This is a genomic window from Pseudogracilibacillus sp. SO30301A, from assembly GCF_037072025.1.
Taxonomy (GTDB): Bacteria; Bacillota; Bacilli; order Bacillales; family Amphibacillaceae; genus Pseudogracilibacillus.
Window position 1 is genome coordinate 1 of record NZ_JAXHDD010000001.1, and the last position, 230,686, is coordinate 230,686.

The following is a 230,686-nucleotide window of genomic DNA, read 5'->3' on the forward strand; positions in this document are numbered from 1 at the left end:
AAAGTTTTTTCTGTTCAAGTACTTCTAGGAAGTCTTTAAAACTAACTTTATTATTACGGCCTACTATTATGTTCCGATACTTTCGCATAAACGTGAGCAACGACTGTCAGTCTAATAAATGCTTAACAAGCACTTAACTGTTCTGGAGTAAAATTTTCAATCATTATATCCATCTCTTCCAAATTATTACTGCCATTTAAATGAGTAGAAACAGATTTTGGTTTACATATTGATTCGATTCCAATTAATGTTAAAGCTTCGAGTTATTGAACGTGTTACGTTGATTTAAATAAAGCCTGGATGGAAACCAGCAAGATTAATTTCATCGTAACCACTGCCAACTGATTCAGCTCTAATTATTATTTTATCTGATTCACGATGCATGTTTTCACCCATTCGAATGAGATGCACATCTTCATATTTCGTTTTTAACTCTGCGACTCTTTCTGCAATACGATCAATTAATTGCTTTACAGTTAAGTTGATAATTGTAGAACCATAGTAGAAATAATCTTCCTTCTACTCATAACGTTGAGAAAGTAAACAAAAAAAGATAACAACGAATTAAAATATTTGATAATTGCATTAGTGCGATTGATTTTTCAACCAATGAAAAATAGGTATAGCCGTAACAATTACGACTATACCTATTTTCTCAAACAAAACAATCCTTAATAGCAATCATTTAAACTTGCGTATGTTTTTTGCCTGTTAGAAGTTGCCTAATTCTTAACGATCAAAAGTTACTCAGATTTTAACTTATTTGTTAATTGTTTATATTTAACTATCATAGCGATCCGCCAACTGACTATCATTGATAGTGCAAGTAAAAAGAACATTCCACTTGTTTCTCCAAATGAAATTGTGCTTCCAATGATTAATTTAATTATTATACGAATGAATAATAGCCCGAATAAAATAAAAACGAATGCTTTCGATGGAATAAGAAATATTGAATTATCTCGAATCTCGAATTTTGTCGTTTTTATAAGAAAAAATGAAAAGATAATTCCGATAATGCAAGCTTCGAGTATTTCAAAAAGATTTAAACGGAACTCGGGAAATATAAACATTAATGCTCCAGAACTCATAAAAATAGGTGGTAGTATTATATTTTTTACATTAATTGGTTTTCTTGACGATTTAATACGGATAAAATTCCAAGCTGTCGCCATAAATAATGCAATTATCGTACTGGCGATAAGTAAAAAAGTATGATTTAATCCTGCAAACGACATTTATTTCATTCAACTCCCAGCTTAAGTCTTAAGTAGGTCTAAGTTGCAGTATGTACTATTTGATTCACTGCTGTTTCAATAACTCGTTTTTCATCAAAAGGTTTGACAATAAAGTCTTTTGCACCTAGCTCTATTGCTTTAACAACAAGTTTTTGTTGCCCCATTGCCGAACACATAATTACCTTAGCAACTGGATCAAAAGTTTTTTCTTCTTTTAAAGCTTGTAATCCATCCATGACAGGCATCGTAATATCAAGGGCAACAATATCTGGAGAAGTTTCTTTATAAAGCTTAACCCCTTCTTCCCCGTTTTCAGCCATACCAACGACATTAAATTGATGTTCTTTAAACAAATTTGCTAATGTCATCCTCAAAATTTAGCAACGTCAATGATAAGTACTTTTGTCACTATCTTTCTTCCCTCATATCTTTTTGTCTTAGGCACGTTCTCAGCTATTGTACAAATGATCAACACCATTGATCCAAACAAATTGCAGTAAACTAAAAAGATCAAATATCATAGCTGTTGCAAGCTTAATTTCACCTATGAAGGGAAATTGAAAACCGAACAATCCACCAAATAATAATGCACCTAATCTAGTGAAAATAGCAGATATTAAGCATAATGGAATTATAGCTTTTCTATTACCCGAAGCTGAGGCATGTAAACAACAACAAATCCTCCATCTGGTGAAAGAATGGCCTGTTCATAATAATAAACATCGAATCCTAACAAAAGAATTACGGTATTGCTGGAAGTGAAATTAGTTATATGGTAATGCAACCCCTTAAAATGCATATACCCCTATTGTAGTCAATTATTCTTGTAAAATAAAGGAGAAACTTAAAAACCGTAAAAGCCAGTCCATTCTGAAAGAAGTGAAGTTAAATTAGTCATCCAGTCAAAAAATAAAGCAACACCAAAGAAAACCATAATATAGCCACCAATTTTTACAAGTTTCATACTGTGCTTTTTCACAATATTTAATTTTCCAACGAAAAAGGATAAGACTAAAAATGGAATTGCAAAACCAAGAACATAACTAATCATTAATGGCATCGCTTGCTCTGGATTAGTAGCCGCTAGACTTAATACAACCATTAAAATTGGACCAGTACATGGCGTCCATCCCATTGAAAAAGCCATTCCAATAAAAAAAGAGCCGATAAATCCCGCTGGTCTATTTTTAAATGTAATTTTTTTATCTTTCATTAAAAATTTAAAATTAAGTAATCCAACGATAACGAGACCAAAGAAAATGATTAAAATGGCCCCAATTTGTCGTATAATATCTTGATACATTTTAAAGAAATCAGATATTAATGTAGCACTAAAACCTATCATGATAAATACACTAGAAAATCCTAATAAGAATAAAATCGTGTGTAACATACTTTTTTTCGTAAGCATTTTATTTTCTTCACTTATTTCACTTACGCTCATGCCTGTAATATAAGATAAAAATGCAGGGAAAAGCGGTAAGACACAAGGAGAAATAAAAGATAAGAATCCTGCCCCAAAGGCTAAAAATAGATTTACTTCAGTCATTGTCAATCCTCCCAATACACATCTTACCTATATTCTAACAGAAAGTATTCCGAATATATGAGTTGCTTTTGACAGTAATCTGAATCTTTTTCTAAAAAATATTTTCTTAATTTCTTACCATTTCCCGGGTAACCGCAAATTTTTGCAATATTTATACAGTCCATAGGAAAACTTGTCGATATTTCGTAGTTAAACAACTATTTGATCGAAATTTATTTCTCCATATATTCTATATGTCTTTGCTGTTTTTTTCGGTAAACAATACTCGTTAAATAAATGCTAATTTCATACAAAATAAACAAAGGAATTGCAACTGCAAGTTGTAGAACAACATCAGGTGGGGTAACTAAAGCTCCCACGATAAGTAGTATGAAATAAGCATACTTTCTCGTCTTTTTTAAAAATTGAGGCGTTACAACACCAAGACTTGTCAAAAACATTAATATGATTGGTATTTCAAATAAAATAGCAAATGGTATAGTTACTGTCATCAAAAATCTAAAATATTTTTCAACCGTAAATAATTCATTAAACATCCCGTTATTTAATGATAAAAGAAAAGGCAATATAAGATTTATAAACATTAAGTAACCAAATACAAGCCCAAGCACAAACAACAAAAATACAGCAGGAATATAAGATAGTGATACTTTTCTTTCAGTTTTTGTCAAACCTGGTTTAATAAATAACCAAAGCTGCAAACTCAATACTGGTAATGTAGCTACAAGTGCAATTAACCCGGCAATAGAAAAGTAGATCCAAATTATATCTCCAGGGCTAGTAACTGTTAATTTAAAATCTATATCATTTTCAAAGAAATAATAAATATCTTTTACATATATAAATGCAAGTATAAAAAAACCAATAAAACAAACCCCTGTAATTAGGAGGCGATTTCTTAATTCTGATAAATGGCCGACAATATTCATTTCTTTGTCTGTATTAGGATTAGACATAGTCTCACCCCTTTTTAATTTAAAGACTGATATTTTATTGTTTAATCATAAAAAAGATGTAAGGTTCCGTCCCCTACACCTCTTTCGTTATTAGATTTAAGAATTTTGTTTATCATTTTTCTCTTTAGATTCTTCATCACCCATTAAGCCTTTTGTTGCATTTTTGAATTCACGCAAGGAATTTCCTGCTGCTTTCCCGATTTCGGGTAGTTTATTAGGTCCAAAAATTAATAAAGCAACAACCAATATTAAAATTAAACTTGGTACACCGATCTGTGCCATCCATTTCACCTCATAAATAATTTTGTTTGCTTAGTATCATTACAGTAATCATTATAAAGATAAAAACATAACCTTACGACTAAATTAGTTGAAAATACATAAATAGTTCATAATTTTATTATAATCGAATAAACTTTTTAAAACAATAAATTGACTTTTTACCTATTTTTACGTACATATTGTATAAAATAGTATTCATAAGGGTTATATTCATCCTGTATGCCTTTTTCTTTCGAAACTTCTTCCCACTCTTCCATTGAAATCTCCGGGAAAAATATATCACCTTCAAATGTTTCGTTAATCAAAGTAACATATAAGTTATCTGCATACGGAAGTAATTGTTTAAATATGTTTCCTCCACCAATGACGAATAGTTCTTCATCATTATTTGCTTTACTTAATTGGATGATGGATTCAATATCTTGAACAACCTCGACTTCATCCGGAAAATCATTATTACTTGTTGTTAAAACTATATGCTTTCTATTCGGTAATACTCTTCCAATAGATTCAAACGTTTTTCTACCCATTACAATTGTATGACCAGTAGTTGTTTCTTTAAAGAATTTTAAATCATTTGGTAAATGCCACGGCATCTGATTGTTAAATCCAATAACATGATTGCGATCCATTGCTACAATGAAAGATATCATTTTCTATATTCTCCTTTTATACTGCAACGGGGGCTTTTATTGCTGGATGTGGATCATATCCGACTATTTCAAAATCTTTCACTTCATAATCAAAAATTGATTCTTTTTTATTCGTTATTTTCAATTCAGGAAAATCTTTTGGTTTACGACTTAATTGAATCTTTATTTGCTCTAAATGATTGGTATAAATATGAACATCGCCAAATGTATGGATAAATTCACCAACTTTTAAATTACATTCAAACGCTATTAAATGTGTTAGAAGTGCATAGCTGGCTATATTAAATGGTACCCCTAAAAATATATCGGCACTCCTCTGATATAATTGGCATGACAATGTTCCGTTATCAACATAAAATTGAAATAATGTATGGCATGGAGGTAAAGCCATCTGTGGAATATCTTCTGGGTTCCATGCGGAAACAATATGTCTTCTGGAATCTGGATTTGTTTTGATTGAATGAATAACATCTGCTAGTTGGTCGATTGTTTCACCTGAGGCAGCTTCCCATTTTCTCCATTGTTTCCCGTAGACAAAACCTAGATCCCCATATTTTTGTGCAAACTCATCATCTTGTAAAACTTTTTCTTTAAAAACATTCATTTGTTCGTCATATTCTTTTTTAAATTCATTATCTACAAGACTCCTGTTACCAAAATCCTCCATGTTTGGCCCTTCATATGCATCACTTTCCACCCATTTTTTAAAAGCCCATTCATTCCAGATATTATTATTATGTTCTAATAGATAACGAATATTTGTATCTCCTTTTAAAAACCATAACAATTCACTTGCTATTAGTCGAAATGGAACATGTTTTGTTGTTAAAAGAGGAAATCCTTCTTGTAAATTAAATCGTATTTGCTTTCCAAAAAGCGAGTATGTACCTGTATTTGTACGATCTTCTTTTACGTTACCCTCTGCTAATATTTCTTCACATAACTGTAAATAAGCTTGTTCATTATTCATTCGTTCATTCACCTCGTGAAAGTGTAATATCGCTTAGAATTATACCAAATAGAAGTTTATTGTAACATACAATAAGGACTGAGACATACTAAAACCTTCCAATCAAATAACGAATGACGAAAGGAAAAGGACTCTGACTCTAATACATAATTGAAGGCTACTGTAACGTATTTAGCTGGGGCGTTTCCCGCTGTCCCCTTTGTCGCTAAATTGCCATAAAGAGGATGTTCATAAAGAATAATTTTACTTGTGTGCCCGTCAGATCAGGAATCATGAAAAACGGTCACATAGTGATCTTTTATATGTCTGTCAGATCAGAAGTCCATGAAAAGGTTCATCATGTAATTCATTTTTTATGTCGAAGTTTATGGAAATAATGAGTTTAGTTTTTGAAAACAGTTTAAACAACAGAAATATAAATTGTTCGGTCGTTTGATTACTAATATACGTTTGTAACATAAACGTAAACTATTGTAACGTATGTTTAGGATGACAACTACATAAAAATAAGACAGAAGCAACATAAGAAAGGAGTTTTTTGTATGCGTGTGAATACAGTTGAAAAAGTAATGAAAAGTTCAATTGTTTGCGGGTATGCTGTCACACAACCATTTGCATTTTACATAGATGCACAGCCGATGATACAAGATAAACTCTTAGCAGAAACAGAAGGTTTACAATACGGTGAAAATAGTAAAATTGTACGAAATTTACAATACAAATTAACTAAATTAGGGCATTATAACGACGGTATAGATGGTGTTTACGGTTTATTAACTGAACATGCAATAAAAGGATTTCAATCATCCAATGATATAAAAGTAACAGGAAGTGCCGATAAAGAAACAATGGAAGCGTTGATTTATGAAGAAAAGAAAGCTGAAATTAATGATATTTCTCATATAATTCAGTCTCTTAATTCTAGTTCTTCGTATGAGGATGTAAAAACAGTTCAAGAAATTCTTTTTTTCTATGGATATTATAAAGGAACTGTTGATGGTTTATATGGTCCGCTTACAGAAGATGCGGTAAACCAAGTAAAGAATTTACAATTAGTTGACACCATTGAACAAGACCCAGTGACAGAAGAATCTAAAGAGCAAGAAGTAGAAACTCCTGTTGATCGTGATCAATCCAGTAATGAAAGTGAAATCGTGCAAGTTGCTGTTGAACAGAGTCCTACAAGTGTAATTGAAACAGCTAAGTCATACATGGGTACTCCATATGTTTGGGGAGGAACATCCCCAAATGGGTTTGATTGTAGTGGTTTCATTCAATTTGTTTATGGGCAACAAGACAAAATCATACCACGAACTGTTAATGAAATATGGAATTTCTCAAGTCCCGTGGATTCTCCCTCCATTGGGGATTTAGTGTTTTTTGAAACATATCAAGCCGGTCCTTCCCATTTGGGAATATATTTAGGCAACGGAGATTTTATTCATGCAGGAAGCAGTTCAGGAGTTTCGGTCAGCAATCTCAATGAATCATATTGGGAAACTCGATATTTAGGTGCGAAACGGATAAATTAACAAGAAAAAATAACGCTTTCATGATTGAAGCGCTTGACTCGAGCTATAAAACAAGTTATATTGGAAACAAGCAAAGAAGATGTATGGAATCATTAGAAAAAGTAACTTCACATGAAGAAGGTACGTAGTGATCCCACCTTCTACGTGAAGTTATTTTTTTCGTTTTCACTATTTTCTTTGTATTAACACGGTTTTCGTGAAAGAAATTAGGAGGATTAACTACATGCAAAACGGAGTAGTAAAATGGTTTAACGCAGAAAAAGGTTACGGATTTATTCAATTAGAAGAAGGAGACGATGTATTCGTACATTACTCTGCTATTCAAGAAGAAGGATTTAAATCTTTGGAAGAAGGTCAAGAAGTAACTTTTGAAATTGTCGAAGGCGAACGTGGGCCACAAGCAGCTAACGTAACTAAAAACTAATAAAAAAACTAAAAAACAAAGGAGGCAACCTGTTAAGGTTCCTCCTATTTATTTTTATTGAATTTTTCGACCTAAAGCTCGATCTTCCCTCGGTATTCTAATTGCTAATAAAAGTAAATGTAAGATTGGAAAAAACAGTGCAGTTTTATATGCACCAAACATTGCTGGGATAACGAATAATTCAATAAAAACAATCACATAATTAGGATGTTTTACATATTTATATGGTCCTTTTTTTATAAGGATAACTTTTGGCATGACAATAATTTTTGTATTCCAAAATCTACCGAGTGAAACAATGCACCATACACGTACTATTTGCGCTATTAAAAAAATAATAAAGAAATACATATTAAAGCTCATTTCATCGACAAATAATAAGGAATTGACCTCGATTAATAAAAAAACAAAAAATGAAATATGTAGAATAATAAAGAGTTTATAATGCTCATTACCTACTTCAAATCCTCCACGTTCTCTCATCCATTGTTCATTTTTATTTGCTATATATAGTTCCATGAATCTTTGTCCGATAATAAATAAAATGATGATGTAAAAATAAATCACTTCCCCATCCACTCCATTAAAAGTAATTCAGAACTGAAACCTGGTCCAAGTGCACTTAGTATTCCCTCTTTGTTAGAAAAAGATTTATCAATTGAGTCTTTAAGCCATTTTTCTAAAACATAAAGTACTGTAGCGGAAGACATATTACCATGATTCTCCAAGACATTATAGGAATACTTTAGTAGTTGGTGATCAACACGTAATGCACTTTCCATCTCTTCTAATACTTTCCTTCCTCCAGGATGGGCAATAACTGCGGATAAATCCCCGACAGTTTTATTGTTCTTCTGTAAAAATTCTAAGACATGTTCTTTCCATAGTGATTTTACTAATTTAGGGATGCCTTTTGAAAAAATAACTTCGAATCCATTATTTGTAACGTTCCACCCCATCACATTCGTGCTGTTTTTTTTGGTAAATGTACTAGTCCCTTTAATTTGCAGTTTATTTGTAGGTAAATGTATTAAATAAGGGGAATCTGGACCAATTAATAAAGTTGCGGCAACTCCATCACCAAATAATGCGGTGCCCACAATATTCCTGCTCGAGTTGTCCACTTTTTGAAACGTTAAACTACATAATTCAGAACAAATAACTAGAGCTGTTTTATCAGGATGTAGTTGAATCCATTCGTAGGCTCGTGAAAGCCCCATTGCTCCTCCTGCACATCCTAATCCCCATAAAGGCATTCGAACTACATCTTCTCTAAATGAACGATCATTAAGTAAATAAGCGTCTAATGATGGAGTTACTATCCCTGTACTTGATACGAACACGATCATATCTATTGCATCATATGGAATAGGATGTTTTAATAATTCACTGTTTTTCAAACATGAATCAATTGCTTCTAATGATAAATCTTTTGCGTATGTAACATAACGATCATTTGTCATTGCGAAAGAATTATTTTGTTTTATCCATTCTGTATCCACCACAAATTGCCTCCGTTTAATCTTGGCATTATCAAATACAGGCAGTAACTTTTTAACCTTCTTTTCAATAAAAATATCTTTCATTAAGTTTTTTACTTCTTCTTGTGATAAATGATAGGGTGGAATACCTAATCCTACCGAGCCAACAAAAACCATATGTCTCACCTTTTTAGCTTAGTTTATGATGTTTGTAACGTTTTATCCACTTTATATTCACATTTCTTTCACATACTTTTATAACAAAAGTGTTTGGAAAGTATAGTAAGTTTGCACTTCTTACGTATATTGAATAAATTGTGAAACGTTGTTGTAACGCCTTTTTAAGTACTTTATATTGTGTATGATTAGTATAGAGCAAAAAACTATTACTAGTTAATTGCTTCCCTCTTGTAATAGTACTCTAATTATTTTTACTGTTTAATCTTTGTGAAAGGAGAGATAGTAATGGCGCTAAAACTTAAGGAGCGGCCAGTAGAAGTGAATGGAAAAAAGGGGCAAGTTGAACCTGAAAAACATGAAGATATTAATTTAGGTGGTTCTCTTGTATCTGTAATATTTTTAGGATTAATTATTATCGTTTCATGGTTAGGTGTTTGGACTTTATTTATAATTCGTTAACGAGAAAGGAGTAACAACCTATGAATATGCATAAATATGAAAAAATATGGATTTACTTTGGTTCTGCAACTCTACTATTCTTTCTTATAGTAGTAGGAGTAAGCGCATTTTATATGGGAAGCAAGCCACCAAGTTGTGCTGTTACATTAGATCCTGAAAGAGTAAGGGAACATGCTCTCTTTGAAGAACCTGGTCTAAAACAAATTGGGGACAATGAGTACCAACTAACAATCGTAGCATCTGCTTTTAATTATGATGTAGGGACAGACGATAAAGTAGTACAAATTCCTAAAGGAGCTACTGTACACATTTCTTCAACAACAACAGATGTAATTCACGGCTTCGAGATTGCTGGAACTAACGTCAATATGATGTTAGAGCCTGGATATATAAGTACGTATACAAATACATTTAAAAACGCAGGCACCTATACTCTCGTATGTAACGAATATTGTGGTGTAGGTCACCATTTAATGTCTGCGACGATTGAGGTGGTTGAATAATGAATAAAGCCGTAAAAAGTTTACCTAATGGTGATTCCAAACTAGTCATGGCCCATATGTATGTTGCCTTTACTGCATTATTAGTTGGTGCTACGATGGGGCTCATTCAAACGCTTGAACGTTCTGGAGCAATAACTCTTCCGGCTGGAATTAGTTATTATCAAATTTTAACAGTCCATGGCGTTGTCTTAGGTCTTGTTTTAACTACATTCTTTATTTTAGGATTTATGCTAGCTTCTCAAAGTAAAACGACTGGTGGATTTAATAAGACAGAACGAACGATTGCTTGGATCGGATATTGGATGATGTTAGTCGGAACTTTGTCAGCCGCAACGATGATATTACTTAATGAAGCTACCGTATTGTTTACATTCTATGCACCGTTACAAGCACATGTCTTATTTTATATCGGATTAGCACTTGTCATTGTTGGCTCATGGTTAGATGGGTTTGTAATGTTTAAACGTCATGCACGTTTCAGAAAAGAAAATCCAGGAGAAAAAACACCTTTACTTAGCTTTATGGGTGTGGTAACTATGCTAATGTGGCAAATCGCTTCACTTGGTGTAGCCATTACTGTTGTTTTCCAAATGATCCCTTGGGCATTAGGTTGGGTGGAGACGATTGATGTTCTGTTAAGCCGTACCCTTTTCTGGTATTTTGGTCACCCACTCGTTTATTTTTGGCTCCTTCCTGCCTACATGATGTGGTATGCGATTATGCCAAAAATTATCGGCGGAAAAATATTCTCAGATTCATTGGCTAGATTTACGTTTATTTTATTGCTACTCTTTTCAATCCCAGTTGGATTCCACCATCAGTTAACGGAACCAGGAATTGATCCATTTTGGAAATTTATTCAAGTAATTTTAACAATGGTTGTCGTAATACCTTCCATGATGACAGCATTCTCTATGTTTGCTACCTTTGAAGCTAGAGGGCGTGAACTAGGGGCAAAAGGATTATTCGGTTGGCTTAAGAAAATGCCTTGGAAAGATGCTAGATTTTTAGCACCTTTTATCGGAATGCTATTCTTCATTCCAGGTGGTGCCGGCGGAATTATTAACGCATCGAACCAAATGAACCAAGTTGTTCATAACACCATTTGGGTAACAGGACATTTTCACTTAACAGTTGCAACGACTGTAATGTTAACCTTCTTTGGAATTGCTTATTGGTTAATCCCTTCCTTAACAGGAAGAATATTTACAAAAACAATGAATAAGTGGGCTATTGTACAAACGATTCTTTGGACGGTAGGTATGACGATTATGTCTGCTGCAATGCATTGGCAAGGACTTCTTGGTGGTCCGCGTCGTTCCGCTTATTCGGAGTATGCTGGCAATGCTGATACAGCAGCATGGGGGCCTTATCAAATGGCACAAGCAATCGGCGGATCGATTCTGTTTCTAGGAATGATTGTAATGATCATTATTTTTGTATACTTGGCATTTTTTGCCCCTAAAGGTGAAGAAGAGTTTCCGGTTGCAGAACCTAGTGAAAAAGCAGAAAAGCCATCCAAAGTCTTTGAAAATTGGCCTTTATGGATTGGAATTACTTGCGCATTAATTTTATTTGCTTACACAATTCCACTTATTGATATTATTCAAAGTGCCCCTCCAGGAGCAAAAGGCTTTAAATTATGGTAATTTAAAAATTGAGGGGGTTAAGTCCCCCCTCTTCATTTGTTTGGAGGAAATAAAATGACTAAAAAGCATTATATTGGATTTATTAGTATATTAATTATAGGAATAATAGCTGGCGTTTATTATTTAGAAGTATATCGTCCAGGTACTGCTGAGTTACCAAAAGACGTTGTAATGGAAACAGCATTTGGTGAAGAGTTTGATTTTACTGATATGCCAAAACGTGTAAAAATGATTGAATTTATGTACACACAATGTCCTGATGTATGTCCAGTAACTACACTGGAAATGTCCAAGCTAAAACATGAATTAGAAAAAGAAGGCGTTTTTGGTGATGAGGTTGAATTTATTACAATCACGATTGATCCAAAACGTGATACAACAGAGGTTCTTCGAGACTATGCAAGTAGATTTGAAGTAACTTCTTCGGAAGATGGATGGACTTTTTTAACAGGAAGCGAAGAGAACACGAAAAAGATTGCGGATGCCTTAGGATTTTTATATCGTGACCCGGGATCTGGTGAAATCGTTCATTCCACATACACTTATTTTTTGGATGAAGATGATAATTTGTTAGAACAATTTACAATGGGTGAAGACTTCGATCGCGAAAAGGCGTTTAACCGAATTATGAGAACTATTAATTAAAAATCAGTAGGGATTTTTATATTTGATGGTTTCTACCATCTATAATCCCTACTGATTTTTTCTTTTTTATGAATTTTTCTTTCCAAAATATTGATAATAATTAGTTTCAATAAAGCCATTAAACAATTTTCTTCTTTTTGTTGCCTGTTTTCCATACACTTTTTCAAATTCCTTATAAGAAGTTAAAATATAAACGCTCCATGTTTCGTTTGTTCCCATTATTTCCCCTAACGTTTTATATAAATGGACAACATAATCTTCATCTTTTATTCTTTCCCCGTATGGTGGATTTCCGATAATATAACCATTATCTTGCTTTAAAGTTAAATCACGTAATTGCATCTGCTTCCAAGTGATTAAATCAGTTAATCCAGCTTCCATCGTGTTTTTCACACTAATCTCAATCATTTGATGGTTAATATCAGAACCAACAATCTCAAGTTGCTGTTCATAATTTGCTATATCCTCTGCTTCTTCTAAAGCTTCATCCCAAAACTTATTTTTAATAAATTTCCAAGCTTCTGATGCAAATTCACGATTAAATCCTGGTGCTATATTTTGACCAATTAAAGCGGCTTCGATTGGAATGGTACCTGAGCCACAAAATGGATCGATTAACGGGGCATCTGCTTTCCAGTTTGTTAATAGAACAAGCGCTGCAGCAAGTGTCTCTTTTAACGGAGCTTCCCCCTGTCCTACTCGATATCCACGTTTATGTAGACCAACACCACTCGTATCAAGTGTAAGTAAAGCTTTATCTTTTAAAATAGCTACTTCAATTTTATATAAAGCACCTGTTTCTGGTAATTTATTGGCAATACCATGCTTTAATTTAAGTCGTTCAACTATTGCTTTTTTAACAATCGCTTGACAGTCAGAAACACTATATAATTTAGACTTATGTGATTTTCCTGATACGGGAAAGGAACCATCTTCAGGTATATAGTGTTCCCATGGTAATGCTTTGGTTGCTTCAAATAATTCATCAAATGTTTCCGCCGTAAATTTACCGACTAATAGTTTTACTCGATCAGCAACTCTTAGCCATAAGTTACATCTTGGAATTGCAGAAACTGGTGCTTCAAAGATAACTTTTCCATTTTCAACTCTTGGATCGTATCCTAACTCTCTTACTTCATTTGCTACAACTGATTCAAGTCCCATTGCGCTAGTTGCTATTAAAGTTACTGATTGTGTCATGTCATATTCCTTTCTAACGAATCATTGATATTAATATGTAAATAAATAAGACTGTTTCTAAAAAAAGTTTTGTCTCAAAATCCATAAACTGTCCAATAGTTGTAACTTGTCTACATTTTGTTAGTAGTAAAATTTTCACTACTGCACAGTTTACTTCAATATCAAAGTGTATAAAATCTGTTTAAATGATGCCATAAATAAAAAAACCTACTAACAGTTTGTACTGATAAATAGGTTTTACGAACAAAAAATTATTAGACCTTAATGAATACTCGATAAGCCATGTTCTGTTCCGTTGTACTAATTTCGGTGGTCAGCCTCGTACTTCGGTTGTAATCATTTATCTACAAGTACAAAACTTGTCCCTCTTTTCGTTCCGTTTTCCTACTTAGAGGATGCCCCTACCATTGTTTGGGTTGCTCACTCATGGGGTTTACCCGTTCCACTTCAGAATGTTTCCAATCTGACTCGTCTCTGTGGCACTTTCAAGGCTTTATTCCATATCATAATAGACTTTAGGAATAAACTCCTGCCGTTAACCTTTAAGACAAGGTTACCTTGACTTATGATTTCGTCAAGCATGAACACTACAAACATCTCAGTTTGTGTGAGCATGGACTTTCCTCTACACGTACGATCGTGCAGCGATTACATGAGTATCCATACAATAGTATATCACAAAAACCGATTTTCACATAGTGGTAAATTTTTCAGCCTTCTTTTTCATTCAACTTTTGGCCAAATACTGCCTTTTCTAAATTAGATAATCGTTTTAATACATCATAATTAACCTGAGCACCTGTCGTTTGCTTTCTTGTAGCTGGTTGTTGCTCCGAACTCTTTTTAAAGCGCTCGTTCTCTTGACGTAAACGCTCAATTTCTTGGTTTAATGCTTCATAATCTTGGATGATAATATCTAAAAACTCATCTACTTCTTCTTCATTGTAACCACGCATAGATTTTTTAAACTCTTTTTCCAGTATGTCATTTGTACTTAATTGCACCCTATTTACTGTCATAAGATCACCTCTATAAAATTGTAAACAATTAACCGCATAAAATTGCTTGTCTATAGTCATTTTATTAAAAAAACTTAAAATTATGCACTGCTTCTTCATTTATTATACCACTAAAAAAGGAAGCTTTAAACAAAGCTTCCTTTAAAATTATTTTTCATGCAAAGAAAATGAATATGGTAGTAATTCTTTTACTGTTATTACTTTCAGGTCACCTGTTAAATTAGTTAAATAAATAATTGCATCTGGTGAAAAAAACTCAGTCATGACTTGTCTACAAGCACCACATGGGCTAACAGGACCTTCACTATCCGCAATCACTGCCATTTCAACCAAATCTTTTTCTCCTTCTGACACAGCTTTGAATATTGCAGTTCTTTCTGCACAGCAAGTTAGTGGGTATGAGGCGTTTTCTATGTTACATCCGGAATAAATGCTTCCCGATTTTGTTACTAAAGCTGCCCCAACTTTAAAGGTTGAATATGGGACATAAGCGTAATCTAGAGCACTCTTCGCTGTTTGAATAAGTTTATCTTTCACTCTTCGAACTCCTTTATTAGTTGGTTAAATATATAGTGACAAGATTTATTCATTTCCATATATTGTCTTTTTCGAATATCAATATAGTAACTGTGTAAAATTAGTGTTTCCATGTTTTCTTTCGTAGAGGTTATTTGTTGTGGTTGCAAGATGCTTTTTTGTCTTTGAATGACTTGTAATGCTAATTGCTCCCATTTTTCAAGTAGATCAAAGTAAGGAACTGTTTCTCCTTTAACAAATTGAAAGAAATCTTTATCTGCTTTCGGTTTTTCATTTTGTTCAAACATTAGTTTTAATGTATCTAGATAACTACTTAGTCTTTTTGTGATTGTAACTAAATTTGTCATTTTGTTGATTTCTCCAAAACATTAATAATTTATTTAGATTCGGACATTCTGCTGGATTGATCTAAAAAATCATATGAGTACATAAATAAACGAACTTGCTGCTGGTACATTTTATTTATCTCTCTCTCTATCATTAAATCATATTTCTCGTCTATTTGTCTAAGTTGAGCATTTAAATTATTTAGCGCATCTTCTATATTAGCATTTGTATGATCCTCTTTTGTAGTTTGTAAGGCCATCAATTTTATCACCGTACCTTTCAACTTAATATTGGTTACTGGCAATATTCGTGATGATTCATAAGAGTCCTGCACATCCGACAAAACTAGTTAGAAACTTGCATATATTGCTTTCGCTCTAAAATTATTTCAAATTTTGTCGAACTTATGTCAATGGTTCACTCCCAAAAAGGTCATTCATTTATTTTTTATACTATATATGGTATTGATACAGTAAAATAGTTACTATATATTGTGTTTTTTGAATTCCCCTTTTTAGAAAACTTCCTTTTTGTGGACTAACCATGTCAATACTATGTTGCAATCTAATTATTTAATTGTTACTTATATTTTAAGTACGTTTCTAAAGGTTAGAAATCAGGTATAATAGATATGATAACAAATTATAATTTCTTTTTAAAAACTGGTATTATATGATAGCGGGAGGGGTTCAATGAATTATCCAGGTGGGATAAGAAAACAAGAAACAATTACGAAGCGTTCCCACATAAATAGATCAGCTACTTTTAGTAATCGAGGGATGTCCTTAGAGGAAGATATAAATGTAACGAATCAATTTTATTTAGAAACGAATAAAGCAATTATTCATAAAAAGCCAACACCAATTCAAATCGTAAAAGTACATTATCCAAAACGAAGTGCTGCTGTAATAACCGAAGGCTATTTCCAATCGAAATCAACAACCGATTATAATGGAATTTATAAAGGTAAACATATTGATTTTGAAGCAAAAGAAACAAAAAATAAAACTTTATTTCCATTGGTAAATATTCATGAACATCAGTTTCAACACATGAACGCAATCCTGAACCATAATGGAATTTGTTTTGTAATTATTCGATTTACTGAACTTAATGAAACATATTTTATAAATGCGGAAATATTATTATCTTATTGGGAACAAATGTTACAGGGGGGAAAAAAATCAATTCCCTACCAAATCTTTAAAGAACAAGGACATTTAATCCCGTTTACGTATCAAGCTAGAGTTGACTATCTGAAAGTAATTGACCAACTCTATTTTTAGAATGGAGGTTCTTCTATGGCAACAAGAAAATCACGAACAGCAAGAAGGAAACAGAAAAAAACAATGAAAAAGCCTTTATGGAAAAAAGTATTTATGACATTACTCATTATATTTCTTGCCATGGGGATTAGTGGAGTAGGTGTTTTTGCTTACTTTATCGGAACAGCACCAAAACTTGATGTTGAAAAACTGGATGTCCCCTATTCTTCTCAGTTTTACAATAAAGATGGCGAACCTTTCGCAGATAAAGGTGCAGAGAACAGAATAAAAATAAAATATGATGATTTACCAGATGTTTTAATTGATGCAGTAACTGCAACAGAGGATGCCAGATTTTTTGAACATAAAGGTATTGATCTCCGAAGAATTGGTGGTGCCATAAAAGCAAATATTCAACACGGTTTTGGTTCTGAAGGTGCAAGTACCATTACACAACAAGTTGTTGAAAATATGTTTTTAACACCAGAAAAATCAATCAAATTAAAAGTGCAAGAACAGTGGTTAGCATTACAACTGGAACGCGAATTTTCAAAGGAACAAATATTGGAAATGTATTTAAATAAAATATTTTACGGAAGTAATGCTTACGGAGTTGCTAAAGCGGCAGAAGTGTATTTTGGTAAAGAAGATTTACATGATTTAACCTTGATCGAGGCAGCAATGTTAGCCGGTCTTCCACAACGCCCTACTGCTTACAATCCGTTTGAGAATCCGGATTTAATGCAAGAACGTGTAGATACAGTTTTAAAACTAATGGTGCGGCATGGGAAAATAACACAAGAAGAAGCAGATGAAGCTCGTCAAATTGATGTAGCAAGTGTGTTAACGGATAAAAAGCCAAAATCATTGCCCTATGCTGCCTTTATTCAACAAGTAGAAAAAGAATTAGACGAAAAATTAGAAGGTGTTGACATTAACTCAGCAGGATTAAAAATCTATACAACATTGGATAATAGTATTCAAGACCATGTAGAATTTCTTTTAACGGATAGTGAAGAGAACCCGATTCCTTATCCAGATGAAGATTTCCAAGCTAGTATGTCTGTAGTCGACACAAAAACAGGTGCTATTCGAGCAATTGGTGGGGGCAGAAATCATGAATCTGAAAATTATAACTATGCAGTAGATTTAAAACGTCAACCTGGCTCCGTTATAAAACCAATCCTTGCATATGGTCCTGCAATTGAATATGAAAAATGGTCAACATATCATCAAATCAATGATGATAAACCTTTTGAAACTGGCGGTAAGCCGATCAGAAACTGGAATCGTCAGTACCAAGGGTGGATGTCCGCACGTTACGCCTTAGCACAATCATTAAACGTTCCGGCCGTAAAAACATTTACTGAAATTGGTTCTGATCGTACAAAAGAATTTGCTGAAAGTTTAGGGTTGGAGTTTGCCAGTGAAGTTCTTGATCCTCGGGATGCTATTGGGGGAACGGAGTCAACAATGACACCGATACAGCTAGCCGGAGCATATAGCGCCTTTGGGAATGAAGGAATTTATACAGAACCACATGCTGTTACAAAGGTAGAATTTCCGGATGGATCGGTTGTTGATTTAAAACCAGAGTCTGAAGCAGTAATGGCAGACTACACAGCGTACATGGTTACGGATATGTTAAAATCAGTTTTAAGTAGCGGTACAGGTACAAACGCAAACATACCTGAACTTCCTATTGCAGGTAAAACTGGTACGACAGATGGACCAAATAACTCGTGGTTTGGGGGGTATTCAACAAATTACTCTATAGGGGTATGGACTGGTTATAAAGATAACAATCGAAATATTGAAGGTTCAGCTACCCAAATACCACATGCACTTTTTAAAAGCACAATGACGGAAATATCAAAAGACATTGAGACACCTGATTTTGTTAAGCCGGATTCTGTAGTAGAGGTTGCAGTAGAAAAAGGATCTAATCCACCCGCATTACCAAGTGATCATACGCCAAAAGAAAATATCGTTACAGAGTTATTTGTAAAAGGAACTGAGCCTACATCTGTATCCGAAAAATTTGATAAACTTGACCCAGTAAATAATCTTTCGGCAAATTATAACGAAGGAAAACAAGCGATTGAAGTTAGTTGGGATTACGAAAATAAAGAAGATACGATCTCATTTGAGGTGAACTATAAAGTAGACGATGGCGAATTTAGAGAATTGACCACCACTGAAGATTTAGCTGTTGAGATAGCAGATATTGAACCTGATACTACGTACACGATTCAAGTAACTGCAGTAGATACAGAGAATGGTATGCGTAGTGAACCAAAATCAGCTACTGTCAATCTTACTAGTGAAGAGGATGAAGATGAGGAAGAAACAATTTCTCCTGTCGAAGGCTTACAAGCTAGTTACAATGAAGCTAATTCCTCGATTAACATTCAATGGCAATACAGTGGTGATGCACAATTTGAAGTAGATATTAATGGCGAGAAACAAACCGTTCAGTCTAGAAACATTCAAATTGATGGAGTAACACCTGGTAATACGTACAATATTACTGTTACACCGATCGTAAATGGAAATCGCGGAGAACCAAGAAGTACTAGTATTACTGTTGATGCTCAAAATGATGATGGCGATGATAATGATCAAAATGATAATGAAAACAATAATGACGATGCTCCGGCTCAAGGTAATGATGATGATCAAGAAACTAACAGTGATGATAATGAAGGTAGTGAGGAGTAATATCAATTTAAAAAGAGGCTTTCCAAATAGGATCGCCTCTTTTTTCATTCACTTAAAAGTAAAAACTTTCACGTAGTGTTCGTTGTTATTTCAGCTTTTCTCATTCTCTTTTTACCTTCTCTACAAACTGTAAGTAAAGGACACTCGTGGCAATTTGGATTAGCGGCCTTACAGTGATATCTACCAAAGAAAATAAACCGATGATGTGATACACTCCACTCATCTTCAGGGATTTTTTTCATTAATGTTTTTTCTACTTCTAAAACAGAATCCTTCCACCTGCAAAATGCCAATCTTTTGGCTACACGTTCTACATGTGTGTCTACGGCAATTGCTGGTCGATTAAAAGCAACAGACATCACAACATTAGCAGTTTTTCTTCCTACTCCAGCAAGCTGGATTAATTCTTCTCGAGTTTCGGGAACAACGCCTCCAAAGTCTTCAATTAATTTTTTGCATAACTTTTGAATGTTTTTTGCCTTTGTTCGATATAATCCAATCGACCTGATATCATTTTCCAATTCTGTCAAATCTACAACTAAATAATCTTCAGGAGTTTTATATTTTTTAAACAGTGATGTGGTGACATTATTAACGTTCACATCTGTCGTTTGTGCAGAAAGTAACACGGCAATTAGTAATTCAAATGGATTATCATGGATTAGTTCACAATGAGCATCAGGAAACATTTCCGCCATCTGATCTAAACAAAAACGTATTTCAGTTTTATTTAGCACTTACTCCTCTCCCCCTTCCAACCAATTAAAATAAACAGATGTATCTCTACGCTCAGTATTATATTGCTTGGTAGCTTGTGTTTTTCTAAAGGACTTACTTTCTTCCCTAGCTTGTTCTACTGTACGTATACCCTTTTTCTTCCACTCTCGTAAAATTCGGTCAATATATTTAAAATTTAATTTACCCATCAGAACAGATTCACGAAGGGCAGCTTTTATTAAAGAAGGAGCAAGCATATCTTCGTCTAACCATGCATTCACTGTTTCAATTTCAAATGGAGAAAGTGGTCTACCAAACTCTTGTTCAAAAAGAATAAATATTGTACCTTCTTTTTCCTGCTTGCTTTTTTCTTCTTCATACGTAAACAATTTCGTCCAAAGTGGCTCTAAACTATACGCCTCACTTAGTTTATTTTGGTCATTACGTAATTCTTTAATTTCCAAAAGACTTTTCTGTATAAGTTTTCGGAGATTTTCTACACATTCGGCCTCTGAAATTGTTAAAGACGATGCAATTTCGGAAGGTGTAGGAAATTCATTATTTTGTTGGAGGTATCTATGTATTTGTAATATTAATACAACATCTTGTTCATTTAATCCAAGCGATCGATAATCCGTTAATAATTTTATTGGTATAGAAACTTGATTAAGAAAAATTTGTTGATATGAAGAATAATATGTCATTTTTTATTGCACTCCCATAAAACAAGTATACCATGAAAGCAATATTAATTTCAGAAGGCATGATTTAGTAAAACATTCAGTCTAAAACCAATGATTACAAGATGGGTAGTGTAGAATGGTACTATATTAAGTTAAATCTTACTAAGCAGTTGGAGGAAACTATGACATAACTATTTAATCACCACTAGGAAAGAATGACTCGACCTCCAAGATGTCGAGTCGATTTCAAACATGTCGAGTCATTTTCCAAGACGTCGAGTCGATTTCAAACATGTCGAGTCATTCTCCAAGACGTCGAGTCGATTTCAAACATGTCGAGTCATTCTCCAAGACGTCGAGTCGATTTCAAACATGTCGAGTCATTTTCCAAGATGTCGAGTCGATTTCAAACATGTCGAGTCATTTTCCAGGATGTCGAGTCGATTTCAAACATGTCGAGTCATTTTCCAAGATGTCGAGTCGATTCAGAACATGAGGAGTCGTTTCGCAATATATGCCTTTTCCTGAGATACGGAGTTGATCATATAGACTTTTACATCGCAGTTTATGGAAACTAGCAATAAAGATGAGATATATAAACGAAAGAAAAATCCCAACTGATACAAATTTTTATTAAAGAGGATGTTCAAAAGTCCGGTAAAAATGTCACTGCGAATTTCGCACGAATGCTTGCTTTTCCGCTCCTTGAAAAAGGAAAGCACTTTTTCTGCGTGCCAGATCTTTGCTCATGTATTTAAAAGCATACATTCCGCTGACGGGAGCTGCGCCGCCTCGAACTTCTTGGTCCTTTTTATCCTCCTATTTGAACACGCACTTATAGAAATTTGGATAAAGTTCGGATTTATCTATGACTAAAACTTTATTTCTAGCCTAAATATTATTTAAATAGTTACTTCTTGATAGAATTACGTACAAATCGATTAATACGCTTGGCTGCATCTTCTAATAAATCCATAGAAGTAGCATATGATAACCTAACATTTTCAGGTGCGCCAAATCCACTTCCTGGTACTAAAGCAACTTTTTCTTCCTCAAGTAGTGCTGTTACCCATTCATCGACAGAATTAAAGCCACATAGATTTACTGCTTCTTGCACATTTGGAAAAATGTAAAATGCTCCTTTTGGTTTTACACACGTTATTCCAGGAATTTCATTAATAAGATTATAAAATGTATTTAAACGGTTTGAAAAAACCTTTTTCATTTCTTTATTTATCTTTAAATTTTCCTCATTGTTTTCATAAGCTGCAAGAGCAGCATATTGTGCAATAGAAGTTGGGTTTGATGTCGAATGCGAAGCATGGTTTATCATTGCACCGATAATCTCAGAAGATCCGACCGCATAACCAATTCGCCATCCTGTCATTGCATGTGATTTACTTAATCCGTTGATCACAACAGTTTGTTGTTTTAAGGCATCGGATAAGGATGCAATCGACACATGATCTTCCTCTGTATAAATTAATTTTTCATAGATCTCATCCGAGATAATAAGTATATTATGTTTTAAACAAACTTCACCAATTTGCTGTAATTCTTCTTTCGTGTACATCATCCCAGTAGGATTACTTGGCGAATTAATGATAACTGCCTTCGTTTTTGACGTTATTGCCGCTTCTAGTTGTTCTTTTGTAATTTTAAAATCATTTTTCTCTAAACCTTCAACATATATGGGTTTACCACCAGCCAATTTTACTTGTTCAGGATAACTAACCCAATATGGTGTTGGAATAATGACTTCATCATTTTCATTTAATAATACTTGGTATAACGCAAAAAGTGCATATTTTGCTCCTACAGTAACGATAATTTCATTTAGTTGATAGTCTAATCCGTTATCTTTTTTAAATTTATCTATGATCGCTTTCTTAAGTTCGATAATTCCACCAGCAGGGGTATATTTTGTCATCCCTTGATCCATTGCTTCTTTAGCTGCTTTTATAATATATTCAGGTGTATTAAAATCGGGTTCTCCAACTCCGAGTCCAATTACATCGTACCCTTTGTCTCTTAGTTCTTTGGCTTTCGCGGAGATTGCTAAAGTAGATGAGGGATTAAGCGCTTTTACTTTTTTTGATAAATTCATGTCATCTTATCCTTTCTCACTGTACTTTCGATATAGTCTAAGCTGTTCATAAACCGTACCGTCCTCTAAAGATATATATTCAATGACGTAACGATTGGATTGGTCTGTGTACGTTATTTCCCACAATGGCTTATTATTAATCATCGCAGGAGCTGAACCTATTAATGTACAGGTTTTACACTCCGACTCCCACTTTTCTTCAATTTGTTCATTCGATATCAATTTATCAGAAGAAATGATAACCATATTTTCTTTCGCGAGAGGTTTATCCAATGGTGCAAAAATATACGATTGTTTTCCATTCTTATCTGTACCTAGAAGGATATGGTACGCTTCTTCACCTTGAAAGTGAGAAATTTCATGAATACTATTTATATTTGTCTCTTGGAGAACAAATTTCTCCGTCTTATCTCCATTAACAATTTTACTTTTTTCAATTTGAATATAGGAGTAACCTAGATAAATACAAAGAAATAAAAAAAATAGTGCCAAAAATAGTATCAACAATCTTTTCCATTTAAACCAACTAGATAATTGCTTCATAATTTATTTATCACTCATTTTTATATAAGATTAGTCACTTTAAAAAACTCTTATCTAAAGCGCAGATAAGAGCTTTTTATTTTACAATTCAGTAAGTGGTGGTTCTTCTTCTATCAATTGTTCAATTTTATTCTTTTCGTTCATAATTGCAATCTTTGGTCGATAGTTTGCCAACTTTTCTTCCGATATTAATGTATATGCAATAATAATAACTATATCTTCTTTTTGAACAAGTCTTGCGGCTGCACCGTTTAAACAAAAAATCCCTGTGCCTCTTTCCCCTGGAATTACATATGTTTCAAGTCTTGCGCCATTATTATTATTTACAATTTGTACTTTTTCATTAGGCAAAATATCTACTTGATCCATAATATCCTGGTCGATAGTTACACTTCCAACATAATTTAAATTCGCCTCAGTGACGCGAGCACGATGAATTTTAGATTTCATCATTGTACGAAACACCTGAACGTGACCCCCTAACTAATTCTATCAATAAATGAGCCTTCTTCGTTTAAAATTACATTATCAATTAATCGTGCATTACTGAAATTGACAGCTACGGCCAAAATAACTTGTTGGTTAATGGTAGTAATGCTTTTTAAATTTGGAAAACTTAATAGTTCAATATAATCAATTTTACCAGACGAATTAATACTAATGAACTTTTTTACTTCTTTTATAATAGTAGCAGGATTTTTGATTCCGTCAACTATTAATTTTTGTCCTAATTTTAATCCTAAATAAAGCGATTTTGCTTCTTTACGTTCTATTTTTGACAAGTAAACATTTCGACTACTTTTAGCCAGTCCATCCCCTTCTCTTATTGTAGGAAGCCCAACTATCTGAACTGGAAAATCTAACTGCGTAACTAATGTATTTACTACAGCAAATTGCTGCGCATCCTTCAGACCGAAGTATGCATGATTAGGTTGTACAATATGAAATAATTTTGTAAGGACTGTAATGACTCCATCAAAATGACCTGGTCTCGATCTACCACAAAGTACATCCGTACCTTGATTAATAGTCATCTTAATTCCCAACTCATCGGGATACATGTCATCTACAGTAGGTAAAAATAATATATCAACACCATGTTGTTCCGCCACTTTAGCATCTTGTTGTTCATCTCTAGGATAACGTTCAAAGTCTTCATTTGGTCCAAACTGTAAAGGATTTACGAAGATACTCATTACAACAATATCATTTTCTTGTTTAGCCTCTTTAACTAAAGACAAATGCCCAGCATGTAAAAAACCCATTGTAGGTACAAATCCGATTTTTTTATTAACATTTGCTACTTCTTTCATCATCATTTGAACAGAGCGAATAATTTTCATGTTTAAATACCTACTTTATACTTTTGGTAAGATACCCATATTCTTTATTTTGTACGTATGTTCCTCCAACGGAAAATTGTTGTTTTTTACATCCTCTACATAATTTGCAATGGCTTGAGTCCCATATAGATTCAAATTTGCATACGTTTTAACAAATTTAGGAAGTCTTTCAACACCATATTGTAAGATATCATGGTAAACTAACACCTGACCGTCACAGTCTGCACCTGCGCCGATGCCAATTGTAGGGATATTGATTGTTTCTGTTACAAGCTTACCAAGTTCCTTTGGGATACATTCTAATACGATTGCTGCAGCACCAGAGGATTCAAACCGCTTTGCATCTTCAAGTATTTTTTTACTATCTGCTTCATCTTTCCCTTGTACGCGAAATCCGCCTAACACATTAACAGTTTGTGGTGTAAGTCCTAAATGTCCGATAATAGGAATACCCCCATCAGTAAGTCGCTTCGTTAAGGTCAGCGTTTCTTCCGTCGCACCTTCAATCTTAATTGCTTGAGCATCGGTTTCTTGAAACAGCTTAGTCGCATTTTTAATCGAATCTTCAAGCGATGCATGATAAGACATAAAAGGCATATCAACAGCAACGAATGTATTCTTTGCACCACGTCTTACCGCTTTAGCATGATGGATCATATCGTCCAACGTTACTTGTGTAGTAGATGAATAACCTAAAACAGTATTCCCTAGTGAGTCACCGACTAAAATACAATCTACACTAGCCTCTTCAACTTGCTTTGCTGACGGATAATCATAAGCTGTAATCATCGTAATTTTTTCGTTATTATGCTTCATTTTTAAAAAATCTGTAATGGTTAACATTATTTTTTCCCCCTTAAAACCAGGTAATTTCACCTGAATAAACTTTTTCAATTACTCCATTTTCATTCTTCGCTAACAGAGCACCATCTTCTGCAATCCCTAAAAAGATGCCTTCCCATAATTTGTTACCAGTTTTTATTTGTAAACGTTCATTTAATCTAAAGCCATAATTTTCCCAAGTTTGTTTCACTTGATTAAAACCGTGATCAATATAATGCATATATTTTGTTTCAAATGTTCGAATTATCTCTTGAATAATCGGGAGCATATCCCAGCTTTTTTCTGTTTCAATTTGAAGTGATGTAGCTCTTTTACTTATTTCGTTCGGTAGATCAGCTTTCGTTTGGTTAATATTTATCCCCATACCGATAATCACATAAAGTACAGTATCTTGTTCTGCCTGCATTTCTGTTAATATTCCGGCCATTTTTTTACCATCAATTAAGATATCATTTGGCCACTTTATTTGTGGTTTAATTTTTGCATAACTGTCTATTACATTTGCTAATACGGTTGCTGTTAATAATGTTAATTGTGGTGCTAAATAAGGTAAAATAGCTGGGCGAAGGATGATACTCATCCATATACCTTTGCCTTTTTCAGAATGCCAGGCTCGATCAGTTCTGCCTTTTCCTTTTGTCTGTTCATCCGCAATGACAATCGTTCCGTGATTGGCTCCATCAAGCGCCAATTCATGCGCAAGACGTTGTGTGGATGTAATCGATTCTCGGTGGATAATAGTTTTACCTAACCAGTCTGTTTCAAGTCCCCATGATATTGTATTTTCACTTAATTTGTTCGGAAAACTTAGGATTCGATATCCTTTCTTTGCCTTTCCTTCAATTTCGTACCCGTCTTTTTTTAGTTCATTCATATGTTTCCAAATAGCACTTCTAGATATGTTTAATTTCTCGGATAAATATTGTCCAGATATATACTTTTCCTTATTTTCTGCCAGAAGTTTGATTAGTTTGTTTCGGGTGGATGACATCTAATCCACTCCTTTATATGTTGATTATTATTATTTAACTCATTCATGACAACCTTGTATTCTACTTTCTTAAGAACTTCTTCCATCCAAGAACCTGGTTTTTTATCTGGAAAAATTTGCATGATATCATGACCGTCTATTCTTAAATCATTTCTAGCTTGAATAGCCAATGCCTTTTTCTTATTGTAAAGACTCTTTAGACAAGCAGGTTGATTAAACAAAAGCTCAATTAGGTGCTCAAATGAACGAAAATTACAACATTCCAACCGATATATAAGCCAAGAATCTATTCCCATTTTATTAAAATAAGAAATTGCTTCAAAAAGGTTCATTGCATCCCGTTTAACTTGATTAGAACATTTCCAAGCTTTTACCCAATCAGATATTGTAATTTTCTCTTCCAAATAATGAAACATAGCAATTACTTCTGCAAATGAGTAAAAAGCCGTTAATGGTTTAGGTATCCGTTCAAATAATTTATATTCATTACTGAAAATAGGAAGATGTTTAAATCCCTGTATTTGAATTAAATAATTAATACTATTTTGTATGAACTCTCCTTGGAATATTTTCGAAAATTCATTCGTTAATCGTTCTACAGCCACAGTTTCAATTTCATTAATTAAACGTTCCATCTGTCGTAATGTTTCCGTTTCAATCGAAAATCCTAATTGACTTGCAAATCTAAGCCCACGGATAATTCTTAATGGATCTTCCATAAATCTTTCTCTTGGATTACCGACTGCACGAATGAGCTTAGCATCCAGGTCTTTTGTTCCTGAGAACAGATCAATTATTTCCCCGTGCTTGTCCATTGCTAATGCGTTAATGGTAAAATCTCGACGTTTAAGATCTTCGTCAATATTATTAATAAACGTTACATCATCTGGGTGACGTTGATCAGAATAATCTCCGTCCTTACGAAATGTTGTTACCTCATAAGAACCCCCTTTATGACGAACAATGACAGTACCATGTTCAATTCCAACAGGAATTACTTTAGGGAAAATTTGTTGAACAATTTCAGGTGAGGCCGAGCAAGCAATATCAATATCCCCAATGGTTCTATTTAACAATAAATCTCTAACACAACCGCCGACAAAATAGGCATCGTACCCATGCTCTTCCAATTTATCAATTATTTCGACCGCTTGTTGAAAAGCTTCTGTAAACATTCTCATTCACCTGAACCATTATTTATTAGTAACTTTTCATATAACGCAATATACTGGTTGACAATCTCTTCTGAATGAAAGAGAGAACGAGCTCTATGTAGTGCTTGCTCTGAAAATTCCTTTAATAAATCTTCATTTTCCAGTAAATGAATAGCATAACTTGCGGCGGTCTCAGTATCTCCTAATTCTACTATATAACCTGTCTCTCCATGAGAAATTACTTCTGGTATTCCTCCGACATTCGTACCAATTGCAGCTACCTCGCAAGCCATGGCTTCCAAAAGAACAAGTCCAAAACTTTCTTGCTCCGACATTAATAATTTAATATCTGAAATGGATAATAAATCACTAATATTTTTTTGTTTACCTAAAAATAAAACGTTATTTTTCAAGTTCAATTTATTTACGATTTCATAAGCAGTTTGTAATTCTGGTCCATCTCCAACTAAGATTAATTTTGATTTTATATTCGCTTGAATCATGAAAAATGTATTAATAACATCTTTAATTCTTTTTACTTTTCTAAAGTTTGAAATATGAATAATTACTTTATCATCTGGGTCAATACCGTACTCGCTTTTAATAAAGTCATTTTCTTTTTTAAAATACTCTTTTTCATTCACAAAGTTATAAATTACATCTATTTCTTTCTTCACTTGTAATTGTTGAATCGTTTGATCTACTAAATCGTGAGATACAGCTGTTACAGCGTCGGATGCCTCAATTCCGTATGAAATCATTCGTTTAAACGTTTGGTCAATGCCTAAGACCGTAATATCAGTTCCATGTAATGTTGTAACAATTTTAACATTATGTTCTGCAATATCTCTTGCTAATATTGCGCTAATAGCATGTGGCATTGCATAATGTACATGTAATATATCCAGTTGTTCTCGATCGATGACTTCAGCCATTTTTGCAGCTAAAGCTAAATCATATGGCGGGTATTGAAAAACCGGATAATGACTTATTTCCACTTCATGAAAATAAATTTCTGGATTTATACAATCCAGACGATATGGAAGACTGGAAGTAATAAAATGGATTTCAAATCCTTTTTCCGCTAGAAGTTTTCCCAGTTCTGTTGCGATAATCCCAGATCCTCCAATTGTAGGGTAGCATGTAATTCCTATTTTTTTCATTTGTTAGCACCTTTAGACTTTTTTTCTTTAACAATTTTTCGCCAAGTAAAATCTCCACGTTCTAAGCCATGGATTAAAATCTCAGCGGCTGCAATATTAGTTGCTAGTGGGATTAAATGAACATCACTCAGACGCATTAACGCACTAACATCTGGCTCATGTGGTTGAGCCGTCAATGGATCTCTTAAAAATATGATCATATCCATTTCATTGTTTGCAACAAGCGCCCCTATCTGTTGATCTCCCCCAATAGGACCAGATTGAAACTTATGGATTGATAAGTTTGTCGCTTCCTCAATCCGCTTTCCTGTAGTGCCAGTTGCATATAATGAATGATTTTCTAATACATGTTCATAAGCGATCGCAAATTCTATCATATCATTCTTTTTTTTATCGTGTGCAATTAACGCTATATTCATATTACCCCACCGATCTATATTTTTTAATTTCAGTCCAAATCCATTACATGTTCTAACCCATAAATTAGTTTTTGTAATTTTATTACTTCATTTATACCAAGTTTTAATCCATCCATAAATGATTCACGATGGAAAGAATCATGTTTAATTGTCAGTAATTGACTTTTGCTTCCAAAAACAACTTCTTGATGAGCAACCAATCCAGGTAACCGCATACTATGCACACGTATACCTTCTATTTCCCCCCCACGAGAGCCTTCAACAATTTCATACTCTTCTGGATGTCCTTGTTTTTTCGGATCACGTGATTGTTTAATCATTTCAATCGTCTTTAATGCTGTACCCGACGGGGCATCTACTTTGTTATTATGATGTTTTTCAATAATTTCTACATCCGGAAAATACTTAGCGGCCATTTTTGAAAATAACATCATTAAGACAGCCCCTAATGCAAAATTAGGGGCAATGATACAACCCGTTTTATTTTGCTCAGCCAAAAGAGATAATTCATCAATTTGAGCTTCTGTAAATCCTGATGTTCCAACTACTGCACGAATGTTAAGCTGTAAGGCTAATTTGGTATGTTCAAAGCCAATTTTCGGAATAGTAAGATCAACAAAAACATCTGGCTCCATTTCTTCAAAACATGTTTTTGCATTATCATAAATCGGTATACTGTTCTCACAAACATGATTAATTTCATCAAGTGATTTTCCGTTATTTTTTCGGTCGATACAAGCGATTAAATTGAAATTTTCATCGTTTGTTATCATCTTAATAGCCTCTGTTCCCATTTTACCCCTTGGGCCTGCTAAGACAATATTTATTGCCATCATAAATCCTCCTCAAGATGTGCGTTTCAAATTGTTTAGTCTTTTTTTGTCCACCGATCTTTATCCCTAGTTCTAATCTTAGATATTGAAGTATGAAATGCCTTAGAGAGATCCATATCTAGAGAATTTGAAAAACATGCGAGAACAAATAGGATATCGCCTATTTCTTCTTCAATCGTTTTAGGTTTTTCGGTTGGTTTTTTTGTTTTTTCACCATATGTATGATTAATTTCTCGTGCTAGTTCACCTACTTCTTCAGATAGACGGGCAACTAAAGCCAACGGTGAAAAATACCCTTCTTTAAATTGTGAAATATATTCGTCCACTTGCTGTTCAATTTCTTTTGTCGAATAAATTCGATTTTTATCCATAGAATCTCCTTAAAAAAATGAGTAATTAATCTTAATGTTAGCTAAAAGATTAAGATTTGACAAATTATTTAGCTGTAAAAATCAATATTATCATTGTATACTTACCAATATATGTCTATACTAAAATACGATACCTGTTTGGAGGACTGACATGTTAGGGATAAGGTTTAAAAATATATTTTTTATTTTAATTGGGGCGGCAATTTTTTCTTTTGGAATCGTTCATTTTAATATGCAAAACCATTTAGGAGAAGGTGGTTTTACCGGGATCACATTATTACTTTATTTCTTGTGGAAATGGGATCCTGCTATTACAAATATTGTCTTAAATATTCCTGTTTTTTTTATTGGTTGGAAGATATTAGGTAGAACTACGTTTATTTACACATTGATTGGTACTTTTTCTGTATCTCTCTTTTTATATATCTTTCAAATTAAACCGTTCCACATTAATTTGCAATCTGATTTGACGTTGGCAGCACTTTTTGCTGGAGTATTTATTGGAGTAGGTTTAGGAATTATATTTCGTTATGGCGGTACTACGGGCGGAGTCGATATTATTGCTAGAATAGTAAACAAGTATGTAGGTTGGAGTATTGGGCGTACAATGTTTATGTTTGATTTTGTAGTTATTACTACTTCCATCTTTACATATTTAAAATTAGTCGAAGGAATGTACACATTGCTTCTTGTTTATGTAGGAGCCCGTGTAATAGATTTTATTCAAGAAGGTGCTTATTCGGCACGAGGAGCTACTATCATATCTAAAAAATATACAGAAATCGCCGATAAAATAAATACAGAAATGGAAAGAGGGGTAACCGTAATAAGTGGAAGAGGTAACTACACACAGAAAGAACAAAATGTAATTTATTGTATCGTTGCAAGAAATGAAGTCGTCAAACTGAAAAACATCATTAATGATATTGACCCGTATGCTTTTGTAGCCGTTACGGCAGTTCATGAAGTGTTAGGAGAAGGGTTTACACTGGATGAAAAAAAGCAGCCTCTTAATATGTAAAAAGAAAGAAGCTAGCACAAAACTTTCATAAAAAAATTAGAACTACCATTCAAATTTCTTCAATTTTAGTTTGTATTAGTTCAGATTTTCTGTTAAATATTTTATAAATATAATCAATCCATAAACTGTGCAGTAACTTGAGTAATTTTCTTTGTAAATATCAAACAAAGTTGCGATGTAAATACCGCTACGGAAATACAATAAAGTGTTTGCTCACTTCCTTGCTAAATTGGTGATGAAATACCGCTTCGGCAGAATACTTCGCTTTCCGCGGGCACGGCCTCAGCCTCCTTGCCCCGACAAGGGGTATGCCGACGTTGTCCGCAAAGGACGCTTTTAGTCGGCCATCATTAAATTACCGCTGCGGGGTCTTCGGACACGTGGGACTGCCACTATCGTTCGTCCCATCGAAAACCGTTTGCTGTTCCCGCAGGAGTCTACGTATTCTGCCTACGCTAGTTGGAAAAACATGTATCCTTCCAGCGAAGGAAATACACGGAGACTCCTGTGGGAGGATAGGCCTAGGTGAGACACGAGTGCGTAGCACGAAGGGGCTCATCAGCCGCCCACGGAAAGCGGAGTGTATTTCGTAGCGGCATTTTACTTTGTAACTTGTCTACATTTCGTTAGTAGTAAAAATTTTCACTACTCAACAGTTTCCTTCAACTATAAATTAAAATAGAAGCTTCTCTATATCCTATTCTGTAATGAACCATAAAAAAAGAAACAGTTTGAAGGATTACCTTCAAATTGTTTCTTTTTAATCATTACTATTTGCGAAGATAAGAATAAAACGAATCAATTCTGCTACTGCAACAAGTGCTGCTGCAACATATGTTAAAGCTGCTGCATCCAATACCTTTTTTGTTCCTTTTTCTTCACTATTTTGAATAATGCCTGTCATTACAAGTTGATCTCTTGCTCGATTCGAAGCATTAAATTCAACTGGTAATGTGACAAGTTGGAAAAGGACAGCAAAAGCCATAAAAATAATCCCAACCAAGACTAGATTCATCATATTAAAAATAAAACCAATTAAAATGATCCATATTGCACTACCGGAGCCAAATGATGCGAGCGGCACTAAAGCAGTTCTAAATTTTAAAAATCCGTATTCTTCAGCGTCTTGGATCGCATGACCAACTTCATGGGCTGCAATAGCTGCAGCAGCAGTAGAATGTCCATGGAAATTATCACTAGATAATCGGACTACTTTTTGTCTAGGATCATAATGATCAGATAATACTCCTTTTGCTTCTTCAATTTGTACGTCAAATAAACCGTTATCGTCCAAAATTTTACGTGCAACTTGTGCACCTGTCATATGAGAAGATGAAGGAATTTGCGAATATTTTTTATACGTGCTTTTTACCTTCATTTGTGCCCACATAGGTATAATTAGTAATAATGCAAAATAAATTAAAGTCGTTCCTAATGACATCAATTATTCCTCCAGATCCTAGTTAAATTTAGAATTCCTTATAGTCAATAATAGTCAAATTTCTTAAAGAAGTCAATTATTTACGTCTCTTTTTTGTTCATTTTTTTTATGTCCTCTATATTTTCTCCAACTTACATAAGATAATGTAACCATAATTACACCACCAATAAGCATGATCATCCAATAAAAGGGAATAATACTTGAGATGTAAACATCTTCTCTGTTCTCTACCTTTGCGTAAGCTTCATTTATTTGAATCAAACTTACGAAAATTATAATGACCCCTATCAAAAATGAGCCAATAAGAATCACGAGTTTATTAAAGAACCGAATAGAGATCACCCCACTTTTAAATACTGTTAAATTAAATATATGTGGGATAATTTTAATATATGTAAATAAGGACTCTTTAATAAATCTACTTTTGTTTATTTTTAATGGTTAGCTTATAAGTTAAAATGATTGTAAAAATGGAGAGCCAAAATGTAAAATAACCAATTTCTTTACTATAGTCTGTTAAGGATGAATAAATTGGCATCATTCCAAACACGTAATCAATGATTTCGTTATGTAGTAGTACAATACCTGCAATTGTTAAATGTTTTAATTTAATTTTATAATAAGGTATATATAAAAGTCCCTGCAAAGCCATTGCCCCATGGGATGCAATTAACATGTAACCTTGCCAATCTAAAGAACCATTAACAATCAACGTAAAAATGTTCATGACTACCGCCCAGACACCATATTTAAATAATGTAGTTACGGCTAATGCTTCGATATAAGGTACATTTTTATTACATATAAAAAAGAGCAAAAATATCGTAAAAAACAAACTTGCGGTTGGGCTATCCGGTACGAAAGGTAAGAAAACAATTGGGGTAATTTTTAGTTGACTTAGATACCAAATGTATCCATAAATCGTACCTAATAAATTAATGATAAATAATATAATCAAAAATTGTCGGTTTAGGAGTATTTGATTTAATTGCAATAAACTCACCTCTATCTAGTGCTAAGTATAGAAAAGCACCTTTACCAATTGTTAGGCAAAGGTGCTTGTACATACATATTATTCTTCTTCTTCATTAACACTCATTATAAAATCGACAAGCTGCTCTAATTCTTCATCCGTTCCGGTAAACATTTCTGGTGGCATGTCTCCGATACCGTCGACAGCAATTTGCGCTACTTCTTCTGGCCCGAATTCAATTCCGATTAAAGAAGGCCCTGAAGCTCCACCTTCAAGTGAATCTCCGTGACATCCTAAACAGCTGTTTTCATAGACAGCATATCCCGGATGATCTACATCGATTTCTGCCACCTCATCTGGGTGTATTGGTTGGTTATCCGCAGCAATCTGTTTCCAATCAACGGGAGCTGCTGACTCATATGTTAACCAGAAAACAGAAACTAAAGCTAGAATCATCATTCCAACAGCAATAGGACGTTTAGGAGGTCTTCTACCGGGTCCATTATCAAGAAATGGAGCGAGTAGTAAGGCACCAAAAGTAAGTCCAGGCAGAACGAGTATTCCAAATAAAATATATGGCCCACTCGCAAAGTCATATTTTAGTAATTCGTATAAGAATAAGAAATACCAGTCTGGTAACGGTATATAGGCAGCATCTGTAGGATCAGCAACTCCCTGCAAAGGAGCGGGAGCAGCAATTGTTGCACAAAGAAATCCGATTAAAAATACAGAGCCTATGAGCCATTCTTTCAGTAAATAGTTTGGCCAAAATGCTTCCGTACGTCCAGGATATTCTGAATAATCTTTAGGTACTGTTGACGTTTTATCTGCGGTAACTCGAGAATCCCCGACAAAACGCATTCCTTTACCTCTTTTCACAGCTTTCCCTCCTTTTTATAGTGGTCCAGCAATACCTTGTTTACGTATTAAAATAAAATGTACTCCAAGCAGTACAAATAATGCAGCTGGTAAGAAAAATACGTGAATTGCAAAGAATCTTGTTAATGTCTGTGCACCAACGATCGTTGGGTCACCTGATAATAACGTTTTTAACTCTGTACCGATAAACGGAACTTGTTCTGCAATTTCAAGACCTACCTGTGTAGCAAAATATGCTTTATTATCCCACGGTAGTAAATAACCAGTGAACCCAAGTGCAAGCATTACAAAGAAGATTAATACTCCAACCATCCAGTTTAATTCACGTGGTTTTTTGTATGCTCCTTGGAAAAACACACGCATCGTATGTAAAAGTAACATGACTATAACTACACTTGCACCCCAATGGTGCATCCCACGAACAATTTGTCCATGTGCTACCTGACTTTGTAAGTAATAGACTGACTTCCATGCATTCTCAATATCAGGAACATAATACATCGTTAAGAACATTCCTGATAAGACCTGTATAACAACGACGAAGAATGTTAAACCACCAAAACAATAAACGAACGCTGAGAAGTGATATGCCGGGTTAACATGTTCAGGTACTTCATGATCAGCTATATCACGCCAAATTGGTGTAACATCTACTCGTTCATCAATCCAATCATATAATTTTTGGATCATTACGTATTATGCCTCCCCTCTTGGTTTTGGTTCTCCAAGGTACAACATTCCATTTTCAACCTTATGTTCGTATACATCTAATGGCGCTAACGGTGGCGAACCCGGTACGTTTGTACCATCTTTATAGTAGCGACCATTATGACATGGACAGAAAAACTCATTTGGATAATCTTCACTGCCTTCCCAAGAAACGAAACAACCTAAATGTTTACATACTGGGGAAAATGCTTGAATATCACCATTTTCATCTTTGAATACCCATGCTGTACGGTTAATGTTTGATGTATACCATCCATCAACTTGTTCAACTTCCCAGTCAACACGCTGTGGCTCATCTGTAATATCATCAACAGAAATCTTAACATTAACTAACTCTCCCACTTCTCCTGCACTTTGAAGTACTGGATCTACAGCAAATCGCAACATAGGTACAAGCATACCAGCAGCCATAAAACCACCTAATCCAGTTAAGGAGTAGTTTAAGAATTGTCTACGGGATACTTGTTGTTTTTTGTCACTCATGGTTTTCCCCCCTCTTACACGTTTTCACGGACAATATTAAATCTTATTACTAGGACAATTCAATAATAGCTTAAAGTTAAGACACGGTCAATTATTAATACATTTTGTAACAAATATTTTGGTTTTTGCAGAATATTAACTAGTATTTACCAATAAGATCGAATTAACTCACTTATTTGTTCAACTTGACTGCGAATAAGTTTAACGGCATCTTCTGAATTTATATTTCCAGGTTTCATACCAGGAAGCCAAAGTAAATTACAATCTAAATTTTTTTCAACTTTTTTCCATGCGTTATCGAAAGTTATTACAAATATAGATGTAAATGGTTGTGTTTTTACATCTTCAATCCAACTATTTATACGGTTTACCTCATGATCAAGGTTTGAAGATTTCAAATAAGCGTATGTTGGAGCAAGTAAAACTCTGCCACTTAGTTCTTTTTCAATCTCATTCGTGTAAATACTTAGTACTTCACGATGAAAAGCATCTTTTTCCAAACTTGTCTCTTGCGATAAATGAAAAGCTTCCAAAGGAATAATTAATGTATCAATATATTCCTTTGCTTGTACATATTTTTTTAAATCCCCACTTAGCCACTTCACACCATTAATTCCTTTCCCATTTAGTAGTATTTTAAACTTAAAAATTATTATCCATATTTTTATAAAAATCTTTCAACTCACTTGAATAACGGAAGAATTTATCATTATCTTTATGATCCAAAGCTTTATTAATTTCTTGAAGCAAATATTTTACTTTCCCTTTAACTAATAGTTCGTTTAATAAGCTTTCCGCATATTGCTTGTCAATCTCTAACTGCATTAACTCTTCCTCTATAACAGCTTTGTATAAAGGATGTGAATTTTTTTCGGGAAAATTAATTTGAATATAAAAAGCTTCCTCATGATATAAGTGTAATTCATGGTAAGCTGTATACACATCATTTGTACGAACATTTCCTTTAAAAAATAAGAAGTTACGATCTTCTTCCAGAGTTGAAATAATTATCCCTTTAGGACAATATTCTGTATCGCTAACAAAATGTACGTTTTGTAAAGCTCGTTCATCTACTAATAGATCTTCAAGGAACCAGTTAATTTCTTGCACTTTAACGTTATAGTGAGAAATAAACCATTGTAAAAAGTGTTTTTTTGATTGAATGGATATCGGAGCAGACATTGTATAAATTTCAACCCCTTTCTACAGAGTTAATCGTAACATATTTTACTCATTAATTGAAAATTTTAACCGCTCTAAAAAGGATGATGTTTCCTCATCGAAAGGCTCAAGATTAATATACTTTTCTAATATCTTAATAGCGTTATTATGCAATCCTTCTTCTGTTAAAAAATAGCCATATTCTTTCATAAATTCTTTGTCATCTGATAAGTAAGTACTTGCCTCTTCATATGATTTCAGTGCTTTCTTATATAATTCTTCTTCAGTATAAGCTCTAGCCAGTTCCCATTCGTATATTGGATCACTTGCTCCAGCATTTTTACAGCTAGTAATAAGGTCGATTATGTCAGTGAACTGATTTCTGTCTTTGTACAATTGGATTAGTAAAAGAATTGCTTCCTGGTAATCAATATCTAAAGAAACAGCCTCTTTTAAGAAATGTATAGCTTCATGTTGATCATTTAAAGATAAAGTAAGTTGTGCAGCCAAATAATAGAGTTCTTTATTAAACTCATCATATTTAAGACCATCTTGAACAATAGCATAGGCTTCTTTTAGTTGCCCTTCTTCCTTCATTGCTAGAGCCAGTTCTGGATATACCGAATGATAGTGAGGATCAATTTCTAGTAAATGTTTCCAAACATTAATGGCTATATCATTTCTTTTTTGCTGAAAAGCCGTAAAACCATATTTAAACAATGTATCTGGGTCTTGACTTTTCGATTTTTCATAATAAGCTAATGCTTTTTCATAATGACCAATTAATGCATGACATTCGGCTAAACGCTCAGTTAAGGATATACCATTTATATCTTTTATTTCTCCTTCAACTCTTTCATAAAAAGGAATTGCCCGACTGTACTGTCCAGTAGAAAATAGGAGTTCACCAAGTGCAAAATCAATTACATTTTCATTTGGAGCTAGTTGCTTAGCTTCGAGTAATTTTTGTTCCGAAACTTCAAATAGTCCTTGTGCCTGATATAAATCTGCTAATTGAAGCAATGAATTCACATAATAGACATCTTGTTTGTCAAGTTGATTCAATAATTCAATTGCCAATTCATCTTTTTCTAGCTCAATATACATCTCCGCAAGTTTTGTAATAATCTCTCCTTCATCGGGGTAATCGCCCAGTAATTCTTCAAGAACTACAATAGCTTCTTCAAAGAATCCCCATTCGTAATATAATTCTGTGACCATAAACTTCTCATCATCTGTGGCGGTGGGAAGAAATTCCCTTAATAATTTTAACGCTTCGTCCACTTTGCCTTTTTCCATGAACTGCACGGCTTTTTCGATAGAAATCATTCATACATACTCCTTTTAAACATTGGTAACATTCAAGTGCGTTACAGGATAAACTTAACATCCTGTTATAACATCTGAACTCTAAAAGTTTAGAACAATAATTACTGATGACTTTTGCGACGCCCATCTCGAGATTAAACCACTGACACTAGTATGTCCTAGCGTTAGAAGAGCTAGATTAGAAAACTTGGCATTCGCCAAGCCTTTAATAGCGAGTGCCTTAGTTGCACTTATGCAGTAGGAAAGTTTTTCCTATCTGCCAATGAAAAATAGAATCTACACATGCAGATTCTATTCATTCGTTATACTTTTTAAGTCTTCAAAGAATCGTGGATACGAAACAGCTATTGAAGAGGTATCATCTAATGTTACTATATCTTCCGTAATTAATGAAGCAATAATTCCCATCATGGCGATTCGGTGGTCACTATAACTTTTTATTTTTCCGCCAGTTAAAGATGTTTTACCGTGAATAATCATTCCATCTTTTTGCTCTTCAATGTTTGCCCCTAATGTTGAAAGCACATCTATAACTGCGTTAATTCGATCCGTTTCTTTTACTCTTAATTCTTCGGCATCTTTAATGATAGTAGTTCCTTCTGCTTGAGTAGCAAGTAAAGCAATAATTGGGATTTCATCGATAAGTCTTGGAATAAGTTCTGATGCAATCGTGGTACCTTTTAAGTGACTATAGGTTACTGTTACATCACCTAACAGTTCTCCACTTATTTTCCTTTGATTCGTAATATGAATAGTAGCATTCATATCTAGTAAAACATCAAGAATACCTGAACGAGTTTTATTTAATCCAACATTCTTTAACGTAATACGGCTATTTGGTACAACAGCTGCAGCAACCATAAAAAATGCAGCAGAAGAAATATCTCCAGGGACAGTAACGTTACATGCTGTTAAATCATTTTTATTCGTCACCCTTATTGCATTTTCTTTTACTCGTATATCCGCACCAAAAGCACGTAACATATTTTCTGTATGATCCCTCGTTTTTGCTTTTTCAATAACTGTTGTTTCACCTTCCGCAAATAAGCCAGCCAATAGTACAGCCGATTTTACTTGTGCACTTTTAACGGGAAGTTTATATTCAATCCCCGTTAATGTAGTGCCACGAATAGATAGTGGCAGGAAATTGCCGTTTTTTCTCCCATCAATTTGTGCTCCCATTTGTTTAAGCGGTGTAACAACTCGGTCCATTGGACGAACGGTTAAAAAAGGATCTCCATATATAACTGTATAACAAGGAAGTGCTACTAATATTCCGGGCATTAGCCTCGCAGTAGTACCCGAGTTTCCCAAATATAACGGAGTAAGAGGTTCTTGGAACGACTTGAAACCTTCACTGTTTATTTCTACCGATGACCTAGACCTTTCAATCGATATACCTAACTTGCGAAAAATCTCGATAGTATGAAGGCAATCTTCTCCGTCTAAAAAATTTTCAATTACTGTTTTCCCTTTAGCAAGAGACCCAAACATTACTGCACGATGGGAAATAGATTTATCTCCTGGCACGTAAATATCACCATGTAAACCATGTTTTACCGGTAAGAAGGATGTATTTTTTTTCAAATAAAACAGTCCTTTCTAATTTTAAAAAATCACTTTAAGAGGATGTTCAAAAAGTCCGGTAAAAAAGACACTGCGAATTTCGCACGAATGCTTGTTTCTCCGCTACTCATGTATCTAAATGCATACATTCCGCTGCTCGAAACTGCGCCGCCTCCAACTTCTTGATCCTTTTTATCCTCCTTTTTGAACACGCACTTTAAACATCGATTGTAACTTCAAAACCCTTCTGTTTTAACAGGGAATGAGCTCTTTTTTGGTCTTCACGGTTTGTAACACTCAGTCTAAGTGCTCCATTAATATCATCCCGTATTTCCAAGATTTGAATGTTTCTTATACTAATTTCTTCATCAGCTAATAATTGTACTACAGATGCAATCGATCCCGGTTGGTCTTTAATATCAACATAAACATCATAAAATGACGGTAATGCTCCTCTAGTCTTTTTCTTTCCAAGCCCGTCACGGTATTTTTTAGCTTGATCTAGATAGGCAATCATATCTTCCTTATTATTTTTATCTAAAAATTCTTTTAAGGTTACCATTTCATTAATCCAGTCTTGGAGCAGTCGAGACATTTTGGAGCCATTATGCTGAAATATGTCTTGCCATAATTTTGGATTGCTAGAAGCAATACGAGTAATGTCACGAAAACCACCCGCAGCAAGATTTGGTAAATATTGATGAACTTGTTCCCATTTTTTTGCTTGATGGACGAGAGAAGAAGCAATTAAATGAGGAAAATGGGAAATGACACTTGTCATTTCATCATGTTCATCTGGTTGCAAAATAATAAAATTGCTTTTCGTTTCTCTAAGAACCTCTTTTAAAATTCCAACTTTATCCATCGAGCATTCTGTAGTTGGTGTTAATACATAAATAGCATTTTCGAATAAGTGTTCTCGGGCTGCACGAATACCGTTTTTATGAGATCCGGCCATCGGATGCCCACCTATAAACGTGATATTTGTATTGTTTAGATTATTAGCCACTTCCAATATAGACCCTTTAACGGAACTAACATCTGATACAATAATATCATGTTCGAAATCAATATGATCCAGTTGCTTTAAAAGTTCAATAGTTTCTGTAATCGGTGCTGCTAAAAAAACAATCTCCGCTTTTTTTACTCCCGATTCTAAATCTGTACAAATTTCATCAATCGTACCTTCTTCTAGGGCTATTTGCAATGTATCTACATTTAAATCATAGCCTAAAATATAGTTCTCTTGCATTTTTTTCATTGCTTTTGCAAGAGAACCTCCAATTAGCCCTAGACCTGCTACTAAAATTTTCCGTTTCATTTCAAAACCCCATCATTTATTTTCGATTGCAATTCTTTTAATATCGGTTGGAGAGCTAACATATCCTCTTCATTTCCAATTGTAACTCGTATCGTATTTGGATAACCAAGTAGGTTACCGGAGCGGACAATAAATCCGTGTTGCAATAAATAATGTGAAACCTTATCTGCATCTATTGGAGTATTAATTAATAGGAAGTTTGAATGTGATTCATAGTAAGACCAACCAATTGTGTCTAAAAACGCTTGAAAATCTTTCTTGACTTTGTCATTTAATTCTTTCGTTTTCTGAATAAACTTATCATCGTCAAGGGCTGCAATAGCTGCTTTTTGCGATAATGAAGTTGTATTAAAAGGCCCCCTAACAACATTTAACTTATGGGCTATTTCGGAATTTGCAATTCCGTATCCAACCCTTAATCCAGCTAAACCATAAATCTTTGAAAAGGTACGTAAGACAATTAGATTCGGATACGTGAATACAGAATCATGTAACGATAATCTTAATTGTTCTGATACAAACTCATAATAAGCTTCATCCAATACGACAAGAACTTCTGGTGGCACTTCATCCATAAATTGCTTGAACTCATCTTTTTGAATAATTGTACCAGTTGGATTGTCCGGCGTACAGATCCAGACCACTTTTGTATTCTGGTCCATTGCATTTTTCATTTCTTCTAAATCATGCTTGCCATTTCTTGTCGGAATCTCCCTTACTTCTGCACCTTCAATAAGTGAATGATGACGGTATTGTGTAAAGGTCGGAGAAGCCATTACAGTGTTGACTCCTGGATATAAAAAAGCACGACAAATAAACGTGATCACTTCATCTGAACCATTTCCAAAGACAAGTTGCGATTCATCAACGTTAAGTTTTTCGGTCAATTTCATTCGCAAATCAGATGTATAGCCATCAGGATATATTTCGTAATCTATCATACTTTTATTTAATTGCTCTTTTACTCGACTGGAACAACCATATGGGTTTTCATTTGAAGCTAATTTGACAATCTTATCTATGTTATATTTACGTTTCACTTCCGCAATTTGCATTCCCTGTTTGTATGCCGTTAATTGATTTAAAATTTCCTTACCAACCATTTAATCACCTTCATTTCCAACTAAATCAGGTCTTAATTTAATTGCTTCATTTAAAAAAACATGCTGTACCTCATTTTGTTTCAATTCTGTCTTTGCGACCATCATTACTCTAATACATAACGGTAAACTGTTTGGTACGTCAATTTCTTTCATACACATAACTGGAACATGAGTCCATCCATTCAACTCTCTAGCAACTTTTGCAGGAAAACTAGCGTTTAAATCATTTGTAACGGAAAATAATACATGAGATATATCCTCAGGTTTGATCTGATTAGTCTCTACCATTCTTAAAACCAATTTTTTAGTTTCTTTCGTTATTTCTGCTTCAATATTATCATTTACCGTTGTAGCTCCCCTAAAGCCCCGGATCATATATCCTTCAACTCCTTTTCAAACATTGCTAATGCTGTTAATACTTCTCGATCACTAAGTTCGATTGTTTTAGGATCAGCCACATTATTCAGTAAAACCATTTGAATATTCTGATTCTCGGCTTTTTTATCTAATTTCATTACCTCTAACAATTCTGAATTTTTTAGTCCGTATAAAGACAGTGGATAGTTATTATTCTTTAGCCAGCTATAAAGTGATTTGGATGGCAGGGCTTTATTATATGTTTGTTCACTTAGTCTTAAAGCAAACAACATACCTATTGCTACAGCTTCACCATGAGTAATTTTTCCATAACCTAATTTTGTCTCTAAAGCATGGGCTAACGTATGACCAAAGTTTAAAAATTTCCGGATATTTGATTCTTTTTCATCTTGTTCTACTATTTCAGCTTTAATTTTAATTCCATTACATAAATGGTCTCTTAATTGGTTGTTTGATAAGCTATAAATATCAACATTTAGAAGCCGTTTTAAAAAAGATTCATCTGCAATAAATGCTTCTTTAACAAGTTCTGCATAACCGGAACGTACTTCATGTTCCGGTAAAGAACTTAATGTGTTCACATCATAAATAACAGCTTTCGGTGGATAAAAACTTCCGATCATATTTTTCCCTAATTCATGGTTAATTGCTACTTTCCCACCCACACTGCTGTCATGTGCAAGTATTGTTGTAGGCATTTGAATAAAATCAATTCCCCGCATAAAGGTAGATGCGACAAATCCTGCCAAATCACCAACAACTCCACCTCCAAGAGCAATAATTAGTGACTTTCTATCAAGATGATAGTTCATTGCTTCTGTTTGGAGATGATAAAACTGACGTATATCTTTAGATGCTTCCCCACTTTTAATAATAGAGTGGAAGACACGCTGTCCTTTTAAAGCAGACAGAACATCATCTAAGTATAATGAAGCAACCTTATCGTCAGTGATAATTAGAATCGATGAATAATCCTGTTGGATAAGGTCTTGTAACTGAAAACGAAGGTTATCTCCGATATAGACGAAATATGAATGAGTAGACGTTTTTATACTCAGTTCATTCATTTAGAAACACCTTATTTCTTCGCGATAGTCATCGATTGCTTTTTTAAGCTGAGGAAATTGGTCACTTGTAAATTGATCTGTTAATGCTTTCGCCAATTCAAAAGCAATTACATGTTCCATTACCACTGCTGCTGCTGGAACAGCACATGAGTCAGAACGTTCAATACTTGCATTAAATGGTTCTTTTGAATCAATATCTACACTTTGTAAAGGTTTATAAAGGGTTGGAATAGGTTTCATTACACCTTTTATAACGAGAGGCATTCCAGTAGTCATTCCACCCTCAAAACCACCTAGACGATTTGTTCTGCGATAATAGCCTTTTTCTTCACTCCACAAGATTTCGTCATGAACTTCTGAGCCATTTCTTCGAGCAGCTTCAAATCCGATGCCAATTTCTGCTCCTTTAAAAGCATTAATGCTCATGACACTACCTGCTAACTTGGCATCTAGCTTCCTGTCATAGTGAACATAAGAACCAATCCCGGCAGGCATTCCTTCTACATAAACTTCACAAACACCACCGATAGAGTCACCATCTTTTTTCGCTTGATCAATTCGATCCATCATTTCTTGTTCAACATCTTTGTCTAAAACTCTTACAGGTGATGCTTCAGAAACTTCCATTCTTTCTTGTATCGTTACGTCTTCCATTTCTTTTGCTCTTATACCGGCTATCTCTTTCACATACCCAACTACTTCAATCCCTAATTGTTGGAGCATAATTTTAGCAACAGCACCAGCTGCGACTCGAGCAGTAGTTTCACGTGCGGAAGATCTTTCCAGTACATTTCTCATATCACGATGACCATATTTAAGTGCACCATTTAAATCAGCATGCCCCGGTCTAGGACGAGTAACAACGCGTCGAACCTTCTCGTTATCGTCAATTGGATCCTCTCCCATAATATTGACCCAACTCTTAAAATCATCATTGTTAACAACTAAAGTGATTGGGGAACCCAATGTATAGCCATGTCGAACTCCACTTGTAATTTCTACTAAGTCTTTTTCAATTTGCATTCTTCTACCACGACCGTGGCCTTTCTGTCTACGTAACAAAGATTTATCAATATCTTCTTTTAACAACGGCATGCGAGCAGGTACACCTTCAATAATTGTCGTTATTTTTTTTCCGTGAGACTCCCCTGAAGTTAAGTAGCGCATCATCATTCCTCATTTCCTTTGCAAGTCATGTTAATTTCTTTGATAAAAAAATGTATCAAAAAATGTTAATTGAAATTCGCTCGGATTAAAAATTTGTTTTGGATTTAAAGCTTCGCCAAAACGAGTATAAATTAATTTCTTAGCAGGATCAGTAAAATAGATTAAGTACATTTCTACAAACGATTAAATCAAGATTAGGTGGATGTGGATCTTTCAGCAAATTGTGTTTCTTAAATGAAATAGAAGCTTTTAGTTTTTCATTTATATGAAACTTATTGTTTTTAAATAGAAAGTATTTTGACTTTTTATGAGCTGGTAAATCTTTCAAAGCAGAAGGATGGTAAACACCTTCTTTAGCCTTTAATAGTACTTCCTCATCAATATCTGTTGCAATAATAGAATTTGTTATATTACTAAAATGTTCTTGCAACATGATCGCTAAACTATAAGGCTCTTCTCCAGTTGAACATGCTGTACTCCAGATTGTAAAATGCTTTTTATTTTTTATTAACTCTGGGATAATTATATCTCTTAATACATCCCATCGTCTTGGATCACGATAAAATTCAGAAACATTTATCGTAATCCGATCAAGAAATTCATTTTTTAATCCATCATCACGTGAAAGAGCTAAATAATAACTGGAAAAGTCAGTAAAACTTCTTTTGTTTCGTAATGATGTAAGTCTTCTACTCATTTGAGCTTCATTATATAAATTTAAATCTATCCCAATTTCATCATTTACTTTATTTACAAAACTATTATAATCCCCCAACGTATAACCAGCCTTTATTTAAGATAAATAATAGAAAGCCTCCGTATAAAACAGAGGCCAAAAACAGTTATTAGTAGATCCAAGTTTTGTCTTGTTTTTCGTAGGTAACAAGTTCACTTTCATTAAAGAATAGATTAATTTCTCGCTCTGCGCTTTCCGCGGAATCGGAACCATGGATAATGTTTTTACCAACTGTGATTGCATAATCTCCACGGATTGATCCTGGGTTTGCTTCTTGTGGATTTGTTGCACCAATCATTAATCGTGATGTTGTTATTACATTTTCACCTTCCCATACCATTACAAAGACTGGACCTGATGTAATAAAATCAACTAACTCCCCAAAAAAAGGACGGTCTTTATGTTCACCATAATGATTCTCAGCAAGTTCTTTTGATATTTGCATTAATTTTGCTCCCACTAATGAAAAGCCTTTTTGTTCAAAACGATTAACAATCTCACCGATCAATCCTCTTTGAACACCATCTGGTTTTACCATAATAAAAGTTTTCTCCATCATCTATTCTCCTTTTTCTTTTACCAATTAGTAAATATACGTTTTTTTATGTAATCGTTAAAAAGTTTATCAAATTATGTCAAATAATACAATTAAACTAAAATCGTCTTTTTCCAATTATATTTGCAATTGTTTCTAATGTTTTTTTTGCTTTATTGTTTTGTAAAGGTTTAATAGATTGAAGTGCTTTTTGTAAATACAAATTACTTAATTGATACGATTTTTCAATTGCATCTGTTTTATGTAATAAATGTAGTATATTTTGCATGTCTACTTCGTTAATTTCTTTTTCATATTTAAACACTTCCTTGATTTCATGTAAAAAATCAGGGTCTCTCATAGCGAACAAAGTCGGAATCGTGATGTTGCCTTGAATAAGATCACTTCCAGTTGGTTTCCCTAACTCTTCAGGTGAAGCAGTGAAATCGAGAATGTCATCAATAATTTGAAATGACATACCGACATTATACCCATAACGGTATAACTGATTTGCCTGTTGCGAGGGTACGCCAGAAGCGATTGCTCCAAGCTTGCAGCTAGTTGCAATTAATAAAGCAGTTTTTCTTTTAATTCTTTTGAGATATTTTTTTAAATCTTGCTCAACATTATATTTATCTTCAATTTGGGCAATTTCTCCTTCTACAACTTTGACGAGCGTTTTCGATAAGGAGTGATGCACATCAGGAATACTTACAGTTGTAATTACTTCGAGAGCTCGGGCAAGAATATAGTCCCCAGTGTACATTGCCACCCGGCTGCCATATAGATGTTTAATTGTAGGTTTTCCTCTTCGTAACTCAGCATCATCAACAACATCATCATGAACAAGAGTTGCCATATGGATTAGTTCTAATGCCACTGCAACAGATTTTATTTGTTCAATATTTTGTTTATAATTTCCAAATTGAGCTGATAACAAAACAAAAACTGGACGGATACGTTTCCCACCAGCACGCAATAATTGTAAGGAAGCCTCACGCAATATCGGATGTTCTGCCTCGATTGTTTCGGTTAATGAATTTTCGATATCTTGTAAGTCTTTCCTTAAAAACCCATAAATATTCGCAAGTTTCATACTTTTCACCTTTTTTACTGTCTTTTCTATGGCTGTTATTTTGTCGCCATATGCATTGCTGCAACCCCACCTGTATAGGATTTAACAGCAACATAGGAAAAACCTGTTTCAATAAACATTTTTTTAAGCTCATTTCTATCTGGAAATTCTCTTGTCGATTCATTCAACCAGGCATACTCTTGATAACTTTTCGCAAAAAGTTTTCCGAACATTGGCATGATAAAACGAAAATAAAAAAAATATAATTGTTTAAAGCCTATCAAAGTCGGCTGTGACGTTTCTAAACAGACGACTTTCCCTCCTGCCTTGGTTACACGATACATTTCTTTTAAAACTGTTTCATAATCAGGAACATTTCGTAAGCCGAAACCAATCGTTACAAAATCAAATGTCTCATCAGGAAATGGAAGTTCCATTGCATTTCCATGAATAAAATTCAATTGCTCTAATCGTTCTTCTTTTTGTTTTTCATGTGCAACTTTGAGCATGTTTTTACTGAAATCAAGACCGATCACTTCACCTTCATTACCGGTAGCTTTTGCCATCGCAATTGCCCAATCCCCTGTTCCAGTACATACATCAAGTGCCTTACTCCCTTTTTGTACTTGCATTCGTTTCATTACATCTTTTCTCCACGCTATATGTCGATTAAAAGAAATAATAGAATTCATCGAATCATACTTATTATAAATTTTTTCAAAAACGTGATGGACTCTTTCTTCTTTTGAACTTTCTGTCATGCATTACCCTTCTTCCGCTATTGACGTATTGTAAGATAATTTAATATTATTTGTAATCATATTTTTGAATGATCCGAATCTGTAAGGTAAAGCAGATGTTAGTTTATCCAATGTTCGCTCCCTTAAATCTATCTTATCCTCAAGTTCAGTTAGCACAGAACCATAGTCCGCATTTAGTGAATACTTTCTTAAGTAATCTTCAATAGGAGAATATTGATTCATTTCGATCTTTTCTTTCTCTTTCTTAAGTCTATTGATTAGTAATAATTCTTTAATAATTGGAATGAGTTCATATTTATCCTTAAGAAATGATGTAACTTCTGTAAACAGGAGAGATTCAATATCTCTGATAGTGTCTACCAATTCATCGATTGTTTGAACATTTTCATAAAATAATATCATCTTTTTTTCATTAATTTCTTTTATTGCTATCGCTAATATTCGTATCATATCAATATCTTCTATCTCAGACAATAGCATATAATATAATCCACTATAATAATCCCCTGCTAGGACTGATAGTTGCTTTTCGATATTATCCATATTATTCGAATTCCTGCTAGGAACTAATTCATGTGTATCTAAAGCAATTTGCACGAGCATAATCGTTGTCATATAATGCTGTTTTTTAGTAGATGAAATTTCAAGATCCTTATAAAGATAATGTAAAATATATAATTTATCATAATCAATTAAGGGCTTCTGAATATATTTTTCCACATATGAATGACTTATTTTATTCTCGATCATATGTTTTAATTGATTTGTTTCTTTACTCAATATGTGCACGCCTACCACCTATGCCCTTTCATGCAATCATTACTAATAGTATAGCATAATTTATAATCATGAAGCGAGAATGGATATTTAGAATATGAATTTTGATTAATTCCTACTAACTATCACTTATTTCCTCAACAAAGTCAATAATTATAGAAAGAGGTCAATTATTTCTGCCCCAAGGATGGTATTGGTATCGTAACAAAATAAAAAAGGGCACGTTGTAGGACGCACCCTAATTTTTTGTTGCTCTATGTAAAATTAGCTTTTTACAGCTTCTTTTAGAGCTTTACCAGCTTTGAATGCCGGAACTTTACTTGCAGGAATTTCAATTTCTTCACCCGTTTGAGGATTGCGACCTTTACGGGCAGAACGTTCACGTACTTCAAAATTACCAAATCCGATAATTTGAACTTTTTCTCCATCTTTAAGTGAATCCATGACAGATTCAAATACAGCATCAACTGCTTTTGCAGCATCCTTTTTGGATAATTCACTCTTCTCAGCTACAGCATTGATTAAATCTGTTTTATTCATGACATTCACCTCCTCCCAAAAAATATAATTTGTTTATAAACAAATTATAAAGCTATTCCCATTTGTTCACCAATTTGCCGTTTTTTATACTTCATTTGGCAATAAACTGATGATAAAGCTTATACTAACTGACTTTATCATAAAATTCAACATATAATAGTGATTTTGTACGTTTTTTTTTCAACTTTTTTAATAGGCTTTAAAATAATGCACCATTTTTACAAAAAAATAGCAAAAATCATGTACAGACGTGACCTTTGCCGTAATTATTTCATCACAATATTTTGATTTTTAAGCACAAAAAACCGGGCAAAGTTTGACCCGGTTTTTTCCTTCCTTCTAGAATCAGAGAATATCCGATAATTTATATTTTTCGCATTAACAAATCATATCCTGTACGCTCCTTAATCACAGATGCCACTTCTTCCCATTCTTCCGCTCCTGGTTCCGTAGATAGTTTGACAGACACCTCTGACTTGTCCATGTGCAATGACGGATTTTTACTCATTTTCCATGTAGCTGGTATCATTTCCTTAGTTATTCGAATAATTTCATTTTGCTTAGGCTGTTTGGCAAATGTCACATCCATACCAATTCGTTCACTTAGTTCCTGCATCATTTCTCTATAATTTTCAGCAACCTCAGGCGAAATAAAATGCAACTCCATAACTAGTTTTCCGTCCCATTGCTTCCTACTCGCTTTATAAAGAATAGCCCCATGTTCTTTTGCAAAACTTTTTGCTGTAGCAATCGCCTGATTAATTTCCATTGGCTCTACATTCGATTTAGTTCCGAAATACTGACTTTCGTCTGCTTGGAATTGTCTTTCCATCTCTTCTTCTGCAAAATGTAACGTAAACCCTGTCATGTCATGAAATTTTTTTGCTATTTCGGTGCCATTTTCTGGCTTCTTTTGTTTTGTAACAACCATCTGTTCATTCACATGAACAGATGGCATTTCAACATATTCTCCAAGTAATGATTGTAGCAATGGTTGAAATGCTTCATGTCGAACAGATTCTGAAAAGTCGATGTCCCATCCAGTTTGCTCTTTCAAGAGATCTCTTATTTGCTTCCGTTCCTCAATAGAAAAAGCATCCGGGAATTGGAAGGACAACAAGATATGTTCATCTTCTGTTCCCAACTGTTGAACACCGCAGCGCAAGAAACGAGCGTCATCAGTGAAATAGGTGCGGACGATATCCATTGCTTGGTTGGGATTCATCTTCAATCCTTGAATAGGTAAATCAAGGTTGCTCAATCTAAAACGGATACCGTCATCTAATTTATATCCAATTGTACCTTCAGGATCCGTATGACGGTAAGTTTCAGGAATACTCTGTAATGCTAAAGCAATCGAAAATTGTGTTGTTTCTTTTATCACATTTAGAAAGCGGAAAATTTCCTGTAACGAAAGCGTATATTCTGGTACAAGCTCCCAATTAACATCCTTAACATATGGACGACTAAAGGAAAGCACCTCTGTTGCCACCTTTTGAAACATCTCAATCGATAAATTCCACGTACCAAGTGATTCAACTACTTGGCTTGCTTCCACTCGATCTACCTTGCCCTTTGGCGTTTCACAAAAAAAAGTGGCTGTCTTTGGATGTACATTTTGGCAAAGACCAAACTTAAACGTAGATTTACCATCTTTTTTATAAAGCAGCACTTGTCCAATTTTTCTTCTTAGTAAATCCTGTTCTGGATTTGTTTTGTATCTTTTTCCAATAATCCCCTTTCCCTCTTTACGTTTTTTGAATGGATAGGTTTCACCATTTTCGACTAATATCGGGTTAAACCTAGGGTGAATCTTCGTTGATAATGAAGATCTGGCATCATCGTCTCCATGGACAAGCATGGTATAAGTTGGTTTCAGAGTTTCGATAAAGCGAGTCATTTCATTCGCATCTGCATGGGCAGATAAACCAAATTTATCAATGCGACAGTTTACTTCATACGTAGTACCATCAATTTCAAGGCTATGCTCGGTTCCTTCAGCAAGGGCAAGCAATTTTCTGCCAGGGCTTTCTTCATCCTGGTAACCAGTAATAAAGACTGCATGCTTTGGATCCGATACCAGCTGTTTCGCATACCAAGCGCTTGCTCCTCCTGTCAACATTCCTGACGAGGCAACGATACATGCTGGTTTTCCACTTATAATTTCCTTCCGATCTTGTGCTTTTACAGCAATACAACGTCCTTCCGTTAAAAATGCATCCCCACTCGTTCGAATCCGATGGGCAACAGGTCCTTTTAGATAATGAGGGTAACTTCTGTAAACTCGGCTTACTGGTGTTACCAAGCCATCTACATATATTGGAAAGGTTGGAATTAAGCCTTTATTCATATAATCTTGTAAAATCAGGAGTACTTCCTGCGCACGTCCTAGAGCAAAGGCTGGAATTAAGGAAAATCCGCCATTTTCAACGGTAGCAGCAACATTTTCTGCTAGACGTTTTTCCTCTGTATTACGATCCGTGTGCAGACGATTACCATATGTGGATTCCATAACCACCACGTCAGGACGAATATTTTGTGGGACTTTGGCTCCTGGAATAGTTCTTGAACCGCCAAATGATATGTCTCCAGTAACAAGTAGACTTTCCTCATTCGTTTCAATGAAAAACATAACAGCTCCAATGATATGTCCCGCTCTATAAGCCGTTATTTTCATGTCTCCTACTTGGATGACACCTTTTGCAGGGAAAATTAAAATCTTTTGTAAAAGATTTGTTACTTCTTCTTCCGTATATGGCATGAGTGATTGAGTTTGCCGAGTTTGCTCTGTTAATATTTTATAAGAATCCTTCATCATAATTTGCATTAAATCGGCAGTTGGTGGCGTTGCATAAATTGGAACATCTGGATACAATGTATGCACCACTGGCAAAGCCCCAATATGATCCGCATGGGCATGAGTTACGAGAATTACATCAGGTTTACTCAGATCCTCCAGCATCCCAAACATGGGGAGCACATTTTCTCCATGCATGCGCATACCCGCATCAATCAGGATACTTGAAGCACCCATCTGAATATGCAAACAAGAAGCGCCAATTTCACTTCCGCCACCAAGTACAGTTATTTTCACCTTAAAAATCCTCTCTTTGTAAAAATTTCATTTAATTAAATTGTATTATGAAATAATGATTCTTGCAAAGAGGGCGAAAACACATATCAATAGAGTAAGAAACTTTCGCCAATTTAAGAAAAGCGCAAGCGCCCGTTTAGCGGCGTATGTGCTGGACTGAACCTAGGAGATAAAGGAAACATGCCCCTGCAAAAGGGGGATGCCGACATTGGCCGCAAAGACCGTAGTTAGTCGGCCTTCCTTTACCTATTGAGTCGATGTTGACTTTCACCCAAGGGCATAAGGGCGACTAAGCCTCTGTCTAAAGCCAATCAGCAAGTCTTCTTTATCGAATCGTGAGGTGAAGGAAGCACACTAGCCGCTGGGCGCTGGATCTGGACGTGACTATTCCTACAACGAAACCTATCCACAGCTATAGAACTTTATCATTCCCTAAGCATTCAAAACCAGAAAAATTATTTTCAAATAAAAACAGCTAAATTAGCTGTTATAAAATAATTGCTATTAATCCTCCTGATCCTTCATTAATAATTCTTTCTAGAGTATCTTTTAATTTATATCTAGCATTTTCAGGCATTAAAGATATTTTTGCTTGTATACCTTCTCTCACAATAGAACTAAGTGAGCGTCCGAAAATATCTGAGTTCCAAATCGATAGGGGATCTTCTTCAAAATCTTGCATTAAATATTTGACGAGTTCTTCACTTTGCTTTTCTGTTCCAATAATTGGTGCAAATTCAGATTCCACTTCCACTTTAATCATATGGATGGACGGTGCTACTGCTTTAAGTCTAACTCCAAAGCGAGATCCTTGCTTAATAATTTCTGGTTCATCGAGCTCCATATCTTGTACAGAAGGAGCTGCAATACCATAACCGGTTTGCTTAACCATTTGCAATGCACCGGCAATTTGGTCATATTCTCGCTTAGCGTGTGTAAAATCCTGCATTAATGCAAGTAAATGATCTTTTCCTCGAATTTCTTCTCCAACAATTTCTTTTAAAATATTTTCATATAGATTTTGTGGTGCAAATAAATCTATTTCTGCAATCCCTTCCCCCATTTCCATACCCGAAATCTCCGCATGGTCAATATATTCGTATTCAGAAAATTCATTAACGATACTGTTTACATCTCTTAATCGTTTAATATTTCTAACTGTCGTTTGAATTGCTTCTTCATAATTGCGTTTTAACCAATGATTATCATGTAAAACCATTACCCAGCTTGGTAAATTGACGTTTACTTCGAGTACTGGAAATTCAAATAAAGATTCTCTTAATACATTAAATACATCATGTTCATTCATTGTTTCAATACTCATACATAATACCGGCACATCATGTTCTTCCGTCAATTTCTGGCGTAACAATTCGGTATCTTTATCTGTAGGACGGGCAGAATTAACGATCATTATAAACGGTTTGCCAACTTCCTTTAATTCATGTATTACTTTTGTTTCTGCATCAACATAATCAGCTCTAGGTATATCCCCAATGGTTCCATCTGTTGTAATTACAATACCGATAGTTGAATGCTCCTGAATTACTTTTCTCGTTCCAATTTCTGCAGCATCATGAAATGGAATAGGATCCTCATACCATGGGGTATTAATCATCCTGGGACCATCTTCATCCTCAAATCCTTTCGCTCCGTCAACTGCGTATCCAACACAATCAACAAGGCGAACATTCACATCTAATCCATCTTCAATATTGATTGATACTGCTTGGTTTGGAATAAATTTTGGTTCTGTTGTCATAATCGTCCTGCCAGCAGCACTTTGAGGCAATTCATCATGTGCACGGATCCGATCATTTTCCTCTGTGATATTTGGCAAAACAACTAATTCCATAAAACGTTTAATAAAAGTTGATTTACCTGTTCTAACAGCTCCAACTATTCCTAAATAAACATCCCCGTTCGTTCGTTTAGAAATATCTTTAAAAATATCAATCTTATCCAAGTGGTTCCCTCCTCTTCCAAATAGCAAACAAAATTTTCCCCATAAGTCCGATACTAATATAAGTCTATGATGTTGTCCGATTAAAATATGACTTGAAATATGATAAACATTATGTATTTAATCCATAGAAAAACCCCTTGTAACACCATATGCGACAAGGGGGAAATTAGACTAATTATTTATTTAAAAAAACCGGTTCATTATTTTCTACCGTATACGGTAAAGAATATGCTGGAACGAATGGATAATGATCTGTAAGTATAGACCTGATATCGTCTCCTGTTTGATAGGTATGATCAAATTCTTCCAAGGCTTGTTTAAGATCAATACGATAGTCAATATATATTTTACCATCTGTATCTATAAGGAGTGGTAAGTTTTCATTTGAATAAGGACTAATAACGTGTGGTTCTGATTTATACCCTAATTTTTTATAATTTAACTTATAAAGATCTGGAGCAATTTGTTCACCGAAAGGGGGATAAATGTTTTTAGAACGGTAAATATCTAGTTTAACATTTATTGCCCTGATTTCTTCTGTCAATCTTAAATCGATTAGTTTTACCCTTGGATCATCCTCTGGTGTCACAATTATGTATTGATATACTCCACCATTTTCGTAAGCAGTACCAGGTATTTCTGATAACAATTGATGTTCTATTAATAGAGAAAAATCAATCAAATATTTTTCATAAATATCAACATCACTCGATTTTGTTTTTATCGGAACTAATCCGTTCGTTTCTTCTACATATTGCAAAACTGCTGTTTGAACCATGTCTAATTGTGCTTCATTTGGGATTTGATTTTTAGCTAATTCATTTTGTGGATATAAACAGCCAGTTAATAAACCAACTATTAATAGACCGATAAATACGATGTATGCTTTATTTTTCACATTGATGCCCCCTTAACCAGTTGGTCCGCTTATAACAATAAATAAAACAATTAATCCACCCGTAATAAAACAAATATAAGCTAGAATAGAAATAATTATACTAAAAATTCCTTGCAATTTCCTTCTACTTAATTGGATAAGAGCAATTGCCAAAATAAGGAGTCCAATCCCTACGAAAGAAATGATTTCTTTTATTTCTGCTGCACTCATTTTTTCACTCCTACACCTGTCCGATATCTAAAAGTTATTATTTCCTCATCCATTATATCAAATCAATCAAAAAACTAAACTCTTACGTTGCGTTTACGATAGATACGAGTTGTGGAAAGCACTAAGCGACAAGCGATTCACAGATTAAGAGAGTACGTTCTAGAATTGAATTTTATTTGGTCAGCTTTTGTAGCGATCTCCGGCTCCTGCAATTATTCATCGTAATTAATACTGTATTCTGTTCCTCTTTAGCCTTAATCTATCAATAAATTAGTGTTTTACAGTACCCATATAATTTCCTTTTCGATGAAATATTGGATGTATTTAAAAATGCCCCCATTATCCATGTTAAAAAATAAAAAACTGGAATGACTCACAATAAGCCATTCCAGACTGACTAAACAATACCCAGCATCTCTATTTGAGTTTACTGTTGCGTTTTATAATATGCATACGTTTTTTAAATTGTATCTTCTCTAGCCCATCTTAAACGATTTTAATCAAAATATCGTCGCAATGATTCCATTGATGACGGAATTTCATTGTTGATTATGGAACGTACAATCTGATTTTCTTTATCTTTGGAAATTGGTCGATTTGCTAGATTTGATAAACGACGAACAAGATACCTAATCGTCTTTTCGTCCGATAAGTCATCATATTGAATAGCATGTGCAATATTATATATTTCATCGATAGAAATATTTGATCTGTCTTCAATTTCTTCCATTATTTTTTTTGCATTTTGATCCAAGATACATTCCCCTCCCTGCGTTCTCAAAAGTAGTATATGCAGGGAAAGTTTAATATGTTTATGTTATTTATCACGAATCATTTACGGATGAAAAATCGTCCATTTCTTGTTTTTTATCCCGATTCATCAGTTGTTCAACTACAATTTTAGGTTTTTTATCATTAAATAAAATATCATAAATACCATTCGTAATCGGCATATCTACATTCAAACTTTTACTTAATTGATGTGCTGCTTTTGTTGTTCTAACCCCTTCCACAACCATATTCATTTTACTTAATACTTCGTCTAACGAGTTACCTTTCCCTAATAAATTACCTGCTCGCCAATTTCTACTGTGAACGCTTGTAGAGGTTACAATTAAATCCCCAACACCACACAAACCAAGAAACGTTAATGGTTTTGCACCCATTGCTGTTCCAAGTCTTGTAATTTCCGTTAACCCTCTAGTTATTAATGCTGCTTTAGCATTATCTCCAAAACCGAGACCATCCGATATCCCAGCCCCTAATGCAATAATATTTTTTAATGCACCTCCAAGTTCAACCCCAATGACATCCGAGCTCGTATAAACGCGAAAAGCTTCATTTATAAATAGGTTTTGAACAAATTTAGCTTTATTTTCATTTTTAGCGGCAACTGTTACAGTAGTAGGGTGACGTAGAGCAACTTCTTCTGCATGGCTTGGACCAGATAATACGACAATATCGTCCGTTTGATATGTTGGGATTTCTTCACCAATTATTTCTGAGACTCTTTTAAACGTTTCAGGTTCTATTCCTTTGGCAGCATGAACGATTGTGACATCTTCTGGCAAATCATCTCGAACTAATCTGCAAACGTCACGAATTGCACTTGAAGGAACGACAAAACAAATTGCCTCAACCTCATTTATTGCGTCTTTAAGTTCTTGATAAGCTGTGATTTTCTTTGGTAAACTAACGTCCAGGTATCGATTATTTGTGTGGGAAATATTGATTTCATCAACCTGTTCTTTTCGATGAGACCATAACCTGACATCGTAACCTTTATCCGCCAAGACGATAGCTAAGGCAGTTCCCCAACTGCCTGCACCTAATACTGCAACTTTTCTCATACCAATTCTCCTTTAACTTCTTTTTCTAGCAATAATTTTTATAGGTGTACCCGTATAACCAAAAGATTCTCTAATTCTATTTTCAATAAAACGTTTAAAAGAAAAATGCATTATTTCAGGGTCATTAACAAACACAACAAAAGTTGGTGGTTTCACAGCAACTTGTGTAGTATATAGTACTTTTAGTCGTTTCCCCTTTACTGTAGGTGTTGGATTTACAGCAAGTGCATCCATAATAACGTCATTTAATACATTTGTTGGGATTCGCTTCGAGTGACTCTCGCTGACAAGTTTAATAATTGGTATTAATCTTTGAAGGCGTCTTTTCGTTTTTGCAGATAAAAAGACGATAGGTGCATAGTCCAAAAATGGAAACTCATTTCTTATATCTTCTTCAAATTGTTTCATCACTTTTTCCCCTGGGTCAACTGTATCCCATTTATTTACTACGATTACAATCGCTCTTCCTGCATCATGAGCATATCCTGCAATAGTTTTATCTTGTTCACGAATTCCTGTTTCTGCATCAATAACAACGAGTACTACATCTGAGCGATCAATCGCCTTTAAAGCCCGAAGAACACTATATTTCTCTGTTGATTCGTATACTTTACCTCGTTTTCTAATTCCAGCTGTATCGATAATAACAAAATCTTGATTATCTTTATGTATGAATGTATCGACAGCGTCTCTTGTTGTTCCTTCAATGTCACTCACAATAACTCGTTCTTCGTTCAGTATCGCATTTACTAAAGAGGATTTACCAACATTTGGACGTCCAATAACACTAAAGTAAATTGCTTCGTCATCTGCTTTTTCATCATCCATCTTAGGGAAATGCCGAATTACTTCATCTAATAAGTCCCCTAAACCTAACCCATGAGTTCCTGAAATTGGGTAAGGATCTCCAAATCCAAGTGCATAAAATTCATAAATTCGATCGCGCATTTCCGGATTATCTATTTTATTTACAGCCAATATAGTAGGTTTCTTTGATCTATATAGTAATTTTGCTACTTCTTCATCAGCAGCTGTTACACCGTCTCTACCATTAACTAAAAAGATAATAACGTCAGCTTCTTCAATTGCAATCTCAGCTTGATGTCTAATTTTTGATAACAGAGGTTCATCTGTTATTTCAATTCCACCAGTATCAATAATATTAAAATGCGTAGACAACCATTCAACTTCTGCATAGATGCGATCGCGTGTCACACCGGGTATATCTTCTACGATGGAAACCCTTTCTCCAATTAGACGGTTAAATATTGTTGATTTTCCTACATTAGGTCTTCCCACGATTGCTACTGTAGCTTTTTTCATGAAAGGACATCCCTTCCTAAATTAATTGAAATCTTCATTCATTTTATCAAAGTCGTTAAGTTATCACAATTTAGTTCTATCTACTTATACTATGTTTCTCCGAAATTTATTTAAAATCATAAATAAACATGTCTGAAAAAATTGTATGATGATAAGCAACAGTATTGTAATACTTATATGAATAAAAAATACTTGTTCTCCAATAATATTATTTAATCGATAACTGATTACAATCATTTCGTAAATCAGTTGACCGAATGATATTCCTACCAGCGCCGCAGTTATCTGTTCATAGTGTTTTTGTAAAAGAAACGAAATGACAACTACACTAAGGATCGGTATCATAAAGTAGGAAGGCATAAAAAACCAGATTGGTGTTATTTTTTTCCACATGAGTAGAGAAACATATCCTATCATAATTGGAAATGTTGCGATCATTTTATAAATAGAAAAAACATCGGTTACATAAAAAATGATTACACTTAATAAAAAGCATAAAAAAGCTATAGAAACAGAAACACCATTGATGTTTAAAAACATATTTGTAGTGATAATTGTTATTAATATCCAAAACAAAAATAATGTGCGTTTCCTTCCAGTCTCCATAAAAAAATAAACGATAATAAAAAATACCCACATAAGCCAATAAAAAAGAAATTCTTCATTCATTTACATCACCTTCTATCATAACAGTATGTATGAATTAAATAAGCTTTATACTTTTAATAGAAAGTGATTGAATATACATCTCCAAGGTAAACAGGGACAAAAGAGTTTTGGTCATAGAGAAATCCGAACTATGATCCAAACTTCTTCAATTAAAGTTTGGGATAGTTCGGATTTACGATTGGTTGTTATCCATAAGCTGTTGAGTAAAGTTCGAATAGCAACTAGTCCTACCGCTACGGAAATACACTGCGCTTTCCGCAGGCGGCTGATGTGCCTTCCTTGTGCTATGCGACTTTAGTTGTCTCACCTAGGTCTTTCCTCCTGCAGGAGTCTCCGTGTATTTCCTTCGCTGGGCGTGCTTGGTAAACAGCTCTGCACAATTTGTTACTACTATCTTAATGGTTGATTGGAGTCGGAGGGCAGTCGACTCCTGGTCGGCAAAAAGCGGTCACGTCCTGGGACTGTAGCTACGCTTTCGTCCCACCGTAAAGATTTGTGACCAACGCCGACACTTGCACGTCCTGTGCGTCGTGGGAAAAGCAACATGGGAACGCAGACTAAGAACGTCACGGTCTCATGTCTTCGTCTGCACTTGTACATCCTGTACGTCGGACGACTCAGAAGCAGTGGTTTTCTGCTTCAGAGGCAGACCACCGTGCCTAAGGATGCGCGAACTGCCCAGAGTCGGAAATCAACGAAGCTGTTACTAGTTTTACATTACTGCACAGTATCCTTCAACTTCAGATTAGATTCATATCATTGAAATAGTAACGTTCTATGCTTACTATCTTCATTAGAATTACTTGTTTAGTTATGTCCTAATCTCTATGTTAGTTCATTTTATTGTTTATATTTATCTAATTTATCGCCAATCATATCTCCAAGTTGAAAACTTGACGAGTCTTCTTCGCGTTCGTATTGTTCAATTTCACCTTGTTCTTTATCTTGTTCGACTTCTTTAATACTTAAAGAAATTCGCTGTTCATTTTCATCAACACCTAATACTTTTGCAACTATTTTCTGCCCAACTTCTAAAACCTCATCTGGAGTTCCGATATGGCGGTTAGCGATTTGTGAAATATGCACAAGACCTTCTACACCGTCTTCGATCTCAACAAAGGCACCGAAATTAACAATACGTTTAACAACACCTTCAACCTTATCACCAGGATTGATACGATTTTCAATTCCTGACCATGGACCTGGTAATGTGTTTTTATACGATAATGAAATTCGTTCATTTTCTAAATCCACGGATAAAACTTCGACGTTAATTTTATCGCCTTCTGATAAGACATCCGATACTTGATCGACATGTGTATGAGCAAGTTCAGAAATATGTACGAGGCCATCAACTCCACCAATATCTACAAATGCACCAAAATTAGTTATTCGTTGTACAGTTCCTTCAACTATTTGCCCTGCTTCCAATGACTCTAAAAGTTCAGCTTTCTTCTTCTCTTTTTCTTCCTCTACAACTGCACGATGAGACAGAATAATTCTATTTTGTTCTTTATTTAAATCAACAATTTTCACTTGCAATTTTTTGTTCTTATAATCTGAAAAATCTTCTACAAAATATGCTTCCACAAGAGAGGCTGGTATGAAACCCCTTAGACCAACATCGACCACTAGCCCGCCTTTTACAATTTCCTTTACTTCCGTCTCAAATATTTCATTTTGATCAAATTTTTTCTGTAGGTCTTCCCAAGCTTTTTCTGCATCTACCATTTTTTTCGATAAAACAACTTCTTCATCATCCATTTTCTTTACTTGTAATGTTAGTTCGTCCCCCTCTTTTACAACATCACCAGGATTTTCCACATGAAGATGGGATAACTCACTAATTGGTATAACTCCTTCTGACTTATAACCAATATCAACAAAAACTTGTTTTTCATCAACTTTTACAACAGTTCCTGTTACAATACTTCCGACTTGTAATTCATTGTTTGATTCCACCATTATGTATTCACTCCTAAGCACTATTTGAAAACAACAATTTATAGAGAAACTAACATTTTCCTTTTCATATAGTATAACATGAAATCTATCTTGATAATAACTTCTTATAATATATTTCATTTGTCAAGTGAAATTATAGTAAATCACCTTAGCTTTTATGAAGAAAAAGATTAACTTCGTTCAAAATTTCTGCTACAACTTGATCAATCGATAACTCTGTTGTATCAATTGCAATTGCATCTTCTGCTTGAATTAATGGAGATGTTTCCCGATTCATATCTCGGTTGTCTCTTTCTTTTAGTTCTGCTTTTAATTGTTCGAGATCAGAAGCAATTCCCCTTCTTTTGTTTTCACTATATCTTCTTTTCGCTCTTTCTTCTACAGAAGCTATTAGAAATATTTTAACTTCAGCATGAGGTAAAACATTCGTTCCTATATCTCGCCCATCCATTACAACGCTTTTATTCTCCGCAAGCTTTCTTTGTCTTTCCACCATATCCTCACGAATAAGTGGATGTTTTGCTACAAGAGAAACAGAATTGGAAACGACCTGTGATCGAATAGCTTCTGTAACATCCTTCCCATCTAATAAGATTATTTGTTCTTTTCCGTTCTCTTTTAAAGTAATTGTTGTCTCGTATAGTAATTCAACTAAAGAATTTTCATCTTCTAGATCAACCCCGCACTCTATCGCTTTTAACGTGAATGCACGATACATTGCACCTGTATCTATATACACAATGGATAATTTTCGAGCAATTTTTTTAGCGACAGTACTTTTTCCCGCTGCAGCTGGTCCATCAATAGCGATTCTTATCTTCTCACTCATCATATCGTTCCCCCTACTTCACTGAAAGTAACCTTATTGTATGAAAAAACTTGGCAAAATGCCAAGTTTACGATTAATTTATAAAATGCCCTGTTTTCTTTTTTTCCTTTACGTATAAAAACAGTATTGAATAATTTTTTCTCGATCATTTGGTTGATCAAAGTGATATTTTATTGACATGATGCGAATATTTCCTAAACGCTGATAACGAATAAATTTATATAATTATACTTATTGTTTTCCCATTATAAAACGAAATAAACTTTTAATTTATTAACTGATTTTATACTTATTTCTGGCGGAATAATAACTGCAGTTCGCCACCACTTATATCATATGTTACAGAAGTAAAAGGATTAAAAGAATTATTCAGACAATGAATCGCAATATCAACATTTGTCTTTGTTCGTATAAATTCTCTCGCTGGATTCTTCTCACTTCTTCTATCTTAGGAATAGGAATTGCTAAAGCAGGAACAGTTAATTGGTTATATGGTTTAATTGGTGCCAAAAACTCGTATACTTTTCCAGCAACTGTATAAAAAATAGAATAATATCTATTTGGTGTTAGGGATCACTCTTTGTTGATCTAATAGTAATGGGATAATCTACATACAAAAACTGCTCATCTTTTATCAACTATTCTGCATCGTAAGGATTCTCTAGCATATCTTTTATCTTTTATCGTATTTGAATCACCTTGAATCCTATTCCTTCCATTTCCGTCACCTATGAACTAAGTGCTTTGTTCTACTTTCATTACATATTATGACATACTACTTTGTGAAATGGAAGGCTATAGAAAACATGATTGAATCGATTGATTGCTAAATGCTTGGCTAAAAGCAATCCTTTTACATGTTAACTTCAAAGTTTGTTTCAGTTCCCGATAATTTCTCAACTTTTTCTTCTGCTCCGTTATCTGCATTTATAAAGATTCGATATGTTTCATCATTCATCGTTCCTAAAAATTCATAGGTTAATACTTCTTCATGAAGATCGTTTTCAATTAAAGCTAAATGCTCCTCTTGGATCTCAACATTATTGTTTACCATATCTCTTGCCTCTTCTAGTGTAAACTTAGGGTCTGGAATATTTCTTTTATTATGATTCATTAAAAAGTTTTTCGCATTAAAACCTAGTATATCTCCATTGTCTAAGGCCACTTTTAACACCATTGAATCGGGGTAAATTCTTACGTCATCTTGACTATATACAAAAGAAAATACACCGACATTATCGAACTGTTGACTTTGTAATGGGATCATATTTTGATAATCAAATTTTTTTAAATATTTTTCCGCTTCAATTAATCCATCATTTAAAGATAATTTTTTATCTTCTATTGGTCGGTCTACTAAGATTTGAATTGGATGTGCTCCTTTTTGTGTAATATCCATATATACACTCTTACCATCTTTATAAGAGACAGAATACATTGGTACATCTGCTCCTTCACCGGATTTTGTTACAACGATATTTACATTATCTTTTATTGAAAATAAGTCTTTACTAAAATTCCGAATTTGCTCTTCATCTTTCCACTCGCCTGATACATTTTTAAACTCATGATCTTTTGTAGAGATTTCCATGAAAGCAGATCCTTCATCCCCTTCAGCAAATTCAGTTACCTTTTTCTCTACAGTTTTCAATCCATCGATAATCGTATTATCGGATTGTTCTTCTTGGGTTGCAAGTGCCAATTCAACATCCATCCATCGCAAGTTATTTTCTAAAGTTGTATATTGTACTTGTCTAAGTTCGTCCTTAATATCCGCCGCTTGTTTGTAAAGTTGTTCTAATGTTTTAATTTCATCATCACTTAAAGGGTCATCGTCTAAATTTCGAATTGCGGTTCGGTAGGTGAAGTCTCCAATTTGAGATAAAAATTCTTCTGTTTTATTAAATGGTAACAAAGTAAGTGGTAACTGACCTACATTTGTTAAAGCTTGGGAAGATAGTCGCCATATATCTACAAACTGTGGAGAAAGCCTTTCACCCGAATTCATAGCTAAAGATGTTCCAATTTTATCATGAAGTAAATCCATATGATAAGAAAGTTCATGGAACGATCGTTGATATGAGTTTTCGGCCTGAATTAAGAGAGCGTTTTTCTCTTCATGTTCTTTGTAGCCCCAATACCCAACACCCGCAATTCCAATGGCTAAAACCGCTATTAATATTGATCGAATCATGATATCAAACCTTTCTATTTACAGAATATATGTTTTCCAATTTGTTTTATTTGAGGTCTTGTCCATATCCAAGGTGATGTCGCTGTTTCAGGGTTAAAATAATATGTTGCATTACTTGTTGGATCCCATCCATTAATTGCATCCAATACAGCTCTTCTTGCTGTATCGTTTGGTGTAAGATATATTTGACCATCAGCAACCGCTGTAAATGCTCTTGGCTCAAAGATAACACCTGAAATTGTATTTGGAAATGTAGGACTATTGACTCTATTTAAAATAACGGCGGCGACAGCTACTTGTCCTTCATATGGCTCTCCTCTTGCTTCACCGTAAACAGCATTCGCCATTAATTTAATATCATTCTGAGAAAAACCTTGCGGAACATTTACTGCTCCTGTTTGTTGTGCAGGTTGCTGAGTTTGTTCTGCAGGTTGCTGAGTTTGTTGCTGTTGTTGGTTTGGTTGTTGTTTTTGTTCTCCTTGAGCTTGTTGATTTTGCTTATTTTGTTGATTTTGCTTTGGCTTTTGAGTTTGGTACATGTTTTGCTTTACTTCTTGCTCATTATATTCTGTAGCTTTTACAAGCTTTTCTTTTGTTTTTTGCCCGGCCATTCCATCAATTTCCATACCAAATTCATATTGAAAATTACGTAGCGCCCAATATGTACGCCAATCAAATACACCATCAATTGGTCCAGTATAAAAACCTATATGTTTCAGCCTTGCCTGTAATTCAATAACATCATCACCAACTGCGCCATGTTGGATAACTTGTGGACTGAATGCCTCAACACTTTTTTGATTAAAACTTGGTACATAAATAATTATCATTAAAGAAAGTATGAGAGAGATTTTTTTATAGTTCATTCTCTTTCCTCCAATTAATTAATAGTGTTCCAATTGTATTTTTTGATTTAATATCCTTTTTATGCATTAATAAGAACATTTTTTCAAAATAGTAAATGGAATGTTGAAAATCTTTTATTATAAATTTTTAGATAATAATCATGATTACAGCTAATGAAAACATGTGGCATCTTTTGTACCAACCAATAAATGACAAGCTGTTTACCAGACCATACCCTCTGTAAATTGAAGAGTACACTAAAAAGTATGACATTATTTATATATAGGATTTTTTTGTATGAACCATTATCGAAAGATTTTTGAACTGTATTGATGAGGGTCTTAGCCTTAGAGGTCTAGCTGAAAAAAAGGATTAATGTGTCCGCTAGATAACGATATGACGAATCAATGGATTGAAGATTTCTTTTTACAGAGAAGTCTTTGGAATTAAGCATCAGTTGTGACAACCATTAGATTTTGATTATATGCATAAGGTACTGCGAAGCCTAACGTGACTTTCTCTACTCCATCATGAATATGAAGCAAAAATGTCGTGCCAAAAAAAGATTCGATATTCTTATACTATTTTCGGCATAACAGTCGTAACGTGGAAAAGTATAAAGCAACCGTACGATTCGTAGAGGATCTTGGGAAATCATAAAGATTGATTGGACGGGAATAACTGCCTTTATCATTCGTAAGCACAAGTGCACTGCGAATTGGAGGAATGATTAAACTCTATTCTTTACCATAAGCACAAGGGGACAGCGAGTTAGAGAATGATTAATCTCTAAGGTAAATCTATTCATCTAGAAGAGTGGCTGCTTATAAATTTATCAACTGATGAGGCTGCAATCTTACTGAAAATCACAGAAGCCTTTGATCATAAACACCTCTCACCCCCACATTTTACAATAAATAAAAAGAATCCGTTTTGAAAAAAGATTGATCAAAATGGATTCTTTTCCGACTAATTCAAGTTTGGTTTTTATAAAGAAGTTTGATCATTCTATACCTATGACCATCAACTATTGCTCCGATTGTGTATTTTACAGATTTCGATATGTTAGTGTTAATGTAATTTAAAATTAAAAGCTTAAGTGAAGAAGTTTAGTTTAATTAACAACAGACTTTATGCTTGTAGCTTGGTCTGTTGTTAAGCTTTAAATCTGTTTTTCATTAAGATACGTTTTTACAGTTGGGGCTTCATAAGAATCAAACTTATCAAGTAATTGACTTGGTTCTACATCTACAAGTGCCATAGAACGGTATTTTTCGTGTAAAAATTGTTCTTTGGTCATATGATTAAACAGTTCAACGAGAGGATCAAAGTAATGATTAACATTTAAAAGACCACAAGGTTTTTGATGAAGGCCTAATTGAGCCCAGGTAAAGATTTCAAAGAATTCCTCTAATGTGCCTGGTCCACCTGGTAAAGCGACAAAACCATCTGCCAGCTCTGCCATTTTAGCCTTTCTGTCATGCATGGAATCAACAACAATCAATTCTGATAATCTTTTATGAGATATTTCTCTTTTCTCCAAGAAACTAGGCATAATCCCAATGACTTGTCCATCATCTTCTAAGACAGCATCCGCAACTGCTCCCATTACCCCAACACTCGCTCCACCATAAACTAGTGTAATATTACGTTTGACTAGTTCTTCACCAAATTTTCTCGCAGTTTCTATATATAATTTAGATGCTCCAGTACTAGAACCACAAAATACAGCTATACTTTTCATAAAGACGTCCCCCTTATCGGATTCAGCGTTTATATTATACAGAAGTCTTGATGATTTGTTAAACTTTATAGTAGTGAAATGTAGGAGTGATAAGAAATGGATGTAACTGAATTTCAACAATGGGTAAATGATTATTATGAAAATAGAGGCTGGTCTGAACTAGACATCTTTATTCGTATTGGCTTTTTAGCGGAGGAAACTGGGGAGGTAGCACGAGCTATAAGAGCCCTTGAGATTGGGAGGGATCGACCAGACGAAGTAACAGATTCATATATGAACAATAGAAAGGCTTTGGTAGAAGAGTTAGGAGATGTATTAGGTAACGTAATTGTAATCGCCAATAAGTATAACATTTCTTTAGAAGAAGTGTTTAATTCTCATAAGGAGAAACTGTCAAATCGTTACTCTCATGAATAGTATTGTTACCAGAAATAAAAAAGAAAAGAAAAATGATAAACAATTTGCTAAAACTAAAAACACTTTAAAGATTATTGAGTATGAAGGAGAGTGAGGAGATTATCGTTTCTTGGTAGAGTGGCATCTGCACCACCCTCTTACTGTAAAATGCGGTACGATCAAAACCTATACAAGCATGGCAAACAACAACTGTTTTTGACCTACCAATGCATGCCAAACGTGTAGGTTTTTTTGTAAAACGCCAACGATATTTTCCGATTCCCCTTCATAACTAGTTCTTTTCGATTTTATTGTGCAAATACGTTTAAAACAACAAAAAGAAAAATCCGCACCATAACACAAACTCTTTTCAAGAGAAGTTTGTATTCGGTCGGATTTTCTACGACGAAAACACTTTTTGTCCTAGCCTTTAATAATTTATTTATGATTTGTCTTCAATATTGACGCAGCAATTGCCTTTCCGTGCCATCTACCATTTTCGATAAATGTTTCGTTCCCATTAAAGCCGGAAATTATTACTCCAGCAACATACAAATTAGGAATGTTTGTTTCAAATGTATTTTCATCCTTTTCAGGTTTACCTGTTGTATTATCTACATTCACACCAATCTTTTTAAAAAAAGAAATATTCGGTTGATACCCCGTCATCGCAAATACAAAATCGTTTTTGATATATTTTACTTCATTGTTAACACGGTATATTACGTTATTTTCAGTTATTTCGGTCACAATTGCATGAAACTCCATGGAGATTCGACCTTTTTGGATAAGCGAATCAAAATCTGGTAAAATCCAAGGTTTAATACTTTTTGAATACGTTGAACCACGGTAAAGAACGGTTATATTTGCTCCCGCCTTATAAAGAGCTAGTGCAGCATCTACTGCTGAATTTTTCCCACCAATAATTACAACATCTGTATTATAATATGGGTGGCCTTCTTTAAAATAATGCATAACTTTAGGGAGGTTTTCTCCTGGTATGTTTAAATATTGAGGCTGATCATAATAACCTGTTGCAATGATAACATGTTTTGCAATATATTGTATTTCTTCACCGTTTTTATTTGTATAAAGATAAAACAGTTCATCTTTTTTTATAATATTCCTAACCGCTTCAAAAGGATGTATTCGAAGCTTGTTACGCTTAACAACTTCCCGGTAATACGCTAAAGCTTCATTTCGTACAGGTTTAAACTTGTCAGTAATAAAAGGAAAGTCGCCGATCTCCAAATTCTTACTTGTACTGAAAAAGGTTTGATGGGTTGGAAATCGATAAATTGTTTCGACAATATTTCCTTTTTCTATTATAAGCGGTCTTATGTTATATCGTTGTAATTCAAGTGCACATGAAAGACCACATGGACCAGCTCCAACGATTATCGTATGTTCTATCACCCGTAGCTCCCCTTTATATAAAATTTATCTTTTGTATCTAACCGCTTCTTTGGTTTAGCTTATATTAACTTTTCTTATATAGAATAAAATAATACAATTATTAACAAACAAATTATTAGATTTTTTATAACCAACTCTTTTGTAATTTTATTAATAACTATTAACTTTTCCCCACTTAAATTAAGAACAAAAACAAAAATGGATATGAATTTAACAAAGTAATTCATAAAAGATTTCTCTTCTTATCTCCAGTTTTTGGTAACATATAAAATTTAGAACATTATAAAAAGACCCCTTATTCTTTCGTAGGGGTCAAACTGTTTGATATTTCATATCCAACCGCGATATCTAGATGCTTCTGCCATCTTTCTAACTCCAACCATGTATGCAGCTAAACGCATATTTACATTTCTAGTTTGGGCAGTATTATAAATTGTATCAAATGATTTTTTCATCACTTCATACAACTTTGCTTCTACTTCCTCTTCTGGCCAGTAATATCCTTGATTATTTTGAACCCATTCAAAGTATGAAACAGTTACACCGCCTGAAGAAGCCAAAACATCTGGTACAAGTAATTTTCCACGCTCTGTCAATATTTTAGTAGCTTCCATTGTGGTCGGTCCATTGGCTGCTTCGACGATAATATCCGCTTTAATATGATGAGCATTTTTTTCTGTAATTTGATTTTGGACCGCAGCCGGTACTAATATATCGCAATCTAACTCAAGTAACTCTTCGTTAGTTATCGTATCTTTAAATAGCGTAGTGACAGTTCCAAAACTATCACGACGATCTAAAAGGTAATCAATATCCAAACCTTCTGGATCGTGCAAGGCACCATAAGCATCAGAGATACCAACTACTTTTGCGCCGGCTTCATGAAGGAATTTTGATAAAAAGCTTCCCGCATTTCCGAAACCTTGAACGACAATTCTTGATCCTTCTAGCTCAAAACCACGTTTTTTAGCAGCTTCTTCAATGCAAATTGTTACACCTTTAGCTGTAGCAGATTCTCGACCATGCGAACCACCCAGGACTATTGGTTTTCCAGTAATAAAACCAGGATTATTGAATTCGTCAATTCGGCTATACTCATCCATCATCCACGCCATTATTTGTGAATTTGTAAAAACATCAGGGGCAGGTATATCTTTCGTTGGCCCAACAAATTGGCTAATTGCCCGGACATACCCTCTACTTAAATTTTCGAGTTCTCGGAATGACATTTCACGTGGATCACAAATAATACCACCTTTACCACCACCATAAGGTAAATCTACAATACCTGCTTTTAAACTCATCCAAATCGCTAATGCATTTACTTCTGTTTCAGTCACATCAGGGTGAAACCTAACCCCACCTTTTGTAGGTCCAACTGCATCATTATGTTGCGCTCGAAATCCGGTAAACACTTTAACTGAACCATCATCCATACGTACAGGAATTCTTACCTTTAGCATTCGGAGAGAATCTTTTAATAGTTCATAAACTTCATTTGGATAACCTAACTTATCCAAAGCTTCTTTTACAACAGTCCTTGTCGATGTTAAAATATTCGTTTTTTCGTTTTCTTCTTTACTGGAATCTGCTGCTTTATCGGCTAGCATTAGTTTACCTCCTATGAATTACATATAAATGTAAATAATAGCTGTTCTTTGTGATTAGTATACACCTTTAAGTCAATTATGCAATTGAAAATTACTTGAAACGATTGATTTATCAGCCAAAAGGTAATGGACTACAATTTAATTGACTGTTAATTGTACTAGAGTCTCAATCATTTCATTATAAGAAATATTGTTTGTGCGTGCAGAATCAGGAAAAAGACTCGTCGGTGTCATACCAGGTAAAGTATTCACTTCTAATATATACGGTACTCCTTCATCTGTTAATAAAAAATCTGCTCTGGAGTATGTTTCACAACCTAACACTTGATGTGCCTTGACCGCAAAATTTTTTATTTTTGTTGTAAGCTCCTCACTAATTTGTGCAGGAATTATATGTTCACTGCCACCTTCAGCATATTTTGATTCATAATCATACAATTCATTTTTGGGGATGATTTCAATAATCGGTAAAGCAATTTCCTCATTCATTTTTCCCAATACAGGAACGGTTAACTCTTTTCCTTTGATAAATTGTTCAACTAAAATAAACTCATCACTTTGAACAGCTTTTTTAATTGCCTGTTCTGTCTGTTCTTTATTGATTACAATCGTAAGACCGAGTGTTGACCCTTCGCGATTTGGTTTCACAACAAACGGTAACTCAAAATTACGATGAATTTTTTCAACAAGATCATTTATATTTGTTTGATCGGTTATTCGATATCGCTCACCTTTTGCAATTGGTATATTTACAACTTTAAATAACTGCTTTGCTTTGAATTTATCCATTGCAACAGCTGAGGCCATTACTCCAGATCCTACATAAGGAATATTTAACATATCTAACAACCCTTGTATAGATCCATCTTCTCCAAACTTACCATGAAGACCAATAAAAACTAAGTCAACGTTTAATTCAATTATTTCATGTAAACGATCGGGATGAAAGTCAATTCCAATTACTTCATGACCATTTGCTTTTAATGCGTCTATTATTCCCTTACTTGATGAAATAGAAACATCTCGCTCTTTTGAAACCCCACCATAAAGGACAGCTATTTTCAACGTGTCCACTCCTAACCTATTTATAATTTATTTATTCTTTATTTCATAATATCATTTTTTTAAACTCTCTACTATAGTAGTATATGACCGGATGAAGCAATCGTACTATTTTATTGTAAAGAAACTACATGGCATTCAGCTCTAGTTCCTAAACGTAATGGTAGCATCGTGTACCCATATCCTTCTGAAATAATAACTGTTGAACCTTGATACGAAAATGTGCCTCCTTTTTTATAAAATCCAAAACCAAAGATCCTAATTTGTCCACCGTGAGTATGACCGGCGAAAATCACATTAATTTGTTTTTTAACTGCTTCATTTAATTCATAAAAAGCGCTAGGCTTATGTGTACACAACATTGTGAAATTATCTTTTAACTCATTCCAATTAACTGAATGTTCCACATATTGGTCTTCATAATATTTTAATCCAATCAGATTTATTTTTTCATTACCTTTGTAAACAGGAACTATTGTATCTTCTAAAATTATCACATTTTCTTTCTCTAAAATATGTTTCATTTTATTTATATTTGTTTCAAAATCATTGTTCCCCCAGACAAAATATATGGGAGCCCTCAACTTTTTCAGTTTAATGATATTTTGTCGCATTCTTTCTAAAGGTACGCCACGTTCAATTAAGTCTCCTCCAATAATAATGAGGTTGATAGGTTGATTAATTTTTTCAATCGTAGACTCTTTAATTCTTCTTCTGTGTATATCTGATATGAAAAAAATATTAAAACCTCTAAATGAGTCCGGGATTTCTTGAAGTACTATTGATTCATAGACAATATGATCGTTGTGGGCTTTAAAACACATATAGCCTAAGAAACTTACACTAATAAATAAAATAGTCAAATAAACGACGAACAATTTTAAAGCCCCCATTCCGGGTTAACTGAAAAATAAAAGAATTTGTTCCCCTGCAATAATATAGATAATACCGATAATAATAACTAAAATTAATAATACACTTAGCAACCTTGTAAAAGGAGAACCTAAATGAATATATAACTTTCGTTTCGGTGTTTTATGTACCTCACTCCTTGGAGGGAGATTTAATACGTCGACTTCGATAAAATCATCTGTCGAGTCTTTCGTCTCATTAGCTTTATTTTCTTCCGATTGATTTACCACTTCAGCAAATAATTGAGATAATTTTTCCGCCTGATTTTCCTCATGGTCAAGTTTCAAAAGAAAGCACCTCACTTTTTATATTTCATAAATAGTCCAAGTAAAAAATCGACAACAAAATGAAATGCAATAACTACATATAAGTTTTTCGTTAATTCAAAAACATACCCAAGATAGAAACTAATTATGATAACTAAAACTAAAAGAACAGGTTTTTTTAGATAACGAAAATGAACGAGGACGAATAAAGCGCTAGCAAATATATAGCCAAATGATGTTTGAATTACTCCTCGAAACAGAAATTCTTCTGAAATCGCAACAACAATGGCAATGAGAAATATGTTTCCGATCGATTGATTTTTGAAAACTTTTTCATTGATACCACCGTCATCAAAGTAACGACTAGGTAAAAACAGATACAAAACTATCTCGATTACGACAATTATTATCGCCGAAAATATACCAAAAAGTAATATCGCTTTCCCATCTACCGAAAAATAAAGAAACCAATCTGCAATATGATCAAATAAAAAATAACTTAAAAAAATACTAAGTAAAAAAAAGCAGCTTTGTGTTAATAGTAATTGATTCTTAACTTCTTCAGCGGACATGTTTTTTATAATTTCTGATTGTTTCATATCATTCCCCTATTAATAATAAATCTGCCAATTGATGTTGCCAAGATAAATTATTTATTTTTTCCTTTTTAATCGGATTAAGTGATTTTTCCCATTCTTCAAATGAAAAACCACAATTACTACAACATTGCGTATCTTTTTTGGGAACTTTATGTTGAAAACTCTTATATAGTTCTTTTCGGAGACAATCTTTCGACTTCAACCAATTAATCAGCTCTTCCAAACGTTCATATTTTAAATTTCTTCTTATTATACAAAAACGATTAATTTTTTGAAATATTTCCTGCCAGTATTTATTATCAAATTGAATCATATTCTCTTTTATCATACCATGTGATTCAAATTGATAGTGTAAAAATCTCCATTTAATGATAGGTAGTTGAAAAATTTCTTCTAGCTTATCGTCACTAGTGGGGATAATCGTTTTCCCCTTTTGATAAAGTAAATAAAGCTGATTCATTACAAAAGCAATTTCATTATTTGTAGGCAGTTCATTTTCAATTATTTGTAACGGAACATGAATATCCCCTTCCTTATATAAAAGTATACTTAGACTTTCTTTTCCATCTCTTCCGGCTCTCCCAATCTCTTGAATATAGGATTCAATTTGTGTCGGTAGATGATAGTGAATGACAATCCGAATATTTGTTTTATTAATTCCCATTCCAAATGCACTTGTACAACAAATGACATCTAATTGTTCATTCATAAATTGTTGTTGAATTTTTAGTCGATCATTGTTTTCCATACCTCCATGGTAATAAGCAATTTTTTTATCTTGAATTCTTTGCGACAGTATCGAAGCTATTTTTTCAGTTAATTTTCTGCTGGAAAAATAAACAATTGTAGGTTGTTGATAAGTTGAAATAAGTGAACTTAAATGGTTTAGTTTATCATCTTCGGATCCATTTACACGATAAAGCAACAAAGAAATATTTTCCCTGTCCATTGGATAAATATGACGTTTCATCTCTTGACGATCCAAACTGATTATAATATCCTGTTGTACTTCTGGAGTTGCTGTACCTGTTAATGCTAAAATTGGTGGGTTTCCTAGACCTTGTATTACATTGGTTAATCGTAAATAGTCTGGTCTAAAATCATGACCCCATTGGGAAATACAATGCGCTTCATCAATTACAACTAAACTCACTTCGGTTTTTTGCAACTTTCTAATAAATTCTTCCTGTTGCAGAAGTTCTGGTGAAACATATATAAGTTTATAATATGATAATCGGGATAAAATCCTTCTACGTTCTTCTTTATTTTGAAAACTATGTATTGCCACAACCTCTTTATAGTAATAAGATTTAACTTGCCTTACTTGATCAATCATTAAAGAAATGAGTGGTGAGACTACAATAGTTACCCCTGGGAGCATGATTGCAGGTAACTGATAACAAAGTGATTTCCCAGAACCTGTTCTTAAAATTCCTAAAACATCATTTCCTTTTAAAATATCCGTAATAATTTCCTTTTGCCCCTCTTGAAAATTGTCATGCTTAAAAACTTTTCGCAAATAAGTATGTAAATCTTTATCGTTTTGATCCATCGATAACACTTCCACTATTAAAATTATTTACTTGTGTTAAAACAAGACGAATTTGAAAATAACTAATATTTTCATTAACAGCTTCTTTTATATCTTTTAATTTATAGGACTTTATACGTCTAATCGTTTGAATAATTTCTTGTTGATCGATCTCGGAGATATACGGAATTAAAGAAAAGTTTTGGTCGGATAAAGCAATTTCAACAACATGATCATAAATAGTGTTTATTTTCAAATGACGGATTTGGGCAATTTCTTCAATTGTAAATTGTTGCTCCAATAATTTGCGAGTTCTATCTGCTGATTGCGTTAGTATTATTTGTGAAAATAAATCTTTGCCAATTGAATAAAGATATGGATATTTCTGTTGTTGATTTATAATTGTCGCTAACATCAAATGAATAACATTTGTAGTGATAAGGTGGATATCTTCTTCATTCATTTGTAGTTTCTTAGCAGTTTGAGTCTCTGTAAGACCAACGATATGATAACTAGTAATTTGATCCAAAAATATAGATGGATGGTTTAAAGGTAGTTGTTTCAATATAGTCGTAAGCTCATCATATAATCTATTTAAATAGTTATCAATATCTTCTTTTACATGTTGATAATATATTTTTACCCAATTTTCGATATCTATATTTTCGATAATAGGTATGTAAGTAAAATTTCTCTTTTTGCTATTTGTTAATACTTGAATTAATAATAACAACCTACAAAAGAAAGTTTGATCAAATTGTCGAAAACGAAAACCGGACAAATACGCCAGGTTATTTGCAGATTGAGCAAATCTTTTTTTCCCTTTGTCTGTTATGTAATAAAAATTTGTATTTCTTGAGGGTTGAAGTAGCTTTTGTTCCACAAGTTTATTTACAAACATAAAAAAACGACGTTTAGTAAGATTCTTATAAACACCAAAATATTCGGTTAGCCTAAATAACTGAGCATCTTGAATCGTTTGAATAGATTGTTTTCCTTGCAGTAAATAATATACTGCTGAAATTGAACGCTCTTTTTGCATTTTATTTTGACAAGTTAATAATACATGTTGAAACAATAACTAAGCACCCCTTTTCTAATTCAATTCTACTATAAGAATGGCTAATCTGAAATAAATAACTGTTCTTTATAATAAAAAAATCCCAAATAAGGACTTTGTAAGCATAATCCATTATTCGGGTTAATCATTTATATATAGTATTCATTAAATTTGTTGTTGAATACAAAAGCGATCATTTGCATATTTTCTTAAAAGATGAGTTATTATCGGATATAATAAGATAATAAAAACTGCATTTCCAATTGCATGGTATGTATCAAACGGTAATCCTAAAATATAATATGGCCAAAACTTCCCTGTAACCTGGTAGGTCGTTAGTGAAATAATAAATCCATAGAAGTAGCCACTAATTATCCCAATTAATACGATAACGACAGTATGTATTTTTTTAAATACCTTTCCAAGTAATCCGCAAATAATACCAATTAATCCCCAAGTGACAATTTGCCATACTGTCCAGATTCCCATTCCTAACAGCATATTCGAAAGGAACGTTACAATTAACGACAACAATAGAGCCGAAACGGGACCAAGTAATATTCCACAGATAATAATTAGTGCTGTGACTGGTTGAACATTTGGTATAAAAACTACAACAGCACGACCCACTATGCCGAGTGCAGCAAAAATAGCTAATAAGGTTAATTTATACGTGTTCAAACTATTATTCCCATGCTTGTAAATCGAAAACTATTTTGTATCCAGCTTTTAATTCATATTCTGCTGCACCAACCATTGCCATTTCATCATTCACAAAATACATCCATGCTTTCTCTTCTCCTTCTTCTGGAGCAACCCCATCAATGGAAGTAATAAATCCATTATCTTCTTCAATATCATAATTTTCTTTCATAACATCCATTAAGATATCATTTTCTTCAATTGCTATTTCTTTTTCTGACAGTACTTCTTCCCCTTCATCTTTGGAAATGGTTACTGTAATAACTTCTTCTTGTACTTCTGTTGTTTCTGGAGTCGCTTCTGTTGATTCCTCTTGAGTAGGTGTTGCTGGATCATTAGAACATCCAACAGCCAATATAAGCGCTGAGAAAATAGTAAATAAAGATAACATCCATTTTTTCATCATTTCATTCTCCTTATCATAAAAGTGTTGTAAATTTTGGTATCTACTTTGTAGTAGAAGGATACTGTGCAGTAGTGAAAATTTAAATACTACGAAATGTAGACAAGTTACAACTATTGGACAATTTATGGAAGTTGTGACAAGACCTATCGTTGAAAATAACCTCTGAAAAATAAAAAATGCAAACACCAAGAGGGTTTGCATGTAAATAATGAATATAGATTGATGCCTTACCCCCGAAGCTTCAATGAAATTTGAAGAATTTGGCAGGTCTACTGACTTGTAATTCATCCTACTTTAGGCACCTTCCCGTACATGTACAGTGGTTTTACGCCTAGTTCGTCATTACTTACAGTTGCGAGGACAGTTCTAGATTTTCACTAGATTCCCATTTAAGTATACGATATGTATACACACCAAAGTCTCCTATCAAATTTTATCATTATTACTGTGGAATTTTAAAACTAAATGTTGTTCCTTCATTCACCTTACTTTTAACTGAAATGATTCCTTTATGCGCAGATACAATATGTTTGGCAATCGCAAGTCCTAGTCCAGTACCTTTTTTCTTGTCATTACGTGTTCGTGATTTATCTGCTTTATAAAATCTTTCAAATATAAATGAAAGATCTTCTTCAGGAATTCCAGAACCATTATCTTCAACTTCAACATAAAAATGTTGGTCTTGAGAACGTACGAGGATATGTACATACCCTCCCGGCTTCGTATGACCAAGTGCATTGTCGATTAAGTTGGTACAAACTTGCTCAATTCGATCTTGGTCAATTGTAATCATATTCTTTTCGATCTCTTTTGTCAAACGTAATTCAATATTATATTCTTCCGCCATACCAATAAACTTTTTGTAAATTCGACTGGTAAACTGTTCAGCATCGATAGTTTCTAAATTTAATTCTATATGTCCCGCTTCCATCCGACCAATATCTAACAACTCATTTACGAGCCGCCCCATCCGAAGAGATTCTTCATGAATTATTTTAGCTAACTCATTTTTTTCTTCCTTTGACTCAGCGATATCATCAACAATTGCCTCACTATATCCTTGCAATAGTGCAATTGGTGTGCGAAGCTCGTGAGAAACATTAGAAATAAAGTCTTTTCTTAATTTATCAATTTGACGTTCTTCCGTCATATCCCTTATTACTGCAACTGCACCACGAATATACGATTTATCATAGAGAGGAGTCATGATCATCACCCAATCTCTCCCTTGGAGATTCAACTCCTGTAAAACTTCTTTTTCTTCTTTAATTACCTTTTGTAATATTGATTTAACCTCGTGTGGAAGCTGATTTTCAGATTCATCCGTCGTTAAAATATTATTTTCAAAATTCCAATCCTCGATAAATTTTTTGGCGGGTGGATTAATAACAATAATTCTTCCTTCCCTTGTTAATGTGATCACTCCATCAGCCATAGAATTTACAATACTTGAAAGTTGCTCTTTCTCATGCCTTAAAGCGTCAATATGAAAGTTCAACTGTTTTCCCATTCGGTTGAATGCAATCGCCAGTTCACCTATCTCATCATGGGTTACAACTGGGACTTTCGTATTAAACTGACCTTTAGCCAAATCAATAGCTGCTTCTCTCATACGAATGAGCGGAGCGGTAATTCTTGTTGAAAGGAAAAATGCAAAAATTGTCGTCAATACAATCGCAATTGCAGCGGCGACAAAAATAATTTTAGTCGTTTCCGCTTTTGTTTGATTAATAACGTCCAATGATTGAAAAACGAATATAGCTCCGCCTTTTTTATCGATCGGTATACCGATTACCATTATTTCAGCTTCGTCTTCTAAAACAGTCATTTTCTCGTTATATGTTCTATGTTCCTCTACTACTTGCTTTAAATCAGGATTATTTTCAGGGGAAATCGCATCCAAATTTAACAAATGATTATTCGTCGTATTTGAAGCCCATATTTCTCCATCTTCAAAATAAATGATAACTCTACTAGTCGGATCCTTTACACTTTCGACCATTTCTCGAATCAGAGACTTTTCATCATGTTCTTCTACTACCAGCGAAATTTTTGATGCGGATTGAACTAGTGCTTTTTCCGCTTCCTGTACGTGAAATCCTTCAAAAAACTCTAACAATAAAATGGTGAGGATAAATAATACAAAAGAAACTAGCAATAAAATAGTTATTGCTAGTTTACCTACTACACTACGCCAAAACATTATTTATTCTCAACCTCTAATTTATACCCGATACCCCACACCGTAACAATCATTTTAGCGGCTTCTTTCGAAACATTTGTTAGTTTCTCACGTAATCGTTTTACATGTGTATCGACAGTTCTTAAGTCGCCAAAAAATTCATATTGCCAAACTTCTTTTAAAAGATCTTCACGTTTGTATACTTTATCAGGTGATTGCGCTAAGAATACAAGTAGCTCATACTCTTTTGGTGTAAGCTGTATTTCCTGATCGTTTGAAGTCACTCTATATGCATCAAGATCAATCGTTAAGTGTGGAAATACGATTAAATTATTAGAAGAACTAGAGTCATCTTGAAGATTAGAACTACTCGTCCTACGTAAAACTGCTTTCACGCGTAATACTACTTCTCTAGGACTAAATGGTTTAACAATATAATCATCTGCACCCACTTCAAACCCTTGTACACGATTTGATTCTTCTCCTTTTGCAGTTAACATAATTACAGGAGTCATCTTTTCTTTTCTTAATTCTTTACAAACTTCAATACCATCCATTTCAGGCATCATTATATCTAAAAGAATGACATCATAATTATTTTCAAGTGCTAGATCTAACGCTTCTCTACCATTCTCAGCTTCTTCAACAATAAAATTATCTCGTTCTAAATACATGCGAATTAATCTTCTAATTCTTTCTTCATCATCAACAACTAACACTGTTTTATTATCATCCATAAGAAGCAGCCTCCTCTTTTACCCATCTAACTCTAGTATAAACGAATATAGTTAAAATGTATAAATTTTAGTTACTCTCTCAGGCTATGCATAAGAGTGCAATCCTGCAAGCACTAGGTTAACTACAATAATATTGAACATAATAATGGCGAATCCTATGACCGCAAGCCAAGCAGATTTCTCTCCGTGCCATCCTCGCGACAGGCGTAAATGCAAGAAAGCAGCATAAAAGAACCATGTAATTAACGCCCATACTTCTTTAGGATCCCATCCCCAAAATCTGTCCCAAGCAATTTGCGCCCATATTGCGGCGAAGATAAGCCCCCCTAACGTGAATAGCGGAAACCCGATCGCCACCGAGCGGTACATGATTTCGTCAACGAGGTTAGGTCTCACATTTTTCAAAAATGGTTGAACCCAAGCCCCAATTCTTTTTCGAATGACAAGACGAATTATACCATAAATTATTGTACCGGATAGAATAGACCAAATGACCGTATTTAATTTTGTTGCCGCATCCTTTCCTTTCATCCATTCTGGAATATGGATAATAGGTTTCATCTTATCCTCTGTTAGCATAACACCATGTTTAGGTCCAACAATTGCAGGTTTATTATATACTGCAATTTCTTCAGGTTTTATATTTACACGAGTTTCATCCTTGAACTTTTCGTAATTCGGTTCCTCATACTGAATTTCAGCATGATAGTCTAAAAAGTTAAAAGTTACTGAAGAAGCAACGAAACCAAGCATTAGTATTAATGTAAATAATATGAACTCTAGTCCAAATGTTTTCTTACTAAAAACAGATTGATCAATTGTTTTAATTAAATAAATTAATCCCGCTACAAAGCTAACAGCCAAAACTCCTTGCGAAAGAGATACCGTAATAACATGAATAAACAACCAATGACTCTGTAAAGACGGTACTAATGGTGAGATTTCAGTTGGGAACATACTTGCATACGCAATGATTAACATGGCTATTGGGAGTGCAAACAAACCTAAAACACTTAGCTTATAAATAAAATAAATGATAATAAAAGCTAGAACTAAACTCATTCCTAAAAATGTTACAAATTCAAACATATTACTAACAGGAGCATGTCCTCCTGCCGCCCAACGTGTAAAAAAGTAAATAAGTTGGGCGATAAAACCAATTATCGTCAATGTAATTGCGATTGTCCCAGCGATTCCTTTTTTCGACATATCTGTAGTTCTTTTATCTTTAATTGTTGCACCAAAGAACACAGTGGCAATTAAATAAACAATAAAAGCAGTATAAAGTGCTGTACTGCTAATACTTGTTAAATCACTCATAAATAAACCTCCTATACCTCTTTTTCTTCTTCTTGGTCAATGACCATTTGAATATTCGTTCCGGCTATTGCTTTTTCAATATCTTTTTTCAGACCGAACCAGTTTTTATTTGTATGTGCGGCAAGTAATATACCTTCACCTTGTGGATTAATCCATATTCTACGATGTTGCCAGTACATTCCTTGGATTACCCCGATCATAAAAATAGCTGCACCAAGAATAAAAAACGGTAATGTATAATCTTGACGAACAGTGATCCCACTAGCATAGCGCATTTCAAAATCTACGATGCCTAGTTTATATTTATTTTCGCCAGTAGCATCTATATTTTTACCTATTCCTACGAAACTAATCTCTCCTTTTTCTTCATCTGGAGGGAAGACATTAAAAACAAATGCCGGATTTCTTGGAAACTTAGAAACTGAGCGCGGCTCTCCATCTTCCAAAACATAATCCGGATAGTATTGACTTACCTGGATCTTTATACCATTTTCAAGTTCATAAGTCTCATCAGGCGATGTTAAATCAACTGTTATTTCACCTAGAGAATTCTGGTCTTCATCTGCTGTTTCATATAGTTTAAATTTCATTTTTGAAAATTCATTTTCCTGGAAACCAGACTGGTATAATGTATAACCGTCTATTTTCAATGGAGCATTTAATTGGATGGAGCTCTCTGTAACTTTCTCCAACTCTGGTTCCTTACCAACAACTGTTTCGCCTACCGTTTTATAGATTATTAAATCTGTTTGATAATTTTTATGTACTTGTTCCCCCATTCTTTCCATTGCATCTTTATAACGTTCATCATCTTCCTCATATACTTCTAATAAAAAACGTTTATTTTCAATGTAATATTCATTATTTGTTCCAGGGATAACTTTTTGTTCTCCTTCTCTCACCCAAACATATTCATCTAAATAAAAAAATGGAGTCATTCGAAGAATAGCTGCAATAAGAATGATAATCAATCCAATATGGTTTACATAAGGACCCCAACGAGAAAATCTATTTTTTTCAGCTAATATATTTCCATCTTTATTCACAATATTGTATCGTTGTTTTTTTAGTCTGCTTACTAATGTTTCTTTCTCTTCTTTTGATACAACTGCCGTATTACTGTAAAGTCGTTGTCTGCTTAAAAATGAATTATGCCGTTTAGGTTGCTGTATTTTTAATGCTCGATACAACGGGACAAAGCGATCAATACTACAGATGACTAGTGATATTCCAATAAGAGCAATTAAAATCATATACCACCAGGAACTGTATAATTCATGAAATCCAAGTTGATAATAAATTTTCCCTATAAGTCCATACCAATCTTCATAAAAAACAGCCGGATCACGGTTCTCGGCTTCAGGCGGAATAAACTGTTCTTGAGGAAATATTGTTCCAATTCCCGAGGCTATTAGTGCGATAACGATCAGCATTACTCCCACCTTCACAGATGAGAAAAAATTCCATATCTTATCGACAATTGTCCGATTATATGTTTGTGATCTTCTTGCTGTTCCATCATAGCGCATATTAAGCAGCTTAGTTTTATCATTTCCATCTATATGTTGGTTTCCTTCAATCGGTTTACCACATGACTCACAAAGAATGGTGCCCTCAGGGTTCACGTGTCCGCATTCACACTTAAGCTTGTCCATCTAAATCCCTCACTATTAGAATATCAAATACTATGGTTGTATTTCTTTAAAGTGCTCTTCTAACGTATCAAGTGTTAAAGCACCTGCAACTCTCTCTACAATTTCACCTTCTGGATTAATGAAAAAAGTACTAGGTATAGGACCCACACTGTATAAATCCATTACTTCGCTTTTTGTATCGTGAACAACTGGAAAAGTTAAATCGTATTTATCGATAAATTGGTGTATTACTAGTTCACTTGTATCAAGGTTAACTGTAACAATTTCTACATCATCTTTATATTTTGGATACAATTCCTCCATATAAGGCATCTCAGCTTCACATGGTTTGCAATATGTTGCCCAAAAATTCAACATTACACCTTTACCTTCAAAATCACTTAGGCGAATTTTTTCCACGTCATTATTCTTATTTATCTGAACTAACTCAAAATCAGGTGCTTTATCCCCGACTTGATAAATTTCCTTATCTTTATTTAGATTCGTTACTAATGCAAACACGACGGCCGCAAGTAATATTGCTAATACAATCGTTCTAAAAATAAAACGTTTTTTCATTTTATTCTGTTTGTTTTTTCGTGCTTCATCTAGAACCATGTTGATCACTCCCAAAACACATTATAACATTTATTAGATTGTAATATTTGTCTATTGTTTAACATTTTTACTAGCTAGTGTCGTTAATTGATGAATTTCTTGCCTTGTTAAATGTCGATATTTACCTGGCTGTAGCTGATGTACAGTGATTGGGCCGTATTTTTCTCTTTTTAATTTTGTAACAGGATGTCCAATTTGCTCCATCATCCTTCTAATATGTCTGTTTTTCCCTTCATATAGCACTAACTCCAAAACCATTGTTTGTTTTCTTTTATCTACGGAAATAACTTTATAATTAACAGCCTTTAATAAATCGTTTTTATCCTTCACACCTTTTACTAATTGATTTAATGATTCTTTCTTTGGTATACCCTTAATTTTAGCTATATACACTTTCTCAATTTCATGTTTGGGATGCATTAAAAGATGAGCAAAATCACCATCATTGGTTAGTAATAAGACACCGGACGTATTATAATCTAAACGACCGATCGGAAAAATTCGTTCAGGAATACTTTCCATTAAATCAATAACCGTCTCTCTATCTTTATCATCCTTAACTGATGTAATATATCCTCTAGGTTTATATAAAACATAATAGACGAGCTTTTCTTTTTCTAGGGGGATTTCATCAACGGTAATCTCATCTTTTTGAGAAACTTTTGTACCTAATCTTGTAATCACCTTGTTATTGACTTTAACTCTTCCATCAAGTATTAAATCTTCTGCTTTTCTTCGTGAAGTTAGTCCACTCTGTGCAATCACTTTCTGTAACCTTTCAAAATTCGTCATCATATCACCATTTTTTTCCTTTAGTATGTATTATGTATATATTGAGGAAATTCAAACATATATTTATATCTGTTAAGCCTTAATTAATAATAGCACCTAAAAAGAAGGAAGAAAAGTGAAAGAAACCAGCCACTCAAGGAAGAACAGTGATTTAACTTTGAAAACATATAAATAACTTAGCAAACAACAAAAAAGCGTTAAAACTAATTAACGCTAGCCAAACACTAGTTTAACAATTATGATAGAAGCGGAAATACCAACTATATCAGCCAACAGACCAACTTTTAGTGCATATCGCATTTTTTGAATACCTACTGCTCCAAAGTAAATGGTTAAAATATAAAGGGTTGTATCTGTACTTCCTTGCATCGTTGCTGCAAGTCGTCCTATAAATGAATCTGGTCCATAATGTTGGGTTAACTCCGTTGTCATTCCTAAAGCTGCCGTGCCTGAGATTGGACGAATGAGTGCAAGTGGAAGTATCTCAGGTGGTATACCAAACCAAACTAAAAATGGTGTAATTAGTTCTATAAAAGCTTCTAATGCTCCGGAACTTCTGAGTATCGAAATAGAAACAATCATTCCGAGGAGGAAAGGAAGTAAGGAAAATGCCATTTGTATTCCTTCTTTTCCTCCTTCAACAAATAACTCATATGAAGGTAATTTTTTATATGTAGCAACAAGCAACACGATTAAAATAAAACAAGGAATAATATAAGCACTAATTGATGTTAGATAACCCATTACGATCCCTCTTTATCTTTAGAAGTATGATAAAAAAGTCGGTCGAACAGAATTGCGGACAATGTAGCAATAAAGGAAACTATAATTGTCGTACCCACAATTTCTGTCGGTGCCAAGGAATTATATTGCATCCGGATAGCAATTACAGTAGTCGGTATTAATGTTAGACCTGATGTATTTAGGGCTAAGAAAGTAATCATTGACCTAGATGCAACTGGCGAATCGCTTAACTTTTTCATTTCTTCCATCGCTTTTAGCCCCATTGGAGTTGCTGCATTACCAAGGCCAAATAGATTGGCAGTTATGTTTGATACAATATAACCAATTGCTGGATGATCCTTCGGTATTTCTGGGAAAAGTCTATAAATTATCGGTCGAAAAATTTTTGCCAAAATAGTTAAAATTCCAGCTTCTTGAGCAATTTTCATGATCCCTAACCAGAAGACTAAAATACTTATTAACCCTATTGATAGAGTCACAGCTTCGTTTGCACTTTCGAATAAAGCTTTATTTACATCTTCCATTGTCCCATTAAACAAAGCATACACGATACCAATAATAGCCATTAACGCCCAAATTAAATTAACCATCGGAATCAAACCTGATTATATTGTTAAAAGCATGTAGAATTTGTTCCCAAAATGATTCCTTATTAGAAGCGGTGTAATAAACAGGTACTTCTAATATGTTCTCATCATTTATATAATAGATGATTGTCCCCATTTTACTGTCAGAAGGTGCTGATTCACTTGACAAATGTTTAATGAAAGCTTTTTTTCTTAATTCTGTAAGTTCATCTTTCCGAAGCGGGTAGAGTATATCCTCTTTGATTAAGCCAGTTAGGAATGTTTCTTCTGATACAAATGTTCTCTTTCCTTCACTTTCTAATTTCACTAATTTATGTTCATTAAAGCCATATTCAAATAAGGCTGTATGGTCGTTCCAATCATCGGGACCATTTAATGTAACAGCAATCAATGACAATTTCTTATCTGAGGCAGTTGTTACAAGTGTCCGCCCTGCTTTTTTTGTATATCCAGTTTTTCCCCCAGTACAGTGTTCGTAATATTGTGTTAGTAATTTGTTTTTATTTCTCCATTTATATGTCCGATTGTCTGAAAGATAATCTTCTGTTCCGGATATTTTTTTAAATGTTTCGTTTCCTATTGCATATCTCATTAAAATTGCAATATCGTAAGCGGAGGAATAATGCCCATCTTCATCTAATCCATGAGGATTTTTAAAGTTTGTGTTTGTCATACCTAAATACTTAGCTTTTTCATTCATTAGAAAGGCGAAACCTTCTTCACTTCCCCCTATATGTTCGGCAATCGCAACCGCCGCATCATTTCCTGATCTAAGCATAAGACCGTATAGTAAATCTTCTAAAGACATTTTTTCATTTTTTTGTAAATAAATTGATGAACCTTCCGTATGTATCGCATTATTACTAGCTTTCACCTTTTCTTTTAAATCGCCTTGTTCGATAGCAATAATGGCAGTCATTACTTTTGTAATACTTGCGACGGGTTTTCTTTCATGTGCTTGTTTTTCAAATAAAATCCTACCAGAAGTTTCTTCAATCAAGACAGCATTATTTGCTGAAACAGAAATATCTTCCATAGATTGTCCATTTGCAGGGAATAAAAAAAATAATATAAATAATAGAATAGTGGCACGAACAATAAATAGGCGCATAAAATTCCTCCTATCCAGTGGATATAGTCTATTTTATGCGCCAAGCTATCACATATGATTATTTCTTATAGCCCTTTTCGTAATTATAGAGGATGTTCAAAAAGTCCTGTAAAAATGACGCTGCGAATTTCTTCGTTGGCTTGTTTCTCCGCTCCTTGAAAAAGGAAAGCACTTTTTCTGCGTGCTAGAAGCGTTTCCTTGGAAAAGAAGAGCACTTTTCCTGCGTGCCAGATCTTTGCTCATGTATCTAAATGCATACATTCCGCTACTCGAAACTGCTCCGCCTCGAACTTCTTGGTCCTTTTTATCCTCCTTTTTTGAACACGCACTTATAGTTACTCTTATTAATAGTTGAAGGAAACTGTGCAGTAGTGAAAATTTTACTACTAACGAAATGTAGACAAGTTACAAAGTGGAATACCGCTGCGGAAATGCACTGCGCTTTCCGTGGGCGGCTGATGAGCCCCTTCGTGCTACGCACTCGTGTCTCACCTAGGCCTATCCTCCCACAGGAGTCTCCGTGTATTTCCTTCGCTGGAAGGATACATGTTTTTCCAACTAGCGTAAGCAGAATACGTAGACTCCTGCGGGAACAGCAAACGGTTTTCGATGTGACGAACGATAGTGGCAGTCCCACGTGTCCGAAGACCCCGCAGCGGTATTTACATCGCAACTTTGTTTGATATTTACAAAGAAAATTACTCAAGTTACGTCACAGTTTATGGAACTAGCGGATTAACAATTATGTTTTAAATTAATTTTTTTATATAATCCATCATTTCTTACCGGTTAAAAAATAAATCCGCTTCTTGTTCAATCACACTTTTATCAATTTCATCTGGCAATGGCGGCAGATCATTGATCGAAGAAAGTCCAAAATAAGTTAAAAATTCTTTCGTAGTTCCGAATAGTTTGGGACGACCTATACCTTCTTTCCTTCCTACACATTCAACCAGAGATCTAGCCAGTAGTGTTTGCACAGCATAATCACTATTTACTCCTCTAATTTCTTCAATTTCTACCCTTGTAATTGGTTGTTTATAAGCAATTATCGCTAATGTTTCTAATACTGCTTGCGACATTCTAGTAGAGCGTGGACTTTGTAGGAGTTTCTTATAATATTCATTATGTTCTGGCTTCGTAGTTAAATGAAAAACTTCATTTGATTGGATAATTGTTATCCCACGGTTTTCATGTTCATAATCAAATTGTAATTCTTCTATTAAATGTTGCACTGTTTCCTCGGCAACTTCTATAACTTTCGCAATTTGTTTAATCGTAATTCCTTCGTCTCCACTTGCAAAAAGTAATCCTTCCGTAATTCCTTTATATTTTATTTCTTTAACCACTTTATGCCTCCAATCTGCTAATAATAATAGGCTGAAAGTGTTTTTCTTGTTTACACTGTATCTGACGATCTTTGATCAATTGTAATATAGCTAAAAAAGTTGTTACTATATGAGTTCTATTTGGAAATGGGAATAGTTGATCAAACTGAATAGGTTTATTGGTTTGTTTTATTTTTAATAAAATTTGATCCATACGTTCTTCAATTGATATTTCCATTCTGCTTACTTTTGTATCTAATGGTGCATACCAGTGCTTACGTTCAAAAACCTTGTTTAATGCCTTCAACAAATCATAAATGGAAACATCTCCTTTTTCATTTGTTTCATTATTAATAACATCTTTATCAAACTGAAACGGTGAACGAGTATAAAGTTGATTTTCTTCTAATTCCTTTTCTTGTAGATCTTCAGCCGCTTGTTTATACTTTCTATATTCGATTAGTCTATTTATTAATTCCTCCCTGGGATCTTCTTCATACTCATCTTCTGAAATTACCTCTTTTTTAGGTAATAGCATCGCACTTTTAATTTCAAGGAGAGTAGCTGCCATTACTAAATATTCACTTGCGATGTTTAACTCTATTTTTTGCATCGTATTTACATATTCCATATATTGTTCCGTAATTTCTGCAACCGGTATATCATAAATATCAATTTCAAGTTCATTTACTAAATGCAATAATAAGTCTAGAGGACCTTCAAACGCATCTAATTTAACTTCATAAGTACCGTTCATTCGTTTATCCTCTTTCCTTTTCATATGTATAATTACAATTATAAAACATTTTAGCATATATGCCTATACATCAAGACTCTTATCCTCATACGTTATTACTGTAAGAACATTAAAAAACCCAAATTTTTAAAGGAGGAGTAATAATGGGTCACTATGAAGGCGGTTATGGCCGTGGCTACGGTTGGGGATTTGCGTTAATCGTTGTATTGTTTATTCTTCTCATCATTGTTGGTGCAGCTTGGTTATAAAATAACTATCTTCAGTAAGGGAAAATTTCCCTTACTGAAGATTCACCAATTATTTATAAACATTTTACCTAAGCATTTATCAACAAAGTTGAAAAAACCAGCCTTCATGGCTGGTTAAAATTTATTATCAATTCATTCTTCGGCATCCTCATTCGATTTGCTTGCACATTTTTGAAAGAACTGCTGTGTTAAATCATTTGCACAGACATCATATTTTTCACCATATAATGATTGAATCTCATCAATCATTTTTTTACCAATGCCAATATTACGATAAGATGGATTGACTGAGATATGCTGGATAACCACATTTAATTCATCCTCAATAGTTAAACCGATCGCCCCAACTACATCGTCCTCCTCTTTCCATAAATACAGATGCCAGTTTGAGTTTGTTTCATATTCTTTCATCGTTTGCTGTAAATGTTTTACATCTTTCTCTACCGGCATGAAAGAAAGCAGTCCCATCGCAATCTTTTCATGGTTTTTTTTATAGCGAATTAACATAAGAACCCCTCATTAACTTAAGTTTATATAAATCAATTTGTTCTTTCCATTATATATTTCTCTATAATTTTTGTGAATTATATTACATAAAATAAACAATCTATCCGAAAAATTACCGATCTGTTTTCCTAAAATTATACTTAGACAGTTCGATTTATTTTCGAAACAATATTTTACATATAGTATACCCATCAGATTCCTTTTGTCCAATCTTTAATGGTAATATATTAATAAATACAAGCCATCCATTAAACAAAAAAGATATATATATAATACTGGACGGAATAAAAGCATAATAGATCATATAAAGTATTCCTGCAAGAATCCCACTAAATCCCGGACCTAAAATGGAGATGATCATTTTTTCTTGCTTAGTAAATGGTTCATCACGAAAAGTGGAAGTTAAACTATTAATGATAAATAACCTTCTAATTACAATTTGAATACCTTTAATATAACCTTTAAAGACTATTTTTCCAGTCCCAATTGTTATGTTAATCTTAGATGCATGCATTAATTTAGCTCCAACAGCATGCCCAATTTCATGTAATAATAAACTAACTGGCGCTATAAAAAATAATAAAAATAAAAAGGTAAATAGATCCGGAAACATTGCTTACGAATTAACAGTTATTTCTTCGATAACATCTCCATTTTGCATACTTTTAGCATGCTCAACTCCACTTGTTACTTGGCCAAATACTGTGTGAACACCATCTAGATGAGGTTGGGATTCATGAACAATAAAAAACTGACAACTTCCCGTATCTTTTCCAGCGTGCGCCATCGATAAGGCTCCTTCCACATGTGTATGTGGGTTTCCTTCGGTTTCACACTTAATTGTATATCCTGCATTTCCAGTTCCGTTCCCTACAGGGCAACCTCCTTGGCTCACAAAACCAGGTATTACACGGTGAAAGGTTAATCCATTATAAAAACCTTCATTTGCTAGCTTTTCAAAGTTTTCCACAGTTTTAGGTGCTGCATCCTCATATAGTTCAAATTCAATTTTATTTCCATTATTCATTAAAATATGTCCTGTTTTCATTGCTTGGTCTCCTTTTCATTCTTTCGACGAATATATACATAAATATATTTCTTTGAAACACCATTTTACACTACATCGTTTGATTCTTCCATAAAAGTCTGTGAAATATTTACAGATACGATAAATCATTTTTAATAATATCGTTAACCGTTTCTCGTTTTACAACCAATTTTGACTGTCCATTTTCTACAAACACCACTGCCGGTTTTCTGAATCCATTATAATTACTTGCCATGGAGAACCCATAGGCTCCAGTCGAAAAAACTGCTAAAATATCATTCTGATCAATTTCCGGTACTTTTAAATCCCAAATTAACATATCACCAGATTCGCAACATTTTCCTGAAATCGATACTTCTTTCGTGGCTAATTGATTTGCTTTATTTGCAATGACCGCTTCATATTTCGCTCCATATAATGCAGGGCGGATATTATCTGCCATTCCACCATCAACTGAAACATAATTTCTTACATCTGGAATCTCTTTCATTGATCCAACTGTATATAAAGATATACCAGCATTGCCTACAATTGAACGCCCTGGTTCAATCCAAATTTCAGGCATAGGAATGTCTAATGTTTCCACTTTATTATTCACTGAATTTACAATTTCCGTCACATATTCTTCATGTGGGAGAGGTTCATCTTCTTGAGTATATCGTATACCGAATCCACCGCCAAAATTCATTATTTCAGGTGTAAAACCATATTCCTCATTCCATGTTTCTATCAGTTGGAAAAGTAAATCAACTGCTAAAGTAAAACTTCTCGTGTTAAAAATTTGTGAACCTATGTGCGAATGTAACCCTTTTAATTTAATTGTTGGATGGCTAAAAAGTCGTTCAAAAGCTCGCTTTGCTTGACCGTTTTGCAAATTAAAACCGAATTTGGAATCTTCATTCCCCGTCATAATATATTGATGCGTTTCCGATTCAATTCCAGGTGTCACACGAATCAAGACATCTATTTCTTTTTCATATTTTTCCAACAATTCTTCCAACAGTTCAATCTCATAAAAATTGTCAATGATAATACAACCTATATTATTCTCGATTGCCATTGTTAACTCGGCTCTGCTTTTATTATTACCATGAAAATGAATTCTTTCAACCGGGAATTTTGCTTTAAGTGCAGTGTATAATTCTCCCTCTGAAACAACATCTAAACTTAACCCCTCATCCGCTATTACTTGCATAATCGCGATAGAAGAAAATGCTTTACTGGCATACGTTACTTGTGCCTTTACATTTAATTTTTTAAATGTGTTCACAAATGTACGGCAGTTCTCTCTAATTTTTTCAACATCATAAACATAAAGAGGAGTGCCGTAATCATTTGCAAGATCAACCGTATCTAACTGTCCAATTTCTAAATGCCCTTTTTCATTTACTGAAAAAGCATGATTTTGAAGTATCATCTACATCCTCCGCAATATTGTTCTGTTACTGTATTTACTAATAAGATAAAAATAATGTATCATATTGACAAAGAAAACAAAAGAATATTCACTTTTATTCACCTTGTCTTACTCTATCTTTTGGATGAACAATACTCGGACGATTATGAATGAAAGGAATTGGTACTCTTAAAATAAATCTAATAAGCGCCGGCAAATTAAACGGTAATAACGGCCAGAAGTACGGTGTTTTCAATGCTTTTAAATTAACCAAGAATAAAATTGTTATCGTAAATCCGATTAAGAATCCATTTAATCCGAAAAAAGCTGTCATCAAAATTAAAAATAAAGATACCATTTTATTGGCAACACTTAATTCATAACTTGGAGTCACATAAGATCCTATTGTACTGATTGCAACATATAAAATAACTTCTGGACTAAATAATCCAACATCTATTGCAATATCTCCAATCAATACCGCTGCAATTAATCCAAGCGCTGTTGCGAGTGGAGTTGGCGTATGTACCGCAGCCATTCGTAGAAACTCTACCCCCACAACAGCTAATAAGATTTGAATTGTGATTGGAATATTCCCTTGCTCTTTAGGGCCAATAAATGACAACGCCTTCGGAAGTAAACTTGGCTCTAAAACGATTAATAACCAAAATGGTAGTAAGAACAATGAACTGATAACCGCTAGTATGCGTACCCACCTAGTAAAGGTTCCAATAGCTGGGGTTTGTCTATACTCTTCAGCATGTTCTAAATGATCAAAAAAAGTAGTAGGTATAATAATTACACTAGGTGATGTATCGACGGTTAATACAATGTATCCTGAAAGAATATGGTGCCCGGCAACATCTGGGCGCTCTGTATAACGGACTACCGGAAACGGATTCCAACTATATTCTACAAATAACTCTGTTAATGCCTTGTCCGCCATAACCAAATTATCAATATCGATGCCTTGAATTTTTTCTTTAACCATTTTAACAAAATCATCGTTTGCTACATCAATTAAATAACTTAAGCAAATATCAGTTTTTGAACGTTTACCTACTCTTAGCATTTCGTTTCGTAATCGTTTGTCTCGAATTCTTCTACGAATCAGACCAGTATTTTCGACAACATTTTCTGTGAAGCCATCTCGTGCCCCTCGAATAACACGTTCTGTATCAGGCTCCTCCGGTTGCCTACCAGGATATTTCCGAATATCGACGATAAATGCGTCTCTTTCTCCATCTACAAAAATCACAAATAACCCTGATAATAACTGATCCGTTACTTCATCTATTTTATTTACTTGTTCAACTTGCTGATTGACGATTCTATTTTTGATAATGTCATATATTTTATCATCTTCTTTTTCATTATCATTTACTTCTACAAGCTGCCTTAAAATGTGGACGATGGTCATATCATCGACAAGACCATTAACATAATATAGCTGAATCTGTCGATCCAAAATAGTTATTTCACGGAAACTAACATCATAAGAAATATTTGCTCCCACTTCATATTTCATATATTTTTCATTAATTTTCAGGTCCTTAGAAACGTAATTCATTTTTTTTACGTCACTCATTGATTTGACACCAACCTTATTATCTCATTAAAACTAACCACTGAAACATGGAGCCGCTAATCTTGCCTAAAACAATGGCAAATAGTAAAATAACCATATATTTTTCAAGACCTAACCGCTTAGAGAGCAGTGGAAAAACATTTAAAATTTCAACAAGTGCTGCTGCAAGCATACCGTTAAAGATACCGTGGATTGCTCCCCAAATTAGTAATATTAATACAGGTTGTTCCCACGTTATTTGTGTAAATGATAAATATGTACCAAACAAAGTTCCAAGTATGATCGTACCGCCATATACATTAACTAGGCGAACGGTTCTTGAAATTTGTATTAAGCGAGGAATGACGCCTAAAACTGTTAGAATCGCAACAAAAGCTCCACCGACTACCACACCACTTGAAAAGCCGATAATTATCTCGAATAGTTTAATAATAACGATCGTCCTTGTTTAATTCGTTTTCATGAAATGTAATATAATTATCAAGGTCTTTTTGATAATTGAAAATTTCTACCTCAAGGGGACTCGGCTCTTCATTAAATCGTTTTTTAAACCATTTATTTAAGAATAAAATCATCCCTATCCCTAATCCAATAGAGTAAGGAATTTGAATCCATAAAGGAGATTGTTTCTTTTCCCCAGTAAATAAATAATGTATTTTTTGTTGTACTTCTTGCATACTGACATCATAGTGAAAGTTTATAATCGTCATAGCAGTTCCCACAAATAATACTATCCAAACAAATGAAATTAATATAACTGAAGGTCGTGATTTTTCTTCAGTTACATGTACAATTGTTTCGTTCAATCCTAACAATTGAAATTCTAGATCAGGGAATAACTGATTTAAATGTTTAATAATAATAAAGCTATCAATAATTACATAGTCATTATCTTTTTCTGTTATTTGATAAATAGGTATATTTTCTAGCTGTTCTTTCTCAGGGCTAGTAGTTGTAATGAAAGCAACATCTTTTAATCTAAGTTTTGTAGAGGGGTTAGTCGAAATTTTTTTCTTTAGTCGAATATAAATAATATTTGTCACAGTCATACAAACAACTCCTTTCTACCTGAACTCGTAAGATATATGTAGTATGTGTCAGTTGACTTTTCATATACAAAAAAACCTTCATTCTTAAACGAACGAAGGTTGTAAAAAATTACCGATTTATTTTTTCTTTCATTTCTTCTAAAATTTTCTTTTCTAATCTGGATACTTGTACTTGTGATATTCCTAAGCGTTTTGCTACTTGCGACTGCGTTTTATCTTTATAATACCGTAAGTAAACAATTAATCTTTCCCTTTCCGTCAAGCTTCTTATCGCTTCTTCAAGGGTAAGTTTATCAAACCATTGTTTATCATCATCTGCAATTTGATCTAATAAAGTTATTGGTTCTCCACCATTTTCATAAACTGTTTCATGAATCGAATGGGGATATTTTATTGCATCTTGTGCTTGCGCTACTTCCTCCGGTGTAATATCCAAAGCTTCAGCAACTTCTTGAACGGTTGGAGAACGATTAAGTTGTTTTGTAAGTTCTTCCTTAGCAATTCTGATTTTATTTCCTAACTCTTTTATAGAACGACTGACTTTAATTGTACCATCGTCGCGAATAAATCGTTGAATTTCCCCAATGATCATTGGTACAGCATACGTGGAAAAACGAACTTCGTAAGATAAATCAAATTTATCTATTGATTTAATTAATCCGATACTACCGATTTGAAAGAGATCTTCTGGATCATAACCTCTATTTAAAAATCGTTGTACTACAGACCAAACTAAACGAACATTTTTCTCAACTAGTAAATCTCTTGCTTTTTTGTCCCCTTCTTGACTTTTCAGAATCAACTCTCTTACTTGTTCATTTGATAACATTTCTTTGTCATTATTGTGTTTCACATTTACATTCATTATATTCACCTAATTAATGACAAACTGTTTTCGTTTTAGTTAATTGCTTTTTCATAATGACTGTAGTTCCATGTCCTTTTTCGGAGATTATTTCCAAAGAGTCCATAAAACTTTCCATAATTGTAAAGCCCATACCGGATCGTTCTAAATGTGGTTTTGAAGTATATAATGGTTCTTTTACTTCATAAATATTTTCAATTCCGACACCTTCATCCATAATCATAATTTCAAGTTCATTTTCATGTTGAATCATACATTTTATTTTTACATGACGATCGGACTCATTGTTATACCCATGTATAATTGCATTGGTCACTGCTTCAGATACAACAGTTTTGATTTCAGTTAATTCATCCATCGTTGGATCTAGCTGTGTAACAAATGCACCAACCGTCGCTCTTGCAAATGCTTCATTTCTACTGACACTTAAAAAGGTTAACTCCATTTCATTTTTCACGATGCCACCCCCAAAGAATCTAGAGCATATTGCTCATTTTCGGCTAAACGAATAATTTTTAATAAACCGGACATTTCAAATATACGTTTTATTGATGGATTAATGGAACATACGACCAACTCACCACCTAATTGGACAATTTCCTTGTAACGTCCAAGTAAAACACCAATTCCTGAACTATCCATAAACGTAACATCTTTTAAATTCAATATTACATGTTTTACATCTTCCTGATTCAATTTTTTTTGCCAAGCTTCTCTTAATTTTACCGCTTCATGATGATCTAGTTCTCCACTTAAACGAACAACTAATACATTTTCCTTCACTGTAAAGCTTGATGTTAAACTCACTTGTTTTTCAGCCTCCTCAAATGGTTCGTAATTCAATTGTTCGCTATCGCAAAACTAAATTCCTTCATTTTGACAAAACTATTAAAATTTCTATATATTTATCTACATTCCGTTATATTTTGCTATATTTTTTATCGATCGTTTCCATAGATCAAAATAGCTTGCCAATTCAACATTTTCTTCAACAATTAAAGGGGATTCAACTACCGTTTCATTTTCCTTTTTAACAATTAAAGTTCCAACCTGTTCTCCGATCTCGATTGGAGGGGAGATATTTTTATTCATTTTTACTTCGGTTGTAAATGGAGCATCTTTTTCACCTTTTTTGTGTAACATACTAACCTGTTCACTTGTTTTTACATCATATTTGAGTTTTTTTGACTGAACATGACGTAAACTAGCGACATTTTCACCTTGATCAAACAACTTTTCTGATTCATAGTGATTAAAAGCATAATCAATTAAATTCATTGTCACTGCATTTCTACTTTTAGCTGTATCTGCTCCCATTACTACTGCAACGACTCTCATATCATCTTTCTTTGCAGTAGCTGTTAAACAAAACTTTGCCTCACTAGTATAACCTGTTTTTAAACCATCCACATATGGATAAAATCGAACTAATTTATTTGTATTAACGAGCCAAAATTCATTTTCTTCTCCTTTACGTAAATAGTCTTCGTAAATGGAAGTATATTTTACAATATCTTCATATTTTAATAACTCTTTTGCAATTATTGCCATATCATAAGCTGTCGAATAGTGATCTGCTGCGGGTAGTCCAGATGAATTTTGAAATTTTGTATTTTCGAGATTTAATTCTTTCACTTTTTCATTCATCAATTCAACAAATGCTTCCTCTGTCCCTGCAATTCGTTCAGCAAGTGCGACACTCGCATCATTTCCAGAAGCAATCGCTACAGCTTTAATCAAGTCTTCTACTGACATTTGCTCTCCTTCTGCCAAAAACACTTGAGATCCTCCCATAGAGGAAGCTCGTTCACTTACTGTCACCATTTCATCTAGTGATAGTTTCTCTTGTTTAATTGCTTCCATAACTAATAGCATGGTCATTACTTTGGTCATGCTTGCGGGGGGTAATTTTTCGTGAACATTTTTTTCATACAGTATTGTTCCTGAGTCCCTATCTAAAAGTATTGAAGCCTTTGCATCTTCCGATAAATCTAAATCATCTTGTTTTTTTTCCTCTCCGAATATAGGATTAGCCAAGAAAAAAGACATAAAAATAGCCATCCCGATGATATATGTATATCTTTTCATCTGTTTCCCTCCATCTTTTCATATATACATAGGATGACCATTTTTTACCTTATTTATAACTTTTAATCAGAATAAATATAGTTTTCTTAAATTCTAATTTTTTTCGTATGTTTTCTTGTTTTTCTAATTTACAGTTGAAGAATACTGTTGAGTAGTAAAAATTTGTAAATTAGTAACAGCTTCGTTGATTTCCATCGTAGAAAACAAAGCTACAAAGCTGAATACCGCTACGGAAATACACTACGCTTTCCACGGGCGGCTGATGAGCCTCCTCGTCGCTTCGCTCCTACGTAGTCTCACCTAGGCCTTTCCTCCCGTAGGAGTCTCCGTGTATTTCCTTCGCTGGAAGGATGCATGTTTTTCCAACTAGCGTAGGCAGAATACGTAGACTCCTGCGGGAACAGCAAACGGTTTTCGATGGGACGAACGATAGTGGCAGTCCCACGTGTCCGAAGACCCCGCAGCGGTAATTTAATGATGGCCGACTAAAAGCGTCCTTTGCGGACAACGTCGGCATACCCCTTGTCGGGGCAAGGAAGTGAGCAAACAGTTATTGTATTTCCGTAGCGGTATTCACATCGCAACTTTGTTTGATATTTACAAAGAAAATTACTCAAGTTACTGCACAGTTTATGGATTTTGTGAAATAAATAATAAGTCTTTTAATGGGTCGAATACAAAAAGTCCTAAGTCTTTTCGAAGGAACTAGTTGTGTGGCTTTCAACTTTTACAAATAACGAAATAATAATATAAAGGATCACTTAATACTATTGAAATACCCCCTATAAATTTTAAGGGGGTCTGGAACTTTTACATAAAAGGTAATTGTGTTTATATAATTGTTTCTAGAATTAATTGATCATTTACTTTTGCGTTGCCAATTTCAAAACTAGTATCTAACATTCTTTTAATTTGAGAAATATCTTTCTCATTGGAATGAATAGTAAATAATACGTCACCTTTTTTTACTTCATCCCCAAGTTTTTTATGTACCTCAATACCGACGGCAAGATCGATAACGGAGTCTTTTGTTTGTCTTCCAGCACCTAGCATCATAGCGGCTCTTCCTATTTGATCTGCAATAAGCCTTGTAATAAGTCCAGTTTCTTTTGAATAAATCGGTATTTGATTATGAGCTTGTGGTAACAGAGAAGAGTCTTGAACGATGTGCTCGTCACCACCCTGGGACTTTATAAATGTCTGAAATACATGTATAGCTTTACCTGACTGAATATTTTCAAATAATATTTCTTTTGCCTCTGCAGTTGTTTTAGCCTTATTTGCTAAAACAACCATATGACTTCCAAGTTCAATTGAAAGTTCTGTTAAATCCTTTGGTCCCTGTCCTTTCAGTGTTTTAATCGCCTCTTTTATTTCGAGCGCATTTCCAATTGCAAAGCCGAGTGGTTGTTCCATGTTTGAAATGATAGCAACTGTTTTCTTCCCTACTCGTTTACCGATTTCAACCATATTTTCAGCTAATTTAATTGCATCTTCTTTGGTTTTCATAAATGCTCCTGAACCAGTTTTAACATCAAGCACAATCGCATCAGCGCCGGAAGCAATTTTTTTACTCATGATGGAACTGGAAATAAGTGGAATTGAATTTACTGTTGCCGTTACATCTCTTAAGCTATATAGTAGTTTATCTGCAGGAGCTAGATTATCTGATTGCCCGATGATTGCTAAATGATTTTTATTTACAAGTTCGACAAACTGATCATTCGTTATTTCAACATGGAAACCAGGAATCGATTCTAATTTATCGATCGTTCCTCCTGTATGTCCTAACCCTCTCCCACTCATTTTTGGTACAACGACACCCGCTGAAGCGACTAATGGTGCCAAAATAAGCGTAGTTGTATCTCCAACACCACCAGTTGAATGTTTATCAACTTTTATCCCTTCGATACGAGATAGATCTACTGTTTTACCGCTGTTAACAATTGCCATTGTAAGTGCAGCACTTTCTTCATTTGTCATACCCTTAAAATATATTGCCATTAATAATGCACTCATTTGATAATCGGGAATCGTACCATTCGTATAGTTTTCAATGATAAAGTTAATTTCCACTGTCGATAATTCAAAACCATCTCGTTTTTTTTCGATTACATCATACATTCGCAAAGTAATCACCTATTTTCATTTATTTGCGCTAAAAAACTTTCTCCGTATTTTGGTGGAGTCACGTTAAAATTATCAGCTATTGTTGCGCCAACATCGGCAAATGTTTGACGAATGGATAAAGCCTTCCCTAATTTAATTTCTTTATGATAAACTAGTAATGGCACAAATTCACGTGTATGATCAGTTCCGTGATGTGTTGGATCATTCCCGTGGTCAGCTGTTATCATAAGTAAATCGTCGGAATCGAGCAGATTAATTATAGAATCCAATTTACGATCAAACTGTTCTAGTGCTTTTCCATATCCAATTGGATCGCGTCTGTGTCCATATAGTGCATCGAAATCAACTAAATTAATAAAGCAAAGTCCATGGAAACTTGTTTGAACAGTTTGGTATAGCTTTTCCATTCCATCATCATTACTTTTTGTTCGAACTGCTTTTGTAATCCCTTCTCCATCAAAGATATCAGAAATTTTACCTAAAGAAATTACATCGTAATTTGCATCCTTCAACTCATCCATTACCGTTCTGTCAAAAGGTTTTAATGCATAATCATGTCTGTTCGCTGTTCTAGTAAAGTTTCCTACTTCTCCTACAAACGGTCTTGCAATAACTCTACCAACTAAATATCTTTCATCCATCGTTAATTCACGTGCAACTTCACAAATTTCATATAATTCCTCAAGTGATACAACTTCTTCATGAGCAGCAATTTGTAAAACAGAATCTGCGGAAGTGTACACAATTAACGCACCAGTTTCCAGATGTTCCTTCCCTAATTCCTCTATAATTGCTGTTCCAGATGCAGGCTTATTTCCAATAATTTTTCTTCCAGTTCTTTCTTCTAAGTTATTGATTAATTCTTCAGGAAATCCATTTGGAAATGTTTGAAACGGTTGTTTAATATTTAGCCCCATTAATTCCCAATGCCCGGTCATCGTATCTTTTCCAGCTGATACTTCTTGCATTTTTGTATAATATGCTAAAGGTTCTTCTACGGCTTTAATACCTTCGAATTCTTTAATGTTTCCTAACCCGAGCTTTTCTAAATTCGGTAAATGAATTCCACCCATGTATTTAGCAATATTACCTAATGTATCTGCTCCAACATCATTATATTTCCGAGCATCTGGAGCTTGTCCAATTCCTACTGAGTCTAATACAATTAAAAAAATTCGTTTGAATGATGTCATACTATCCGCCCTTCTTCTCCCTGTTTAAGCTCTTGGATGAAACTGTTCATACATATCTTTGAGTCGCGTTTTGGAAATATGGGTATATATTTGTGTAGTTGAAATATCAGCATGTCCAAGCATTTCTTGTACGGAACGTAAATCTGCTCCATTTTCTAATAAATGTGTTGCAAACGAATGACGCAGCGTATGAGGTGTGATCTCTTTTGTAATTCCTGTTTCTTGTACGACTGTTTTTAATATTTTCCAAAACCCTTGCCTTGAAAGAGGTTTTCCGTGATGATTTACAAATAAAATTGTTTCAGATTGATTTCTCTTTATCAGTTGATCTCTCGCATGGTTAAGATAATCTTCAAGGGCATTTTTTGCTACATCTCCGACAGGAATTATCCGCTCCTTATTTCCTTTACCCATACATCGTACAAATCCCATTGATAAATGAAGATCTGTCTTCTTTAATTTTACTAATTCAGAAACTCTAAGCCCTGTCGCATAAAGCAATTCAAGCATAGCTTTATTTCGAACTCTAAGTGGAGTTGTCCCCTTTATCGCTAGTAATTTATCAATCTCTTCCGAAGTTAAAATTTGGGGAAATAAACGATCCAATTTGGGAGTCTCTATGTGCAAACTAGCATCTATGTCCACGATTCTATCTCGTACCAAAAACTGATGAAAAGCACGAATGGAAGAAATCATCCTTGCAATTGTTGCAGTCGATTTTCCATTCTCTTTTAAAGAATACAAAAATTGAACAATGTCCGTCCGTTTGATTTGTTTCCAATCAGTTATTTCTTTTTTTTCTTTTGCAAATAATACGTATTGATTAAGATCACGTCGGTAAGATATTATTGTATTTTCTGCAAGACCACGCTCAATTTGTAAAAAATGAAAAAAATCTTCTACTGCATCTTTTAGCATTTCTATTCTCCTAAACGAAAAAATAAATGAAGCCGATCCATAAATCCATCTTCCTCACTAAAAACTTTCATAGCTGGTCCTTCTGGTTGGTCGTACCGATGATACTGTTCATATTCATTATGCATTGCACGTAACCCAAAATAAAATAAGAATGTACAACCTACAAATATAATGGTTACTTTAATAACATCCCATAATATACGTTTCATTTTTTGGCACCTTTCTCTAAAAAAAGTCTATCTATTAGAAAGATATGCCAAAAAAACGAAATTATATACCTTCATTTTACATGATTAACGATTAATATGCAGTAATAAAAGTACTGTACTTAGAAAAAAACGACCGCTCATTTTAAAAATGAAGGTCGATTTTAATTTGCTTCTACTGTAGCGTTTTGGCACTGCTTGCAAATACCATGGAAAGTTAGTCTATGATCTTTTACTTGAAATTGCCAACCGTCTTCCACAATTTTTTCAACATCACTTAATAAATCTTCAATTATTTCTTCCACCGAGCCACATTCCATACACACGAGATGATGATGAAAATGCTTAACTCCTTCTTTACGTAGATCGTAACGTGAAACACCATCACCAAAATTAATTTTATCAACAATTTTAAGTTCAGATAGCAATTCTAACGTTCGGTATACCGTCGCTAAACCAATTTCTGGTGCTTTTTCTTTTACAAGTAGAAATACTTCTTCCGCACTCAAATGGTCTTCCTCGCGTTCCAAAAGCACAGTTAAAGTAGCTTCACGTTGCGGAGTTAGCTTGTAACCTTTGGCATGTAACTGTTTTTTAATTCTTTCTATTCGCTGCTTCATGGAATTACCCCTCCATCTATCACTTTAATTATAGGCACACATGAAACAGCTGTCAAAAAATAATCATTTTCACAGAAGAAAATTACTGTTTTTATGATAAATTAAAGATAATAGCATAACTCGTTCTTAAGATAGCTTTAAAAGCTTCGTTTGCAACAAAAGTTTCAATAAGTGAACTGCCTAATGCACATAAAAGGAGGATGAGAAAAACAAACGTATATTGAATAAATGGTTTCCCTAATGAGTTGGAAATTCGTCCATTTCCAAATAATTTATGAAGTAATGCAAGAGAAAAAATCATCGATAAGCTGCCAGCGATTATATAAATTGGAATCGTTATAATATTTTGTGGTGCGATTGATATGGACGCTAATAATAATCCTTTCCCACCTAATTGATTCACGATAAAGCCAACAGAAAATCCGATTACGAGTCCTTTAATAAAAACTAATATCCAAACGACCGGCAACCCGATTATAGTAAGACCTAAAATAAACAATAGAAGTAAATATTTTACATGAAAAAAGAAACTGCGCTTTAATATATCTTTACTTGCGATTTCTTGATCACCATTAATTTGTACATAATAACGATCTAGATGAAAAAATAAATCTTGTTTTTGAATGAAGTCCATACTATTTACTGTAATTGCTCCGAAAATAATTCCTGTTAAAAAAAGTGTGACCATAAATATATAAATCGTCATATTTTCTTTAACATGGTTTAATAGTACATTATTTTTAAAATACATAGAAATCCTCCGTCTCTGGGTCAAATCTCTTAATTAATAGATATGAAAGATTTCTATGTAAAATTACTATTTTTTAAAAACTCTATCAATCAATCGTTAACTGTTGTTAATTTTTTCATGGAGACTCGACCATATTTTCCTCCACCACCTGCTTCAATATCTAGTTCTCCCTTCCTCATATCAACGATCATTTTCGCTAATTTTTCAGGAATTACAGTTGCTAATTGTTGGTAAGGTATATGGTGTATTACAGTCATTTCAGTTGCAAAATGATCAAGTAACTTTTCAAATGTTTTCTTTCCAAGACCTGGTAGATAGTCAAGCGGTACTTGATAGTAATAAGGTGGTCTTTGATTGGATTCATCGGTATCTTTTAATTCAGTTATTCGGTCAAAAACACCATTAATAATTTTTTTGGATTGGCAATGGGAACATTGCTTTGACTTATACGGTGCTTGCTTCATACACACTTGACAAACTGTCGTATAATATTTACCCAGTTTTGGGTTCATACCGTAATTTGCTACAATTTGACGCCCATTAACTCGTTTAAGTGCTTTGGAAAATTCTTGAAAAGTAGGCTCTTTCATCATTATTTGTTGATACTCTCTCGCAAGCTTTTGTAAGGAATGACTATCAGAATTGGATAAAAAGGTATATTTGTGTAATTCTACAATTTGATCAGCCATTTCTGTATCAGAACTTAATCCTAGTTCTATTCCATCAATTAAATTAGGATTTAAAACCTCTGTTAAAGAATTTCTTACACCTTTTCCATATAAACTTTTAAATGGCGTAAATACATGTGCCGGAATGAAGAGTCCAGATAATTCTTTAACCTTCAACTGTAAATCTGTTGCTGTTCCATAATACCTCTGGGAACTTAAATGTACATTTTTCATCCTGCCAGAGAGCCATTCGGTAAAAGAGTTAATTGTAGCTAATGTTGGAAAATAACAGAGTACATGAATAGGCCCTTTGCAATGTTCATCATAGACTTCAATTTCTGCTCCCATTAGTAAGGTTACATTTTCAAATCGAATGCCACCTTCTTGCAGTTCTTCAGCTTGTTGGCTTCTAATCAATTGGGCGATTTCTTGTTGTACAAGAGGAGATTGGCAATCAATCACTCCAACCATATCGATTCCTTTTCTTCTACTTGCCTCAATTAGTATATTTTTTAATGTTAGTTGCTTAGATGCTGTAATCTTTACTGGATGATTATTCATATTTCGACCAATATGGATATGCATATCAGCAAAAAATTTATTTAACATGTTTATTCAATCCCATTAATTTCAAATATGTTAATGCATAAACGGTTTTTGCATCATAAATATCTTTTGTTTGCATGAGCGCTTCCGCTTCTGCGATAGATAACTCATGAATTTCAATAAATTCATCTTCATCACCACTAATTGGATTCTCTGCCTTTTGTAAAGCATTTGAATAATATATGTGAATGATTTCATTGGCAAATCCAGGTGATGTGTAGAAGGATGTAATATATTGTAAAGCTTCTGCCCTATATCCAGTTTCTTCTTCGAGTTCTCTTATTGCCGTAATTTTAGGATCCTCATCTAGTTCTATTTTTCCCGCAGGTATTTCTAATAATGACCGCTCTAAAGGCTTTCTATATTGTTCTACTAGTAAAATTTTATTTTGAGGTGTGATTGCGATAACGGCAACTGCACCAGGATGTTTTACAATTTCTCGTTTTGACGTGTTTCCATCAGGTAATTCAACATCATCAACTTGTAAAGAAATTATGTTTCCGTCAAATAGTTTTTCACTTCGTAACGTTTTTTCTTCAAATTTTTTCATATTAACCTCTCATTTATGTTTGTTTCTCTCTATTTTAACATAAACTAATCCAATTAGTTGTGAAGCACTTTTTTGACCGTTACAATAATAGAAAAGGGTGTGGTAAAGTGAGAATGAATCGATTGGGTAAATCAGATATTTATATTTCCGAGCTAACGCTTGGCTGTATGTCACTTGACCTCGATCAATCAAATTCCTCTAAAATAATCAATTTAGCTTTAGATAATGGGATCAATCATTTAGATACAGCTGATTTGTATCAATTTGGTGACAATGAAAAAATGATAGGAAAAATTATAAAAGAGCGCCGTGAGGATATTATTTTAACCACAAAAGTTGGTAATCATTTTAATACAGATACAAAAACGTGGTATTGGGATCCTTCAAAAAAATATATTAATCAAGCTGTAGATAAAAGTTTACAACGACTTCAGACAGATTATCTTGATTTATATTTACTTCATGGAGGAACGATCGATGACCCTATGGATGAGACGATAGACGCATTTGAACAATTAAAAAAATCCGGTAAAATTCGTGCATATGGGATTTCTTCAATTAGACCAAGTGTTATTCGAGAATATGTTAAAAAATCTTCCATTGATGCTGTAATGATGCAATATAATATACTTGATCGCAGGCCCGAGGAATTATTAAATTTTTTAGCTACCAATAAAGTAAGTGTTTTAGCACGAGGACCTTTAGCAAAAGGAATGCTAAGTGGGCAGGCAGTTAAATACATTGCTCAAAAAGGAAAAGATGGATATTTGGACTATACACATAATGAACTTTTACAGATAATTAATAAATTAAGTAAGTTACATCTTCCAATTGCAAAGTTATCGTTTCAATATGTACTTCATCATCCTGTTGTTGCAAGTGCAGTATTTGGCGCAAGTACTGTGAAGCAATTAAAAGAAAATATTTACTCGACACATCTTCTTCCTTTAGATGAAGAATTAGTAAAAGAAATTAAAAAAATTACAAAGCCTATTTTTTATACAACGCATCGTTAAACAAAAATATAAGCTATCTATTCTTTTTGAGTAGATAGCTTAATTAATTTGGAAGAAGTCATCTCCTTTTTCCTTTGAAAAAATCATCCTTGCCGCTTTCCCTTGTTTCTTCTTCGCCATATCTAGAATGTTTTTTATGCTGATCGGACTGTCTTGTAGGGCTTACTCTTACATTTACTTTTGTTTCACCTATTACTTTAACTTCGAATTCTCTTTCTATTTCTACCGCGATTTGGTTCCCTTGTTTTTCAATTTTGCATTGTAAGCAATTTGGCTGTTGAATAACTTTTACAACAACTTCATAGTCATCATGTAAACAATTTTCATCCTTGTTTGATAATTTAACTTCATCACAATAGTCAACAGTTTCTGTTACTACTTCAGTTTTTGTATTATCATTAAAGGAATACCAAATATTAATATCGTAAGTTCCATGCACTTCTACAATATCAGATGTTTTCTTTTTTGCATGATAACGATGATTAATTACCCAGCAACCTAAAATACTTGATGGTTTATGTGATGGCGAAACATGGTTATCTGATTTGGTTAATTTCCGACCTCTTCCACATACCGCTTTCGTTATGATTTCTCTATAGTCACTATCAAGAAAAGTCATTGTTACGTATACCTCCTCTTTTGTCATAGTCATTTTATGCAAGACAAATACCTAAGGTGCATACGGAACAAAATTTAAGAAAATCTTTTCATTAACTACAATAGCTTATACTCTCATTAGTGATAAGATACGCTGTTCTTTAGCCAATTTATCTAATGATTGCCGATAGAAACGAGGTAAATGGCTTTCCCACCCGATGATAACAGGACTAATCTCTTTCTCGTTCTCTGTTAAAATCGAAATATACCGTTAAAATAAACAATGAATATGGTCAACTCTAAAGCGAACGATCACAGGACAGGGTTCAGAATGATACTAACTATTTAACTGTTAGAACTTAATACAGAGTAAATGTAAACTGTGGCGTAGCGATTTATCACCGTTGGGGAAAAGTGACTCTACCTCGCTCTGGAATGTGAGTCGATTAACAACATGCAGAGTTCAGATCTAAGATGTCGAGTTGATCTGCAAGACGTCGAGTCTTTTTCCAACATATCGAGTCGATACGGGCATGTTTCGATCTTAATCGTGACCGTTTTGGGTAAGGGTCATAGAAAACGGGTATGTTTCGATGTTAATCGTGACCGTTTTGAGTAAGGGTCATAGAAAACGGGCATGTTTCGATGTTAATCGTGACCGTTTGGGTAAGGGTCATAGAAAACAGGCATGTTTCGATGTTAATCGTGACCGTTTTGAGTAAGAGTTATAAAAAACGGGCATGTTCCGATATTAATTGTAACCGTTTTGGGTGGGGGTCATGAAAAACGGCGAGTCTTTTTCCGACTTGTCGAGTCGTTCCGTATCGATTTATTAATAAGCAGAGCCTTACGTCGCAGTTTATGGAAATTAGTAATAAGAGTAAAAGAAAAATCCGAACAATACAAACTTCAAGAAGAAATTTGAAATAATTCGGATTTTTCGATGACTATAACACTTTTTATTAACCTCTTATTATTATCTTTTGAATTAATGACCACAAGAAGTTTTATTTTTTACTTTTGATCCTGTTTCCCCTGATAAAAGATCGCCACCTGTATCACGAATAACATGATTCGTAACTTCACGTGCAATTGTTCCAGATACGAGTTGTAATACATCATTAACTACTACTTGAATTTCTTTAAATTCTTGAACAATTGGAATACTATCCAGTTCATTTTGAACATTATCTATTTCTGTTTCTACTTTTTTCAATGCTTCCTTTTTTTCATATGCTTGTAAATTGACAGCCTGTTTTTGCAATGTTTTAATACGGGAAATTAATCGCTGCACCTTTTCGTTTTCGTTAATTTTAGCTTCTAGTTGTTTAAATCGTTCAATTTCTTCTGTTTGAGCAAGCATAGCTGCCAATTCTTTTGCTTCATTTATTACTTGCTGACGTGTATATTGTGTCATCTTCATTCACCTCGACTGTTTCTTTGACTAGTTCTCCGTTTAGTGACCATGTCTTTGCTTCTGTTATCTTAACATCTACTATCTTGCCAATAATTGATTTAGAGCCTTTAAAATTAACAACTTTATTTTTTTCTGTATATCCCGAAAGAACAGTGTCGTCTTTTTTACTTTCTCCTTCAACGAGAACCTTCACTGTTTTTCCTTCATAAGTTTTCATTGATTCAGCCGATTGTTTGTTTACTAATTCATTTAACCGCTGTAATCGTTCTTTTTTCACTTCCATTGAAATGTTATCCTTCTGAACTGCTGCTGGCGTGCCCTCACGTGGTGAATAAATAAATGTATACGCAGACTCAAACCCTACTTCTTCCATTAGTGTCATTGTTTCTTCAAACTGTTCATCTGTTTCATTTGGAAATCCTACAATAATATCTGTAGTTAACGTGACGTTTGGAATAGATTTTTTAATTTTATTTACTAACTCTAAATACGATTCTCTCGTATATTTTCGATTCATTTTTCTTAAGATTTCACTGCTTCCAGATTGCACTGGTAAATGTATATGGTCGAGTAAGTTTCCACCTTGTGCCAGCACTTCAATTAAATGATCATCAAAATCTCGTGGATGTGAAGTTGTGAACCTGATACGTGGAATATCAATTTTATGCATATCATTCATTAAATCGGCGAAACGATAATCGATATCTTCAAAATCTTTACCATAAGCATTTACATTTTGACCCAATAATGTTACTTCTTGATACCCTTGGGCAGCGAGATGACGAACTTCCTGAATAATATCTTCTGGGCGTCTGCTACGTTCTTTGCCACGTGTCATTGGGACGATACAGTACGTGCAAAATTTATCGCACCCATACATAATATTTACCCATGCCTTAATTTTTCCATGTCTTACTTTCGGAAGGTTCTCAATAATATCGCCTTCTTTAGACCATACTTCAACAACCTGTGCTTTACTAAACATCGCTTCTTGAATTAAATTTGGTAACCGGTGGATATTATGAGTTCCAAAAATCAGATCCACTTGTTGGTGCTTCTTAAGTATTCTATTTACAACTGATTCTTGTTGTGACATACATCCACAAACACCAATAATAAGATCAGGCTTTTCTACTTTTAATGATTTTAAATGTCCAATCTCACCAAACACTTTATTTTCAGCATTTTCTCTAATTGCGCAAGTGTTTAATAAGATAATATCTGCTTCTTCATTTATTTCAGTAGGAACATATCCCATTTCTGTTAAAATACCAGCCATTACCTCCGTATCATGCTCGTTCATCTGACACCCGTAAGTTCGAATTAAGAATTTTTTACCTTCTCCAACAGTTTTCATATCTTCTGGTATTTCAAAATCATAATGAACTTTAATTTTATCCCGTCCACGTTTACGAGCTTTTCTTATATCTGGTGGCTGATACGTTGTCTCAAAATAATGAGCAAAGTCAGCTGTTGTTTTTTCCGATAGAGGTTTGTCCTGGCTGGATTTTCTGTCCATGGACAAATCCTGTTTAATTTTCGCTTGCTCTTTCCGTTGCTCTTCGTTCATTCTATTACTCCTTTCTCAAGTTACATACACCATTAATTTATATTCATCTAATAAGTATATAAGTTTTAAGATAATTTCACAATTATTACTGTTACATCATTTTATTTGTATTTTTCATATTTGAAGGAAAGGTGACAATGTTTCCATGTATAAAATAAATTAATATCAAACATTTAAAAAAACTACCTTAAAAAAAGGTAGCTTTTTAGTTAAATATTCACTTTTTTATTAAAATTCGAATATGGATGTTAACGTGGCTCTACAATCAACTTAATTGCCGTTCTTTCTTCACTATCAATTAATATGTCCGTAAACGCGGGTATACAAATTAAATCTACTCCGCTTGGTGCAACAAATCCCCTAGCGATTGCTACTGCTTTAATTGCTTGGTTTAATGCCCCTGCGCCTATTGCTTGAAGTTCTGCTGTACCATTTTCTCTCAACACATTTGCTAATGCCCCTGCTACTGAGTTCGGATTTGACTTTGCTGAAACTTTTAAAACGTCCATTACTTAGTACCTCCTCCATTAACTAATATAGATTTATTGCTACTATATTCTAAGAAATGATACCTTATTACTTAATTATGCATGATTTACCATATATTACAACTATCAATTACTCACTTCTTGAGTTATGAAGGGACCATTCGTAAGTAAAACAGTAGTTTACATATCAAAAAAAGGATGGTCGTTATTTATTAATATTCGCTCAATCTTCGTTGCTTTTCCTGTACTATTGTCAATTGTAATGAAACATCCATTTAATTGATTTCTACCTTTTTTATCTACTTCAAAGCGAACTGGCATATTTGTTAAGAACCGATTGATCACAGATTCTTTTTCGACTCCTAAAATACCATCATATGGTCCAGTCATCCCTACATCAGTTATATATGCTGTTCCTTGCGGTAATATTCGTTCATCTGCAGTTTGAGTATGTGTATGGGTTCCCACAACTGCACTTACACGTCCATCAACATACCAAGCAAAAGCTTGTTTTTCACTTGTTGCTTCAGCATGAAAATCAATGAAAATAATATTCGTTCGTTTTTTTGCTTCTTGAATTAATTCATCGACTTTTTTAAAAGGATCATCATGTGAATCTAAAAATGTTCTTCCTTGCAAATTGATAATAGCTACTTCTAATTGATTACTTTTTATAAATACAATTCCTTTCCCTGGATTATTTTCCGGAAAATTAGCTGGTCGAATTAAATATGTAGCACTATCTATAAAATCAATGATCTCTTTTTTATTCCATGTATGATTTCCCAATGTAACAGTTTGTACACCTAAATTTAAAAACTGCTTATATATTTTTTCTGTAATTCCTTTTCCAGCTGCAGCATTTTCTCCATTTACAATTGTGATTTGCGGTTTATATTTATCTTTTAATTTCGGTAAATATTGTGTAAGCATATCTCTTCCAGGTGAACCAACGATATCACCAATAAATAATATGTCCATCATGATACTCCTTATATAAATCTCATATTTAATAGACTAAACGAAGAGCTTTAATCTCAGTGTATAAAAAAAAGCGGCATATTTCTACCGCTTTTTTCAGTAATTTTTATTGCTTTTGATTTTCTATTCTTTATTTTGCGTATTCAACTGCTCTTGTTTCCCTAATTACCGTCACTTTAATATGTCCAGGAAATTCAAGTTCGCCTTCAATACGCTTTCGAATATCTCTTGCGATATGCGTTGCTGCTGCATCATCAATTTCATCAGGCTTTACCATGATTCTTACTTCACGGCCTGCTTGAATTGCGTAAGATTTCTCAACACCAGTAAAGGAATCGGAAATTTCTTCCAGTTTCTCCAAGCGCTTAATATAATTCTCAAGCGTTTCACTTCTAGCTCCCGGTCTTGCAGCAGAAAGTGCGTCTGCAGCTGCTACAAGAACTGAAATAACGGAAGTAGCTTCTTCATCCCCGTGGTGCGAAGCAATCGCATTAATAACAACAGGATTTTCTTTGTATTTTATCGCGAGTTCTTTACCTATTTCAACGTGACTTCCTTCCACTTCATGGTCAATTGCTTTTCCAATATCGTGGAGTAAACCTGCTCTTCTAGCTAGCACCTCGTCTTCACCTAATTCAGCTGCAAGCAACCCTGTTAGGTAAGCGACTTCCATCGAATGCTTTAACACATTTTGACCATAGCTAGTTCGATATTTTAAGCGGCCTAAAATTTTAATTAAATCAGGATGTAAACCATGAACACCGATTTCAAATGTTGTTTCTTCACCAATTTCACGTATATGTTCATCCACTTCTCTTCTTGCTTTATCAACCATTTCTTCAATACGTGCTGGATGAATTCGACCATCCTGCACTAATTTTTCTAATGCAAGACGTGCAATTTCTCGTCTAATTGGATCGAATCCTGATAAAATAACTGCCTCAGGTGTGTCGTCAATAATTAAATCAATACCTGTTAATGTTTCAAGTGTCCGAATATTTCGACCTTCGCGTCCGATAATTCGACCTTTCATTTCATCATTTGGTAAGTTAATTACTGAAACAGTAGTTTCAGCTACATGATCAGCAGCACAACGCTGTAAAGCTAACGATAATATATGTTTTGCTTTTTTGTCTGCTTCCTCTTTTGTGCGATTCTCCGCCTCCTTGACCATCACTGCAGTTTCTTGTTTTAATTCATTTTCTAATCGCGTTAAAATAACTTGCTTTGCTTGGTCAGTTGTATATCCAGAAATGCGTTCAAGCTCCGTTTGTTGCTTAACTAGTATAGCTTCCACTTTGCTTTCCATTTCTTCAATTTGTTGTTGTTTTTCTGCAAGCGTCTCTTCTCTTTTTTCTAAAGAGAGTTCACGCTTATCGAGCGTAACACTTTTTTTGTCAAGAATTTCTTCTTTTTGGATTAAACGATCTTCCTGTTTTTGAATCTCCAAACGACGTTCACGTAATTCTTCCTCAATTTGCTGACGAAATACATGATTTTCTTCTTTAGCCTCAAGAAGAGCTTCTTTTTTAGCGGCATCTGCATTCCGACGTGCTTCATCAACTATTTGTTTTGCTAAATTTTCCGCACTAGAAATCTTAGCTTCTGCAATAGATTTACGAATCAGATAACCAACAACAATACCGACGATTAGGACTAAGGCGAGCAAAATGGAGATGAGTAAAGGGTTGTCCACGTTCTTCACCTCCTATTGCTATGAAATTGTAAAAACTCTTTATTGTCGGCATATACCATATCAATAAGAATAAAATGTATAACTATTGTTATAAAATTATACATCTTAATTTTAATTGTACCAATAACCAATGTCAATAGAAAGCCATTTCTTCTAAAAAAGTAAAAATCCTTTACTTTATCATAAACTCTAAATAAGTAAAGGATTCTCTTTATTATAGTTCTTATTCTTCTATTGTTTCAGTCTCAGCCGTTTCATCAAGTTGATAATATTCTCTAATTGCTGTATGAATTTCAGCGGCTATCATTTCATTTTCTAATAGGAATTGTTTAGAATTTTCTCTTCCTTGACCGAGCCTCTCTCCATTATAAGAGTACCAGGCACCACTTTTTTCGACGATATCAAGTTCAGAACCAATATCAAGTATTTCGCCTTCAATTGATATCCCTTCACCATACATAATATCAACCATTGCTTGTTTAAAAGGAGGTGCCACTTTATTTTTTACAACTTTTATTCTCGTTCTATTTCCAATCATTTCCGTTCCTTGTTTTAACGTTTCGGCACGACGAACTTCAAGTCTAATAGATGAATAGAATTTAAGTGCTCTACCACCAGGTGTCGTTTCAGGATTACCGAACATGACTCCAACTTTTTCACGGATTTGGTTAATAAAAATGGCAATAGTTTTTGATTTATTAATCGCTCCAGATAGTTTCCTTAACGCTTGCGACATTAAACGGGCTTGAAGACCTACGTGAGCATCACCCATTTCTCCCTCAATTTCTGCTCTTGGCACTAATGCTGCAACAGAGTCAACAACGATAACATCAATAGCGCCACTGCGAACAAGCGCTTCTGCAATTTCCAACGCTTGCTCTCCAGTATCTGGTTGGGATAACAATAATTCATCTATATTAACTCCTAATGCCCTTGCATAATTCGGGTCGAGCGCATGTTCAGCGTCGATAAATGCAGCTTGACCACCATGCTTTTGCGCTTCTGCAATCGCATGTAAGGCAACAGTAGTTTTACCTGATGATTCTGGACCATAAATTTCAATTACACGTCCTTTAGGGTAACCCCCAATACCTAATGCAATATCAAGTGCTAGTGAACCACTTGGAATAGTATCTATTTTACGTTCTGCTTCTTCTCCTAATTTCATTACAGAACCTTTTCCAAATTGTTTTTCAATGTTACGTAATGCCTCATCTAATGCTTTTTGCTTGTCACTCAATACGTTTACCTCCCCTGATTAACTATTTATATCATACCTTTTTTTATGCGAATATACAAATGATAAGCGAATACACGTTCTTTCATTTTCCCCACATAATATGACGAATAATTCAATTTTAATGCATGTATGGCTATGTATATTACTTTTTCTTAAGGAATTAAAAGCAAAAAATGTCACTTTAAATAATTAAATAAAATTTCTAACCCTTTTAAAACAGAGCGATAACGAATATCATTACGATCGCCTTGAAAAAAACACTCCTCAACATATTCATAGCCATTCACATCAAAAAGTCCAATATATACTGTCCCTACATTTCTACCCTCTACTTCTAACGGACCTGCCACCCCTGTAAAGCTTATTCCAATATCAGCATTTAATAATTCGGCGACATTTTTAGCCATTTCAATTGCACATGCCTCACTTACGGTTCCCTTTTCTTCAATTGTTTGTTTTTGAACTTGTAAAATGTTTAATTTTACATCAGGATCATAACAAACGATACTACCCAAGAATACTGTTGAAGCACCATTCAAAGAAACAAATCGATCTGAAAATAAACCGCCAGTTAAACTTTCTGCAGAAGCAATTCGTTTATTTTTTGTTTGCAGCAATGAAAACACTTTTTCTTCAAGTTCATCTCGGTCAACTCCATAAAAATATTCACCGACTTCTTTCAAAATAGTCGTTTTGGTACGTTCTAACAGTTCATTGGCTTTATTAGTAGATACTGCCTTTGCTGTTAAACGAATCGTAACACCATCTTTTGCAGCAAGTGGAGCAATGGTAGGATTTTGTTGAGAAGCGATCAACTTGCTTAATTTATCCTCGAGTGCAGACTCACCTATCCCCGTAAACCGAAGTACGGTTGACTGGATCACCATTTCACCATTAATACTTTTTAAAAATGGTAGTACATCGTCAGTAAAGAGTTGCTTCATTTCTCTAGGAACTCCCGGTAAAAAAACCCAAAAACTATTTTGATATTTAACAATATTTCCAGGAGCCATACCAACTTTATTAGTTAAAACTTTGGAATCTTTAAAAACTCGCGCTTGTCTTTTATTATTCGGTGTCATAAATAATTTTTGTTTTTCATAAAACTGTTTTATTTTTTCCATAGCGTTCGGTTCTTCGACGATAGACAGTTGGCTAATTTTTTGGAACGCTTCTCTTGATAAATCATCTGCAGTAGGTCCGAGACCCCCAGTAACAATAATGACATTGGAGCGCTCTTGTGCGTGCTTAAATATAGATGAAAGTCTATCCAAATTATCTCCTACAACCGTGTGAAAAAAAGTATTAATTCCATTTGCTGCTAACTGCTCAGAAATCCATTGGGCATTGGTATTTGCAATTTGCCCAAGTAAAAGTTCTGTACCAACCGCAATTATTTCCGTGTTTAATGTTTTTTTTGTCATTTTGAATCCCTCATTACATGCCAATTCTTAATAAAGTATTCAATCCCGGACCACGCAGTTAAAATCAACGCAAAATACAAAAACAACATATCGATAGGGATACCTACGTAAGAGAATGGAAAGTTATGTAACAATAAAAATGCTATTGCACTAATTTGAGAAACGGTCTTTAATTTCCCCATATTACTAGCGGCTAAAACAATTCCCTCACCAGCAGCTACCAGTCGTAATCCAGTTACTGCAAATTCGCGGCTAATGATTATGATAACAATCCAAGCAGGTGCAAGACCCATTTCAACTAATAATATAAATGCCGCCGATACGAGTAATTTATCTGCAAGTGGGTCTAAAAATTTACCCATATTTGTTACAAGATGATATTTTCTTGCATAATAACCGTCTAACCAGTCTGTAAGAGAAGCGATTAAAAATATGATACCAGCAACAAAATGAGAAATTGGTAAAGTTGTTGCCCCGATATTCCACTCCCCCCAGTCAAAAGGTATACTAAGAATTATGATAAATATTGGTATTAAACAAATTCGTGATAATGTTATTTTATTAGGTATATTCATTGTTTTTATCACCTTTCTATTGATCAAAATTAACTTGAGTTATCTCTGGATAAGTTACGTATTCATTTTTGCGAGCTCAAAAAACCCCTCAAGGATGGAGGGGCAAAACAATTATTCGTTTTGTTTTAAGTTAACCCATAATTTTTGGTGAACCGTTTCCTGTGGATCTATTGGGTATTCTAGTTCAACGCCATTTATTTTGATTGTAAGTCCATTAGCGTTCCCAACATTAAAGTAAATTCTTTCTTCTTCCGAGACATCAATCGATTCAGATTCTGTATTTGCTTCTAATGTTGAAGCGACATATGTTTTTTCAGATGCTCCTTTAGCTTCAACATACACTCTGTCATGAACCTCAAAAGTTACTTCTGCCTGGTTACCAGTAAAAGTAAAATCAACTTCTGAAGTTGGGGAATTACCAGTTCCAGTTTCTACAACGGAGAAGCTAGCTTCAGAGGTGCTAGAATCTGATTCGGATTCGTCAGTTTCGCCCTTCTCTTCATTGGGATCATTTTCATTAGTCTCTTCTTCTTCTTTACCCGGCTCATCAACATTTCGGATAATTTCATCACTTTCCTGATGCCCTTCGATTTCAGTATCCGATTTTGATATTGCTTGTTGGTACAAGGTCCAGGCAACAAAAATAATACCAATTACTAAAATTATAACAATAATCGTGGGAAGTAAAGAAAAAATAGAAGAACCAACTTTGGAAGGTCTAGTGCGTCTAGATCTTTCCATCCTAGTATATTGTACCGTCTGTTCCTCTTCTGTTTGAATTTTGTCCTCATCAAAATCTTGAAGAACTTCAGTTGGATCCAAGCCAACTGCCTGAGCATATTCTTTAATAAAAGCTCTAGCATAAAAGCGACCCGGTAGAGCATGAAATTCATCCTGTTCGATAGCTGCAAGATATCGTTTTTGTATTTTTGTCATTTCTTGAACGTCATCGAGAGAAAGGTTTTTCGCTAGCCTCGCTTCTCTAAGTATTTCGCCAATCTCCATTGTTAACACCATCCATTTTAAAAATCAAACATTGAATAATTATTCGAACCATTCTTTCTTTCAATTGAATCATATGTAATTTCTTCATTTTCATCTCGACGAATTTCAATAATATAATCGAAATCATCGATAGTATATTCAGTAGATTGAATAAAAATATCAGGATGCTCAACAACTTTTGTTGCTGGCAGTTGCATAATTTCTCTAATTAATTGCCAATGCTGTTCGCTAGCCCTTTGTTGTGATACGACACCGTCAATTATATAGATATAATCTTCCCCATATTCTCCTTCAATTAACTGATTTCTAACCGTTTGTTTTAATAAAGTACTCGAGACAAACAGCCATTTTTTATTCGCACTTACACTTCCAGCTACAATTGATTCTGTTTTACCAACTCGAGGCATTCCACGAACGCCAATCAATTTATGTCCGTCACTTTTAAATAGTTCAGACATAAAATCAACGAGCAATCCAAATTCTTCTCGTACAAATCGAACAGTTTTACGATCCTCAGTATCACGATGAATATATTTCCCATGCCTTACAGCTAATCGATCTCGTAATTTCGGTTTCCTGAGTTTTGTAATTTTTATCGTATCAACTTTATCTAAAATCGTTTTTAATCGTTCAATATGCTCATCATACTGAGATAAAAGTAACATTCCTCTTCTTGAATTTTCAATCCCATTGATCATAATAATATTAATGGATAACATTCCTAACAAAGAAGATATATCTCCTAGTAATCCTGGTCTATTATATTGTAACTCATATTCAAAATACCATTCCGTTCTATCCATTACTAATATCCTCTTTCCTTCATAATCACTCCTCCTAATTTTACCTAATCAGTAATGTAAATGCAATATAATCCGTGTTATTTCACAGGATATTAACTCCAATTTAATCTATATGCCCCAAAAATGAAATAAATGAAAAAGAAGCTAAAATAACGACTAGCTTCTTTTGTCATTTCATTATCTTTTATTGTTTTTGTACAAGCTTCATCATCGTACTAGCAATTGCTCTTTGTTCTTCAGGTGAAGCAGCATTCCAAAGTTCCTGTAAAACTCTTTCCTCTTTATTTTCAGGTTCAACATGCTGACTTAAATAATCACCTACATGCTGTGCAATATTCGTAATTGCCTGATTGCTCATACCATGATCTTTCGCTTGATCAATTTTATTGGATAAAAATTCTTTCCAAGTTGAAAAGTTATCTAAAACTGACATGACATAACCTCCTTATTTTTATGTTTAGTATTTAACTAACACAAGTTATTATGCATTAGAAATAAGGAGTTTTATTAAATTATCGACGTCTATATCACCAGCCACCAGTAATATTAACAATTTCCCCTTGAATATAATTAGATCTTTCATCCATTAAAAAACTAACCGTATGTGCGACATCACTCGTCACTCCAACCCGATTAAGTGGGATATGAGCTATAATATCTTCTCGTTCTTCATTCAAAATATGCTGATTCATTTTCGTGTCAATAAAACCAGGGCTAACTGCATTTACTGACACGCCACTAGGTCCAACTTCTTTTGCCAATGCTTTAACAAAACTATTTTGAGCACCTTTTACAGAAGAATAGATCACTTCATTACTTGCTCCAACATCGCCCCATATTGAAGTAATAAAAATAATTTTTCCTGCTTTTCTTTGAATCATTTCAGGTAAAAAATGTTGTATTACTAACCAAGGTGATTTTACATGAAGAGAGAGCATTTCGTCCATCTCACTCTCTAGAACGTCTTGAAACAAGCCAAAATGAGCAATGCCAGTTACATAAATAACGGCATGCACCGGAAAGAATATATTTTCACACAGCCGATGAACCTCCGTATTTTTCCTTAAATCCGCCCGCACTGTTTGGAGTACGGTTTGTTCATCTAATTCTTCTATTAACGTTTTAATAGATGCTTTATTTTGATGATAATGAAGTATCAAAGAATACCCTTCTTTGGAGAGCTGCTTACTAATTGCACTTCCAATATCACCACTTGCCCCCAAAATCAAAACATTTTTACTCATCATTTCACCTAATTACTTACTTTGAATTTTACATATCGTTAATCGGTCTTCATCGATCCACTCTTTTAAAAATTCATTTATTTCTTCTAGAGATAATTCTTGAATATATGTGGTAAGATGAAAGAAATCTATACCTGAAAAATAATAATTAACATACTGATTAGCGATTGATTCTAAAGAGTTCATCAATCTTAACAGTTGACCAATTCGTTTTTTCTTCATTACAGATAGTATATTTTCATCAAGACTTAGGCCGTTTGTATTTAGTAACATTTTTTTCACCTGATTTGCAAAAACTTCTGGTTTCTCCGTATTGCTACTAATTAACGAAAAACTAAAATCTTCTTCCACAGTGGTGCTATATTCAAAACTGTCGTCAATTAAATGAGCTTCGTAAAGTTTTTCAAAGAATGGGCCACTCGGTGAAAAGAAATAATCAATTAACATACCTTGAATTGTTTCCTGTTTTAAAAATTCATCTTTCGTTAAATGATGGTTTGATTCCTTTATTCCTATAGTAACCTTTGGAATAGAAACAGGTAAATGAATCACATTTTCTTTCACCGCAACATGCTCTGGTTCATTTGGAATATCCCGGTCAATTCCATCTAATGTAGGAAATTTTTTTTGTCCTTGGTTTTCTTCTATTACAGCCATCATCGTATCAGGATTAAAGTTACCAGTGACGAATAACACCATGTTTGCTGGATGGTAAAATGTATTATAACAAGTATACAAATCTTCTTTTGTAATGGAACTGATAGATGAAACTGTTCCAGCAATGTCAATGTTTACCGGATGATTTTTGAACATATTTTTAATTGTACCCATGAACGATTGCCAGTCTGGCTGATCATTGTACATCTTAATTTCCTGTCCGATAATTCCTTTTTCCTTCTCAACAGATTCATCAGAAAAATATGGGTCTTGAACAAAATTTAATAATGTTTCCACATTCTTCTCTATCATTTTTGTAGCAGAAAAAAGATACGCAGTTCTCGTAAAAGAAGTATATGCGTTTGGAGAGGCACCTTGCTTTAAAAAATCAGCAAACACATCTCGGTCTTCTTTTTCAAATAATTTATGTTCTAAAAAATGTGCGACCCCATCAGGTACAGTGATTCTCTCCTCTTTCTGAATCGGTGTGAAGGTTCGATCCGTTGAGCCATAATTTGTCATAAATATTCCGTATGTTTTAGCTACTTCATGTTTTGGTAATAAAAAAACTTGTAAACCATTTGCTAATTTCTTTTCGTAAATTGTTTCTTGGATTGCATCATACGTTAACTTATTCACTCACCACACCGCCCTCTTTAGTTAATAAATAAATCGTATCTAGCTCAATTTTTTCAGCAACTTGCACAATTTCATTTTTAGACACTTGTTTAATATTTTCAATAAAGTCATTCGGTGATAATTCTTTTTGACCAACCACTTGTTGGTACAATAATTCAATAATCCCTTGAGGATGATCTAGTGTTTCTTTCAATTCGCTAATAATCAACTCTTTCACTTCTTCTATTTCTGTCTCCAAATATTTGCCTTGTTTCATTTCCTTCATTTGTTCTTCTATAATATTTCGTGCTTTTTCATAATTTTCCGCTTCAATACCACTAAAAACAAGGAGCAGACCTATGTGACTTTCAATTCTAGATGATGCATAATATGCAAGACTATTTTTTTCCCGAACGTTTATAAATAATTTTGAACTCGGAAACCCTCCAAACAACCCGTTAAACACTTGTAAAGCGAAATAATCGTCATCTTTATACTTGGTGTTTGTTCGGTATCCAATGTGGAGCTTTGCTTGCTGAATAGGCTGAGTTTCAATTATTTCATTACTTTTTTTAATCACTTTATGATTTTCTTCGTTAGCTTCTTGGGGATCAATTGTGCTTTTACGATTAAAAATTTCAAAAAGTTTATCACTCATTTTTGCCTCATCAAAATCACCCAAGACATAAACGTCCATACGATCTTCTTGTAATAGTGATTTATAATAGTTATACATTTCCGCGCCATCTATCTTATCTAAATCCTCGACATAACCGTTTGTATGTAATTCAAATAATTCGTCTTTACACATTTCATCAATTAATCGCATATTTGCATAAGCAATTTTATCATCGTAAATGGAACCAATTTTATTTTTTAACGTTAACTTTTCACGATCTACAATTTTATCGGGAAAAGTCTCTCCTTCAGTCCGCGGAGAAAAAATTATTTCTCGAAGTAGCTCTAGCGCTTCATCCATTACAGTAGTTTCATTATTTATAAACTTTTCGTTTGCAAATTCCAGACGAAAACTAATGATATGATTGTTACCTTTTTTTGCTCCATCAATGGATAAAACTGCCCCATATAAATCATCTAATTTCATCATTAATGCTTTTTCTGAAGGATAGTTCTCCGTTCCTTGTTGTAAAATAAACGGCAATAGTGCTCGTTTCGTTATTGTCTCTCGATTCAGCATTGCTTTACACTTTACGACAACATTAACTGTCTTAAACTTTTTACTGACAATTGTATGAAAATAAATATTATTTTTATGTGTTTTCGTCTCAACCAATTCAATCATGTATCCATTCTCCTTTCCACCTTTAGGAATACCCTTAATGTAACATATTTACAACCTTTTATACTAAAAAATAATGGATTGGTTATCACTATGAAAAAATAAGGAATGACTATCTCCAAAAACGAATATGATTAGAAAACTTGGCTTATCGCCAAGCCTTAGTTGCACTTATGCAGTAGGAAGTTTTATACTTTCCTATCTGCCAAAAAAGGAAGTGTGAAATACTATTTTTTCTACAGTAGAAGGAAACTGTGCAGTAGTGAAAATTTAAATACTAGTAATAGCTTCGTCGATTTTCGCTGCGAAAATGTAAACAAGTTGCAAAGTAAAATACCGCTACGGAAATACACTCCGCTTTCCGTGGGCGGCTGATGAGCCTCCTCGTCGCTTCGCTCCTGCGTAGTCTCACCGAGGCCTTTCCTCCCACAGGAGTCTCCGTGTATTTCCTTCGCTGTAATGGTGAAGGTTACATCTACGCAGCATGATACTGTCACAATAGTTGATTCGAACTGGAGGACAGTCTATTCCTGGAAGCTAAAAGCGGTCACGTCCTGGGACTGTAGCTACGTTTTCGTCCCACCATAAAGATTTGTGACCAACGCCGGCACCAGCACGTCCTGTGCAGCGAAGGCTGAAGCATGCACTAAGGATGTGCGACTGCCCGGAGGCGAAAATCAACGGTGCAGCATCTAGGTTGACCGATAAATTATCAACTTAAGTTACTGTACAGTTTATGGATAAAGTGTATAAAAGCAACGAAATGCGGAATCCGAACTTATAGAGGATGTTCAAAAATTCCGGTAAAAATGACACTGCGAATTTCGCACGAATGCTTGTTTCTCCGCCACTCATGTATCTAAATGAATACATTCCGCTGACGGGAACTGCGCCGCCTCGAACTTCTTGGTCCTTTTATCCTCCTTTTTATACAAAATGGGAGATAAGCTCAATTTTGACACAAAAAGCACCCTCCCTAAAAAGTAAAATTACTTTTTTTGGAAAAAATTTATTTGATTAATTTGTTCTATGATACTTTTTATCCCCCATTCTGTTTTTTGATTGGACTTGAGCTTATTAACTACCAAAATGGAAATCTGGACATTATGGATACTTTCTTCCACTAGACGCTCCGCCAGGGCATCCCTTAATGCAAGGAATACTAATCATCGAAAATGTTGTTCCTCTGGTAGAAGTGCTCATCATAGAAATGTACGATCACCAAGCTCTGTAGTATCTATAATAAACAAAGTAATTAATTATTAAACGCCACACCCCCATTTTCATTCATTGCGGTGTCTAATAAGACATAGGAGTTTTGAACACGCACTTATACAAAATTTCTATTGGAAATAAAATGATAGTTCGGATTCTTTATGATTAAATCACTTTTAACTTTACTCTATTGTTACAAATCTATCTACTTCCTTTAATATAAGGGGTACTTAATGCATTCGGCGCTTCAGCACGACCAATAAATCCTGCTAGTGCTAAAACTGTTAATACATAAGGAGCGACTAGTAAAAATATTTGTGGGACATTTTGTAACAATGGAATTCCGGCACTAATAACACTTAGACTTTGGGCGAATCCAAAAAACAAAGCCGCCCCCATCGCTCCCAAAGGATGCCATTTACCAAAAATAACAGCAGCAAGCGACATAAACCCTTGTCCTACTATCGTTGATTGAGAGAAATTAAGTGCAATTGTTAAGGCAAATACAGAACCACCTAACCCTCCTAAAAGACCAGAAATAATTACTGCTACATAACGCATTCGATAGACATTGATTCCATTTGTATCAGCAGCCATTGGATGTTCACCCACAGCACGTAAGCGCAAGCCAAATGGTGTTTTATACAAAACATACCAAGCGATAAATGCTAGTATAATCGCTAAGTAAGAAGTCAAATATACGCCTTTAAAAAAGATTGAACCGATAATAGGGATATCTGAAAGAAAAGGGATATTTGTTGTATAAAACGGTCGAGAAATCATGTCAGTTTGCCCTTTACCATACCATTGTTTCGTTAAAAACACACCAAGTCCAAGGGCTAAGAAATTGATTGCAATTCCACTAACTACCTGATCTGCTCGAAAAGAAACAGAGGCAATTGCATGAATTACTGCAAAAATACCCGAAACAATCATGGCAACAAAAATTGAAACCCATGGGGTCCAAATTCCAAAAACTTCTGCAAAGTTAAGATTAAACACAATCCCTACAAATGCACCCATGACCATTAATCCTTCTAATCCAATATTAACTACTCCAGATCTTTCGCTAAATACACCACCTAAAGCAGTAAATATAAGTGGCGCAGAGAAAAATAAAGCTGGTGGTATAATTGCCTGTAATAGATCAATCATTTACTTAGCCTCCTTTTTAAAGCGAAGTATAATCCATCTGATCATATAACTGGATGCAACGAAAAAGATGATGAATGCGATAATCACATCAACTAATTCACTTGGAACCCCAGCTTCTGTTGGCATGTTTAATGCCCCAACTTTTAATGCACCAAAAAGAATAGCAGCTAATATAACTCCTAATGCTGTGTTTGCTCCGAGTAAAGCAACTGCAATTCCGTCAAAACCTAAGCCTGAAAAACCGCCTTGGATAGACATATTACCAAAGGTCCCTAATCCCTCCATTGAACCAGCTAATCCCGCAAAAGCACCTGAGATAACCATTGCAAGAATAATATTTTTACTTACATTCATGCCAGCGTACCTTGATGCATTTTGATTAAAACCAACTGAGCGAATTTCATAACCGATCGTAGTTTTAGTAATAATAAACCACATGATAAGCGCAGCCAAAAGAGCAATTAAAATCCCATAATGTACTCGAGAGTACATCGTTAAAGTTGCTAGCCATTCTGATGAAAGGGATGCAGTGGGAGCAATTTTTTCAGTTTTATCAGCATGTTCTGTTAGCACATTTCGTATGATTGAGTTTACACTATATAAGGCTATATAATTAAACATAATTGTAACAATAACTTCATGAACTCCTAATTTTGCTTTTAAATATCCAGGTACAAATGCAATAACCGCTCCCGCTAAGGCAGCAACAAGCATTGCTAGAGGAAGATGGATAAACATTGGCGCCTCAATAGTAGTCCCAACCCAAACAGCGGCAAGCCAACCAACAATTACTTGACCTTCAGCCCCTATATTAAACAAACCTGCTCTAAAAGCAAATGCAACAGCTAATCCTGTTAAAATATAGGGAGTTACTTGTCTGATTGTCTCACCTATAAAGTAAAGATCGCCAAATGCACCTTTCCATAAAGCTAAATAACCTTCCAATGGATTATATCCATAAATTAACATAATAATTGCACCAGCCATTAATCCTATAAATACTGAAATAAGTGGAACCAAAATATTGAATAATCTATTTGACATCAATTTGTCCCACCTGCTTTCTTTTTGTCATTTCCGGCCATTAACAAACCTAGTTCTTGTTCTGTTGTTTCCTCAGGCTTTAAATCAGCAACGATCTGTCCATCAAATATAACAACTATTCGATCACTTACATCTAAAATCTCATCAAGTTCAAAAGACAGTAATAACACTGCTCGTCCTTTATCTCTTTCTTCCACCAATTTTTGGTGAATAAATTCAATAGCTCCAACATCTAATCCTCTTGTTGGCTGGGCGGCTATAAGTAAGTCCGGAGAGCGATCAACTTCACGTCCAATAATTACTTTTTGCTGATTTCCTCCCGAAAGTGCACTCGTTTTTGTATGAATAGAAGGAGTTCTCACATCGTACTCTTTTACAATTCTTTCTGATAACTCATCAATCTTTTCATAATTTAGTATTTTATTTTTTGAGTAAGGTTCTTGATAGTATGTTTGTAGCGCAATGTTTTCACTAACTGGAAAATCTAAAACTAATCCAAACTTTTGTCGATCTTGTGGAATATGTGCCAAACCCTTTTCAGTTATTTCACGTGGGGATAAATTCGTTACCGGTTCATTGTTCAAATAAACGGATCCGGATTCAGTCTTTTTCAGTCCCGCAATTGCTTCGATCAATTCTGTTTGACCGTTTCCGTCTATTCCAGCAATTCCTACGATTTCATTTGCCCGTACTTCGAGATTTAATCCTTTAACGACTGGAATATTTCGATTATCATTAATATGTACATTTTCTACCTTCAAAACAACATCCGTCGGTATCGATTTCTCTTTTTCTGTTTTAAAACTGACTGATCTTCCAACCATAAATGTTGCTAATTGCTCAACTGTTGTTTCTGAAACATTGACGGTTCCAATTCCTACCCCTTTTCGAATGACCGTACATCGGTCACAAACCTGCATGATTTCTTTTAGTTTATGTGTAATTAAGATGATGGACTTACCTTCATCCACTAATGATTCAATAATTTCAAAAAACTCGTTTATTTCTTGGGGGGTGAGTACCGCAGTCGGTTCATCTAAAATAAGTACATCAGCTCCTCTATACAACATTTTCAAAATCTCTACTCGTTGTTGCATACCGACTGAGATATCTCTAATTTTAGCTTTTGGATCAACTCTTAATCCGTAACGATCCGATAATTCTTGTACCTCTTTTTCGGCTGCTTTTATATTAATTTGCCCATATTTAGTCGGTTCACTTCCTAAAATAATATTTTGCGTAACTGTAAAAGGCTCAACTAACATAAAATGTTGGTGTACCATTCCAATTCCTAAATCATTCGCTATGTTAGGGTTGGTTATATTAACTTTCTGTCCTTTTATCTTTATTTCACCTTTTTCTGGTTGATAAAGACCAAAAAGAACATTCATTAGCGTTGATTTTCCGGCTCCATTTTCACCTAACAATGCATGTATTTCACCTTTTTTTACTTGGAGAGTTATATTGTCATTAGCAACGATACCGGGGAATTCTTTACGTATATTTAACATTTCAATGACGTATTCCATCGTTATCACATCCCTTGCCTGATAATTAATATTGTCTATTTTTGTATTGCCACTTTATCGAACTAGAAGTAAACTGTGACGTAAATCCGGACAGTAATTAACCTAGCCTCCGGAAATCACTGCGCTTTCGCCACAGGGAAATAGAGCGCAACTAGGGGCTACACACATGGTTCGTCCTACCAATTACACCAGTTCAAGCTGCGCTATCGCTTGCTTTCATAGTGTCTCCTTTACCGTCGGGAGGCTTACCTTAGCCTCCGACGTACAGGACTACTAGTGTCGATGACATCACAGGATGTGACGGTTGTCCTTGACCTCATCGCTACGCACTGCGAAGTCTCACCTAGTAGCAGAAAATAACCCTACTCTACTCAACAGTTTATGGACTTTGTGATAAAGCAATATTCGTTCTTCAAGTGGGTCGAATGCATATAATCCCAATTATTTTGTTAGTCTGAAAATAATATTAAATAAAAAGGGCTAGAATTCAACTAGCCCTATTAGAGGATGTTCAAAAAGTCCGGTAAAAATGACACTGCGAAATTCGCACGAATGCTTGTTTCTCCACTCCTTGAAAAAGAAAAGTACTTTTTCTGCGTACAAGATCTTTGCTCATGTATCTAAATGCATACATTCCGCTGCTCGAAACTGCGCCGCCTCGAACTTCTTGATCTTTTTTATCCTCCTTTTTGAACACGTACTATTAATATAATTATTTTATAAATCTTTTTCAAATTCTTCTAGTTCTGTACGAGATTTAGGAACTTCAAGTTCACCGTTTCTGATTTTCTCCTCCCACTCGCTTACAGCATTTTTAATATCGTCTGTAAATGCTTCTTCATTTGTATCAGCTACAGATATTCCTTCATCTTCTAAACCAAATTCAACAATTTCTCCACCTGGAAATTCTCCAGACATCGCTAAGTTTGTTACTTCTTGTACTGAAATATCAACACGTTTTACCATGGATGTCAACGTAACGCTTGCCGAGTTATCCTCATTTAACCCTTCTTCATATTGGTCACGATCCACTCCAATTACCCAAATTTCACGGTCTGGATCATTTTGTTTAATATCTTTAGCTTCTGCAAACACACCGTTACCTGTATTTCCAGCTGCATGATAAATAATATCAATATCGCTGTTATACATATTTGATGCAATAAGTTTTCCTTTATCAACTGCGTTAAAATCTTCTGCGTATTGGATTTGAACCTCAATATCGGGATTAACTGATTTTGCACCAGCGACAAATCCTACTTCAAATTTATTAATTAAGTCGGAATCTACTCCACCTACAAATCCTAGTTTATTAGTTTTTGTTTTCATCGCTGCTGCTACACCTGCCAAAAATGAACCTTCATGTTCGGCAAATGTGATACTTGCAATGTTTGGACCTTCAACGACAGTATCGATAATTGCGAAATAATTATCTGGATACTGTTCGGCAATATCGCTTACTGCATCTTCCAGTAAAAATCCTACACCAAATATTAAGTTAAAATCATTTTTTACTAGGCGTGTGAAGTTAGGGAGGTAGTCACTATCGTCTTCCGATTGTGCATAATCATAACCGGATGCTCCTTTTTCAGCACCATGCTCTTCTCCCCAAGCTTCTAAACCTTCCCATGCAGACTGGTTAAACGATTTATCATCAATCCCACCAGTATCCGTGACCATTGCTACTGAGAAATCAGCAGATCCATCAGTTTGCTCTTCTGAATTTTCATCATTAGTTTGTTTAGCATCATCGTCTGTACTTGCATTATCTTTGGAACCCCCGCAAGCAACTAAAATTAGACTTAATACAAATAATAGAACAATTGATAACAAGAACTTATTTTTCTTCATTTCTAAATCCTCCGTTTTGGTAAGATATTTTAATAAAGTACAATTTCCCCCCTTTAAACCGTACTTGAATATCTTGGTGCGCAGTAATATAACATATACTATGTAAAATTGCCATACTACTACAAATAAATATACCATGTTAATAAATAATTTAGAATATATTTCACAATTTTTTAAGAAGATTCTTCCTTTTGATGCTCTAAGAGAACGATTCTCGGTTTATTTCCTTCATATGGTCCTACAATTCCTCGTTCCTCCATAGAATCTATTAATCTAGCAGCTCTATTATAACCGATGCGAAACCTTCTTTGTAACATGGATACACTAGCACTCTGCATCTCTACCACTAATTGTACAGCGTCGTCAAATAATTCATCCTCTACCTCACTAGAGTCATTTTCCTGTTCGTCTGGAATCATATCTTCCTCATAGGATACTTTTTGCTCGTTTATACAGTGATTCACGATGCGCTCAACTTCATCGTCTGATAGGAAAGCTCCTTGAACTCGGATCGGTTTTGACATTCCCACAGGGATATAGAGCATATCTCCTCTACCTAATAGTTTTTCTGCTCCACTTACGTCTAGAATTGTTCGCGAGTCAACTTGAGAAGAAACACTAAAGGCAATCCGAGAAGGGATATTTGCTTTTATTACACCTGTAATTACATCAACAGATGGTCTTTGTGTTGCAATAATAAGATGAATTCCTGCTGCACGTGCCATTTGAGCAAGTCTAGTAATGGAATCTTCTACATCTTTTGAAGCAACCATCATTAGATCAGCTAATTCATCAACTAAAACTACTATATAAGGGAGTAAACCTTGATTATCATCCGTAAGTTCATTTTGTTTTTGAATATAGTTATTGTATCCTTCAATGTTTCTTGTACCTGATTCAGAAAATAATTCATACCGGTATTCCATTTCCTGAACTACTTTCTTTAAGGCCATGGAAGCTTTTTTTGGATCCGTTACAACGGGGGTTAATAAATGTGGAATTCCGTTATATACATTTAATTCCACTTTTTTAGGATCGATCATCATCATTTTCACTTCATTCGGTTTAGCCCGCATCAGGATAGAAGTGATTATACTATTAATGCAGACACTCTTTCCACTTCCAGTTGCTCCAGCGATAAGTAAATGAGGCATTTTATTTAGTTCACCTTCAACAATTTCTCCAGATATATCTCTGCCTAAACCAAATAATAATTTCTTGTTTCGATTACTAGAAAGATTCAATACTTCACGAAGAGAAACCATAGCAATTTCTTGATTTGGTACTTCTATCCCTACTGCTGATTTTCCAGGAATCGGTGCCTCAATTCGAATATCTTGTGCAGCAAGTGCAAGTGCAAGATCATCATGAAGGCTTATAATTTTACTTACCTTTACACCTGCCTCTGGATAAACTTCATACCTTGTTACGGCTGGACCGACATGTGCCTTCGTAATCTTTGCCTTCACCCCAAAACTTTGAAAAGTTTGTTCCAATACTTGAACCGTTTTATGTATTTGTGATTTTTCTCGTTGCTGACTATGTTTAATAGGTTCAGAAAGTAAATCAATAGAAGGTAACTCGTAATGATCATTTTGAGTACTATTCATATCGATAACGGAAACATCAATTGCTTCCTCCGTTTCTTCAAGTGGAGTAGGATGTTCATCTTCCATTTGTAACATTAGTTGTCCACTGTTAGTTTCCTCATATGAAAATTGTACATCCACTTCTTCTTGCGGTTTCTTACGCTCGTCAGAATTTGAATTCTCTTCATTTACATCAGCTTCATAAGCATGATCGGCATCTTTGTTTACTTGTTTTTCCGCCTTTTTACTTTCTCTTTTTTCTTTAAAATTTTCCCATTTTTTAGCTAGTTTTTTCCTCATGTTTAAATAAAAATTACCAATTGATAGATTTGTCATAAAAATAAGTCCTATTAATATCGAAAATACCGCTACTATTTTGGCACCGGCAGATGAAAACAAATAAGAATTGGCAGTATATAAGATTCCACCAATCATTCCACCACCTAGCTGACTACTTACACCTTGTCCATTCAAAAATGCCACAAAATGATCCCAAGTAGCTTTAATAATTGATGTTTCCGTAGTATCAATCAATAATTTTTCAAATGTTTGTATATGCGTAAATAGTAAAACACCTAAAAATAATATGGTAAAACCAATCGTTCTCTTTGTGAAGAAATTCGGGATATTTCTTTTTATTACTAGAATAATACCAATGATTAATAGGATTAACGATGCAACAAAATACCAAACTCCCAATAAAAGTCTGAATATGTTTTCCAGACTTGTTGGAATAAATCCATCACTAATCATAGACACTCCACTTCCAAAAATGGATAAAAATATGAACAACAAACCTAGCAGTTCGTACTGTAGTTGTTTAGCTAAGCCAGCTTTTTTTCTTCTTTTCTTTTTAGCCACATCATCACCTCTAAACATAATAGGTGGATTTTTCTAATTGAATATGAAACCCCTGCCCACCTAGGCAAGGGTTGTATTTACTATAGATGCGTCTCTAGTATATCATATTATTTGTTCTCTTAGAAAACTAAAAATATCTTTGATGAATGATTTACTTCTTAAAAATGGTTCCTGGTGTGAAAGACGCATTTAAAAAATCTTGAGGATCAGTGGACAAAAGTTGAACAACCTCTAATTGTCCTTGTTCTGTTTTTTTTACATATAGAGATCTTCCTTGCCAAGAGATTAATTGATGATTTTCTTCCTTTTGAGGAAATATCTCTTCTGTTAATAAAGGAGTATAATGTACCATTATTAATTCACTTCCTCTATGGATTTTTCTAATTCTTTTGGTTTTAACTGATGAATTAATTCCTTTAGTTTTTCCATTGCATCTTTAACTCCACCAACATCATTTATAAGCTGATACTTGACAGCTTCAGATCCAATCAAGTTTGTACCAATATCTCTAGTTAAATTCCCTTTTGCAAACATTAATTCTTTAAATTGCTCTTGCGAAATATTCGAATGGTTAACAACAAATTGTATCACTCGATCTTGCATTTTATCTAAGTATTCAAAAGTTTGTGGGACGCCAATGACTAGCCCTGTCAAGCGAATTGGGTGGATTGTCATTGTAGCAGTAGGAGCAATAAATGAATAATCAGCTGAAACAGCTATCGGGACTCCGATCGAATGCCCTCCGCCTAGAACAATAGATACGGTAGGTTTAGACATTGAAGCGATCATTTCAGATAGAGCAAGTCCTGCTTCCACATCTCCACCGACTGTATTTAGTAAAATAACAACACCTTCTATTTTGGGATTTTGTTCTATAGCAATCAATTGTGGCAGTATATGTTCATATTTTGTCGTTTTATTTTGAGGAGGTAATTGCATATGCCCCTCCACCTGTCCAATAATTGTTAGGACATGTATATTTGATTCGGGCATTGTCGGTACATTTGTTTGACCTAATTCTTTAATTTTCTCCACTATTGTTGAAGGAGAAAGTTCGTCTTCGGATTTTTCTTCTTTTTCTTCTTTATTCAATTGACATTCACTCCTTATTTACAACATATATCAACCTTTAGTATGGGCTAAATAAACTAGTTCATACTACCGATTATGTAAAGACAGGAGTAGAAAAGCTGAATTTAAAAAACACCAGCATTGTATGCTGGTATTTTTATTACATTATTACATTATTAATGTTTTTAAGTTTGACTTTTCTTCTTCCGAAAGACCTACTAAAGGTAAACGTACAGATCCGACATCTAACCCTTTTAATTTTAGTGCTTCCTTCAACGGTGCTGGAGAAGGAGCCATAAATAAACCTTTCATTACAGGCAATAGTTCACGATGAATACGAGCCGCTTTTTTTGTTTCACCAAGGAGAAAAGCATGCACCATTTCTTTCATTTCATTACCTATAATATGGGATGCTACTGACACAATCCCTGTCCCGCCAACTGCCATTATCGGTAATGTCATACTATCATCACCACTGTATACGTGAAAATCATCGTTTGTTTCAGTGATGATTTGAGATACTTGCTCTAAATTACCACTCGCCTCTTTTACTGCAACGATGTTTTCAAGTTCACTTAATTTAATGATAGTGTCAGCTTCAATATGAACACTACATCTTCCTGGTATATTATACAACATAATCGGTAAGTTAGTTGATTCAGCAACTATCTTAAAATGTTCATATAATCCAGCTTGATTGGGACGATTATAATAAGGGGCAACTAACATAATACCATCTACCCCAGAATCAGCAGCTATTTTCGTTAGATTTATTGTATAGTTCGTATTATTTGTACCTGTTCCAGCAAGTACAGGCACTCTTTTATTCACGACAGCTACGACATGTCGATAAATTTTCTCCATTTCAGTTTGCGACAATGTAGCAGATTCACCTGTTGTTCCCGTTATAACTAAGCCTTCAGTTCCATTCTTTAGTAAATGTTCTATTAACACGGTCATTGTAGGGAAATCAACTTGATTGTCGCTGTCAAATGGAGTGATCATAGCTGTCAAAACATGACCAAAATGCATGTTATTTCACCCTTTTCTTATCACTCGTGAAGCTTAAGATACTGTTTCTTTTCCTGGATCAGTTATTTTATTTAACTCAAACGCTTCATGTAATGCATTTATCGCTGTCTTTAAATGTTCATCATGGATTAGAACCCAAATCGTAGTATGACTATCAGCTGATTGTAAAATTTGAACATCATTATCAATAAGTGCTTCAGTAATTTTTGCAACTACACCAGGAATTCCAGTCATCCCGGCGCCAACAGCTGAAACTTTAGCACAGTTTTTCTTGACTTTTACGTTAAATCCTTGTTTTTCTAATAAAGAAACTGCTTTTTCTGTTACTTCAGTTGGAACGGTATATATGACATTTGTAGGTGATATATTGATAAAGTCAACTGAAATGTTCGCATCAGCCATCGTTTTAAATATTGTCGCTTGCGCTTTTAAGTCACTCTCATTCACAGTTATAGTTAGCTGTGAAATCGAATCTATATGAGCAATTCCAGTAACTAAACGATCTGGTATGTCAATTCCAAGTTCTTTAACGCGAGATGAAGTAATCAACGTACCTTCATCTTCTGAGTAAGTAGAACGAATACGAAGCGGAATCTCTGCTTGCATTGCAATTTCTACTGCTCGTGGATGGATCACCTTTGCCCCTTGATAGGCTAGATTACATGTTTCGGTATAAGTAACAACATCAATCCGTTGTGCAGAATCAACTACACGTGGATCAGCTGTCATAATTCCTTTTACATCTGTAAAAATTTCAACACATTCAGCACGCAAAGATGCACCTAACGCGGCAGCAGTTGTATCACTACCACCCCGACCTATTGTCGTTATATCTCCAGACTCCGTTCGACCTTGAAATCCTGCCACAACAATAACATCGTGGTTTTTAAGCTCTTGCTTTATTCTATCTGGTTTTATTTTTTTAATTTTTGCCTCATTATATTCGTCATTTGTAATAAGACCTGCCTGGGCACCAGTTAATGCTGTAGCCGATACATTATGTTGTCTCAATTCATTAGACAAGACAACAGATGCAATAGTTTCACCACATGCCATTAACATATCTAGTTCCCGTTTAGAATTATTCGATGTTGGGTGATCAACCATTTTGAGTAATGTATCTGTTGCATACGGATCTGGATTTCTCCCAAGTGCGGAAACGACGACTACTAACTTATACTCTTGTTTAATTGCACGTTTTATTTGTTTAATTACAGAAATCCGGTTTTCCTTTGTTTGGACAGATGTTCCACCAAATTTTTGAATTAAAAGTCGCATAATTATTATCAAACCTCAACTTTATTATTAATTTTAAACTAGTTCATTCTTAACAAGGGCCTCTGCAATTTGAACTGTATTCCAAGCAGCCCCTTTCACAAGGTTATCAGACACAATCCATAAATGGAATCCATTATCTGTGTCTAAATCTTTACGAATTCTACCAACAAAAACTTCTTTTTTCTCCGCTGCGCTTAAAGGTGTTGGATACGTTTGGGTTGAAGGATCATCTTCAACGATAATACCTTCTCCATTTTCAAGCGCTTTTCTAACGTCTTCCACATTGACATTTGATTCCTTTGTTTCAATATAGACACTCTCAGAATGAGAGGTAAATACTGGAAGTCTAACACATGTTGCTGCAACATGTAAATTAGGTTCGTGCATAATTTTTTTAGTTTCATTGATCATTTTTAACTCTTCTTTTGTATATCCATTATCCTCAAATACATCAATTTGTGGTAATGCGTTAAATGCAATTGGATAATGCTTTTTATCTGAACCTGCCGGTAATATAGTAGCAGTCATTTCTTCATCATTTAAATACTGTCTTGTTTGCTCAGTCAATTCATTTTGAGCAGCCAACCCTGCACCTGATACAGCTTGATATGTTGAGACGATCACTCGTTTTAATCCAAACTTATCTTGAATTGGCTTTAATGCTGCAACCATTTGAATAGTAGAACAATTTGGGTTTGCGATAATCCCTTTGTGATGTTGTAAATCCCCTTCATTCACTTCAGGAACGATAAGAGGCACATCTTCATCCATTCTATATGCACTTGTATTGTCAACAACAATTGCTCCACTCTTTACTGCCTCAGGTGCTAGTTGTTTTGAAACTGAACCACCAGCTGAAAAAAATGCAATATCAATATCTTTGAAACTATTAGAAGTTGCTTCTTCTACCATAATGTCTTCTCCGTTAAACGTCACTTTCGTTCCAGCTGATCTCTTAGATGACAGTAACTTAATGTTGTTCACCTGGAATGGTTTTTCTTCTAAATATTTTATAATTTTTTGTCCTACCGCTCCTGTAGCACCTACTACTGCTACATTGTATTGTTTATTCTGTGTCATTAATAAATTACTCCTTCCATATCATGTGAACAGATCTAATCAAGTCGTTGATTTTTACTTTAAAGTATATTCTACCATATTTTAATTCGAATAAGGAATAATAACGGGCTGAATTTGTTTATCCTTAAGAGCTTCTATTACTGTTGCGGATAATAAGTCCATATTTGCAACTAGAGATGTTGGTTTTTTATGCGGATTATCTTGGCCAAAAGGGATAAAATAGATTAATTTTCTGCTCATTAAACGCATCAGATTAATCCCATTTAAACCTAAAGCATCATTGGTTGAGATTCCTAGAACAACAGGTCTACGGTTTCTTAAGGTAGCTTTCGCTGCCATGAGTACCGGGGAATCGGTTAAGGCATTTGCAAATTTACTTAAAGAGTTACCTGTAAGTGGTGCAATCACCATAATGTCCAAAGGATCTTTAGGTCCTAATGGTTCCGCTTCTGGCATTGTTGAAATAACCCGTCGTTTAGTTATTGATTCGATTATTTCAATATGCTCCTCAGCTTTTCCGAACTTTGTGTCAATATTTCTAACTGTATAGGAAACGATCGGAATGACTTCAGCTTTTTCATCCATTAATTTTTGAATCTGCGGATAGACTGCATCATAGGTACAATGAGAACCTGTTAAGCCAAAACCGATTCTTTTACCTTCTAAAGACATGGAAATATCCAACCTTTCATCATTCTATCTATTTATGTTCCCTAACAATGTATGTAGTTGAAAATCTTTCTGTTCCTTATAACTAAAATGTTGGCTTATACCCAAAAAATACTGATACTCCTTTTTAACCATCTTTACTTTTAAAAAACAGAGTCTGCACGGAAAAATAGACAGATCGAAAGTAAAACGACTGCAGTACAATATAATGTAGAATATTATTTTCAACTCTTAAAACTTAATAGAGAGTTGAAGGAAGCTGTGCACTAGTGAAATTTTTACTACTAACGAAATGTAGACAAGTTACAACTATTGGACAGTTTATGGATATTAGTAATAAGAACAATAAAAATCCGAACTAATACAAACTTTATTTAAAAAGCCTGTTTGATAGTTCGGATTTCTCTATGAATAGAACACTTTTTCTCAGTCACCATATTTATTATTCATCAAATTCAATTAAAATAATATCTTCACCAATTTTTTTAATCATATCCCATGTAATGACCGATTCTGTTTCTTCTTTTTTTAAGCCAAACCATTTATAACTTGAAACAATAAACGATTCTATTTTTCCAGTTTCAGTATTTATTTGTAAATCCGTTTGCCCTAGAACCCCGAGCCTCTCTCCAGTATTTATACTAATAATTTCTTTACCGCTTATATCCTTATAACGCATAATTCTCCCTCCTGTACATCATTTTACAACAGGTAGAAATATTGATTAAGGTACAATGATACTTTCGGCATAATCTTGTAAGAATAATTGCTCCAAAACTTCATTTATTGTATTTCGATCTACTGCATCTATGTCGTTAATTATATCATCTAATGAACGTTGTCTCCCTAACAATAATTCATTTCTTCCATTCCTGCTCATTCTACTATTCGTACTTTCTAAACTAAGCATTATATTGCCCTTTAATTGTTCTTTACTATTCATAAATTCTTTATCTGTTAATCCTTTTTCCGCCAATTGATGAACTGTTTGTTTTATAGTCGTTTGTAAAAGGTTGACTTGCTCTTTATTTGTTCCAGCATAAATGGTTAATAAACCGCAGTCTAAATAAGCAGCATGATAGGAGAATACAGAATATGCTAATCCATGTTTTTCTCTTACTTCTTGAAATAGCCTAGAACTCATCCCTCCACCTAGGATACTATTTATGATTAAAATTGCTGAAATTCTGGAATCATTAATTGCAAGTCCTCGATAACCTAAACATAGATGCGCCTGTTCCGTATCTTTATTTTTAATTATTTTATTTGCAAGGAACGTCGGCTTCTCTCTTTTAAAACTACAATTAGAATCTTTAAATGTACTAAAAAGACTCTCGATTTTATAAATAAATTCATGCTCAACATTTCCAGCAACAGAAACTACGATGTTACTTGGTGTATAAAATTCTTTCATATAATCAATTAACGTTTTTCTTGTAAACGACTTTATTTGTTTTTCTGTTCCGATAATTGGTCTTCCAAGCGGATGATTACCAAAAGAAGCAGTTGCTAATAAGTCATGAACATGATCATCTGGGGTATCTTCATACATTTTAATTTCTTCCATAACAACTTTTTTCTCACGCTCAATCTCGTCCTCTAAAAATGTTGAATTAAAAAGCATATCCGTTAACACTTCAAGCGCATGTTCTTTATAAGTATCTACAACTCGAGCATAAAAACAGGTATATTCTTTTGATGTAAAAGCATTTACTTGACCACCAATTGAGTCAAAAGCTTCTGCAATATCTTTAGCAGTTCGATTTTTTGTCCCTTTAAAAAGCATATGCTCTAAAAAATGTGATATCCCATTATTTTGTTCTGTTTCTTGTCTTGAACCAGTACGTACCCAAATACCTATCGTTACAGAACGTACTGTTGGGACAGATTCTAATACGATTCGAAGGCCGTTTTTGCTTCTGTAAGTTTCGATCATCGTGCTTCCCCCTGTATTTCCATTAATGTATTATCTATTTTCATTCAGTAAACTTTCTATTGTTCCAATACTTAAATCTTTTTGCTTTATCTCTTGTATCAATGGAGCTAATCCTTGTGCAACAGGTTCTGTTGGATGCATTAATATTGTTGCTCCGGGATGAATATTGTTGATAACTCGGTTAATCATAACAGAAACAGATGGATTCTTCCAATCTATCGTATCAACTGTCCATAAAATTGTTTCCATATCAAGCTCGTGAGCAATGTTGACAACATTCTCATTAAAACTTCCACTAGGTGGGGCGAACCATTTAGGTTTTACATCAATAATCGCTTCAATAATGTCATTCGTTTGTTCGATTTGTTCCCGTATCTCATTTGAGGACATTTCAGCCATGTCTGGGTGGTTATAGCCATGATTTCCAATGACATGGTTTTCTTCATGTATCATTTTAACGATATCTTTATTTTCTTTCGCCCATTTTCCTTCAATAAAGAAAGTTGCTTTTACATTTTCATTTTTTAATATTTTTAGTATTCCAGGAATATATTCTGTTCCCCAAGACACATTTATTAATAAGGAAACCATCTCTTTTTCTGGATGTCCTCTGTAAATAGGAGAAGCAGGTAAATCCTTTAGTGAAACAGATGGTTTAACCTCATCAAACACAAGCATGGATGCATCGAATGAACCTTGCTTTTTCATATTATCATATGACTTTTTAATATTCACTTTTCGTCCATTTCTTGCGGGTGTTTTTTTCCAAACCCGATCAATATAAGCATCTTGGGGTTCTTCATTATACTCCTTTGTACTTGCTTTAATTTCTTCCAATAATTTATCACCATCCTTTGTTACAAAGATGGCGCTATTATTAAACAAAAAATTGTTTTTTGGTGCGATAATAACTGTTAAAACAATTAATATAAGTAAGATAGCGTACAAGTATAATTTTTTTACTATTTTCATAGACATCACCTCTTGTCTAAGCTTATGACAGAAAGGATACCTATATGACTTGTACCGATAGTAGAAATTAAAAAAGAAACTGGGTTTCCAGCTTCTATTTAATACACTTCATTATTCAGGATTTTAGTTTTTCTTTACTATCTCGTTCCTCTTTCAAGACATCTTTTCGAGATAAGTTTACTCTACCTTGTTGATCAATTTCTTTTACTTTCACCATGATTTTATCACCAATGGAAACAACATCTTCTACTTTATTTGTTCGTTTTTCTTGAAGTTGTGAAATATGAACTAATCCATCTTTTCCTTTAAACAGTTCAACAAAAGCTCCAAATTTTTCAATTCTTTTTACTGTTCCCAAATAGATTTGTCCAACTTCAACCTCTCGAACAAGATCTTCAATTATTTTCTTCGCTTTCTCATTCATTTCTTGATCCGTCGAAGCGATAAAGACTGTACCATCTTGTTCAATATCAATTTTTACGCCTGTTTCTTCAATAATTTGATTGATTTGTTTTCCGCTTGGTCCGATAACATCCCTGATTTTATCAGGATTAATTTTCATCGTAATAATCTTTGGTGCATATTCCGATAACTCTGCATTCGGTTTATTAATTGTTTCCATCATCGATTCTAATATTTTTAGTCGACCGACTCTTGCTTGTTCTAACGATTCTTGTAAAATTTCTTTAGATAATCCTTCAATTTTAATGTCCATCTGGATGGCAGTAATGCCTTTTTCTGTACCAGCAACTTTAAAATCCATATCCCCAAGTGCGTCTTCAAGCCCTTGGATATCAGATAGAATCGAATAATTTTCACCATCTTTGACAAGTCCCATTGCAATTCCTGCTACTGGCGCTTTTATTGGAACACCTGCATCCATCATTGCTAAAGTACTTGCACAAATACTCGCTTGGGAGGAAGAACCATTTGATTCTAAAACTTCAGAGACAAGACGAATTGTATAAGGGAATTCTTCATCCGATGGAACTACTTTTTCTAACGCTCTTTCTCCTAATGCCCCGTGACCAATTTCTCTTCGACCTGGTCCTCTGATCGGACCAGTTTCACCTACACTAAATTGCGGAAAATTATAATGGTGCATAAATCGCTTCGATTCTTCTAGGTCTAGTCCATCTAAAATTTGAACATCTCCTAATGCTCCGAGCGTACAAATACTTAGCACTTGCGTTTGTCCACGAGTAAATAGACCAGAACCATGCGTTCTAGGTAAAATATTTATTCTTGAGGAAAGTGGTCGAATCTCCTCCGTTTTTCTACCGTCTGGACGAATTTTTTCCTCAGTAATTAATCGTCTTACTTCTTCTTTTACTAAATGATCCAACGTTAGTTTTACATGTTTGATTGTCTCTTCATCTTCTTCGTCGTACATAGAGAGTGCCTCTTCTTTAACCGCTTGGATGGCATCTTCTCTTGCGTGTTTTTCTTTTACTTGAATAGCTTCATCAAGTTTTTCTTTTATTTTACTTTCAACATCATGTTTTATTCCAGTATCAATTTCAAATACTTCAATTTCTGATTTTACAACGCCGACTTTCTCAACAATTTCTTCTTGAAATCGAACAAGACGATTAATTTCTTCATGAGCAAACATAATCGCATCGAGAATTACATCTTCTGATATTTCATCTGCTCCAGCTTCCACCATGTTAATCGCATCTTTTGTACCAGCAACCGTTAGTTCTAAATCACTTTTTTCTTGCTCATCAACGGATGGATTAATAATAAATTCCCCGTCTATTCGACCAATAGTTACTCCTGCAATCGGTCCATTAAATGGAATATCGGAAATCGATAATGCGATTGATGAACCAATCATTGCTGCAATTTCACTGGAACAATCTTGATCCACACTCATTACAGTACTAATTACTTGAACTTCATTGCGGAATCCTTCTTGAAATAGTGGTCTAATTGGACGGTCAATTAACCTTGAAGATAGAATTGCCTTTTCGCTTGGTCTACCTTCCCGTTTAATAAAACCGCCAGGAATTTTTCCAACAGCATAAAGACGTTCTTCATAATTTACAGTTAACGGGAAAAATGGTAAGTCTTTAGGTTCCTTTGAAGCTGTTACTGTCGCTAATACAGAAGTTTCACCATAATGTATCATACAAGCCCCATTTGCTTGTTTGGCCAATTCTCCTACTTCAACGATGAATTCTTTTCCATTTATGGTTGTAGAGAAAACTTGTTTTGCTTCAGACATCTAATTGTACTCCTTTCAGTGCAACTACTGTTAATATTTTATCGGTTTTATCAATAAAAGTAAACGTATCCTTGTCATAGTATAGGTAATTTAACGAACTTTAATAAATGAATACTAAAAATAGTTACTTTTTATTTAATATGTAAAACATTCAAATATGCATTTTATAAAAAAAAGCAGGATTTCTCCTGCTTTTTAAGCCTTTTAACTTCGCATTATCTACGTAAGCCTAGCTTTTGAATAACATCACGATAGCGGGTAACATCGCTTTTACGTAAATAAGTTAATAAGTTACGACGTTTTCCAACCATTTTTAATAGTCCTCGACGTGAATGGTGATCTTTTTTATGGACGCGTAAATGTTCGTTTAAATTATTAATTTCATCTGTAAGTAGTGCAATTTGGACTTCTGGAGAACCAGTGTCGTTTTCATGTACTTTAAAATCATTAATAATTTCTGTTTTACGTTCTTTTGAAATTGCCATATTTGGCACACCTCCTATTATTAACTGTTCTATATCCCCATTCCCCTAGCAAACGTCGGAGAAACGATTTGCCAAGCGAAGGTTCCACAAAGTATAGATTAACTTGTTTAGCGACAAATTGCAAGTGATTTAATGATCAGATTGTCTAAAATAATTTTGTATTGTCGCTTCATCATCATTTAATTGTTTGATTAAATCACTTAAACTATTAAATTTTATTTCATCTCTTATAAATTGATACCAGTAGACTGAAATGCTTTCACCATATATATTACCTTCAAAATCAAAAATATAAACCTCAACAGATGGTTTTAAATCACCTGTTTTAAATGTTGGCTTTACACCTAAATTCGCCATTCCTTCATAGACTCTATTTTGATAGTTAACCTTTACAGCGTAGACTCCTTGTTTGGGTAATAATTTTTCTTCGTCGATTTTTAGATTAGCAGTTGGATACCCTAACTTTATTCCTCGTTTGTCTCCTTCAATAACAATCCCTGTACTTGCATATTGACGACCAAGTAATTCATTTACTTTGGAAACGTCTCCGGAAGATAATAATTTACGAATTCTGGTAGAACTAACTTTTTCGCTTTCGTCTTTAACAGGATCGATCGATGTAACTAAAAATTGATTCTTGGAGAATTTTTCGATATTTTCCATGTTTCCTGCACCTTTATGTCCAAATGTAAAATCAAATCCCGCAACAAGATGTTTAATATGTAATCCAATAATAAAATGGTCAATAAATGCTTCTTTCGACAAGACGGATAACTCTTTATTAAATGTAATTAAGTAAAGCCTGTCCACTCCAATTTCCTTTAAAAGCGCTTCTTTTTCTGCAATAGTAGTGATATATTGAACAGGTTTATCTGGGCTGTTTAAAACAACAGATGGATGCGGATGAAAGGAAATTACCGCACTTTCTTTTTGTTGTGCCCTCGCTTTATGTACAGCATCTGTAATAACCTCTTTGTGACCTTTATGTATCCCATCAAAAAATCCAATAGCAGCAATCGTTTCAGGTAAATCTTCCTTTTTCAAATGATGCGGATAGGTTAATTTTATCGTTTTCATATTATTCACCTACGTTCTTTTGAACATTAAAAACCCGAACAGGTTTTATTTCATGTTCATTATTTTTATGCTTTTCATAAATAGCTAATAATTTATTATTATACATTACTTTAAAGGGACTCGTTGTTGGTACTTTTTCTGACATAGGAAGTTTTTGACCTTGTAAAATTTTTGTTCTTACCTTTGCATCAACTACGAAACTAGGTAAATGCTTTACTCCTCTTTCAATTGGCAAAATTAATTCATCTATCTTACCCTCATTTAACTTACTTTCAATTGCTTCAAAGGTGACGGTTTCCTGTAATGTTATCGTATCACTTTCAACTCGCTGTAAATAGGACATATGGGATGGAAAACCTAACTTTTTTCCAATGTCAACACATAATGTTCTTATATAAGTACCTTTTGAACAAGTAACTTTTATCCGAAATATGGTATTTTCTCTTCGCTTGGATAGATCTAACGTTTCGATATCATAAATCGTTACATGTCTCTCCGGGCGTTCTATATCTATTCCTTGTCTTGCGTATTCATATAATCGTTTTCCTTTTACTTTCACCGCTGAGTAAATAGGAGGAGTTTGTTTAATTTCACCTTTAAATTGCTCTAATGCGTGATAGACCTCGTTGTCAGAAGGTGGACGAATAACAGGCTTTTCTTCCACAACCTCACCGTCACTGTCTTCCGTAGTTGTTGATTTTCCTAAGCTTACATCAGCAATATAAACTTTTTGTAAACTTAACAAAAATGGAATGATTTTTGTTGCCTCTCCAATACAAATTGGCAGAACACCTTCCACATTTGGATCTAACGTACCTGTATGTCCAATCTTTTTTATTTTTAATAACTTCCTAACTTTCATAACACAATCATGAGACGTAAACCCCTTAGGTTTGTATAACGGTAAGATGCCATGTAATAACAACTTAGCTTCCCCTTTCTTAGAAAACTTGGCTTATCGCCAAGCCATGGCGAAAGCCTTAGTTGCACTTATGCAGTAGGAAAGTTTTATACTTTTGTATCTGCCTAAAAAAACGGTTAAAAATCTGACCCATCCATTAACCTGAAGTAGGGTCAGATTTTTATTATTCTTCATTTAATTTGCGGAGAATGGAGTCAATTCTGTTACCATACTCATGTGCTTCATCAAATTGAAAAGCAACTTCCGGAGTTTTTCTTAGACGGATCCGCTTCCCTAGCTCGGAACGAATAAACCCACTTGCCTTGGACAGACCGACAAGAGTAGCTTGTTTTTCATCTTCGTTTCCAAGCACAGAGATAAAAACGGTAGCATGTTGCAAATCATTTGTAAGCTCAACATCTGTCACCGTAACAAACCCAACCCGGGGGTCTTTTATTTGACGATTTAAAATATCGCCTACTTCTTTTTTCATTTGTTCGGCCACACGATTCGTTCGCATATTTTCCATTTCTTTCACCCCAAATTTATGACATGATAGAAAGCCAATTTATAATCGGTCAATCGTTGTAATTGTTCTTTCTAGACCCGGATCATGATCAATTACTTTGATCACTTCTTGAATGATTTTTTCAGCGTATAATAATTCATTCGCCACTGTGACAATTGCAAGCTTCGTTCGTTGCCATAAATCCTGAAACTCAATTTCAGCAATAGAAACATTAAAGTCTTTTCGAACTCTTGCAATTAATCGTTTGATAACAGAACGTTTCTCTTTTAAAGAATGTGTATTGTATAGTATACATTCTATTTCCGCATATACAATCATGTTCTGTCAATTTCCTCCATGACAAACGCTTCGATAATATCTCCAACCTTAATATCATTAAAATCTTTAATTGTAATTCCACACTCGTAGTTTTGGACAACTTCTCTTACATCATCTTTGAAACGTTTTAATGCTAATATTTCACCTTCAAATAAGACAATGCCATCACGTATTAATCTCACACTAGAATTTCGAGTTATCTTTCCGTCGGTTACATAGCTTCCCGCGATGGTACCGATCTTGGATACCTTAAATGTTTCTCTCACTTCCGCTTGCCCGATTACTTTTTCTTCATATTCTGGATCAAGTAACCCTTTCATTGCTGCTTCCATTTCTTCTATCGCTTTATAAATAACTCTATGGAGACGAACATCAACTTTTTCAGATTCGGCTGCTTTATGTGCATTCACATCAGGTCGAACATTAAAGCCAATGACAACAGCATTTGAAGCGGAAGCAAGAATAATATCAGATTCAGTAATTGCTCCAACGCCAGAGTGAATGATATTAATATTTACATTATCTACCTCTATTTTTCTTAAAGAAGCAGCTAAAGCTTCCGCAGATCCTTGAACATCTGCCTTAATTATAACATTTAAATCTTTCATTTCACCTTGTTTAATTTGTTCAAATAAGTCGTCCAAACTAATTTTAGTCTGGGATCCACGACTTTCAACAATATGCTGCTGCTGTCTTGTTTCGCCAATCTGTCGTGCTTTTTTCTCATCTTCAAATACTAAGAACTGATCTCCTGCCTGAGGTACTGCATTAAGACCGGTAATTTCTACAGGTGTGGATGGTTCTGCTTTTTCAATACGCTGTCCGACATCGTTTACCATTGCTCTAACACGGCCATACGTGTTGCCAACAACGATAGAATCTCCAACAGTAAGCGTTCCTTCTTGAACTAAAAGACTTGCAACAGCCCCGCGTCCTTTGTCTAATTGGGCATCTATAACTGTTCCGAATGCTGGTTTATTCGGATTTGCTTTTAACTCTGCCATTTCCGCAACTAATAGGATCATCTCAAGTAACTCATCAATTCCTTCCCCTTTAATTGCAGAGATTGGTACAAAAATGGTATCTCCGCCCCAATCTTCCGGAATCAACTCATATTCAGTTAATTCTTGCATCACACGCTCTGGATTTGCTGTTTCTTTATCCATTTTATTTACAGCAATAATAATTGGGACATTAGCCGCTTTAGCATGGTTTATTGCCTCTACAGTCTGTGGCATAACACCATCATCTGCAGCTACAACTAGAATTGCAATATCCGTTACTTCAGCTCCACGGGATCGCATACTTGTAAAAGCTTCGTGACCAGGCGTATCTAAGAAAGTAATTTTTTTATCACTACTTTCGGCTTGATATGCACCAATATGTTGTGTAATTCCACCGGCTTCACCTGCCGTTACTTTCGTGTGACGAATGGAATCCAATAATGTTGTTTTACCATGGTCAACGTGTCCCATAATTGTTACCACTGCAGGACGTTCTTGTAAGTCTTGCTCCTTATCCTCTTGACGGTACTTCTCAAAATCTGTGTCTTCTAGGATAATTTCTTTTTCCACCGATACTCCATAATCACTACAAATTAACTCAACCGCATCATCGTCCAAATCCTGGTTTTTTGTCACCATAATTCCTAAGAACATTAATTTTTTAATAATTTCAGAAACGTCTTTATGAAGTTTGTCAGCCAAATCATTTACAGTTAGTGTGTCACTGTAAACGATATGCTTCGGCGTTTCATGATGAGACTTGACTTGTTGTTCACTATTACTTTTCTTGTTCTTTTGGTTTTTCTTATGCTGTTTTCCTTTTTGTTTTGGCTGTTGCTTTGGTTTTGGACGATTTTTTTGTTTCTTGTCACCAGTCTGTTTTTTCGTCATTGTAGTTTTATTAGAATCCACTTTTTGTTTCTCTTGTTTCTTTTCATTATGTTCTGTTTTATTGAACGTTTTATCTAATTTGTTGATCGTCTCCGCTGTAATAGAAGACATATGATTAGATACTTCGATGTTCATATTTTTCAATTGATCAATTACTTGTTTACTTGTCACATTATTTTTTTTAGCATACTCATATATTCGCATTCTATCCATACGTTCACCCCCACAAATATTTATAGAAGTAGACTTTTTAGTTTCGTTGCAAAACCTTCATCAAGAATAGCAACGGCAACTCTATCCGATTTTCCTATAGCACTTCCTAAAATAGTCCGATTATCTACTTCTATATAAGGAATTTGAAAAGTATTACATTTATCAGTTAGTTTCTTTTTCGTACTCTCACTAATATCATTTGCAATTAGTACTAACTTCGCTTTGTTCGTTCTTATGTCATAGATAATAGTGTCTTCCCCAGTTGAACATTTCCTAGCACGATAAGCTAAGCCAACAATATTTAAATAATTGTTTTTCATTTTTATTCGCCTATTATATCTTTTAATTCTGCATACAAACTTGGATCTATTTTTACTTTAAATACTTTTTCTAAAACGTTATTTTTCTCAGCTTCTTCAAACACTTCTTTATCAATGGAGATATAAGCACCTCTACCATTTTTCTTACCGGTAGGATCGACAAAAACCTCTCCTTCTTTATTTCTGACGATTCGGATCATTTCTTTCTTCGGTTTTAATTCATTTGTCACAATACATTTTCTCTGAGGTATTTTTCGTTTCTTTGTCATGATAAAATCCCCCCATTAATCGAATAAAGAATTATCTTTGTGATCTGCTTCTTCGTCTTCATCAGGTAGCAAACGTTCATCTTCATCTAGAAGCAACGTTTCATTAGCTGTTTCTTCCCCTAATAAATGATCTTCCTCGAACTCATTAGATAAGAAAGTATCATCTTCAGTTCTTTCTGTTAATAATCCTTCTTCTTTTGCTACTGTTTCACTTTTTATATCAATTTTCCATCCAGTTAATTTAGCAGCTAAACGAGCATTTTGCCCACGCTTTCCGATTGCAAGGGATAGTTGATAATCAGGAACAATTACAGTTGTTGCTTTATTTTCCTCATCAACGAGAACGTCGATCACCTTCGATGGACTTAAAGCATTAGAAACATAAATAACAGGGTCTTCTGACCACTCTACAATGTCAATTTTTTCACCATTCAATTCATCAACAACTGCTTGAACTCGCTGCCCTTTAGGGCCTACGCATGAGCCTACAGGATCGACATCAGGGTTACTAGCATATACGGAAATCTTGGATCGGTCTCCTGCCTCTCTTGAAATTGACTTAATTTCCACAATACCTTCGTAGATTTCCGGTACTTCCATTTCAAATAATCGTTTTAATAAGCCCGGATGAGAACGAGAAATATATATTTGCGGTCCCTTATTTGTATTCTCTACTTTCGTAACAAAAACTTTAATACGATCATGTACAAGATATTCTTCCGTTGCAATCTGCTCTTGTTTTGCCAATTTCGCTTCTATCTTTCCTAAATCAACGTAAACAAAATTAGAATCAATTCTTTGGATAATTCCTGTCATTACATCTTCTTCTCGGTCAGCATATTCATTATAAATGACGCCGCGCTCTGCTTCCCTAACGCGTTGGGTAACAACTTGCTTTGCAGCTTGAGCAGCAATGCGACCGAAGTTTTTTGGTGTAACCTCTATTTCAACAATATCTCCTATTTCATAGTCTAAGCTTATTTCCTTAGCTTCTTCTAATGAAATTTCTTCTTGCGCATCCTCCACTTCCTCGACAACTGTCTTTCTAGCGTGGATTTGCATGGTACCTTCTTCTTCATCAAACTTTACGGATACATTGCCGGCTGATTTGTAATTTTTCTTATATGCAGATATCAATGCAGCTTCTAATGCATCCAATAGTGTAGCTTTATCGATCCCTTTTTCTTTTTCTAAATAATCTATTGCACTGAACAACTCACTGCTCAATTCTATTCATCCTCCTTTTACAACATCACAGCAAGTCTTGCTTGTGCAATTTTATCATAAGGTATTTGTACTTGCTTTATACGATGTTTAAATTTGTAATCAATTGTCGCAACATTATTCGAGAAATCTTTTAAAATTCCTTCATATTCTTTTTCACCATCGATGTGAACATATAAAGAAACATAAATATTCTGATCAATGTTTGCTTTAAAATCTTCTGGTGTCTTTAACGGTTTTTCAGCACCTGGTGAACTGACTTCTAGAAAATAAGTTCCTTCTATCGGATCTTGTTCATCAAGTTTTTCACTTAAACGTTCTGAAACAATACTACATTCCGTTAAATCCACACCACCCACCTTATCAATGTAGATCCGTAAAAAATTATCCTTACCTTCTTTCACATACTCCAAATCCTCTAGTATCAACTTACGCTCGCTTAAAATTGGTTCCACTAACTTCTTAACCTCTGTTAATATTGCTTCTGCCATATCGATTCCTCCTTATGTATCATTTATCTTAGTATGAACAAAATATAATTTTTCATTTTTTAATTAGAATAATCAGGATACGTTAATAGCGTATTCACTTTCATAGGTTCGCTATAAGGCAGGGTGGGTTAACAACGCCGTAAAGATAAAACCCCCGCCGAATCGATGGCAAGGGGAAAGAAGTGTGTTGATTATAGAAGAAAGAGTGGGAAAACCCACTCTTTTTACTCGGCATTCTTACGACATTCCTGTGACAGTATAGCATAGTTTTTATTTTAAAACAACTGTTTCAATTTAAAAGAGTGAAAGTTGGTTTTCTTCTTCCATTCCTTCCAAACAACCATGTGCATCTAAGTATTGAAGAACGGTTTTAGATATTTTGCTTCTTTCTCGTAAATCTTCTTTTGACAAGAACTCTCCATCTTCGCGTGCTTTCACAATATTGATTGCTGCATTTGTTCCTAGCCCATCGACTACATTGAATGGAGGAATTAGCGCATTTCCATCTACTAAAAATTCTGTTGCACTTGAACGATATAAATCTACTTTTTGAAAACTGTATCCTCGTTCACACATTTCTAGAGCTACTTCTAATACTGTTAACAAACTTCTCTCTTTAGGTGGAGCATCATTTCCTTTTCCCTTGATCTCATTAATTCGATTTCTAAGTGCCTCTGATCCCTTTATCATCGTATCTAATTCAAAATCACTTGCTCGAATTGAAAAATATGCTGAATAAAAGAAGATTGGATAATGGACTTTAAAATAAGCAATTCTAACCGCCATTAGTACATAAGCCGCTGCGTGTGCTTTCGGGAACATATACTCTATTTTTTTACATGATTCTATATACCATTCAGGTACATTAGACTTGCGCATCTCTTCTATCCACTCATCTTCGAGGCCTCTTCCTTTACGAACTGATTCCATAATTTTAAAAGCTAAGGATGCTTCTAACCCTTTTTGCATCAAATATACCATAATATCATCACGGCAACCAATTACATCCCCAATTTCACAAATCCCATCATTAATTAATTCCTGGGCATTACCGAGCCACACATTTGTACCGTGTGATAGTCCAGAAATAATGACAAGTTCCGCAAATGTACTAGGTTTTGTTTCTTCTAACATTTGCCTAACGAAGGCTGTTCCAAACTCAGGTACACCTAATGTACCTGTTTTACAATCAATTTGTTCCGGTTTTAATCCAAGCGGTTCTGTACTTGAAAATATTTTCATTACTTCCTCATCATCAATGGGAATATCTTTTGGATCAATTCCGCTTAAGTCTTGTAGTTTTCTTATCACGGTTGGATCATCATGACCAAGTATATCCAATTTCAATAAATTATCTTCAATTGAATGGAAATCAAAATGAGTTGTTTTCCATTCACTAGTTCGATCATCTGCAGGATACTGAATCGGCGTAAAGTCGTATATTTCTTTATCATTTGGAACAACGATAATTCCTCCCGGGTGTTGGCCTGTTGTCCGCTTTACCCCACTACAACCATGGACGAGACGGTCAATTTCTGCTCCCTTGAAATGAATATTTTTATCTGTTGCGTAGCCTTTTACATAGCCATAAGCAGTTTTTGTTGCGATCGTTCCAATTGTACCAGCTCTAAATACATAATCTTCCCCAAACAACTCTTTTGTATAATTATGTGCAATTGGCTGATATTCTCCGGAGAAATTTAAGTCTATATCCGGTACTTTGTCACCTTTAAATCCTAAGAACGTTTCAAAGGGAATATCTTGTCCGTCTTTTTCTAAAGGCTCTCCACAAGTTGGACAGTTCTTATCAGGTAGATCAAAGCCACTTGCGTACGTGCCATCAGTAAAAAACTGATTATAATGACATTTCCTACAAACGTAATGAGGTGGTAAGGGATTTACCTCGGTAATTTCAGTCATCGTTGCTACAAGTGAGGAACCGACTGACCCCCTAGAACCAACTAAATAACCATCGATTAATGATTTTTTTACAAGTTTATGTGAGATTAAATAAATGACGGCAAAACCATGACCAATAATACTGTCAAGTTCTTTCTTAATCCTTGATTCTACAATCTCAGGTAATGGACTGCCATAAATAGATTGTGCTGTATTATATGTAAGCTCTCTAATTTCTTCTTCTGCACCTTCAATACTAGGTGTAAATAGATCACTTTTTATTGGTGATATTTTCTCAACTTCTTCGGCAACCTGATTGGGATTCTTTACTATAATTTCATACGACTTTTCTTCGCCTAGAAATGAAAATAAATCTAACATCTCATTTGTTGTTCTAAATGGCGTATTTGGTAATGTTACTCGATTTAAAGGATTCCCTTTCTGTGAGGCAATTAAAATTTCCCGATATTGTTTTTCATGATCCTCAATATGATGAACATTCCCGGTAGCTACTACAATTTTGTTCGTTCGTTTACCTAGTTCGATAATGTTTCGAATAATATCAATAATTTGTGCTTCAGTCTGTACAATCTCCCTTTCAATTAAATGATAATAATTTTCTGGCGGCTGTACTTCTAGGTAATCATAAAAATCGGCTATTTCTTCAGCTTCATCGACAGATTTTTGAATTAATGTCTCGAATATTTCTCCTTGATCACAAGCGGAGCCAACGAATAACCCTTCTCTCAATTTACTAAGTAGAGATCGTGGAATTCGCGGTACTCTATAAAAATATTTTGTGTGAGAATAAGAAATTAGTTTATATAAATTTTTTAATCCTATTTCATTTTGGGCGAGAAGAATACAATGATACGGTCTTGAATGCTGGTAACTATCTCCTTCACCGATATGATTATTTAATTGAATCATATTATTTATCTCTTTGTCTTCTAACCGCTCAATTAATTTCCAAAATAAATATCCTGTTGCTTCTGCATCATAAATTGCCCGGTGGTGTTGCGTTAATTCAACATCCAGATGTTTACATAATGTGTTCAAACGATGGTTACCAAGTTCCGGTAAAAGAAATCGTGCCAGTTCAAGTGTATCGATGACCGGATTTTTTATTCGTGGATAATTAATTTTAGTATAACCTTGATTTAAAAAACCGATATCAAACGTGGCGTTATGAGCAACTAAAGTATTGTCTCCTACCCATTCATGAAAATTCTTTAGTACATCGTCTACTTCTGGTGCACCAACAAGCATATCATCTGTAATTCCTGTAATGTCGATTATTTTTTCTGGTAAAGAACGGTGTGGATTAGCAAAACTTTCAAATCGGTCAATAATTTCACCATTTTGTATTTTCACACCAGCAAGCTCTATAATCGTGTCATAAACCGACGAAAGTCCTGTTGTTTCAACATCAAAAACGACATACGTTTCTTCTTTTAATAATAAGTCTGTACTGTTATAAGCGATGGGAACACCATCATCAACAACATTTGCTTCGACACCATAGATTACTTTAATATCATTCGCTTTTGCCGCTGAATGAGCTTCCGGAAATCCTTGAACAGCAGCATGGTCTGTAATCGCGATAGCGGAATGTCCCCACTTTGCAGCTTGGGAAATGAGCCGTGTTGGACTGACGACGGCATCTAATTGGCTCATCGTTGTATGGGCATGGAGTTCAACTCGCTTTTCACCTTCTTTTGCTTTATCCATTCTCAATTCAACACTTATTTGCTGAATATCATTTGCCATCATCGTTAATTCATTAGAATAAAGGTCTGTTTGGATTCGCCCACGTGCTCTAATCCAAATACCTTCTTTTGCTTGTCCAAAAACAGCTTCATCTTCATCATTACGAGAAAACATCTTTATTTCAAGTGAATCTGTATAGTCTGTAGCTTTTAGGATTAGAAGACTCCTACCTGAACGCAATTTTCTAACTTCCGACAGAAATACATATCCTTGTACCGCAATTCGTTTTTCTTCTTCCACTATTTCTTCCATATTAACAACATCATCAGGAATATCATGACCGATTTTAAATTCGACCGTTTTCGTGAAATTGTCCTTATGTTCTTGTCTTTCTTTTTGTTGCTTAACAGCATTTAAAACAAATTGTTTATCTTCTTCGATTGTTTGTTTACGGAAGTTTTCCAGTTCTTGTTTTTCTGTATTTACATGAAAGTTTAACGTATATTTTTTTAATCCGATGTGCTGGCAATATTTTTGAAATCCTTCTTCAACTTTTCTTTTTAAAGATACGGCTTCAGCTTCTGTTTTAACATTAAACATCATTATGTGGTCTTCGATTTTCGGCTGTTGCTTTAGTATTTCAAGATGATTAGGTAAGATTGCTGGAAATTTCTTGAGAAAATAACTCCAGTAATTTATTAGTTCCGTCTCATTGCAATGTTGATTTCCAGTTTCAATTGTCAATTGGACTGCCGCTATTTCTTGGAAAGATTCTTGTAAACTATCATAAAAATGACGATATATTTCAAAAGGTAAAACTGCTTCCACCCAAACATGAAAATGCCAAATCTTTCTTTTTTTATAAACGACTAATTTGCGCAGCTCACTTGACTTAAAATAAGTATCTTTTATTTCGTCTGGAAAACGCAGTTGCTCTAATAGTATTTCCATCTTTTTCTTATATGAAAGACTCATGGTCGATTCCTCCAGTAAAAAAATAAAAATAATGGGGACAAATATAATATAAGTGCGTGTTCAAAAAGGAGGATAAAAAGGACCAAGAAGTTCGAGGCGGCGCAGTTCCCGTCAGCGGAATGTATGCATTTAGATACATGAGCAGCGGAGAAACAAGCATTCGTGCGAAATTCGCAGTGTCATTTTTACCGGACTTTTTGAACATCCTCTATAAGGAATGATCGAAAGGTGAGAAAATCGTTGAAAAAAGGCACCACTTCCATGAAGTGAAACGAAAGCCATTCCAACGATTTCTTTCTAAGTAGTTAACAACATATCAATTTAACTTTCTAATTAAGCATTATTAATTATAAAAACAATCGTTGAATATCATTCCATGTAACAACGATCATTAAAAGCATTAATAAAGCAAAACCAATTACATGAACAAATCCTTCTTTTTCCGGAGCAATTGGTTTTCCACGTACAGCCTCAATGCCGATAAACAACAATCTTCCGCCATCAAGTGCAGGAAGAGGCACAAGGTTAATGATCCCTAAGTTTATACTAAGCATTGCCGTCCACATTAAATAATTCATAAATCCTGTTTGAACTACTTGATTTGTAACATCATAAATACCTACTGGACCAGAAAGCATTTCAATCGATAATTGTCCAGTTACTAGCATTAATAAATTAGTTAAAATTAATTTAGTTGTTTCAAATGTTTGTAAAAATCCATGCTTTAATGTTTTAACAAAAGATTTTTCATACGCTGGTAACACACCAACTTGACCGATTCTTACTTCTTCTTCATCTATATCTTCAATTTTTACTTCCTTTGGTATAACAGTAAGTGACTCTGTTTGGTTATTTCGTTTAACAATGATATCAACCTCTTGTCCTGCACTTGCCTGAATAATAGATGTAAAATCCTGCCAAGTTGTAACAGAACTGTCTTCGACTTGAATAATCTCATCACCGGGTTGTATCCCCGCTTCTTCTGCAGGACTGTTTGGCTGAACTTCTCCGATTACCCGTTCAGAAGGAACACCTTGTACGAGGCCTATAATGATAAAAATTATAATTGCCAAAATAAAATTCATCATCGGACCCGCAAACAACTGCATCGCTCGTTGTCCGACCGTTTTTGATGCAAATTGCCTATCATACGGAGCAATTTGGGTTTCTCGTTCATCCATGATAAAAAATGCTTTTCTATCTACGGCAAAACGTTGAACATTTGTTTCATCCCCAACATTATAACCATCAATAAATAAGTCATGATCCAAATCAACGGACTCCACTTCAATTAAATGGGCATTAGGATGTTTGTCTTTATTGTTTACAATTATTTTATTTACTTTTCCTTCATCATTAAACTCGAGTCCAATATGATGACCAGGTTTTAATTCAATTATTTCCGGATCATCTCCAGCAACACGTACATACCCACCAATTGGTAACAACCTGATTGTATATAATGTTTCATTCCTGGTGAATGAAAAGATTTTAGGACCAAACCCTATCGCAAATTCCCTCGCTAACATTCCAGCCCTTTTGGCAAAAATTAAATGCCCCCATTCATGAACAGAAACAAGCAGGCCAAACATTAATATAAACGCTATAACCGTAGTCAAAAAAAACACTCCTTTTCAGCGTAAAAAGCTAAAGCACCATACTTTTTTTAGTTCAATACCTTAAAAAACCTGAATAATAAACAAAACAATTAAAACAAACAATAAACTGTCTAAACGATCTAAAATACCACCATGCCCAGGAAAGATCTTCCCAAAATCCTTCACATCATAATGTCGCTTTATCGCTGAGGCAACTAGATCTCCTAGTTGTCCAAAAATCGATATCACAACAGTTATTACGACAATTGCTAAAAACGATTTATCGAAAGGATAAACTAGTTGAAAAACAATGGACACCATTATAGCGATTATAATACCGCCCACAGCTCCTCCAATTGTTTTATTTGGGCTAATCTCAGGCCATAACTTTCTTTTTCCAAAAAATTTTCCTATAAAATAAGCGCCTGTGTCTGTTGCCCATATAATAAATAAAATAAATAAAAAATAATTTAATCCCTCTAGCCTTGTTATTAATAAATAATAAAATGCTGTACCGATATAAAGCGTAGAAAACACTAAAAAACTTGCTTGGTCAAACGTAAATTTATTTTTTGAAATTACTGTCATAACTAAAAGGATAACAACAAATAGCATAATAATATCGTATTTAGTTAGGACAAAATTTGAAACTGTTATATTTTCTCCTGGGTAAATTAGTAACCAGAGAAATATACTTGATAAAATTAAATATAAGTTATTCTGCTTTAAACCGTACATCCGAATTAACTCATATAACGCAATGGTAGCCAATAAATATGAAATTAATAAAAAAGGCCAGTTACCATATAGTATTATAGGTACAATAATAATTATTCCAATTATTGCTGTTATCAATCGCTGTTTCACTAAAGCGTCAACTCCCTCATATTCCTCCGTATCTTCTTTTTCGGCTTTGATAATCACAGAGAGCTTGTTTAAATATTTCCTCATTAAAATCAGGCCATAATGTGTCTGTGAACCAAAATTCCGAATAAGCTAGTTGCCACAACAAAAAATTACTTAATCGCTGTTCGCCGCTAGTACGGATGAGTAAATCAGGATCTTGTAAATCTTTTGTATATAAATATTTTGTTAGCGTATTTTCATCAAGAGATTCTTTATCGATTTTTCCACTTTCTACATCACTAATGATATGTTTCATCGCACGAACCATCTCATATCTACTTCCATAATTTATAGCAAAATTCAACAAAAGTCCATCATTATTTTTCGTTTTTTCTTTTGCATATTGAATTGCCTTTTTTGTATGATCTGGTAATGAATTAAATTCTCCGATTGTATTTATTTTTACATTATTTTCCATCAATTGAGGTAAATAGATATGTAAAAATTCTTTTGGGAGTCTCATTAAGAAATCTACTTCAAGCTTCGGTCGTTTCCAATTTTCTGTCGAAAAAGCATACAGTGTTAAAATTTTAACTTGATACTTTACTGCTGCACGGACAATTCTTTGAACTACATCCATTCCTTCTTTATGTCCTGCAATTCGGGGTAGTCCTTTTTTGCTAGCCCATCTGCCATTTCCATCCATAATGATGGCAACATGGTCCGGTATGTTATCTATAATAATTTCGTCTTGCGTTTGTTTACTATTAAAAAAAGGTAACCTCATAGACATCATTTGTCCCCCAAAAGGATTAAACTCTAACCTAACTACAATAAATCCCTTCATAATACTATATGAAAATTTACAAGAATTAATATGTAATTAACGTTATTTCGAGTAGAAATCCTAAGTTGTTATTTAAAATTATAATCGATAATCATTTAAAAAGTGAAATAAAAGCCCTCTTAAAACAAGAGGGCTATTTTACACTTCCATAATTTCTTCTTCTTTGCTTTTAGCCAGCTGATCGATCTCTTCGATAAATTTATCTGTTTCTTTTTGAACATTATCTTGATACGTTCTTAATTCGTCTTCTGTAATACTTGCGTCTTTTTCTAACTTTTTTAGTTGATCGTTTGCTTCACGACGTAAATTCCTTATTTGAACACGAGATTCTTCTGCATATTTTCCGACTACTTTTGTTAGTTCTTTTCTTCTTTCTTCCGTTAAAGCGGGGATGTTTATTCGAATAACATTACCGTCACTGGATGGTGAAAGTCCTAGATCTGCTTTTTGAATCGCTTTTTCCATTTCTCCAATTGCAGTCTTATCAAAAGGTGTAATGACAAGTAATCTTGCTTCTGGCGCTCCCACCTGTGCTAATTGATTTAGTGGTGTTGCTGCCCCGTAATAATCAACAAATACATTATCTAAAAGACTTGGATTCGCTCGTCCTGCTCGAACTGTTGCTAAATTTCTTCTAAAAGCTTGGACTGCCGTTTCCATTTTATCACGCATAGCTTTTAAAACATCACTTGGCATTCTTATTTCCCCCTTATCGTTGTCCCTAGAACTTCGCCTTCGACAACCCTTTTAATATTTCCTTCTTCCGTAATTGAAAACACGATCAATGGTATGTCATTATCCATACATAAAGATGAAGCAGTAGAATCCATTACTTCAAGTCCTTCATTTAGCATGTCCATATAAGATAGTTTATCATATTTTTTCGCTTGTTTGTTAACTTTAGGGTCATCACTGTATACACCGTCAACGTTATTTTTCGCCATTAATATCACTTCAGCTTCTATTTCAGCAGCTCTTAAAGCAGCTGTTGTATCGGTTGAAAAGTAAGGATTTCCAGTACCCGCAGCAAAAATTACAACGCGTTTTTTCTCCAAATGTCGAATTGCTTTTCTTCTAATATAAGGCTCGGCAACTTGTCTCATCTCGATAGAAGTTTGTACCCTTGTTGGTATCCCCATCGATTCTAAACTATCCTGAAGGGCAAGAGAATTCATCACAGTTGCTAACATTCCCATATAGTCTGCATTAGCCCTGTCCATTCCCATTTCGCTACCAACTTTACCGCGCCAAATATTACCACCGCCAACAACAATAGCAATTTCAGTCCCTAATTCCGCAACTTCCTTTACTTGCTCAGCTATTGATTGAATTACTGTAGGCTCAATTCCATATCCTTTATCCCCACTAAGAGCTTCTCCACTTAACTTTAGTACAATTCTTCGATAACGCGCCGTCATAATAACCTCCAAAAAATATAATGATCTATGTAATTATATCATGAAGAAATAGGGAACACCATTGTGCTCCCTATTCATTTGGATTATTTCTTCATTTGACTCATAACTTCTTCTGCAAAGTCTTCTTCTTTCTTCTCAATACCTTCTCCAACTTCGTAACGTACAAATTGTTTAACAGTTGCTCCTTGATCTGCAACAAACTTTTTAACTTTTACATCAGAATCTTTTACAAATTGTTGATCGAGTAGACAAATTTCTTCAAAGAACTTACCTAGTCGACCTTCGACCATTTTTTCAACAATATGCTCAGGTTTACCTTCATTTAGTGCTTGCTCTTTTAAGATTTCTCTTTCACGGTTAACCTCATCTTCTGCTACATCTTCCCTTGCAACGTACTTAGGGTTTGCTGCCGCAATATGCATTGCAACATCTTTAGCAACTTCTTCGTCTTTTGTTCCTTCCAATAAAACAAGTGCACCAATACGACCCCCCATATGAAGGTATGAACCAAATACATCATTATCTGATTTACTTAGTAGGGCAAAACGGCGTAATGTAATTTTTTCACCAATTGTTGCTACAGCTGAGTTGATATATTCTTCAACAGTTTGGTTTGAATCAGCGAGATTTTGTTGAAGCACTTCATCCAAGTTCGCTGGTTTTTCATTAACAATATGTTTTGCAAGATCAGTAACTAAAGATTGGAAGTTTTCATTTTTTGTAACAAAGTCTGTTTCACAGTTAACTTCTAAAAGAACTGCGTCGTTCCCATTTATTTCAATAAAAGTAGTTCCTTCTGCAGCAATACGGCCAGCTTTTTTGGCAGCTTGTGCAGCACCACTTTTACGTAAAAAGTCAATAGCTTCTTCCATATTACCATTTGTTTCAGTTAGTGCTTTCTTACAATCCATCATACCAGCACCAGTTTTTTCACGTAATTCTTTAACCATTTTTGCAGTAATCGCCATTGAAAATCCTCCTATGTTTTTTATCATTGTAGTCATTTAAGACATTTTCCAAAACAATTAATCTGTAAAAAAGGTGATAAAAGGTTATCCCCTTATCACCTCCACCAACTTACTCTTCTACAGCAACTTCTTCTGCTTTTTCTTCTATATTTTGATTAGCTTCATCTGCCACTTCTTCTTGTTCATCTATTTCAGTGCCTTGTCTTCCTTCTACAACAGCATCTGCCATTTTAGATGTTAGTAATTTCACCGCACGAATCGCATCATCATTAGCCGGTATTACATAATCGATTTCATCTGGATCACAGTTTGTATCAACAATCCCAATAATCGGTATGTTTAACTTACGTGCTTCAGCAATTGCAATGCTCTCTTTACGTGGGTCGATTACAAAAAGAGCATCCGGTAACTTTTTCATATCTTTAATTCCGCCTAAAAATTTCAATAGACGCTCTTTTTCTTTTAGTAATTCTACAGTTTCTTTCTTCGGAAGTACGTCAAATGTACCGTCTTCTTCCATACGTTCAATATCTTTTAATCGATTAATTCTTTTACGGATAGTTCGGAAGTTTGTTAATGTCCCACCAAGCCAACGTTGGTTTACATAAAACATACCAGAACGATTTGCTTCCTCACGGACTGATTCTTGTGCCTGTTTTTTTGTTCCAACAAATAAAACAGTGCCTCCGTCAGCAGATAATTGTCTTACAAAATTATATGCTTCCTCAATTTTCTTGACCGTCTTCTGTAAATCGATAATATAAATTCCGTTTCTTTCTGTGAAAATGTATTTTTTCATTTTCGGGTTCCAGCGACGTGTTTGGTGTCCAAAATGAACTCCAGCTTCTAATAATTGTTTCATTGATATAACTGACATTCTATTTCCTCCTTTGGTTTTTCCTCCGTTTAAATCTTATTTGTACACAACCAAAACTAGGGCACCAATGTACAAATCATTAAACGTGTGTAATATAGTAGGTCAATTATCACCATTGTTAAATTACCATACTGAAAATAATTTATCAAGTTTTATCTATTAATTGTTATTCATTTTTACAATTAGTTCAATTTCTGTTTTTCCCATTATTTATTTTTCGGGCAATTTTTTCTATAGGTACTCCTTGATGAAAAAGGTTTAATATTTCTCCGATAGTAGATGTTTCTATTTTATCATTTAGGCTTTTCTGGCATGTGAACAGGTAAATCAATTGGTTTATATATATCCCTACTTGTTGAAGCATACTCTTCTTTCTTTATCGGTTAGCTGTAGGTGTTTTCTCTTTTAATTGTTTTTGTAGTCGTTCATTTTCTAATTTGATAACAATATTATTATTATCTACTTTAACATGAATATTCTCATGTTTTTTTGAAATTTTCCGTTCAGATTTCAAACGATATAACGACATTTGGAATACATAATCTCTTTTACTTTTAAACATGCTTGATCATTATTTTCAAGTTGTAAATCGAAGGTGTCTTGGATGAGTTTAGTTGTATCCATTATCTGTTCAATAGCATTATTTAAAAACATTCTTAAACACAACATCTTGAGATTTATAATTCGGTGCGTCTACATTTGCAATGTTATTTGATATAATTTTGTTTCTTGCACTTGAGTAATTTAAGACCGATTCTAACGTACTAATTATTTGATCAAATAATTTCATTAACAGATTCTCCTAAAAAAGTCTCATTAAATATAATGCATTTCTTGTCATATTTTATCAAATTTAACATTATTTAAATGATATCTAAAGTCCACTACTAATCGCAAAAAAAGCGATACCTTTTTGAATAAATGAGCATTTATGATTATGTTTATTTCAAGTTTTTTACATATTCATTAAAATTTTAAGTTTAATTACCTATTAATACATTAAAAGTTTACCCGATATTAGAGGATGTTCAAAAAGTCCGTAAAAATGACACTGCGAATTTCTTCGTTGGATTGTTTCTCCGCTACTCATGTATCTAAATGCATACATTCCGCTGCTCCGCCGCATCGAACTTCTTGATCCTTTTTATCTTCCTTTTGAACACGCACTATTAGAGAAAAGGTTAAAAGTACTAAATTGGAAAATACTACTTTTTATAATCTAGTACAAAATATCTTAGAAAACTAAGGTAGTAGGAAAATTTTCCTATCCGCCAAATACATTGCATGAAAAAACAGCCTCATCTGGTGGCTGTTTTTTCGCATTGCTTTAATTACTTTTTAATTAGTTCTTAATTTTTTCAAGTTCTGCTAAAAACTTTTCATTTAACACTTTAATATAAGTACCTTTCATTCCCAATGATCTCGATTCGATTACCCCTGCACTTTCAAGCTTTCTTAGTGCATTAACTATAACAGACCGGGTAATTCCTACACGATCAGCAATCTTACTTGCTACCAGTAAACCTTCTTTTCCATTTAGTTCCTCAAAAATATGTTCAATCGCTTCTAATTCACTAAAAGAAAGGGAGCTAATTGCCATTTGAACAACTGCTTTACTTCTTGCTTCCAATTCAATTTCTTCTGCCTTCCCTTGAAGAATTTCCATTCCTACAACGGTTGCACCATATTCAGCTAACACTAAATCATCATCGTTAAAGCTTCCAGCAAGCCTTCCTATTACCAGTGTACCTATACGTTCTCCACCGCCGACAATAGGCACAATTGTTGTTAATCCATCTTTGAACAACTCTCTATTTTCATATGGGAAAACTGTATAAATACTATTTGTATCGATATTTGCAGTTGTTTCTTGAAGATTTAATAATTCCTTTGTATATTCTTCTGGAAACTGTCTTTCTTCTAACATATTTTTCATTCGTTCGTTTTCAATATCTTGGTTAATTGCAACTCCTAGTAATTTACCTCTTCTACTGAGCACAAAAACATTTCCATTAATAACTTCTGATAATGTTTTTGCCACATCGTTAAAATTGACTGGTTTTCCTGCTGCTTTCTGTAATAATGCATTAATTTTTCTAGTTCTCTCTAAAAGATTCATTGCTTCCATCCTCCGTTATACTCTTGTAATGTTTTCTGCATTTTCCAATTTAATGGAATTTTTGTTTTATAGCTCTATTCTGTCTGTTTATTTTTATAATATAAATTGACTAAGGTTTTTATCTACTACAATATTGTTTAATTTATCATTTACATAATCTGTTGTTATTTTTATAGTCTCTAAATTGATATCTGGAGCCTCAAATGATAAATCTTCCAATAACTTTTCTAAAATGGTGTGTAATCTTCTTGCTCCAATATTATCTGAATCTTGATTCACTTGAAAAGCAATTTCAGCTAATCTATTCACAGCTTCGTCCGTAAACTCTACATTTATACCTTCAGTTGCAATTAAAGCCTTATATTGTGTTAAAAGTGCATTAGAAGGTTCAGTTAAAATTCGTTTAAAGTCTTCTACGGTTAGTTTATTAAATTCTACTCGTACCGGAAAACGCCCTTGTAATTCAGGAATTAAATCCGATGGTTTCGCCATATGAAAGGCACCTGCTGCAAAAAATAATATATGGTCGGTTTTTACAGAACCGTATTTTGTAATTACTGTTGATCCCTCAACAATTGGCAAAATATCCCGTTGCACCCCTTCTCTAGATACTCCAGGGCCTTGTTGATCTTTCCCAACTACTTTATCTATTTCATCTATAAAGACGATTCCTGCTTGTTCCGCACGATTGATAGCTTCCTGCTGTGCTTCTTCCATATCAATCATTTTTTGTGCTTCTTGTTGAGTTAAGACTTTCCTAGCTTCCTTCACTGGAAGTTTTCTCTTTTTCACTTTACTTGGTAATAACTGACCAAAAGCATCTTGCATATTCATACCCATTTGTTCCATACCCGAACCTTGTAGCATGTCAAACATAGAAGGTGCTTGTTCTTCAATTTCTACTTGCACTATTTTGTCCTCGAGTTCACCTAGGGCCAACATCTTGGTAATTTTTTGTCTTTTTTCAAAAATCTCATTTTGTTGGTTACTATCCGTTTGATTATTTGTCTCTTGATCATCCATATTTGGAAACAACATTTCAAATGGATTTTTCATCGTTTTTTGTTTCTTTGCATCTGGAACGAGTAATTTTACTAACTTTTTATTCGCTTCTTCCATTGCCTTTTCTTTTACTGCTTCCATTTTTTCTTCTTTCACAATCCGCATGGCCGCTTCGGCCAAATCTCGAATCATGGATTCAACATCACGACCTACATAACCAACTTCTGTAAATTTTGTTGCTTCTACTTTAACAAATGGCGCTTTAACAAGTTTTGCTAACCGTCTAGCCACTTCTGTTTTCCCGACACCTGTGGGACCAATCATTAAAATATTTTTAGGGACTACTTCATCTTTTATCGAGTCATCTAATTGCATTCGACGAAATCTATTTCTAAGTGCTACCGCAACAGAACGTTTTGCCTCTTGTTGACCAACAATATATCGATCTAGTTTCTCTGCGATTTCCCTAGGAGTATAATTTACTTCCATTACCTTATTCCTCCTTTAAAGAAGTTACTCTAACACTTGAGTCGTTAAATAACCATTCGTATACACACAAATTTCACTTGCAATTTCCAGCGACGCTCTAGCGATTTCCTCTGCTGTTAAATTAGGAGAATATTTCGCTAACGCCCTTCCTGCACTTAAAGCATAGTGTCCACCAGATCCAATAGCGAGTATACCATCATCCGGCTCAATCACTTCCCCCGTGCCTGATACTAAAAACATATGATCTTTATTCATGACAATTAGCATTGCCTCAAGCTTCCGCAACACTTTATCACTACGCCATTCTTTCGCTAATTCAACAGCGGATCTCATTAAATTCCCATTATACTGCTCGAGTTTACCTTCAAATTTTTCAAATAAAGTAAAAGCATCTGCAACTGATCCAGCAAACCCTGCAATTACTTGCCCTTTAAATAAAGTACGCACCTTTTCTGCTTTGTGTTTCATCACAACAGCATTCCCTAAGGTAACTTGACCGTCACCGCACATTGCACTTTTACCGTTATGTTGAATCGCAAATATCGTCGTAGCATGTAATTCATTTGACATTGTCCACCGCTCCTTAGATAATTAGGGATTCGCCATGGCTTTATGGAGAAAGCCTTATTTAATTAAGAACATGTTATTTTTGCTATCCGCTTAGTAAAGTGTCTACTTCCTATTCGCTCGTGGATGACTGTTCATATATACATTTCGCAATCTGTCTTTCGTCACATGAGTATAGATTTGTGTAGAAGACAAATTTTCATGACCTAACAACTCTTGAACTGAGCGCAAATCTGCTCCTTCATTAAGTAAATGAGTAGCAAAAGTGTGACGCAGTTTATGTGGATGCATATGAACGGTAAGTGAAGTCTTTTTAATCATTTGGTTTAAAATATAATAGATCCCTCTTGATGTAATCGGATTTCCACGAACATTTAAAAAAACAAAATCTGTTTTTGTACTTGATTTACTTAATAATTTAAGTCTCCCATCCTTAATATATGTTTGCAAAGCATCCTGTGCATATTGTCCAAATGGAAGGATTCTTTCCTTTCTGCCCTTACCGATTACGTTTATTATTCCGACAGAAAAGTCAATATTTTGTAATGTAAGTCCTTCACATTCACTGACCCTAATACCAGTTGCGTAAATTAATTCAAGAACTGCTTGATCCCTTTGACCCAATGGAGTTGCTAGATCACTTACCTCAAACAATTCAGATAATTCCTCTTGGTAAAAAAAGCTCGGAATATGTTTATCTTGTTTTGGTAATGGAATGTGAATAAACGGATTCTGTTCAATGATTTGCTCGATCTCTAAAAATGAAAAAAACGATCGTAAACAGGATAGTGTTCTAGACACCGATTTCCGGCTAAGTTTCCTGTCATATAGTTTTGTTAAAAAAACCCTTACTGTTTGTTGATCTACTTCAGACAAATCACGAATCGCTTCATTTTCTAAAAAATGAGCAAATAATAGAATATCTTGGGTATAAAATGTAATTGTATAATCCGATACATTTTTTTCAACTTCTAAGTATTGAATAAAATTTTTTAGAGAGTCGTTTAAGATAGTCATCGTCCGCTCCACTAGTTCTTATTTAAGACCTAATCCATCATATCATATTTGAAAATCACTATCAATAAACTTAACTAAATTGTAACAAAATTCAGAATTACCCTTAAAAAAATAATGTTTGGAACATTGTATCGTTCTGTAATACAATATCCCAAACAAAAATTCTACTCTTTTAATTTGTAATAGTCAATTGAAACGCATGATTTGATTATGATTGTGCTTCCTCTTTATAATCACAGTTGCTACATTTTATTTGCACTTGTTTTTTTGTTCTTTTCTCAACTAAAAACTCATTACATTTTGGACAGCTTCGATTAATCGGTTTATCCCAAGAAACGAACTCACACTCAGGATACGAATCACAGCCGTAAAAGACTCGATTCTTTTTTGATTTACGCTCAACAATCTCGCCTTTTTTACATAAAGGACAAGTAACTCCAATCTTTTTTAAAATTGGTTTTGTATTTCTGCAGTCAGGGAAATTAGAACATGCCATAAACTTTCCGTATCGTCCCATTTTATAGACCATTGGAGACCCACATTTTTCACAATCTATACCTGCTGGTTCATCTTTTATTTCAATTTCTTTCATCTCGTCTTCTGCTTTCTCAAGACGTAACTCAAAATCTTTATAAAAGTCATCAATGATGTTAATCCATCCGACCTTTCCCTCTTCAATTAGATCTAAATTATCTTCCATTTGAACGGTGAAATCAACATTCGTTATTTCAGGGAAATATTCCTCTAATATTTCAGTTACAATTTCTCCAATTTCAGTTGGAACGAACCTTCGGTTATCCAAGCGCACATACCCTCTTCTTTGGATCGTGTCAAGGGTAGGAGCATAGGTTGATGGCCGACCAATGCCTTGCTTTTCTAAAGTTCCAACCAATGTGGCTTCTGTGTAACGTGGTGGTGGTTGCGTAAAATGTTGATTTGGTTGTAAGTCTTTAAAGTTAATCAATTCACCTTCTTCTAGGTCAGGTAAATATTTTTCTTCATCTTTTTTTCCATGGTCCGTTCCTTCTATATAAACAGTCATAAACCCTTTAAATTTAATTTTTGATCCAGTTGCACGGAATTCTACACCGTTATTTAGCAAATGAACTGTCATTGTATCCATAACCGCTGGAGCCATTTGGCTTGCTAAAAAACGATCATAAATTAATTTATATAATTTAAGTTGATCATTTGATAAGATTCCTTTTAGTGAGCTTGGTTCTCTTAACACAGATGTTGGTCTGATTGCTTCATGAGCATCTTGTGCTCCTTCTTGCTGTTTTCCTTTTGGAGAAGCTCCAATGTAATTTTTACCGAATTTTTCTTCTATATAAGCAATCGTTTCGCTTCTAGCCGATGCAGAAATACGAGTAGAATCTGTACGCATATACGTAATCAGCCCTGTAATTCCACCCGATTTTCTTCCTAAGTCAATCCCTTCGTATAATTGTTGGGCAATCATCATTGTTTTTCTTGCTCTAAAATTTAATTTTCTTGCAGCTTCTTGTTGTAGAGTGGACGTAATAAACGGTCTGGCAGGGTTCCGTCTTCGCTCACGTTTATTCACTTTATCAATTTTAAATTGTTTTTCTGTCAACCTATTTAAAATATCTTTTACTTCTTGCTCATTTTTTAATTCTAGTTTTTTGCCTTCAATTCCGTAAAATTTCCCGATAAAATTATCTTTCTCCTTAAGAAATGTACCCTCTATAGACCAATATTCTTCTGGTACAAAATTCTTTATTTCATTTTCACGATCGATAATTAATTTAACAGCAACTGATTGAACTCTTCCAGCACTTAGTCCCCTTTTCACTTTCTTCCATAATAACGGACTAATATTATAACCAACTAGACGGTCTAAAACTCGTCTTGCTTGCTGTGCATCTACAAGATTATAATCAATTTTTCTAGGATGTTTAAAAGATTCTTTAATTGCATCTTTTGTAATTTCATTAAATACAACACGACACTTAGAGTCCTCATCTATTTTTAATGCGTGGGCAAGATGCCATGCGATCGCTTCTCCTTCTCGATCCGGGTCAGCTGCTAAATACACTTTTGTTGCTTTTTTAGCTTCTTTACGGAGTTCTTTTAGAATATCTCCTTTTCCCCGAATCGTGATGTATTTAGGTTTGTATTCTGCTTCCACATCAACACCCATTTGACTTTTAGGTAAATCAATTACATGTCCCATTGATGCTTTTACTTTATACTTTTTTCCAAGATAACGTTCAATTGTTTTAGCTTTTGCGGGTGATTCTACAATGACAAGATAATTTGACATATTAATTCGTTCCTTCCATAAACTTGAGGTTTAACTGTATTTTATTATTTATATTTTGCTATTTTTTAAAATGTTACCATATATATAATCCAAAAACTGTCCAATAACTTGAGTAATTTTCTTTGTAAATATCATACAAAGTTGCGATGTAAATACCGCTACGGAAATACACTCCGCTTTCCACGGGCGGCTGATGAGCCTCCTCGTCGCTTCGCTCCTGCGTAGTCTCACCGAGGCCTTTCCTCCCGTAGGAGTCTCCGTGTATTTCCTTCGCTGTGATGTGCATAGTAACAACTCCGCTCCGTTTGATACTACTATTATAATGGTTGATTGGAGCCGGAGGGCAGTCGACTCCTGCGGGAAAAGCACGTGTCTAAAGACCCCGCAGGAAGCGGTTTTCTTCCGAGGAGGGCTGAAGCCGTGCCTAAGGATGCGCGAACTGTCCGGAGGCGAAATCAACGAAGCTGTTACTAATTTACAAATTTTCACTACTGCACAGTATCCTTCAACTGTGAAAGTATCAAAAAGCATACGTAAGAAAAGTGCCATTTACTATTGTATTAAAACATGTTTGTTAATAAATTGAAATCTCCACTAATAGTAAGGAGATAGAATGGTTTTGTCAAATATAGCGAATATATTCTGCGTATATTTGTAACACAACATTGACAATCATACATGATTTTATGCAATTAAACATCAAATAAATCCTTCTCATAAATATTTCCATTCTTCTAAAATGTCCTCTGCACATCTTATTAATTTGGCTCCATCTTGGATCATTTTATGACACCCGACAGTTTCGGGAATAAAAGGAGCGCCTGGAACTGCATATACATCTTTTCCTTGTTCAAGCGCTTGATCGACAGTAATGAGTGTTCCACTTTTTTCAGTTGCTTCAATAACTAATGTCGCTTTCGTTATACCGCTTATGATCCGGTTTCTTTCTGGGAAATGATGTCGCTTAGGTGAAATATTTGGTGGATATTCTGTCAAAACTAATCCTATTTTTACAATTTGTTTAAACAATGATATATTTTGTTTCGGATAAATATGATAAAAACCACTTCCTAATATGGATATCGTTTTCCGTTTATACTGAAGAGTAAGTTGATGTGCTAAACTATCAATTCCGTAAGCAAGTCCACTTACAATTAACCAATCTTTATCTAGTAATGGTCCAATGATATGTCGTAACTTTCTAGGAGCATCTACTGTAGGTTTTCTCGTTCCTATAACACTAATGGATGGTAAATGGTGACCTAATGATAAATCTCCTAATGCGTATAAAACTAAAGGTGCATCATAAATATTTTTCAATAACGGAGGGTATTCTTTATCATATTTCGTAACTATATGACATAACTTTTCATCTTCATTAAGCATTGATTTTATCTCTACATTTCGAATCTGTTGATAAATTAGGGTTGCTTCCTTTATGGATATTGAAAAGAATTGACTTATTTCTGAAGGAGTGAAGGAAAAGAGGCTTAATAATGTGTCGTCAAATTGTTCTAATTTATATATCATTCGACGGGTAACAGATGGAATACGATGTAATAATATTAATCTTCTGCGAACAGAATTCAATTATTCACTTCCTTTTTTATAGTAATAGGAGAACCTATAAGTTAGGTTCTCCATGATGTATAGTTTAACAAAATATTCTTATATTGTTAAGGTATTCTTTTTTAGATCGCTACAATTTACAGGTTGTCGCCCTCTTTACCTGTAAGGTGACCCTCGCTTTCTAATGTGTTTTACATTTTTCTGCTAGGCCTGTCTCTTTTAATAAACTGATCATAGTCTCACCCATTTTTGCAGGAGATTCAGCTACTTTAATACCACATTCAGCCATAACACGTTTCTTTTCTTTCGCTGTTCCTTCTCCACCGGAAATAATCGCTCCTGCATGTCCCATTCTTTTTCCTGGAGGTGCTGTAGCTCCACCGATAAATCCGGCTACTGGCTTTTTCATATTTTCCTTGATCCATTTAGCTGCCTGTTCTTCAGCAGTTCCGCCGATTTCACCAATCATCATAACAGCATATGTTTCTGGGTCGTTATTAAACTCTTCTAAAACATCAATAAACGATGTCCCATTGACTGGGTCTCCCCCAATTCCTACCGCTGTAGTTTGACCATATCCTGCTTCAGATAGCTGATGTACCGCTTCGTATGTTAATGTTCCTGAACGAGATACAACTCCAATATGACCTTTTTTATGAATATATCCAGGCATAATTCCAATTTTACATTCTTCGGCAGTAATAACACCCGGACAATTTGGCCCAATTAATCTTGTGTTTTTATCTTTCATAAAATCTTTCACTTTAATCATATCGGTAATTGGAATATGTTCAGTAATACAGATTGTAAGATCAATACCCGCATCAGTTGCTTCCATGATTGCATCGGCTGCAAATGGAGCTGGGACATAAATAATGGATACGGTCGCACCTGTAGTTTTAACAGCATCTTCCACCGTATTAAAAACAGGTACACCTAATACGGTAGTCCCACCTTTTGCAGGGGTCACTCCACCTACAATTTTTGTACCATATTTCAACATTTGTTCTGTGTGATCCATCCCTGCAGAACCTGTAATTCCTTGCACAATTACTTTCGTATCTTTATCGACATATATACTCATTTTTGGAAACGTCCTTTCTGTCTCTTTTACCTATTATCTAACTCCAGTGTCCAGTAACTAACACATCTTTTGACCACATGACGTGCAATTCCAGACGGAATCACAATGTTTGTCCACCGAGTAAGTCTAGGTGCAGGATGTGGTGCTTTTAGTCGCGGAACACTTGATATTATTTTACAGTTGCTTTTACCATATTAACGATCTTTTCTGCCCCATCACCCATCGAATCAGCTGCGGTAATATTTAAACCTGAATCATTTAATAATTGCTTCCCTTTTTCGACATTCGTTCCTTCTAATCGAACGACGAGCGGAATTTTTAAATCAAATTGTTTTGTCGCTGAAATAATTCCTTGAGCAATATAGTCACATTTCATAATTCCGCCAAACACATTAACAAGGATACCCTTAACTTTTGGATCTGATAAAATAATCTTAAAAGCTTCTGCAACTTTTTCAGGAGTAGCATCTCCGCCGACATCTAAAAAGTTTGCTGGGCTTCCACCTTCATACTTAATAATGTCCATGGTAGCCATAGCGAGACCAGCTCCATTAACCATACAGCCAATGTCTCCATCAAGCTGGATATAACTTAAATCATACTTTGATGCTTCAATTTCGTTACGATCTTCTTCGTCTAAATCACGTAATTCTAAAACATCTTTTTGACGATACAATGCGTTACTATCAAAATTCATCTTCGCATCAAGAGCTAATACGTCCCCTTCTTTTGTAGTCACAAGAGGGTTAATTTCAGCTATCATACAGTCTTTTTCAATAAAAGCTTTATATAGATTTACCATTAAATTAGCAACTTTATTAATAACTTTGTTTGGAAAATTTAAATTAAAAGCAAGTCTTCTTGCCTGAAATCCAGTTAATCCAATTGCTGGATCAATTACTTCTTTAAAGATTTTCTCGGGTGTTTTTGCAGCTACTTCTTCAATCTCCATTCCACCCTCTTCAGAACCCATAAGGACAATCTTGGAAATATTACGATCGAGCACGAGACCAAGATAATATTCTTTATCAATATTACATCCCTCTTCAATTAATAGACGCTTTACTTCTTTTCCTTCTGGTCCTGTTTGAGGGGTAACGAGCACTTTTCCTAAAATTTCTTTTGCATATGCTCTTACTTCATGTAAGTTATGTGCTACTTTTACTCCACCAGCCTTACCACGGCCTCCAGCATGAATTTGTGCTTTAACAACTGTGACATCACTACCAATTCGTTTCGCATATTCAACAGCTTCATCAATGGAATATGCAACATGTCCATTTGGTACGTTTACTCCATACTGTCTTAATATGTCTTTACCTTGATACTCATGTATGTTCATCTAAATGCCTCCGTTTTTAAAAATTGACTGCATTCTTATTGTAATAAAAAAGATAAAATTAAACAAAGAATAAGCTATAATTATCTTACTCGATTCATTTTTCTTATTGTTTTCAACTTCTTGATCCAAATTATATACAAAGGCAAATACTTCTGCCACAGCTTCATACAATTCTGTCGGTATAGCTTCGTAAATGTTAAAATCAGATAGTAGTTCAACTAATGAAGCATCTTCAAGTATTGGTACATTATTTTCTTTAGCTTTTTCAATAATATGATCTGCTATTAAGCCCTCTCCTTGCGCCGTCACCTTAGGAGAGGTATCTATATTTTGCTCATATGATAAAGTGGTAGCCTTTTTATCTTTTTCCTTCATATCCGAAAATCAAATTCTTTTTTATATAACTTACTCTCCTTCTCCAGAAATTATAAATGGTCATGCTTCTTTTCCAGATAAAGTGATTAACAAGTTAGGGAAGATAAATGATAATCCATTTATGTACATTTTCAGTTAAAACTTGCTTTAGCTAGTTCATATTATTATCTTGGCTACTAAATGAAGAATCATTATAAATCGTTACTGAAATTACTCTTCTTTGTATATTTATATCGATTATCATTTCCTCTAAATTCCGTAAATGAAGGATAAACAGCACGTGATAAAACTCGAGATCAAGATTTCCTCTGGAGTTTTTCTCCGTGAACCTCTCCACCTAAATCGAAGATTTTGGTGGAGCTTCCCTTGACTTAAATACAGCTATACTTAACGCAATTTTCACTTAAAAAATAACTTTCACCAATTTTTAATGGAGTAGTTATCTCAGCAATTAGTTTATTTGTACCTATTTGTATCTCAGCCTGATTATTTGGAAAGAACTTCACAATTTTTCCTTGGACGATTTGTCCATCCCGTAAAACAAATACTCTGTTTTGAGGTGTATTAAGTTTTTTCTACCTATCCCCAAAATCCCCATCAAGACAACTCCTTTCTGAACGTCATTTGTACTGGGGAAAAGCTTTTGCGATGTTCCACGGTCGGACCATATTTTTTAAGTGCAGTTATATGTTGTTTTGTACCATACCCCTTATTTTTATTAAAATTATACTCTGGATATTTTTTATGTAGTTCTTCCATTATTTTATCCCTAGTTACTTTAGCTAATATACTTGCAGAAGCTATTGCTAAACTTTTCTCATCTCCTTTAATAATTGATTGAGTTGGAAAGTTTAATCCCGCTAATTTCACTGCATCAATCAAAGCTATTTGCGGAATGAAATCAAGACTTTCTAAAGCTCTAGTCATTGCTTGTTTCGTCGCTTCAAAAATGTTAAGTTGATCAATTTCTTGGGCTTGGACGATTGATATCGAGTAACTTATCGCATTTTCAGTAATTTGTTTAAACAATATGTTTCTTTCAACTTCCGATATTTGTTTAGAATCATCTATTCCTAAGTATTCAAAATTACGAGGTAAGATGACAGCTGCTGCTACTACTGGACCCGCTAATGGTCCACGCCCCGCCTCATCAACTCCAGCTAATAAATCATTTTCACTTAACCGAAACTGGTCTTCAAACTGTTTTTTTAACAAAAGTTCTTTTTTGAGTTTTTCTTCCTTCATTTTTTGTTTATCATGTATTGCGAGCAGCCGTTGTACTCCTTTACGAGAATCGCTTCTTAATTGTTCAATTATTTTATCATCAATATGCTCTGATTGAAAAATTTCTTTTATTTTATGTATTGGTTTTGTCTTCATAGCTACCTCCTAAGATCTAAATCGGTTAAATAAAAATGGTGTGGAGACATTTGTCTTACACACCATCAGCTGAGGATTCTAACGTAATCTTTCCTAATCTCCCTGTTCTGAAATCTTGTAATACAATTTCAGCGACCTTATCAAAATTGACGTGTCCTCCGCTCTCCAAAGCTCCACGCTGTTTACCAATATGTACAAAAGTATCCCACATATCTGTATGTTCCTTTAGGTGGTAACGTTGAAACAAGTTTTCTCTGTAATTAACACTTAAGTAATTGATTACATAAGCAGCGACATCTTGTGTAGGTACTAGTTCATATTTAATTGTTCCAATAGCTGCTAATTTCATTCCAATTGATTCCTCTTCAAATTTAGGCCATAAAATTCCGGGGGTATCTAGTAATTCAAATTGGTTTCTTACTTTTATCCATTGTTGTTGTTTAGTTACTCCCGGTCTATCACCAATTTTTGCAATTCTTTTATTTGCTAAGCGATTAATTAATGTTGATTTTCCAACGTTAGGAACACCGGCGATTAAAGCACGCACAGATCTTTTTTGAATTCCTTTTTCAATGCGTTTTTTCTGCTGTTCTAATCCTTTTTGGTTAACCAGCTCAATCACTTTTATTATATCTTGCTTACTATTCACATTTACCGGTAAGCTAACAATTGCTTTTTTTTCAAAATAAGCTACCCATTCTTTCGTTTTTATAGGATCGGCTAAATCATTTTTCATTAATAAAACGATTTTCGTCTTATTCTGAATTAATTCTTGTAGCATAGGGTTCATCGAAGCATATGGTGCTCTTGCATCAACTAATTCAATTACTACATCAACTAATTTTAAATTTTCTTCAATTTCTCTTCTTGCTTTAGCCATATGGCCGGGGAACCATTGTATCAATTTATTGCCACTCCTATTCTTTAACAAAATGCATACGTTCAAATGGCCAGTATACAAGATTTGTTTTTCCTACAATCTGATCCATACTGATCAATCCAATGGATCGACTATCGGTGGAGTTACTCCGATTATCTCCTAAAACCAACACATAACCTTCTGGAATAACCTCATGACCACCAGGTAGCATTTCAAGTGAAAAATCATTTGTCATAATCGGATAAACTATCGGGGTAGTTTCATTATGGCGTAAAAAAGGCTGGTCAACTTCTTCTCCGTTAATGTATAATTTATTGTCTTTTACTGCCACATGTTCTCCTGGTAAACCAATTACCCGCTTAATAAAATCTTTTTTATCTGAAGCATGAAAGATAACGATATCGAAACGTTCTGGTTTCTTGAAATTATAGATAAATTTATTTACTATCATTTGATCACGATCATATAATGTTGGTTGCATGGAGGGTCCATCGACAATAATTGGGGAAAAAAAGAACTTTCTTACAATTAAAGCAAGTAAAAGGGCAATGATAAAAGCTTTAGTCCAATCATACCAATTATTTGTTCCTTTATAAGCCACGTTTCTATCCCTCTCCATTCCACTAATATTATTGTAATGTAGCTGCTTCACTTTTGCCAATAAATAATTATACCAAAACGTCAGGACATTTTTGGCAACTTTAAAATTGTGTTAAAAAAAGGAGCCTGCATAGCGCAAAGCTCCTTTTTATCTCTTTAATAAACTTATAATCGTTCTTTAATACGCGCTGCTTTACCACGTAAGTTACGGATATAGTACAATTTAGCGCGACGTACACTACCGCGGCGTGTTACTTCAATTTTATCGACACGTGGTGAGTGTAATGGGAAAGTACGTTCAACACCTACACCGTAAGAAATTTTTCTGACAGTAAATGTTTCATGAATTCCACCATTTTGTCTTTTAATGACAATCCCTTCGAATATCTGAATTCTTTCTCTCGATCCCTCAACAACTTTAGCGTGAACTCTTACCGTATCACCAGGTCGAAAATCAGGATGGTCAGTGCGTAATTGATCTTTCGTAATATCTGCAATTAATTCTTGCATTTACTTTCACTCCTTCCAAACTAATGCTCTTACCTACAATTATCGTTTAGATAGCGGAACATCGTTTTAAAAGCTTAAACGTTTTAAGCACATCATATAATATAACATAAGGTAAAAAAGATCACAACTATAAAAAGCTTAAACGATTAAATTACATGAACTGTAATCTAAAGTTTATAGTGATTTTCTTTCTTGATTTAACCCATCTAGTAAGAGAGATGCTTTTTTTTGAAAGAAAAAAACAAATAGTAATAAAAAAATACCGAATATATTTATAAATATATTCGCAGATATGATCAAACCACTGGAAACAATTAACAAGATACGGTCAGACACTTTCAACATACCATTCATATAACCTATTATCCCGGAATTTAAAGCAAAAAGACTAATCATAGTAATGAATACAGCATACACGATTTCTGTCACTGTTCCATCCATTAGTAAGGGAGGATGGAATATAAATCCAAATGGTATAATTAAAGATGCAGCACCTATTCGAATTGCCTCAAAACCTACTCTCGTTGGATTTTCCCTCGCAATACCAGCCGCTGCAAATGCAGCAACTGCTACTGGTGGAGTGATCGCAGAGATGATTGAGAAATAAACGATGAATAAATGAGCCGACATTTCACTTATTCCTAGGTTTATCAAGGTTGGTGCTGCTAGCATAGCTGTTAAAATATAAGCCGCAGCAACCGGCATCCCCATTCCTAAAATGATACACATAATCATCACTACCAGTAACGTTGGTAGCAGATAACCTGCTGTAATATTTAAGATGATACTATTCAATTTCCCTGCCAATCCTGTTGTCATAATACCAGCGATTACTAATCCTGCAGAAGCACATGCAGTCGAAATTGGAATAGCTGATTTAGCACCGTGAGAAGCTGCAGCAATTATCTTTTGAATACTGAACTTGTCTTTTTTTGTAAACATACTAATGATAATAATCACAATAATTGCATAAATTCCTGTTCTTGAAGGACTAGTTCCTTTTAATAGCAATGTAACTAAGACAATTAATGGAATAAAATGATACCAACCTAATTTAAGTACTTTCTTTATATCTGGAATGTTTTTAGTAGCTACCACAGGTAAATTGGTTCGGATTGCTTCCATATGAACCATGAGAAATAATGAAAAATAAAAAAGTATACCTGGTAAAACCGCTGCAATTGCAATTGAATTATATGAGATCCCAGTAACTGCTGCCATTAAAAAAGCCGACGATCCCATTATTGGTGGCAGTAAACTTCCCCCTGTAGAAGCACAGGCCTCAACAGCCGCTGCAAATCGTGAGGAATAGCCAGTTTTTTTCGCCATTGGAATTGTAAAAGCCCCTGTAGTAACTACGTTTGCCGTTGGACTGCCCGAGATCATTCCAAAAAAAGCACTAGCTAGTATTGCAATTTTAGCAGCTCCCCCTTTTGTTCTACCAGCAATAGCTATGGATAAATCAAAGAAAAATTGACTGGCTCCAGAGTAATGTAAGAAAGAACCAAATAATACGAAGACAAATACAAAAGAAGCTGCTACAGCAATTGGTGATCCCCAAAGACCGTTAAAACTAAATGCTAATTGATCTAGTACTTCTATTTTCGTCATTTCATGGTGGTGCCAGATCCCTGTCAAATGATGTCCAAAAAGTGCATAAATAATAAATATTAATGCGATTGTAATGATACCAAAGCCAATTGTTCTTCTTGCCGCTTCAATACATAATAAAATAAAAAGAATGCCAAATAATAAATCCCAGTTTGTTAATTGATCAATACCCACAGTCCTTGTTGCTATTCTATCAGAATGCACTGTATAATAAATACCACAACAGGCCGAAAGTAGCATAAAAAGTAAATCGAGTAAAACTCCGATGGTACTCTCTTCGGAATTTGAAAAACGGTATATAAAAAATGTCAATATTAGAATAAAAGCTAGATGAATTGCATTTCGGTGATAGGATCTAAACTAGGATACAAAATAATCCACAGTTGATATAAAGCCATCAAGAAGCCGATCCACATAAATACATACCGCTTCAAGCCTCGTAAATTTCGAACACTACCAACCCTGAAAATTGCTGTATATCGTTTTGTTCGAATCATTATGAATCTCCACCTATTACATTATCAATTATAGAGGATGGTCAAATAGTCCGGTAAAAATGACACTGCGAACTTCTTGATCCTTTTTATCCTCCTTTTTGAACACGCATTTATACTCAATGGCAGCTAAACTAGGCTCAATCGATCAATCCATTTTCTTTATAAAATCTTTCAGCCCTAGGTGAAGAGGAACGGCACCTACCTCGGCAATCGTTACATCATTCACAGAATGAAACCCTTTATGAACATTTCTTAAATAATCCAATTGGTTGTATATTGCTTTCGTAACTAGATAGACAGTTTCCTCATTCATTTCTTCATTAGTAATTAGGATCGTAGGAGTTTTAACGGTAAGATAATCTTTCTCTTGGAATTCATAACTTCCGGCGTCAATTGTAAAAGGTTCCATATCAAATTTCTCCACCAAATGATCGATCGCTTTTTCACCAATTGGGATTAATTTCAAGTCGATAGTAGTAGAAGCTTCCATAATATCGCCAGCAGGAATCGGTACCATTTTCCCTAAGCTATCGATTTTAGAATCGGCCATTAGTTCAAATGTCTTTCCTCCTGATAAAAAGTTCACTTCTCCTCCATTAACCTTAATATCCTCATACGTTATACCATAAGCTTCGAACACAGCTGCCGAAACTAGATCTCCTAAAGCCCCTTTTTCACCCGGCGAATAACGAAGTGGATATTTGTTTTCTGCAATCTCTTCAACGGAATTAAATGGTGCTGACTGTGGTGCAACTAGTTGAAATGTATTATCTGGAATAAGACTTGCTACTGCACGAACATTTCCATATTCTTCATCATACGGATCTAATCCTTTATATGCATAAAAAGCAGTAAGGGATTCGGATATCGCAAATCTCGTTTTACCTTGTGAAACTGATACAGGATTACCAAAAACAGTTCCTGGAACAGAGCTAATTAATGTACTAGGATACTCTTTACGAACAGCTTCTGACACCCCCTCAGTAAACACAGACCAAACTCCTCCGACACTACCTCCAAAAATAGTTAGATTCCCTTCAATATTCTTCTCTTCTCCATTGTTTTCATCTCCACATCCAGAAACGAATATACATAAAAAGATAGTTACTAGTAATACACTTTTTTCACGATGTATCCTCCTATTGTTCAACTTGAATTAGTGTCAACCGTTTTTTAATTAATCGTTTGTACGGTTAAACTTATATCTAAAGATCGAACAGAATGCGTTAAAAATCCTAGAGAAATATAATCGAATCCTGTATTTGCATACTCATGTAAGTTGCGTAATGAAATTCCTCCTGATGCTTCGGTGATAATCGACTGTGGAATAAGTTCCATGAACTCTATTACTTTATTCGGTTCACAATTGTCCAACATTATAATATCCGCTCCGACAGATACTGCTTCTAACACCTGCTCTTTTGTCTCCACTTCTACTTCAATTTTACGCGTATGTCCAATTTGGTTACGAATGCTAGATACAGCATCCGTTATAGAACCACATAAAGAAATATGATTATCTTTAATCAACACACCATCATACAGTCCACTTCGATGGTTCTTACCTCCTCCAATCCTTACAGCGTATTTTTCAAGCATCCCAAGACCAGGAGTTGTTTTTCGCGTATCACATAATTGGATATTCGGATCGTTTAATGTCCTAACACATAAGTTCGTTAATGTAGCAATTCCACTCATCCGTTGTATTAAGTTCAAGATTACCCTTTCACCGGATAATAAATGGACAGCCGGTCCTCTAACCTGGGCAAGCGGCTCATAACTAGCTACTTCTTCTCCTTCAGATATAAGCAGCTCTACTTCCATATGAGGATCTAGTAACGTATAGGCTTCTTTTATAATTGGAAGTCCAGCTATAATTCCACTTTCTTTGGCTGTAAACAAACCTGTTGCAATTTGATTTGGATGAAAAATTGCTTCACTTGTCAAATCGCCATTACCTATATCCTCAAGTAAAAATCCTTCTATTAGCCTGCGTAATTTAAGTTGATTCATTGTTTACCCCTTTCTTATGTGAAATGATTCACAAAAAGTTTAAAAATAATAGCCGCCCTTTGTCAGAAGGCATGCTTTTAGCCATCACACTTAAATACTAGCCACATATAATATACATGTGTCTTGTCACGTATCATGACATAAAACCTCCATTAAAACAAGTTTTTTATGGAGGTAAATTAAGATTTTCTTATTTGTTTTTTAATTCTTGTAAAATTTGACGCTGTTTATCATTTAATTGAGCTTCTTTTAGTAGGTCTGGTCTTCTTTCGTAGGTACGCTTCAGTGACTGTTTCATTCTCCACAATTCAATTTCAGCATGATTGCCCTGTAGCAGTACTTCAGGTACTTTCATTCCATTGTATTCAGCAGGTCTTGTATAATGCGGATGTTCTAATAAACCGGTAGAAAAAGAATCTTCTTTTGCAGAATCTACATTGCCAAGTACATTAGGTAATAGCCTTACAACACTGTCAACAACAACAAGCGCACCGATTTCACCACTCGTTAAAACATAATCTCCTATTGAAATTTCATCAGTAACTAATGCTTCTCGGATTCTCTCATCATATCCTTCATAATGTCCACAAATGATAATAAGATGCTCTTCTTTGGCAAGTTCTTCTGCTTTTTTCTGTGTATAGCGCTCACCTTGTGGACACATTAAAATAACTCGAGGGGTTGAGTTTGTTTCATTTTTGACATATTCAATAGCATCAAATATTGGCTGAGCGGTTAAAACCATACCTGCTCCTCCACCATATGGATAGTCATCTACTTTTTTATGTTTATTCTTGGCGAAGTCTCGAAAGTTTATTAAATTATAATCGAATTGTTCTTTTTCATGTGCTCTTTTTAAGATCGAACTATTTAACGCTCCGTCTATTATTTCTGGAAACAAAGTTAATATATCTATTTGCATCATTCGATTAATCCTTCCATTAATTCTACCGTAACCAATTTTTCTGCCACATTAACATGTTTAACTACAGGTTCAATATACGGTATTAAAATTTCTTGATTTTTTTTTCCTCTAACGACCCACACATCATTCGCACCAGGAGAAAGAATAGATTCAATTATTCCTAGTTCCTCGTTTTCCGTTGTTATGACTTTACATCCAATAATTTCATGATAATAAAATTCATTTTCTCCCAATTTCCCCTGCTGATCTTCTTTAATTTTTAATTCCTTTCCTTTTAAATGCTCTATATCTTCGATCGAATTATATCCTTCAAAATGAAGTAGAAGATTATTTTTATGGGTTCGGAAGCCGTCAATTTTTAAAGGTATTAAACTCGCTTGTTCAGTAATATAGACAGTATTTCCAACTTGAAATCTTTCAGGGAAATCTGTTATTTGCTGTACTTTGACTTCCCCTTTAATTCCATGTATATTAATTATTTTCCCTACTACAAACATAAAATCACCTTATTCATAATCGATTCTTTCTACAATATTATCTTTAATAACGATCGATTGCTTACTTACGAGTTCTGCCCAATTAGCGCCAACTTCAACAGTGACAAGTGCATCGAATTCTTGTTCAATGATTTCACTGCCAATCTCAAGTAATTCAAGCTGTTCTAATTTAAAATCAATAATTGCAATTTTATCTTTTCTACTGTTAATTTCTTGATCAAATCGTTCTTTTATTTCAATCTTAGAGGTATTACTCAGTTTATTTTTAAGTTTTCTTTGTTCAAACAATAGTTGTTGACACTCACGTTCTAATTGAATTTTATTTTGCTCGAATTTTTTACGTAACTCTTCTTTACTCTTTTCAGTGATTACTTGTTTGATTTGAACTCGTTTAATTATTTGCATCTTTCGACCTCACTCTCTTAAGATTTCGACGTAAATGCAAGGAAGGACAAGCATAGTAAGTACTGCTTATTAGAAGTATATGTATAACTATTTCTGAAAAAGGTAATTTAAATTGCGGAGTTAAAAGAGGAATATTATGAAGGGAAAAGACCTTCCTTTTCCCTTCTTTATTACATAATATCTAAAAAAACTCGTTTATTTGTTTCTTGTCTAGCGGAATAAACAATGGTACGGATAGCTTTGGCTATTCGTCCATTTTTACCAATAACTTTACCAACATCATTTTCGTTAACAGTTAAATGGTATACAATTTTGTTATCTTCTTCCCGCTCATTCACAACAATATCTTCCGGATGGTCGACTAACGGGGTCACGATTGATTCAATTAAAAGTTTCATGTAATCACACTACTTTACTTCTTGATTTTTCGCATCGTGAAATTTTTGCATAATACCTTCTTTTGAAAATAAGTTGCGAACTGTATCACTTGGTTTTGCACCTTTTAACATCCAGTCTAATGCTTTATCTTCATCAATTTTAACATCTACCGGATCTGAAACTGGGTTATACGTTCCAATTTGTTCGATTGAACGTCCGTCACGTGGTGAACGAGAATCAGCTACAACGATACGATAAAAAGGTTTTCTCTTTGCACCCATTCTTTTTAAACGAATTTTAACTGCCATATACCTTGCACCTCCTATATTCATCTAACACAATTATCAATATTAACATGGTTAATAAAGTCTGTAAAGTGTTTTTACATGACAGTCTACATAAAAGGTAATTGGAATCCTTTCCCTTTTTTCCCCTTTTGCATATTGGTCATTTGTTTCATCATTTTTTTCATATCATTAAACTGCTTTAGTAAACGGTTTACCTGAGACACACTAGTGCCAGAACCTTTAGCAATTCTTCTTTTTCGACTCGAATTCATGATGGAAGGGTCTTGCCTTTCTTCTTTTGTCATTGACTGAATAATCGCTTCTACATGGACTAATTGCTTCTCATCAAATTGAACATTTTTCATACCTTTCATTTTGTTGGCACCGGGAATCATAGCTAATAAATCCTCTAACGGTCCCATTTGTTTTACTTGGCTCATTTGTTCAAGAAAATCATCAAATGTAAAGGACATCGTACGCATTTTTTCTTGCAATTGTTGTGCTTGTTTTTCATCAATATTCGCTTGAGCTTTTTCAATTAATGTTAAAACATCGCCCATACCAAGAATTCGGGACGCCATTCGCTCCGGATGAAATTCTTCGAGTTCATCCAGCTTTTCTCCTGTACCAATAAATTTGATTGGTTTATCAGTCACAGCCTTAATAGATAAAGCAGCACCGCCTCGAGTATCCCCATCAAGCTTTGTAAGCACTACCCCTGTAAGATCTAATTGCTCATTAAAGTTCTCAGCAACATTAACGGCATCTTGTCCAGTCATTGCATCTACGACTAAAAAGATCTCATCCGGCTTAACTGCTTCTTTAACATCTGCTAATTCCTGCATTAACTCTTCGTCAATATGGAGACGCCCTGCAGTATCGATAAGTACATAATCTAGATGTTCTTCCTTTGCATATTCAATCGCTTTTTTACTTATTTCAACTGGACTTACTTCTGTACCCATCTCAAATACAGGAATATCCAATTGTTTTCCAAGTGTCTGCAGTTGCTTAATTGCTGCCGGTCTATAAATATCACAAGCAACCAAAAGTGGCTTTCTATTATATTGCTTTCGGAGTAAATTAGCCAGTTTTCCCGTTGTTGTTGTTTTCCCAGCACCTTGAAGTCCTGACATCATGATAACAGTAGGTGGACGATCGCTCGTTGCAATTTTACTTTGCTCGCCACCCATCAAAGTTGTTAGTTCCTCTTGAACTATTTTAATTACTTGTTGACCAGGTGTTAAGCTTTCCATTACTTCTTGACCAACTGCACGCTCTTTTATTTCATTAATAAAATTTCTAACGACTTTGAAGTTAACGTCTGCTTCTAATAAAGCAAGGCGTACTTCTCTTGCCATCATCTTTACATCTTGTTCACTAACTTTTCCTTTACCTGTGATTTTCTTTATCGTTTCTTGTAAACGTGATTGTAATCCTTCAAATGCCATAGAAGGTGTCCTCCTAGTCTATTTTCTGTAAAGCATCAATTATTTCTGCTAATTGATCTGATAATTTTGCTTGTTTGGATTTCTCTTTTAACTCGGTTAAAAGATTTTGACGTTGTTGAAATTTACTATATAACTTAAGCTTTTCTTCATATGTTTCTAATAACTGTTCTGTCCTTTTTATGTTATCATAAACTGCTTGTCTTGACACGTTACTTTCACTGGCAATCTCACCTAAAGAATAGTCTTCCCTGTAATACAACTCCATATAGTCTTTTTGTTTATCCGTTAGAAGCAAATGATAAAAATCATATAACATATTAATTCTTGTCGTTTTTTCAAGCATCTATCTCATCCTTTAAGTCATCTCCATGTCCTATTCATTTTCCTCTTCTAACATATCAGCAAATAACCCGTAAACGAATTTATGAGCATCAAATTTCTTTAAATCATGAATTCCTTCACCAAATCCAACGAGCTTTACAGGAATTTGTAATTCATTTCGTATGGAGAGGACAATTCCACCTTTTGCGGTTCCATCTAACTTTGTTAGTACGATACCTGACACATTTGTCGCTTCTGCAAATGTTTTAGCCTGGCTTATTGCATTTTGCCCGGTAGTAGCATCTAAAACTAGTAACACTTCATGCGGAGCATTTGGGACTTCACGTTCAATAACGCGCTGGATCTTAGCAAGTTCATTCATTAAATTCACTTTGTTTTGCAAGCGACCGGCTGTATCACAAATTAATATATCTGCTTGACGAGATTTTGCTGCTTTAATTCCATCAAAAATAACTGCAGCCGGATCACTTCCCGCTGTTTGTTTAATCACTTCTACATCAGCACGTTTTCCCCATTCTTCCAATTGTTCAATAGCACCAGCCCGAAACGTATCACCTGCCGCCAACACAATCTTTTTGCCTTCTTCTTTTAATTGTGCAGCTAATTTACCGATTGAAGTTGTTTTACCAACACCATTAACACCAACAACGAGAATGACGGTTAATTCATTTTCTTGAATATTTAATTTTTCAATCTCCTCGTCATCTTCGTTATAATATATGTCCACTAATTTTTCTGAGATAACGTCTTTTACTTTGTTTGGATCTTTAATATTACGACGCTTAACCTCGAATTTTAATTCATCAATCAAATCCATTACAGCCATGACACCAACATCTGACATAATAAGAACTTCTTCAAGTTCCTCAAAAAACTCCTCATCTACTTGTCTGTACCGAGCCATTAAATCATTAATTTTATTAGTAAATGACTGACGGGTTTTCTTCATCCCATCTTTATATATTTCCGTATCCGTTTCTGCTTCCTCATTTTTCATAAATTTGTTTTTAAGTTTATTAAAAAAACTCATCTTAGTATCTTCCTTTCCATTTCTACGTTGCCTCAACTAAGTCAGCTGTATCTTCAAGTCTTACAGAAACAAGTCTTGAAACCCCAGACTCTTGCATCGTAACTCCATATAGGGCATCAGCTTCTTCCATTGTTCCTTTTCGGTGTGTAATGACAATAAACTGTGTCTCTTCACTAAATCTCTTTAAATAACTTCCAAACCTTTCAACATTTGCTTCATCTAAAGCTGCATCAACCTCATCCAAAATACAGAAAGGTACTGGACGAGCCCGTAATATTGCAAACAATAGAGCAATTGCTGTTAATGCTCTTTCCCCCCCTGATAAAAGACCGAGAGTTCGTAGTTTTTTTCCCGGAGGTCGTGCTACTATTTCAATACCAGTTTCCAAAATATTGTTTGGCTCTGTTAATTGTAGTTCCGCATGTCCTCCACCAAATAGTTGTTGAAAAACGACTGTAAAGGCAGCCTGTATTTCAGAAAACATCGCAGTAAATCGCTCCGTCATTTCTTGATCCATTTCATTAATGACCGAATAAAGCATATTTTTTGCATCAACTAAATCTTGCTTTTGTTCAGTTAAAAATGTATACCTTTCTGATAAACGCTCATACTCATCAATTGCACCTAAGTTCACTGTACCTAGCTCTTTGATCGAACGCTTAATTTGGTCCACCTTTTGTTTAGCAACCTCTATATCAGTTACTTTTTCATATTGTCGAGAGGCTTTTTCATAAGTAATTATGTATTCAGTTTGTAAAAAAGACAAGTGATTTTCTAACGTTACATCAAGACGATTCGCTTGTACTTCTTTTTCCTGAATTTCTTGGACAAATTTATCATGTAATTTATATAATTGCTTAATTTCCCTTTCTTCGTCTTCGGTTAGTTGAATTTTGCGTTTACGATCGACTTGCTTCATTTCAATATTTTTTACTGTATATTCACGTTTATTTTTATAGATTTCAATTTCTTCGGCAATTTGTGTTTCAGTGGTTGAATCTTTTTCCGTTTCTAATAATTGATTAAGTTGAGAAATAATAGATTTATATTCATTTTCTTGTTCAGTAAGTTGACTATTCAAACTAGTTATTCTTTCAAGTAAACTCTTTTTTCTTTCCTCTTGCTCAGCAATTGTAACATGTAATTCATGTAATCTATTTTCTATATTTCGCTTATTATTTTGTATTTCCTCTTGTTCGTTGGTCAGTTTCTCAATTGTTTGCTCAATGCTATTTATTTTCACCTGTATTTCTTCTAATTTACTTGTTACATTTTTTAAATCTATTCGAAGTTTTAATGCTTCTTCTTTTTTTAGCTGATTATTTAATCGGTATGTTGCTAATTCATCTGTAGCAGATTGCAATTTAATCGCTAATTCATTTTGCTTTTTTTGTTCTTTTTGTAACGTTTCATTTAATGCTTGCTGGTGGACTTCTTTTTGTTTTATCCATTCTTCTCGCTGCCGGATTGAATTTTTTACATTATTCATATCTTCTATAAAGGAGTCTCTGCGCATATAGAAACGTTCTAATTTCTCTGACAATAATACAATCTCTTTTTCTCTTGTAAACAAAGATTGATTTGCCTTCTTTTTTGCCCCCCCAGACATCGAACCTCCCGGGAAAACAACATCACCATCTAATGTAACAATCCGATATCTTCTATTCGTTAACCCGGCAATAGTACTCGCATGACGTAAATCTTCTGTCAAAATAACATTGCCCATTAAATGTTCAACTACTTTTAAGTACTTATCTTTCGTATTTACTAAATCACTTGCTATGCCAATAAACCCTGGTTGTTTTTCTAATTGTTTAATCAGCCTATCGGAAATAGTTCGTGCTTCAATTGATTCGATTGGTAAAAAAGTGGCTCGACCTTTGTTTTCCTTTTTTAACCACTGAATTACTTCCCGAGCTACTTTATCGTTTGGCACAACAACATGTTGTGCCTGGGCTCCTAGAATAGTATCGATTGCCGTCATATAATCTGTAGGAACATCGATCAAATCTACTACTGCACCATAAATCTCGGTTAATCTATTTTCTTTGCTAGCTTGTAATATCTCTTTTACCCCATAAAAATACCCTTGAAAGCTTTCTTTCATTTCTTCTAGCATTTCTTTCCGCGAAGTAATGGTAGCTATTTGCTCATTTCCTTCATAAAGTTTTTGTTGCATTACTTCATATTCGTCCCGTTGTTTCAAGAGTCTTTCCTCTGCCTGCAAAAGAGCTTGTTCATTAGTATCAATATTGTCTGTAAGCTCCTTAATCATACGTTCAACTGCTTTATGAAGTGCAGATAACTTCTCTTCTTTTTCAATAACATATTGATATTCATGAGATTCTGAATTCGCCTTATTTTCCACCTTTTCTAATTGGCTTTCTATTGTTTGTTTATCATTTTGTAAAACAGCTTGTTCATTTAAGTACTCAATATAATCAGATTTTAAATCCTCTATTTGTTCGTTTAATTCATTAAGCCCTTGAGCTAATTTTCTCTCTAATTGCTCCTTCTCTGTCAGCGATTTCTCTAGGTGATTGGTTACTACTTGAACGTTTTCATTCTCTGTTTCTATTTGCTTTTTTAACTGTTCGATTCGTTCCGTTTTTAATTCTTTCTCTTGTAGTAACTTTTGTTTATTTTCTTGCAAATGTTTAAGACGTTCTTTCCAAACATTCCGTTTTCCTTCAAATTGCTCTAATTGTTCTGTTAATGTTAATAAATCATTTTGAAGTGCATCAATCTCTCTTTCTAAATTTTGTATATCTTGGCGTTGTTTTGCTAATGCAGCTTCTCTTTTCTGAATAATTGTCTTCTTCTCGACTTCTCTGAGTTTTTTTTCTTCAATTTCGGATAACAGCTGTTTCCAATTTACATGCAGTTGTTCGATTTCTGTAACTAAAAGTGCAATTTCTACTTTTTTTAATTCTGCTTTTTTCTCCTGATACTTTTTAGCGGTTGTCGCTTGGTGTTTTAGCGGTTCTATTTGTTGTTCAATTTCATGGATTATATCTTCAACACGATCCAAATTGTCTGCGGTTTCTGTTAATTTAAATTGTGCTTGATTCTTTCGTTGTTTATATTTTAATACTCCTGCCGCTTCTTCAAATATTGCTCTTCGTTCCTCTGCTTTCGAACTTAAAATTTCATCGATTTTACCTTGTCCAATAATGGAAAACGATTCACGTCCAAGTCCTGTGTCCATAAATAAATCGACAATATCTTTTAAACGACAGGGTTGTTTGTTAATGAAAAATTCACTTTCACCTGATCGATAAACACGTCTCGTTATATTCACCTCGTTATAGTCGATAGGTAACTTTTCATCATGATTGTTTAAAATAAGCGCTACTTCCGCAAAATTGAGAGCATTTCTCGTTTCACTTCCTTGGAAGATAATATCCTCCATTTTCTTTCCTCTTAAAGAACGTGCAGATTGTTCTCCAAGAACCCAACGTATAGCATCAATAATATTACTTTTTCCACTTCCATTTGGTCCCACGACTGCTGTGACACCAGGGACAAATTCTACTTGAATACGTTCAGCAAAGGACTTAAAGCCGACTGATTCTAAACGTTTTAAAAACATAATCATTCTCCTTAGGATAAAAACTAAAACTGTTACATATCTATGTGTATAAGCGAAATGGTTTTTAAAAAGGTTGTGTTATTCTATCTATCATTGTAAACTAAATCTAAGCTATTTTATATATTTTTATATACATATTGTGGGGTGCTTAAATGAATTTAGATAAACCATCACAGGAAAACTTGAAATACATTCTTGAACAATTAGGTGAAAAATTGGGCGTTGCGAATCGCATTTTACTGGATGAGAAAGATTACGATTTAAATCGATATGATGATTTAAAATTTTTATATGATCATGTAGTAAAATCAGGTTCATTAAGTCCGCAAGAGACACATGCATTTATTGATGAATTACGTACTGTTAGAAAAGCTTAAAAATTAAATCACAATGAGGATGGGAAGAAAATCTTTTTATCAAATCTACTTCTCTAAGTTTATAGCTAAATTCCATAAACTGTGCAGTAACTTGAATAATTTTCTTTGTAAATATCAAACAAAGTTGCGATGTAAATACCGCTACGGAAATACACTCCGCTTTCCACGGGCGGCTGATGAGCCTCCTCGTCGCTTCGCTCCTGCGTAGTCTCACCGAGGCCTTTCCTCCCGTAGGAGTCTCCGTGTATTTCCTTCGCTGCGATGTGCATAGTAACAACTCTGCTCCGTTTGATACTACTATTATAATGGTTGATTGGAGCCGGAGGGTAGTCGACTCCTGCGGGAAAAGCACGTGTCTAAAGACCCCGCAGGAAGCGGTTTTCTTCCGATGAGGGCTAAAGCCGTGCCTAAGGATGCGCGAACTGCCCGGAGGCGGAAATCAACGAAGCTGTTACTAATTTACAAATTTTCACTACTCAACAGTATCCTTTAACTACATATCTAAGATTAAAGTATGTTAAAACTCTAAACTTTCTAGCTTTTAATCGTTCGTCTTTAAAATCGCATATCTTTTTATTCGTTATTCTTAGCTAATTCTTCCAACATTCGTTTGGCGGCACATTGTTCTGCTTCTTTTTTTGAATTACCAATCCCTCTAGTACGTACATCTCCATTTACAATTGCTTCAGCTACAAATTTTTTTCGATGAGCAGGCCCTTTCTCTTCGATAATAAGGTATTCCAGCGTATTTTTCTGATCTTCTTGAATTACTTCTTGTAATTTTGTTTTATAATCCATCGCATACGAAAAAGCATCAGTTATTATATTCGGAAATATTTGTTTTTCCAAAAAATCTTGGCATACGGTCATTCCTTGATCCAAATACAGTGCGCCAAGTAAAGCTTCAAATACATCCGCTAATAAAGCTTGTCTGTTTCGGCCACCTGTTCGTTCTTCTCCTTTACCGAGTAGGATATAATGATTTAATTCCAAAACTTCAGCAAAATGAAATAACGATTCTTCACAAACAATACTTGCTCTTAATTTTGTTAGTTCACCTTCACTCATTTCGGGAAATTTATTGTATAAAAAATCCGAAACAGCTAGTTCTAATACAGCGTCTCCCAAGAATTCCAACCGTTCATTATCAGACAAATGTTTTTTCTGATGCTCATTCACATAAGATGAATGTGTAAAAGCCTGTCTTATTATATCTTTATTCTGAAAAGAAATTGCTAATGTCTCTTCAAGCCTTTTTACATTCATAATAGCTCTCCTTTTTAATTTTATAAAACAAATGAAAAGTCCCGCAACATGCGAGACTTAAATTTTTTTGGTAGTTACAAAGTACTCTTATGTATACTACTAATATTTTGTATAATAACAATTTTTATACTAGCTTATTTATTTTCTTCTATATAGTTAACAGCATCACCCACTGTGTTGATGCTTTCAGCTTCTTCATCAGCAATTTCAAGATCAAACTCATCCTCTAATTCCATAACAAGCTCAACTACATCTAATGAATCTGCTTCTAAATCGTCTCTAAAAGAGGCTTCCATTGTAACTTGTGATTCTTCTACATCCAATTGTTCTACAATGATTTCTTTCACTTTTTCAAATACATCTGACATCTCTTTCACCTCCCTCCAATAGTATATGTGAATTAATATAAAATTACTAGTTTGACTCTACCTACATTACCATTCCACCGTCAACATGTATCGTTTGCCCAGTAATATATTTAGCATCATCCGTCGCTAAAAAGCAAACAACATTTGCAATGTCCTCCGGTTCGCCAAGTTTTTTCAAAGGTATTTGAGACAGTATGTCATCTTTTTGGTCTTCTGTTAAAACATCCGTCATGTCAGTAGTGATAAATCCAGGTGCAACCGCATTGACTAGAATGTTTCTTGTTGCTAGTTCCTTTGCAGTTGATTTCGTTAATCCAATTAATCCTGCTTTAGCAGCTACATAGTTTGCCTGTCCTGGATTTCCACTGACACCAACGATAGAAGCAATATTAATAATTTTACCATAGCGTTGTTTCATCATCTGTCTAGTGACTGCTTTTGTACATAAAAAAGCCCCTTTTAAGTTTGTTTCAATTACTTGATCAAACTCTTCCACTTTCATCCGCATTAATAAATTATCTTTCGTTATTCCAGCATTGTTTACTAAAATATCTAAACGACCAAATTCCTTCGTAACTTCTTTTATCATTGCCTTTACATCTTGTTCGTCTGCTACATTAGCACGGATTTTAATTGCTTTTACTCCTAAATCATGAAGTTCTTGAACAACTTCTTCGGCTTTTTGCTCATTTCCAGCATAGTTCACAGCTACGTTTACACCTTTTTTACCTAGTTCAAGTGCAATCGATCGTCCAATTCCACGTGAAGATCCCGTGACAAGGGCAATTTTTCCTTCAAGAGACATCTTACTCATCCTCCTTATACCATGACAAAAATTGTGAGAAAGATGCAGTATCTTCTATTGCAAATGTTTTAATTTTCCGGTCAATTTTTCTCACTAGTCCACTTAAGACTTTACCTGTACCTACTTCAACAAAAGCATCGACATTTTCTTTCAGCAAATTTCGAATGGATTGTTCAAATCGAACTGGAGAATACAATTGCCTAATTAATAATTGTTTAATTTCACTCTTATCTGTTACCGCTTCTGCTGTCACATTTGCATAAACTGGCACTTCCGCATTGCGAACATTTACTTGATTAAGAGAAACTTGAAATTCATCATTAGCCGGTTGCATTAAACGGGAATGAAATGGACCACTTACATTTAGTGGTAATACTCGCCTTGCTCCAGCTTCTTTTAAAAGTATTTCAGCTTGGTCAACACCGGCTCGTGAACCTGAAATTACAATTTGTCCAGGACAATTTAAATTAGCAATATCGACAATTTCTGTTTCGTCAACCTTATCCAGTTCTCTTTGTATAGTATTTTCATCCAAACCTAATACTGCTGCCATTGTACCTTTCCCTTTTGGAAAAGCTTGTTCCATTAACCTGCCGCGAGTTGCCACAAGCGGGAGTGCTTCCTCGATAGAAAGAGATTGTGCTGCGACGAGAGCGCTATATTCGCCAAGACTATGACCAATTGTTGCGATAGGCTGAATATTTTCTTTAGCAAGTAGTGAAAATGCTGCAATACTACTTAATAATAAGGCGGGTTGTGCATTTTCAGTTTCTGTTAATATCTCCGCTGGACCATTAAACATTATATCCGTAATATCTTTATTCAAACTCTCATTAGCAAGTTTATATAGTTGCTTTATTTCATCGTGTTGGTCGTAAAAATCTTTTCCCATTCCTACGACTTGAGAACCTTGTCCTGGGAACATGCATACAATTCTTTTCATCTTAGTCCACCTCTAGTTCTAACGTTTTAATTGTTTCTCCAATTGTCCCAATTACATTATTTTCAATCATATGGCAGGCCTGTTTTATTGTATGATAAATTGAACGATCATTCGATGATCCATGTGATTTAATAACTGGTGCAGATAATCCAAAAAGGGCTGCTCCCCCGTATTCTGGATAATCCAGCTGTTCTTTTAAATTTTTTAAATCACCTTTAATTAACCCAGCGGCAAATTTTGTTTTTAATGACGACGTTAATGTCTGTTTTAACAACTTCATTACATGAAGCGCTGTTCCTTCAATTGCTTTTAGTGTTATATTACCACTAAACCCATCTGTTACGACAACATCAGCGATTCCCTCTAACAGGTCTCTTGCTTCTATATTGCCAATAAAATTAATCGGTGCAGTTGATAACTGTGCAAAAGCTTTTTTAGTTAACTGACTTCCTTTTCCATCTTCAGTTCCAACATTTAATAATCCAACTGTTGGTTTTTTAATAAGTCGAACTTTTTCACTGTAAATAGAGCCCATGACTGCATATTGTACAAGGTTATGTGCATTTGCATCAACATTTGCACCTGCATCAAGCAGTAAAAATCCTTTACCATTGGTCGTAGGTAATGTCGGACTAAGTGCTGGTCTGTCAATTCCTTTTGTTCTTCCTACAACAAACAATCCAGCTATTACAAGTGCTCCTGTATTTCCGGCAGATATACACGCATCAGCCTTTTTTTCTTTCACTTCATTTGCCATTAGAACGAGTGAAGAATTTTTCTTGCGACGGATAGCGCGAATTGGCTCTTCATCTCCACCAATAACTTCTTCCGTATGGATAATTGAAATACGCTCATTACTAGTTAAGTACTTTTTTATTTCCTTTTCGTCTCCAACTAATGTAATATGTAAATCTTTCACATCTGAAATTGCATTCATTGCGCCTTCTACAACAACTTTAGGGGCATTATCTCCACCCATTGCATCTATCGCTATTTTCATATTTACTTCTCCTTCTCGCTAGAACGATACATGTGGAATATACCAGAAAAAACGACTTCATTTTTCACAAAACTATTAACGTGAACAACGGTGATCCCGTCTTCTTTAACTTCTTTAACTTCTGCCTTTGCAACAACTTGTTCATTTAATTTCACTTGTCTCTTAAACTTAATCTCTGATTTTCTAGTTAAAGCTAATTCATCATCGATTACAGCAACTGCCAACGAATTAGCTTGTGCGAATAAATGGTGTCCTCGTGCTATTTTATTTCTAGAAAATACTTGTTCAGACTGTATTTTCATAATTGAAATAGCACGTCGATCAAGTTCTAGATCGATAATATCTCCAATTACTTCGTCTAACGGAAGTGACTTCACCGTTTCATTCCATTGATTTGTTGCAACAGATTTGATTCTTTCACGAAGCTCTGGGATAGCAAGCTCTAAACGATCTAATCGTATTGTCTGTACACTGACATTAAAATAATTAGCTAGTTCTTCGTCCGTTATAAAAGGGGTTTCTTCAATTTTTTCTACTAGTAATTGTTGCCGCTCCATTTTTTTAAGCCTCATCATTATCCACATCCATAGTGTCATAATTATGACTAGGTAATAACAGTAATATATAACACCATGTGTAATAATGCAAGTAGAATTTCGTATATTTAATCAAATCTCTGGTCTCCAGATTCCTCCTCTAAACGTTCAGATAATTTTTGAAACGCTGCATCTTTTTGTAATAAATTATGTTGAAAAATATACTGTGCATCTTGGCGTGCTACTTCAAGAGCTCGATAATCATGGATAAGATCGGCTACTTTAAACTCTGGTAACCCACTCTGCTTTTTACCAAAGAAATCACCTGGTCCTCTTAATTTTAAATCTTCCTCTGCTAATTTAAAACCGTCCGTCGTCTCCGTCATAATTCGCATTCTTTCCTTACCCACTTCTCCTTTAGGATCAGCTATTAAAATACAGTAGCTTTGTTTATCACCACGCCCCACTCTTCCTCTTAATTGATGTAGTTGTGATAATCCAAAACGTTCCGCATCATATATTACCATTACACTAGCATTCGGTACATTTACTCCTACTTCAATAACAGTAGTAGCAACTAAAACATGTATTTCATTCTTCATAAATTGTTTCATAATCAACTCTTTTTCATCAGGGGGCAGCTTCCCATGGAGTAAACCAATTTTAATCGTTTTAGAATAATAATCTTGTAATTGATGGTATAAATCGATCGCATTTTGATAATCAAACACTTCAGATTCTTCGATAAGTGGAGAAACAATATAGGCTTGCTCTCCTGCTGCTACTTTCTTTCTAATAAATTCAAGTACACGATTGAGCATATTCTCTTTTACCCAATACGTTTCTATTTGTTTACGACCTTTAGGCATTTGATCGATTATAGATATGTCCATATCACCAAACGCTGTAATAGCAAGTGTACGTGGAATTGGGGTAGCCGTCATAAATAATACATCTGGGTGAAGCCCTTTTTCTCTTAACATTTTTCGTTGCTCTACTCCAAAACGATGCTGTTCATCAATAATCACAGTTCCCAAATGGTGAAAAACAACTTCTTCTTGAATCAGGGAGTGTGTACCGATTACAATTTGAATCTCATTATTTTTTATTCCTTCAAGGATTTTCTGACGGTTCTTTCCTTTTACTGAGCTTGTCAGTAAACCGATCTGTATGTTAGAATCCATCATTTCCCTAATAGATTCATAGTGCTGTTCTGCCAATATTTCTGTGGGCACCATTAAAGCACCTTGACGATTAGCTTGTACTGAAGCGTAAAGACAAATTGTTGCTACAGCAGTTTTCCCCGACCCGACATCTCCTTGTAACAGCCGATTCATTTGAATAGGAGACCTCATATCATTAAATATTTCTTGCAACGCTTTTTCTTGAGCAACCGTTAATGTAAATGGAAGATGATCAATAAATTGATGTACTTTGTTATTTGGAAAAACCTGTTTAAAACCTTTATTAATAGATTGATTTTTTTGTTTTAGTAAGGCCATTTTTAACTGAAATAATAAAAGTTCTTCATATACAAATCTTCTTCGAGCATGTTTAAGTTGTAATTGATTTTCTGGTCGATGAATCTGTTTAATGGCTTCACTTCTTGTTGGTATTTTATATTCTTTTAAGTAAGTTGCTGGAAGTAATTCTTCAATCTGATCAGCATATTCCTGAATACATTGTTTCAGCAAATTACTTATTCTTCCGCTTGTTACATTTCCTTTCACAGAATAAATTGCTTGTATATTTACATCTGTATTTGGTTTCCCTAATTGATAATTATTTACAGTTATTTGCAATCGGTGTGCATCCCACTTACCTGTTAGCGTAACTGTTGTCCCTTTCGTTAAATGCTTTTTTGCAAACGTTCTGTTAAACATAACTGCTTTTACTGTTACTTGATCAACTTGTAGCATAAATTGAAGTCGAGAGCTTTTTCTACCGTAAGTTACAGTTGGCGGATACATTACTTTTCCGATTATCGTTACGTTTTCATCATGAATCAGTTCACTTAAAGGCTTGATTTCTAAAATATCATAACGATAAGGAAAATGCTCTAGAAGATCTCCTACTGTATATATATCCATTAGATTTAAATCGTTTTTTACTTTCTCTCCAACACCTGTTAAAGTTTCGACTGGTTCATTCAACAATTTCTTAACCACTCTTTTCTTTATTGATTGAATACGATTCTAAGTACTATAATTATAACAAATTGATAATAGACTGTCCCAATAAAAAAAGTAAGGCATGATGACGGCTGCCTTACTCAATCATAATAATAAAAGAATATATAGGTTGATTCCCTTTGTGTAATTCTATCTCTGTTTCCTCAAAGTGTTGATGCGTGAATTCTTGTAAAGAAATAATCTCTCGCTCCGAAACATCTTCTCCATAAAAAATTGTAACAATTTCATCATCTTCATCAACCATCTTTTGAAGTAAACTACTCACAGTTTTTATTTTATCTGTATTCGTGACACGGATCGTTTCATCATTTAATCCCATATAAGAGCCTTGCTTTATTTCCATTTGATTAATTACTGTATCTCTTGTTGCATACGTCACAAGGCCTGTCTTTACATCTTTCATGCCTTTCAACATATTTTGTTCATTTTCTTTCATTGAAGCTTCTTCTTCAAAAGCAAATAAGGCACTAATACCTTGAGGGATCGTTTTCGTTGGTATAATAATAACATTTTTATCTGAAAGTAATTTAGCTTGATTTGCAGCCATTAAAATATTTTTATTGTTCGGTAAAATAAAAGTATGTTTTGCATTTACTTTCCTGATTGCAGAAAGAAGTTCTTCTGTACTAGGGTTCATCGTTTGTCCACCTTTAATGATGTAGGTAGTACCAAGACTTGTAAACATATCTTCTAGTCCACTCCCCGATGCAACAGCAATAATTCCATATTCTTTTTCTTCTTGCATACTTGTTTCTTCATCCTGCTTTTCGACGATCGACTCGTGTTGTTTACGCATATTTTCAATATCAATCTTTACTAATTCTCCAAAAGTTTGAGCATGATTCATAACTTTTCCCGGGAACTCTGTGTGAATATGCACTTTCACCATATTTTTATCTGCCGCAACAAGTAAAGAGTCACCATATTCACTCAATTGATTACGAAACCTGTTTTCATCAAACTCACTTATATTTTGTTTATTTAATTCGACAAAAAACTCTGTGCAATAACCATATTCGATTGAATCAGCGCTAATAAACGATTGAGCAGAACGTTCATGTTCTAAATGGATCATCTTTTCCATATCTATTTCCGACTCTGCCACAGGTAGCTTGTCCCCTTTTAATGCCGCTAGAAATCCCTCATAAATTACAACTAATCCTTTGCCACCAGAGTCTACTACGCCAACTTCTTTTAAAATAGGTAATAATTCTGGAGTTCTCTCTAATGATTGCTTTGCTTCAGAAACTACTGCATCTAACAACTTAATAATATCCTTTTCTTCATCAGCTAATTCAATAGCTCTTGTTGCTGCATCTTTTGCTACTGTTAAAATTGTTCCTTCTACTGGATTTGTAACCGATTGATATGCCACTTTCACTCCATTATTTAACGCATTTGCAAAAGACATACTAGATATTTCCTTTTCTTCTTGAAGACTTTCCGAAAAACCACGAAATAGCTGGGATAAAATTACCCCAGAATTTCCACGCGCTCCCATTAATAGCCCTCTAATGAACGAGCTAAGAATTATTGGTAAATCTGCACTTTTTCTTTCATTCAATTCTTTTACACCTGAACTCATTGATAAGTTCATATTTGTTCCAGTATCGCCATCTGGCACTGGAAATACATTTAATTTATTTATAATATCTTTATGAATAGATAAATTATTTGCGCCTAATTGAATCATCTTTATTAATAGAGCGCTATCTATTTTATTAACTTTCACAATTAAATCCTCCTCTAAATCCCAAGATCCTATGCATTCATTAATAGTACTAAGTATAATTAAAATCGTACTACTATATTGTACATATAATTTACAATAAGGAAAAGAATACCCCTTTTTAATTCGAATTTATTCTTATTATGAGCAAATGGAAGAAATATTAAATTGCATTATTGGATTTGATATGATAAATTAAATAAGTATGAAATGACACATGTATGTTAAGGAGGGGTTTGTATGTCAAGAAAATGTGTTATTACTGGACGTAAAACAGGAACTGGAAATAACCGTTCACACGCGATGAATGCAAATAAACGTAATTGGAAAGCAAATGTACAAAAAGTAAGAATTATGGTAGATGGCAAACCAAAACGAGTATATGTATCAGCACGTGCGTTAAAGTCAGGTAAAATTAAAAGAGTATAAGTCAAGACTTAATAATTTACCATTAAGTAAATGTTGAATATACCATGTCAAAAAGCACCCATTCAATTGGGTGCTTTTTTAGTTCTTTAAGAGGATCTTCAAAAAGTCCGGTAAAAATGAAACTGCGAATTTCGCACGAATGCTTGTTTCTCCGCTACTCGTGGTATCTAAATGCATACGGGAGCTACGCCGCCTCGAACTTCTTGGTCCTTTTCATCCTTATTGAACACGCACTTTAAGTAAAAAGTGTTTAAGATAGATAATAATCTAAAAAAATCTAGGGGATGTGCCAAATATGTTAGAATAAGCATACTGAATTAGTCCTTTTTAAACATCCCCATTATTACACGAACAAAACCACCGATAAATCTTGGGAGCTTAATCGTATAAAACTTCATTTACTCCTCCTCCTAATCACTTAAAAACAAATAATATAAAATTATACTCACGCTCTTCTAATATAATCTTATGCAGAAAAAACAATTATATGATTTTAAATGAAAGGAAAGAGAAAAATTAATTACGTAACTTCCGCAAAGTGAAATTAAGATCGAACCATTGAAAAAAGTGGAAGCACACTTCCAAAGCAAACTTTGGATAACAGGTTATTCTTTTAAATTTCCTAGAATATCTAGAAGCTAAAGCTTTTTTTCAACATTTGAAGGATATTGTGCAGTAGTGAAAATTTGTAAAACCTGGTTACAGCCTCGTTGATTTCCGACTCCGGGCAGTTCGCGCATCCTTAGGCACGGCTGTCTGCCTTAGAAGCAGAAAACCACTGCTTCTGAGTCTTCCGACGTACAGGATGTACAAGTGCAGACGAAGACATGAGGCCGTGGCGTTCTTAGTCTACGTTCCTATGTTGCTTTTCCCACGACGCACAGGACGTGCAAGTGTCGGCGTTGGTCATAAATCTTTACCGTGGGACGAAAGCGTAACTACAGTCCCAGGACGTGACCGCTTTTAGCCGACCAGGAGTCGACTGTCCTCCGACGCCAACCAACCATTGTGATAGTGCGTAGATGTTACCTTCACCATTCCAGCGAAGGAAATGCACGGAGACTCCTGCGGGAGGATAGGCCTAGGTGAGACTACGCAGGAGCAAAGTGACAAGTAGGCTCAGCAGCCACCAGCGGAAAGCGCAGTGTATTTCCGTAGCGGTAGAACTGTTGCTATTTGAACTTTACTGCACAGCTTGTAGATATTCTATAAACACACTGAATCTTTTACGTCGGACGAGTTACTCAGTCTTTATTTATAGAAACAACTATTTCAAGCTCTTATAAAAGGGAATCAAATACATGCTAAGCATAATGTAACTACCTGTATCGCCTTGCATGAATGATATGAAAATTGAATTCAATCAATAATTGCTTTTCTTAAATCCTCTATTGCTTTTTTCCGATCACTTTTATTAAAAATAGCACTTCCTGCAACAAGTACATCGGCTCCAGCATCTGTACATAACTTTGCCGTTTCTACATTTACTCCTCCGTCAATTTCAATTTCATACTGATAATTATTTTGTTCTCTAAGTTCCGCAATTGCTTTTATTTTTGGAATCATTTCATGAATAAATGATTGACCACCAAAACCAGGATTCACTGTCATTATTAATACAAGATCAACATATGAAAGAATTTCTTTAATCATTTCGATTGGGGTAGCTGGATTTATGACTACTCCTGCTTGAACATTCATATCCTTAATAAGCTGAATCGTTCGATGTAAATGTGGGCATGCCTCTTGATGAACAGTTATAATCGACGCTCCTTTTTCAGCAAATGTAGGTATATATTGATCCGGATTTTCAATCATTAAGTGAACATCTAAAGGTAAATTTGTTACTGGTTTAATTGCTTCAACAATTAGTGGGCCAATGGTTATATTTGGTACAAAATGGCCGTCCATTACATCGACATGAAGATAATCGGCTCCAGCTTGTTCCACTTCCTTTATTTCTGCTCCCAATTTTGCAAAATTCGCTGATAAGATTGATGGTGCTATTTTAGTCATTCGTATACCTCGGCTTTCTTTCTATGATTTCTAGTAAAAATTGCAAATAATGTTTATAACGGTATTTATTAATTTCACCGTTATCTACAGCTTGCTTTACAGCGCATTTCGGTTCTTTATCATGCAGACACCGGCGAAATTTGCAATCATTTCGCTTCTCTCTCATTTCAACAAAGCAATCTGATAATTCCTCTGCCTCTAATTCATTTAATTCAATCGCACTAAAACCAGGTGTATCGGCAACAAGACCGTCCTCAACTTCTAATAACTCTACATGGCGAGTAGTATGTTTTCCCCGACCTAAACTGAGTGAGATTCCTGCAGTTTGTATTTCAAAGGCTGGGTTAATTGCATTTAACAAAGTTGATTTTCCAACTCCAGACTGCCCCATTAATACAGTAATTTCATTTTTGAAAAAATGTATTATTTTCAAAAGATCTACATTTTCTTTTAATGATAAAAATTCAAATCGATAGCCTAGTTTTTTATATTCTTCTTTAAAAGCATTCATCTTCTGTATTTCTTGTTTGGTTGCTAAATCTTTTTTTGTTACGATAATCATTGGTTTGATTCTTTTTGATTCCACAATGACCAAAAATCGGTCTAATAGTAATGAGCTAAAAGTTGGTTGGCTTACAGCGCTAACAATAATAGCTTGTGTTACATTCGCAATGGGAGGACGAATAAATTCGTTCTCCCGTTGCTTTATTTCTTGAATATAACCTTCCATATTTTCCGTTATATCAAAGGTAACGAAATCACCTACTAATGGTGTGATGTTTTGATTACGAAAAACTCCTCTTCCTTTACAAGCATAAATTCCATTATTCGATTTAACATAATAAAATCCACTTAACGCTTTAATGATTCTGCCTTCTGCCATTTATCCACCTTCCTTATATTCTACAGTTCGCTGAATAATTACTTCTCCATCACGTACAACTTTATATTCTGCCGTTTCACCTGGAGCAATTACCATCGTTAAAGTATATTCTTGATCTCCTTCTATTTCATCTTCGTGAAAAACATTTGATAATGAATTATTTAAGTCTTCTACATAAATTTGTACTTTTTGAGATGTTGCCAATTCTCCCTCTTCATTTTCTTCAGGTTGAAATGGAACAGTAAATGTAACATTATGAGATTTCGGTGGCAATTCTTTCTGCCCTTTTGAGATTACTGCTTTTACAACACTGCCTTCAGTTAACTCGGTATTTGCTGCAGGATCCTGGCGAATCACTGTTCCCTCAGGAGCATGATCCGAGTATTCTTCACTTAAATCTAATTTTAGTCCATTTTTCTTAGCATAATCTTTTAATTGTTCTAAAGTTAGCCCTGTCAAATCACTTAAACTAATCTTTTTAGGGCCATCACTAATTTCAAAAATAACTTTCGTCTCACTTGGTACAACTTCACTTTTAGGAGCAGGTTGAATTTGGGTAATGATTTCATCAACCGGTTGTTCCGATATTTTTTCATATGCAATGACTTCATAACCTTCATCATCTAATATCCGTTTTACTTGATTATAGTTTTCTCCAACATAATCATCAAACTCTACTTTTTCTTTTCCATCACTGACAAAAACATCTACAGTTGATTTCTCTTTTATTGTTCTTCCTTCTCCGGGTTCAGTTTTTACTACTAACCCTTCCTCAATTTCATCAGAGGAGATTAGCTCCTTATTTACTTTTAAATTCAAGTTCTCTAACTCCTGTTTAGCTTCTTCAAATTCCATTCCGACTAGATCATCTGGAATTGTTACATCCTTTGGAGCATTTAAAGCGAATATGACAATGGCTGCAATAGCAAGAAACAATAGCAGAAAAGTACCAATGAACCATTTTCTTTTATACCATTTTTTCTTCTTTTTATCAGGTGATACTGGATCGTTTGTTTCTTCGTTTGTTGTTGGTGGTACATCATCATTATTGTGAACAATAGTGGTGTCTTGTTCGCTCATTTGGAGTTTTTCATCCGTAATAATCGGTATTGCTTTTGTTTCTTCCCCTTCTTCAATAGGTGGTTTAAATACTGCTTCATTCATCTGAGCTGGATCTAAAGCTACATTAAGTGCTTCTTCCATCTCATAAACACTTTCATAACGGTGAAATGGATCTTTTGCAGTAGCTTTTAAAACTATATTTTCAACACTTTGAGGAATACTTTCATCTATGCTTCTAATCGACGGTGTTTCATTTTGTAAATGTTTTAAAGCGATTGAAATCGGTGACTGTCCCGAAAACGGTAAATGACCAGTTAATAGTTCATACATCACAATCCCAAGTGAGTAAATATCTGATTTTTTTGTTGCCATTCCACCACGGGCTTGTTCAGGTGATAGATAGTGAACGGAACCTAAGATAGAGTTTGTTTGCGTTAAAGAAGTCGCACTTAATGCAATAGCAATTCCAAAATCTGTCACTTTTACATTTCCAAAACGATCCATTAATATGTTTTGAGGTTTAATATCACGATGGATCAAGCCATTTGCATGTGCATGTGCAATTGCATCGGTTAATTGTTTCATAATATTTAGAGCTTCATGAACATCAAGAGGTCCATTTTGAATAATGTATTCTTTCAAAGTTAACCCATCAATGTATTCCATGGCCATATATAAAATATGGTTCTCTTCACCTACATCAAATATATTAACTATATTAGGGTGAGAAAGACTTGTTGCCGCTTGGGCTTCGCGATCAAATCTTTCGATAAACTCCGGATCATTGGCAAATTCAAGACGTAATACTTTTATAGCTACATCACGGTTTAAAATAATATCTCTCGCTAAATAAACATTGGCCATACCGCCTCCACCAATTGCTCGCTTGATGCGGTAACGCTCACTAAGTAGGTGTCCTTCTAGCATGCTGGATCACCTTCTTGATCTTGTTCTAATTTTTGGATGATGGCTAGTGTTATATTATCTTCTCCTCCACGTTCGTTCGCAATCTGGATAAATTCTTTTACTAAACTATGAATATCTTCCGTTTCTCGTAACCGACGTTCAATTTCGTCATCGGACACTTTATTTGTCAGTCCATCAGAACATAAGAGTACACGATTATTCAAATCCCAATTTATTGTTTCAACATCAGGTTGAACAGTTTCCTCCGTTCCAACTGCTTTTAAGAGAACATTTTTTCTCGGATGCTGTTCTGCATCAAGTTCAGTTATTTGTCCAGTACGAATAAGTTCGTTTACAAGAGAATGATCGCTCGTTAATTGTTCAAATTTTGTATCATTAAGTAAATAGCAGCGACTATCTCCTATATGAGCGATGGAAACAAAATCATTTGTACAAACACTTACAACAACGGTAGTCCCCATGCCGTCATATTCTTCTTTTTCGGATGCATGATTATAAATAGTCGTATTCATTATCGCCATAATTTCTTGAAGCCAGTTTTCGGCTTCTACTGGTGTATGTATTTCATCTACTTTTTCCCAGTGTTCTTTTATAATGGAAACAGCTAATCCGCTAGCTACTTCACCTGCCAAATGGCCACCCATTCCATCTGCAACTATTGCCAGTAGCTGTCCCGATTTGTTGTAAAAAATCCCCCCTGCATCCTCATTAATCGAGCGCATCCTACCCCGATCCGTTTTAAAATGTCCATTCATTTCCATCACCTCTTTTATAAAAACCAAACATTTAGTAATGATCCATTTTTATTAATCTCGTCATAAAAAATCCATCCGATTGGATCGTTTGAGGAAAAAGTTGTAGCCCAAATTTAGTAAAATATAGATTAGGCATCAAATCTTTAATTTCTTCTTTAAATGACTCGTCTATAGTAAAGTTCTTATTCTCATGTAAAAACGCTTGTACAACTGCTTCGTTTTCTTGCTTGTCAACCGTACATGTACTATACACTAATTTTCCACCTTTTTTTAATAAGGGAGCTACATGTTCCAAGATAGAAGTTTGAACTTCATGTAGTTTATAGATGTCTTCAACACGTTTATTATATTTAATATCTGGTTTTGAGCGTATAACTCCCAAACCGGAACAAGGCGCATCGATTAAAATACGATCAAAACTTTCTCGTTGGTGAATTTCCTGTAACTTTCTTGCATCACTTTGTCCCACTTTAATATTGGTTAGTCCAAGTCTTTTAGCATTTTCTTCAATGAGTGTTAATTTATTTTTATGTAAATCATAAGCATGAATCGTACCTTTATTTTCCATTAATTCCCCTATATAGGTTGCCTTTCCCCCTGGTGCGCTACAAGCGTCCAATACATTAAAATCAGGTTCTACTTGTAAAGCTATACTTGCTAGCATAGAACTTTGATCTTGTACCGAGACTAATCCGTCAGATAATAGAGTTGTTTTCAATATATTCCCTTGTTGAATTATTATACCATCTTTAACATAGGGGGATATTTGTGCAGTAATTGCTTCATTCTGTAAATGTTCAATTGCTGCTTCCCGACTAATTCGTAACTGATTTACTCGAAGACTGACCGGTTTTTTTAATAAATTAGTTTCACACATTTCCTTTGTTACTTTCAAGCCATATTGGTCTACCCATCTTTTGACAAGCCAAAATGGATGACTTGTCTCAATCGATATTTTTTCGATTGGATCGGTTATTTCATTTGTATTTGGTACCCCTTTTCTTACGATATTTCTAAGAACACCATTAACAAATGAGGCGATTCCTTTATGACCTTTTTGTTTGGCTATTTCTACGGCCTCATGAATAACTGCGTATTCTGGTACCTTATCTAAGAACTCTAGTTGGAAAACCGACATTCTAAGTAAATTCATCACCCAATCGGCTACTTTTTTTGGGGAGCGAATAAAAGGTTTTAAATAATAATCTAACGTTAGTTTTCTTTCAATCGTCCCGTATACTATTTCTGTTAGCAGTCTCTCATCTTGCAATCCTAACTTTTCGCATTGTATTGCTTGAGAGATAAGTAAATGGCTAAAACTACCTTCCTTTTCAATTCGGATAATTAAATCAAGGGCTACAAAGCGTACATTGTTTTTTGGCATAATTTTTTTCACTCCAGCACGTGTCCTACTTTAATCTCCTCTGGATTTCCTCTTAAAAACTCACTAACTTTCATCCTTTTCCGACCAGCAAGTTGGAAATCAGAAATAGCAATGCCTTTATTATTGCCACAGATGACAGTAAATGATTCATTATCATTAATACTCACAATTTCACCTGGTCGCTTGTCTTCATAACGTCTCTCATCAAGATCTGCCCAACAAATTTTCATTCTGTTTCCATTATATTTCGCATAAGCAACCGGCCAAGGATGGAGGCCACGTATATGATTATAAATTTCCTCATTCGATCTATTCCAATCGATTCGTTCTTGTTCCCTTGTAATATTTGGAGCAAAAGTAGCTTTGGTTTCATCTTGTCTAATACGGTCATTCGTTCCAGCGAAAACAGAAGGTAATGTTTCCATTAAAAGTTTCGCGCCGACATTAGATAATGTATCATGTAGAGTACCAACATGATCTGATGTAAGAATTGGAACTTTTTTTTGTGAAATAATATCTCCTGCATCTAACTTCTCAGCCATATACATTATCGTAATTCCTGTTTCCTTTTTCCCTTCTAGAAGGGAATAATGGATCGGAGCCCCTCCACGTAATTCTGGTAGTAAAGATGCATGGACATTAATGCAACCATACTGAGGAAAATCCAGAACCGCTTTAGGGAGTAATTGACCATATGCTGCTGTAATGATAAGATCTGCTTTATATTTTAAAATTTCTTCATACTCTTTACTTAATTTTTCCGGTTGTAAAACTGGAATCCCTGCTTTTTCAGCTACTTTTTTAACTGGTGGTGCCGACAGTGTTTGTTTTCTTCCTTTCGGTCGATCGGGTTGTGTTACGACTAATACAACTTCATATTCAGATTGAATAAGACTTTGTAAAATTGGAACAGCAAAATCTGGTGTTCCCATAAAAATAATTTTTTTCATAAAATCCCCTTCTACATTAATTGATATGGATTAAAATCGATCATTATTTGTAAATCTCTTCTTCGTTCATCTTCAAATTCTTTTAAGATTTCCATCATGTATTGTTGTAAATAAGGTTCGTTGCGATACTTTATCATCAACTGATACCTGAACCGATTTTTTATCCGGGTTATTGGTGATGGAGACGGTCCTAATATGAGAGACGATTTATTCAACCTATGTTGTAACATATTACGTATTTGCTGTGCTACTGTATAAATCTTCTGCTCATTCTCATGGGTAATAGTGACTAAAAGTAAATAGAAATAGGGAGGATAAGAGAAAGTTCTACGTATTTCCATCTCCCGCTGATAAAAACCAATATAATCGTAATTACTCGACAGTAAAATACTATAATGATCCGGTGTATATGATTGCACAATCACTTCTCCCGTTAACGCATGTCGACCGGCTCTACCGCTTACTTGAGTAATAAGTTGAAACGTTTTTTCAGATGAACGAAAGTCAGGTAAATGTAACATGGAATCAGCTGCAAGTACACCAACTAAAGTGACATTTTCAAAGTCGAGTCCTTTAGCAATCATTTGAGTACCAAGCAAAATATCCGCTTCTTGATTTGCAAATTTCTTAAGTAGTCTCTCGTGGGCACCCTTTCTTCTTGTCGTATCTACATCCATACGAATAATTTTCGTTTCTGGAATAAGTTTAGTTAAAGCTTCTTCAACCCGTTCTGTACCAGTACCAAAAAAACGGATAGAATCACTTCCACAACTTGGACAATGTGTGGGCATCTCTGATTCATATGAACAATAATGACATTTGAGAACATTATCACGTTTATGGTAGGTCAACGAAATATCACAATGTGGGCACTCTTCTACATGACCACAATCACGGCAAAGTGCAAACGTTGAATACCCCCGTCGATTTAACAGTAACACAATTTGTTCTTTTTTAGACAAGCATTCATTTATTTTTTCCATTAAGGTTCTAGAAAACATCGTTCTATTTCCGGCATGAAGCTCTTTTCTCATGTCAATAATATCAACTGTTGGCATTTCTTTTTCATTTGTACGTTTCGTTAATGTAAGTAAGTGATAAACTCCCTTTTTGCCTCTTGCATATGACTCTAAAGTAGGAGTAGCACTGCCTAAAACAACTGGACAATTATTATACTCCCCGCGTTTAATCGCTACATCTCGCGCATGATATCGTGGAGACTCTCCTTGCTTATATGTGGTCTCATGTTCTTCATCAATAATTATTATTCCTAAATTTTCAAAAGGGGCAAATATTGCAGATCTTGCCCCAACAACTACTTTCACTTCTTTTCGTTGGATTTTTCTCCATTCATCATATTTTTCTCCAACAGATAAAGCACTATGAAGAACAGCTACATTGGAACCGAATCTTCCTTTAAATCGTTTAACCATCTGTGGAGTTAAAGCAATTTCGGGAACAAGCACGATTGCTTCTTTCCCTTTTTGTATTACTTTTTCGATTGCTTGTAAATAAATTTCTGTTTTTCCGCTACCTGTCACTCCATGAAGTAAGAATGTTTTATGCATATCTGTCTTAACCGCTTCATCGATTGGTATTATCGCCTTCTCTTGTTCCTTTGTTAAGGTGAGATTTTCAGTTTTTGGGAATTTCTCTTCATACGGATCACGGTATACTTCAACCTTTTTAATCGTTAATAAATTCTTATCAATTAAAGGTGTTAAATTATTTTTATTAATTTTGAGCTGTTCATAAAGCATCTTTTGTTCAATTGGTTTTGGATATTGGATAAAAAACTTCAGGATTTCCCTTTGTCTTGTTGCTTGTTTTGGTAAATTTTTGTGTTCCGATGCTAGAATATCTACGTGCGAAGGCACAATATATACTTTATATTGCTTCGTAGCTTTTGATGAAACAACATATTGAACAGCCAAATCTCCATTTTCAATGTAATGTTGTAATTGCCGGTAACTTCCTAATAATTGAACTGTTTCCTCATATGAGAGGATGTCCTTCTTCTTAAATGCATCTTCAAGTGTAGCGATTAACGGTATGTCCGTTAATCGGATAACTTCTTTCTCATATTTCGACTTCAACACTTGGGGAAGCATTGCCTGGTATGTTGTAATATATAAAGATACAGTTTCATTCGCCAACCACTTCCCAAGCTTGAGCAGCTCAGCAGTTAATACGGGTGTTACATCTAAAACATCAATAATTTCTTTTAAATGATCATAATTTGATTCTTTAATTCTTTTAACAACAAAACCTGAAATTTTTCTAGGGCCAAATGGAATAACGACTCGCATGCCTGGTTGCAAGATGTCTTGAAATTTTTCGGGAATATAATAATCAAATGTTTGGTTAATAACACTTGACGGAACATCTACAATAACTTTTGCTATATTCACTTAACTTCTTCCTTTAAATCACGAGCAATTAAATAAAATATTTGTTCTGATATCTCATCTTTTGAAGCAAGAGGTAATCTTTCTGAGGCAAGTTGTTTATTCAGGTAAGTAACAATATTTGTATCTACCGCAAAACCTGCTCCCTCTTCTGCAACATTGTTAATGATGATAGCGTCTAAATGCTTTTTCTTTAATTTTTCTTTACCATATTCCATAGGGGTAGTTGTTTCAGCAGCAAAACCAACAACAAATTGATTCGATTTTTCATCACCTAACGATTGCAAAATGTCTTTTGTTCTTTCCATTTCAATAATTAAGTTCCCCGTCTGTTTTTTCATTTTTTGGTCATGCGTAACTACTGGCCGATAGTCCGCTACTGCTGCGGCTTTAATAACAATGTCCGCATCTTCAAAATGATCCCATATCGCTTGGTACATATCTTCGGCCGTTACTACATCTATTCGGTTTATATTTGGATGTTTCGTTTGTTGGTCAACTGGACCTGCAACTAATGTTACTACCGCACCAAACTTTGCGGCTGCTTCAGCAAGTGCAAAACCCATCTTACCAGACGAACGATTTGAAAAAAACCTTACTGGATCTATTGCTTCCCGTGTTGGTCCAGCGGAGATTAGTACTTTTTTTCCCTCTAATAAATTTGCATGTTGCTGGTGCTCTGAAATTACTTTTATAATGGTTTGAGGTTCTTCTAGTCGACCTTTCCCTACATAACCACATGCCAAATAACCTGCGCCAGGTTCAATAAAGTGATAACCCCAATCTACTAATTTTCTCATATTGTCAATTACTGCTGGATGTTCATACATATGTACATTCATTGCAGGGGCAATATAGATATCCGCTCTCGTTGCTAAAAGTGTCGTAGTAAGCATATCATCCGCTATTCCATAGGCAATTTTGCTAATAATATTTGCGGTTGCAGGGGCAATAATCGCAATATCTGCCCAATCAGCGACATCAATATGAGCAATTTTATTTGGGTCTTTTTCATCAAAAGTGTCTGTATATACATCATTTCTTGATAATGCTTGAAACGTTAAAGGCGAAACGAATTTTGTAGCTCCATTCGTCATCATTACTCTAACATCTGCCCCCTGCTGCGTTAGTTTACTCACCAGGTCACATGCTTTATATACAGCGATTCCTCCTGTAACTCCAAGTAAAATTTTTTTGTTTTGTAACATGGAAGCACCTCTTTATTTATACATCTTATGAAATAATCTATTTATATGGTAAAAACCCTTGCAGTAATTAGCAAGGGTAGTAAACGTTAATCTGTTTCTTTCACGTATAATTTGTCATTATAAATTTCTTCAAGCGCAATTCCTACATACGTTGAAGATTTATGGTTTTCAACCAAGGGATTACTTTCATTTTGTAATTCCCTTGCTCTTCTTGCTGATACAGTAACTAACGTATATTTAGAATTAATTTTTTCTTGCAAACTGTCAATTGATGGTTCTAGCATCCGTGTCATCCTCCAAAATTTTTTTATATTGTTTTTCAATTCGTTCTCTTTTGCAATGTTCGCTAACAATAATTGATTTTACTTTTGATACAGCTAAGTCAACATCGTCATTTACAACAACATAATCGTACTCGCTCATCATATCTATTTCCTTTTTTGCTTCTTTAAGACGATTAATGACTAATTCACTCGATTCTGTCCCTCTACTAACGATTCTGTTTTTCAACTCTTCAAGACTTGGAGGGAAAAGGAAAATAAACACTCCTTCAGGAAAGCTCTTTTTTACTTGCAGTGCACCTTGAACTTCAATTTCTAAAAACACATCATTTCCTAGTTCCAGTTGCTCTTCTACATATTCTCGAGGAGTACCGTAATAATTATTAACATATTTTGCATATTCTAAAAGCTTCTTTTCATGAATCATTTTTTCAAAAGCTTCTTTTGTTTTATAAAAATAGTCTACGCCTTCTTTTTCACCAGGTCTTTTTTGTCTAGTAGTTGCCGATACAGAATATTTTAAATGTGTTTCCTGTTCAAATAATCGCTGCCTGACTGTACCTTTTCCAACTCCCGACGGTCCAGATAATATAAACAAGATCCCTTTTTCATCAAACAAAATTGTTCCTCCTAATTAATCCTCAGTTAGTTCATCATGATTAAGAACTCGTTGTCCAACTGTTTCAGGCTGAACCGCAGATAAAATAATATACGAACTATCCGTAATGATAACAGCTCTAGTACGTCTACCATATGTAGCATCTATTAAATTGTTATTTTCACGTGCTACTTGAACAATACGTTTTATTGGTGCTGATTCTGGCGATACGATCGAAATTATTCGATTCGCTGCAACAACATTCCCAAATCCGATATTAATCAAATGTAATCCCAAAAGTTTGACCTCCAATTCGGTCTTTATTTTTACAATATGTATTTTTAACCATAATATTAGAAAACTTGGCTTATCGCCAAGCCTTGGCGAAAGCCTTAGTTGCACTTACGAGTGATTGACGTGCTAGTACTGGCACCTGAGACAAATCTTTACGGTGGGACGAACGAAAGTGCGATCCCAGGACGTCGCGCTTTTAACCAGTGAGCAATAGGAAAGTTTTATACTTTTCTTATCTGCAAATATAATGAAAATCTTTATTCAATATTTTGAACTTGTTCTTTTATTTTATCGATTTCACTTTTCATGATTATGATCCATTCACTTATTTTAACATCCACAGACTTTGATCCAATTGTATTGACCTCACGATGCATTTCCTGTGTAATAAAGTCTAATTTTCGACCGATTGGACTATCCTGGCAAATAACATTCCAAAAATGATGAAAGTGACTACGTAATCGTGTTATTTCCTCTGCAATATCGCCTTTTTCGGCTAGTAATGCAATTTCTTGCAAAAGATAGACTTGATCTACATCCATCTCCTTACCAATATGTTGTTCAATTCGTGTTTTAATACGGTTACGATAATGAATGTATACTTCTTCTTTTCGCTCTTCTACTGATTTTAACATATTTTCCATCGTTTTTATTCTGTTTTGTATATCTTCAAGTAAAAAAGCTCCTTCAGTTTCTCGACTTGCTAATACCTTTTTACAGGCTCTTTCAATACTTTGGAGTAATAATGCTTTAAGTTGATCTGACTCTACCTTTACTTCTTGAACAGTGATAAGACCTTCGATAGCGGTTAAAGCGGAGAATGGAATGGCTTCTTTCATATCATATTTATTTTTAGCTTGTCTTAAAAGATCAATATATTGATCCATTAACTCCCAGTCAACATGTAAGTTTTTTTCGATTAAAAAGTCGCCGGCAATCGATATGTAGATTTCAATTCTCCCACGGTGAAAATAAGTTTGAATAATCTGTTTTATATCCATTTCTATGTTGTGTAGTGTTCGGGGGATTTTAGATATAACATCCAAATAGCGGCTGTTTACACTTCTTATTTCTACCATAACTATTGTTTCATCAATATGAAAAGTATCATTTCCATACCCAGTCATACTCATTACCATGTTAACTCACTCCAATATAAACTTATTATACATTTTTGGTAGTAATTTCTCTATCAAAATGAGAAAATTAATAGTAGCTTTAATAAAATTATTTTAAGAAGAAGAATCCGAACCATAATACAATTTTTTAATTAAAGTTGTATGATAGTCTGGATGTTATTTGGGGTTATGTTTATAAACATGAGTCAATATCCATAAACTGTGCAGTAACTTGAGTAATTTTCTTTGTAAATATCAAACAAAGTTGCGATGTAAATACCGCTACGGAAATACACTCCGCTTTCCACGGGCGGCTGATGAGCCTCCTCGTCGCTTCGCTCCTGCGTAGTCTCACCGAGGCCTTTCCTCCCGTAGGAGTCTCCGTGTATTTCCTTCGCTGTGATGTGCATAGTAACAACTCTGCACCGTTTGATACTACTATTATAATGGTTGATTGGAGCCGGAGGGCAGTCGACTCCTGCGGGAAAAGCACGTGTCTAAAGACCCCGCAGGAAGCGGTTTTCTTCCGAGGAGGGCTGAAGCCGTGCCTAAGGATGCGCAAACTGCTCGGAGGCGGAAATCAACGAAGCTGTTACTAATTTACAAATTTTCACTACTCAACAGTATCCATCAAACCATTGAAAATAGTAAATAATAATACATGTGAAAAAATCGGTAAGACCTCCTCAATATGATGGTTCACAAAAATGAGCGTCGGTGCATCTACCCGTTTCCCTATGTTTTCAATCGTTGCAAGCTGTTCTTCGCAAGCGACAAAATCAAGTTCACTTGTCGGTTCATCTAAAATGAGCAGTTGGGGTCTGCCATTAAGCCACGGGCAATAAGGAGTTTCTGTTTTTCTCCTTGTGAACATATTCATAATGTAAAAACGCCGATTTACCATTCCAATAAATATTAGTGCGCCCTATATTTTTTTAGGTTCAGAGAAAAGCCCTGCAAAACGCAAATATAAAAAAATGAAGACATGTAATACATATGTAAAATATATTTGACATATACCTGTCCAATATATTAACCTAAAATGGAAAGAACTTTTGACATTTATGTGAGGTGATAATTTGGTAGGATGGATTATTCCAATTTTTGTGGGTTTGATTTTGGTCTATAGTGTTAGTTGGTTCACAGGTGACAAAAATTATAGCGGTGTTGAAACAAGGGATGATGAACGTTCCCAATTAATAAAGATGAAATCCATCGTGGGAAGCTGGATTTTTCTCCTAATGATTTTATTGATAAGGTTTGTTATTGATTTGTTTAATTTAAATCAATTAACCATAACCTTTAAATTTCCAGAATTATTATATTTAATACTTTTGGTAAGTAGCTACTTTGTTTATTATTGGGTTTATAGCAGACGGTTGAGTAGCAATGATAAATAAAATTTTAGAATTACGAAAAAATAAAGGGCTTACACAAGAGACATTGGCAAAAAAATGTAATGTCACTCGACAAACAATTAATGCGATTGAAAATGATCGATATGATCCTACTTTAGCACTTGCATTTAAAATAGCGGATGTTCTCGATACAACTGTTGATGACCTTTTCAAACATTGATTTAAACTACGGAGTCATTGGTCACAAAGGAGGTTTTCTTGTTGTCCATTATTGGTTTGATTTCTATTATTATTTTAATTTTCATTATGATATTGGCTGTCATAATAATGTTTAAACAAGCACCAAAAGGTGATTTAAGCAAAAGGATTTTAGCGTTAACACCTATTATTGTAGGGATTTTATTTTCTATGTTAATTCCAGAAAGTTTTCTATCCATGAATAAGGGTCTATCATCATTTATAAAAATGATAATACCTTTTATAGGCGCAGCATTCTCATTGCCGTTAATTTTGAAAGCAAAAAAGGAAATTGAAAAAACAACTAGTAAATAAAAGGGCATATATAACTAAATTCGTCTAAATTTTGCAGGTATAATAGAAAACTAATACTCATTGGAAATCAAAGAATTAGCTGAGTTTAAGTTTTAAATGATGTCTGTATTCGATGAAGGCTTTTTGCACGAGGGTGGGGTAAGGGGCAACGTGGAACAATGGAAAATTACATCAAAGAAGGGGAAAATCGGGTTTGCTTTTGGAAAAATGAACAGCAGCAAATTTGAGGTTAATGCCGCCAAACTGTAAATAGCAGTATTGGCTTACAATTTCCACAATGGTCTTCGCCGTTTCTACATGCCAAAGAAGATGAAAAAACACCAGGTTCAGACGATTCGATTGCGCCTGATCAAAATCTCAGGGAAAATCACCCGTTCCGGACGATATATTTCATTTAAATTAGCCAGCAGTTCATTATACAAAAAAGAATTTCTCGGCACTTTAAGAAATATTCAAGGGCTTCCCAAATTGTGCTGATTGAGTATAATTTTCAAATATTATAGAAAATGAGTATATTTTCCTTAGAGGGATACGTATGTCCTTTTCTAGTTCAATTTATTTAGAAAATTCAAATAAAATCTGATTGTTAAATTTTTCATTTATCCTTTTTATCTAGCCTTTGAAAGAAATAATAGACAACAGTAGCTAAAATTGTGCCAAATAAAATATTTTGCCAATGAACTTCTGATTTGAGAAACCATTCCAAAGTAATTATTATAAAAAATAACAATACCCCGTAAATAATACTTTTTGCAATCATAAATCCTCCAGAAATTTGATTATTATTTAATAATAAAGTGAAAAAAACTGTTTACATGTTTAATTTATCCAACTTCTTTGTTACAAGCAAGCCAATGTTGACCTAGTGTAACTACAATACCTGGTATACTCCCTCTAACACCGTGATTAATTAAACCATTATCCCCCCCTTGTTCTATCAGATTACTTATCTGTAATCGTAATCCATACTAGACTTATAGTAAATACTTTCTAGACAAATCAAATGTCGTAGGTTTTTACTTGGATTTTTCATTAAAAAATCACCAACTTTTGAGGAGGTAGATATTGTTGTAGATGCTGCCCCTGATTTAGCACCCCCAGCTACTCCCATTCCACTTAAAATGTGCTGATTGCCATTAAGTACGTAATAATCTTTGCATAAACAATTCTGGTTTAATGGTTTATTTTAAAACAATTGTTGTCTGCTTTAGCTACCGTAATTTTTGAAGGGATATAATTTTTATCATTCACTTTTGACTTGCGTTTACAGCATCCTAATAAATCAATAATAAACGGTGTTTAAAAGAGGATAAAAGCATTAAAAAAACCGCATAAACACAGACTTTTTGTTATGATTAAGGTGCTATCCAAATATAAACAAAAGGACGTGTTATTATGCGGGAAAAACCAAAGAGATTGAAAAAGTATTCCAAACTCATGGGTTTTCAATTCATTCTATTGTATAGGATGCGATGTGCATGGGAACTTTCAATTTCTGTTTCCTTTGTCACAAAGCTGGATTTTCTAAATAACAAGGATATTCTGTTACTAACATCATCACACTGATGTTAGTTAAAGACAGGTGGAAAGCCCTGTTCCTTTGGGATACGTAACTCAAGAATAAAGTGCAAACTTCACAGAATCAATTTTTTAAAAATTGTCTCTATCTCTTCTAAAAAAATGATTAATCCCTATTAATTCTTTTTTGAAAAACCAAATAATACAGTTGGAATAGCACTTAATGCAATGATTAACAACCAATCTTGTAAACCTAAAGCCATCGTATAGAAAATTGGCTGTAAGGCTTCAACATACAACACAATAAGTAACATAAATAAAGAGGATATCACTGCTCCAATTAAATAAATATTATTAAATGGATTTCGGCCAAAGATTCCATTTTCACTTCGACAGTCAAATACATGAATAAGTTGTGCTAATACTAACGTAGTAAAAGCGACTGTTCTAGCATGAGTGAGATTTTCTGCCTGATTATCATAAATAACCATAAAAGCGATCAAAGAAACAAGCCCAATCATAATTCCCCGCGTAATGATTTTGGTTCCAAGACCTCTAGCAAAAACACCTTCTCTAGGATTACGCGGTTTTTGTTCCATAACATTTTTTTCGGGTGGATCAAGACCTAACGCCATTGCCGGGAGCCCATCTGTTACAAGGTTTACCCATAAAATCTGCACTGGAACTAGTGGTAGTGGCATAGCGAGTAGCATCGCAACCATCATGACAAAAATTTCTCCAACATTTGAAGCTAACAAATAGCGGATAAATTTTCGAATATTTTCATAAATATTTCTACCTTCTCGAATAGCTTCTTTAATCGTAGTAAAATTATCGTCCATTAATATTAAAGAGGAGGCTTCTTTTGTTACATCTGTACCGCTTATCCCCATACTTACACCGATGTTACTTGCTTTTATAGCTGGAGCATCATTGACGCCGTCCCCTGTCATTGCAACAATATGTCCACGTTTTTGAAATGCTTGCACAATCTTTAATTTATGTTCAGGAGTTACTCTTGCAAATACAGTTACTTTTTCTATAATATTAGCCAATGAATCTGTATCCATATTATTAAGCTCATGTCCTTCTAGGGTAAGCTCCCCTTCTTCTTGCAACCCAATTTCGCGTGCGATAGCTGCGGCTGTTTTTTTATGGTCTCCAGTTATCATAACCGTCTTTATTCCTGCCCTTTTACATTGATCAATTGCATCTTTAACTTCTTTTCGAGGAGGATCCTTTAATCCGTATAAGCCAACGAACGTTAAATCCTTTTCTAGTTTTGAAAGTTCTAATGGATCACCCCTTGATATTGATTTCACACTAATTGCAATAATACGTAATGCTTTTTCTGCCATTTCATCCATTTGACGCTCAATTTCTTTTGTGTCAGTAAGTCGTGTCCGACCATTTACATTCACTCGGTGCGAACATCTTGGAACAATCCTTTCTGGTGCACCTTTAGAAATAACGAATCTTCGTTTATTTTCATCTTCAACAACAACTGTCATTCTTTTTCTTGTAGAATCAAATGGGAATTGTTTAATAATTTTAAATTGATCTTTTATTAAGTGTGTTAACTCTAGTTTCCTAGCTGCAACTAATAGTGCTCCGTCTGTTGGATCACCATCAACAATATATCGTCCCTTTTTTACAAATAATGAAGCTTCATTACAAAGTAAACCATAAAGCATCATCTGCTCCAAATTCGGATAGTTACGATCAACTTTCTTATCATTAACGAAAAAATCACCTGTCGTTGTATAACCTTCACCGGAAACATAGATATGTTGATCATTTATATACATTTCTTTTACTGTCATTTGATTTTCAGTAATGGTTCCTGTTTTATCAGAACATATGACAGATGCACAACCTAACGTTTCTACAGCAGACAATTGTCTAACGATGGCTTTTCGTTTAATCATCCGTTGTACACCCAAAGAAAGTGCTACAGTGACGATTGCTGGTAGCCCCTCAGGGATAACGGCAACAGCTAAAGAAACCCCGGCTAAGAACATGTCATACAATGGTTGTCCATGATAAACTCCAATTCCAACCGTTAGCGCCGTCAATAAGAGTACAACATAAATTAAAATTTTCCCTAACTCCATAAGTTTTAATTCTAATGGAGTAATAACTTTTTCTGTCTTATCCATTAAGGAAGCAATCTGACCAAGTGCAGTATTCATACCCGTTTGAATAATAATTCCGGTACCACTGCCTTTTGTCACTAATGTTCCTTTAAATCCTATATTATGTTGGTCTTGCATTGCAACATTATCTTGGTAAATAACTTGGCTTGTCTTTTCAACAGGCAATGATTCACCTGTTAACGTTGATTCTTCTGTTTCTAATTCGTTTGCTTTAATGATACGAATATCAGCTGGAACACGATCCCCGGTTTTAATACGAATAACATCTCCAACAACTGCTTCTTCCGACGGTATCGCTTTCCAATCTCCGTCACGCAGTACTCTTATTTTTGGGGCAGACAGCTCTTTTAATTTTTCCAGTGACTTTTCTGCCTTTTGTTCCTGAAAAAAACCAATAAATCCATTCAATAAAACGATCACCATAATAGCAAGTGCATCGATATACTCACCAAGCATACCAGCAATTAACGTTGCAGCGAGTAAAATAAGTACCATGAAATCCTGAAACTGCTTAACAAATAATATCAAAAGGGATTGCTTCTTCGCTATCTCAAGTGTATTTGTTCCAAATTTTTTCCTTCGTTCTTCTACTTGTTTTTCTGATAATCCTTTTTCTTGATAGACATGTAATTTCCGTTCGACATCTTTTATCTCTACCTGATACCATTTCACATTTCATCCCCACCTATTTTATGCAATATATTAGAAAACTACAGGTTTGCAAAACTTGGTTGCACTCTGCACCAAGAAAGTTTCATGCTTTCTTATTGCTAACTAAAGACTACTTGTACAATATGTATGCAGACTCGTCCGAAATAATGCTATAATAGCGTGTGAGGTGATCTGATTATGCCATTTGACGGAATTGTTACACGTGCAGTCGTTAATGAATTAAATGAAATAATCACTGGTGGTAGAATAAATAAAATCTATCAACCAACGAATACAGAAGTTGTAATTACTGTAAGAAATAATCGACAAAACCATACTTTACTCCTTTCGGTTCACCCTTCATACGCAAGACTTCATGTAACGGAAGATACATATAGAAATCCTGATGAACCTCCGATGTTTTGTATGATACTTCGGAAGCATTTGGCAGGGGCTGTAGTTGAAGAGATTGAACAATTTGATTTGGAACGTGTGGTGACATTTCGCTTTCGGGCTATTGATGAAATTGGTGATGCCGTTTCAAAAACACTTATTATCGAGATTATGGGCAGACATAGTAATGTTGTCTTATTAAATGAAAATAAAAATACAATCATCAACTGTTTAAAACATATCGCTCCATTTCAAAATCGATATCGTACACTGCTCCCTGGAGCCTCTTATAAATTGCCACCACCTCAAAATAAATTAAATTTACTTGAGACGGACGAAGAACAATTTATAAAAAAACTTGATTTTAATTCAGGTAAACTGGACAGACAAATTGTGCAAACTGTATCCGGGATCTCCCCTTTTGCTGCCAAAGAAATTGTACACCGGGCTCATTTAGGCGCAGAATCGGCATATAAAAAAGAATTTACAAAATTTAAAGAACAAGTACAACATCATTTATATGAACCCGCAATTTACCAAAATAAAAAAGAAGATTTTCATGTTATCCCTATTTCTTATATAGACAAATGGATGAGTTTTTCTACTGTAAATGAATTAATTGATGCATTTTATTCAAATAAAGCTGAAAGAGACCGAGTCAAACAACAAGCAAGAGATTTAGAAAAGTTTGTTCAAAATGAATTGGCTAAAAATAAACGGAAATTAAAGATTCATGAAAAAACGATTGAAAAAGCGAAAGATGCAGATCTGTATCAAAAACAAGGAGAATTATTGACAGCGCATATGCATCTCGTTAAAAAAGGTGACAATAGTGTTAAAGTTGTTGATTATTATGATCCGGAACAACGTGAAATAACAATTAACTTATTGCAAGATAAGACGCCGAGTGAAAATGCTCAACTCCTTTTTAAACGTTATCGCAAACTATCTACGGCAAAAAAGAATGCCGCCATTGAAATTAGAAAAACGAAAGCTGAAATCACTTATTTAGAAAATATTTTACAGCAAATAGAACATGCCAGAGATGAAGATGTGGAAGATATTCGAGAAGAATTAATAGAAGAAGGATATATGAAAAAACAAATCAAACGAAAAAGAAGGCGTAAAAAACCAACGCCTGATAAATTTACTTCTTCGGATGGAACGACCATTTATGTCGGCAGAAACAATAAACAAAATGAGTATGTCACCCAGACGCTCGCAAATAAAAATGATATTTGGCTTCACACACTAGACATTCCTGGTTCGCATGTAGTCATTAAATCATCGGATCCTTCTGAACAGACATTATATGAAGCGGCCGGGCTTGCCGCCTATTTTAGTAAAGCCCAACAATCTGCTTCCGTTCCAGTTGACTACACTGAAATACGTTACGTAAAAAAACCTAGTGGAGCTAAACCAGGATTTGTAACATACAGTGAACAAAAAACACTTTTTGTAACGCCGGATGAAGAACTGATTAAAAAACTAAGAAATTAAAAAGAGTCTGATTCTAGATACTGGATGGAAAATTTTGTTGCAGAATAACTCTTGATGTTAGTCGTAAATCTTAGAAAACTTGGCTTACCACCAAGCCTTGGCGAGAACTAAAATTGCACTTACGAGTGATTGAGGTGCTAGTACTGGCGTTGCGACAGGACGTCGCGCTTTTAGCCAGTGAGCAGTAAGAAAGTTTTATACTTCCTATCTGCTAAAAAGGGCTACAACCAATTAGTGGATGTAGCCCTTTTTTAGTCAAATTGTTCACTTAACAATAGATCAATAAAACTATTTACCTGTGGTAGTTTTCTAATTCCTCCTTGGTAACATAACCAAGTATCCCTTGTAATTGCTTCACCTTGAACTTCTAGCGGAAGATGAGGAAATTTATCCATTAGAACATGTGATATACTTTTTGGAAGGATTGCCATTCCTAGCCCTTGTTTCATAAATTGTTTACATGTTTCTATTTGATCAACACTAATTTTCTGAATCGGGTTAATTTTATCTTGATGAAAAAAGAGCCAGTGATTCATTAAGTCTTGAAAATAATCATCACTCTTAAATGAAATGAGCGGGCGTTGTTTCACTTCATCTTTGTTAAAAGGTTCCGTATCAAAAATATAAAGAGGATCCTTAAATAAAAGAATGGACGTACTATCTTTTATTTTTTCTCCTCGCACTATTGTTACGTGATATTTTGTATGATCTCTTATTAAATTTTCACTTAGACCTGTAACTAGATCGATCGAAACTAACGGGTACATATTGGTAAACTTCGATAGAATGGAAGGTAAATAACGTTGGCTAATTACTGATGAACAAGCAATTGATAAAGTACCACGGACTTCGATACTGGATGCTGCCAACTTGTTTTTAATTTCCTTCTCTCGCTCAATCACTTCCTTAGCGTGTTTTAAAATCATTTCACCACTAGGTGTCAATTTGAGTCGCTTTGAAGTTCGAATAAAAATTTGTTCTCCAAAATATTCTTCAATAAATTTTAAACGTTGTGATACAGCTGGCTGTGAAATTAGTACTGCTTTTGCTGTTCCCCTTACGGTCCCAATTTTTTCAAGTTGAATTAATAATTCGTAATCATCAATTTTCATCTTAAAACCCTTTACTATATAAGTATTTTTAATCACTTTCTATTATATAATAAAATTACTTCAATTTCATCAAAAATCATATTTAATCAGGTAGCTAATGATGTTCATCCTTCCATTCTTCTCTGTTCTAAGTAAACTGTGACGTAACGATTTATCACCGTTGGGGAAAAGTGTCTCTACCTCCGTTCCGGAATGTGAGTCGATGAACAACATGCTGAGTCCAGATCTAAGATGTCGAGTCGATCTGTAAGACGTGTATGTTTCGATATTAATCGTGACCGTTTTGAGTAAGGGTCATGGAAAAAGGCATGTTTCGATGTTAATCGTGACCGTTTTGGATAAGGGTCATGGAAAAAGGGCATGTTTCGATGTTAATCGTGACCGTTTTGGATAAGGGTCATGGAAAAAGGGCATGTTTCGATGTTAATCGTGACCGTTTTGAGTAAGAGTCGTGGAAAACGGGCATGTTTCGATGTTAATCGTGACCGTTTTGAGTAAGAGTCGTGGAAAACGGGTATGTTTCGATATTAATCGTGACCGTTTTGAGTAAGAGTCGTGGAAAACGGGCATGTTTCGTTATTAATCGTGACCGTTTTGGGTAAAGATCATGGAAAACGGCGAGTCTGTTTCCATGATGTCGAGTCGTCCGTATCGATTTATTAATAAGCAGAGCCTTATATCGCAGTTTATGGATTATATGAATTACGCAATCTTTTTTGTAAGACCAGCAATTGATCTAATCCTATAAAAAAAGCCCATATAATTAATTAAGGGGTTCCATTTCCTTAGAGAAAAGTCATGAAAACAAGTAAATTCACTATCTAATTCACAATATAATTAACCTATTATTTTCTTTCCCAAAACAACAAAAAGGTATTAAACAGAAGGTGCGAATTGCAGCTCTTTTGTAATTAATTTTATTGTTAATTTAAAATATTCTGATATTGAAAAAATATTACTTTATGATATTGTATAGTTAATCAACCCACTAATTATCTAAGGAACGAAGTGCTTTAGAAGTTGAAATTTAAAAGGGGAGTTGTTTATGAGAAAACAATTAGGTAGATGTTTTTTTCTAGTTACTTTATTTTTGTTGTCTGTTCCTATGTTTGTATTATGCAGACCCTTTAACCATACACGAAGAACCTATTTATTCAAAATCGGTTAAAGAAGATGATGAATCATTAAGTCGTATCATAAAAGGGAAAGATGTCGATTTGTCCTTTTTAGCTGAAGATAACATGAGATTAAATGAGTAGCAATATCTAAAAAAATGGAATAAACATAATCCAGATCATCAAGTATTGAACGTAAAAATAGTAGGAGATAATGAAGAAAGTGAATCCAATATTTTTTCACCTTCTGTCGTTATCGGTCCTGATGGACGAGCCAAAGTTTCTAATATTAATGTTACCCCGTATAAACAAACACTCTACCTGGAATCTATATATATAAATACTTTTAATGATTTAGTGGTTTATAGATGTTCAGGGTCATTTTTTAAAGATAATTATGGTCAAGGAAAAGTGCTAACTGCTGCCCATTGTATTTATACACGTGATATGGACGAGAACTTTGTTCAAGGTTATGCAGCAGGGATGGCTATATATAGAGGAATGAAAGACGGAGTGTATGATGATGTTTCTTATGCGAGTTCTGTTAAAATTCCATATGAATATGTTGATAGTGGACAAATAGCTACTGACATTGGTACTGTTACAATGCAGGATGATTTGTCTATTGGGGTAGGAACTTTAGATTTAGAAAATGCTTCCTCAAGAACTGTGAAAATTGGAGGTTATCCTGCTGATAAACCAAATTATAATCAGTATATAATGAGTGGGAGTGCTAACTTGAGCAATGGAGTTTTAAGCTATACGATTGACACTTTTGGTGGACAAAGTGGTGCTACTGTACTGGATAATAATATAAACAAGGTTATTGGTGTCCATTCTGCAGGTAGCAAAACTAATCAAAAAAATTATGGAGCTGCTTTAGATCCACTTATAATTCTTTTTGTAAAACGATAAAACAGGAGTTTCACTAAAATGAAGAGGATAATTTACTTTTTGTTATTAGGTATAACAATAGCCATGACATTTCTTATTTATAAACAAATTGTTTTTGAGAATACAGAATTAACAAATGAAGAAGTGAAGGAAGAAGAAATTGAGTTTAAAATGTCTGGCTATTATTACTTTGGCTATCTTGATGAAAGAGAAAAACAAGATAGTAAGTTTGAAAAAGATTACTTTCACAATATGGATAACCACTTTCAAGATTACTATAATAACATGTTCATAATGTCTAAAGAAGATAAAGAATTAGAAGAAGATTATATAAAATATTTTGAATCGATAGGTGGGTTGAGTCTTTATTCAATACCGGGTACAGGTTTAAAATTAAAAAATGGTGACTATATAACTTTTATTGTGAAATCTCCAATTAAAGAATCGTATCCCGCGATGATTGATAAAATTGAAAATGTTGAAGTGTTACATCCTAGAATTTTTGAAGTAAAGAAATGAATTTGACCATTAATAAATAATGGTCAAATTCATTTTAATTGTAAGATGAGCAGTAGTTCTAACACACAATAAAAAAAGAACCTGTATAAGACTCTCTTTCACTCATTTATAATTGGCCCCGCCAGGTTAATAACTTTTCCTTATCGGCTTCTGTAATTTCTTTATCTGCAACGAGCACCTCTAGTAGATTATCAAAACTTGTGATCGTACTTACAACTAAGTCTTCTTCTTCAAAACGTTTGTCGGAAATCGGTAAACCATAAGTAAAGATTGCTAATACTGCTAAAACTTCAAATCCTTGATTACGTAAAACATTAGCTGTCTCGATTGAAGATCCACCTGTTGATATCAAGTCTTCAATCACAACTATCTTTTGACCTTTTTCAACATTTCCTTCAATTTGATTTCCTTTTCCGTGCCCCTTAGGCTTTGAGCGAACATATATCATTGGAATATTTAATTCACTTGCAAGCCAAGCAGCATGAGGGATTCCAGCTGTTGCACATCCTGCAATAACATCAGGTTGTATATTTAACTCTTCCAATTTTTGCAAAAATGCTTTGGTTATTTTTTTTCTTATTTCAGGATAGGACATTGTTAAACGGTTATCACAGTATATTGGCGATTTAATTCCTGATGTCCAAGTGAAATAACCTTCTGTTTTAATTTGAACCGCCTTAATACGAAGTAAATCTCTTGCAATTTCATTTTGAAGTTCCATTTTTCCATTCCTCCACTGCTTGGGTGTATGCTTGTAATGGTTCTTGCGCTTTTGTAATACTTCGACCAATAACAATTGCATCTGTACCAAGTTTTCGGGCAAGCGCTGGTGTTGCGCTTCGTTTTTGATCATCATCATTACTTGAAGCAAGACGAATACCTGGTGTCATCGTCAGAAAAGATGCTGAACAAACTTGTTTGATTTTTTCCACTTCATGCACCGAACAAACTACTCCATCACTTCCGCTCATTTTAGAGAGTTTTGCTAAATGAACGACATTGTTTTCTACAGTCCCCGGTAATCGCAAATCTTGATGAATCGTTTCATCATCCATTGATGTTAAAATGGTTACAGCAAGTAGCTTTGTTTCATGTCTACTCGTAGAACTAGACTGTAAGCCTTCTTTCGCCTTTTGAATCATATCTCTTCCACCTAGTGCATGCAAATTTACATATTCGACTTCAAGAGCAGCCAAATTTCTCATGGTTCTCATAACGGTTGTTGGAATATCATGTAATTTTAAATCTAAAAAAATCGGATGATTCCGTTCTTTCAAAGCTTCAATAACGGATGTTCCTTCCCGGTAAAATAATTCCATCCCTACTTTTACTGGAACTTCATGTAAATTATTTTTATCTAAAAAATGTTTGGATTCTTCCCATGTTGGAAAATCAAGCGCTAAATATATATTATCCATGGTGTGCTCCTCCCGTTGCCTCTCGTACAGATTGAAATTGGTATTTTTCTAAAACTGTAGGCAAATCATCAATAATTTCCGGGCAAGCTAAAGGATTTTGAAAATTAGCAGTTCCAACTGCCACAGCATCGGCTCCTGCTAATAGAAATTCTAGTACATCTTCTGCGCTTTGAATTCCGCCCATTCCAATTATTGGAATATTTACATGTTGTCTCACTTCATAAATCATTCGAATCGCTATTGGTTTAATCGCAGGTCCGGATAATCCTCCCGTTTTATTGGCAATAACGGGCTTTCTGCTTGGTAGGTGAATTTGCATACCGGTCAAGGTGTTGATCATCGATAATCCATCTGCTCCAGCATCTTCAATCGCTGTTGCCATTTCAACAATATTAGAAACATTCGGAGATAGCTTCACATATACAGGAACATTACTTATCGCTTTCACTTTTTCAGTAACTGTTTTTGCCATTGCTGGATCCATACCAAATTGAATGCCACCCTCTTTTACATTCGGGCAGGAAATGTTTAGTTCAATGGCAGAAATAGCGTTTGTCTGATTCAGTGTTGCAACAACTTTTTCATACTCTTCAATTGTACTTCCTGCAACATTCGCGATAATCGGAATAGAGAAGGGCGTTAAAAAAGGTATTTCATTTTCAATGATTTTATCGACACCGGGATTTTGTAAACCAATTGCATTTAACATTCCAGCAGCTGTTTCAGCAACTCGAGGTGTTTCGTTTCCGAATCTTTCTTCCCCAGTAGCGGCCTTCATAATAATAGCACCTAATTTACTCAAATCATAAAACTGATTATACTCACGTCCAAAACCAAAACATCCTGAAGCAGGCATAATTGGGTTTTTCAATTCAAGTCCGGGTAAAGAAACAGATAAATCTATCATAATATCACCTCATCGGCTGCAAAAACAGGACCATCCTGACATATTTTTTTATAACCTTTCTGATCATTTGTAGGAACGACGCAAGCAAAACATGCACCAACTCCACAACCCATCCGTTCTTCAAAGGATAAATAACCTTCTATATGTGGCAACTTATTTTTTACAGCTTTTAACATGGGAAGCGGTCCGCAAGAATAATATCTATCAAATGGCGCTACATGTCCAATTACGTCCGTTACAAACCCCTTTTCTCCATAAGATCCGTCATCCGTTACAATGACAGTTTCACCAAGTGATTGAAATTTTTTCTCATAAAACATATACGCTTGAGACTGAAAACCTAATATAAACTGCAGGGTAATTCCACGTTTTTTTAACTCTGTCGCTAAAAAATAGATAGGCGGTACACCGATCCCACCCCCAATTAATAGAACCGATGCGCCTTCATGTAAATTTTCAACAGGAAATCCCTTGCCGGCTGGCCCTAATACATCAAGTTCAGTTCCTATTTCATAAATAACTAAAGTTTCCGTACCAGATCCAACAGTTTTAAATAAGATCGTAGTAGTATGAGCCTGTTTATCAACAGCTGCAATAGAGATAGGGCGGCGTAATGTGTGTCCGGGTACAGCTATGTGTAAAAATTGTCCTGGAACAGCATGCGTGCTAATATATTCATTTTCCAACATCATTTCGTATGAGTCTTTTGCAATTTTGTCTACTGAAACAATTTTCATCCATTCTTTTTTTATCATGCTTCAAGTACTCCTTTTTCAGTAATCAATCTTGCACGAAAAGTTGCGGAATCAATAACATGTAAAATTGCCTCCGACGTATCTAAGTTTGTTAGACTAATAATTCCATGCTCTACAGCTTCTCTACGAATTCGAAATCCATCAGAACGTGGCTGTTTACCAGAAGTCAATGTATTCACTACGAATTGTACTTCCCCATTCTGAATAATGGATAGAACATTCTTTTTATCGGTACCAATCTTACCTACTGCCATTACAGGTAAGTTCTTGTCCGAAAGATACTTAGCAGTTCCTTCTGTTGCATACAACTGAAATCCAAGTTCATAAAATCGCTTAGCAATTTTATAAGCTTCTGCTTTATCTTTATCAGCAACTGTTATTAAAACAGATCCCTCAAAAGGAATAGTGATACCGGAGGCAGTCAAGCCTTTGTAAAGTGCTTTTTCAAGCGTTGAATCATAACCAATTGCTTCTCCCGTTGATTTCATTTCAGGACCTAAAGTAGTATCTACACTACGTAATTTTTCAAATGAAAATACAGGGAGTTTCACATATACATTTTCTGGTTCTGGATAAATTTCAGTTGTAAACCCTTTGTTTTGTAATGATTCTCCCAATATACACTTTGTCGCAAGATTTGCCATTGTAATTCCTGTAACTTTACTTAAAAAAGGAATCGTTCGACTTGCACGAGGATTAACCTCAATTACGTAAACATCATCTTCATGAATAATAAATTGAATGTTAACTAAGCCTATAACTTCAAGTTCTTTTACAATTTTATCCGTTGCCTCTAAACATTTTTGTTTCACTGATTCGCTTAAACGTTGTGGTGGATAAACAGCGATTGAATCTCCAGAATGGACACCAGCACGTTCAATATGTTCCATTATCCCCGGTATAAAGGTTGTTTTCCCGTCACTGATTGCATCAATATCTACTTCGATTCCGGTGATATATTGGTCAATCAACAATGGTTTATTAGATTTTATCGCGGGAATCTTTTGCAAATAAGTAGAGAGTTCTTCCTCATCATGAACAATTTCCATTTGGCTACCGCCAATCACATACGATGGTCTCACAAGTACCGGATAACCGATCGCTTCCGCTGTTTCATGGACTATTTTCTTATCAGTTATTGCTTTCCCTTTAGGTCTAGTTAAGTTAAGATCCTCCAATAGTTGTTCGAACTTATTTCTATCTTCTGCACGATCGATTGCCTCAAGACTTGTTCCTAAAATCGTAACTCCTCTTTTTCTTAACCCTTCAGCAAGATTGATTGCTGTCTGACCGCCAAATTGTACAATAACTCCAATTGGATCTTCTACTCTAACAATATGCATAACCTCTTCTAATGTAAGTGGTTCAAAGTATAATTTATCAGATACAGAAAAATCAGTTGAAACTGTTTCAGGGTTATTATTAATTATGATTGCTTCATATCCCATTTCTTTAATCGCCTGAACAGAATGTACTGTCGCATAATCAAATTCAATCCCTTGACCAATCCGGATTGGTCCAGATCCTAATACGATCACTTTTTTCTGATCAGTTCGAATCGACTCATTTTCTTGTTCATACGTACTATAAAAGTAGGGGGCGGTAGATTCTACACTTCCTGCACATGTGTCCACTTTCTTATACACTGGAAAAATATTATTCTCATATCGATACTCATATATTTTTTCTTCGGTCGTTTCCCATAATCGAGCAATTTGAATATCGGAAAACCCAAATTGCTTTACTTTTTCTAACGTCTCTAGGTGAAACGATTGTAAAGCAACTTCTTTTTCTAACTCAATAATATGGTTAATTTTTCTTAAGAAAAGCGGATCAATCTTTGTAATATGATAGATTTCGTCTATCGTCATTCCTCGTCTTAATGCATGTGCAATTACAAAAATACGTTCATCATCTGCATGTTCTAAACGGTTCTTTATTTCTTTTTCAGAGATTGATTCAAGGTTTTGTAAATATAGATCTCCATTGCCAATTTCTAAAGAACGAATTCCTTTTAACAGAGATTCTTCGATATTTCTTCCAATCGCCATTATTTCTCCAGTAGCTTTCATCTGTGTTCCTAATTTACGGTCTCCAGAGACAAATTTATCAAAAGGAAAGCGTGGAATCTTCGTCACGACATAATCAAGTGCTGGCTCAAAACAAGCAAATGTCGTCCCTGTAATTGGATTAATAATTTCATCTAAGGTTAAACCAACAGCAATTTTTGCGGCGATTTTTGCGATCGGATAACCTGTTGCTTTCGATGCTAAAGCAGACGATCGACTAACTCGTGGATTTACTTCGATAATGTAATATTGAAAACTATATGGATCAAGCGCCAATTGTACGTTACAGCCACCCTCAATTTCTAAGGCGCGTATTAATTTTAAGGAGACCTTTCTTAATAATTGATTCTCACGGTCGGTTAACGTTACAGAGGGAGCAAAAACGATGGAGTCTCCAGTATGGATTCCGACTGGATCCATGTTTTCCATATTACAAACGACAATTGCCTGGTCTTTTTTATCACGAATTACCTCATACTCAATTTCTTTGTACCCGGCAATACTTTTTTCAATGAGACATTGCGATACAGGAGAAAGTTTCAAACCATTTTGAACAATATGTTCCAGTTGCTCCCTGTTATCACACATTCCCCCACCCGTTCCTCCCAGGGTGAATGCAGGTCTGACAATTAAAGGATAGCCTATTTTCTCAGCAAAATTTACTGCTGCTTCCACTGAAGTAACTATATCACTTGGAGGAACTGGTTCATTTAATTGTTCCATTAATGTCCGAAATTTTTCTCTATCTTCTGCCTTTTTAATTGCTTCTAACGATGTTCCTAATAGCTGCACTTGGCATTCAGCTAAAATACCTGACTCATTTAGTGCTACAGCCAAGTTTAATCCTGTTTGTCCTCCTAATGTAGGGAGGATGGCACAAGGTCTTTCTTTTCGAATAATTTTACTTAAAAACTCAACTGTTAATGGTTCCATATATACTTTGTCAGCGATCGTATGATCCGTCATAATTGTTGCTGGATTTGAATTTGCTAAAATGACGGTATACCCTTCTTCTTTCAATGACTGACATGCTTGTGTACCTGAATAGTCAAACTCTGCCGCCTGTCCAATTACAATTGGTCCTGAACCAATGACTAAAATTTTCTCTATTTCTGTATTTTTAGGCATGAAGCAGCCCTCCATTATTCATCTGATTGTTAGCTAGTTCTTTTAGAAACGTATCAAAGATAAAATTTGTTTCGTTTGAACCAGGTGCACCTTCTGGTTGGAATTGTACGGATATTACTGGATAAATTTTATGTGCTAATCCTTGGATTGTATGATCATTTATGGAACGATACGAAATAGTTAAATCCGTATCTTTTAATGTGGATTCATCTACTGTGTAACGACAACTTTGTGTAGTAATCCACGTTTGATTACGCTGTAGATCTTTAACC

At 34.5% G+C, this 230,686-nt stretch carries 225 protein-coding genes, 1 other RNA gene, 2 pseudogenes and 1 riboswitch (1 of these 229 cut by a window edge); of the genes and pseudogenes, 20 read left to right on the forward strand and 208 right to left on the reverse strand.

All coding sequences use genetic code 11. The features are described 5' to 3' along the window. Positions 1–743 precede the first annotated feature (743 nt). The 7 genes and pseudogenes from SPD89_RS00005 to SPD89_RS00035 all read right to left on the reverse strand — a co-directional run bounded on the left by SPD89_RS00005 (position 744) and on the right by SPD89_RS00035 (position 5,648). A complete protein-coding gene (locus SPD89_RS00005) occupies positions 744–1,238 on the reverse strand; it encodes a CcdC family protein (protein WP_336259890.1) in 495 nt (164 codons plus the stop codon). Positions 1,239–1,276: 38 nt separating this feature from the next. After that, positions 1,277–1,647: pseudogene (locus tag SPD89_RS00010) on the reverse strand (response regulator). A gap of 435 nt (positions 1,648–2,082) precedes the next feature. Further along, positions 2,083–2,787 carry a cytochrome c biogenesis CcdA family protein gene (locus tag SPD89_RS00015; RefSeq protein WP_336259891.1) on the reverse strand — a complete coding sequence of 235 codons (705 nt, stop codon included), beginning with the start codon at positions 2,785–2,787 and terminating at the stop codon, positions 2,083–2,085. 212 nt (positions 2,788–2,999) lie between these two features. Beyond that, the gene (gene tatC / locus SPD89_RS00020) at positions 3,000–3,743 is read right to left on the reverse strand and encodes a twin-arginine translocase subunit TatC (protein ID WP_336259892.1); all 744 of its coding nucleotides are present in this window, start codon (positions 3,741–3,743) and stop codon (positions 3,000–3,002) included. A 96-nt stretch (positions 3,744–3,839) separates the two neighbouring features. Continuing rightward, a complete protein-coding gene (gene tatA, locus SPD89_RS00025) occupies positions 3,840–4,025 on the reverse strand; it encodes a twin-arginine translocase TatA/TatE family subunit (RefSeq protein WP_336259893.1) in 186 nt (61 codons plus the stop codon). A gap of 158 nt (positions 4,026–4,183) precedes the next feature. Beyond that, positions 4,184–4,678 (reverse strand): dihydrofolate reductase, encoded by a 495-nt coding sequence (locus tag SPD89_RS00030; RefSeq protein ID WP_336259894.1) that lies wholly within the window; start codon positions 4,676–4,678, stop codon positions 4,184–4,186. A gap of 16 nt (positions 4,679–4,694) precedes the next feature. Further along, positions 4,695–5,648, reverse strand: a complete 954-nt coding sequence (locus tag SPD89_RS00035) for a thymidylate synthase (RefSeq protein ID WP_336259895.1) — start codon at positions 5,646–5,648, stop codon at positions 4,695–4,697. A 542-nt stretch (positions 5,649–6,190) separates the two neighbouring features. Between SPD89_RS00035 and SPD89_RS00040 the strand changes: the two genes are divergently transcribed. Both SPD89_RS00040 and SPD89_RS00045 read left to right on the forward strand, forming a co-directional pair. Next, complete coding sequence (locus SPD89_RS00040; protein ID WP_336259897.1) at positions 6,191–7,180, forward strand: C40 family peptidase; 990 nt, start codon at positions 6,191–6,193, stop codon at positions 7,178–7,180. Between the two features lie 223 nt (positions 7,181–7,403). Continuing rightward, positions 7,404–7,604, forward strand: coding sequence for a cold-shock protein (locus SPD89_RS00045; protein ID WP_336256708.1), 201 nt, complete (start codon positions 7,404–7,406; stop codon positions 7,602–7,604). A gap of 54 nt (positions 7,605–7,658) precedes the next feature. Here SPD89_RS00045 and SPD89_RS00050 read toward each other — a convergent pair whose 3' ends face one another. Continuing rightward, positions 7,659–8,171, reverse strand: a complete 513-nt coding sequence (locus SPD89_RS00050) for an isoprenylcysteine carboxyl methyltransferase family protein (protein WP_336259898.1) — start codon at positions 8,169–8,171, stop codon at positions 7,659–7,661. Beyond that, positions 8,168–9,262 carry a type III polyketide synthase gene (locus tag SPD89_RS00055; protein ID WP_336259899.1) on the reverse strand — a complete coding sequence of 365 codons (1,095 nt, stop codon included), beginning with the start codon at positions 9,260–9,262 and terminating at the stop codon, positions 8,168–8,170. Before SPD89_RS00055 ends, SPD89_RS00050 begins: the two co-directional genes overlap by 4 nt. A gap of 288 nt (positions 9,263–9,550) precedes the next feature. Between SPD89_RS00055 and SPD89_RS00060 the strand changes: the two genes are divergently transcribed. From SPD89_RS00060 to SPD89_RS00075, 4 genes are read left to right on the forward strand one after another with little or no spacing between them, the layout of a single operon-like run. Continuing rightward, positions 9,551–9,724, forward strand: a complete 174-nt coding sequence (locus SPD89_RS00060) for a cytochrome c oxidase subunit 2A (RefSeq protein WP_336259900.1) — start codon at positions 9,551–9,553, stop codon at positions 9,722–9,724. Positions 9,725–9,744: 20 nt separating this feature from the next. Then, positions 9,745–10,227: a cytochrome c oxidase subunit II gene (locus tag SPD89_RS00065; RefSeq protein WP_336259901.1), complete on the forward strand. Its 483-nt coding sequence runs from the start codon at positions 9,745–9,747 to the stop codon at positions 10,225–10,227. After that, positions 10,227–11,876 carry a b(o/a)3-type cytochrome-c oxidase subunit 1 gene (locus SPD89_RS00070; RefSeq protein WP_336259902.1) on the forward strand — a complete coding sequence of 550 codons (1,650 nt, stop codon included), beginning with the start codon at positions 10,227–10,229 and terminating at the stop codon, positions 11,874–11,876. The genes SPD89_RS00065 and SPD89_RS00070 overlap by 1 nt, the downstream gene beginning before the upstream one ends. A 54-nt stretch (positions 11,877–11,930) precedes the next feature. After that, positions 11,931–12,521 (forward strand): SCO family protein, encoded by a 591-nt coding sequence (locus tag SPD89_RS00075; RefSeq protein ID WP_336259903.1) that lies wholly within the window; start codon positions 11,931–11,933, stop codon positions 12,519–12,521. Positions 12,522–12,587: 66 nt separating this feature from the next. Here SPD89_RS00075 and SPD89_RS00080 read toward each other — a convergent pair whose 3' ends face one another. The 6 genes from SPD89_RS00080 to SPD89_RS00105 all read right to left on the reverse strand — a co-directional run bounded on the left by SPD89_RS00080 (position 12,588) and on the right by SPD89_RS00105 (position 15,863). After that, entirely contained in the window at positions 12,588–13,721 is a 1,134-nt protein-coding gene (locus SPD89_RS00080; RefSeq protein ID WP_336259904.1) for a THUMP domain-containing class I SAM-dependent RNA methyltransferase, read from the reverse strand. A 271-nt stretch (positions 13,722–13,992) separates the two neighbouring features. Continuing rightward, positions 13,993–14,381, reverse strand: an RNA gene (gene rnpB, locus SPD89_RS00085) — RNase P RNA component class B. A 50-nt stretch (positions 14,382–14,431) separates the two neighbouring features. Next, a complete protein-coding gene (gpsB, locus tag SPD89_RS00090; RefSeq protein ID WP_336259905.1) occupies positions 14,432–14,740 on the reverse strand; it encodes a cell division regulator GpsB in 309 nt (102 codons plus the stop codon). 147 nt (positions 14,741–14,887) lie between these two features. Beyond that, positions 14,888–15,277 carry a cytidine deaminase gene (gene cdd, locus SPD89_RS00095; RefSeq protein ID WP_336259906.1) on the reverse strand — a complete coding sequence of 130 codons (390 nt, stop codon included), beginning with the start codon at positions 15,275–15,277 and terminating at the stop codon, positions 14,888–14,890. Next, a complete protein-coding gene (locus tag SPD89_RS00100) occupies positions 15,274–15,624 on the reverse strand; it encodes a DUF1798 family protein (RefSeq protein WP_336259907.1) in 351 nt (116 codons plus the stop codon). The genes cdd and SPD89_RS00100 overlap by 4 nt, the downstream gene beginning before the upstream one ends. Before the next feature lie 29 nt (positions 15,625–15,653). Then, entirely contained in the window at positions 15,654–15,863 is a 210-nt protein-coding gene (locus SPD89_RS00105) for a hypothetical protein (protein WP_336259908.1), read from the reverse strand. 433 nt (positions 15,864–16,296) lie between these two features. On the opposite strand from SPD89_RS00105, the gene recU reads away from it, so the two are divergent. Together recU and SPD89_RS00115 are read left to right on the forward strand one after the other, a co-directional pair. Continuing rightward, positions 16,297–16,890, forward strand: a complete 594-nt coding sequence (gene recU, locus SPD89_RS00110) for a Holliday junction resolvase RecU (protein ID WP_336259909.1) — start codon at positions 16,297–16,299, stop codon at positions 16,888–16,890. A gap of 15 nt (positions 16,891–16,905) precedes the next feature. Continuing rightward, positions 16,906–19,590, forward strand: coding sequence for a PBP1A family penicillin-binding protein (locus SPD89_RS00115; protein WP_336259910.1), 2,685 nt, complete (start codon positions 16,906–16,908; stop codon positions 19,588–19,590). Between the two features lie 68 nt (positions 19,591–19,658). On the opposite strand, the gene nth is transcribed toward SPD89_RS00115, so the two are convergent. From nth to SPD89_RS00180, 13 genes are all read right to left on the reverse strand, one after another. Then, the gene (gene nth / locus SPD89_RS00120) at positions 19,659–20,327 is read right to left on the reverse strand and encodes an endonuclease III (RefSeq protein WP_336259911.1); all 669 of its coding nucleotides are present in this window, start codon (positions 20,325–20,327) and stop codon (positions 19,659–19,661) included. Then, on the reverse strand, positions 20,328–21,011 hold the full coding sequence (locus SPD89_RS00125) for a DnaD domain-containing protein (protein WP_336259912.1): 684 nt from the start codon (positions 21,009–21,011) through the stop codon (positions 20,328–20,330). 889 nt (positions 21,012–21,900) lie between these two features. Further along, positions 21,901–23,097, reverse strand: a complete 1,197-nt coding sequence (locus SPD89_RS00130; protein WP_336259913.1) for a pyridoxal phosphate-dependent aminotransferase — start codon at positions 23,095–23,097, stop codon at positions 21,901–21,903. A 6-nt stretch (positions 23,098–23,103) separates the two neighbouring features. Next, a complete protein-coding gene (locus SPD89_RS00135) occupies positions 23,104–23,640 on the reverse strand; it encodes a cell wall elongation regulator TseB-like domain-containing protein (RefSeq protein ID WP_336259914.1) in 537 nt (178 codons plus the stop codon). An 81-nt stretch (positions 23,641–23,721) separates the two neighbouring features. Then, entirely contained in the window at positions 23,722–24,105 is a 384-nt protein-coding gene (gene panD / locus SPD89_RS00140) for an aspartate 1-decarboxylase (RefSeq protein ID WP_336259915.1), read from the reverse strand. 14 nt (positions 24,106–24,119) lie between these two features. Next, positions 24,120–24,983 carry a pantoate--beta-alanine ligase gene (gene panC / locus SPD89_RS00145; RefSeq protein WP_336259916.1) on the reverse strand — a complete coding sequence of 288 codons (864 nt, stop codon included), beginning with the start codon at positions 24,981–24,983 and terminating at the stop codon, positions 24,120–24,122. A gap of 15 nt (positions 24,984–24,998) precedes the next feature. Continuing rightward, positions 24,999–25,826, reverse strand: a complete 828-nt coding sequence (gene panB, locus SPD89_RS00150; protein ID WP_336259917.1) for a 3-methyl-2-oxobutanoate hydroxymethyltransferase — start codon at positions 25,824–25,826, stop codon at positions 24,999–25,001. Between the two features lie 13 nt (positions 25,827–25,839). Beyond that, entirely contained in the window at positions 25,840–26,817 is a 978-nt protein-coding gene (locus tag SPD89_RS00155) for a biotin--[acetyl-CoA-carboxylase] ligase (protein WP_336259918.1), read from the reverse strand. Then, positions 26,793–27,992: a CCA tRNA nucleotidyltransferase gene (locus tag SPD89_RS00160; protein WP_336259919.1), complete on the reverse strand. Its 1,200-nt coding sequence runs from the start codon at positions 27,990–27,992 to the stop codon at positions 26,793–26,795. The genes SPD89_RS00155 and SPD89_RS00160 overlap by 25 nt, the downstream gene beginning before the upstream one ends. A 2-nt stretch (positions 27,993–27,994) precedes the next feature. Then, the gene (gene bshA / locus SPD89_RS00165; protein ID WP_336259920.1) at positions 27,995–29,134 is read right to left on the reverse strand and encodes an N-acetyl-alpha-D-glucosaminyl L-malate synthase BshA; all 1,140 of its coding nucleotides are present in this window, start codon (positions 29,132–29,134) and stop codon (positions 27,995–27,997) included. Next, positions 29,131–29,553 (reverse strand): methylglyoxal synthase, encoded by a 423-nt coding sequence (locus SPD89_RS00170; RefSeq protein ID WP_336259921.1) that lies wholly within the window; start codon positions 29,551–29,553, stop codon positions 29,131–29,133. The genes bshA and SPD89_RS00170 overlap by 4 nt, the downstream gene beginning before the upstream one ends. A 29-nt stretch (positions 29,554–29,582) precedes the next feature. Continuing rightward, on the reverse strand, positions 29,583–30,386 hold the full coding sequence (dapB, locus tag SPD89_RS00175; RefSeq protein ID WP_336259922.1) for a 4-hydroxy-tetrahydrodipicolinate reductase: 804 nt from the start codon (positions 30,384–30,386) through the stop codon (positions 29,583–29,585). 35 nt (positions 30,387–30,421) lie between these two features. After that, the gene (locus tag SPD89_RS00180) at positions 30,422–30,757 is read right to left on the reverse strand and encodes a nucleotide pyrophosphohydrolase (protein WP_336259923.1); all 336 of its coding nucleotides are present in this window, start codon (positions 30,755–30,757) and stop codon (positions 30,422–30,424) included. Between the two features lie 151 nt (positions 30,758–30,908). Between SPD89_RS00180 and SPD89_RS00185 the strand changes: the two genes are divergently transcribed. Beyond that, a complete protein-coding gene (locus SPD89_RS00185; protein ID WP_336259924.1) occupies positions 30,909–31,778 on the forward strand; it encodes a YitT family protein in 870 nt (289 codons plus the stop codon). Positions 31,779–32,538: 760 nt separating this feature from the next. Here the strand turns inward: SPD89_RS00185 and SPD89_RS00190 are convergent. The 34 genes from SPD89_RS00190 to SPD89_RS00355 form a co-directional block, all read right to left on the reverse strand. Then, positions 32,539–33,219, reverse strand: a complete 681-nt coding sequence (locus tag SPD89_RS00190; RefSeq protein WP_336259925.1) for a zinc metallopeptidase — start codon at positions 33,217–33,219, stop codon at positions 32,539–32,541. Between the two features lie 72 nt (positions 33,220–33,291). Next, the gene (locus tag SPD89_RS00195; RefSeq protein ID WP_336260221.1) at positions 33,292–33,399 is read right to left on the reverse strand and encodes a sporulation protein YpjB; all 108 of its coding nucleotides are present in this window, start codon (positions 33,397–33,399) and stop codon (positions 33,292–33,294) included. A gap of 238 nt (positions 33,400–33,637) precedes the next feature. Further along, positions 33,638–34,213: a DUF1405 domain-containing protein gene (locus SPD89_RS00200; RefSeq protein WP_336259926.1), complete on the reverse strand. Its 576-nt coding sequence runs from the start codon at positions 34,211–34,213 to the stop codon at positions 33,638–33,640. 78 nt (positions 34,214–34,291) lie between these two features. Beyond that, complete coding sequence (locus SPD89_RS00205) at positions 34,292–35,071, reverse strand: menaquinol-cytochrome c reductase cytochrome b/c subunit (RefSeq protein ID WP_336259927.1); 780 nt, start codon at positions 35,069–35,071, stop codon at positions 34,292–34,294. 15 nt (positions 35,072–35,086) lie between these two features. Further along, positions 35,087–35,761, reverse strand: a complete 675-nt coding sequence (qcrB, locus tag SPD89_RS00210; RefSeq protein WP_336259928.1) for a menaquinol-cytochrome c reductase cytochrome b subunit — start codon at positions 35,759–35,761, stop codon at positions 35,087–35,089. Between the two features lie 6 nt (positions 35,762–35,767). After that, positions 35,768–36,283, reverse strand: coding sequence for a QcrA and Rieske domain-containing protein (locus SPD89_RS00215; protein WP_336259929.1), 516 nt, complete (start codon positions 36,281–36,283; stop codon positions 35,768–35,770). A 146-nt stretch (positions 36,284–36,429) separates the two neighbouring features. Then, on the reverse strand, positions 36,430–36,888 hold the full coding sequence (locus tag SPD89_RS00220) for a DUF2487 family protein (RefSeq protein ID WP_336259930.1): 459 nt from the start codon (positions 36,886–36,888) through the stop codon (positions 36,430–36,432). Positions 36,889–36,925: 37 nt separating this feature from the next. Further along, complete coding sequence (locus SPD89_RS00225; protein WP_336259931.1) at positions 36,926–37,465, reverse strand: YpiB family protein; 540 nt, start codon at positions 37,463–37,465, stop codon at positions 36,926–36,928. A 45-nt stretch (positions 37,466–37,510) separates the two neighbouring features. After that, positions 37,511–38,773: a tetratricopeptide repeat protein gene (locus SPD89_RS00230; RefSeq protein WP_336259932.1), complete on the reverse strand. Its 1,263-nt coding sequence runs from the start codon at positions 38,771–38,773 to the stop codon at positions 37,511–37,513. A gap of 291 nt (positions 38,774–39,064) precedes the next feature. Then, the gene (gene aroA / locus SPD89_RS00235) at positions 39,065–40,360 is read right to left on the reverse strand and encodes a 3-phosphoshikimate 1-carboxyvinyltransferase (RefSeq protein ID WP_336259933.1); all 1,296 of its coding nucleotides are present in this window, start codon (positions 40,358–40,360) and stop codon (positions 39,065–39,067) included. Between the two features lie 196 nt (positions 40,361–40,556). Then, a complete protein-coding gene (locus SPD89_RS00240) occupies positions 40,557–41,660 on the reverse strand; it encodes a prephenate dehydrogenase (protein WP_336259934.1) in 1,104 nt (367 codons plus the stop codon). After that, positions 41,657–42,763 carry a histidinol-phosphate transaminase gene (gene hisC / locus SPD89_RS00245; RefSeq protein ID WP_336259935.1) on the reverse strand — a complete coding sequence of 369 codons (1,107 nt, stop codon included), beginning with the start codon at positions 42,761–42,763 and terminating at the stop codon, positions 41,657–41,659. The genes SPD89_RS00240 and hisC overlap by 4 nt, the downstream gene beginning before the upstream one ends. Continuing rightward, complete coding sequence (gene aroH / locus SPD89_RS00250) at positions 42,764–43,138, reverse strand: chorismate mutase (protein WP_336259936.1); 375 nt, start codon at positions 43,136–43,138, stop codon at positions 42,764–42,766. Further along, on the reverse strand, positions 43,135–44,208 hold the full coding sequence (aroB, locus tag SPD89_RS00255; RefSeq protein WP_336259937.1) for a 3-dehydroquinate synthase: 1,074 nt from the start codon (positions 44,206–44,208) through the stop codon (positions 43,135–43,137). The genes aroH and aroB overlap by 4 nt, the downstream gene beginning before the upstream one ends. Continuing rightward, positions 44,209–45,375, reverse strand: coding sequence for a chorismate synthase (gene aroC, locus SPD89_RS00260; RefSeq protein ID WP_336259938.1), 1,167 nt, complete (start codon positions 45,373–45,375; stop codon positions 44,209–44,211). It lies immediately after the preceding gene. 148 nt (positions 45,376–45,523) lie between these two features. After that, positions 45,524–46,150, reverse strand: coding sequence for a CheR family methyltransferase (locus SPD89_RS00265; RefSeq protein WP_336259939.1), 627 nt, complete (start codon positions 46,148–46,150; stop codon positions 45,524–45,526). A 70-nt stretch (positions 46,151–46,220) separates the two neighbouring features. Then, complete coding sequence (ndk, locus tag SPD89_RS00270) at positions 46,221–46,667, reverse strand: nucleoside-diphosphate kinase (protein ID WP_336259940.1); 447 nt, start codon at positions 46,665–46,667, stop codon at positions 46,221–46,223. Between the two features lie 97 nt (positions 46,668–46,764). Beyond that, the gene (hepT, locus tag SPD89_RS00275; protein WP_336259941.1) at positions 46,765–47,742 is read right to left on the reverse strand and encodes a heptaprenyl diphosphate synthase component II; all 978 of its coding nucleotides are present in this window, start codon (positions 47,740–47,742) and stop codon (positions 46,765–46,767) included. Between the two features lie 35 nt (positions 47,743–47,777). Then, the gene (gene menG, locus SPD89_RS00280; protein WP_336259942.1) at positions 47,778–48,482 is read right to left on the reverse strand and encodes a demethylmenaquinone methyltransferase; all 705 of its coding nucleotides are present in this window, start codon (positions 48,480–48,482) and stop codon (positions 47,778–47,780) included. 3 nt (positions 48,483–48,485) lie between these two features. Further along, positions 48,486–49,262, reverse strand: a complete 777-nt coding sequence (locus tag SPD89_RS00285) for a heptaprenyl diphosphate synthase component 1 (protein ID WP_336259943.1) — start codon at positions 49,260–49,262, stop codon at positions 48,486–48,488. Positions 49,263–49,523: 261 nt separating this feature from the next. Continuing rightward, on the reverse strand, positions 49,524–49,799 hold the full coding sequence (locus SPD89_RS00290) for an HU family DNA-binding protein (RefSeq protein WP_336259944.1): 276 nt from the start codon (positions 49,797–49,799) through the stop codon (positions 49,524–49,526). Between the two features lie 364 nt (positions 49,800–50,163). After that, the gene (locus SPD89_RS00295; RefSeq protein WP_336259945.1) at positions 50,164–52,893 is read right to left on the reverse strand and encodes an MBL fold metallo-hydrolase; all 2,730 of its coding nucleotides are present in this window, start codon (positions 52,891–52,893) and stop codon (positions 50,164–50,166) included. Between the two features lie 487 nt (positions 52,894–53,380). Further along, positions 53,381–54,859 (reverse strand): stage IV sporulation protein A, encoded by a 1,479-nt coding sequence (gene spoIVA / locus SPD89_RS00300; protein ID WP_336259946.1) that lies wholly within the window; start codon positions 54,857–54,859, stop codon positions 53,381–53,383. A gap of 175 nt (positions 54,860–55,034) precedes the next feature. After that, positions 55,035–55,757, reverse strand: a complete 723-nt coding sequence (locus SPD89_RS00305; RefSeq protein ID WP_336259947.1) for a hypothetical protein — start codon at positions 55,755–55,757, stop codon at positions 55,035–55,037. Positions 55,758–55,769: 12 nt separating this feature from the next. Next, positions 55,770–55,967, reverse strand: a complete 198-nt coding sequence (locus tag SPD89_RS00310) for a DUF2768 domain-containing protein (protein ID WP_336259948.1) — start codon at positions 55,965–55,967, stop codon at positions 55,770–55,772. Positions 55,968–56,463: 496 nt separating this feature from the next. After that, a complete protein-coding gene (locus SPD89_RS00315) occupies positions 56,464–56,721 on the reverse strand; it encodes a stage VI sporulation protein F (protein ID WP_336259949.1) in 258 nt (85 codons plus the stop codon). Positions 56,722–56,791: 70 nt separating this feature from the next. Then, complete coding sequence (locus SPD89_RS00320) at positions 56,792–57,817, reverse strand: NAD(P)H-dependent glycerol-3-phosphate dehydrogenase (RefSeq protein ID WP_336259950.1); 1,026 nt, start codon at positions 57,815–57,817, stop codon at positions 56,792–56,794. Between the two features lie 12 nt (positions 57,818–57,829). Further along, a complete protein-coding gene (gene der / locus SPD89_RS00325) occupies positions 57,830–59,140 on the reverse strand; it encodes a ribosome biogenesis GTPase Der (protein WP_336259951.1) in 1,311 nt (436 codons plus the stop codon). Between the two features lie 84 nt (positions 59,141–59,224). Further along, entirely contained in the window at positions 59,225–59,809 is a 585-nt protein-coding gene (locus tag SPD89_RS00330) for a YphA family membrane protein (RefSeq protein ID WP_336259952.1), read from the reverse strand. An 840-nt stretch (positions 59,810–60,649) separates the two neighbouring features. Beyond that, complete coding sequence (gene rpsA / locus SPD89_RS00335) at positions 60,650–61,774, reverse strand: 30S ribosomal protein S1 (RefSeq protein ID WP_336259953.1); 1,125 nt, start codon at positions 61,772–61,774, stop codon at positions 60,650–60,652. Between the two features lie 148 nt (positions 61,775–61,922). Beyond that, a complete protein-coding gene (cmk, locus tag SPD89_RS00340) occupies positions 61,923–62,603 on the reverse strand; it encodes a (d)CMP kinase (RefSeq protein ID WP_336259954.1) in 681 nt (226 codons plus the stop codon). An 853-nt stretch (positions 62,604–63,456) separates the two neighbouring features. Further along, positions 63,457–64,797, reverse strand: coding sequence for a germination protein YpeB (gene ypeB, locus SPD89_RS00345; RefSeq protein WP_336259955.1), 1,341 nt, complete (start codon positions 64,795–64,797; stop codon positions 63,457–63,459). A gap of 14 nt (positions 64,798–64,811) precedes the next feature. Then, positions 64,812–65,663 (reverse strand): spore cortex-lytic enzyme, encoded by an 852-nt coding sequence (gene sleB, locus SPD89_RS00350; RefSeq protein WP_336259956.1) that lies wholly within the window; start codon positions 65,661–65,663, stop codon positions 64,812–64,814. A gap of 1,142 nt (positions 65,664–66,805) precedes the next feature. Next, on the reverse strand, positions 66,806–67,387 hold the full coding sequence (locus SPD89_RS00355; protein WP_336259957.1) for a TIGR00730 family Rossman fold protein: 582 nt from the start codon (positions 67,385–67,387) through the stop codon (positions 66,806–66,808). Positions 67,388–67,483: 96 nt separating this feature from the next. Between SPD89_RS00355 and SPD89_RS00360 the strand changes: the two genes are divergently transcribed. Next, positions 67,484–67,804, forward strand: coding sequence for a MazG-like family protein (locus SPD89_RS00360; protein WP_336259958.1), 321 nt, complete (start codon positions 67,484–67,486; stop codon positions 67,802–67,804). Positions 67,805–68,221: 417 nt separating this feature from the next. On the opposite strand, the gene SPD89_RS00365 is transcribed toward SPD89_RS00360, so the two are convergent. From SPD89_RS00365 to SPD89_RS00465, 21 genes are all read right to left on the reverse strand, one after another. Beyond that, entirely contained in the window at positions 68,222–69,199 is a 978-nt protein-coding gene (locus SPD89_RS00365) for a YpdA family putative bacillithiol disulfide reductase (RefSeq protein WP_336259959.1), read from the reverse strand. A gap of 329 nt (positions 69,200–69,528) precedes the next feature. Continuing rightward, complete coding sequence (locus SPD89_RS00370) at positions 69,529–70,809, reverse strand: Glu/Leu/Phe/Val family dehydrogenase (protein ID WP_336259960.1); 1,281 nt, start codon at positions 70,807–70,809, stop codon at positions 69,529–69,531. 138 nt (positions 70,810–70,947) lie between these two features. Then, a complete protein-coding gene (locus tag SPD89_RS00375) occupies positions 70,948–71,874 on the reverse strand; it encodes a D-alanine--D-alanine ligase (RefSeq protein ID WP_336259961.1) in 927 nt (308 codons plus the stop codon). A gap of 110 nt (positions 71,875–71,984) precedes the next feature. Then, positions 71,985–72,749, reverse strand: a complete 765-nt coding sequence (locus SPD89_RS00380; RefSeq protein ID WP_336259962.1) for a metallophosphoesterase — start codon at positions 72,747–72,749, stop codon at positions 71,985–71,987. A 21-nt stretch (positions 72,750–72,770) separates the two neighbouring features. Beyond that, the gene (locus SPD89_RS00385) at positions 72,771–73,070 is read right to left on the reverse strand and encodes a hypothetical protein (RefSeq protein WP_336259963.1); all 300 of its coding nucleotides are present in this window, start codon (positions 73,068–73,070) and stop codon (positions 72,771–72,773) included. Positions 73,071–73,081: 11 nt separating this feature from the next. Beyond that, positions 73,082–73,648, reverse strand: coding sequence for a CPBP family intramembrane glutamic endopeptidase (locus SPD89_RS00390; RefSeq protein ID WP_336259964.1), 567 nt, complete (start codon positions 73,646–73,648; stop codon positions 73,082–73,084). A 1-nt stretch (position 73,649) separates the two neighbouring features. Next, entirely contained in the window at positions 73,650–75,200 is a 1,551-nt protein-coding gene (locus SPD89_RS00395; RefSeq protein ID WP_336259965.1) for a RecQ family ATP-dependent DNA helicase, read from the reverse strand. After that, positions 75,184–76,257 (reverse strand): helix-turn-helix domain-containing protein, encoded by a 1,074-nt coding sequence (locus tag SPD89_RS00400; RefSeq protein ID WP_336259966.1) that lies wholly within the window; start codon positions 76,255–76,257, stop codon positions 75,184–75,186. The genes SPD89_RS00395 and SPD89_RS00400 overlap by 17 nt, the downstream gene beginning before the upstream one ends. Positions 76,258–76,404: 147 nt before the next feature. After that, positions 76,405–76,920 carry an ECF transporter S component gene (locus tag SPD89_RS00405; protein WP_336259967.1) on the reverse strand — a complete coding sequence of 172 codons (516 nt, stop codon included), beginning with the start codon at positions 76,918–76,920 and terminating at the stop codon, positions 76,405–76,407. 4 nt (positions 76,921–76,924) lie between these two features. After that, entirely contained in the window at positions 76,925–77,344 is a 420-nt protein-coding gene (locus tag SPD89_RS00410) for a DUF4430 domain-containing protein (RefSeq protein WP_336259968.1), read from the reverse strand. Between the two features lie 248 nt (positions 77,345–77,592). Further along, positions 77,593–77,780: riboswitch (cobalamin riboswitch) on the reverse strand. A gap of 9 nt (positions 77,781–77,789) precedes the next feature. Further along, positions 77,790–79,550: an ATP-binding protein gene (locus SPD89_RS00415; RefSeq protein WP_336259969.1), complete on the reverse strand. Its 1,761-nt coding sequence runs from the start codon at positions 79,548–79,550 to the stop codon at positions 77,790–77,792. Further along, complete coding sequence (locus SPD89_RS00420) at positions 79,550–80,266, reverse strand: response regulator transcription factor (protein WP_336259970.1); 717 nt, start codon at positions 80,264–80,266, stop codon at positions 79,550–79,552. Before SPD89_RS00420 ends, SPD89_RS00415 begins: the two co-directional genes overlap by 1 nt. A gap of 84 nt (positions 80,267–80,350) precedes the next feature. Then, the gene (gene ccsA / locus SPD89_RS00425) at positions 80,351–81,586 is read right to left on the reverse strand and encodes a cytochrome c biogenesis protein CcsA (RefSeq protein ID WP_336259971.1); all 1,236 of its coding nucleotides are present in this window, start codon (positions 81,584–81,586) and stop codon (positions 80,351–80,353) included. 11 nt (positions 81,587–81,597) lie between these two features. Further along, a complete protein-coding gene (gene resB, locus SPD89_RS00430) occupies positions 81,598–83,241 on the reverse strand; it encodes a cytochrome c biogenesis protein ResB (protein WP_336259972.1) in 1,644 nt (547 codons plus the stop codon). Between the two features lie 30 nt (positions 83,242–83,271). Continuing rightward, a complete protein-coding gene (gene resA / locus SPD89_RS00435) occupies positions 83,272–83,838 on the reverse strand; it encodes a thiol-disulfide oxidoreductase ResA (RefSeq protein ID WP_336259973.1) in 567 nt (188 codons plus the stop codon). 51 nt (positions 83,839–83,889) lie between these two features. After that, the gene (locus tag SPD89_RS00440; RefSeq protein WP_336259974.1) at positions 83,890–84,633 is read right to left on the reverse strand and encodes a pseudouridine synthase; all 744 of its coding nucleotides are present in this window, start codon (positions 84,631–84,633) and stop codon (positions 83,890–83,892) included. 210 nt (positions 84,634–84,843) lie between these two features. Then, positions 84,844–85,374 (reverse strand): spore maturation protein, encoded by a 531-nt coding sequence (locus tag SPD89_RS00445; protein WP_336259975.1) that lies wholly within the window; start codon positions 85,372–85,374, stop codon positions 84,844–84,846. After that, positions 85,374–85,964 (reverse strand): nucleoside recognition domain-containing protein, encoded by a 591-nt coding sequence (locus tag SPD89_RS00450; RefSeq protein ID WP_336259976.1) that lies wholly within the window; start codon positions 85,962–85,964, stop codon positions 85,374–85,376. Before SPD89_RS00450 ends, SPD89_RS00445 begins: the two co-directional genes overlap by 1 nt. Beyond that, positions 85,957–87,072 carry a D-alanyl-D-alanine carboxypeptidase family protein gene (locus SPD89_RS00455; RefSeq protein ID WP_336259977.1) on the reverse strand — a complete coding sequence of 372 codons (1,116 nt, stop codon included), beginning with the start codon at positions 87,070–87,072 and terminating at the stop codon, positions 85,957–85,959. Before SPD89_RS00455 ends, SPD89_RS00450 begins: the two co-directional genes overlap by 8 nt. Positions 87,073–87,854: 782 nt before the next feature. Further along, positions 87,855–88,421 (reverse strand): SMC-Scp complex subunit ScpB, encoded by a 567-nt coding sequence (scpB, locus tag SPD89_RS00460; RefSeq protein WP_336259978.1) that lies wholly within the window; start codon positions 88,419–88,421, stop codon positions 87,855–87,857. Position 88,422: 1 nt separating this feature from the next. Beyond that, positions 88,423–89,157, reverse strand: a complete 735-nt coding sequence (locus tag SPD89_RS00465; protein WP_336259979.1) for a segregation/condensation protein A — start codon at positions 89,155–89,157, stop codon at positions 88,423–88,425. A gap of 143 nt (positions 89,158–89,300) precedes the next feature. Between SPD89_RS00465 and SPD89_RS00470 the strand changes: the two genes are divergently transcribed. Continuing rightward, complete coding sequence (locus SPD89_RS00470; protein WP_336259980.1) at positions 89,301–89,405, forward strand: YjcZ family sporulation protein; 105 nt, start codon at positions 89,301–89,303, stop codon at positions 89,403–89,405. Positions 89,406–89,537: 132 nt separating this feature from the next. Here SPD89_RS00470 and SPD89_RS00475 read toward each other — a convergent pair whose 3' ends face one another. The 19 genes from SPD89_RS00475 to SPD89_RS00565 form a co-directional block, all read right to left on the reverse strand. Then, positions 89,538–89,912: a GNAT family N-acetyltransferase gene (locus tag SPD89_RS00475; protein ID WP_336259981.1), complete on the reverse strand. Its 375-nt coding sequence runs from the start codon at positions 89,910–89,912 to the stop codon at positions 89,538–89,540. 154 nt (positions 89,913–90,066) lie between these two features. Beyond that, entirely contained in the window at positions 90,067–90,426 is a 360-nt protein-coding gene (locus SPD89_RS00480; protein ID WP_336259982.1) for a hypothetical protein, read from the reverse strand. 102 nt (positions 90,427–90,528) lie between these two features. Continuing rightward, complete coding sequence (locus tag SPD89_RS00485) at positions 90,529–90,960, reverse strand: peptidylprolyl isomerase (RefSeq protein ID WP_336259983.1); 432 nt, start codon at positions 90,958–90,960, stop codon at positions 90,529–90,531. A gap of 109 nt (positions 90,961–91,069) precedes the next feature. Further along, positions 91,070–92,377, reverse strand: a complete 1,308-nt coding sequence (gene lysA, locus SPD89_RS00490; protein ID WP_336259984.1) for a diaminopimelate decarboxylase — start codon at positions 92,375–92,377, stop codon at positions 91,070–91,072. Between the two features lie 94 nt (positions 92,378–92,471). Next, on the reverse strand, positions 92,472–93,944 hold the full coding sequence (locus SPD89_RS00495; protein ID WP_336259985.1) for a spore germination protein: 1,473 nt from the start codon (positions 93,942–93,944) through the stop codon (positions 92,472–92,474). Positions 93,945–93,963: 19 nt separating this feature from the next. Continuing rightward, complete coding sequence (locus SPD89_RS00500; RefSeq protein WP_336259986.1) at positions 93,964–94,335, reverse strand: stage V sporulation protein AB; 372 nt, start codon at positions 94,333–94,335, stop codon at positions 93,964–93,966. A 34-nt stretch (positions 94,336–94,369) separates the two neighbouring features. Continuing rightward, positions 94,370–94,993 carry a stage V sporulation protein AA gene (locus tag SPD89_RS00505; protein WP_336259987.1) on the reverse strand — a complete coding sequence of 208 codons (624 nt, stop codon included), beginning with the start codon at positions 94,991–94,993 and terminating at the stop codon, positions 94,370–94,372. 109 nt (positions 94,994–95,102) lie between these two features. Beyond that, positions 95,103–95,858: an RNA polymerase sporulation sigma factor SigF gene (gene sigF / locus SPD89_RS00510; RefSeq protein WP_336259988.1), complete on the reverse strand. Its 756-nt coding sequence runs from the start codon at positions 95,856–95,858 to the stop codon at positions 95,103–95,105. A gap of 13 nt (positions 95,859–95,871) precedes the next feature. After that, the gene (gene spoIIAB, locus SPD89_RS00515; protein ID WP_336259989.1) at positions 95,872–96,315 is read right to left on the reverse strand and encodes an anti-sigma F factor; all 444 of its coding nucleotides are present in this window, start codon (positions 96,313–96,315) and stop codon (positions 95,872–95,874) included. After that, complete coding sequence (gene spoIIAA / locus SPD89_RS00520; protein WP_336259990.1) at positions 96,312–96,665, reverse strand: anti-sigma F factor antagonist; 354 nt, start codon at positions 96,663–96,665, stop codon at positions 96,312–96,314. The genes spoIIAB and spoIIAA overlap by 4 nt, the downstream gene beginning before the upstream one ends. Positions 96,666–96,767: 102 nt before the next feature. Next, entirely contained in the window at positions 96,768–97,946 is a 1,179-nt protein-coding gene (locus SPD89_RS00525) for a D-alanyl-D-alanine carboxypeptidase family protein (protein WP_336259991.1), read from the reverse strand. Between the two features lie 831 nt (positions 97,947–98,777). After that, positions 98,778–100,076 (reverse strand): pyrimidine-nucleoside phosphorylase, encoded by a 1,299-nt coding sequence (locus SPD89_RS00530; RefSeq protein WP_336259992.1) that lies wholly within the window; start codon positions 100,074–100,076, stop codon positions 98,778–98,780. A gap of 5 nt (positions 100,077–100,081) precedes the next feature. Next, a complete protein-coding gene (gene deoB, locus SPD89_RS00535; RefSeq protein ID WP_336259993.1) occupies positions 100,082–101,269 on the reverse strand; it encodes a phosphopentomutase in 1,188 nt (395 codons plus the stop codon). A gap of 24 nt (positions 101,270–101,293) precedes the next feature. Beyond that, complete coding sequence (gene xerD / locus SPD89_RS00540) at positions 101,294–102,187, reverse strand: site-specific tyrosine recombinase XerD (protein WP_336259994.1); 894 nt, start codon at positions 102,185–102,187, stop codon at positions 101,294–101,296. Between the two features lie 2 nt (positions 102,188–102,189). After that, entirely contained in the window at positions 102,190–102,396 is a 207-nt protein-coding gene (locus SPD89_RS00545; protein ID WP_336259995.1) for a DUF4227 family protein, read from the reverse strand. Between the two features lie 161 nt (positions 102,397–102,557). Further along, positions 102,558–103,013 carry a ferric iron uptake transcriptional regulator gene (gene fur / locus SPD89_RS00550; RefSeq protein ID WP_336259996.1) on the reverse strand — a complete coding sequence of 152 codons (456 nt, stop codon included), beginning with the start codon at positions 103,011–103,013 and terminating at the stop codon, positions 102,558–102,560. A gap of 91 nt (positions 103,014–103,104) precedes the next feature. Beyond that, the gene (spoIIM, locus tag SPD89_RS00555) at positions 103,105–103,764 is read right to left on the reverse strand and encodes a stage II sporulation protein M (RefSeq protein ID WP_336259997.1); all 660 of its coding nucleotides are present in this window, start codon (positions 103,762–103,764) and stop codon (positions 103,105–103,107) included. Positions 103,765–103,853: 89 nt separating this feature from the next. Beyond that, complete coding sequence (locus SPD89_RS00560; protein WP_336259998.1) at positions 103,854–105,041, reverse strand: endonuclease Q family protein; 1,188 nt, start codon at positions 105,039–105,041, stop codon at positions 103,854–103,856. Further along, complete coding sequence (locus tag SPD89_RS00565) at positions 105,031–105,588, reverse strand: NUDIX hydrolase (protein ID WP_336259999.1); 558 nt, start codon at positions 105,586–105,588, stop codon at positions 105,031–105,033. Before SPD89_RS00565 ends, SPD89_RS00560 begins: the two co-directional genes overlap by 11 nt. Before the next feature lie 107 nt (positions 105,589–105,695). Here SPD89_RS00565 and SPD89_RS00570 point away from each other — a divergent pair, with 107 nt between their 5' ends. Next, the gene (locus SPD89_RS00570) at positions 105,696–106,604 is read left to right on the forward strand and encodes an aldo/keto reductase (protein ID WP_336260000.1); all 909 of its coding nucleotides are present in this window, start codon (positions 105,696–105,698) and stop codon (positions 106,602–106,604) included. Positions 106,605–106,662: 58 nt separating this feature from the next. Here the strand turns inward: SPD89_RS00570 and cotE are convergent, their stop codons facing one another. The 76 genes from cotE to smc all read right to left on the reverse strand — a co-directional run bounded on the left by cotE (position 106,663) and on the right by smc (position 188,840). Further along, a complete protein-coding gene (gene cotE, locus SPD89_RS00575; RefSeq protein WP_336260001.1) occupies positions 106,663–107,223 on the reverse strand; it encodes an outer spore coat protein CotE in 561 nt (186 codons plus the stop codon). A gap of 966 nt (positions 107,224–108,189) precedes the next feature. Next, positions 108,190–108,618, reverse strand: coding sequence for a RicAFT regulatory complex protein RicA family protein (locus SPD89_RS00580; protein WP_336260002.1), 429 nt, complete (start codon positions 108,616–108,618; stop codon positions 108,190–108,192). Then, complete coding sequence (miaB, locus tag SPD89_RS00585) at positions 108,584–110,137, reverse strand: tRNA (N6-isopentenyl adenosine(37)-C2)-methylthiotransferase MiaB (protein WP_442961020.1); 1,554 nt, start codon at positions 110,135–110,137, stop codon at positions 108,584–108,586. Before miaB ends, SPD89_RS00580 begins: the two co-directional genes overlap by 35 nt. Positions 110,138–110,436: 299 nt before the next feature. Continuing rightward, positions 110,437–110,697, reverse strand: coding sequence for a stage V sporulation protein S (locus SPD89_RS00590; RefSeq protein ID WP_336256603.1), 261 nt, complete (start codon positions 110,695–110,697; stop codon positions 110,437–110,439). A gap of 159 nt (positions 110,698–110,856) precedes the next feature. Then, the gene (locus tag SPD89_RS00595) at positions 110,857–111,657 is read right to left on the reverse strand and encodes a TIGR00282 family metallophosphoesterase (protein WP_336260004.1); all 801 of its coding nucleotides are present in this window, start codon (positions 111,655–111,657) and stop codon (positions 110,857–110,859) included. 130 nt (positions 111,658–111,787) lie between these two features. Further along, complete coding sequence (gene rny, locus SPD89_RS00600; protein WP_336260005.1) at positions 111,788–113,353, reverse strand: ribonuclease Y; 1,566 nt, start codon at positions 113,351–113,353, stop codon at positions 111,788–111,790. A 223-nt stretch (positions 113,354–113,576) separates the two neighbouring features. After that, positions 113,577–114,593 carry a recombinase RecA gene (gene recA, locus SPD89_RS00605; RefSeq protein WP_336260006.1) on the reverse strand — a complete coding sequence of 339 codons (1,017 nt, stop codon included), beginning with the start codon at positions 114,591–114,593 and terminating at the stop codon, positions 113,577–113,579. 176 nt (positions 114,594–114,769) lie between these two features. After that, positions 114,770–116,017, reverse strand: coding sequence for a competence/damage-inducible protein A (locus tag SPD89_RS00610; protein WP_336260007.1), 1,248 nt, complete (start codon positions 116,015–116,017; stop codon positions 114,770–114,772). Continuing rightward, positions 116,014–116,592: a CDP-diacylglycerol--glycerol-3-phosphate 3-phosphatidyltransferase gene (gene pgsA, locus SPD89_RS00615; protein WP_336260008.1), complete on the reverse strand. Its 579-nt coding sequence runs from the start codon at positions 116,590–116,592 to the stop codon at positions 116,014–116,016. Before pgsA ends, SPD89_RS00610 begins: the two co-directional genes overlap by 4 nt. Positions 116,593–116,703: 111 nt before the next feature. Continuing rightward, entirely contained in the window at positions 116,704–117,597 is an 894-nt protein-coding gene (locus SPD89_RS00620) for a helix-turn-helix domain-containing protein (RefSeq protein ID WP_336260009.1), read from the reverse strand. A gap of 17 nt (positions 117,598–117,614) precedes the next feature. Continuing rightward, positions 117,615–118,400, reverse strand: a complete 786-nt coding sequence (locus SPD89_RS00625; RefSeq protein ID WP_336260010.1) for a YmfK family protein — start codon at positions 118,398–118,400, stop codon at positions 117,615–117,617. Positions 118,401–118,584: 184 nt separating this feature from the next. Next, on the reverse strand, positions 118,585–118,833 hold the full coding sequence (locus SPD89_RS00630; protein WP_336260011.1) for a DUF3243 domain-containing protein: 249 nt from the start codon (positions 118,831–118,833) through the stop codon (positions 118,585–118,587). A gap of 94 nt (positions 118,834–118,927) precedes the next feature. Beyond that, positions 118,928–119,644 carry an elongation factor P 5-aminopentanone reductase gene (ymfI, locus tag SPD89_RS00635; protein ID WP_336260012.1) on the reverse strand — a complete coding sequence of 239 codons (717 nt, stop codon included), beginning with the start codon at positions 119,642–119,644 and terminating at the stop codon, positions 118,928–118,930. A 12-nt stretch (positions 119,645–119,656) separates the two neighbouring features. Then, positions 119,657–120,940 (reverse strand): EF-P 5-aminopentanol modification-associated protein YfmH, encoded by a 1,284-nt coding sequence (yfmH, locus tag SPD89_RS00640; RefSeq protein WP_336260013.1) that lies wholly within the window; start codon positions 120,938–120,940, stop codon positions 119,657–119,659. Beyond that, positions 120,933–122,222, reverse strand: a complete 1,290-nt coding sequence (gene yfmF / locus SPD89_RS00645; RefSeq protein ID WP_336260014.1) for an EF-P 5-aminopentanol modification-associated protein YfmF — start codon at positions 122,220–122,222, stop codon at positions 120,933–120,935. The genes yfmH and yfmF overlap by 8 nt, the downstream gene beginning before the upstream one ends. Before the next feature lie 1,413 nt (positions 122,223–123,635). Beyond that, entirely contained in the window at positions 123,636–124,589 is a 954-nt protein-coding gene (locus tag SPD89_RS00650; protein ID WP_336260015.1) for an ABC transporter permease, read from the reverse strand. Further along, positions 124,590–125,636 carry an ABC transporter permease gene (locus tag SPD89_RS00655; RefSeq protein WP_336260016.1) on the reverse strand — a complete coding sequence of 349 codons (1,047 nt, stop codon included), beginning with the start codon at positions 125,634–125,636 and terminating at the stop codon, positions 124,590–124,592. Beyond that, positions 125,633–127,162: an ABC transporter ATP-binding protein gene (locus SPD89_RS00660; protein ID WP_336260017.1), complete on the reverse strand. Its 1,530-nt coding sequence runs from the start codon at positions 127,160–127,162 to the stop codon at positions 125,633–125,635. The genes SPD89_RS00655 and SPD89_RS00660 overlap by 4 nt, the downstream gene beginning before the upstream one ends. A gap of 717 nt (positions 127,163–127,879) precedes the next feature. After that, the gene (locus SPD89_RS00665) at positions 127,880–129,013 is read right to left on the reverse strand and encodes a BMP family lipoprotein (protein ID WP_336260018.1); all 1,134 of its coding nucleotides are present in this window, start codon (positions 129,011–129,013) and stop codon (positions 127,880–127,882) included. A 173-nt stretch (positions 129,014–129,186) separates the two neighbouring features. Next, positions 129,187–131,481: a DNA translocase FtsK gene (locus SPD89_RS00670; RefSeq protein WP_442961015.1), complete on the reverse strand. Its 2,295-nt coding sequence runs from the start codon at positions 131,479–131,481 to the stop codon at positions 129,187–129,189. Positions 131,482–131,614: 133 nt separating this feature from the next. Next, entirely contained in the window at positions 131,615–131,815 is a 201-nt protein-coding gene (locus SPD89_RS00675; RefSeq protein WP_336260021.1) for a YlzJ-like family protein, read from the reverse strand. A 2-nt stretch (positions 131,816–131,817) separates the two neighbouring features. Then, positions 131,818–132,555 carry a ClpP family protease gene (locus tag SPD89_RS00680; protein ID WP_336260022.1) on the reverse strand — a complete coding sequence of 246 codons (738 nt, stop codon included), beginning with the start codon at positions 132,553–132,555 and terminating at the stop codon, positions 131,818–131,820. A 147-nt stretch (positions 132,556–132,702) separates the two neighbouring features. Continuing rightward, positions 132,703–133,566, reverse strand: coding sequence for a 4-hydroxy-tetrahydrodipicolinate synthase (gene dapA / locus SPD89_RS00685; protein WP_336260023.1), 864 nt, complete (start codon positions 133,564–133,566; stop codon positions 132,703–132,705). 33 nt (positions 133,567–133,599) lie between these two features. Then, complete coding sequence (dapG, locus tag SPD89_RS00690; protein WP_336260024.1) at positions 133,600–134,844, reverse strand: aspartate kinase; 1,245 nt, start codon at positions 134,842–134,844, stop codon at positions 133,600–133,602. Positions 134,845–134,877: 33 nt separating this feature from the next. After that, positions 134,878–135,924 carry an aspartate-semialdehyde dehydrogenase gene (gene asd, locus SPD89_RS00695; RefSeq protein WP_336260025.1) on the reverse strand — a complete coding sequence of 349 codons (1,047 nt, stop codon included), beginning with the start codon at positions 135,922–135,924 and terminating at the stop codon, positions 134,878–134,880. Between the two features lie 81 nt (positions 135,925–136,005). Continuing rightward, complete coding sequence (locus tag SPD89_RS00700; protein WP_336260026.1) at positions 136,006–136,596, reverse strand: dipicolinate synthase subunit B; 591 nt, start codon at positions 136,594–136,596, stop codon at positions 136,006–136,008. Between the two features lie 439 nt (positions 136,597–137,035). Further along, positions 137,036–137,272: a YlmC/YmxH family sporulation protein gene (locus tag SPD89_RS00705; RefSeq protein ID WP_336260027.1), complete on the reverse strand. Its 237-nt coding sequence runs from the start codon at positions 137,270–137,272 to the stop codon at positions 137,036–137,038. Positions 137,273–137,317: 45 nt separating this feature from the next. After that, a complete protein-coding gene (locus tag SPD89_RS00710) occupies positions 137,318–138,529 on the reverse strand; it encodes a M16 family metallopeptidase (protein WP_336260028.1) in 1,212 nt (403 codons plus the stop codon). A gap of 30 nt (positions 138,530–138,559) precedes the next feature. Then, the gene (locus SPD89_RS00715; RefSeq protein WP_336260029.1) at positions 138,560–139,501 is read right to left on the reverse strand and encodes a polysaccharide deacetylase family protein; all 942 of its coding nucleotides are present in this window, start codon (positions 139,499–139,501) and stop codon (positions 138,560–138,562) included. A gap of 115 nt (positions 139,502–139,616) precedes the next feature. After that, complete coding sequence (gene pnp, locus SPD89_RS00720; protein ID WP_336260030.1) at positions 139,617–141,731, reverse strand: polyribonucleotide nucleotidyltransferase; 2,115 nt, start codon at positions 141,729–141,731, stop codon at positions 139,617–139,619. Positions 141,732–141,946: 215 nt separating this feature from the next. Continuing rightward, the gene (rpsO, locus tag SPD89_RS00725; RefSeq protein ID WP_336260031.1) at positions 141,947–142,216 is read right to left on the reverse strand and encodes a 30S ribosomal protein S15; all 270 of its coding nucleotides are present in this window, start codon (positions 142,214–142,216) and stop codon (positions 141,947–141,949) included. A gap of 129 nt (positions 142,217–142,345) precedes the next feature. Beyond that, positions 142,346–143,293 (reverse strand): bifunctional riboflavin kinase/FAD synthetase, encoded by a 948-nt coding sequence (locus SPD89_RS00730; protein ID WP_336260032.1) that lies wholly within the window; start codon positions 143,291–143,293, stop codon positions 142,346–142,348. A 1-nt stretch (position 143,294) separates the two neighbouring features. Next, positions 143,295–144,218, reverse strand: coding sequence for a tRNA pseudouridine(55) synthase TruB (gene truB, locus SPD89_RS00735; RefSeq protein WP_336260033.1), 924 nt, complete (start codon positions 144,216–144,218; stop codon positions 143,295–143,297). Positions 144,219–144,378: 160 nt separating this feature from the next. Next, entirely contained in the window at positions 144,379–144,723 is a 345-nt protein-coding gene (gene rbfA, locus SPD89_RS00740; protein WP_336260034.1) for a 30S ribosome-binding factor RbfA, read from the reverse strand. A gap of 39 nt (positions 144,724–144,762) precedes the next feature. Beyond that, positions 144,763–145,041 carry a DUF503 domain-containing protein gene (locus SPD89_RS00745; RefSeq protein WP_336260035.1) on the reverse strand — a complete coding sequence of 93 codons (279 nt, stop codon included), beginning with the start codon at positions 145,039–145,041 and terminating at the stop codon, positions 144,763–144,765. Next, positions 145,038–147,149, reverse strand: a complete 2,112-nt coding sequence (gene infB / locus SPD89_RS00750; RefSeq protein ID WP_336260036.1) for a translation initiation factor IF-2 — start codon at positions 147,147–147,149, stop codon at positions 145,038–145,040. The genes SPD89_RS00745 and infB overlap by 4 nt, the downstream gene beginning before the upstream one ends. Before the next feature lie 20 nt (positions 147,150–147,169). Further along, positions 147,170–147,469 carry a YlxQ family RNA-binding protein gene (locus SPD89_RS00755; protein WP_336260037.1) on the reverse strand — a complete coding sequence of 100 codons (300 nt, stop codon included), beginning with the start codon at positions 147,467–147,469 and terminating at the stop codon, positions 147,170–147,172. A 2-nt stretch (positions 147,470–147,471) separates the two neighbouring features. After that, positions 147,472–147,738, reverse strand: a complete 267-nt coding sequence (gene rnpM / locus SPD89_RS00760) for an RNase P modulator RnpM (protein ID WP_336260038.1) — start codon at positions 147,736–147,738, stop codon at positions 147,472–147,474. Positions 147,739–147,753: 15 nt separating this feature from the next. Next, the gene (nusA, locus tag SPD89_RS00765; RefSeq protein WP_336260039.1) at positions 147,754–148,965 is read right to left on the reverse strand and encodes a transcription termination factor NusA; all 1,212 of its coding nucleotides are present in this window, start codon (positions 148,963–148,965) and stop codon (positions 147,754–147,756) included. A gap of 17 nt (positions 148,966–148,982) precedes the next feature. Continuing rightward, positions 148,983–149,453 carry a ribosome maturation factor RimP gene (gene rimP / locus SPD89_RS00770; protein WP_336260040.1) on the reverse strand — a complete coding sequence of 157 codons (471 nt, stop codon included), beginning with the start codon at positions 149,451–149,453 and terminating at the stop codon, positions 148,983–148,985. A gap of 294 nt (positions 149,454–149,747) precedes the next feature. Next, entirely contained in the window at positions 149,748–154,037 is a 4,290-nt protein-coding gene (locus tag SPD89_RS00775) for a PolC-type DNA polymerase III (protein ID WP_336260041.1), read from the reverse strand. A 347-nt stretch (positions 154,038–154,384) separates the two neighbouring features. Continuing rightward, positions 154,385–155,656 (reverse strand): RIP metalloprotease RseP, encoded by a 1,272-nt coding sequence (gene rseP / locus SPD89_RS00780; RefSeq protein WP_336260042.1) that lies wholly within the window; start codon positions 155,654–155,656, stop codon positions 154,385–154,387. A gap of 60 nt (positions 155,657–155,716) precedes the next feature. Beyond that, positions 155,717–156,502 carry a phosphatidate cytidylyltransferase gene (locus SPD89_RS00785; RefSeq protein ID WP_336260043.1) on the reverse strand — a complete coding sequence of 262 codons (786 nt, stop codon included), beginning with the start codon at positions 156,500–156,502 and terminating at the stop codon, positions 155,717–155,719. A gap of 16 nt (positions 156,503–156,518) precedes the next feature. Next, the gene (locus SPD89_RS00790; RefSeq protein ID WP_336260044.1) at positions 156,519–157,274 is read right to left on the reverse strand and encodes an isoprenyl transferase; all 756 of its coding nucleotides are present in this window, start codon (positions 157,272–157,274) and stop codon (positions 156,519–156,521) included. 192 nt (positions 157,275–157,466) lie between these two features. Next, on the reverse strand, positions 157,467–158,024 hold the full coding sequence (gene frr / locus SPD89_RS00795; RefSeq protein ID WP_336260045.1) for a ribosome recycling factor: 558 nt from the start codon (positions 158,022–158,024) through the stop codon (positions 157,467–157,469). A 2-nt stretch (positions 158,025–158,026) separates the two neighbouring features. Further along, positions 158,027–158,749 (reverse strand): UMP kinase, encoded by a 723-nt coding sequence (gene pyrH, locus SPD89_RS00800; RefSeq protein ID WP_336260222.1) that lies wholly within the window; start codon positions 158,747–158,749, stop codon positions 158,027–158,029. A gap of 80 nt (positions 158,750–158,829) precedes the next feature. Then, positions 158,830–159,714: a translation elongation factor Ts gene (tsf, locus tag SPD89_RS00805; protein ID WP_336260046.1), complete on the reverse strand. Its 885-nt coding sequence runs from the start codon at positions 159,712–159,714 to the stop codon at positions 158,830–158,832. 109 nt (positions 159,715–159,823) lie between these two features. Further along, a complete protein-coding gene (gene rpsB, locus SPD89_RS00810; protein WP_336260047.1) occupies positions 159,824–160,591 on the reverse strand; it encodes a 30S ribosomal protein S2 in 768 nt (255 codons plus the stop codon). A 376-nt stretch (positions 160,592–160,967) separates the two neighbouring features. Beyond that, positions 160,968–161,120, reverse strand: coding sequence for a hypothetical protein (locus tag SPD89_RS00815; protein ID WP_336260048.1), 153 nt, complete (start codon positions 161,118–161,120; stop codon positions 160,968–160,970). 111 nt (positions 161,121–161,231) lie between these two features. Further along, on the reverse strand, positions 161,232–161,381 hold the full coding sequence (locus SPD89_RS00820; RefSeq protein WP_336260049.1) for a flagellar basal body rod protein FlgB: 150 nt from the start codon (positions 161,379–161,381) through the stop codon (positions 161,232–161,234). Between the two features lie 552 nt (positions 161,382–161,933). Further along, the gene (codY, locus tag SPD89_RS00825) at positions 161,934–162,710 is read right to left on the reverse strand and encodes a GTP-sensing pleiotropic transcriptional regulator CodY (protein WP_336260050.1); all 777 of its coding nucleotides are present in this window, start codon (positions 162,708–162,710) and stop codon (positions 161,934–161,936) included. Between the two features lie 93 nt (positions 162,711–162,803). After that, complete coding sequence (hslU, locus tag SPD89_RS00830) at positions 162,804–164,201, reverse strand: HslU--HslV peptidase ATPase subunit (protein ID WP_336260051.1); 1,398 nt, start codon at positions 164,199–164,201, stop codon at positions 162,804–162,806. A gap of 24 nt (positions 164,202–164,225) precedes the next feature. Beyond that, the gene (hslV, locus tag SPD89_RS00835; protein WP_336260052.1) at positions 164,226–164,771 is read right to left on the reverse strand and encodes an ATP-dependent protease subunit HslV; all 546 of its coding nucleotides are present in this window, start codon (positions 164,769–164,771) and stop codon (positions 164,226–164,228) included. Positions 164,772–164,873: 102 nt separating this feature from the next. Continuing rightward, positions 164,874–165,785 carry a tyrosine recombinase XerC gene (gene xerC, locus SPD89_RS00840; RefSeq protein WP_336260053.1) on the reverse strand — a complete coding sequence of 304 codons (912 nt, stop codon included), beginning with the start codon at positions 165,783–165,785 and terminating at the stop codon, positions 164,874–164,876. A 208-nt stretch (positions 165,786–165,993) separates the two neighbouring features. Further along, positions 165,994–168,072 carry a type I DNA topoisomerase gene (gene topA / locus SPD89_RS00845; protein WP_336260054.1) on the reverse strand — a complete coding sequence of 693 codons (2,079 nt, stop codon included), beginning with the start codon at positions 168,070–168,072 and terminating at the stop codon, positions 165,994–165,996. Between the two features lie 714 nt (positions 168,073–168,786). Then, a complete protein-coding gene (dprA, locus tag SPD89_RS00850) occupies positions 168,787–169,662 on the reverse strand; it encodes a DNA-processing protein DprA (RefSeq protein WP_336260055.1) in 876 nt (291 codons plus the stop codon). A gap of 160 nt (positions 169,663–169,822) precedes the next feature. Beyond that, complete coding sequence (gene sucD / locus SPD89_RS00855) at positions 169,823–170,725, reverse strand: succinate--CoA ligase subunit alpha (RefSeq protein ID WP_336260057.1); 903 nt, start codon at positions 170,723–170,725, stop codon at positions 169,823–169,825. 169 nt (positions 170,726–170,894) lie between these two features. After that, positions 170,895–172,067, reverse strand: a complete 1,173-nt coding sequence (gene sucC, locus SPD89_RS00860) for an ADP-forming succinate--CoA ligase subunit beta (RefSeq protein ID WP_336260058.1) — start codon at positions 172,065–172,067, stop codon at positions 170,895–170,897. Further along, a complete protein-coding gene (locus SPD89_RS00865; protein ID WP_336260059.1) occupies positions 172,068–172,442 on the reverse strand; it encodes an EscU/YscU/HrcU family type III secretion system export apparatus switch protein in 375 nt (124 codons plus the stop codon). Positions 172,443–173,039: 597 nt separating this feature from the next. After that, positions 173,040–173,822, reverse strand: coding sequence for a ribonuclease HII (locus SPD89_RS00870; protein ID WP_336260060.1), 783 nt, complete (start codon positions 173,820–173,822; stop codon positions 173,040–173,042). Between the two features lie 55 nt (positions 173,823–173,877). After that, a complete protein-coding gene (ylqF, locus tag SPD89_RS00875) occupies positions 173,878–174,726 on the reverse strand; it encodes a ribosome biogenesis GTPase YlqF (RefSeq protein ID WP_336260061.1) in 849 nt (282 codons plus the stop codon). A gap of 13 nt (positions 174,727–174,739) precedes the next feature. Continuing rightward, the gene (lepB, locus tag SPD89_RS00880; protein ID WP_336260223.1) at positions 174,740–175,321 is read right to left on the reverse strand and encodes a signal peptidase I; all 582 of its coding nucleotides are present in this window, start codon (positions 175,319–175,321) and stop codon (positions 174,740–174,742) included. 146 nt (positions 175,322–175,467) lie between these two features. Then, on the reverse strand, positions 175,468–175,812 hold the full coding sequence (gene rplS / locus SPD89_RS00885) for a 50S ribosomal protein L19 (RefSeq protein WP_336260062.1): 345 nt from the start codon (positions 175,810–175,812) through the stop codon (positions 175,468–175,470). Between the two features lie 174 nt (positions 175,813–175,986). Next, complete coding sequence (locus SPD89_RS00890; RefSeq protein WP_336260063.1) at positions 175,987–177,735, reverse strand: TRAP transporter permease; 1,749 nt, start codon at positions 177,733–177,735, stop codon at positions 175,987–175,989. A 14-nt stretch (positions 177,736–177,749) separates the two neighbouring features. Further along, positions 177,750–177,920 carry a hypothetical protein gene (locus tag SPD89_RS00895; RefSeq protein ID WP_336260064.1) on the reverse strand — a complete coding sequence of 57 codons (171 nt, stop codon included), beginning with the start codon at positions 177,918–177,920 and terminating at the stop codon, positions 177,750–177,752. 145 nt (positions 177,921–178,065) lie between these two features. Next, positions 178,066–179,070, reverse strand: coding sequence for a TAXI family TRAP transporter solute-binding subunit (locus tag SPD89_RS00900; RefSeq protein ID WP_336260065.1), 1,005 nt, complete (start codon positions 179,068–179,070; stop codon positions 178,066–178,068). Positions 179,071–179,093: 23 nt separating this feature from the next. Then, complete coding sequence (gene nadC, locus SPD89_RS00905; protein WP_336260066.1) at positions 179,094–179,933, reverse strand: carboxylating nicotinate-nucleotide diphosphorylase; 840 nt, start codon at positions 179,931–179,933, stop codon at positions 179,094–179,096. A gap of 190 nt (positions 179,934–180,123) precedes the next feature. Beyond that, positions 180,124–180,855, reverse strand: a complete 732-nt coding sequence (gene trmD, locus SPD89_RS00910; RefSeq protein ID WP_336260224.1) for a tRNA (guanosine(37)-N1)-methyltransferase TrmD — start codon at positions 180,853–180,855, stop codon at positions 180,124–180,126. Next, complete coding sequence (rimM, locus tag SPD89_RS00915; protein ID WP_336260067.1) at positions 180,855–181,355, reverse strand: ribosome maturation factor RimM; 501 nt, start codon at positions 181,353–181,355, stop codon at positions 180,855–180,857. The genes trmD and rimM overlap by 1 nt, the downstream gene beginning before the upstream one ends. Before the next feature lie 9 nt (positions 181,356–181,364). Beyond that, positions 181,365–181,760, reverse strand: a complete 396-nt coding sequence (locus SPD89_RS00920) for a YlqD family protein (RefSeq protein ID WP_336260068.1) — start codon at positions 181,758–181,760, stop codon at positions 181,365–181,367. A gap of 170 nt (positions 181,761–181,930) precedes the next feature. Beyond that, a complete protein-coding gene (locus tag SPD89_RS00925) occupies positions 181,931–182,158 on the reverse strand; it encodes a KH domain-containing protein (protein WP_336260069.1) in 228 nt (75 codons plus the stop codon). A gap of 9 nt (positions 182,159–182,167) precedes the next feature. After that, a complete protein-coding gene (gene rpsP, locus SPD89_RS00930) occupies positions 182,168–182,446 on the reverse strand; it encodes a 30S ribosomal protein S16 (protein ID WP_336260070.1) in 279 nt (92 codons plus the stop codon). An 86-nt stretch (positions 182,447–182,532) separates the two neighbouring features. Next, positions 182,533–183,876: a signal recognition particle protein gene (gene ffh / locus SPD89_RS00935; protein ID WP_336260071.1), complete on the reverse strand. Its 1,344-nt coding sequence runs from the start codon at positions 183,874–183,876 to the stop codon at positions 182,533–182,535. 13 nt (positions 183,877–183,889) lie between these two features. After that, positions 183,890–184,219: a putative DNA-binding protein gene (locus SPD89_RS00940; protein WP_336260072.1), complete on the reverse strand. Its 330-nt coding sequence runs from the start codon at positions 184,217–184,219 to the stop codon at positions 183,890–183,892. A gap of 30 nt (positions 184,220–184,249) precedes the next feature. Beyond that, positions 184,250–185,248, reverse strand: coding sequence for a signal recognition particle-docking protein FtsY (gene ftsY / locus SPD89_RS00945; RefSeq protein WP_336260073.1), 999 nt, complete (start codon positions 185,246–185,248; stop codon positions 184,250–184,252). Positions 185,249–185,270: 22 nt separating this feature from the next. Continuing rightward, on the reverse strand, positions 185,271–188,840 hold the full coding sequence (smc, locus tag SPD89_RS00950; RefSeq protein ID WP_336260074.1) for a chromosome segregation protein SMC: 3,570 nt from the start codon (positions 188,838–188,840) through the stop codon (positions 185,271–185,273). Positions 188,841–188,992: 152 nt separating this feature from the next. Between smc and SPD89_RS00955 the strand changes: the two genes are divergently transcribed. Then, positions 188,993–189,217, forward strand: a complete 225-nt coding sequence (locus tag SPD89_RS00955; RefSeq protein WP_336260075.1) for a DUF1128 domain-containing protein — start codon at positions 188,993–188,995, stop codon at positions 189,215–189,217. 573 nt (positions 189,218–189,790) lie between these two features. Here the strand turns inward: SPD89_RS00955 and rnc are convergent. The 8 genes from rnc to SPD89_RS00995 all read right to left on the reverse strand — a co-directional run bounded on the left by rnc (position 189,791) and on the right by SPD89_RS00995 (position 198,059). Beyond that, positions 189,791–190,483, reverse strand: coding sequence for a ribonuclease III (gene rnc, locus SPD89_RS00960; RefSeq protein ID WP_336260076.1), 693 nt, complete (start codon positions 190,481–190,483; stop codon positions 189,791–189,793). A gap of 134 nt (positions 190,484–190,617) precedes the next feature. Beyond that, a complete protein-coding gene (gene acpP, locus SPD89_RS00965) occupies positions 190,618–190,851 on the reverse strand; it encodes an acyl carrier protein (RefSeq protein WP_336260077.1) in 234 nt (77 codons plus the stop codon). Between the two features lie 61 nt (positions 190,852–190,912). Next, positions 190,913–191,656 carry a 3-oxoacyl-[acyl-carrier-protein] reductase gene (gene fabG, locus SPD89_RS00970; protein ID WP_336260078.1) on the reverse strand — a complete coding sequence of 248 codons (744 nt, stop codon included), beginning with the start codon at positions 191,654–191,656 and terminating at the stop codon, positions 190,913–190,915. A 1-nt stretch (position 191,657) separates the two neighbouring features. Further along, positions 191,658–192,599: an ACP S-malonyltransferase gene (gene fabD / locus SPD89_RS00975; protein ID WP_336260079.1), complete on the reverse strand. Its 942-nt coding sequence runs from the start codon at positions 192,597–192,599 to the stop codon at positions 191,658–191,660. A 1-nt stretch (position 192,600) separates the two neighbouring features. Next, positions 192,601–193,599: a phosphate acyltransferase PlsX gene (gene plsX, locus SPD89_RS00980; RefSeq protein WP_336260080.1), complete on the reverse strand. Its 999-nt coding sequence runs from the start codon at positions 193,597–193,599 to the stop codon at positions 192,601–192,603. A 2-nt stretch (positions 193,600–193,601) separates the two neighbouring features. Next, the gene (gene fapR / locus SPD89_RS00985) at positions 193,602–194,171 is read right to left on the reverse strand and encodes a transcription factor FapR (RefSeq protein ID WP_336260081.1); all 570 of its coding nucleotides are present in this window, start codon (positions 194,169–194,171) and stop codon (positions 193,602–193,604) included. 92 nt (positions 194,172–194,263) lie between these two features. Then, positions 194,264–196,303, reverse strand: coding sequence for an ATP-dependent DNA helicase RecG (gene recG / locus SPD89_RS00990; protein ID WP_336260082.1), 2,040 nt, complete (start codon positions 196,301–196,303; stop codon positions 194,264–194,266). A 100-nt stretch (positions 196,304–196,403) separates the two neighbouring features. Continuing rightward, positions 196,404–198,059, reverse strand: coding sequence for a DAK2 domain-containing protein (locus SPD89_RS00995; protein WP_442961016.1), 1,656 nt, complete (start codon positions 198,057–198,059; stop codon positions 196,404–196,406). Between the two features lie 237 nt (positions 198,060–198,296). Here SPD89_RS00995 and rpmB point away from each other — a divergent pair, with 237 nt between their 5' ends. Continuing rightward, the gene (rpmB, locus tag SPD89_RS01000) at positions 198,297–198,485 is read left to right on the forward strand and encodes a 50S ribosomal protein L28 (protein WP_336260083.1); all 189 of its coding nucleotides are present in this window, start codon (positions 198,297–198,299) and stop codon (positions 198,483–198,485) included. A 317-nt stretch (positions 198,486–198,802) separates the two neighbouring features. On the opposite strand, the gene spoVM is transcribed toward rpmB, so the two are convergent. From spoVM to SPD89_RS01070, 14 genes and pseudogenes are all read right to left on the reverse strand, one after another. Continuing rightward, positions 198,803–198,883, reverse strand: a complete 81-nt coding sequence (gene spoVM / locus SPD89_RS01005; protein ID WP_336260226.1) for a stage V sporulation protein SpoVM — start codon at positions 198,881–198,883, stop codon at positions 198,803–198,805. Between the two features lie 961 nt (positions 198,884–199,844). Beyond that, a complete protein-coding gene (gene rpe, locus SPD89_RS01010; RefSeq protein WP_336260084.1) occupies positions 199,845–200,501 on the reverse strand; it encodes a ribulose-phosphate 3-epimerase in 657 nt (218 codons plus the stop codon). Further along, a complete protein-coding gene (gene rsgA / locus SPD89_RS01015; protein ID WP_336260085.1) occupies positions 200,494–201,384 on the reverse strand; it encodes a ribosome small subunit-dependent GTPase A in 891 nt (296 codons plus the stop codon). The genes rpe and rsgA overlap by 8 nt, the downstream gene beginning before the upstream one ends. Further along, on the reverse strand, positions 201,385–203,373 hold the full coding sequence (pknB, locus tag SPD89_RS01020) for a Stk1 family PASTA domain-containing Ser/Thr kinase (protein ID WP_336260086.1): 1,989 nt from the start codon (positions 203,371–203,373) through the stop codon (positions 201,385–201,387). Further along, a complete protein-coding gene (locus SPD89_RS01025; protein ID WP_336260087.1) occupies positions 203,367–204,128 on the reverse strand; it encodes a Stp1/IreP family PP2C-type Ser/Thr phosphatase in 762 nt (253 codons plus the stop codon). The genes pknB and SPD89_RS01025 overlap by 7 nt, the downstream gene beginning before the upstream one ends. Positions 204,129–204,159: 31 nt before the next feature. Then, the gene (gene rsmB / locus SPD89_RS01030; protein ID WP_336260088.1) at positions 204,160–205,512 is read right to left on the reverse strand and encodes a 16S rRNA (cytosine(967)-C(5))-methyltransferase RsmB; all 1,353 of its coding nucleotides are present in this window, start codon (positions 205,510–205,512) and stop codon (positions 204,160–204,162) included. Between the two features lie 8 nt (positions 205,513–205,520). Further along, positions 205,521–206,462, reverse strand: coding sequence for a methionyl-tRNA formyltransferase (gene fmt / locus SPD89_RS01035; RefSeq protein WP_336260089.1), 942 nt, complete (start codon positions 206,460–206,462; stop codon positions 205,521–205,523). Positions 206,463–206,473: 11 nt separating this feature from the next. After that, entirely contained in the window at positions 206,474–208,873 is a 2,400-nt protein-coding gene (priA, locus tag SPD89_RS01040; RefSeq protein WP_336260090.1) for a primosomal protein N', read from the reverse strand. Continuing rightward, positions 208,870–210,078: a bifunctional phosphopantothenoylcysteine decarboxylase/phosphopantothenate--cysteine ligase CoaBC gene (gene coaBC / locus SPD89_RS01045; RefSeq protein ID WP_336260091.1), complete on the reverse strand. Its 1,209-nt coding sequence runs from the start codon at positions 210,076–210,078 to the stop codon at positions 208,870–208,872. Before coaBC ends, priA begins: the two co-directional genes overlap by 4 nt. An 86-nt stretch (positions 210,079–210,164) precedes the next feature. After that, a complete protein-coding gene (rpoZ, locus tag SPD89_RS01050) occupies positions 210,165–210,362 on the reverse strand; it encodes a DNA-directed RNA polymerase subunit omega (protein ID WP_336260092.1) in 198 nt (65 codons plus the stop codon). Then, the gene (gmk, locus tag SPD89_RS01055; RefSeq protein WP_336260093.1) at positions 210,343–210,978 is read right to left on the reverse strand and encodes a guanylate kinase; all 636 of its coding nucleotides are present in this window, start codon (positions 210,976–210,978) and stop codon (positions 210,343–210,345) included. Before gmk ends, rpoZ begins: the two co-directional genes overlap by 20 nt. Positions 210,979–210,993: 15 nt before the next feature. Continuing rightward, positions 210,994–211,254, reverse strand: a complete 261-nt coding sequence (remA, locus tag SPD89_RS01060; RefSeq protein ID WP_336260094.1) for an extracellular matrix/biofilm regulator RemA — start codon at positions 211,252–211,254, stop codon at positions 210,994–210,996. Between the two features lie 254 nt (positions 211,255–211,508). After that, a complete protein-coding gene (locus SPD89_RS01065) occupies positions 211,509–212,390 on the reverse strand; it encodes a YicC/YloC family endoribonuclease (protein WP_336260095.1) in 882 nt (293 codons plus the stop codon). 631 nt (positions 212,391–213,021) lie between these two features. Next, positions 213,022–213,242: pseudogene (locus tag SPD89_RS01070) on the reverse strand (ATP-binding cassette domain-containing protein); the annotation flags it as partial. Between the two features lie 516 nt (positions 213,243–213,758). Here SPD89_RS01070 and SPD89_RS01075 point away from each other — a divergent pair. The 3 genes from SPD89_RS01075 (at position 213,759) to SPD89_RS22830 (ending at position 214,756) form a co-directional block, all read left to right on the forward strand. Continuing rightward, positions 213,759–213,947 (forward strand): helix-turn-helix transcriptional regulator, encoded by a 189-nt coding sequence (locus SPD89_RS01075; protein ID WP_336260096.1) that lies wholly within the window; start codon positions 213,759–213,761, stop codon positions 213,945–213,947. A gap of 41 nt (positions 213,948–213,988) precedes the next feature. Next, on the forward strand, positions 213,989–214,279 hold the full coding sequence (locus SPD89_RS01080) for a hypothetical protein (protein ID WP_336260097.1): 291 nt from the start codon (positions 213,989–213,991) through the stop codon (positions 214,277–214,279). A 258-nt stretch (positions 214,280–214,537) separates the two neighbouring features. Continuing rightward, positions 214,538–214,756, forward strand: coding sequence for a transposase (locus tag SPD89_RS22830; RefSeq protein WP_442961017.1), 219 nt, complete (start codon positions 214,538–214,540; stop codon positions 214,754–214,756). Between the two features lie 1,217 nt (positions 214,757–215,973). Here the strand turns inward: SPD89_RS22830 and SPD89_RS01085 are convergent. Beyond that, a complete protein-coding gene (locus tag SPD89_RS01085; protein WP_336260098.1) occupies positions 215,974–218,625 on the reverse strand; it encodes a cation-translocating P-type ATPase in 2,652 nt (883 codons plus the stop codon). Positions 218,626–218,802: 177 nt separating this feature from the next. On the opposite strand from SPD89_RS01085, the gene SPD89_RS01090 reads away from it, so the two are divergent. Beyond that, a complete protein-coding gene (locus tag SPD89_RS01090; protein ID WP_336260099.1) occupies positions 218,803–220,497 on the forward strand; it encodes an Rqc2 family fibronectin-binding protein in 1,695 nt (564 codons plus the stop codon). Positions 220,498–220,748: 251 nt separating this feature from the next. Here SPD89_RS01090 and SPD89_RS01095 read toward each other — a convergent pair whose 3' ends face one another. Continuing rightward, positions 220,749–221,609 (reverse strand): LysR family transcriptional regulator, encoded by an 861-nt coding sequence (locus SPD89_RS01095; RefSeq protein ID WP_336260100.1) that lies wholly within the window; start codon positions 221,607–221,609, stop codon positions 220,749–220,751. 1,304 nt (positions 221,610–222,913) lie between these two features. Between SPD89_RS01095 and SPD89_RS01100 the strand changes: the two genes are divergently transcribed. Together SPD89_RS01100 and SPD89_RS01105 are read left to right on the forward strand one after the other, a co-directional pair. Continuing rightward, complete coding sequence (locus tag SPD89_RS01100; protein WP_336260101.1) at positions 222,914–223,639, forward strand: trypsin-like serine peptidase; 726 nt, start codon at positions 222,914–222,916, stop codon at positions 223,637–223,639. Positions 223,640–223,657: 18 nt separating this feature from the next. Then, positions 223,658–224,137 carry a hypothetical protein gene (locus SPD89_RS01105; RefSeq protein WP_336260102.1) on the forward strand — a complete coding sequence of 160 codons (480 nt, stop codon included), beginning with the start codon at positions 223,658–223,660 and terminating at the stop codon, positions 224,135–224,137. 106 nt (positions 224,138–224,243) lie between these two features. On the opposite strand, the gene pyrE is transcribed toward SPD89_RS01105, so the two are convergent. The 6 genes in view from pyrE to SPD89_RS01135 are tightly spaced (each overlapping or abutting the next) and all read right to left on the reverse strand, a layout consistent with a single transcriptional unit that may run on beyond the window. Further along, entirely contained in the window at positions 224,244–224,858 is a 615-nt protein-coding gene (gene pyrE, locus SPD89_RS01110) for an orotate phosphoribosyltransferase (protein ID WP_336260103.1), read from the reverse strand. Next, on the reverse strand, positions 224,842–225,555 hold the full coding sequence (gene pyrF / locus SPD89_RS01115) for an orotidine-5'-phosphate decarboxylase (protein ID WP_336260104.1): 714 nt from the start codon (positions 225,553–225,555) through the stop codon (positions 224,842–224,844). Before pyrF ends, pyrE begins: the two co-directional genes overlap by 17 nt. Beyond that, complete coding sequence (locus SPD89_RS01120) at positions 225,548–226,459, reverse strand: dihydroorotate dehydrogenase (RefSeq protein ID WP_336260227.1); 912 nt, start codon at positions 226,457–226,459, stop codon at positions 225,548–225,550. Before SPD89_RS01120 ends, pyrF begins: the two co-directional genes overlap by 8 nt. Then, positions 226,459–227,217: a dihydroorotate dehydrogenase electron transfer subunit gene (locus SPD89_RS01125; protein WP_336260105.1), complete on the reverse strand. Its 759-nt coding sequence runs from the start codon at positions 227,215–227,217 to the stop codon at positions 226,459–226,461. Before SPD89_RS01125 ends, SPD89_RS01120 begins: the two co-directional genes overlap by 1 nt. After that, a complete protein-coding gene (gene carB, locus SPD89_RS01130; protein ID WP_336260106.1) occupies positions 227,214–230,414 on the reverse strand; it encodes a carbamoyl-phosphate synthase large subunit in 3,201 nt (1,066 codons plus the stop codon). The genes SPD89_RS01125 and carB overlap by 4 nt, the downstream gene beginning before the upstream one ends. Then, positions 230,407–230,686: the 3' end of a carbamoyl phosphate synthase small subunit gene (locus SPD89_RS01135; RefSeq protein ID WP_336260107.1), read on the reverse strand. It continues 824 nt past the right edge of the window; the window shows 280 of its 1,104 coding nt (coding positions 825–1,104); the start codon falls outside the window, past its right edge; it ends in the stop codon at positions 230,407–230,409. The genes carB and SPD89_RS01135 overlap by 8 nt, the downstream gene beginning before the upstream one ends.

Bases quoted from the DNA above. Each gene is read 5' to 3' on its own strand.
- SPD89_RS00005 (WP_336259890.1), bottom strand. From the start codon at position 1,238: ATGTCGTTTGCAGGATTAAATCATACTTTTTTACTTATCGCCAGTACG.
- SPD89_RS00015 (WP_336259891.1), bottom strand. From the start codon at position 2,787: ATGACTGAAGTAAATCTATTTTTAGCCTTTGGGGCAGGATTCTTATCT.
- tatC (WP_336259892.1), bottom strand. From the start codon at position 3,743: ATGTCTAATCCTAATACAGACAAAGAAATGAATATTGTCGGCCATTTA.
- tatA (WP_336259893.1), bottom strand. From the start codon at position 4,025: ATGGCACAGATCGGTGTACCAAGTTTAATTTTAATATTGGTTGTTGCT.
- SPD89_RS00030 (WP_336259894.1), bottom strand. From the start codon at position 4,678: ATGATATCTTTCATTGTAGCAATGGATCGCAATCATGTTATTGGATTT.
- SPD89_RS00035 (WP_336259895.1), bottom strand. From the start codon at position 5,648: ATGAATAATGAACAAGCTTATTTACAGTTATGTGAAGAAATATTAGCA.
- SPD89_RS00040 (WP_336259897.1), top strand. From the start codon at position 6,191: ATGCGTGTGAATACAGTTGAAAAAGTAATGAAAAGTTCAATTGTTTGC.
- SPD89_RS00045 (WP_336256708.1), top strand. From the start codon at position 7,404: ATGCAAAACGGAGTAGTAAAATGGTTTAACGCAGAAAAAGGTTACGGA.
- SPD89_RS00055 (WP_336259899.1), bottom strand. From the start codon at position 9,262: ATGGTTTTTGTTGGCTCGGTAGGATTAGGTATTCCACCCTATCATTTA.
- SPD89_RS00060 (WP_336259900.1), top strand. From the start codon at position 9,551: ATGGCGCTAAAACTTAAGGAGCGGCCAGTAGAAGTGAATGGAAAAAAG.
- SPD89_RS00065 (WP_336259901.1), top strand. From the start codon at position 9,745: ATGAATATGCATAAATATGAAAAAATATGGATTTACTTTGGTTCTGCA.
- SPD89_RS00070 (WP_336259902.1), top strand. From the start codon at position 10,227: ATGAATAAAGCCGTAAAAAGTTTACCTAATGGTGATTCCAAACTAGTC.
- SPD89_RS00075 (WP_336259903.1), top strand. From the start codon at position 11,931: ATGACTAAAAAGCATTATATTGGATTTATTAGTATATTAATTATAGGA.
- SPD89_RS00080 (WP_336259904.1), bottom strand. From the start codon at position 13,721: ATGACACAATCAGTAACTTTAATAGCAACTAGCGCAATGGGACTTGAA.
- gpsB (WP_336259905.1), bottom strand. From the start codon at position 14,740: ATGACAGTAAATAGGGTGCAATTAAGTACAAATGACATACTGGAAAAA.
- SPD89_RS00100 (WP_336259907.1), bottom strand. From the start codon at position 15,624: ATGACAAATTTAGTTACAATCACAAAAAGACTAAGTAGTTATCTAGAT.
- SPD89_RS00105 (WP_336259908.1), bottom strand. From the start codon at position 15,863: ATGGCCTTACAAACTACAAAAGAGGATCATACAAATGCTAATATAGAA.
- recU (WP_336259909.1), top strand. From the start codon at position 16,297: ATGAATTATCCAGGTGGGATAAGAAAACAAGAAACAATTACGAAGCGT.
- SPD89_RS00115 (WP_336259910.1), top strand. From the start codon at position 16,906: ATGGCAACAAGAAAATCACGAACAGCAAGAAGGAAACAGAAAAAAACA.
- SPD89_RS00125 (WP_336259912.1), bottom strand. From the start codon at position 21,011: ATGACATATTATTCTTCATATCAACAAATTTTTCTTAATCAAGTTTCT.
- SPD89_RS00130 (WP_336259913.1), bottom strand. From the start codon at position 23,097: ATGAATTTATCAAAAAAAGTAAAAGCGCTTAATCCCTCATCTACTTTA.
- SPD89_RS00135 (WP_336259914.1), bottom strand. From the start codon at position 23,640: ATGAAGCAATTATCTAGTTGGTTTAAATGGAAAAGATTGTTGATACTA.
- panC (WP_336259916.1), bottom strand. From the start codon at position 24,983: ATGAAAATTATTCGCTCTGTTCAAATGATGATGAAAGAAGTAGCAAAT.
- panB (WP_336259917.1), bottom strand. From the start codon at position 25,826: ATGTTAACCATTACAGATTTTTTAAAAATGAAGCATAATAACGAAAAA.
- SPD89_RS00155 (WP_336259918.1), bottom strand. From the start codon at position 26,817: ATGTCATCCACCCGAAACAAACTAATCAAACTTCTGGCAGAAAATAAG.
- SPD89_RS00160 (WP_336259919.1), bottom strand. From the start codon at position 27,992: ATGTTTACAGAAGCTTTTCAACAAGCGGTCGAAATAATTGATAAATTG.
- bshA (WP_336259920.1), bottom strand. From the start codon at position 29,134: ATGAAAAAAATAGGAATTACATGCTACCCTACAATTGGAGGATCTGGG.
- SPD89_RS00170 (WP_336259921.1), bottom strand. From the start codon at position 29,553: ATGAATATAGCGTTAATTGCACACGATAAAAAAAAGAATGATATGATA.
- dapB (WP_336259922.1), bottom strand. From the start codon at position 30,386: ATGGCAATAAATATTGTCTTAGCAGGCCCAAGGGGTAAAATGGGAACA.
- SPD89_RS00180 (WP_336259923.1), bottom strand. From the start codon at position 30,757: ATGGATAAAAATCGAATTTATTCGACAAAAGAAATTGAACAGCAAGTG.
- SPD89_RS00185 (WP_336259924.1), top strand. From the start codon at position 30,909: ATGTTAGGGATAAGGTTTAAAAATATATTTTTTATTTTAATTGGGGCG.
- SPD89_RS00190 (WP_336259925.1), bottom strand. From the start codon at position 33,219: ATGTCATTAGGAACGACTTTAATTTATTTTGCATTATTACTAATTATA.
- SPD89_RS00195 (WP_336260221.1), bottom strand. From the start codon at position 33,399: ATGATCATGCTTATTGGTGGTGTAATTATGGTTACATTATCTTATGTA.
- qcrB (WP_336259928.1), bottom strand. From the start codon at position 35,761: ATGATCCAAAAATTATATGATTGGATTGATGAACGAGTAGATGTTACA.
- SPD89_RS00215 (WP_336259929.1), bottom strand. From the start codon at position 36,283: ATGAGTGACAAAAAACAACAAGTATCCCGTAGACAATTCTTAAACTAC.
- SPD89_RS00225 (WP_336259931.1), bottom strand. From the start codon at position 37,465: ATGTCTGCTCCGATATCCATTCAATCAAAAAAACACTTTTTACAATGG.
- SPD89_RS00230 (WP_336259932.1), bottom strand. From the start codon at position 38,773: ATGATTTCTATCGAAAAAGCCGTGCAGTTCATGGAAAAAGGCAAAGTG.
- SPD89_RS00240 (WP_336259934.1), bottom strand. From the start codon at position 41,660: ATGAAACGGAAAATTTTAGTAGCAGGTCTAGGGCTAATTGGAGGTTCT.
- hisC (WP_336259935.1), bottom strand. From the start codon at position 42,763: ATGGTTGGTAAGGAAATTTTAAATCAATTAACGGCATACAAACAGGGA.
- aroH (WP_336259936.1), bottom strand. From the start codon at position 43,138: ATGATCCGGGGCTTTAGGGGAGCTACAACGGTAAATGATAATATTGAA.
- aroB (WP_336259937.1), bottom strand. From the start codon at position 44,208: ATGAATGAACTGAGTATAAAAACGTCTACTCATTCATATTTCGTCTAT.
- aroC (WP_336259938.1), bottom strand. From the start codon at position 45,375: ATGCGCTACTTAACTTCAGGGGAGTCTCACGGAAAAAAAATAACGACA.
- ndk (WP_336259940.1), bottom strand. From the start codon at position 46,667: ATGGAGAAAACTTTTATTATGGTAAAACCAGATGGTGTTCAAAGAGGA.
- hepT (WP_336259941.1), bottom strand. From the start codon at position 47,742: ATGAAACTTGCGAATATTTATGGGTTTTTAAGGAAAGACTTACAAGAT.
- menG (WP_336259942.1), bottom strand. From the start codon at position 48,482: ATGACAGAAAGTTCAAAAGAAGAAAGAGTCCATCACGTTTTTGAAAAA.
- SPD89_RS00290 (WP_336259944.1), bottom strand. From the start codon at position 49,799: ATGAATAAAACAGATTTAATCAATGCTGTAGCTGAGAAGAGTGAATTA.
- SPD89_RS00310 (WP_336259948.1), bottom strand. From the start codon at position 55,967: ATGAGTGCAGCAGAAATAAAAGAAATCATTTCTTTCGTAGGGATTGGA.
- SPD89_RS00320 (WP_336259950.1), bottom strand. From the start codon at position 57,817: ATGAGAAAAGTTGCAGTATTAGGTGCAGGCAGTTGGGGAACTGCCTTA.
- der (WP_336259951.1), bottom strand. From the start codon at position 59,140: ATGAAAAAAGCTACAGTAGCAATCGTGGGAAGACCTAATGTAGGAAAA.
- SPD89_RS00330 (WP_336259952.1), bottom strand. From the start codon at position 59,809: ATGAATGAAGAATTTCTTTTTTATTGGCTTATGTGGGTATTTTTTATT.
- rpsA (WP_336259953.1), bottom strand. From the start codon at position 61,774: ATGGTGGAATCAAACAATGAATTACAAGTCGGAAGTATTGTAACAGGA.
- cmk (WP_336259954.1), bottom strand. From the start codon at position 62,603: ATGAGTGAGAAGATAAGAATCGCTATTGATGGACCAGCTGCAGCGGGA.
- ypeB (WP_336259955.1), bottom strand. From the start codon at position 64,797: ATGATTCGATCAATATTAATAGCGGTTTTAGCCATTGGAATTGCGGGT.
- sleB (WP_336259956.1), bottom strand. From the start codon at position 65,663: ATGAACTATAAAAAAATCTCTCTCATACTTTCTTTAATGATAATTATT.
- SPD89_RS00355 (WP_336259957.1), bottom strand. From the start codon at position 67,387: ATGAAAAGTATAGCTGTATTTTGTGGTTCTAGTACTGGAGCATCTAAA.
- SPD89_RS00360 (WP_336259958.1), top strand. From the start codon at position 67,484: ATGGATGTAACTGAATTTCAACAATGGGTAAATGATTATTATGAAAAT.
- SPD89_RS00370 (WP_336259960.1), bottom strand. From the start codon at position 70,809: ATGCTAGCCGATAAAGCAGCAGATTCCAGTAAAGAAGAAAACGAAAAA.
- SPD89_RS00390 (WP_336259964.1), bottom strand. From the start codon at position 73,648: ATGAAACAATCAGAAATTATAAAAAACATGTCCGCTGAAGAAGTTAAG.
- SPD89_RS00395 (WP_336259965.1), bottom strand. From the start codon at position 75,200: ATGGATCAAAACGATAAAGATTTACATACTTATTTGCGAAAAGTTTTT.
- SPD89_RS00410 (WP_336259968.1), bottom strand. From the start codon at position 77,344: ATGAAAAAATGGATGTTATCTTTATTTACTATTTTCTCAGCGCTTATA.
- SPD89_RS00415 (WP_336259969.1), bottom strand. From the start codon at position 79,550: ATGTTTTGGCGTAGTGTAGTAGGTAAACTAGCAATAACTATTTTATTG.
- SPD89_RS00420 (WP_336259970.1), bottom strand. From the start codon at position 80,266: ATGGATGATAATAAAACAGTGTTAGTTGTTGATGATGAAGAAAGAATT.
- ccsA (WP_336259971.1), bottom strand. From the start codon at position 81,586: ATGAGTGATTTAACAAGTATTAGCAGTACAGCACTTTATACTGCTTTT.
- resB (WP_336259972.1), bottom strand. From the start codon at position 83,241: ATGGACAAGCTTAAGTGTGAATGCGGACACGTGAACCCTGAGGGCACC.
- resA (WP_336259973.1), bottom strand. From the start codon at position 83,838: ATGGTTCTAGATGAAGCACGAAAAAACAAACAGAATAAAATGAAAAAA.
- SPD89_RS00440 (WP_336259974.1), bottom strand. From the start codon at position 84,633: ATGATGACGAATTTTGAAAGGTTACAGAAAGTGATTGCACAGAGTGGA.
- SPD89_RS00445 (WP_336259975.1), bottom strand. From the start codon at position 85,374: ATGGGTTATCTAACATCAATTAGTGCTTATATTATTCCTTGTTTTATT.
- SPD89_RS00450 (WP_336259976.1), bottom strand. From the start codon at position 85,964: ATGGTTAATTTAATTTGGGCGTTAATGGCTATTATTGGTATCGTGTAT.
- SPD89_RS00455 (WP_336259977.1), bottom strand. From the start codon at position 87,072: ATGCGCCTATTTATTGTTCGTGCCACTATTCTATTATTTATATTATTT.
- SPD89_RS00465 (WP_336259979.1), bottom strand. From the start codon at position 89,157: ATGAACGGTACTTATGAAGTTAAATTAGATGCGTTTGAAGGTCCTCTA.
- SPD89_RS00470 (WP_336259980.1), top strand. From the start codon at position 89,301: ATGGGTCACTATGAAGGCGGTTATGGCCGTGGCTACGGTTGGGGATTT.
- SPD89_RS00475 (WP_336259981.1), bottom strand. From the start codon at position 89,912: ATGTTAATTCGCTATAAAAAAAACCATGAAAAGATTGCGATGGGACTG.
- SPD89_RS00480 (WP_336259982.1), bottom strand. From the start codon at position 90,426: ATGCATGCATCTAAGATTAACATAACAATTGGGACTGGAAAAATAGTC.
- SPD89_RS00485 (WP_336259983.1), bottom strand. From the start codon at position 90,960: ATGAAAACAGGACATATTTTAATGAATAATGGAAATAAAATTGAATTT.
- lysA (WP_336259984.1), bottom strand. From the start codon at position 92,377: ATGATACTTCAAAATCATGCTTTTTCAGTAAATGAAAAAGGGCATTTA.
- SPD89_RS00495 (WP_336259985.1), bottom strand. From the start codon at position 93,944: ATGAGTGACGTAAAAAAAATGAATTACGTTTCTAAGGACCTGAAAATT.
- SPD89_RS00505 (WP_336259987.1), bottom strand. From the start codon at position 94,993: ATGACTGTGACAAATATTATTTATATTCGACTAAAGAAAAAAATTTCG.
- sigF (WP_336259988.1), bottom strand. From the start codon at position 95,858: ATGAATGTAAATGTGAAACACAATAATGACAAAGAAATGTTATCAAAT.
- SPD89_RS00525 (WP_336259991.1), bottom strand. From the start codon at position 97,946: ATGAAAAGATATACATATATCATCGGGATGGCTATTTTTATGTCTTTT.
- deoB (WP_336259993.1), bottom strand. From the start codon at position 101,269: ATGACATCATTCAAACGAATTTTTTTAATTGTATTAGACTCAGTAGGA.
- xerD (WP_336259994.1), bottom strand. From the start codon at position 102,187: ATGCTAAAAGATGCAGTAGAAGATTTTTTTCATTTTTTACAAATTGAG.
- SPD89_RS00545 (WP_336259995.1), bottom strand. From the start codon at position 102,396: ATGAAACGTATATTATGGGATGTTATTAAAGTAACCATTATATTTGTA.
- fur (WP_336259996.1), bottom strand. From the start codon at position 103,013: ATGAAGCAGCGAATAGAAAGAATTAAAAAACAGTTACATGCCAAAGGT.
- spoIIM (WP_336259997.1), bottom strand. From the start codon at position 103,764: ATGTATTTTAAAAATAATGTACTATTAAACCATGTTAAAGAAAATATG.
- SPD89_RS00560 (WP_336259998.1), bottom strand. From the start codon at position 105,041: ATGTTAAATAAATTTTTTGCTGATATGCATATCCATATTGGTCGAAAT.
- SPD89_RS00565 (WP_336259999.1), bottom strand. From the start codon at position 105,588: ATGAAAAAATTTGAAGAAAAAACGTTACGAAGTGAAAAACTATTTGAC.
- cotE (WP_336260001.1), bottom strand. From the start codon at position 107,223: ATGACTTTTCTTGATAGTGACTATAGAGAAATCATAACGAAAGCGGTA.
- SPD89_RS00580 (WP_336260002.1), bottom strand. From the start codon at position 108,618: ATGACACAATATACACGTCAGCAAGTAATAAATGAAGCAAAAGAATTG.
- miaB (WP_442961020.1), bottom strand. From the start codon at position 110,137: ATGGACAGAAAATCCAGCCAGGACAAACCTCTATCGGAAAAAACAACA.
- SPD89_RS00590 (WP_336256603.1), bottom strand. From the start codon at position 110,697: ATGGACGTTTTAAAAGTTTCAGCAAAGTCAAATCCGAACTCAGTAGCA.
- SPD89_RS00595 (WP_336260004.1), bottom strand. From the start codon at position 111,657: ATGGACATATTATTTATTGGTGATATCGTTGGTTCACCTGGAAGAGAT.
- SPD89_RS00610 (WP_336260007.1), bottom strand. From the start codon at position 116,017: ATGACAAAAAAAACATTAAACACGGAAATAATTGCGGTTGGTACAGAA.
- pgsA (WP_336260008.1), bottom strand. From the start codon at position 116,592: ATGAATATACCTAATAAAATAACATTATCACGAATTTGTTTAATACCA.
- SPD89_RS00620 (WP_336260009.1), bottom strand. From the start codon at position 117,597: ATGGAGATTGGCGAAATACTTAGAGAAGCGAGGCTAGCGAAAAACCTT.
- SPD89_RS00625 (WP_336260010.1), bottom strand. From the start codon at position 118,400: ATGGATAGAACGGAATGGTATTTTGAATATGAGTTACAATATAATAGA.
- SPD89_RS00630 (WP_336260011.1), bottom strand. From the start codon at position 118,833: ATGTCAGTTTTAGATAACTTTTCAACTTGGAAAGAATTTTTATCCAAT.
- ymfI (WP_336260012.1), bottom strand. From the start codon at position 119,644: ATGAGTAAAAATGTTTTGATTTTGGGGGCAAGTGGTGATATTGGAAGT.
- yfmF (WP_336260014.1), bottom strand. From the start codon at position 122,222: ATGATTGAATTGGTTGAGACGAAAACACATAAAAATAATATTTATTTT.
- SPD89_RS00650 (WP_336260015.1), bottom strand. From the start codon at position 124,589: ATGATTGATCTATTACAGGCAATTATACCACCAGCTTTATTTTTCTCT.
- SPD89_RS00660 (WP_336260017.1), bottom strand. From the start codon at position 127,162: ATGGAATACGTCATTGAAATGTTAAATATACGTAAAGAATTCCCCGGT.
- SPD89_RS00665 (WP_336260018.1), bottom strand. From the start codon at position 129,013: ATGAAGAAAAATAAGTTCTTGTTATCAATTGTTCTATTATTTGTATTA.
- SPD89_RS00670 (WP_442961015.1), bottom strand. From the start codon at position 131,481: ATGTTTAGAGGTGATGATGTGGCTAAAAAGAAAAGAAGAAAAAAAGCT.
- SPD89_RS00675 (WP_336260021.1), bottom strand. From the start codon at position 131,815: ATGGTACATTATACTCCTTTATTAACAGAAGAGATATTTCCTCAAAAG.
- dapA (WP_336260023.1), bottom strand. From the start codon at position 133,566: ATGCATTTTGGTCATGTTTTGACAGCTATGATCACTCCATTTGACAGC.
- dapG (WP_336260024.1), bottom strand. From the start codon at position 134,844: ATGCGACTTTTAATTCAAAAATTTGGTGGAACATCTGTCCAAACAAAG.
- asd (WP_336260025.1), bottom strand. From the start codon at position 135,924: ATGACACAGAATAAACAATACAATGTAGCAGTAGTAGGTGCTACAGGA.
- SPD89_RS00700 (WP_336260026.1), bottom strand. From the start codon at position 136,596: ATGTCTTTAGAAGGTAAAAGAATCGGTTTTGGCTTAACAGGTTCTCAT.
- SPD89_RS00705 (WP_336260027.1), bottom strand. From the start codon at position 137,272: ATGCGTTATAAGGATATAAGCGGTAAAGAAATTATTAGTATAAATACT.
- SPD89_RS00710 (WP_336260028.1), bottom strand. From the start codon at position 138,529: ATGATCGAAACTTACAGAAGCAAAAACGGCCTTCGAATCGTATTAGAA.
- SPD89_RS00715 (WP_336260029.1), bottom strand. From the start codon at position 139,501: ATGAAAATAGTAAAAAAATTATACTTGTACGCTATCTTACTTATATTA.
- pnp (WP_336260030.1), bottom strand. From the start codon at position 141,731: ATGTCTGAAGCAAAACAAGTTTTCTCTACAACCATAAATGGAAAAGAA.
- rpsO (WP_336260031.1), bottom strand. From the start codon at position 142,216: ATGGCAATTTCAAAAGAACGTAAAACAGAAATTATTAATGATTTTAAA.
- SPD89_RS00730 (WP_336260032.1), bottom strand. From the start codon at position 143,293: ATGAAAACGATAAAATTAACCTATCCGCATCATTTGAAAAAGGAAGAT.
- rbfA (WP_336260034.1), bottom strand. From the start codon at position 144,723: ATGGAAAATATGCGAACGAATCGTGTGGCCGAACAAATGAAAAAAGAA.
- SPD89_RS00745 (WP_336260035.1), bottom strand. From the start codon at position 145,041: ATGATTGTATATGCGGAAATAGAATGTATACTATACAATACACATTCT.
- infB (WP_336260036.1), bottom strand. From the start codon at position 147,149: ATGGATAGAATGCGAATATATGAGTATGCTAAAAAAAATAATGTGACA.
- SPD89_RS00755 (WP_336260037.1), bottom strand. From the start codon at position 147,469: ATGAAAAACAATTATTTAAATATTGTTGGCTTAGCTTATCGTGCTAGG.
- rnpM (WP_336260038.1), bottom strand. From the start codon at position 147,738: ATGACAAAGAAACGAAAAATACCTCAGAGAAAATGTATTGTGACAAAT.
- rimP (WP_336260040.1), bottom strand. From the start codon at position 149,453: ATGGCAGAAGCAATATTAACAGAGGTTAAGAAGTTAGTGGAACCAATT.
- SPD89_RS00775 (WP_336260041.1), bottom strand. From the start codon at position 154,037: ATGAGTCTTTCATATAAGAAAAAGATGGAAATACTATTAGAGCAACTG.
- SPD89_RS00790 (WP_336260044.1), bottom strand. From the start codon at position 157,274: ATGTCTATGAGGTTACCTTTTTTTAATAGTAAACAAACGCAAGACGAA.
- frr (WP_336260045.1), bottom strand. From the start codon at position 158,024: ATGCCAAGTGATGTTTTAAAAGCTATGCGTGATAAAATGGAAACGGCA.
- tsf (WP_336260046.1), bottom strand. From the start codon at position 159,714: ATGGCGATTACTGCAAAAATGGTTAAAGAATTACGTGAAAAAACTGGT.
- rpsB (WP_336260047.1), bottom strand. From the start codon at position 160,591: ATGTCAGTTATATCAATGAAACAATTATTAGAAGCTGGAGTTCATTTT.
- SPD89_RS00815 (WP_336260048.1), bottom strand. From the start codon at position 161,120: ATGTCGTTATATCGTTTGAAATCTGAACGGAAAATTTCAAAAAAACAT.
- SPD89_RS00820 (WP_336260049.1), bottom strand. From the start codon at position 161,381: ATGAAATTATTTGATCAAATAATTAGTACGTTAGAATCGGTCTTAAAT.
- codY (WP_336260050.1), bottom strand. From the start codon at position 162,710: ATGAATCTTTTAGAGAGAACTAGAAAAATTAATGCATTATTACAGAAA.
- hslU (WP_336260051.1), bottom strand. From the start codon at position 164,201: ATGGAAGTAAATTATACTCCTAGGGAAATCGCAGAGAAACTAGATCGA.
- hslV (WP_336260052.1), bottom strand. From the start codon at position 164,771: ATGTCAAATGAATTACATGCTACGACGATATTTGCGATTCAACATAAC.
- xerC (WP_336260053.1), bottom strand. From the start codon at position 165,785: ATGACTATCTTAAACGACTCTCTAAAAAATTTTATTCAATACTTAGAA.
- topA (WP_336260054.1), bottom strand. From the start codon at position 168,072: ATGTCAAATTATCTTGTCATTGTAGAATCACCCGCAAAAGCTAAAACA.
- sucD (WP_336260057.1), bottom strand. From the start codon at position 170,725: ATGAGTATATATGTCGATAAAGATACGAAAGTAATTGTGCAAGGAATT.
- sucC (WP_336260058.1), bottom strand. From the start codon at position 172,067: ATGAACATACATGAGTATCAAGGTAAAGACATATTAAGACAGTATGGA.
- SPD89_RS00865 (WP_336260059.1), bottom strand. From the start codon at position 172,442: ATGAAGGAAAAAGATAAAAAGGCTACCACTTTATCATATGAGCAAAAT.
- SPD89_RS00870 (WP_336260060.1), bottom strand. From the start codon at position 173,822: ATGAAGACAAAACCAATACATAAAATAAAAGAAATTTTTCAATCAGAG.
- lepB (WP_336260223.1), bottom strand. From the start codon at position 175,321: ATGGAGAGGGATAGAAACGTGGCTTATAAAGGAACAAATAATTGGTAT.
- rplS (WP_336260062.1), bottom strand. From the start codon at position 175,812: ATGCAAGAATTAATTGCAGATATTACGAAAGATCAATTACGCACTGAC.
- SPD89_RS00895 (WP_336260064.1), bottom strand. From the start codon at position 177,920: ATGATTCGAACAAAACGATATACAGCAATTTTCAGGGTTGGTAGTGTT.
- nadC (WP_336260066.1), bottom strand. From the start codon at position 179,933: ATGAATCAACTTAAATTACGCAGGCTAATAGAAGGATTTTTACTTGAG.
- trmD (WP_336260224.1), bottom strand. From the start codon at position 180,855: ATGCAAATAGATATATTAACTTTGTTTCCAGAAATAATAGACGGAGCG.
- rimM (WP_336260067.1), bottom strand. From the start codon at position 181,355: ATGTTTGTAGTAGGGAAAATAATTAATATACATGGAATTAAAGGGGAA.
- SPD89_RS00920 (WP_336260068.1), bottom strand. From the start codon at position 181,760: ATGCAAATAATTAAACGAGTTCAAATCAAACAAGTAATCACTGAAAAG.
- SPD89_RS00925 (WP_336260069.1), bottom strand. From the start codon at position 182,158: ATGAAACTTTTAATTGAATCAATCGTGACCCCGTTAGTCGACCATCCG.
- rpsP (WP_336260070.1), bottom strand. From the start codon at position 182,446: ATGGCAGTTAAAATTCGTTTAAAAAGAATGGGTGCAAAGAGAAAACCT.
- ffh (WP_336260071.1), bottom strand. From the start codon at position 183,876: ATGGCATTTGAAGGATTACAATCACGTTTACAAGAAACGATAAAGAAA.
- SPD89_RS00940 (WP_336260072.1), bottom strand. From the start codon at position 184,219: ATGCTTGAAAAAACGACAAGAATTAATATGTTATATGATTTTTATCAT.
- ftsY (WP_336260073.1), bottom strand. From the start codon at position 185,248: ATGAGTTTTTTTAATAAACTTAAAAACAAATTTATGAAAAATGAGGAA.
- smc (WP_336260074.1), bottom strand. From the start codon at position 188,840: ATGTTTTTAAAACGTTTAGAATCAGTCGGCTTTAAGTCCTTTGCTGAA.
- SPD89_RS00955 (WP_336260075.1), top strand. From the start codon at position 188,993: ATGAATTTAGATAAACCATCACAGGAAAACTTGAAATACATTCTTGAA.
- rnc (WP_336260076.1), bottom strand. From the start codon at position 190,483: ATGAATGTAAAAAGGCTTGAAGAGACATTAGCAATTTCTTTTCAGAAT.
- acpP (WP_336260077.1), bottom strand. From the start codon at position 190,851: ATGTCAGATGTATTTGAAAAAGTGAAAGAAATCATTGTAGAACAATTG.
- fabG (WP_336260078.1), bottom strand. From the start codon at position 191,656: ATGTCTCTTGAAGGAAAAATTGCCCTTGTCACGGGATCTTCACGTGGA.
- fabD (WP_336260079.1), bottom strand. From the start codon at position 192,599: ATGAAAAGAATTGTATGCATGTTCCCAGGACAAGGTTCTCAAGTCGTA.
- plsX (WP_336260080.1), bottom strand. From the start codon at position 193,599: ATGAAAATAGCGATAGATGCAATGGGTGGAGATAATGCCCCTAAAGTT.
- fapR (WP_336260081.1), bottom strand. From the start codon at position 194,171: ATGAGGCTTAAAAAAATGGAGCGGCAACAATTACTAGTAGAAAAAATT.
- rpmB (WP_336260083.1), top strand. From the start codon at position 198,297: ATGTCAAGAAAATGTGTTATTACTGGACGTAAAACAGGAACTGGAAAT.
- spoVM (WP_336260226.1), bottom strand. From the start codon at position 198,883: ATGAAGTTTTATACGATTAAGCTCCCAAGATTTATCGGTGGTTTTGTT.
- rpe (WP_336260084.1), bottom strand. From the start codon at position 200,501: ATGACTAAAATAGCACCATCAATCTTATCAGCGAATTTTGCAAAATTG.
- rsgA (WP_336260085.1), bottom strand. From the start codon at position 201,384: ATGGCAGAAGGCAGAATCATTAAAGCGTTAAGTGGATTTTATTATGTT.
- pknB (WP_336260086.1), bottom strand. From the start codon at position 203,373: ATGCTAGAAGGACACCTACTTAGTGAGCGTTACCGCATCAAGCGAGCA.
- SPD89_RS01025 (WP_336260087.1), bottom strand. From the start codon at position 204,128: ATGAATGGACATTTTAAAACGGATCGGGGTAGGATGCGCTCGATTAAT.
- rsmB (WP_336260088.1), bottom strand. From the start codon at position 205,512: ATGCCAAAAAACAATGTACGCTTTGTAGCCCTTGATTTAATTATCCGA.
- fmt (WP_336260089.1), bottom strand. From the start codon at position 206,462: ATGAAAAAAATTATTTTTATGGGAACACCAGATTTTGCTGTTCCAATT.
- coaBC (WP_336260091.1), bottom strand. From the start codon at position 210,078: ATGTTACAAAACAAAAAAATTTTACTTGGAGTTACAGGAGGAATCGCT.
- rpoZ (WP_336260092.1), bottom strand. From the start codon at position 210,362: ATGCTAGAACCATCAATTGACAGTTTGCAAGAAAAAATTAATTCTAAA.
- SPD89_RS01065 (WP_336260095.1), bottom strand. From the start codon at position 212,390: ATGGTAATGAGTATGACTGGGTATGGAAATGATACTTTTCATATTGAT.
- SPD89_RS01075 (WP_336260096.1), top strand. From the start codon at position 213,759: ATGATAAATAAAATTTTAGAATTACGAAAAAATAAAGGGCTTACACAA.
- SPD89_RS01090 (WP_336260099.1), top strand. From the start codon at position 218,803: ATGCCATTTGACGGAATTGTTACACGTGCAGTCGTTAATGAATTAAAT.
- SPD89_RS01095 (WP_336260100.1), bottom strand. From the start codon at position 221,609: ATGAAAATTGATGATTACGAATTATTAATTCAACTTGAAAAAATTGGG.
- SPD89_RS01105 (WP_336260102.1), top strand. From the start codon at position 223,658: ATGAAGAGGATAATTTACTTTTTGTTATTAGGTATAACAATAGCCATG.
- pyrE (WP_336260103.1), bottom strand. From the start codon at position 224,858: ATGGAACTTCAAAATGAAATTGCAAGAGATTTACTTCGTATTAAGGCG.
- pyrF (WP_336260104.1), bottom strand. From the start codon at position 225,555: ATGGATAATATATATTTAGCGCTTGATTTTCCAACATGGGAAGAATCC.
- SPD89_RS01125 (WP_336260105.1), bottom strand. From the start codon at position 227,217: ATGATAAAAAAAGAATGGATGAAAATTGTTTCAGTAGACAAAATTGCA.
- carB (WP_336260106.1), bottom strand. From the start codon at position 230,414: ATGCCTAAAAATACAGAAATAGAGAAAATTTTAGTCATTGGTTCAGGA.